At 70.9% G+C, this 226,774-nt stretch carries 218 protein-coding genes, 5 tRNA genes, 3 rRNA genes and 1 riboswitch (2 of these 227 cut by a window edge); of the genes, 48 read left to right on the top strand and 178 right to left on the bottom strand.

Annotated features, from left to right (window positions below; translation table 11 throughout):
- From P5P86_RS11285 to P5P86_RS11260, 6 genes are all read right to left on the bottom strand, one after another.
- Window positions 1-667, bottom strand: partial view of an aldose 1-epimerase family protein gene (locus P5P86_RS11285; RefSeq protein ID WP_280607528.1) — the 5' portion only. 398 nt of this gene lie to the left of the window's left edge; the window shows 667 of its 1,065 coding nt (coding positions 1-667); the start codon lies at window positions 665-667; its stop codon lies beyond the left edge, outside the window.
- Window positions 664-1,410, bottom strand: a complete 747-nt coding sequence (locus tag P5P86_RS11280; protein ID WP_280607527.1) for an SDR family NAD(P)-dependent oxidoreductase — start codon at window positions 1,408-1,410, stop codon at window positions 664-666. The genes P5P86_RS11285 and P5P86_RS11280 overlap by 4 nt, the downstream gene beginning before the upstream one ends.
- Before the next feature lie 74 nt (window positions 1,411-1,484).
- A complete protein-coding gene (locus tag P5P86_RS11275; protein WP_280607526.1) occupies window positions 1,485-2,576 on the bottom strand; it encodes a hypothetical protein in 1,092 nt (363 codons plus the stop codon).
- Window positions 2,573-3,754 carry a CaiB/BaiF CoA transferase family protein gene (locus tag P5P86_RS11270; protein WP_280607525.1) on the bottom strand — a complete coding sequence of 394 codons (1,182 nt, stop codon included), beginning with the start codon at window positions 3,752-3,754 and terminating at the stop codon, window positions 2,573-2,575. The genes P5P86_RS11275 and P5P86_RS11270 overlap by 4 nt, the downstream gene beginning before the upstream one ends.
- A gap of 9 nt (window positions 3,755-3,763) precedes the next feature.
- The gene (locus tag P5P86_RS11265; protein ID WP_280607524.1) at window positions 3,764-5,215 is read right to left on the bottom strand and encodes an aldehyde dehydrogenase (NADP(+)); all 1,452 of its coding nucleotides are present in this window, start codon (window positions 5,213-5,215) and stop codon (window positions 3,764-3,766) included.
- The gene (locus tag P5P86_RS11260) at window positions 5,212-6,111 is read right to left on the bottom strand and encodes a fumarylacetoacetate hydrolase family protein (protein WP_280607523.1); all 900 of its coding nucleotides are present in this window, start codon (window positions 6,109-6,111) and stop codon (window positions 5,212-5,214) included. The genes P5P86_RS11265 and P5P86_RS11260 overlap by 4 nt, the downstream gene beginning before the upstream one ends.
- A 135-nt stretch (window positions 6,112-6,246) precedes the next feature.
- Between P5P86_RS11260 and P5P86_RS11255 the strand changes: the two genes are divergently transcribed.
- Window positions 6,247-7,035 (top strand): enoyl-CoA hydratase/isomerase family protein, encoded by a 789-nt coding sequence (locus P5P86_RS11255; protein WP_280607522.1) that lies wholly within the window; start codon window positions 6,247-6,249, stop codon window positions 7,033-7,035.
- A gap of 51 nt (window positions 7,036-7,086) precedes the next feature.
- Here the strand turns inward: P5P86_RS11255 and P5P86_RS11250 are convergent, their stop codons facing one another.
- Both P5P86_RS11250 and P5P86_RS11245 read right to left on the bottom strand, forming a co-directional pair.
- Window positions 7,087-7,416 (bottom strand): L-rhamnose mutarotase, encoded by a 330-nt coding sequence (locus P5P86_RS11250; protein ID WP_280607521.1) that lies wholly within the window; start codon window positions 7,414-7,416, stop codon window positions 7,087-7,089.
- A 126-nt stretch (window positions 7,417-7,542) separates the two neighbouring features.
- Window positions 7,543-7,616, bottom strand: a tRNA-Pro gene (locus P5P86_RS11245).
- A gap of 186 nt (window positions 7,617-7,802) precedes the next feature.
- On the opposite strand from P5P86_RS11245, the gene P5P86_RS11240 reads away from it, so the two are divergent.
- Together P5P86_RS11240 and P5P86_RS11235 are read left to right on the top strand one after the other, a co-directional pair.
- Complete coding sequence (locus P5P86_RS11240) at window positions 7,803-8,444, top strand: PilZ domain-containing protein (RefSeq protein ID WP_280607520.1); 642 nt, start codon at window positions 7,803-7,805, stop codon at window positions 8,442-8,444.
- Window positions 8,441-9,811 (top strand): putative bifunctional diguanylate cyclase/phosphodiesterase, encoded by a 1,371-nt coding sequence (locus P5P86_RS11235; RefSeq protein WP_280607519.1) that lies wholly within the window; start codon window positions 8,441-8,443, stop codon window positions 9,809-9,811. The genes P5P86_RS11240 and P5P86_RS11235 overlap by 4 nt, the downstream gene beginning before the upstream one ends.
- Here the strand turns inward: P5P86_RS11235 and der are convergent.
- The 10 genes from der to P5P86_RS11185 all read right to left on the bottom strand — a co-directional run bounded on the left by der (window position 9,808) and on the right by P5P86_RS11185 (window position 17,813).
- Window positions 9,808-11,205: a ribosome biogenesis GTPase Der gene (der, locus tag P5P86_RS11230; RefSeq protein WP_280607518.1), complete on the bottom strand. Its 1,398-nt coding sequence runs from the start codon at window positions 11,203-11,205 to the stop codon at window positions 9,808-9,810. The genes P5P86_RS11235 and der overlap by 4 nt on opposite strands.
- The gene (locus P5P86_RS11225) at window positions 11,202-11,960 is read right to left on the bottom strand and encodes a lysophospholipid acyltransferase family protein (RefSeq protein ID WP_280607517.1); all 759 of its coding nucleotides are present in this window, start codon (window positions 11,958-11,960) and stop codon (window positions 11,202-11,204) included. Before P5P86_RS11225 ends, der begins: the two co-directional genes overlap by 4 nt.
- The gene (gene cmk / locus P5P86_RS11220; protein WP_280607516.1) at window positions 11,957-12,682 is read right to left on the bottom strand and encodes a (d)CMP kinase; all 726 of its coding nucleotides are present in this window, start codon (window positions 12,680-12,682) and stop codon (window positions 11,957-11,959) included. The genes P5P86_RS11225 and cmk overlap by 4 nt, the downstream gene beginning before the upstream one ends.
- A gap of 11 nt (window positions 12,683-12,693) precedes the next feature.
- Window positions 12,694-13,758 carry a prephenate dehydrogenase gene (locus P5P86_RS11215; RefSeq protein WP_280607515.1) on the bottom strand — a complete coding sequence of 355 codons (1,065 nt, stop codon included), beginning with the start codon at window positions 13,756-13,758 and terminating at the stop codon, window positions 12,694-12,696.
- A gap of 81 nt (window positions 13,759-13,839) precedes the next feature.
- Window positions 13,840-14,598 (bottom strand): pseudouridine synthase, encoded by a 759-nt coding sequence (locus tag P5P86_RS11210; protein WP_280607514.1) that lies wholly within the window; start codon window positions 14,596-14,598, stop codon window positions 13,840-13,842.
- A complete protein-coding gene (gene scpB / locus P5P86_RS11205; protein WP_280607513.1) occupies window positions 14,591-15,253 on the bottom strand; it encodes an SMC-Scp complex subunit ScpB in 663 nt (220 codons plus the stop codon). The genes P5P86_RS11210 and scpB overlap by 8 nt, the downstream gene beginning before the upstream one ends.
- A complete protein-coding gene (locus P5P86_RS11200) occupies window positions 15,246-16,157 on the bottom strand; it encodes a segregation and condensation protein A (protein ID WP_280607512.1) in 912 nt (303 codons plus the stop codon). The genes scpB and P5P86_RS11200 overlap by 8 nt, the downstream gene beginning before the upstream one ends.
- Window positions 16,154-16,513 (bottom strand): hypothetical protein, encoded by a 360-nt coding sequence (locus P5P86_RS11195; RefSeq protein WP_446724941.1) that lies wholly within the window; start codon window positions 16,511-16,513, stop codon window positions 16,154-16,156. Before P5P86_RS11195 ends, P5P86_RS11200 begins: the two co-directional genes overlap by 4 nt.
- Window positions 16,514-16,515: 2 nt before the next feature.
- Complete coding sequence (locus tag P5P86_RS11190; RefSeq protein ID WP_280607510.1) at window positions 16,516-17,397, bottom strand: ParA family protein; 882 nt, start codon at window positions 17,395-17,397, stop codon at window positions 16,516-16,518.
- Between the two features lie 125 nt (window positions 17,398-17,522).
- Window positions 17,523-17,813, bottom strand: coding sequence for a GNAT family N-acetyltransferase (locus P5P86_RS11185; protein WP_280607509.1), 291 nt, complete (start codon window positions 17,811-17,813; stop codon window positions 17,523-17,525).
- Between the two features lie 115 nt (window positions 17,814-17,928).
- On the opposite strand from P5P86_RS11185, the gene P5P86_RS11180 reads away from it, so the two are divergent.
- Window positions 17,929-19,944, top strand: a complete 2,016-nt coding sequence (locus tag P5P86_RS11180; RefSeq protein WP_280607508.1) for a S53 family peptidase — start codon at window positions 17,929-17,931, stop codon at window positions 19,942-19,944.
- Between the two features lie 467 nt (window positions 19,945-20,411).
- Here the strand turns inward: P5P86_RS11180 and P5P86_RS11175 are convergent, their stop codons facing one another.
- From P5P86_RS11175 to argC, 26 genes are all read right to left on the bottom strand, one after another.
- Window positions 20,412-22,967, bottom strand: coding sequence for a DEAD/DEAH box helicase (locus tag P5P86_RS11175; protein ID WP_280607507.1), 2,556 nt, complete (start codon window positions 22,965-22,967; stop codon window positions 20,412-20,414).
- Window positions 22,964-23,929 (bottom strand): site-specific tyrosine recombinase XerD, encoded by a 966-nt coding sequence (gene xerD, locus P5P86_RS11170; RefSeq protein WP_446724940.1) that lies wholly within the window; start codon window positions 23,927-23,929, stop codon window positions 22,964-22,966. The genes P5P86_RS11175 and xerD overlap by 4 nt, the downstream gene beginning before the upstream one ends.
- Window positions 23,926-25,044, bottom strand: coding sequence for an alanine dehydrogenase (gene ald / locus P5P86_RS11165; RefSeq protein WP_280607506.1), 1,119 nt, complete (start codon window positions 25,042-25,044; stop codon window positions 23,926-23,928). Before ald ends, xerD begins: the two co-directional genes overlap by 4 nt.
- 27 nt (window positions 25,045-25,071) lie before the next feature.
- A complete protein-coding gene (locus P5P86_RS11160) occupies window positions 25,072-25,647 on the bottom strand; it encodes an NUDIX domain-containing protein (RefSeq protein WP_280607505.1) in 576 nt (191 codons plus the stop codon).
- A 6-nt stretch (window positions 25,648-25,653) separates the two neighbouring features.
- Window positions 25,654-27,384, bottom strand: a complete 1,731-nt coding sequence (gene pyrG / locus P5P86_RS11155; RefSeq protein WP_280607504.1) for a CTP synthase — start codon at window positions 27,382-27,384, stop codon at window positions 25,654-25,656.
- Window positions 27,385-27,395: 11 nt separating this feature from the next.
- Window positions 27,396-28,304, bottom strand: coding sequence for a copper transporter (locus P5P86_RS11150; RefSeq protein ID WP_280607503.1), 909 nt, complete (start codon window positions 28,302-28,304; stop codon window positions 27,396-27,398).
- The gene (gene steA / locus P5P86_RS11145; RefSeq protein WP_280607502.1) at window positions 28,301-29,449 is read right to left on the bottom strand and encodes a putative cytokinetic ring protein SteA; all 1,149 of its coding nucleotides are present in this window, start codon (window positions 29,447-29,449) and stop codon (window positions 28,301-28,303) included. The genes P5P86_RS11150 and steA overlap by 4 nt, the downstream gene beginning before the upstream one ends.
- Window positions 29,450-29,518: 69 nt before the next feature.
- Window positions 29,519-31,264, bottom strand: coding sequence for a DNA repair protein RecN (gene recN, locus P5P86_RS11140; RefSeq protein WP_280607501.1), 1,746 nt, complete (start codon window positions 31,262-31,264; stop codon window positions 29,519-29,521).
- The gene (locus P5P86_RS11135) at window positions 31,264-32,199 is read right to left on the bottom strand and encodes an NAD kinase (protein WP_446724939.1); all 936 of its coding nucleotides are present in this window, start codon (window positions 32,197-32,199) and stop codon (window positions 31,264-31,266) included. The genes recN and P5P86_RS11135 overlap by 1 nt, the downstream gene beginning before the upstream one ends.
- A gap of 11 nt (window positions 32,200-32,210) precedes the next feature.
- On the bottom strand, window positions 32,211-33,047 hold the full coding sequence (locus tag P5P86_RS11130; protein ID WP_280607499.1) for a TlyA family RNA methyltransferase: 837 nt from the start codon (window positions 33,045-33,047) through the stop codon (window positions 32,211-32,213).
- A gap of 6 nt (window positions 33,048-33,053) precedes the next feature.
- Window positions 33,054-33,239: a hypothetical protein gene (locus P5P86_RS11125; protein WP_280607498.1), complete on the bottom strand. Its 186-nt coding sequence runs from the start codon at window positions 33,237-33,239 to the stop codon at window positions 33,054-33,056.
- Complete coding sequence (locus P5P86_RS11120) at window positions 33,236-34,267, bottom strand: HAD-IIA family hydrolase (protein WP_280607497.1); 1,032 nt, start codon at window positions 34,265-34,267, stop codon at window positions 33,236-33,238. The genes P5P86_RS11125 and P5P86_RS11120 overlap by 4 nt, the downstream gene beginning before the upstream one ends.
- A gap of 29 nt (window positions 34,268-34,296) precedes the next feature.
- On the bottom strand, window positions 34,297-34,674 hold the full coding sequence (locus P5P86_RS11115; protein WP_280607496.1) for a single-stranded DNA-binding protein: 378 nt from the start codon (window positions 34,672-34,674) through the stop codon (window positions 34,297-34,299).
- 177 nt (window positions 34,675-34,851) lie between these two features.
- Window positions 34,852-34,968: ribosomal RNA gene (gene rrf / locus P5P86_RS11110) — 5S ribosomal RNA — on the bottom strand.
- Window positions 34,969-35,077: 109 nt separating this feature from the next.
- A 23S ribosomal RNA gene (locus P5P86_RS11105) occupies window positions 35,078-38,210 on the bottom strand.
- Window positions 38,211-38,642: 432 nt separating this feature from the next.
- A 16S ribosomal RNA gene (locus P5P86_RS11100) occupies window positions 38,643-40,171 on the bottom strand.
- The 16S, 23S and 5S rRNA genes sit together here, the layout of an rRNA operon.
- Window positions 40,172-40,571: 400 nt before the next feature.
- On the bottom strand, window positions 40,572-41,156 hold the full coding sequence (locus P5P86_RS11095) for a DNA-3-methyladenine glycosylase (RefSeq protein WP_280607495.1): 585 nt from the start codon (window positions 41,154-41,156) through the stop codon (window positions 40,572-40,574).
- 11 nt (window positions 41,157-41,167) lie between these two features.
- The gene (gene argH, locus P5P86_RS11090) at window positions 41,168-42,616 is read right to left on the bottom strand and encodes an argininosuccinate lyase (protein WP_280607494.1); all 1,449 of its coding nucleotides are present in this window, start codon (window positions 42,614-42,616) and stop codon (window positions 41,168-41,170) included.
- Window positions 42,616-44,055: an argininosuccinate synthase gene (gene argG / locus P5P86_RS11085; protein WP_280607493.1), complete on the bottom strand. Its 1,440-nt coding sequence runs from the start codon at window positions 44,053-44,055 to the stop codon at window positions 42,616-42,618. Before argG ends, argH begins: the two co-directional genes overlap by 1 nt.
- Window positions 44,052-44,666: an arginine repressor gene (locus P5P86_RS11080; protein WP_280607492.1), complete on the bottom strand. Its 615-nt coding sequence runs from the start codon at window positions 44,664-44,666 to the stop codon at window positions 44,052-44,054. The genes argG and P5P86_RS11080 overlap by 4 nt, the downstream gene beginning before the upstream one ends.
- The gene (argF, locus tag P5P86_RS11075; RefSeq protein ID WP_280607491.1) at window positions 44,663-45,646 is read right to left on the bottom strand and encodes an ornithine carbamoyltransferase; all 984 of its coding nucleotides are present in this window, start codon (window positions 45,644-45,646) and stop codon (window positions 44,663-44,665) included. Before argF ends, P5P86_RS11080 begins: the two co-directional genes overlap by 4 nt.
- The gene (locus P5P86_RS11070; protein ID WP_280607490.1) at window positions 45,643-46,836 is read right to left on the bottom strand and encodes an acetylornithine transaminase; all 1,194 of its coding nucleotides are present in this window, start codon (window positions 46,834-46,836) and stop codon (window positions 45,643-45,645) included. The genes argF and P5P86_RS11070 overlap by 4 nt, the downstream gene beginning before the upstream one ends.
- Window positions 46,833-47,771, bottom strand: a complete 939-nt coding sequence (argB, locus tag P5P86_RS11065; RefSeq protein WP_280607489.1) for an acetylglutamate kinase — start codon at window positions 47,769-47,771, stop codon at window positions 46,833-46,835. The genes P5P86_RS11070 and argB overlap by 4 nt, the downstream gene beginning before the upstream one ends.
- Window positions 47,768-48,919 (bottom strand): bifunctional glutamate N-acetyltransferase/amino-acid acetyltransferase ArgJ, encoded by a 1,152-nt coding sequence (gene argJ, locus P5P86_RS11060; protein ID WP_280607488.1) that lies wholly within the window; start codon window positions 48,917-48,919, stop codon window positions 47,768-47,770. The genes argB and argJ overlap by 4 nt, the downstream gene beginning before the upstream one ends.
- Window positions 48,916-49,374 carry an ACT domain-containing protein gene (locus tag P5P86_RS11055; protein WP_280607487.1) on the bottom strand — a complete coding sequence of 153 codons (459 nt, stop codon included), beginning with the start codon at window positions 49,372-49,374 and terminating at the stop codon, window positions 48,916-48,918. Before P5P86_RS11055 ends, argJ begins: the two co-directional genes overlap by 4 nt.
- Window positions 49,371-50,408, bottom strand: coding sequence for an N-acetyl-gamma-glutamyl-phosphate reductase (gene argC, locus P5P86_RS11050; RefSeq protein ID WP_280607486.1), 1,038 nt, complete (start codon window positions 50,406-50,408; stop codon window positions 49,371-49,373). The genes P5P86_RS11055 and argC overlap by 4 nt, the downstream gene beginning before the upstream one ends.
- 79 nt (window positions 50,409-50,487) lie before the next feature.
- Between argC and P5P86_RS11045 the strand changes: the two genes are divergently transcribed.
- The gene (locus tag P5P86_RS11045) at window positions 50,488-51,501 is read left to right on the top strand and encodes an ATP-binding cassette domain-containing protein (RefSeq protein WP_280607485.1); all 1,014 of its coding nucleotides are present in this window, start codon (window positions 50,488-50,490) and stop codon (window positions 51,499-51,501) included.
- Window positions 51,498-52,322 (top strand): ABC transporter permease, encoded by an 825-nt coding sequence (locus P5P86_RS11040; RefSeq protein WP_280607484.1) that lies wholly within the window; start codon window positions 51,498-51,500, stop codon window positions 52,320-52,322. Before P5P86_RS11045 ends, P5P86_RS11040 begins: the two co-directional genes overlap by 4 nt.
- A gap of 14 nt (window positions 52,323-52,336) precedes the next feature.
- Here P5P86_RS11040 and P5P86_RS11035 read toward each other — a convergent pair whose 3' ends face one another.
- The 9 genes from P5P86_RS11035 to P5P86_RS10995 all read right to left on the bottom strand — a co-directional run bounded on the left by P5P86_RS11035 (window position 52,337) and on the right by P5P86_RS10995 (window position 63,340).
- On the bottom strand, window positions 52,337-55,294 hold the full coding sequence (locus P5P86_RS11035; protein WP_280607483.1) for an ATP-binding protein: 2,958 nt from the start codon (window positions 55,292-55,294) through the stop codon (window positions 52,337-52,339).
- Window positions 55,295-55,332: 38 nt separating this feature from the next.
- Window positions 55,333-57,819 (bottom strand): phenylalanine--tRNA ligase subunit beta, encoded by a 2,487-nt coding sequence (pheT, locus tag P5P86_RS11030; protein WP_280607482.1) that lies wholly within the window; start codon window positions 57,817-57,819, stop codon window positions 55,333-55,335.
- Window positions 57,819-58,928, bottom strand: a complete 1,110-nt coding sequence (gene pheS / locus P5P86_RS11025) for a phenylalanine--tRNA ligase subunit alpha (RefSeq protein ID WP_280607481.1) — start codon at window positions 58,926-58,928, stop codon at window positions 57,819-57,821. Before pheS ends, pheT begins: the two co-directional genes overlap by 1 nt.
- A gap of 340 nt (window positions 58,929-59,268) precedes the next feature.
- Window positions 59,269-60,279, bottom strand: a complete 1,011-nt coding sequence (locus tag P5P86_RS11020; RefSeq protein ID WP_280607480.1) for a sensor histidine kinase — start codon at window positions 60,277-60,279, stop codon at window positions 59,269-59,271.
- Window positions 60,280-60,331: 52 nt separating this feature from the next.
- On the bottom strand, window positions 60,332-61,144 hold the full coding sequence (locus P5P86_RS11015) for a TrmH family RNA methyltransferase (protein WP_280607479.1): 813 nt from the start codon (window positions 61,142-61,144) through the stop codon (window positions 60,332-60,334).
- A 14-nt stretch (window positions 61,145-61,158) separates the two neighbouring features.
- Window positions 61,159-61,542, bottom strand: coding sequence for a 50S ribosomal protein L20 (gene rplT, locus P5P86_RS11010; protein ID WP_280607478.1), 384 nt, complete (start codon window positions 61,540-61,542; stop codon window positions 61,159-61,161).
- Window positions 61,543-61,602: 60 nt separating this feature from the next.
- Window positions 61,603-61,797, bottom strand: a complete 195-nt coding sequence (gene rpmI, locus P5P86_RS11005; protein WP_280607477.1) for a 50S ribosomal protein L35 — start codon at window positions 61,795-61,797, stop codon at window positions 61,603-61,605.
- Window positions 61,798-61,824: 27 nt separating this feature from the next.
- Window positions 61,825-62,472 (bottom strand): translation initiation factor IF-3, encoded by a 648-nt coding sequence (infC, locus tag P5P86_RS11000; RefSeq protein ID WP_348537918.1) that lies wholly within the window; start codon window positions 62,470-62,472, stop codon window positions 61,825-61,827.
- 346 nt (window positions 62,473-62,818) lie between these two features.
- Window positions 62,819-63,340, bottom strand: a complete 522-nt coding sequence (locus tag P5P86_RS10995; RefSeq protein WP_280607476.1) for an SseB family protein — start codon at window positions 63,338-63,340, stop codon at window positions 62,819-62,821.
- Between the two features lie 36 nt (window positions 63,341-63,376).
- Between P5P86_RS10995 and P5P86_RS10990 the strand changes: the two genes are divergently transcribed.
- From P5P86_RS10990 to P5P86_RS10975, 4 genes are read left to right on the top strand one after another with little or no spacing between them, the layout of a single operon-like run.
- Window positions 63,377-63,829: a hypothetical protein gene (locus tag P5P86_RS10990; protein ID WP_280607475.1), complete on the top strand. Its 453-nt coding sequence runs from the start codon at window positions 63,377-63,379 to the stop codon at window positions 63,827-63,829.
- Window positions 63,826-65,073 (top strand): amino acid deaminase/aldolase, encoded by a 1,248-nt coding sequence (locus P5P86_RS10985; RefSeq protein WP_280607474.1) that lies wholly within the window; start codon window positions 63,826-63,828, stop codon window positions 65,071-65,073. Before P5P86_RS10990 ends, P5P86_RS10985 begins: the two co-directional genes overlap by 4 nt.
- A complete protein-coding gene (locus P5P86_RS10980; protein ID WP_280607473.1) occupies window positions 65,057-65,626 on the top strand; it encodes a uridine kinase family protein in 570 nt (189 codons plus the stop codon). Before P5P86_RS10985 ends, P5P86_RS10980 begins: the two co-directional genes overlap by 17 nt.
- Before the next feature lie 10 nt (window positions 65,627-65,636).
- On the top strand, window positions 65,637-66,557 hold the full coding sequence (locus tag P5P86_RS10975; RefSeq protein WP_280607472.1) for an aldose 1-epimerase family protein: 921 nt from the start codon (window positions 65,637-65,639) through the stop codon (window positions 66,555-66,557).
- A 74-nt stretch (window positions 66,558-66,631) separates the two neighbouring features.
- Here P5P86_RS10975 and P5P86_RS10970 read toward each other — a convergent pair whose 3' ends face one another.
- From P5P86_RS10970 to P5P86_RS20145, 7 genes are all read right to left on the bottom strand, one after another.
- Window positions 66,632-67,117 carry a PH domain-containing protein gene (locus tag P5P86_RS10970; RefSeq protein WP_280607471.1) on the bottom strand — a complete coding sequence of 162 codons (486 nt, stop codon included), beginning with the start codon at window positions 67,115-67,117 and terminating at the stop codon, window positions 66,632-66,634.
- Window positions 67,101-67,973, bottom strand: coding sequence for an ATP phosphoribosyltransferase (gene hisG / locus P5P86_RS10965; protein ID WP_280607470.1), 873 nt, complete (start codon window positions 67,971-67,973; stop codon window positions 67,101-67,103). Before hisG ends, P5P86_RS10970 begins: the two co-directional genes overlap by 17 nt.
- Before the next feature lie 10 nt (window positions 67,974-67,983).
- Window positions 67,984-68,247, bottom strand: a complete 264-nt coding sequence (locus P5P86_RS10960) for a phosphoribosyl-ATP diphosphatase (RefSeq protein ID WP_280607469.1) — start codon at window positions 68,245-68,247, stop codon at window positions 67,984-67,986.
- Window positions 68,248-68,336: 89 nt separating this feature from the next.
- Window positions 68,337-69,257 (bottom strand): NrfD/PsrC family molybdoenzyme membrane anchor subunit, encoded by a 921-nt coding sequence (nrfD, locus tag P5P86_RS10955; protein WP_280607468.1) that lies wholly within the window; start codon window positions 69,255-69,257, stop codon window positions 68,337-68,339.
- A gap of 2 nt (window positions 69,258-69,259) precedes the next feature.
- Window positions 69,260-70,198, bottom strand: a complete 939-nt coding sequence (locus P5P86_RS10950) for a 4Fe-4S dicluster domain-containing protein (RefSeq protein WP_280607467.1) — start codon at window positions 70,196-70,198, stop codon at window positions 69,260-69,262.
- A complete protein-coding gene (gene fdh / locus P5P86_RS10945; protein WP_512699389.1) occupies window positions 70,195-72,849 on the bottom strand; it encodes a formate dehydrogenase in 2,655 nt (884 codons plus the stop codon). Before fdh ends, P5P86_RS10950 begins: the two co-directional genes overlap by 4 nt.
- 60 nt (window positions 72,850-72,909) lie before the next feature.
- Complete coding sequence (locus P5P86_RS20145; RefSeq protein WP_512699385.1) at window positions 72,910-73,470, bottom strand: hypothetical protein; 561 nt, start codon at window positions 73,468-73,470, stop codon at window positions 72,910-72,912.
- Between the two features lie 132 nt (window positions 73,471-73,602).
- Between P5P86_RS20145 and P5P86_RS10940 the strand changes: the two genes are divergently transcribed.
- Together P5P86_RS10940 and P5P86_RS10935 are read left to right on the top strand one after the other, a co-directional pair.
- Window positions 73,603-75,177 carry a non-homologous end-joining DNA ligase LigD gene (locus P5P86_RS10940; RefSeq protein ID WP_280607466.1) on the top strand — a complete coding sequence of 525 codons (1,575 nt, stop codon included), beginning with the start codon at window positions 73,603-73,605 and terminating at the stop codon, window positions 75,175-75,177.
- 70 nt (window positions 75,178-75,247) lie between these two features.
- The gene (locus tag P5P86_RS10935; protein WP_280607465.1) at window positions 75,248-75,856 is read left to right on the top strand and encodes a flavodoxin family protein; all 609 of its coding nucleotides are present in this window, start codon (window positions 75,248-75,250) and stop codon (window positions 75,854-75,856) included.
- Between the two features lie 82 nt (window positions 75,857-75,938).
- Here the strand turns inward: P5P86_RS10935 and P5P86_RS10930 are convergent, their stop codons facing one another.
- From P5P86_RS10930 to P5P86_RS10895, 8 genes are all read right to left on the bottom strand, one after another.
- Window positions 75,939-76,403 (bottom strand): YdeI/OmpD-associated family protein, encoded by a 465-nt coding sequence (locus tag P5P86_RS10930; RefSeq protein ID WP_280607464.1) that lies wholly within the window; start codon window positions 76,401-76,403, stop codon window positions 75,939-75,941.
- Between the two features lie 5 nt (window positions 76,404-76,408).
- Window positions 76,409-76,897 (bottom strand): 6,7-dimethyl-8-ribityllumazine synthase, encoded by a 489-nt coding sequence (ribH, locus tag P5P86_RS10925; RefSeq protein WP_280607463.1) that lies wholly within the window; start codon window positions 76,895-76,897, stop codon window positions 76,409-76,411.
- Window positions 76,898-76,970: 73 nt separating this feature from the next.
- Entirely contained in the window at window positions 76,971-78,290 is a 1,320-nt protein-coding gene (locus P5P86_RS10920) for a bifunctional 3,4-dihydroxy-2-butanone-4-phosphate synthase/GTP cyclohydrolase II (protein WP_280607462.1), read from the bottom strand.
- On the bottom strand, window positions 78,287-79,006 hold the full coding sequence (locus P5P86_RS10915) for a nicotinamide mononucleotide transporter family protein (protein WP_280607461.1): 720 nt from the start codon (window positions 79,004-79,006) through the stop codon (window positions 78,287-78,289). Before P5P86_RS10915 ends, P5P86_RS10920 begins: the two co-directional genes overlap by 4 nt.
- Window positions 79,003-79,611 (bottom strand): riboflavin synthase, encoded by a 609-nt coding sequence (locus tag P5P86_RS10910; protein WP_280607460.1) that lies wholly within the window; start codon window positions 79,609-79,611, stop codon window positions 79,003-79,005. Before P5P86_RS10910 ends, P5P86_RS10915 begins: the two co-directional genes overlap by 4 nt.
- Window positions 79,611-80,669 (bottom strand): bifunctional diaminohydroxyphosphoribosylaminopyrimidine deaminase/5-amino-6-(5-phosphoribosylamino)uracil reductase RibD, encoded by a 1,059-nt coding sequence (gene ribD / locus P5P86_RS10905; RefSeq protein ID WP_280607459.1) that lies wholly within the window; start codon window positions 80,667-80,669, stop codon window positions 79,611-79,613. Before ribD ends, P5P86_RS10910 begins: the two co-directional genes overlap by 1 nt.
- Before the next feature lie 80 nt (window positions 80,670-80,749).
- Window positions 80,750-80,896: riboswitch (FMN riboswitch) on the bottom strand.
- 57 nt (window positions 80,897-80,953) lie between these two features.
- Window positions 80,954-81,631 (bottom strand): ribulose-phosphate 3-epimerase, encoded by a 678-nt coding sequence (gene rpe / locus P5P86_RS10900; protein ID WP_280607458.1) that lies wholly within the window; start codon window positions 81,629-81,631, stop codon window positions 80,954-80,956.
- An 11-nt stretch (window positions 81,632-81,642) separates the two neighbouring features.
- Window positions 81,643-83,223 carry a RecQ family ATP-dependent DNA helicase gene (locus P5P86_RS10895; protein WP_280607457.1) on the bottom strand — a complete coding sequence of 527 codons (1,581 nt, stop codon included), beginning with the start codon at window positions 83,221-83,223 and terminating at the stop codon, window positions 81,643-81,645.
- A 346-nt stretch (window positions 83,224-83,569) separates the two neighbouring features.
- Here P5P86_RS10895 and P5P86_RS10890 point away from each other — a divergent pair, with 346 nt between their 5' ends.
- Both P5P86_RS10890 and P5P86_RS10885 read left to right on the top strand, forming a co-directional pair.
- Window positions 83,570-85,813 carry a hypothetical protein gene (locus P5P86_RS10890; RefSeq protein ID WP_280607456.1) on the top strand — a complete coding sequence of 748 codons (2,244 nt, stop codon included), beginning with the start codon at window positions 83,570-83,572 and terminating at the stop codon, window positions 85,811-85,813.
- A gap of 202 nt (window positions 85,814-86,015) precedes the next feature.
- Window positions 86,016-86,183, top strand: coding sequence for a hypothetical protein (locus P5P86_RS10885; protein ID WP_280607455.1), 168 nt, complete (start codon window positions 86,016-86,018; stop codon window positions 86,181-86,183).
- Window positions 86,184-86,275: 92 nt separating this feature from the next.
- On the opposite strand, the gene P5P86_RS10880 is transcribed toward P5P86_RS10885, so the two are convergent.
- The 6 genes from P5P86_RS10880 to P5P86_RS10855 all read right to left on the bottom strand — a co-directional run bounded on the left by P5P86_RS10880 (window position 86,276) and on the right by P5P86_RS10855 (window position 92,905).
- Complete coding sequence (locus P5P86_RS10880; protein WP_280607454.1) at window positions 86,276-87,262, bottom strand: DNA polymerase domain-containing protein; 987 nt, start codon at window positions 87,260-87,262, stop codon at window positions 86,276-86,278.
- A 76-nt stretch (window positions 87,263-87,338) separates the two neighbouring features.
- A complete protein-coding gene (locus P5P86_RS10875) occupies window positions 87,339-87,956 on the bottom strand; it encodes a LysE family translocator (RefSeq protein ID WP_280607453.1) in 618 nt (205 codons plus the stop codon).
- Complete coding sequence (locus tag P5P86_RS10870; RefSeq protein WP_280607452.1) at window positions 87,953-89,335, bottom strand: RsmB/NOP family class I SAM-dependent RNA methyltransferase; 1,383 nt, start codon at window positions 89,333-89,335, stop codon at window positions 87,953-87,955. The genes P5P86_RS10875 and P5P86_RS10870 overlap by 4 nt, the downstream gene beginning before the upstream one ends.
- Window positions 89,316-90,239, bottom strand: a complete 924-nt coding sequence (gene fmt / locus P5P86_RS10865) for a methionyl-tRNA formyltransferase (RefSeq protein ID WP_280607451.1) — start codon at window positions 90,237-90,239, stop codon at window positions 89,316-89,318. Before fmt ends, P5P86_RS10870 begins: the two co-directional genes overlap by 20 nt.
- A gap of 21 nt (window positions 90,240-90,260) precedes the next feature.
- Window positions 90,261-90,806: a peptide deformylase gene (gene def / locus P5P86_RS10860; protein WP_280607450.1), complete on the bottom strand. Its 546-nt coding sequence runs from the start codon at window positions 90,804-90,806 to the stop codon at window positions 90,261-90,263.
- A 29-nt stretch (window positions 90,807-90,835) separates the two neighbouring features.
- Complete coding sequence (locus P5P86_RS10855; protein WP_280607449.1) at window positions 90,836-92,905, bottom strand: primosomal protein N'; 2,070 nt, start codon at window positions 92,903-92,905, stop codon at window positions 90,836-90,838.
- A gap of 161 nt (window positions 92,906-93,066) precedes the next feature.
- Here P5P86_RS10855 and P5P86_RS10850 point away from each other — a divergent pair, with 161 nt between their 5' ends.
- On the top strand, window positions 93,067-95,112 hold the full coding sequence (locus P5P86_RS10850) for a putative bifunctional diguanylate cyclase/phosphodiesterase (RefSeq protein ID WP_280607448.1): 2,046 nt from the start codon (window positions 93,067-93,069) through the stop codon (window positions 95,110-95,112).
- Window positions 95,113-95,187: 75 nt separating this feature from the next.
- On the opposite strand, the gene metK is transcribed toward P5P86_RS10850, so the two are convergent.
- From metK to carA, 10 genes are all read right to left on the bottom strand, one after another.
- Complete coding sequence (metK, locus tag P5P86_RS10845) at window positions 95,188-96,387, bottom strand: methionine adenosyltransferase (RefSeq protein ID WP_280607447.1); 1,200 nt, start codon at window positions 96,385-96,387, stop codon at window positions 95,188-95,190.
- A 64-nt stretch (window positions 96,388-96,451) separates the two neighbouring features.
- Entirely contained in the window at window positions 96,452-97,639 is a 1,188-nt protein-coding gene (gene coaBC, locus P5P86_RS10840) for a bifunctional phosphopantothenoylcysteine decarboxylase/phosphopantothenate--cysteine ligase CoaBC (protein ID WP_280611249.1), read from the bottom strand.
- 91 nt (window positions 97,640-97,730) lie between these two features.
- Window positions 97,731-98,063: a DNA-directed RNA polymerase subunit omega gene (gene rpoZ, locus P5P86_RS10835; protein ID WP_280607446.1), complete on the bottom strand. Its 333-nt coding sequence runs from the start codon at window positions 98,061-98,063 to the stop codon at window positions 97,731-97,733.
- Between the two features lie 2 nt (window positions 98,064-98,065).
- Complete coding sequence (gene gmk, locus P5P86_RS10830) at window positions 98,066-98,713, bottom strand: guanylate kinase (RefSeq protein WP_280607445.1); 648 nt, start codon at window positions 98,711-98,713, stop codon at window positions 98,066-98,068.
- Window positions 98,706-99,026, bottom strand: a complete 321-nt coding sequence (mihF, locus tag P5P86_RS10825; RefSeq protein ID WP_017933575.1) for an integration host factor, actinobacterial type — start codon at window positions 99,024-99,026, stop codon at window positions 98,706-98,708. The genes gmk and mihF overlap by 8 nt, the downstream gene beginning before the upstream one ends.
- 103 nt (window positions 99,027-99,129) lie before the next feature.
- Window positions 99,130-99,624, bottom strand: coding sequence for a hypothetical protein (locus tag P5P86_RS10820; RefSeq protein ID WP_280607444.1), 495 nt, complete (start codon window positions 99,622-99,624; stop codon window positions 99,130-99,132).
- A gap of 3 nt (window positions 99,625-99,627) precedes the next feature.
- The gene (pyrF, locus tag P5P86_RS10815; RefSeq protein WP_280607443.1) at window positions 99,628-100,461 is read right to left on the bottom strand and encodes an orotidine-5'-phosphate decarboxylase; all 834 of its coding nucleotides are present in this window, start codon (window positions 100,459-100,461) and stop codon (window positions 99,628-99,630) included.
- The gene (locus tag P5P86_RS10810) at window positions 100,454-101,530 is read right to left on the bottom strand and encodes a quinone-dependent dihydroorotate dehydrogenase (RefSeq protein ID WP_280607442.1); all 1,077 of its coding nucleotides are present in this window, start codon (window positions 101,528-101,530) and stop codon (window positions 100,454-100,456) included. The genes pyrF and P5P86_RS10810 overlap by 8 nt, the downstream gene beginning before the upstream one ends.
- Window positions 101,530-104,838 carry a carbamoyl-phosphate synthase large subunit gene (gene carB / locus P5P86_RS10805; RefSeq protein ID WP_280607441.1) on the bottom strand — a complete coding sequence of 1,103 codons (3,309 nt, stop codon included), beginning with the start codon at window positions 104,836-104,838 and terminating at the stop codon, window positions 101,530-101,532. Before carB ends, P5P86_RS10810 begins: the two co-directional genes overlap by 1 nt.
- Complete coding sequence (gene carA / locus P5P86_RS10800) at window positions 104,838-105,974, bottom strand: glutamine-hydrolyzing carbamoyl-phosphate synthase small subunit (protein ID WP_280607440.1); 1,137 nt, start codon at window positions 105,972-105,974, stop codon at window positions 104,838-104,840. The genes carB and carA overlap by 1 nt, the downstream gene beginning before the upstream one ends.
- 104 nt (window positions 105,975-106,078) lie before the next feature.
- Between carA and P5P86_RS10795 the strand changes: the two genes are divergently transcribed.
- On the top strand, window positions 106,079-106,609 hold the full coding sequence (locus P5P86_RS10795; protein WP_280607439.1) for a DUF1697 domain-containing protein: 531 nt from the start codon (window positions 106,079-106,081) through the stop codon (window positions 106,607-106,609).
- A 185-nt stretch (window positions 106,610-106,794) separates the two neighbouring features.
- On the opposite strand, the gene P5P86_RS10790 is transcribed toward P5P86_RS10795, so the two are convergent.
- From P5P86_RS10790 to P5P86_RS10770, 5 genes are all read right to left on the bottom strand, one after another.
- Entirely contained in the window at window positions 106,795-107,226 is a 432-nt protein-coding gene (locus P5P86_RS10790) for a DUF1810 domain-containing protein (RefSeq protein WP_280607438.1), read from the bottom strand.
- 23 nt (window positions 107,227-107,249) lie between these two features.
- Window positions 107,250-108,548: a dihydroorotase gene (locus tag P5P86_RS10785; protein WP_280607437.1), complete on the bottom strand. Its 1,299-nt coding sequence runs from the start codon at window positions 108,546-108,548 to the stop codon at window positions 107,250-107,252.
- Window positions 108,545-109,495: an aspartate carbamoyltransferase catalytic subunit gene (locus P5P86_RS10780; RefSeq protein ID WP_280607436.1), complete on the bottom strand. Its 951-nt coding sequence runs from the start codon at window positions 109,493-109,495 to the stop codon at window positions 108,545-108,547. Before P5P86_RS10780 ends, P5P86_RS10785 begins: the two co-directional genes overlap by 4 nt.
- Window positions 109,492-110,070 (bottom strand): bifunctional pyr operon transcriptional regulator/uracil phosphoribosyltransferase PyrR, encoded by a 579-nt coding sequence (gene pyrR, locus P5P86_RS10775; protein WP_280607435.1) that lies wholly within the window; start codon window positions 110,068-110,070, stop codon window positions 109,492-109,494. Before pyrR ends, P5P86_RS10780 begins: the two co-directional genes overlap by 4 nt.
- Window positions 110,071-110,183: 113 nt before the next feature.
- Complete coding sequence (locus tag P5P86_RS10770; protein WP_280607434.1) at window positions 110,184-111,200, bottom strand: NADPH:quinone reductase; 1,017 nt, start codon at window positions 111,198-111,200, stop codon at window positions 110,184-110,186.
- Between the two features lie 159 nt (window positions 111,201-111,359).
- On the opposite strand from P5P86_RS10770, the gene P5P86_RS10765 reads away from it, so the two are divergent.
- Window positions 111,360-111,608, top strand: a complete 249-nt coding sequence (locus P5P86_RS10765; protein ID WP_280607433.1) for a helix-turn-helix domain-containing protein — start codon at window positions 111,360-111,362, stop codon at window positions 111,606-111,608.
- Between the two features lie 96 nt (window positions 111,609-111,704).
- Here the strand turns inward: P5P86_RS10765 and nusB are convergent, their stop codons facing one another.
- The 3 genes from nusB to yczR all read right to left on the bottom strand — a co-directional run bounded on the left by nusB (window position 111,705) and on the right by yczR (window position 114,310).
- On the bottom strand, window positions 111,705-112,109 hold the full coding sequence (gene nusB / locus P5P86_RS10760; RefSeq protein WP_280607432.1) for a transcription antitermination factor NusB: 405 nt from the start codon (window positions 112,107-112,109) through the stop codon (window positions 111,705-111,707).
- A gap of 2 nt (window positions 112,110-112,111) precedes the next feature.
- The gene (efp, locus tag P5P86_RS10755; RefSeq protein WP_280607431.1) at window positions 112,112-112,678 is read right to left on the bottom strand and encodes an elongation factor P; all 567 of its coding nucleotides are present in this window, start codon (window positions 112,676-112,678) and stop codon (window positions 112,112-112,114) included.
- Window positions 112,679-112,852: 174 nt separating this feature from the next.
- Window positions 112,853-114,310 (bottom strand): MocR-like transcription factor YczR, encoded by a 1,458-nt coding sequence (yczR, locus tag P5P86_RS10750; RefSeq protein WP_280607430.1) that lies wholly within the window; start codon window positions 114,308-114,310, stop codon window positions 112,853-112,855.
- Window positions 114,311-114,371: 61 nt separating this feature from the next.
- Between yczR and yczE the strand changes: the two genes are divergently transcribed.
- On the top strand, window positions 114,372-115,079 hold the full coding sequence (gene yczE, locus P5P86_RS10745) for a membrane protein YczE (RefSeq protein ID WP_280607429.1): 708 nt from the start codon (window positions 114,372-114,374) through the stop codon (window positions 115,077-115,079).
- On the opposite strand, the gene P5P86_RS10740 is transcribed toward yczE, so the two are convergent.
- The 24 genes from P5P86_RS10740 to P5P86_RS10625 form a co-directional block, all read right to left on the bottom strand.
- Window positions 115,043-115,582: a hypothetical protein gene (locus tag P5P86_RS10740; protein ID WP_280607428.1), complete on the bottom strand. Its 540-nt coding sequence runs from the start codon at window positions 115,580-115,582 to the stop codon at window positions 115,043-115,045. The two genes, yczE and P5P86_RS10740, sit on opposite strands and share 37 nt — an antisense overlap.
- Window positions 115,579-116,823, bottom strand: coding sequence for a hypothetical protein (locus P5P86_RS10735; protein WP_280607427.1), 1,245 nt, complete (start codon window positions 116,821-116,823; stop codon window positions 115,579-115,581). The genes P5P86_RS10740 and P5P86_RS10735 overlap by 4 nt, the downstream gene beginning before the upstream one ends.
- Window positions 116,820-117,560 (bottom strand): ATP-binding cassette domain-containing protein, encoded by a 741-nt coding sequence (locus tag P5P86_RS10730; RefSeq protein WP_280607426.1) that lies wholly within the window; start codon window positions 117,558-117,560, stop codon window positions 116,820-116,822. Before P5P86_RS10730 ends, P5P86_RS10735 begins: the two co-directional genes overlap by 4 nt.
- Before the next feature lie 3 nt (window positions 117,561-117,563).
- Window positions 117,564-118,040: a hypothetical protein gene (locus P5P86_RS10725; RefSeq protein ID WP_280607425.1), complete on the bottom strand. Its 477-nt coding sequence runs from the start codon at window positions 118,038-118,040 to the stop codon at window positions 117,564-117,566.
- Window positions 118,041-118,119: 79 nt separating this feature from the next.
- Window positions 118,120-118,545 (bottom strand): type II 3-dehydroquinate dehydratase, encoded by a 426-nt coding sequence (locus tag P5P86_RS10720; protein WP_280607424.1) that lies wholly within the window; start codon window positions 118,543-118,545, stop codon window positions 118,120-118,122.
- Window positions 118,542-119,627 (bottom strand): 3-dehydroquinate synthase, encoded by a 1,086-nt coding sequence (aroB, locus tag P5P86_RS10715; protein ID WP_280607423.1) that lies wholly within the window; start codon window positions 119,625-119,627, stop codon window positions 118,542-118,544. The genes P5P86_RS10720 and aroB overlap by 4 nt, the downstream gene beginning before the upstream one ends.
- The gene (locus P5P86_RS10710; protein ID WP_280607422.1) at window positions 119,624-120,136 is read right to left on the bottom strand and encodes a shikimate kinase; all 513 of its coding nucleotides are present in this window, start codon (window positions 120,134-120,136) and stop codon (window positions 119,624-119,626) included. Before P5P86_RS10710 ends, aroB begins: the two co-directional genes overlap by 4 nt.
- Entirely contained in the window at window positions 120,133-121,311 is a 1,179-nt protein-coding gene (gene aroC, locus P5P86_RS10705) for a chorismate synthase (RefSeq protein WP_280607421.1), read from the bottom strand. Before aroC ends, P5P86_RS10710 begins: the two co-directional genes overlap by 4 nt.
- Before the next feature lie 22 nt (window positions 121,312-121,333).
- Window positions 121,334-122,068 (bottom strand): prepilin peptidase, encoded by a 735-nt coding sequence (locus P5P86_RS10700; protein ID WP_280607420.1) that lies wholly within the window; start codon window positions 122,066-122,068, stop codon window positions 121,334-121,336.
- A gap of 2 nt (window positions 122,069-122,070) precedes the next feature.
- Complete coding sequence (locus P5P86_RS10695) at window positions 122,071-122,952, bottom strand: shikimate dehydrogenase (RefSeq protein ID WP_280607419.1); 882 nt, start codon at window positions 122,950-122,952, stop codon at window positions 122,071-122,073.
- Window positions 122,952-124,472: an endolytic transglycosylase MltG gene (gene mltG / locus P5P86_RS10690; RefSeq protein ID WP_280607418.1), complete on the bottom strand. Its 1,521-nt coding sequence runs from the start codon at window positions 124,470-124,472 to the stop codon at window positions 122,952-122,954. Before mltG ends, P5P86_RS10695 begins: the two co-directional genes overlap by 1 nt.
- A complete protein-coding gene (gene ruvX / locus P5P86_RS10685) occupies window positions 124,465-124,956 on the bottom strand; it encodes a Holliday junction resolvase RuvX (protein ID WP_280607417.1) in 492 nt (163 codons plus the stop codon). The genes mltG and ruvX overlap by 8 nt, the downstream gene beginning before the upstream one ends.
- A gap of 10 nt (window positions 124,957-124,966) precedes the next feature.
- A complete protein-coding gene (alaS, locus tag P5P86_RS10680; protein WP_446724938.1) occupies window positions 124,967-127,645 on the bottom strand; it encodes an alanine--tRNA ligase in 2,679 nt (892 codons plus the stop codon).
- A 35-nt stretch (window positions 127,646-127,680) separates the two neighbouring features.
- A complete protein-coding gene (locus tag P5P86_RS10675) occupies window positions 127,681-127,986 on the bottom strand; it encodes a DUF6167 family protein (RefSeq protein WP_280607415.1) in 306 nt (101 codons plus the stop codon).
- A gap of 1 nt (window position 127,987) precedes the next feature.
- Window positions 127,988-128,575, bottom strand: a complete 588-nt coding sequence (locus tag P5P86_RS10670) for a hypothetical protein (RefSeq protein WP_280607414.1) — start codon at window positions 128,573-128,575, stop codon at window positions 127,988-127,990.
- An 11-nt stretch (window positions 128,576-128,586) separates the two neighbouring features.
- Window positions 128,587-130,047 (bottom strand): replication-associated recombination protein A, encoded by a 1,461-nt coding sequence (locus P5P86_RS10665; protein WP_280607413.1) that lies wholly within the window; start codon window positions 130,045-130,047, stop codon window positions 128,587-128,589.
- Window positions 130,048-130,049: 2 nt separating this feature from the next.
- On the bottom strand, window positions 130,050-131,246 hold the full coding sequence (locus P5P86_RS10660; RefSeq protein WP_280607412.1) for an ABC transporter ATP-binding protein: 1,197 nt from the start codon (window positions 131,244-131,246) through the stop codon (window positions 130,050-130,052).
- Window positions 131,243-132,337, bottom strand: coding sequence for an ABC transporter ATP-binding protein (locus P5P86_RS10655; protein WP_280607411.1), 1,095 nt, complete (start codon window positions 132,335-132,337; stop codon window positions 131,243-131,245). The genes P5P86_RS10660 and P5P86_RS10655 overlap by 4 nt, the downstream gene beginning before the upstream one ends.
- A 9-nt stretch (window positions 132,338-132,346) precedes the next feature.
- Window positions 132,347-133,360, bottom strand: coding sequence for an ABC transporter permease (locus P5P86_RS10650; protein ID WP_280607410.1), 1,014 nt, complete (start codon window positions 133,358-133,360; stop codon window positions 132,347-132,349).
- 131 nt (window positions 133,361-133,491) lie between these two features.
- The gene (locus P5P86_RS10645; RefSeq protein WP_280607409.1) at window positions 133,492-135,234 is read right to left on the bottom strand and encodes an ABC transporter substrate-binding protein; all 1,743 of its coding nucleotides are present in this window, start codon (window positions 135,232-135,234) and stop codon (window positions 133,492-133,494) included.
- A gap of 72 nt (window positions 135,235-135,306) precedes the next feature.
- Window positions 135,307-136,305: an ABC transporter permease gene (locus tag P5P86_RS10640; protein WP_280607408.1), complete on the bottom strand. Its 999-nt coding sequence runs from the start codon at window positions 136,303-136,305 to the stop codon at window positions 135,307-135,309.
- Window positions 136,306-136,525: 220 nt separating this feature from the next.
- Window positions 136,526-138,316, bottom strand: coding sequence for an aspartate--tRNA ligase (gene aspS / locus P5P86_RS10635; RefSeq protein WP_280607407.1), 1,791 nt, complete (start codon window positions 138,314-138,316; stop codon window positions 136,526-136,528).
- A gap of 44 nt (window positions 138,317-138,360) precedes the next feature.
- Window positions 138,361-139,725: a histidine--tRNA ligase gene (hisS, locus tag P5P86_RS10630; protein ID WP_280607406.1), complete on the bottom strand. Its 1,365-nt coding sequence runs from the start codon at window positions 139,723-139,725 to the stop codon at window positions 138,361-138,363.
- A gap of 10 nt (window positions 139,726-139,735) precedes the next feature.
- On the bottom strand, window positions 139,736-140,419 hold the full coding sequence (locus P5P86_RS10625; protein ID WP_280607405.1) for an MBL fold metallo-hydrolase: 684 nt from the start codon (window positions 140,417-140,419) through the stop codon (window positions 139,736-139,738).
- Window positions 140,420-140,539: 120 nt separating this feature from the next.
- Here P5P86_RS10625 and P5P86_RS10620 point away from each other — a divergent pair, with 120 nt between their 5' ends.
- Both P5P86_RS10620 and P5P86_RS10615 read left to right on the top strand, forming a co-directional pair.
- On the top strand, window positions 140,540-141,775 hold the full coding sequence (locus tag P5P86_RS10620; protein ID WP_280607404.1) for a DUF349 domain-containing protein: 1,236 nt from the start codon (window positions 140,540-140,542) through the stop codon (window positions 141,773-141,775).
- A gap of 172 nt (window positions 141,776-141,947) precedes the next feature.
- Window positions 141,948-142,871, top strand: a complete 924-nt coding sequence (locus tag P5P86_RS10615; protein WP_280607403.1) for a type IV toxin-antitoxin system AbiEi family antitoxin — start codon at window positions 141,948-141,950, stop codon at window positions 142,869-142,871.
- A 70-nt stretch (window positions 142,872-142,941) separates the two neighbouring features.
- On the opposite strand, the gene P5P86_RS10610 is transcribed toward P5P86_RS10615, so the two are convergent.
- The 27 genes from P5P86_RS10610 to thrS form a co-directional block, all read right to left on the bottom strand.
- Window positions 142,942-145,170: a RelA/SpoT family protein gene (locus P5P86_RS10610; RefSeq protein ID WP_280611248.1), complete on the bottom strand. Its 2,229-nt coding sequence runs from the start codon at window positions 145,168-145,170 to the stop codon at window positions 142,942-142,944.
- Between the two features lie 122 nt (window positions 145,171-145,292).
- Entirely contained in the window at window positions 145,293-145,832 is a 540-nt protein-coding gene (locus tag P5P86_RS10605; RefSeq protein WP_280611247.1) for an adenine phosphoribosyltransferase, read from the bottom strand.
- 5 nt (window positions 145,833-145,837) lie between these two features.
- Window positions 145,838-147,025: a protein translocase subunit SecF gene (gene secF, locus P5P86_RS10600; protein ID WP_280607402.1), complete on the bottom strand. Its 1,188-nt coding sequence runs from the start codon at window positions 147,023-147,025 to the stop codon at window positions 145,838-145,840.
- Entirely contained in the window at window positions 147,025-148,782 is a 1,758-nt protein-coding gene (gene secD, locus P5P86_RS10595) for a protein translocase subunit SecD (RefSeq protein ID WP_280607401.1), read from the bottom strand. The genes secF and secD overlap by 1 nt, the downstream gene beginning before the upstream one ends.
- The gene (gene yajC, locus P5P86_RS10590) at window positions 148,782-149,141 is read right to left on the bottom strand and encodes a preprotein translocase subunit YajC (RefSeq protein WP_280607400.1); all 360 of its coding nucleotides are present in this window, start codon (window positions 149,139-149,141) and stop codon (window positions 148,782-148,784) included. The genes secD and yajC overlap by 1 nt, the downstream gene beginning before the upstream one ends.
- A 109-nt stretch (window positions 149,142-149,250) precedes the next feature.
- Window positions 149,251-150,327: a Holliday junction branch migration DNA helicase RuvB gene (ruvB, locus tag P5P86_RS10585; protein ID WP_280607399.1), complete on the bottom strand. Its 1,077-nt coding sequence runs from the start codon at window positions 150,325-150,327 to the stop codon at window positions 149,251-149,253.
- Window positions 150,328-150,329: 2 nt separating this feature from the next.
- The gene (gene ruvA / locus P5P86_RS10580) at window positions 150,330-150,929 is read right to left on the bottom strand and encodes a Holliday junction branch migration protein RuvA (protein ID WP_280607398.1); all 600 of its coding nucleotides are present in this window, start codon (window positions 150,927-150,929) and stop codon (window positions 150,330-150,332) included.
- Window positions 150,926-151,558 (bottom strand): crossover junction endodeoxyribonuclease RuvC, encoded by a 633-nt coding sequence (gene ruvC, locus P5P86_RS10575; RefSeq protein ID WP_280607397.1) that lies wholly within the window; start codon window positions 151,556-151,558, stop codon window positions 150,926-150,928. Before ruvC ends, ruvA begins: the two co-directional genes overlap by 4 nt.
- Window positions 151,559-151,669: 111 nt before the next feature.
- Window positions 151,670-152,440 (bottom strand): YebC/PmpR family DNA-binding transcriptional regulator, encoded by a 771-nt coding sequence (locus P5P86_RS10570; protein ID WP_280607396.1) that lies wholly within the window; start codon window positions 152,438-152,440, stop codon window positions 151,670-151,672.
- A gap of 57 nt (window positions 152,441-152,497) precedes the next feature.
- Window positions 152,498-153,076 carry a pyridoxal 5'-phosphate synthase glutaminase subunit PdxT gene (gene pdxT, locus P5P86_RS10565; protein WP_446724905.1) on the bottom strand — a complete coding sequence of 193 codons (579 nt, stop codon included), beginning with the start codon at window positions 153,074-153,076 and terminating at the stop codon, window positions 152,498-152,500.
- 24 nt (window positions 153,077-153,100) lie between these two features.
- The gene (locus tag P5P86_RS10560; protein WP_280607394.1) at window positions 153,101-153,571 is read right to left on the bottom strand and encodes a hypothetical protein; all 471 of its coding nucleotides are present in this window, start codon (window positions 153,569-153,571) and stop codon (window positions 153,101-153,103) included.
- Window positions 153,568-154,164 (bottom strand): hypothetical protein, encoded by a 597-nt coding sequence (locus P5P86_RS10555; RefSeq protein ID WP_280607393.1) that lies wholly within the window; start codon window positions 154,162-154,164, stop codon window positions 153,568-153,570. Before P5P86_RS10555 ends, P5P86_RS10560 begins: the two co-directional genes overlap by 4 nt.
- Window positions 154,148-154,876 (bottom strand): hypothetical protein, encoded by a 729-nt coding sequence (locus tag P5P86_RS10550; protein WP_280607392.1) that lies wholly within the window; start codon window positions 154,874-154,876, stop codon window positions 154,148-154,150. Before P5P86_RS10550 ends, P5P86_RS10555 begins: the two co-directional genes overlap by 17 nt.
- Entirely contained in the window at window positions 154,873-155,463 is a 591-nt protein-coding gene (locus tag P5P86_RS10545; protein ID WP_280607391.1) for a signal peptidase I, read from the bottom strand. The genes P5P86_RS10550 and P5P86_RS10545 overlap by 4 nt, the downstream gene beginning before the upstream one ends.
- Window positions 155,460-156,065 (bottom strand): alternate-type signal peptide domain-containing protein, encoded by a 606-nt coding sequence (locus P5P86_RS10540; RefSeq protein ID WP_280607390.1) that lies wholly within the window; start codon window positions 156,063-156,065, stop codon window positions 155,460-155,462. Before P5P86_RS10540 ends, P5P86_RS10545 begins: the two co-directional genes overlap by 4 nt.
- Window positions 156,066-156,093: 28 nt before the next feature.
- Window positions 156,094-156,627 (bottom strand): alternate-type signal peptide domain-containing protein, encoded by a 534-nt coding sequence (locus P5P86_RS10535; protein WP_280607389.1) that lies wholly within the window; start codon window positions 156,625-156,627, stop codon window positions 156,094-156,096.
- A gap of 173 nt (window positions 156,628-156,800) precedes the next feature.
- Window positions 156,801-157,706: a pyridoxal 5'-phosphate synthase lyase subunit PdxS gene (pdxS, locus tag P5P86_RS10530; RefSeq protein ID WP_280607388.1), complete on the bottom strand. Its 906-nt coding sequence runs from the start codon at window positions 157,704-157,706 to the stop codon at window positions 156,801-156,803.
- Window positions 157,707-157,749: 43 nt separating this feature from the next.
- Complete coding sequence (pgsA, locus tag P5P86_RS10525) at window positions 157,750-158,370, bottom strand: phosphatidylinositol phosphate synthase (RefSeq protein WP_280607387.1); 621 nt, start codon at window positions 158,368-158,370, stop codon at window positions 157,750-157,752.
- 32 nt (window positions 158,371-158,402) lie between these two features.
- Window positions 158,403-159,602, bottom strand: a complete 1,200-nt coding sequence (locus P5P86_RS10520) for an ROK family protein (protein WP_280607386.1) — start codon at window positions 159,600-159,602, stop codon at window positions 158,403-158,405.
- A gap of 7 nt (window positions 159,603-159,609) precedes the next feature.
- Window positions 159,610-160,881 (bottom strand): sugar ABC transporter permease, encoded by a 1,272-nt coding sequence (locus P5P86_RS10515; protein ID WP_280607385.1) that lies wholly within the window; start codon window positions 160,879-160,881, stop codon window positions 159,610-159,612.
- Window positions 160,878-161,678 (bottom strand): ATP-binding cassette domain-containing protein, encoded by an 801-nt coding sequence (locus P5P86_RS10510; protein WP_280607384.1) that lies wholly within the window; start codon window positions 161,676-161,678, stop codon window positions 160,878-160,880. Before P5P86_RS10510 ends, P5P86_RS10515 begins: the two co-directional genes overlap by 4 nt.
- 151 nt (window positions 161,679-161,829) lie before the next feature.
- Window positions 161,830-162,948, bottom strand: coding sequence for a sugar ABC transporter substrate-binding protein (locus P5P86_RS10505; RefSeq protein WP_280607383.1), 1,119 nt, complete (start codon window positions 162,946-162,948; stop codon window positions 161,830-161,832).
- A 271-nt stretch (window positions 162,949-163,219) separates the two neighbouring features.
- Window positions 163,220-163,786, bottom strand: coding sequence for an HIT family protein (locus P5P86_RS10500; protein WP_280607382.1), 567 nt, complete (start codon window positions 163,784-163,786; stop codon window positions 163,220-163,222).
- Complete coding sequence (locus P5P86_RS10495; protein ID WP_280607381.1) at window positions 163,783-164,619, bottom strand: TetR/AcrR family transcriptional regulator; 837 nt, start codon at window positions 164,617-164,619, stop codon at window positions 163,783-163,785. The genes P5P86_RS10500 and P5P86_RS10495 overlap by 4 nt, the downstream gene beginning before the upstream one ends.
- Window positions 164,620-164,642: 23 nt before the next feature.
- A complete protein-coding gene (locus P5P86_RS10490; protein ID WP_280607380.1) occupies window positions 164,643-166,301 on the bottom strand; it encodes an FAD-dependent oxidoreductase in 1,659 nt (552 codons plus the stop codon).
- Window positions 166,302-166,369: 68 nt separating this feature from the next.
- Complete coding sequence (locus P5P86_RS10485; RefSeq protein WP_280607379.1) at window positions 166,370-167,383, bottom strand: AurF N-oxygenase family protein; 1,014 nt, start codon at window positions 167,381-167,383, stop codon at window positions 166,370-166,372.
- 172 nt (window positions 167,384-167,555) lie between these two features.
- Window positions 167,556-169,538 carry a threonine--tRNA ligase gene (gene thrS, locus P5P86_RS10480; RefSeq protein WP_280607378.1) on the bottom strand — a complete coding sequence of 661 codons (1,983 nt, stop codon included), beginning with the start codon at window positions 169,536-169,538 and terminating at the stop codon, window positions 167,556-167,558.
- Between the two features lie 111 nt (window positions 169,539-169,649).
- Here thrS and P5P86_RS10475 point away from each other — a divergent pair, with 111 nt between their 5' ends.
- The 3 genes from P5P86_RS10475 to P5P86_RS10465 all read left to right on the top strand — a co-directional run bounded on the left by P5P86_RS10475 (window position 169,650) and on the right by P5P86_RS10465 (window position 171,786).
- A complete protein-coding gene (locus P5P86_RS10475) occupies window positions 169,650-170,042 on the top strand; it encodes a S24/S26 family peptidase (RefSeq protein WP_280607377.1) in 393 nt (130 codons plus the stop codon).
- 185 nt (window positions 170,043-170,227) lie between these two features.
- The gene (locus tag P5P86_RS10470; RefSeq protein ID WP_280607376.1) at window positions 170,228-170,845 is read left to right on the top strand and encodes an HdeD family acid-resistance protein; all 618 of its coding nucleotides are present in this window, start codon (window positions 170,228-170,230) and stop codon (window positions 170,843-170,845) included.
- Window positions 170,846-170,853: 8 nt separating this feature from the next.
- Window positions 170,854-171,786: a hypothetical protein gene (locus P5P86_RS10465; RefSeq protein ID WP_280607375.1), complete on the top strand. Its 933-nt coding sequence runs from the start codon at window positions 170,854-170,856 to the stop codon at window positions 171,784-171,786.
- A gap of 10 nt (window positions 171,787-171,796) precedes the next feature.
- Here P5P86_RS10465 and P5P86_RS10460 read toward each other — a convergent pair whose 3' ends face one another.
- The 6 genes from P5P86_RS10460 to P5P86_RS10435 all read right to left on the bottom strand — a co-directional run bounded on the left by P5P86_RS10460 (window position 171,797) and on the right by P5P86_RS10435 (window position 175,326).
- A complete protein-coding gene (locus tag P5P86_RS10460) occupies window positions 171,797-172,312 on the bottom strand; it encodes a potassium channel family protein (RefSeq protein WP_280607374.1) in 516 nt (171 codons plus the stop codon).
- Window positions 172,309-172,845, bottom strand: a complete 537-nt coding sequence (locus P5P86_RS10455) for a DUF1269 domain-containing protein (RefSeq protein ID WP_280607373.1) — start codon at window positions 172,843-172,845, stop codon at window positions 172,309-172,311. The genes P5P86_RS10460 and P5P86_RS10455 overlap by 4 nt, the downstream gene beginning before the upstream one ends.
- Complete coding sequence (locus P5P86_RS10450) at window positions 172,845-173,447, bottom strand: TM7S3/TM198-like domain-containing protein (protein WP_280607372.1); 603 nt, start codon at window positions 173,445-173,447, stop codon at window positions 172,845-172,847. Before P5P86_RS10450 ends, P5P86_RS10455 begins: the two co-directional genes overlap by 1 nt.
- Window positions 173,448-173,532: 85 nt before the next feature.
- A complete protein-coding gene (locus P5P86_RS10445; protein WP_280607371.1) occupies window positions 173,533-174,012 on the bottom strand; it encodes a SulP family inorganic anion transporter in 480 nt (159 codons plus the stop codon).
- Between the two features lie 59 nt (window positions 174,013-174,071).
- Entirely contained in the window at window positions 174,072-175,130 is a 1,059-nt protein-coding gene (locus tag P5P86_RS10440; RefSeq protein ID WP_280607370.1) for an AI-2E family transporter, read from the bottom strand.
- The gene (locus P5P86_RS10435; RefSeq protein ID WP_280607369.1) at window positions 175,123-175,326 is read right to left on the bottom strand and encodes a DUF8691 family protein; all 204 of its coding nucleotides are present in this window, start codon (window positions 175,324-175,326) and stop codon (window positions 175,123-175,125) included. Before P5P86_RS10435 ends, P5P86_RS10440 begins: the two co-directional genes overlap by 8 nt.
- A 440-nt stretch (window positions 175,327-175,766) precedes the next feature.
- On the opposite strand from P5P86_RS10435, the gene P5P86_RS10430 reads away from it, so the two are divergent.
- The 4 genes from P5P86_RS10430 to P5P86_RS10415 all read left to right on the top strand — a co-directional run bounded on the left by P5P86_RS10430 (window position 175,767) and on the right by P5P86_RS10415 (window position 178,980).
- Window positions 175,767-177,479 carry a SulP family inorganic anion transporter gene (locus P5P86_RS10430; RefSeq protein ID WP_280607368.1) on the top strand — a complete coding sequence of 571 codons (1,713 nt, stop codon included), beginning with the start codon at window positions 175,767-175,769 and terminating at the stop codon, window positions 177,477-177,479.
- Window positions 177,480-177,550: 71 nt separating this feature from the next.
- Entirely contained in the window at window positions 177,551-178,060 is a 510-nt protein-coding gene (locus P5P86_RS10425; RefSeq protein WP_280607367.1) for a DUF1269 domain-containing protein, read from the top strand.
- Between the two features lie 25 nt (window positions 178,061-178,085).
- Window positions 178,086-178,499: a DUF7144 family membrane protein gene (locus P5P86_RS10420; RefSeq protein WP_280607366.1), complete on the top strand. Its 414-nt coding sequence runs from the start codon at window positions 178,086-178,088 to the stop codon at window positions 178,497-178,499.
- Window positions 178,500-178,545: 46 nt separating this feature from the next.
- Complete coding sequence (locus P5P86_RS10415) at window positions 178,546-178,980, top strand: DUF7144 family membrane protein (protein WP_280607365.1); 435 nt, start codon at window positions 178,546-178,548, stop codon at window positions 178,978-178,980.
- A gap of 28 nt (window positions 178,981-179,008) precedes the next feature.
- Here P5P86_RS10415 and P5P86_RS10410 read toward each other — a convergent pair whose 3' ends face one another.
- Complete coding sequence (locus P5P86_RS10410) at window positions 179,009-179,194, bottom strand: hypothetical protein (RefSeq protein ID WP_280607364.1); 186 nt, start codon at window positions 179,192-179,194, stop codon at window positions 179,009-179,011.
- A 144-nt stretch (window positions 179,195-179,338) separates the two neighbouring features.
- On the opposite strand from P5P86_RS10410, the gene P5P86_RS10405 reads away from it, so the two are divergent.
- Window positions 179,339-180,721 carry a hypothetical protein gene (locus tag P5P86_RS10405; protein ID WP_280607363.1) on the top strand — a complete coding sequence of 461 codons (1,383 nt, stop codon included), beginning with the start codon at window positions 179,339-179,341 and terminating at the stop codon, window positions 180,719-180,721.
- On the opposite strand, the gene P5P86_RS10400 is transcribed toward P5P86_RS10405, so the two are convergent.
- Complete coding sequence (locus tag P5P86_RS10400) at window positions 180,686-181,585, bottom strand: formylglycine-generating enzyme family protein (RefSeq protein WP_280607362.1); 900 nt, start codon at window positions 181,583-181,585, stop codon at window positions 180,686-180,688. The two genes, P5P86_RS10405 and P5P86_RS10400, sit on opposite strands and share 36 nt — an antisense overlap.
- Before the next feature lie 223 nt (window positions 181,586-181,808).
- On the opposite strand from P5P86_RS10400, the gene P5P86_RS10395 reads away from it, so the two are divergent.
- Entirely contained in the window at window positions 181,809-183,506 is a 1,698-nt protein-coding gene (locus tag P5P86_RS10395) for a SulP family inorganic anion transporter (protein ID WP_280607361.1), read from the top strand.
- Here P5P86_RS10395 and P5P86_RS10390 read toward each other — a convergent pair.
- Entirely contained in the window at window positions 183,503-186,184 is a 2,682-nt protein-coding gene (locus P5P86_RS10390; protein WP_280607360.1) for a helix-turn-helix transcriptional regulator, read from the bottom strand. The two genes, P5P86_RS10395 and P5P86_RS10390, sit on opposite strands and share 4 nt — an antisense overlap.
- A 313-nt stretch (window positions 186,185-186,497) precedes the next feature.
- Here P5P86_RS10390 and P5P86_RS10385 point away from each other — a divergent pair, with 313 nt between their 5' ends.
- From P5P86_RS10385 to P5P86_RS10355, 7 genes are all read left to right on the top strand, one after another.
- Window positions 186,498-187,655, top strand: a complete 1,158-nt coding sequence (locus tag P5P86_RS10385) for an acyl-CoA dehydrogenase family protein (protein ID WP_280607359.1) — start codon at window positions 186,498-186,500, stop codon at window positions 187,653-187,655.
- A gap of 107 nt (window positions 187,656-187,762) precedes the next feature.
- On the top strand, window positions 187,763-188,050 hold the full coding sequence (locus P5P86_RS10380) for a hypothetical protein (RefSeq protein ID WP_280607358.1): 288 nt from the start codon (window positions 187,763-187,765) through the stop codon (window positions 188,048-188,050).
- Window positions 188,051-188,289: 239 nt separating this feature from the next.
- Window positions 188,290-188,868 (top strand): RNA polymerase sigma factor, encoded by a 579-nt coding sequence (locus tag P5P86_RS10375; protein WP_280607357.1) that lies wholly within the window; start codon window positions 188,290-188,292, stop codon window positions 188,866-188,868.
- A gap of 118 nt (window positions 188,869-188,986) precedes the next feature.
- Window positions 188,987-191,497 (top strand): DUF7933 domain-containing protein, encoded by a 2,511-nt coding sequence (locus tag P5P86_RS10370; protein ID WP_280607356.1) that lies wholly within the window; start codon window positions 188,987-188,989, stop codon window positions 191,495-191,497.
- 87 nt (window positions 191,498-191,584) lie between these two features.
- On the top strand, window positions 191,585-193,090 hold the full coding sequence (locus P5P86_RS10365; RefSeq protein ID WP_280607355.1) for a SpaH/EbpB family LPXTG-anchored major pilin: 1,506 nt from the start codon (window positions 191,585-191,587) through the stop codon (window positions 193,088-193,090).
- A gap of 98 nt (window positions 193,091-193,188) precedes the next feature.
- On the top strand, window positions 193,189-194,178 hold the full coding sequence (locus P5P86_RS10360) for a class C sortase (RefSeq protein ID WP_280607354.1): 990 nt from the start codon (window positions 193,189-193,191) through the stop codon (window positions 194,176-194,178).
- Complete coding sequence (locus tag P5P86_RS10355; protein WP_280607353.1) at window positions 194,175-194,906, top strand: class E sortase; 732 nt, start codon at window positions 194,175-194,177, stop codon at window positions 194,904-194,906. Before P5P86_RS10360 ends, P5P86_RS10355 begins: the two co-directional genes overlap by 4 nt.
- A gap of 211 nt (window positions 194,907-195,117) precedes the next feature.
- Here the strand turns inward: P5P86_RS10355 and P5P86_RS10350 are convergent, their stop codons facing one another.
- The 7 genes from P5P86_RS10350 to P5P86_RS10320 all read right to left on the bottom strand — a co-directional run bounded on the left by P5P86_RS10350 (window position 195,118) and on the right by P5P86_RS10320 (window position 199,053).
- Window positions 195,118-196,146 carry an AraC family transcriptional regulator gene (locus P5P86_RS10350; protein ID WP_280607352.1) on the bottom strand — a complete coding sequence of 343 codons (1,029 nt, stop codon included), beginning with the start codon at window positions 196,144-196,146 and terminating at the stop codon, window positions 195,118-195,120.
- 164 nt (window positions 196,147-196,310) lie between these two features.
- Window positions 196,311-197,084, bottom strand: coding sequence for a sigma-70 family RNA polymerase sigma factor (locus P5P86_RS10345; protein ID WP_280607351.1), 774 nt, complete (start codon window positions 197,082-197,084; stop codon window positions 196,311-196,313).
- A complete protein-coding gene (locus P5P86_RS10340; protein WP_280607350.1) occupies window positions 197,081-197,500 on the bottom strand; it encodes a hypothetical protein in 420 nt (139 codons plus the stop codon). The genes P5P86_RS10345 and P5P86_RS10340 overlap by 4 nt, the downstream gene beginning before the upstream one ends.
- A 102-nt stretch (window positions 197,501-197,602) precedes the next feature.
- Entirely contained in the window at window positions 197,603-197,932 is a 330-nt protein-coding gene (locus P5P86_RS10335; protein WP_280607349.1) for an STAS domain-containing protein, read from the bottom strand.
- Window positions 197,933-197,942: 10 nt separating this feature from the next.
- Window positions 197,943-198,281, bottom strand: coding sequence for an STAS domain-containing protein (locus P5P86_RS10330; protein WP_280607348.1), 339 nt, complete (start codon window positions 198,279-198,281; stop codon window positions 197,943-197,945).
- Complete coding sequence (locus tag P5P86_RS10325) at window positions 198,278-198,706, bottom strand: ATP-binding protein (protein WP_280607347.1); 429 nt, start codon at window positions 198,704-198,706, stop codon at window positions 198,278-198,280. Before P5P86_RS10325 ends, P5P86_RS10330 begins: the two co-directional genes overlap by 4 nt.
- Window positions 198,707-198,918: 212 nt before the next feature.
- A complete protein-coding gene (locus P5P86_RS10320; RefSeq protein WP_280607346.1) occupies window positions 198,919-199,053 on the bottom strand; it encodes a hypothetical protein in 135 nt (44 codons plus the stop codon).
- Between the two features lie 185 nt (window positions 199,054-199,238).
- On the opposite strand from P5P86_RS10320, the gene P5P86_RS10315 reads away from it, so the two are divergent.
- The 7 genes from P5P86_RS10315 (at window position 199,239) to P5P86_RS10285 (ending at window position 204,944) form a co-directional block, all read left to right on the top strand.
- Entirely contained in the window at window positions 199,239-200,075 is an 837-nt protein-coding gene (locus P5P86_RS10315) for an STAS domain-containing protein (protein ID WP_280607345.1), read from the top strand.
- Entirely contained in the window at window positions 200,075-200,479 is a 405-nt protein-coding gene (locus tag P5P86_RS10310) for an STAS domain-containing protein (protein WP_280607344.1), read from the top strand. Before P5P86_RS10315 ends, P5P86_RS10310 begins: the two co-directional genes overlap by 1 nt.
- Window positions 200,460-200,876 carry an anti-sigma regulatory factor gene (locus P5P86_RS10305; protein ID WP_280607343.1) on the top strand — a complete coding sequence of 139 codons (417 nt, stop codon included), beginning with the start codon at window positions 200,460-200,462 and terminating at the stop codon, window positions 200,874-200,876. The genes P5P86_RS10310 and P5P86_RS10305 overlap by 20 nt, the downstream gene beginning before the upstream one ends.
- On the top strand, window positions 200,873-201,913 hold the full coding sequence (locus P5P86_RS10300; RefSeq protein ID WP_280611246.1) for a SpoIIE family protein phosphatase: 1,041 nt from the start codon (window positions 200,873-200,875) through the stop codon (window positions 201,911-201,913). Before P5P86_RS10305 ends, P5P86_RS10300 begins: the two co-directional genes overlap by 4 nt.
- Complete coding sequence (locus P5P86_RS10295) at window positions 201,910-203,238, top strand: ATP-binding protein (protein ID WP_280607342.1); 1,329 nt, start codon at window positions 201,910-201,912, stop codon at window positions 203,236-203,238. The genes P5P86_RS10300 and P5P86_RS10295 overlap by 4 nt, the downstream gene beginning before the upstream one ends.
- Window positions 203,231-204,808 (top strand): SpoIIE family protein phosphatase, encoded by a 1,578-nt coding sequence (locus P5P86_RS10290; protein WP_280607341.1) that lies wholly within the window; start codon window positions 203,231-203,233, stop codon window positions 204,806-204,808. The genes P5P86_RS10295 and P5P86_RS10290 overlap by 8 nt, the downstream gene beginning before the upstream one ends.
- A 61-nt stretch (window positions 204,809-204,869) precedes the next feature.
- Window positions 204,870-204,944, top strand: a tRNA-Val gene (locus P5P86_RS10285).
- 73 nt (window positions 204,945-205,017) lie between these two features.
- Here P5P86_RS10285 and P5P86_RS10280 read toward each other — a convergent pair.
- On the bottom strand, window positions 205,018-205,437 hold the full coding sequence (locus tag P5P86_RS10280; RefSeq protein WP_280607340.1) for a MarR family winged helix-turn-helix transcriptional regulator: 420 nt from the start codon (window positions 205,435-205,437) through the stop codon (window positions 205,018-205,020).
- Between the two features lie 9 nt (window positions 205,438-205,446).
- On the bottom strand, window positions 205,447-206,097 hold the full coding sequence (locus P5P86_RS10275) for an MBL fold metallo-hydrolase (protein ID WP_280607339.1): 651 nt from the start codon (window positions 206,095-206,097) through the stop codon (window positions 205,447-205,449).
- A 198-nt stretch (window positions 206,098-206,295) separates the two neighbouring features.
- Between P5P86_RS10275 and P5P86_RS10270 the strand changes: the two genes are divergently transcribed.
- Window positions 206,296-207,402: a glycosyltransferase family 4 protein gene (locus P5P86_RS10270; RefSeq protein ID WP_280607338.1), complete on the top strand. Its 1,107-nt coding sequence runs from the start codon at window positions 206,296-206,298 to the stop codon at window positions 207,400-207,402.
- On the opposite strand, the gene P5P86_RS10265 is transcribed toward P5P86_RS10270, so the two are convergent.
- Together P5P86_RS10265 and P5P86_RS10260 are read right to left on the bottom strand one after the other, a co-directional pair.
- Window positions 207,399-209,495 carry an amylo-alpha-1,6-glucosidase gene (locus P5P86_RS10265; RefSeq protein ID WP_280607337.1) on the bottom strand — a complete coding sequence of 699 codons (2,097 nt, stop codon included), beginning with the start codon at window positions 209,493-209,495 and terminating at the stop codon, window positions 207,399-207,401. The genes P5P86_RS10270 and P5P86_RS10265 overlap by 4 nt on opposite strands.
- Complete coding sequence (locus P5P86_RS10260) at window positions 209,488-209,868, bottom strand: SCP2 sterol-binding domain-containing protein (protein WP_280607336.1); 381 nt, start codon at window positions 209,866-209,868, stop codon at window positions 209,488-209,490. The genes P5P86_RS10265 and P5P86_RS10260 overlap by 8 nt, the downstream gene beginning before the upstream one ends.
- A 181-nt stretch (window positions 209,869-210,049) precedes the next feature.
- Here P5P86_RS10260 and P5P86_RS10255 point away from each other — a divergent pair, with 181 nt between their 5' ends.
- Both P5P86_RS10255 and P5P86_RS10250 read left to right on the top strand, forming a co-directional pair.
- On the top strand, window positions 210,050-210,844 hold the full coding sequence (locus tag P5P86_RS10255; protein ID WP_280607335.1) for a hypothetical protein: 795 nt from the start codon (window positions 210,050-210,052) through the stop codon (window positions 210,842-210,844).
- A 219-nt stretch (window positions 210,845-211,063) separates the two neighbouring features.
- Window positions 211,064-211,495: an SsgA family sporulation/cell division regulator gene (locus tag P5P86_RS10250; RefSeq protein ID WP_280607334.1), complete on the top strand. Its 432-nt coding sequence runs from the start codon at window positions 211,064-211,066 to the stop codon at window positions 211,493-211,495.
- Here the strand turns inward: P5P86_RS10250 and P5P86_RS10245 are convergent, their stop codons facing one another.
- From P5P86_RS10245 to P5P86_RS10225, 5 genes are all read right to left on the bottom strand, one after another.
- On the bottom strand, window positions 211,496-212,317 hold the full coding sequence (locus P5P86_RS10245) for an aminotransferase class IV (RefSeq protein ID WP_280607333.1): 822 nt from the start codon (window positions 212,315-212,317) through the stop codon (window positions 211,496-211,498).
- Window positions 212,318-212,326: 9 nt separating this feature from the next.
- Window positions 212,327-212,944 carry a 4'-phosphopantetheinyl transferase family protein gene (locus P5P86_RS10240; RefSeq protein ID WP_280607332.1) on the bottom strand — a complete coding sequence of 206 codons (618 nt, stop codon included), beginning with the start codon at window positions 212,942-212,944 and terminating at the stop codon, window positions 212,327-212,329.
- 164 nt (window positions 212,945-213,108) lie between these two features.
- Window positions 213,109-213,183 (bottom strand) — tRNA-Val (locus P5P86_RS10235).
- Between the two features lie 25 nt (window positions 213,184-213,208).
- Window positions 213,209-213,282 (bottom strand) — tRNA-Cys (locus P5P86_RS10230).
- 20 nt (window positions 213,283-213,302) lie between these two features.
- A tRNA-Gly gene (locus P5P86_RS10225) sits at window positions 213,303-213,375 on the bottom strand.
- Between the two features lie 359 nt (window positions 213,376-213,734).
- Here P5P86_RS10225 and P5P86_RS10220 point away from each other — a divergent pair.
- Window positions 213,735-214,388, top strand: coding sequence for a class I SAM-dependent methyltransferase (locus tag P5P86_RS10220; RefSeq protein WP_280607331.1), 654 nt, complete (start codon window positions 213,735-213,737; stop codon window positions 214,386-214,388).
- A gap of 30 nt (window positions 214,389-214,418) precedes the next feature.
- Here the strand turns inward: P5P86_RS10220 and P5P86_RS10215 are convergent, their stop codons facing one another.
- The 10 genes from P5P86_RS10215 to uvrB all read right to left on the bottom strand — a co-directional run bounded on the left by P5P86_RS10215 (window position 214,419) and on the right by uvrB (window position 226,312).
- Complete coding sequence (locus P5P86_RS10215) at window positions 214,419-215,528, bottom strand: prenyltransferase (protein WP_280607330.1); 1,110 nt, start codon at window positions 215,526-215,528, stop codon at window positions 214,419-214,421.
- An 8-nt stretch (window positions 215,529-215,536) separates the two neighbouring features.
- Entirely contained in the window at window positions 215,537-216,292 is a 756-nt protein-coding gene (locus P5P86_RS10210) for a class I SAM-dependent methyltransferase (RefSeq protein ID WP_280607329.1), read from the bottom strand.
- A complete protein-coding gene (locus P5P86_RS10205; protein ID WP_280607328.1) occupies window positions 216,292-217,593 on the bottom strand; it encodes a glycosyltransferase family 4 protein in 1,302 nt (433 codons plus the stop codon). Before P5P86_RS10205 ends, P5P86_RS10210 begins: the two co-directional genes overlap by 1 nt.
- Before the next feature lie 106 nt (window positions 217,594-217,699).
- The gene (locus P5P86_RS10200) at window positions 217,700-218,671 is read right to left on the bottom strand and encodes an NAD(P)/FAD-dependent oxidoreductase (RefSeq protein WP_280607327.1); all 972 of its coding nucleotides are present in this window, start codon (window positions 218,669-218,671) and stop codon (window positions 217,700-217,702) included.
- Between the two features lie 60 nt (window positions 218,672-218,731).
- Window positions 218,732-220,219 (bottom strand): glycoside hydrolase family 6 protein, encoded by a 1,488-nt coding sequence (locus P5P86_RS10195; RefSeq protein ID WP_280607326.1) that lies wholly within the window; start codon window positions 220,217-220,219, stop codon window positions 218,732-218,734.
- A 74-nt stretch (window positions 220,220-220,293) separates the two neighbouring features.
- On the bottom strand, window positions 220,294-220,653 hold the full coding sequence (locus P5P86_RS10190) for an MmcQ/YjbR family DNA-binding protein (RefSeq protein ID WP_280607325.1): 360 nt from the start codon (window positions 220,651-220,653) through the stop codon (window positions 220,294-220,296).
- On the bottom strand, window positions 220,653-221,093 hold the full coding sequence (locus P5P86_RS10185) for a VanZ family protein (RefSeq protein WP_280607324.1): 441 nt from the start codon (window positions 221,091-221,093) through the stop codon (window positions 220,653-220,655). The genes P5P86_RS10190 and P5P86_RS10185 overlap by 1 nt, the downstream gene beginning before the upstream one ends.
- Window positions 221,094-221,098: 5 nt before the next feature.
- Window positions 221,099-222,358, bottom strand: coding sequence for an HNH endonuclease signature motif containing protein (locus P5P86_RS10180; protein WP_280607323.1), 1,260 nt, complete (start codon window positions 222,356-222,358; stop codon window positions 221,099-221,101).
- A gap of 375 nt (window positions 222,359-222,733) precedes the next feature.
- Entirely contained in the window at window positions 222,734-224,029 is a 1,296-nt protein-coding gene (locus tag P5P86_RS10175; protein ID WP_280607322.1) for an MFS transporter, read from the bottom strand.
- 156 nt (window positions 224,030-224,185) lie between these two features.
- The gene (uvrB, locus tag P5P86_RS10170) at window positions 224,186-226,312 is read right to left on the bottom strand and encodes an excinuclease ABC subunit UvrB (RefSeq protein ID WP_280607321.1); all 2,127 of its coding nucleotides are present in this window, start codon (window positions 226,310-226,312) and stop codon (window positions 224,186-224,188) included.
- A gap of 96 nt (window positions 226,313-226,408) precedes the next feature.
- Here uvrB and P5P86_RS10165 point away from each other — a divergent pair, with 96 nt between their 5' ends.
- Window positions 226,409-226,774: the start of a phospholipase D-like domain-containing protein gene (locus tag P5P86_RS10165; protein ID WP_280607320.1), read on the top strand. Its footprint extends 888 nt past the window's final position; only the first 366 of its 1,254 coding nucleotides appear in the window; its start codon is at window positions 226,409-226,411; the stop codon falls past the right edge of the window.

Genomic DNA, 226,774 nt, shown 5'->3' with positions numbered 1-226,774 from the left:
CCTCCGCGAGGAAGGGCCACCCGACGTTGACGTGGTAGAGGAACATGTGCGGCGTGCGGTCGAAGCCGGCGTTGGTGACCATGTCGGTCAGCCGGATCTCGGTCCCGCCGAGGTCGGCCTCGATGCGGCGGCGCAGCACCAGGTGCTCGCCGAAGTTGGTGGCCTGGGTGATCTCGCCCTCGGCCCACAGGACGCAGCGGTCCTCGGCGACCCAGTCCTCGCCGTACCCGATGAGCCGGGCGGGGATGTTGGCCACCCGGCCGTGCAGGCCGTGCCGGACCGTCTGCTTGGGCGGGTAGGCGTAGTGGGTGGCGTCGACGTCGCCACCGAAGAGCGTGTGGTCGAGGCCGCCGGTCACGAGGAGCCCCGACATGCTGCGCAGCCAGGACAACCCCTCCTCGTCCGCGTTCTCATGCAGCCCGGGATGCCGGAAGCCGGTGCGGGAGCGCCAGCCGACCGAGACACCGTCCAGCTCGGCGACGCCGATGTCCATCGCCCGGTCGACCAGGACCTCGAAGCAGAGGCCGCCGCCGGTGCGGAACTCCAGCACCCGGATGCCGCGCTCCACGCCGTCACCGAGGACGACGCTGCGCACCCCGCCGTACGCGCTGGTCTCGCCCGCGTGGCGCGCGATCTCGCGCCGGGTCGGAACCTGGTCCGTGCTCATGCCATCACCCATCCGCCGTTGACCTCGATGGTCTGACCGGTCACGAAGGCGGCGTCCGGACCGGTCAGGAACGACACGACGGCGGCGAGCTCGGCGGGCGTGCCCCGCCGCTTGAGCGCCTGCCGCTCGACGACCATGGCGCTGTAGGCCTCGGGATCGTCGTAGATCTCCTCGGCGGCCGTCTTGAACGCCCCCGGCGAGACTGCGTTGACGCGGATGCCGTGCGGACCCAGCTCGCGGGCCAGGGCACGTGCCATCGTCACCGCCGCGCCCTTGGTCGTCACGTAGGCGGCCAGGTGCTCCCACCCGCCGTGCATCGTGATGGAGGCGATGTTGACGATCGACCTGTCCTCGGCTCCCTCGGCGGCGATCATCTGGCGTCCGGCGAGCTGCGCACACAGCCAGTAGCCGCGCTGGTTCACCTCCTGCACCGCGTCGTAGTCGCCCACCTCCATGTCGAGGAAGGGCACCGTCGGGTAGATCGCGGCGTTGTTGACCAGCGCGGTGACCGGTCCGAGCTCGCGCCGGACGCCCGCGAAGAAGGCGCCGAGCGCCTCGTCGTCGCGCAGGTCGACGACGCTGGACCACACCGCGCCGGTGATGTCCGACACCGCCTCGACCGTCTCCTTCAACGCCGCCTCGGCGACGTCGGTGACGGCCACACGATGACCGTCCTGCGCCAGCCGGAGCGCGATCGCCCGTCCGAGCGATCCTCCCGCTCCGGTCACGACGGCAACACCCATGACCTCACTCCTCCACCCTGTTGCTGCTTGTCCCGAACTGCTTGTCCCGGACTGCTTGTCCGTAGCTGAACCGCTCAGCCCTGTCGAAGGGCTGCGTAGCGGTGGTTCACATCCGCGATCGCCGTCGCTGCGTCGAGGTCCTCCACGATCGCCTCACGGACCAGCTCGGAGAGGTGGTCCTGCAACGCGATCCAGCCCGCCGACCGAGGGCGGACCCAGGCGGCCTCGAGGGTCGCGACGGTGTCGGCGTAGAACGCATCGCCACCGACCCAGACCGTTCGGGTGGCCGGCTGACCGCCCGAACGTGGTACGAGCCTCGCCTGGACCTCGTCGTCGAGGTAGGCGGCCACCCAGGCCCGGGCGGCCGCGAGCCGCGCCGGATCGGCGGCCGTCCGGGCGGCCAGCGCGAGGCCGGTCCCGCCCAGGACGCTCAGCGGCCCGCTGCCGTGCCACGTCGGTGCGTCGCTCCAGGCCAGCCGGTCGGCGTAGGAGACGTATCCGTAGGCCAGCGGGCACCAGGTCGCACCCTCGCCGGTGGCCAGCAGCTCGTGCACGCCGATCGGGTCCAGGATGTCGCGAGCACCGCGCCGGAAGACCTCACGCAACAGGTCCACGGCCCGGCCGGCGGTGAGCGGGTCCAGCAATCGGTCCTCGTCGTAGGTCGGCGAGGCCGAGCACATGGCCAGCAGCATCAGCCCGGCGTGCGGGCCCGCCAGGCACAGCGCCACCGGATGCTCCTCGGCAGCCGCCGGGACGTCCTCCCAGCGGCGCACGACCGGAACCTCCGGGCGCCGCACCGTCACCTGCGCCGCGGCATCGATCGGCAGTGCCCAGGTCCGCTCGCCGAGGCGGTAGCTGGCACCGCTCGCGCCGATCGCGCCGTCCGACCAGTGCCGCAGCGCCTCCGGAGCGAGCACGTCCTCGTACGCCGCCAGCGCACCTGCCCCGATCGCCGCCCCCAGACCCGGGTGGTCGATGACCATGAAGTCGTAGTGCCGCGCGAGCTCGTCGATGGGGTGCGCCTCGAAGTCCGCGAGCGACTGCCGGTCCCAGGCGACGCGGGGCGCCGTACCGGTGCTCTCGAAGGCCTCCAGGGCGAGGTAGGCGCGCGGATGGTCCCAGGTCATGCCCCGCAGCGCCGCTCCCTCGGGTGCGGGAGCGCTCACGCGATCACCTTGTCCCGGAGCAACGCCTCGATCTCGTCGGCGCCCAGCCCGGCCTCGGTGAGGATCTCGGCCGTGTGCTGGCCCACCGTCGGAGCACCGCGCTCGACCGACGCCGGGGTGGCGGTGAGGTGGAAGGCGAAGCCGGGGGTGGTGACGCTGCCCTCGGTCGGGTGGTCGTAGGTGACGAAGCTGCCGTTGTGCTTGACCTGCGGGTCCTCGAGCACGTCGTCGTAGGAGTTCACCGGCCCGACCCACACGCCCCTGTTGCCGAGCCGCTCGAGCCACGAGGCGGTGGTGTCGGTGCGCAGGTGACGCGCGACCGCCGCCGAGATGGCGTCGCGCTGCTTGAAGCCGTCGCGCTCGGCGTCCCACTGCGCGAGCTCGGCGTCACCGAACACCTCCGCGAGCAGTGACAGGTCGGCGAAGGCGAGGGCGAGGTAGGAGTCGCTGGTGGGGAAGATGCCGTACGGCGCCCGGATGTAGCTGTGCGCATGGATCTCGTGGCCGCGCGTCTGCGGCACGCCGCCCACGGTGCGCACCGAGAGCTCCTGCATCTGCATCGCGATCATGGCGTCGAGCATGTTCACCTCCACCTTCTGGCCCTCGCCGGTGCGCTCACGGTGGAGCAGCGCGGCGAGCACGCCCTCGAAGGCGGAGTACGCCGTGATCGCGTCGGCGATGAACGACGGGCCGGCCTGCGGCGGGTCCTCGGCACGACCGGCGCTGTAGAGGGCCCCGCTCAGGCCCTGCAGCAGCAGGTCCTGTCCGGGGCGGTTCACGTAGGGCCCGTCCTCGCCGTACCCGCTCATGGAGACGTAGACGATGTCGGGCCGGACGGCGCGCACCGACGCCTCGTCCAGACCGAGCCGCGCCGCGACACCGGGCCGGTAGTTCTGCAGGAAGACGTCGGACTCGGCAGCGAGGCGGAGCACGAGCTCCCTGCCCGCCGGGTTCTTGAGGTCGACGGCGAGGCTGCGCTTGTTGCGGTTGAGGGAGAGGAACGAGGCGTTGACCTCGTTGCCGACGGCGCCACCGGCGGAGGTGTGCCGCTGCCACTCCCCCGTCACCGGCTCGATCTTGAGGACGTCGGCGCCGAGATCGCCCAGGCGCATCGCGGCCAGCGGGCCGGCCATGGCGATGGAGAGGTCGAGGACGCGGTATCCGGACAGGACGGGCATGGGAGGCCTTCAGGAGTGAGGGAGCCGGAGCACACCGTCGACACGGCGGGGAATGCCGTCGTAGTCGTCGCGGAGCTCTTCGGGGAGGACGGAGGCGGGTGCCGACTGCCAGGCGACCGGCCGGAGGAACCGCCGGATCGCCGTCGCGCCGACGGAGGTGTGCAGCGTGTTCGTGCCCGGCCACGGGCCACCGTGGTGCTGCGCCCAGCCGACGGCGACACCGGTCGGGTAGCCGTTCCAGACGACGCGTCCCACACGGCCGGGCAGCGTGCGGGCGAGGTCGGCGCCGAGCTCGTCGTCGCTCTCGCCGTGCACGGTCGCGGTGAGCGCGCCCGGCAGGACGCTGACGGCCGCGTCGAGATCGTCGACCGAGCCGTACCGCGCGAGCACCAGATAGGGACCGAACACCTCCTCGAGCTGATCGGAGGTGAGCTCACCGGCGGCCACCTCGACGACCGTGGGGGCGACGGTGCGCTCGTCCGGCGTGCCGGTCGACGCCTCGTAGGCGTGCCGGATGCCGTCGGTGAGCATCGTGAAGGTGCGTCCCTGCGAGGCGGCCACCAGCGCGTCGCGCAGGGCGTCGCCGTCGGCTCCGGTCGGCACCAGCGCGAGACCCGGCTTGGTGCAGAACTGGCCGGCGCCGAGGGTGAAGGAGTCGGCCAGACCGCGGCCGATCTCCTCCGCCCTGGCGGCCGCTGCGGCCGGCGTCACGAAGAGCGCGTTGACGCTGCCGAGCTCGCCGTAGAACGGGATCGGCTCGGGACGTGCCGCGGCGAGGTCGGCCAGCGCGCGGCCCCCGCGGGTGGAGCCGGTGAAGCCGACGGCTCGGATGCGGGGATCCGCGACCAGCGCTGTCCCCGCGTCGCGACCCTGGACGAGGGCGAGGACACCATCGGGCAGCACCGCGCGCATCGTCTCGAAGCAGAGCACCGAGGTCGCCGGGTGCGCCTCGTGCGCCTTGACGACGACCGGGCACCCGGCGGCCAGCGCGGAGACGGTGTCCCCGCCGGGCACCGAGAAGGCCAACGGGAAGTTGCTCGCGCCGAAGACAGCCACCGGCCCGATCGGGATCAGCATCCGGCGCAGGTCGGGACGCGGGCCCATCGGCGAGTCGTCGGCATGGTCGACCGTGGCCTCGAGGTAGGAGCCCTCACGGATCACCTCGGCGAAGAAGCGCAGCTGGAAGCAGGTCCGCGCCAGCTCCCCGGTCAGCCGGGGCGTGCCGAGAGCGGTCTCCGCGTCAGCGCACGCGACGACCTCGGCGGCGCGCGTCTCCAGTGCGCTCGCCACCTCCTCCAGCAGCCGGGCCCGCTCGGGACGCGACGTCGCCACCCAACCGGGGGCCGCGGCCGCCGCGGCGGCGCAGGCAGCGGCTACCTGCTCGGCCGAGGTCTCGGGGAAGCTGGGTCCGCGGACTGCTCCGGTACGGGCGTCGATGCTCTCGATGGTGGCGATGGTCATGGGGTCTGCTCCTTCTGCACGCGCTCGACGAGGTGGGCGATGCCGGCCTTGCCGACCACCACAGGGTTGCGCAGAGTGCCGAGCCCGACCAGCTCGATCGAGACCGTGTCCCCGCCCTGGAGGGTGAAGGGCAGGTCGGGGACCAGGCTGGTCCCGGTCGCCAGCACGACGCCGTGCGGGAAGTCGTCCTCACGGAACAGGTAGTCGACCAGGTCACCGAGCTCGCGATGCAGCTCACCGGTGTTCGCCTCGCCGGACCAGACCCGGTCACCGTCGCGCTCGATCGACATCAGGATCGGAAGCCCCCGGGGATCCGGCACTTCCCAGGCGGGGGTGATCCCCGGCCCCACGGCGCACGCGCCCAGGTAGGCCTTGGCCTGCGGGAGGTAGAGCGGGTTCTCGCCCTCGATACTGCGTGAGCTGACGTCGTTGCAGATCGTGTAGCCGACGATCTCGCCGTACCGGTTCGCGACCACCGCGAGCTCCGGCTCGGGCACGTTGACCGGCGAGTCGGCTCGCACGCTGATCGGCTCGCCCGTGCCCGCCACCCGCCAGGAGGCCGCCTTGAAGAACAGCTCGGGGCGCTCCGCGTCGTACACGCGGTCGTAGATGTCGGCCTCCTTCTCGCTCTCCTCCATCCGTGCCTCGCGGGAGCGCTCGTAGGTGACGCCGGCAGCCCACACCTCGGTCAGCCCGCCGACGGGAGCCTCGATCGGTACGTCGCCGGCAGGCTGCGGCGTGCCTCGCAGCGCGGCCTCGACCGCCGCCCGCAGTTCCTGGGCGGACCCGGCCAGGAGCTCGGGGAGGTCGGCGGAGAGCACATGCAGACCCTTGTCGGTCAACACCGCGCTTCGGGCCGTGCTGGCGTCGGGGAAACGGGCGCGGACGATCTGCACCGGGAGAACTCCTCCACTCTGGGAACGAACCCTTGAAAGGTATGACGTCATACTCGTAGAGTCAAGCCTCGATCCGTGATCCGGGGCACCGACGCCACGGACCCCCACCGTCCGCCGCACCCACCAGGAGACACCGTGCCGCAGAGCACCGAGGGAGCCGTCAGGTTCGACATCGACCGCGCCACGCGGGTCGCGACCATCACGCTCGACCGGCCCGCCAAGCTCAACGCCCTGACGCCCGCCATGGCTCAGGCACTCGTCGCCGCCGTGTCGGAGTGCAACCTCAGCGACGACGTCCGTGCCGTGGTCCTCACCGGTGCCGGCGAGCGCTCCTTCAGCGTGGGCTCGGACATCACCGCGCTGGACTCCTACGCGACGCCCTGGGACTTCCGCAACCGGGTCGACTACTGCGACGCGCTCCGCAAGCTGCGCAAGCCGTCCATCGCCGCGATCAACGGCTACGCGCTCGGCGGCGGCCTCGAGACGGCGCTGTCGTGCGACATCCGACTGGCCTCGACCAACGCCAGCCTCGGTGCCCCGGAGGTCAAGCTCGGTTGGATCGGCGGCGGCGGCATGTCGGCGTTCCTCTCCCGAGCCGCCGGGCCGAGCAACGCCGCGCTGATGCTGATGACCGGCGACCCGATCGACGCGCAGCAGGCTCTGGACTGGCACCTGGTCTCGGAGGTGCTGCCACCGGACGACCTGCTCACGCGAGCCCGCGGGCTCGCCTCCACGATCGCCTCCCGCGCTCCCATCGCCGTGGAGACGGCCAAGATCAACGTGCAGGCGGCGACGGCGATGTCGGAGGACCAGGCACTGGCCTACGAGCGCGACCTGCAGACCATCTGCTTCGCGACCGAGGATGCGGCCGAGGGTCGGCGCGCCTTCGCCGAGCGCCGTACGGCGCGCTTCGAGCGACGCTGAGCGCTGCGGCGCTCCGGCGCTCCGGCGCTGGGGCGGCCCGGCGCTACGGCGCTACGGGGCGAGGTGCCAGATCTCCTCGGCCTCGCGCCACCCACCGTCGGTCCTGCCGTCACCGCCGAACGGCGTCTGACACGGGTCGGTGTGGGTCCACCACTCGCGCGTGACCGGATCCTCGCCGATCCTCGCCATGTCTGCGTCGTGGTCGGTGCCGAGGTACTCGTAGTAGGCGAAGAGCGTGTCGTCGATCAGGAAGATCGTGTAATTGGCGACGTTGGCCGCGCGCAGCGTCTGCTCCACCTGCGGCCACACCGCGCGATGCAGCGCCAGGTACTCCTCCCGTCGCTCGGGACGGACGTTGACCACCAGACCATGACGTTCCACGGCCGCAGGATAGGTCATACGTCTCCCGTCTCGCTGCCTCCGCAGTGCGCGTCATCGCGCCTCAGAACGCGGCAGAGGCCGTTCCCGCATCTCGCGGAAACGGCCTCTGACCTGCTGCATCATCGGTCGGGCTGACAGGATTTGAACCTGCGACCCCTTGACCCCCAGTCAAGTGCGCTACCAAGCTGCGCCACAGCCCGAACGCCCTCCGAGGAAGGCGTCCGAAGGCTATCGCAACGGACGAGCGGGGTGCGAATCGGGTCGTGGCCGCCGTTCGCCGACCGTCCGCGACGTACGCCCCTCGGCGTCGCCGCATAGTCACATCGGATTACTACCACCCCAGGGTTTTCGCTGAGGCCGAGCCCCGACAGGCCGATACTGACCTCGTGTCCACCCGTCCTGCCCTCGGCCTCGTGGTCGTCGTGGAGCGGGCCGGCGCGTCCTGGCTCGAGGCCGAGGTGACCGGGTACGACGGGTTCGACGTGCTGCTGACCGTGTGCGACGAGGAGTCGGTCGACCCCGCCACGATGCCCGACGCCGAGGTGCCGATCGACGCGACGATGGTCTGGACCACGGAGCGGGGACTGTTCCGCGCGCCGGTGACAGCCTCTCCCGACGGCGACCGCTGGCGGGTGGCGGTCCATACCCAGGCGGCTCGCACCCAGCGACGCGAGTACGTGCGGCTGCCGATGGGGACGCCGATGACGCTCTCGCACGACGCCGGCACCATCCGCGGCACCCTGATCGACCTGAGCGAGGCGGCGCTGCGCGCCCGGCTGCTGCGCCGCCACCTCCCGCTGCTGACGCCCGGCGACACCGTCCGCGCGGCCTTCACACTCCACCACACCGGCTTCATGCTGCGTGGCACGGTGCTGCGCGAGCAGGGGAACGGCGAGCCCGACTCCGTGGATCTGGTCCTCATGCTCGACATCCCGCCTCGCACCGCCAACGACATCCGGCGCAACGTCGTCTTCGAGCAGGTCGAGCGGCAGCGCGTCCGCGACGCCTCCCGGCGGGACCTGTCATGAGGATGGCGCGACTGCGCGAGCAGTACCGGACCCGTCTCGCACGTCCCCACGAGATCCCGACGGTAGCGGGATGGCTGGCACGGCTCGCCGATCTGGTCGAGCAGGACGCGCTCACCGGGCTGGTCAACCGGCGCGGCTTCGACCGCCGGCTCGAGCACGAGCTCACCCGGCTGCGCCGCGAGCACGGCGAGCTCGCCCTCGTGCTGCTCGACCTGGACGGCTTCCAGACGTTCAACGACACCGCCGGTCAACGCACCGGCGACCAGCTCCTGGTCGCCTGTGCGGGCATCTGGAGCAGGCTGCTGCTGGAGCATCAGACGCTGAGCCGCTACGGCGGCGACGCGTTCGCCGTCCTGCTGCCGGGGTCCTCGCTCGGCAAGGCCGCCGACATCGCCGACCGGTTGCGCGCCATGGCCCCCGACGGCATCGGCACCTCCGCTGGTGTGGCGTCCTGGGCTCCGGGTGACACCCTCTCGATGCTGCTGGGTCGGGCGGAGGTGGCCCTGTACGAGGCCAAGGCGGCCGGCCGCGGCCAGACGGTCGTGTACGGCGATCCCACGCACGGCGCCAGCGAGCTCGAAGCGGCGGTCTTGGCCGGGGAGCTGTTCCTGCACTACCAACCGGTGATCCGGCTGCGCGACAACGCGGTCGTCAGCGCCGAGGCGCTGGTGCGCTGGGCCCATCCGCGCCGCGGCCTGATCCCACCCAACGACTTCATCCCGCACGCCGAGCGCACCGGCGCCATCCACGCCCTCGGCCGCTGGACGCTGGCACAGGCATGCGCGGCGGCGGTGGCCTCCTGCCACCGGCGCGGCATCGGCGTGAACGTCTCGGTGCCCGAGCTGCGCAACCCGGGCTACGTGGACGAGGTCCGCCGGACGCTCAGTGCCACCGGACTGCCCCCGGAAAGCCTCCTGCTGGAGGTCACCGAGGCGCTCTTCGACGAGGACGACCCGCAGGTGGTGCGCACGCTGCAGGGCCTGCGCGCCCTCGGCGTACGGGTGGCGATCGACGACTTCGGCACCGGGTACTCCTCGCTGCGCTGGCTGGAGCAGTTCCCGGTGGACATCGTCAAGATCGACCGGTCGTTCGTCGCCGCGATCGATCCCCGTCGCGAGCACCAGCCGGTGCTGTCCGCGATCATCACGCTGTGCCGTTCGCTGCGCCTGACGATCGTCGCCGAGGGTGTGGAGACGGCCGAGCAGGCGATCGTCCTGCACGAGCTCGGCTGCGACTACGCGCAGGGCTACCTGTTCGGTCGACCGGTCCCGATGGACCAGCTCCCCGACGACAGCACGACGCCGGCCGTCGCGAGCGACTGGGCCGACTGGGCCGATCCCGCCCGAACGGCCGGTCGCAGTCGCTAGCTGCGCTTGCGCTTCTCGCGCACCCGCTGCTGCAGCACGAGGGGCGTGCCGACGAAGCCGAAGTCCTCCCGCAGACGACGCTCGATGAAGCGCTCGTACGCCGCGTCCAGCTTGCCCGAGGTGAACAGGATGAAGGTCGGCGGCGCTGTCGAGGCCTGCGTCCCGAACAACACCTTGGGCTGCTTGCCGCCGCGCACCGGGTGCGGGTGCTCGGCGACGAGCCTGCCCAGGAACGTGTTGAGCGCGCCGGTCCCCACGCGCGTCTCCCAGCCCTCCAGCGCCTTGTCGAGCGCCGGCACCAGCCGGTCGATGTGCCAGCCGGTGCGGGCGGTGAGGTTGACCCGCGGGGCCCACTTCACCTGGACCAGCTCACGCTCGATCTCGCGCTCGAGGTAGTAGCGCCGGTCCTCGTCGACCAGGTCCCACTTGTTGAACACGATCACCAGCGCGCGGCCGGCCTCGCGCACGGTCTGCAGGATGCGGATGTCCTGCTCGGCGATCGACTGCTCGGAGTCGAGCACCAGCACCGCCACCTCCGCGCGGTCGATGGCGGTGGTGGTCCGCAGGGAGGCGTAGTACTCGTGACCCGACGCCTCCTTGACCCGCTTTCGGATGCCGGCGGTGTCGATGAACTTCCAGACCCGCCCACCCAGCTCGATCAACTCGTCGACCGGGTCGACGGTGGTGCCGGCCACGTTGTCGACGACCACACGGGTCTCCCCTGCCAGCTTGTTCAGCAGCGACGACTTGCCCACGTTGGGCCGCCCGACCAGGGCCACCCGCCGGGGACCGCCGATCTCCTCGCCCTCCGGCATCGGGGGCAGCTCGGGGAGCGCCTCGAGGATCGCGTCGAGCAGGTCGCCCGACCCTCGGCCGTGCAGGGCCGAGACCGGATACGGCTCCCCGAGGCCGAGGTTCCACAGGCCGGCGGCCTCGGCCTCGGTGCGCAGATCGTCGACCTTGTTCGCGGCGAGCACGACCGGCTTCCTGGCCTGGCGCAGGATGCGCACCACCGCCTCGTCCTCGTCGGTGATGCCGACCTTGGCGTCGACGACGAACAGGACGGCGTCGGCCAGGCTGATCGCCAGCTCGGCCTGCTCGGCGATCCGCTGGGCCATCCCGCGGGCGTCGGAGGACCAGCCGCCGGTGTCGACCAGCGTGAAGGCCCGGCCGTTCCAGTCGGCGTCGTAGGAGACCCGGTCGCGCGTCACGCCCGGGACGTCCTCGACGACCGCCTCACGGCGGCCGATGATCCGGTTGACCAGGGTGGACTTGCCGACGTTCGGACGGCCGACGACCGCGAGCACCGGAGTGGGGCCGACGTGCTCCTCGCCCTCGGCGGCGCCGTCGGGTCCATCGAACGCGATCGGCTGATCTGGGAAGTCGCTGGTCATGATGCTCCTTGGTCGAGGACCGGGGTGGGTACGGCGGGGGCGCCGGGCAGGGGGCCGGGCAACGACCGGCCGGTGACCGCGCGCGCGGTGGAGAGGTGGTCCAGCAGGTGCTCCCGGAGCAACGCCGAGATCCGGTCGACGTGTTCCCGGCGGCGCGGCCACGGCACCTGCTCGGTGGTGAACGGCGGCCCGAAGACCAGGTCGATGGCCGCCCCGCGGCGCGGCAGCGAGCTGCGCGACCGGCCGGGCTCGCGGCTGCCGAACATCACCACCGGCACGACCGGAGCGCCTGTCACCATGGCGAGGTAGGCGGCCCCGTGGTGGAAGACCTCGTACTCGCCGGGACCGCGGGTGCCCTCGGGGTAGATGCCGACCGCCCGGCCCTCGCGCAGCACCTTCACACACGTCTTGATCGCAGCGGTGTCGGCTCCGTCGCGGAACAGCGGTATCTGCCCCACCGCCAGCAGGAACCGGCCGAGCGGTCCGCGGAACAGGTCGTCCTTGGTCAGGGCATGCACCGGCCGCGGTGCGAAGATCGCCAGCAGCGGCCCGTCGATGACGCCGATGTGGTTGGAGCAGAAGATGACACCACCGCTGCTCGGCACATGCTCGACGCCGTGCAACCGCACCCGGTAGCGCCGCCGCACGGCCCACCGGCCGAACCAGCGCATCGTGTAGAAGAACGAGTTGCGCGGCGCCCGGACCCCGGTCGTGTCGGGGAGGCTGCCGGAGAGGCCCTGGAGGGCCGGGCTCATGACGTGGCCCGCTCCGCGAAGGGCTGCGCCGTACGGACCTGGTCCACCAGCGCGACGACGTGGGCGATCACCTGGTCGAGCGTGAAGGGGGTGGTGTCGAGGTGGACGGCACCGTCGGCGGCCACCAGCGGCGCGGTGGTCCGACCGGAGTCGATCCGGTCGCGGGCCTCCAGGGACGCCTGGACGGCGGCGGCGTCGGTGCCGCCCTCCTCCTCGGCCCGGCGAGCGGCACGGGCGGCGGGGTCGGCGGTGACGTAGAGCTTGAGCTCGGCCTGCGGCCACACCACGGAGCCGATGTCGCGGCCCTCGACGACGATGCCGGCGCCGTCGAGCGCCTGCTCGATGACGGCACGCTGGAGCTGCAGCAGGCGGGCACGGACCTCGGGCACCGCGCTGACCGGCGAGACCCCGGCGTTGACCTCGGCGGATCGGATCTGGGTGGCGACATCCACACCGTCGAGGGTGATCGTCGGCGCGAGCGGGTCGGTGCCGGACTCGATCCGCGGACGCTCGGCGGCGGCGGCCACCGCCGCCGGGTCGTGCACGTCGATCCCGTGGGTGAGCATCCACCAGGTCATCGCCCGGAACATGGCGCCGGTGTCCAGGTAGCGCAGGCCCAGCCGCGCCGCTACGCCGCGCGAGGTGCTGGACTTGCCCGAGCCCGAGGTCCCGTCGACGGCGATGACGATGCTGCGCGCGGGGCGGTTCTCGGGCGTGCTCACGGGCCGACAGCCTAGCGGTGGACGACCCATCCCCGGGATTCGAGCGCCGTGCGCAGCTGCTCGGCGCTGCCCTCGGCCACGACGAGCTCGACCAGTCCGACCGGGCGGCCGAGCTCGTGCTCGATCCTGACGTCCTCGATGTTGACACCGCTCGCCCCGGCGTCGGCGAACAGCCGGGCGAGGCCGCCGGGCTCGTCGGCCACCGCCACGAACACAGCGGTCGTCGGCCCGGTCGGCGTGCCGTGCTTGCCCGGGATCGCCCGGTTGCCCTCCTGGCCGCGCTCGAGCAGGTTCCCGAGGACGCCCCGGTCTCCGTCGGTCAGCGCGTCGATCAGCCGGTCGAGCTGCCCGCGCACCTCACCCAGCAGCTCCACGACCGCCCCGGCGTTGCCGGTCACGATCTGGCTGTAGAGCTCCGGGTCTCCCCCGGCCACCCGGGTGACGTCGCGCACACCCGGCCCGGACAGGGCCAGGTGCTCGGCCGGTGCATCGGCGAGCCGGCCGGCCACCAGGACGGCCATCAGGTGCGGGACGTGCGAGATCCGCGCCACGGCCCGGTCGTGCTCGGCCGGGTCCATCAGCACCGGTACGCCGCCGCACAGCTGGGCGAGCTGCTCGACCAGGACGACCGCATCGGGCCGCGATCCCGGGTGCGGCGTCACCGCCCACGGCCGGCCGTCGAAGAGCGCGGCCGAGGCGGCGAGCGGACCGGAGCGCTCGCTGCCGGCCATCGGGTGGCCGCCGACGTAGCGATCCGCGCCCGGCAGCACCGAGACCTCGGCGAGCGGCGCACTCTTCACGCTGCCCACGTCGGTCACCACCGCCTCCGGGTCGCGCGCCAGCGCGTCGCCGATCGTGCGGCCCAGGTAGGCCGGTGGCACGGCCACCACGACCAGCTGCGGCCGGTCGACCGGGACCCGCGGCCGGCCGGCACCGAGACCACTCGCCGTGCGGATGTGCTCCTCGGCGACGTCGGTGAGGAGCACCTCGAGACCGGCCTGGCGACAGGCCAGCGCGATCGAGGTGCCGAGCAGGCCCGTGCCGATGATCTCGACCGGTCCGGTCAGCGCCGTCACGACCACTCCTCGCCTCCGACTCCACCACGCACGTGCACACCGCAGGCTAGTGGTGCGCGGGCCCGCGTGCCGGGTCGGGTCTCAGAGCTGGGTGCTGTCGAGCAGCTCGCCGAGCTCGTCGACGGTGAGGTCGCGCAGCTCCCCCGGCTTCAGGGCGCCGAGCTTCACCGGACCGATCCGGGTGCGCGTCAGCCGGGTGACCGGGTGGCCGACCTGCTCCAGAAGCCGGCGCACGATCCGGTTGCGGCCCTCGTGGATCGTCAGCTCGATGATCGACTTGTGCTGTGTCGCCTGGACGATCCTCGCCGTGCTGACCGTCACCGGGCCGTCCTCCAGCGTGACGCCGGCGAGCAGCTGCTTGCGGATCCGCGGGAAGAGCTCGCCGGCGACCTCCGCGACGTACGTCTTGTCGACCTCGTAGGAGGGGTGCGCGAGCCGGTGGGCGAAGTCGCCGTCGTTGGTCAGGATGATCAGACCGGAGGTGTCGGTGTCGAGCCGGCCCACGTGGAAGAGCCGTTCCGGCCGGTCGGCGACGAGGTCCTGCAGGGTGCGCCGGCCCTCGGGGTCGCTCATCGTGGACACCACCCCGCGCGGCTTGTTGAGGACCAGGTAGACCTTCTCGCTGATCGGCGGCAACCGCCTGCCGTCGACGCGGATGAGGTCGCGGGCGGGGTCCACCTTGGTGCCGAGGCGGGTGACCACCTCGCCGTTGATCTCGACCAGACCGCCGAGCATCAGCTCCTCGCTCCGCCGGCGGCTGGCCACGCCGGCGAGGGCGAGCAGCTTCTGGATGCGGATCAGGCCCTCCTCGTCGAGAGGAAGGTCGGTGCGCTCAATCATCGTGGTGCTCCTGGTCGGGCGCGGCCTCCCGGCCGGCGTCGGCTTCATCGGTAGGCGTCGGCGCCGCGGACGCCGCGGGCGCGACCATCTCAGCCAGCTCGTCCTCGAGGTCGTCCATCTCCGGGAGGTACGGCGCCAGCTCGGGCAGCTCGTCCAGCCCGGTGACCCCGATGCGCTCGAGGAAGTAGCCGGTGGTGCGGTACAGGTGTGCGCCGGTCTCGGGGTCCTGACCGGCCTCCTCGACCAGGCCGCGCGCGAGCAGCGTCCGCATCACGCCGTCCACGTTCACGCCGCGGATCGCACTGACCCGGGCGCGCGAGACGGGCTGCCGGTAGGCGACGACCGCGAGCGTCTCCAACGCCGCCTGGGTCAGCCTCGCCTGCTGGCCCTCGAGGACGAAGCCCTCGACGACGGCGGCGTACTCCTCGCGGGTGTAGAAGCGCCAGCCGCCCGCGACGTTGCGCAGGTCGAAGCCGCGGCCCTGGTCGGTGTACTCGGCCGAGAGCGCCTGCAGGGCGGCCTCGACCTCCGCCAGCGGATGCCCCACCGAGGTCGCCAGTGCGGTGGGCGTCAACGGCTGGTCGGCGACCATCAGCACCGCCTCCAGGGCAGGGCGCAGCGGCTGACGCGGCTCGGTCTCGATCTGCTCACTCATGGCTCTCCTGCGCCTTCTGCTCCGCGGCGCCGCCCGCCTCCGGCGGTGGCTGCCCGTCGAACTCGTCCTGGATCAGCTCGTCGATGTCGATCCCGTCGGGGCCGCCCGGGCCGTCCTCACCGGTCCAGCGCACCGTCAGCTCGCCCAGCGGGCTCACCTGGTCGAAGGCGACGGCGCCTTCGCGGAAGAGCTCCAGCAGGCTGAGGAACCGTGCGACGGTGGTCAGGGTGTCCGGTGAGTCCCCGCACAGCGCCCGGAAGGTCAGGGTGCCGGCCCGGCGCAGCCGGTCCACGACGATCCCGGCCTGCTCGCGCACGCTGACCCTGGGGGCGTGGATGTGGTGGAGGGTGAGCTCGGGCGGTCCGGGCTTGGGCGCCATCGCCTTGGCGGCGAGGGCGGCGAACTGCTCCAGCCCGATCCCGATCAGCACCTCCGGCAGCAGCGTCGCGTAGCGCTCCTCCAACCCGACGGCCCGCGGGTGGCGCAGGCTCTCCGCTGCCAGCCGGCCCTCGAACACGGCCGCCACCTGCTTGAACGCCTTGTACTGCAGTAGCCGGGCGAAGAGCAGGTCCCGCGCCTCCAGCAGCGCCAGATCCTCCTCGTCCTCGACATCGCCCTGCGGCAGCAGGCGGGCCGCCTTGAGGTCGAGCAGCGTCGCCGCCACCAGCAGGAAGCTGGAGGTCTGCTCCAGGTCCCACACCTTGCCGGCCGCCTTCACGTGCGCGATGAACTCGTCGGTGACCTTGGCCAGCGCGATCTCGGTGATGTCGAGCTTGTGCTTGGCGATCAGGCTCAGCAGCAGGTCGAACGGGCCCTCGAAGTTGTCCAGACGTACGGCGAAGCCCTGCTCGGGCTCCGCGGAGGCGCCCTCCGCCGAGCCTGTCGAGGCGTGCTCGACGCTCATCCCTCGGCGAGCCGGCGCACCAGGGCGCTCTGCTCGCCGTTGCTCTCCAGGTCGGCCAGCACGATCGCCACCGCCTCCCGCACCAGCCGGCCGCGGTCGAGGGCGACGCCGTGCTTGCTGCGCAGCGTCAGCCGGGCGTGCTCGAGCTCGAGCAACTCCTCGGCGGTGACGTACACCGTCATCTTCTCGTCGTGGCGCACCCGGCCGCTGGGCCGCTTCGGGCCCTGCTCGGACGTCTCCGCACCGGCGTCGGCCGGCTGCGTCTGTCCCGCGTCCGGTACGGCGCGGACAGGCTGCGCCGACTCGTCCTCCGCACCGGGCCTGGTCGGCCGGAACAGATCGTCCGCCGAGGGCAGACTCACGCGCCGCGCTGCCACCGGGCGAGCACCTCCTTGGCGAGCTGGCGGTAGGAGTCGGCGCCGGTGGACGTGGAGGCGTAGGCGGTGATCGGCTCGCCGACGACCGTGGCGTCGGAGAACTTCACGGTGCGACGGATGACCGTGTGGAACACCGTGTCCCCCCAGCCGGACACCAGCGTCTCCATCACCTCACGGCTGTGCAGGGTGCGACCGTCGTACATGGTGCCGAGCAGGCCGTCGATGGTCAGCTTCGGGTTGAGGCGCGAGCGGACCTTCTCGATGGTGTCCTTGAGCAGGGCGACGCCACGCAGGGCGAAGTACTCGCACTCCAGCGGGATGATCACGCCGTCGCTGGCCGTGAGCGCGTTCACGGTCAGCAGTCCGAGCGAGGGCTGGCAGTCGATCAGGATGACGTCGTAGCGGTCCAACACCGGCTGCAGCTTGCTGGTCAGCACCTGCTCGCGGCCGACCTCGTGGACGAGCTGGATCTCGGCGGCGGACAGATCGATGTTGGCCGGCAGCAGGTCGACGCCGTCGACGTTGGTCTTGACCACCACGTCGTCGAACGTGATCCCCTGGTCCATCAGCAGCTGGTAGGTGCCCAGCTCGATCTCGTTCGGGTTCAGGCCCAGGCCGACCGACAGGGAGCCCTGCGGGTCGAAGTCGACCAGGAGCACCTTGCGGCCGAGCTCGGCCAGCGCGGCGCCGAGGCTGATGGTCGTGGTGGTCTTCCCGACCCCACCCTTCTGGTTGCACAGCGCCACCACCCGGGCCGGGCCGTGCGTGCTCAGGCGGGCCGGCTCGGGGAATACGGGCAGGGGCCTTCCGGTCGGGCCCAGCTGCTCGGCGACGGGCGACTCGAACGGCAGGGCGTCGGACACGGGTGCTCCACTCTCACTTCACGGTGCTGGGCGATCCGTCGCGCGGATCCGGCCGGGGAATATGTCGACACGGCGACACGACCGATGCGGGCGACTCTACAACCTCGTGGCCCCGCGACGACGCCTCATCGCCGGTGGACGAGGTCCTCGTACTCCGGGTGCTTCTCGATGTAGCTCTTGATGAAGGGGCACAGCGGGATTACGTCGTGGCTGCCGTCGGCGCGGACGTCGTCAAGCGCCCCCTTGGCGAGCGCTCCCCCGACCCCGCGGCCGCCGAACCTGTCGTCGACCTCGGTGTGCAAGAAGACCACCGTGCTCGGCCCGAGCCCGTAGGTGGCGATGCCCGCGAGCTCACCGTCGAGCCAGGCCTCGTAGCGGTTCTCGGCGGGATTGTTACGGACGTCGACCTCGCTCATGTCGGGAAGCCTATCCCGGTGCCTCGCCGGGAATTTGACCCTTGCCAGCCGCGGCAGGTCAGGACAAGGATCAAGCGCATGCGGCATCTCGGCGGTGTCGCGGACAAGGAGAATCATGCGCACCACTCGGGTGGGAGTTCTGGCGATCATCGCCGTCGGCACGGTCGGCCTGGCCACCGTCGGCATGTCCCCGGCCTCGGCACAGGCAGGAGGCCGGCACGATCTGCACGGCAGCCGGCCGGCGTGGCAGACGAACCCCAAGTTTGAGAAGACAGGCACGGTCGCCAAGTCGAAGCAGGTGACCGCCAAGGTGTGGCTCGGGGCGAACAACGGCTCCGACCTCGCTGCGCTCGCACAGTCGGTCAGCGATCCGACCAGCGCGAACTACGAGCAGTTCCTCACCCACGACCAGTACGTCGCCAAGTTCGCTCCGACCCAGGCCCAGGTGGCCCAGGTCAAGAGCTGGCTGACCGGTGACGGCCTGACCGTGACGTCGGTCGGCTCGGACAACCACTACGTCGCGGTGAGCGGCACCGCCGCCGAGGTGTCGAAGGCGTTCGGCACCACCATGTCGACGTACAAGTTCGACGGTGGCACCGTGCAGGCGCCCGACTCGACGCTGTCGGTGCCGAACTCGGTGACCGCGCCCGTGCTCGCCATCACCGGCCTGACGCCGGCGGGGCACACGGTGCAGCCGCAGCAGCAGCCGCAGGACCTCGGTGCGCCGGCCGGCTTCGTCAACGCCACCCCGTGCTCGGCGTACTACGGCCAGAAGCTGGCCACCACGCTGCCGAAGTTCCAGGGCAAGACGCTGCCCTACTCCGTGTGCGGCTACACCCCCGCGCAGCTTCGCGGCACGTACGGCGTCGGCAGGGGCCAGACCGGCGAGGGCCAGACGGTCGCGATCGTGGACGCCTTCGACTCCTCCACGCTGGCCGCGGACGCCTCGACGTACGCCAAGCGGCACGGTGACCCGGCCCTCAAGCGCGGCCAGTTCAGCGACCTCAGCTTCCCCGAGGGCGCCTCGACCGCCTCGGCGGATCCGATCGGTGACTGCGGCGGCAACGGCTGGTACGGCGAGCAGGCGCTCGACGTCGAGGCCGTGCACGGCATGGCCACCGGTGCGAACATCCAGTACGTCGGCGCCGCCAGCTGCTTCGACGACGACCTGCTGGCCTCCCTGTCGAAGATCGTCTCGATCAACAAGGCCTCGGTGATCTCCAACTCCTGGGGCGAGCCGACGGTGATCGCCAACGACCCGGCGGACAACTGCACGACCGACACGCCGTGCCTGACGCTCGACCAGTCCACCATCGACGCCTACGAGTCGATCTTCCAGCAGGGCGCCGTGCAGGGCATCGGGTTCTACTTCTCCTCCGGCGACGACGGGGACGAGCTGGCCAACGCCGGCTACATCCACCCCGACTACCCGGCGGGCGACCCGTGGGTGACAGCTGTCGGCGGCACCGCCCTCGGCGTCACGAAGGCGAACACCCGTCAGTTCGAGACCGGCTGGGGCACCCACAAGTTCTCCCTGACCGCTGACGGCACCAGCTGGGACCCCGCCAGCGAGACCTGGCTGTACGGCGCCGGCGGCGGCTTCAGCCAGCTCTTCGACGAGCCCGCCTACCAGCGCGGCGTCGTGCGGCAGAACCCCACGGGTGGTCGCGCCGTACCCGACATCGCGATGGACGCGGACCCGACCACCGGCATGCTCGTGGGTGAGACCCAGGACTTCGAGCTGCCCAGCGTCTTCGGCCCGGCCGGCGTCCACTACGGCGAGTACCGCGTCGGAGGCACCAGCCTCGCCTCGCCGCTGCTCGCCGGCGTCCAGGCGGTCGCCCAGCAGCGCGCACACGGCCGGATCGGCTTCGCCAACCCGCTGATCTACAGCCTGGCCAAGACGACCTCGTCGTTCTACGACCCGGCCACCAAGGGACCGGACGCGGGCAACATCCGCTCGGACTACACCAACGGATACAACCCCGCCGACGGCCTCCTCTACACCGTCCGCACGTTCGACCAGGACTCCTCGCTCAACGTGAACCGGGGCTGGGACGACGTGACCGGCGTCGGCACCGTCACCGGGACCTACCTCGACAAGCTGGCCTCCCGCCGACACGGACACTGATCGGCACCACCACCCACCCAACACCAAGCGAGGGGCGTCTCCAGCCGGGGGCGCCCCTCGCCCGTCGAATCGGGCCTCCGTCCCCGCCGAATCGGGCCTCCGTCCCCGCCGAATCGGGCCTCCGTCCCCGCCGAATCGGGCCTCCGCCCCCGCCGAACTGCGGCAGCACCGCGGGCACGGCCGGATGGGGCGAGGACGAGCGCCGGGCGGTGACCGACGTGCGCCGCCGAGGCGCTACCGGACGACGCGCCGCGACGAAGGAGCGCCGCGCGGCGGTAGGTCTGCCTCGGCGGTGGGCGGCGGGCGCCGCACGGCACCCACCCGACCCAGCAGCCCGGACGCCGGCCCGACTCAGCCCGGACGCAGACCCGACTCAACCCGGACGGGCCCCCGAATCAACCCGAACGCAGACCCGACTCAACCCGGACGCAGACCCGACTCAACCCGGACGCAGGCCCGAGTCGACCTCACAGCCGCCGCATCGCGGTCGTCCGCAGCACCAGCTCCCCGAGCTCGTCGGTGGCGTCCAGGTCGACCTCGGCCTCGATCACCCAGTCGTGGTGCCCGGCAGGGTCGGACAGCGTCTGGGTGAGGTGTCGGACCCGGCCCTCGTCCCGCGCCGCCAGCATCTTCGGGTTCCGCGCGTCGGCATCGAGCCCGACGGATCCGTGCTCGGTGTAGTACTCCTCCAGCGCCTCGTCCCACGCCGAGCGCGTCATCGTCACCTCGGCCGGCGGATCGGTGCGATCGGCAGCTGCCCGTTCCATCGCCATCAGCGCGTCGAGGTCGTCGCGGGCGACGGCGTCCACGCGCGCCCACATCGCGTTGCGCACCATCACCTCGAAGGCGCGGCCCTGCTGGGAGAGCGCGCGCGGCGGTGGCGGCGGAGCATGGTGGGCGACGTCGGGCCGCACGTGGGCCGGGTCGTTGAGCGCCTCCCACTCATCGAGCAGTGAGGAGTCGGTCTGCCGGACCGTCTCCCCCAGCCAGGCGATCAGGTCGTCCAGCTCGGGGGTGACCACCGTCGCCGGCAGCGTGTGCGAGAGCGTGCGGTAGGCGTCGGTGAGGTAGCGCAGCACCAGTCCCTCGGACCGGGCGAGCTGGTAGCGGCCGACGATGTCGGTGAAGCTCATCCCCTGCTCGTACATCTCGCGCACCACCGACTTGGGGTCGAGCGCGTCCTCGGGCAGCCACGGGTGCGAGGTCCGGTAGACCTCGTAGAGCGCCTCGAGACGCTCGGCCAGCGGCTTGGGCCAGGTGATGTCCTCGAGCAGCGCCATCCGCTCCTCGTACTCGATCCCGTCGGCCTTCATCTCCTCCACGGCCCTACCGCGAGCGGCGAACTGCTGGGCAAGCAGCAGCTGCCGTGGCGGCTCGAGGACCGCCTCGATGGTGGAGAGCACCTCCAGCGTGTGATCCACCGACTCCGGATCGAGGGTGTCCAGCGCCGCGAGCGCGAAGTGCGCGAGCGGCTGGTTGAGCGCGAAGTCGGCCGGCAGGTCCTCGGTGAGGAGGTAGCGACGGCCGAACCGATCCGGCTCCTCGAGCCGGGTCAGGATCCCCGATCCGACCAGCGAGCGTGCCAGCCGCAGCGCGCGCCGCGCGAGCCGCAGCTGCTCGCGGCGTGACTCGTGGTTCTCGGTGAGCAGCCGTCGCAGCACCACGAAGGCGTCCTCCTCGCGGGCCACCACGTTGAGCAGCATCGCGTTGTCGACCTTCATCCTGCTCTGCAGGGGCTCCGGCTGGCCCTCGACCAGCCGGGCGAAGGCGGCCTCGTTCCACACGACGGTGCCCTCCGGCGGCTTCTTCAGCTGCGCCTTGGAGTTCTTCTTGCCCGCCGCCTGCCGCTCCGCGACCTTCGCCTTGAGCCGCTCGTTCTCGATCACGTGCTCGGGAGCCTGCACGACGACGTACCCGGCCGTGTCGTAGCCGGCCCTGCCCGCGCGCCCGGCGATCTGCAGGAACTCGCGCGTGCGCAGGATGCGCTGCCGTCGGCCGTCGAACTTCGCCAGACCGGTGAACAGCACCGTCCGGATGGGGACGTTGATGCCCACGCCGAGCGTGTCGGTGCCGCAGATCACGCGCAGCAGCCCCGCCTGGGCGAGCTGCTCCACGAGCCGGCGGTAGCGCGGCAGCATCCCGGCATGGTGCACGCCGATGCCCTTGCGCAGCAGCTTGCCCAGCGTCTTGCCGAACCCCGCCGCGAACCGTACGTCGGCCAGCCGTCTCGCCAGCTCCTCCTTGTCGGGCGGCGTGATCCACCCGGCGCCCAGCAGGCCGGTCGCGTGCTCCACCGCGGCCGCCTGCGTGAAGTGGACGACGTACGCCGGGGCCTGACCGGTGGTGACCAGCTCCTCCAGCGTCTCCGCCAGCGGCGTCATCGCCCAGGTGAAGCTCAGCGGGACCGGCCGCTCGGCCTGGTCGACCAGCACCGACTCCCGGCCGTTGCGCCGGGTCAGGTCCTCGCGCAGCTCGCGGGTGTCGCCGAGCGTGGCCGACATCAGCAGGAACTGCGCCTGCGGCAACTCCAGGAGCGGCACCTGCCAGGCCCAGCCACGGTCGGGTTCGCCGTAGTAGTGGAACTCGTCCATGATCACCAGACCGATGTCGGCGCGCGATCCCTCGCGCAGCGCGATGTTGGCCAGCACCTCGGCGGTGCACGCGATGATCGGTGCATCGGCGTTGACCGAGGCGTCACCGGTGAGCATCCCGACCTCTGTGGCGCCGAAGACCTCGCAGAGCTCGAAGAACTTCTCGCTCACCAGCGCCTTGATCGGGGCGGTGTAGAAGCTCACCCGGTCGCCGGCCAGGGCTGCGGCGTGCGCCCCGATCGCTACCAGCGACTTGCCTGAGCCGGTGGGGGTCGCGAGGACGACGTTGGCACCGCCGAGCAGCTCGATGATGGCCTCGTCCTGGTGCGGGTAGAGCTCGAGGCCGCGGCCGGCGGCATAGGCGCTGATCGCCTCGTAGACGTCGTCGGGGCTGGCCCCGACCGGGGGGACCCATGGCTTGGTCACGTTCACCTGGCTCTCGGATGTGCCGTCGCGAAGACCTCGCGCAGGTTGTCGACGGTCACGAGGGTGTAGATCTGGGTGGTCGTCACCGAGGCGTGTCCCAGCAGCTCCTGCACGACGCGTACGTCGGCGCCGCCGTCGAGCAGATGGGTCGCGAACGAGTGCCGCAGGGTGTGCGGCGAGACGTCCTTGGTCACGCCGGCACGCTCGGCGGTCCGGACGAGCACCGCCCATGCCGACTGCCGCGAGAGCCGGCCACCGCGGGCGTTGAGGAAGAGTGCACCGGCCGGCCCCCGGGAGCGGCTGGTTGGGCCCGCTGAGGCGATGAGCCCGGGCCGCGACCGGCTCAGGTAGGCCTCGACGGCGCGCCGGGCGTAGGAACCCAGCGGCACCAGCCGCTCCTTGCCGCCCTTGCCGCGCAGCAGCACGGTGCCACCGGCCTCGGCGGGCGGCAGATCGAGGTCGTCGACGTCGAGGCCGACCGCCTCCGAGATCCGCGCCCCGGTGCCGTAGAGCACCTCCAGCAATGCCCGGTCGCGCAGCGCGAGCGGGGTCTCCGGTGTCCCGGCCGCCTCCAGGATCGCCTCGACATCGGCGAGCGGCAGCGCCTTGGGCAGCCGCTTGGCCGGTCGCGGGGGCCGTACGGCGCCCGCCGGGTCGAGGCTGAGCATCCCATCGGCCAGGGCGAACTTGTGGAAGCCCCGCACCGCCACCACCGTCCGCGCCGCCGAGGTGGCCGAGAGCGGCTGGTGGTCGGCGTCTCCCTCGCGCAGCCGCACCAGGAAGTCGGCGACGGTGCTCTCCGAGACGGCCGTCAGGTCCTCGACACCCTCCCCGGCGAGGAACTCCAGGTAGCGGCGCAGGTCGCGGCGGTAGGAGGAGAGGGTGTTGTGGGCCAGACCGCGCTCGACCGAGAGGTGGTCGAGGTAGGTGCGGACGGCGGTGTGGGGCGCGATGCCGGTCTCGGTCAGGACAGCACGCTCTCCACCGCGACCGCGTCGATGCCCACGGCCTCGCCGACCGGTGCGTTGGTCAGCTGCCCGGCGTGGGTGTTGAGGCCCAGCGCCAGGCTGCGGTCCGCCGCGCACGCCGCACGCCAGCCCTTGTCCGCCAGCGCCACCGCGTAGGGCAGCGTCGAGTTCGTCAGCGCGTACGTCGAGGTGTTCGGCACCGCACCGGGCATGTTCGCCACGCAGTAGAACGTCGACTGGTGCACCGGGAAGGTCGGATCCGCATGCGTCGTGGGCCGCGAGTCCTCGAAGCACCCACCCTGGTCGATCGCGATGTCCACCAGCACCGAGCCCGGCTTCATCTGCGCCACCAGCTCGTTGCTGACCAGCTTCGGTGCCGCAGCACCCGGGATCAGCACCGCCCCGATCACCAGGTCAGCCTGCTTGACCTGCTCCTCCACCGCCAGCTTGGAGGAGGCCAGCCCGTGCACCCGGTTGTTGTAGCGCCAGAACGACATCCGCAGCTTGTCCAGGTCGGTGTCGAGCAGGGTCACGTCCGCGCCCATGCCCAGCGCGATGTTGGCCGCGTTCTGTCCCGAGACCCCCGCACCGAGGATGACGACCTTCGCGTTCGCCACACCGCCCACGCCACCCATCAGCACGCCCCGGCCGCCCTGGGCCTTGAGCAGCGAGTAGGCGCCCACCTGCGGCGCCAGGCAACCGGCGACCTCCGACATCGGGTAGAGCAGCGGCAGCGCACCCGAGGGCAGCTGGACCGTCTCGTAGGCGATGCCGGTGACCTTGCGGTCCAGCAGCTCCTGGGTCAGCGGCTTGTCCGCTGCCAGGTGCAGGTAAGTGAACAGCGTCAGCCCCTCGCGCAGCCGGTGGTACTCCTCCGCGACCGGCTCCTTGACCTTCAACACCAGCTCGGCGCCGCCCCAGACCTCGTCGGGGTCGGTGAGCAGCCGGGCACCTGCCGCGACGTACTCCTCGTCGGGGATGGAGGACCCCAGGCCCGCACCCTGCTCGATGACCACCTCGTGCCCGTGCGCGACGAGCTCGTGGACACCGACCGGGGTGATCGCGACCCGGTACTCGTGGTTCTTGACTTCCTTCGGTACGCCGATCCTGGTCATGATCCAGTCATACCCTGCGCCGCCGCGTTACGCGAGATCCCGCGCCCGCACCATCAGCACGGCGATGATCAGCGGGCCGTCGGTGACCTCGCCGGCGAGCACCGCTGCGTACAGCTCGTCGAACGGCACCCACATCAACTCCATGTCGGCCTCCTCGTGCTCCAGCACGAAGTCGCCGCGGTCGACCGGCGTGAGGTCGGTGGCCACGAAGTAGTGGATCCGCTCGCCGAGGATCCCCGGGGAGGAGTACGCCGCTGTCAGCGGGCGCCACGTCCGCGCGGCGAAGGACGCCTCCTCGCGCAGCTCGCGCTGCGCGACCTGGAGCGGCTCCTCGCCGTCGGCGTCCAGCAGGCCGGCGGGCAGCTCGACGAACCGCATGCCGGCGGGGTGCCGGTACTGCTTGAGGCACAGCACCCGTCGCTCGTCGTCGAGCGCCAGGATCACCGCCGCGCCCGGGTGCTCCAGCACCAGCCGGGAGAACGTCTCGTCGCTCCCGGGACGACGGATGGTGTCGCGACGCAGGGCCATCACCCAGTCGTCGCGGTGCAGGTCCTGGGAGGAGACGATCGGCCACTGCTCGGCGGTGTCCCGCAGATCGGGCATCCGCCGCTACTCCGCGTCCACCGCGGCGAGCGCCGCGGCCTCCACGGGAGCGTCCTGGTCGGGCTCGCGGTGCAGCTTCGACTCGTCGATCGGGAAGCGCTGCTCCTTCTGGCGGGCGATCGCGGCGGCCACCAGCCCCTTGAACAGCGGGTGCGGGCGGGTCGGCCGCGAGCGCAGCTCGGGGTGGGCCTGGGTGGCGATGTAGTAGGGGTGCGTCTCGCGGGGCAGCTCGACGAACTCGACGAGCTCGTTGTCGGGCGAGGTGCCGGAGAAGACCAGACCGGCCTCCTCCAGGCGCTCCCGATAGGTGTTGTTGACCTCGTACCGGTGCCGGTGGCGCTCCTGGATCAGCGGCTCGCCGTACACCTCCTCGGCGATTGAGCCCTTCTTCAGCGCCGCCGGGTAGAGACCGAGGCGCATCGTCCCGCCGAGGTCGCCGGCGCCCTCGACGAAGGCGAGCTGCTCGGCCATGGTGGCGATGACCGGCTCGGGCGTGTCCGCGTCGAACTCGGTCGACCCGGCCTTCTCCAGCCCGAGCACCTGGCGGGCGTACTCGATCACCATGCACTGCAGACCCAGGCACAGGCCGAGCGTCGGGATGCCGTGCTGGCGGGTGTAGGTCAGTGCGCCGAGCTTGCCCTCCAGGCCGCGGATGCCGAACCCACCGGGCACGCAGACGCCGTCGAGCTCGGCAAGGTGCTTGGCCGCACCGGCGGGCGTCTCGCACAGGTCGGAGGGGATCCAGACCAGCTCCACCTTCGCCTCGTTGGCGAAGCCGCCGGCACGCAGCGCCTCGGCGACCGAGAGGTAGGCGTCGGGAAGGTCGATGTACTTGCCGACCAGCCCGATGGTGACCGTCTCCTTGGGGTGGTGCACCCGCCGGAGCAGGTCGTCCCACACGCTCCAGTCGACGTCACGGAAGGGCAGGTCGAGCTTGCGCACGACGTAGGCGTCCAGCCCCTCGCGGTGCAGCACCTTGGGGATGTCGTAGATCGAGGGAGCATCGGCGGCGGTGACGACGGCCTCCTCGTCCACGTCGCACATCAGCGCGATCTTCGACTTGATGCCCTGGGGCAGCTCGCGGTCGGCGCGGCAGACCACGGCGTCGGGCTGGATGCCGATCTGGCGCAGCGCCATCACCGAGTGCTGGGTCGGCTTGGTCTTGAGCTCCTTGGAGGGCCCGATGTAGGGCACGAGCGAGACGTGCACGAAGAACACGTTGTCGCGACCGATGCGCTGGCGGACCTGGCGCGCGGCCTCCAGGAACGGCTGCGACTCGATGTCGCCCACCGTGCCGCCGATCTCGGTGATGCACACGTCGACCTCGGGGCCGTGCATGGCCAGGATCCGGTCGACGATCTCGTTGGTGATGTGCGGGATGACCTGCACCGTCTCACCGAGGTAGTCGCCGCGTCGCTCCTTGGCGATCACGTTGGAGTAGACCTGGCCGGTGGTCACGTTGGCGTGTCCGGACAGGTCGGTGTCCAGGAACCGCTCGTAGTGCCCGATGTCCAGGTCGGTCTCGGCGCCGTCGTTGGTGACGAACACCTCGCCGTGCTGGAACGGGTTCATCGTCCCCGGGTCGACGTTGAGGTAGGGGTCGAGCTTCTGCATCGTGACCCGAAGCCCACGCGAGCGCAGAAGGCGGCCCAGGCTCGATGCCGTCAGGCCCTTCCCGAGAGAGGAGGCGACGCCCCCGGTGACGAAAACGTGCTTGGTGGCGGTGCCCGACTTCATGGACCTTAATCCTATCCGAGTGGAGCCACTCCATCGATTCCTGACGCGCCGTAGGCCCCACCACCGCCGGTCACCTGGTGTGCCAGCGTCAGGACAGTGGCGACCTGGCCGGTGTTGCGCTCGTCGCCGTCGACCGTCGCGACGGTCTTCGACTGCGCGCCGAGATCGTCGGCGCGCAGACGCTTGAGGTCGCCCCGCAGCCCGGAGCCCGTGCTGCCGGCGACGACGACCCCGTGGGCGCGCGTCGCCGTACCCTGCACGAGGCCGGCGAGGATCGTCGGGTCGACATGGTCGCCGAGCACCAGCAGGATCAGCGGCGCGGTGGTCTGGACGCTCGCGCGGGTGCCTGCCTGGGCGCTCCCGGTGCCGCTGAGCGCCATCAGCCTGGACTCGGCCAGGGTGGCCAGCGCAGTGGCCTGGTCGGCGGAGGGTGCTCCGGCGGCCGCCGTCGTGGCGACGGCAGAGCCGACGAGCTGGCCCAACCGCACGTACGTCGGCTGCGCGGCGTCGACCACACCGTGCGTCTGACCGGCGAGCTGGCTGCCGAGGCTGTCGACCATCGCCTTGCTGTCCGGGTCCAGGGCCGAGGCGGAGACCCGGGTGGTGCTGGCCACCACGCCACCTGCTGCCGCGACCTGCCCCGCGAGCGCCTGCACCACGGCGGCCGGAGCACCCGGCATCGTCACGATCGCCACCTGCTGACCTGCCAGCCGGTGGGCATAGAGCGTCGCGGCCGTGGCGGCGGCCAGCTTGTCACCGGCGCTCACCTGGGCGGACAGGACGGCGTCCGCGCGACGGGTGCCGTTCGAGGCCGTCGTCGAGGCGTCACCGCGATCGCTCAGCGGGCCGCCACCGAGGGCGATGCCGACACCCAGCGCGGCGCAGATCCCGATGGCCGGGACGAGCGCGCGCCGGATCATCCCTGGACCCCGATCTGGTCGAGCAGGTCGCGCAGCCAGTCGTGGCCCACGTCGGTGGTGGCGATCGCGGCGGCGACCAGCAGCACGCAGATCAGCAGGGCCAGAACGACGTGGCGCACCCGCACCCGGCCCGAGTAGAGCGTGGGCACCGCCGAGGCGTCCACCACCTGCTGACCCGCGGCGAGTCGGCTGAGGAAGGAGCCCGCGGCGCCGTCGCGGTCGCGGTCCAGCAGGTCGGTCAGGCTCGCGCCCATGCCCGCGACGATCAGCACCCGCGGCGACGCCGATTGCGCGAGGAGCAGGGCGATGTCGCGCGAGGCGAGGCTGGTGAGGACGTGGTGCGGCGCCGTACCGATCCGGGACAGGCTGTCGTCGTGCACCGCCGAGGCACCGCAGACCACCACGTCCTTGGCGGCACGCAGCACCTTCGCCTCGGGCAGGTCCTCGCCCGCGCCGACGACGACCACGTCCGGCCGCAGACCGGCTTGCCGCACCGCCCGCGCAGCCGCGGCGGTCGCCACCACGGCGGGCCGCTGCTCGCGCAGGAAGGTGCGCATCCGGCGCAACTGGTCCGAGGTCTCGGGGGCGTCGGCGACCACGAGGACGGGGCGGTCCTCGAGCCGTGCTGCGAGCGCCGGCAGGCCGATGCCGTGCAGCAGAACCGCCTGCTCGCGCCGGACCAGCTCGCTGCTGATGTGGCTGATCGTCTGCAGCTGGGTGGCCATGCCGGCTCGCGCCTCGGCCATCTGCGCCTGCGTCAGCTCGCGGTCGACGACCCGCCCGGTGGTGAGGCGCTGCTCGCCGTCGTAGACGGTGCCGCCGTCGACCCGCGCGGTCCGGCCGTCGGCGAGCGCGGCGAAGCCTCCCTCGCCGACGCCGTCGACGACCACGATCCCGGCCTCGACCAGGAGCTGGGGGCCGAGGTTGGGGAAGCGACCCGAGGTCATGGGCTGTGCGTTGATCACTGCGGCGACGCCCGCGTCCAGCATCCGCTGGGCGGTGGGACGGTCGAGGTCGACATGATCGATGACGACGATGTCACCCGCGCGCAACCGCGGGATCAGCGAACGGGTGGGCCGGCCGGCGCGCAGGGTTCCTACGATGCCGGCGGGAGCGACGGTGGCGGTCCGGGTGGGAAGCTTCATGACCCGGCCATCCTCACATCCGAGCGGCGCCAGCCCGCGGACGCGAGGGCTCGGGTGTGTCGGGCGCCGTCACCCGTCGGCGCGCGCCGAGCGCGCCACCTCGAGCAGCTCGCGCGCATGCGCCAGAGCGGTGTCGGACTCGGCCATGCCGGCCAGCATGCGGGAGAGCTCGCGCTCGCGCCCGGCGTCGTCGAGCACGCTGAGCCCCGAGGTGGTGACACTGCCGTCGCTGGCCTTCTGCACCGCCACGTGCGTGTCGGCGTAGGCGGCGACCTGTGGAAGGTGCGTCACCACCAGCACCTGCGCATCGCGGGCGAGCTGCGCGAGGCGGCGCCCGATCTCGACCGCTGCCGCTCCACCGACGCCGGCGTCCACCTCGTCGAAGACGAACGTCGGCACGGGGCTGGTCCCCGCCAGGGCCACCTCGACCGCGAGCATGACCCGCGAGAGCTCGCCGCCGGAGGCGCCCTTCCCGAGCGGGCGCGGCTCGGAGCCGGTGTTGGCCGCGAGCAGCAGCTCCACCTCGTCCACGCCGGAGGCTCCGAACCGGAGTCGGCGTCCGTCGACGTCGAGCGGCTCCCGACCGTCGGCCTCACCGCCTTCGTGTTGTCGTACGTCGATGGTGAGCCGGGCGTGCGGCATCGACAACAGGCCCAGCTCGGCCGTCACCTCCTCAGCGAGCCGGGTGGCTGCGGCGGTGCGTGCGCGACTCAGCGCGCCTGCCGCCTCGGCGAGCTCGAGGCGCAGCCGATCGCGCTGCTGGGCGAGCTCCAGGATGCGCTCGTCGGTGCCGTCGAGCTCGAGCAGGCGCTTGGCCGACTGCTCGGACCAGCTCAGCACCTCCTCGATCGTGTCGCCGTACTTGCGCGTCAGGCCGGTCAGTGCCGCTCGGCGCTCGGAGACCGCCGCGAGCCGGGCGGGGTCGGTGTCGATCGCGCTGGCGTAGGAGGCGACGTCGGCGGCGAGGTCGGAGAGCAGGTAGGTCAGCTCGGCGAGTCGATCGGCGAGGGCGGCCGCCTCGGCGTCGTGCTCGCGCACCCCCTCGAGCAGCCGTCGAGCGGCGGAGGCGGCGCCCAGCGCGTCGGGGCTGCCCTCCTCGCTGGAGAGCGCCTCGCGGGCCTGCTCGGCGGCGGTCCGCAAGGTGTCGGCGAACCCGAGCCGGCTCTCTTCGGCGGCCAGGGCGGTGTCCTCCCCCGTCGACGGGGAGAGGGCCTCGATCTCGCTCAGCCCGAACCTGAGGAGGTCGGCCTCCCGAGCACGCTCGCGCGCGCTGGTGCGCACCTCCTCGAGCTCGGCCTCGACGGCCCCGAGCCGACGGTATCGCTCGGCATACGTGCGCAGCAGGTCCTCGAGCGCGCCACCCCCGAAACGGTCCAGCGCCTCACGCTGGGCGCGAGGCTGCAGCAGCCGGTGCTGGTCCGACTGGCCGTGCACGGCGACCAGGGGGGCGGCCAGCTCTCCGAGCGTGGAGATCGGGACGGCGGCACCGCCGGCGAAGGCGCGCGAGCGGCCCTCAGCGGCTACCGTGCGCGCCAGCAGGACCCGGCCGTCCTCGGCCTCGCCACCGGCCTCGTCGGTCGCGGCGAGGAAGTCGGGCAGCGCCCGGGCGTCGACGACGCCCTCGACGCGGGCGGTCTTGGCGCCCTTGCGGACCGCCCCCGCGTCGGCACGGCCGCCCAGCAGCAGCCCGAGGGCGGTGACGATCATCGTCTTGCCGGCACCCGTCTCGCCGGTGATGACGGTCAGGCCCGGCCCCAGCTCGATGGTCGAGGAGTCGATCACTCCGAGCGAACTGATCCGAAGCTCCTCCAGCATCAGACGCTCCCCTTCCGCCGACGCTCGCTGGCCCCGCGCCAGCCCTCGATCGACAACCCGAACTTGGCCACCAGCCGGTCGGTGAACGGCGCCTCGTGCAGCCGCGCCAGGCGCACCGGCACGTCGCCCCGGGTGACCTCGATCCGCGCGCCTGCGGGCAGGTCGACGGCCCGTCGGCCGTCGCACCACAGCACGCCGGTGCCCGCGGCACCCGCCATCAGCTCGATCGCGAGCACCGAGGTCGGCGCCACCACCAGCGGACGGGCGAACAGCGCATGCGCGCTGATCGGCACCATCAGCAGTGCCTCGACGGCCGGCCACACGACCGGGCCGCCGGCACTGAAGTTGTAGGCGGTCGAGCCGGTCGGCGTGGCGCAGACGACCCCGTCGCAGCCCCAGCGCGACAGCGGACGGCCGTCGATCTCGACGACGACCTCGAGCATCCGCTCCCGGGCCGCCTTCTCCACGCTCGCCTCGTTCAGCGCGAAGGTGCGGAAGACCTCGTCTCCACCGTGGAAGACACGCACGTCCAGCGTGACGCGGTCCTCGGCGGTGTAGCGCCTGGCGACGATCGCGTCGATCGTCGAACCGACGTCCTCGACCTCGGCCTCGGCCAGGAACCCCACATGGCCCAGGTTGACGCCGAGCACCGGCGTCCGGCTGGCCCGGGTGACCTCGACGGCCCGCAGGATCGTGCCGTCGCCGCCGATGACCAGGGCCAGCTCGCAATCGGCGCCGGCCTCGTCGTCCGCCACCACCTCCAGACAATCCTGGTCCTCGGCGGTCAGCTCGAGCTCGGCGACCTCGTCGGCGAGCATCCGGACGATGATGCCGTGGGTGACCAGCGCCTTGAAGCAGGCGTGCGCGACCTGCCGCGCCTCGTCACGACCGGTGTGGGTCAGCATCAGGACGCGGCGCGGCTGCTCGGTCTCCATCGCGGCTGCGGTCACGGGTCCACCTTCTCATCCGGGACCGACAGTCCCACGTTGGCGCGGACGGCGTCCTCGATCTGCTCGGGGGTGACCGCCGCCGCCGTACGGCGCAGCCACAGGAAGAACTCCACGTTTCCGGACGGGCCGGGCAGCGGGCTGGTGGTGACGGCCTGCGCGCCCCAGCCCCGCCGAGCCGCCGCCGCCGCGACGGCGTTGACCGCCTCGGCCCGCAGGCCGGGGTCGCGCACGACTCCGCCGCGGCCGACTCGGTCCTTGCCGACCTCGAACTGCGGCTTGACCATCAGGGCCAGGTCGCCGTCGGCCGAGGTGACGCCGAGGAGCGCGTCGAGGACCAGTTCCAGCGAGATGAACGACAGGTCGCCGACCACCACCTCGACCGGACCGCCGATGAGCTCGGGGGTCAGCTCACGCACGTTCGTGCGGTCGTGTACGACGACGCGGGGGTCCTGCTGGAGTCGCCAGACCAACTGCCCGTAGCCGACGTCGACGGCGACCACCTCGCGCGCCCCGCGACGCAGCAGGACGTCGGTGAAGCCCCCGGTCGAGGCGCCGGCGTCGAGGCAGCGGCGCCCCTCGACACTCAGGCCGAGCCGCGCGAACACCTCCAGCGCACCGGCAAGCTTGTGGCCGCCGCGGGACGCGTAGTCGGGATCGTCGGGGTCGTCGCGGACGACGATCGCCGCGTCGGTGGTGACGCCGGTGGCCGGCTTGGTCGCGCGAGCCCCGCCGACCGTCACGCGTCCGGCAGCGATCAGGTCGCTGGCGTGCTCGCGCGAGCGCGCCAGGCGGCGGCGGACCAGCTCGGCATCGAGACGAAGGCGCCGCGGCACGCCGGCTCAGGCCTCCGGGTCTGCGTCGAGGGCGCGACGCAGCGCATCGTGCGCATCACCGAAGATCGCGGCGTGCTGCTCGACAGGTGTCTCGTCGAGCGCGTCGACGGCGGCGAGCACCTCGTCCACCGATGCCATCCCGGTGCGCACCGGCGCGGCCGCGTCGGCGCGATCGAACTCTGCCTCGCTCATGCGGGCAGGCTACCGCCTCCGGGCACCGCCGACGGCGATGGTGGCTCGAGTCCAGCACCGCCGACCGGCGTGCCCGTCGCGTCGAGATGGGCCCAGGCAGCGTGCGCCAGGGCGCGCCACCAGTCATGCGCACTGCCCTCGCCGGTCAGCCGTGCCGAGCCGCCCTGGACGGTTGCCACCCACCCGCCCACGCGCGTCTGGGCACCGGTCACCTCCGGCTCCGGGTGCGGCACGAGGAGCCCACTGAGGTCGGCCGCCAGGTAGGTCGGGCGCGACTCCGATGGCGCCGCCAGCAACTCGTCGAGCCCCGTGACGCCCGTCATGACCAACAGGGTGTCGACGCCGACGGCCGTGCCGCCCTCGATGTCGGTGTCCAGCCTGTCCCCCACCATCAGGGGCCGCTTGCCGCCGACCCGTCTGATCGTCTCCTGGAGCAATGGCGGGGACGGCTTGCCCGCGACCACGGGCGTCACGCCGGAGAACCGAGCGATCGTGTCGACCAGCACGCCGTGACCCGGTGCCTCCCCGTACGGCGTCGGGATGCTGCCGTCGGTGTTGCTCGCGACCCATGGCAGACCGCCCTTGATCCGGGTGGCGATCCGCATGATGTCTCGCCAGCGCACGTCCGGGCCGTAGCCTGTGACCGCGGCGTCGGCGTCGGCCTCGACGTCGACCACCTCGAGCTCGGCGGCTGCCAGCGCCTCGACCAGACCCTCCGCTCCGAGCGCAGCGATGCGCGCACCGGCGCCGAACCGGTCGCGCAGCACCCTGGCGGCCGCCTGCGCCGACGTCACCACGTCCTGCGCCTGCGCCTCGATCTCGAGCTCCCGCAGGTGCTCGGCCACCCGACCCGGCGGCCGGGCGGCGTTGTTGGTGACGAAGGCGATCCTCATGCCGTCCTCGCGTGCCCGCGCGATGCTCGCCGCCGCACCCGGCACGGCCGAGCCGCCGATGTAGACGACCCCGTCGAGATCGAGCATCGCGAGGTCGTAGACGGCGCTGAGGGCGCTCGCGGGGGACGTGAGCACAGGAGACCTGCCTTCCAACGGTGTGATGGTCATGCTGTCATGCGACGGATCCGGCGCGCGGACCCGACCTCCACCTCTACCCGCGACGCCGTGGTGCCACCGGCGAGCCGGAAGAACCGCTTCCGCAGCGCGCCCTGCACCTCGACCACGTCACCTTCGATCCATGCCAGCACCTGGCGCCGCAGCCGCGGCTTCCACGCGATGCAGCTCAGCACGTCGACCCGCTGGCCAGACCGCAGCTCGTTGTCCTGACGCTCCACCGCCATCATGAACGTGCACATCACCGCCTCGCTCGCGAGGACCCGCTCCTCGGCGGGCGCTGTCAGCCGGCCGACCAACCGCACCTCGTTCGCTGAGATCAGGCTCAGCTGCGGCGTCGAGCCGCCCTCGTCCCGTTTCGCGCCCATCGCGCATCACCTCCACGACCAGCGTGCCCGTGCCGGCGGCCCCGGCGGCAGCGCGCCCGTCAGCTTGTGGAGAGTGTTGTCGCAACGGTGGCCTGGGGACGGAAACAGCGCGCATACGACCCGTAAATGTGACGTAGGGCCGTCCCCTGAAACGGGGACGGCCCTACGTGAATGCTTGTCCGGCGGCGTCCTACTCTCCCACAACCTCCCGGTTGCAGTACCATCGGCGCTGAAAGGCTTAACTTCCGGGTTCGGGATGGGACCGGGTGTTTCCCTTTCGCTATGACCGCCGTAACCCTATAACCCCGACACAACGCCGGGAAAACTGTGGTTACACAAGTCGGTTCGTGGACGCGAACATCACGCAGTAGCCAACATGGTTGTTGGTTCAGTTGAGCATTTGTAAGGCAAGCCCTCGGCCTATTAGTACCAGTCAGCTCTACCTCACGGTTGTACACTTCTGGCCTATCAACCCCATCGTCTATAGGGGGCCTTAACCCATCAAGGGTGGGAAACCTCATCTTGAAACGTGCTTCCCGCTTAGATGCGTTCAGCGGTTATCACTTCCGAACGTAGCCAACCAGCCATGCACCTGGCGGTACAACTGGCACACCAGAGGTTCGTCCATCCCGGTCCTCTCGTACTAGGGACAGCCTTTCTCAAGTTTCCTACGCGCGCAGAGGATAGGGACCGAACTGTCTCACGACGTTCTAAACCCAGCTCGCGTGCCGCTTTAATGGGCGAACAGCCCAACCCTTGGGACCTACTCCAGCCCCAGGATGCGACGAGCCGACATCGAGGTGCCAAACCATCCCGTCGATATGGACTCTTGGGGAAGATCAGCCTGTTATCCCCGGGGTACCTTTTATCCGTTGAGCGATGCCGCTTCCACATGCCGACACCGGATCACTAGTTCCGACTTTCGTCCCTGCTCGACATGTCTGTCTCACAGTCAAGCTCCCTTGTGCACTTACACTCAACACCTGATTACCAACCAGGCTGAGGGAACCTTTGAGCGCCTCCGTTACATTTTAGGAGGCAACCGCCCCAGTTAAACTACCCATCAGGCACTGTCCCTGAACCAGATCATGGCCCAAGGTTAGACATCTAGTACGACCAGAGTGGTATTTCAACGATGACTCCACACACACTGGCGTGCATGCTTCACAGTCTCCCACCTATCCTACACAAGCCGAACCAAACACCAATACCAAACTATAGTAAAGGTCCCGGGGTCTTTCCGTCCTTCTGCGCGTAACGAGCATCTTTACTCGTAGTGCAATTTCGCCGAGTCCACGGTTGAGACAGCGCCCAAGTCGTTACTCCATTCGTGCAGGTCGGAACTTACCCGACAAGGAATTTCGCTACCTTAGGATGGTTATAGTTACCACCGCCGTTTACTGGGGCTTAAGTTCTCAGCTTCGAGCTCACGCTCTAACCGGTCCCCTTAACCTTCCAGCACCGGGCAGGAGTCAGTCCGTATACATCGTCTTACAACTTCGCACGGACCTGTGTTTTTAGTAAACAGTCGCTTGGGCCTGGTCTCTGCGGCCATCACCGCTACCCCCAGCACGTGGGTTCACGGATCCGGCCCCCCTTCTCCCGAAGTTACGGGGGCATTTTGCCGAGTTCCTTAACCATGGTTCGCTCGATCGCCTCGGTATTCTCTACCTGATCACCTGAGTCGGTTTGGGGTACGGGCGGCGCATAGCTCGCTAGAGGTTTTTCTCGACAGCATAGGATCATCGACTTCCCCAAACGGGTCCCCATCAGATCTCAGACACGTGATCAAACACAGCCGCCCGGATTTACCTAGACAGCGTCCTACATCCTTAGCCGGCGACAACCATCGCGCCGGATCGACTACCTTCCTGCGTCACCCCATCGCTTGACTACTACACACTCGGGTCCCACGCTACGCACACACGCCCACGCCCGAAGGCATAGATCACGGTGTTTCGGGTGGTTAGCATCATGCGCCTCGTCATGGGCGCTACTTTGCCGGTACCAGAATATCAACTGGTTGTCCATCGACTACGCCTGTCGGCCTCGCCTTAGGTCCCGACTTACCCAGGGCAGATTAGCTTGACCCTGGAACCCTTGATCATCCGGCGGATGAGTTTCTCACTCATCATTCGCTACTCATGCCTGCATTCTCACTCGTGTGGCCTCCACGGCTGGATCACTCCGCCGCTTCACCGCCCACACGACGCTCCCCTACCCATCCACACACCTGAACCAACCCACAAGGAGCGGCTTAGCTAACATGTGAATGCCATAGCTTCGGCGGATGACTTGAGCCCCGCTACATTGTCGGCGCGGAATCACTTGACCAGTGAGCTATTACGCACTCTTTCAAGGGTGGCTGCTTCCAAGCCAACCTCCTGGTTGTCACTGCGACTCCACATCCTTTTCCACTTAGTCACCGCTTAGGGGCCTTAGCTGATGGTCTGGGCTGTTTCCCTCTCGACTACGGAGCTTATCCCCCGCAGTCTCACTGCTGCGCTCTCACTTACCGGCATTCGGAGTTTGGCTAACGTCAGTAACCTGGTAGGGCCCATCGGCTATCCAGTGCTCTACCTCCGGCAAGAAACACACAACGCTGCACCTAAATGCATTTCGGGGAGAACCAGCTATCACGAAGTTTGATTGGCCTTTCACCCCTATCCACAGGTCATCCCCTCCATTTTCAACTGAAGTGGGTTCGGTCCTCCACGCCGTCTTACCGGCGCTTCAACCTGCCCATGGATAGATCACTTCGCTTCGGGTCTAGAGCATGCGACTGAAACGCCCTGTTCGGACTCGCTTTCGCTACGGCTACCCCACACGGGTTAACCTCGCCACACACCACTAACTCGCAGGCTCATTCTTCAAAAGGCACGCCATCACCCCAACACCCAAAGGGCAGCCGGGCTCTGACGGATTGTAGGCACACGGTTTCAGGTACTATTTCACTCCCCGCCAGGGGTACTTTTCACCTTTCCCTCACGGTACTTGTCCGCTATCGGTCATCAAGGAGTATTTAGGCTTAACAGGTGGTCCTGCCAGATTCACACGCCATTCCAGGAGTAGCGTGTTACTTGGGACAACCCTCCACAGACATCGTCTTACCACTACGGGACTATCACCCTCTACGGCACCGCTTTCCAACGGACTTCGCATTCAACGACATTTTCTCACTGTGCGGCCCACCGGCAGATGGACCCGAAGGCTCCCACAACCCCAACCACGCAACCCCTGCCGGGTATCACACGCAGCTGGTTTAGCCTCATCCGATTTCGCTCGCCACTACTCTCGGAATCACTATTGTTTTCTCTTCCTACCGGTACTGAGATGTTTCACTTCCCGGCGTTCCCTCCACCTGCCCTATATATTCAGGCAGGGGTAACACGACATGACTCGTGCTGGGTTCCCCCATTCGGACACCCCCGGATCAACGCTTCGTTGCCAACTCCCCAGGGCTTATCGCAGGCTCGTACGTCCTTCATCGGCTCTTGATGCCAAGGCATCCACCATGTGCCCCTCATAGCTTGCCAAACAAACACTCAACAAAAACAACAAACACTGTTCTCGTCAAAAAAACTCAAAGGCATACTACAAAGACCGCGCACCACCCACCCAACCCTCACCTGGTGAAGCAAGAGCCAAGCATTGCAAGGCAGTGCGCATAAGATGCTCGCGTCCACTATCCAACTATCAACCACCCAACCCACCAACACCCACAACCACACCAAAAGCGCGACCATGAACAGAAGGAGGCAAGAGGAGTGTGATCCCTCAAAGCCCAACAGTGTGCCACACCCACCACCAACACCCGATCCGAGGTTCCACACCCACCACACAAACACATGGCAAGCAGTACTGACATCACAAGCCCGGCAACAGGCCTTCATCGACGATTCCACTTTACGAGCAGCACCACCAGCCCACACCCACTGTGCAGGCCACCATGGCCACTGACTCCTTAGAAAGGAGGTGATCCAGCCGCACCTTCCGGTACGGCTACCTTGTTACGACTTCGTCCCAATCGCCAGCCCCACCTTCGACGGCTCCTCCCACAAGGGTTAGGCCACCGGCTTCGGGTGTTGCCGACTTTCGTGACGTGACGGGCGGTGTGTACAAGGCCCGGGAACGTATTCACCGCAGCGTTGCTGATCTGCGATTACTAGCGACTCCGACTTCATGGGGTCGAGTTGCAGACCCCAATCCGAACTGAGACCGGCTTTTTGGGATTCGCTCCCCCTCACGGGATCGCAGCCCTTTGTACCGGCCATTGTAGCATGCGTGAAGCCCTGGACATAAGGGGCATGATGACTTGACGTCATCCCCACCTTCCTCCGAGTTGACCCCGGCAGTCTCCTATGAGTCCCCACCATCACGTGCTGGCAACATAGGACGAGGGTTGCGCTCGTTGCGGGACTTAACCCAACATCTCACGACACGAGCTGACGACAGCCATGCACCACCTGTACACCGACTAAAAGGGGCTACATCTCTGCAGCTTTCCGGTGTATGTCAAACCCAGGTAAGGTTCTTCGCGTTGCATCGAATTAATCCGCATGCTCCGCCGCTTGTGCGGGCCCCCGTCAATTCCTTTGAGTTTTAGCCTTGCGGCCGTACTCCCCAGGCGGGGCGCTTAATGCGTTAGCTGCGGCACGGAACCCATGGAATAGGTCCCACACCTAGCGCCCAACGTTTACGGTGTGGACTACCAGGGTATCTAATCCTGTTCGCTCCCCACACTTTCGCTCCTCAGCGTCAGAACATTCCCAGAGAACCGCCTTCGCCACCGGTGTTCCTCCTGATATCTGCGCATTTCACCGCTACACCAGGAATTCCGTTCTCCCCTGAATGCCTCTAGTCTGCCCGTATCGAAAGCAGGCCCAGGGTTAAGCCCTGGGTTTTCACTCCCGACGCAACAAACCGCCTACGAGCCCTTTACGCCCAATAATTCCGGACAACGCTCGGACCCTACGTATTACCGCGGCTGCTGGCACGTAGTTGGCCGGTCCTTCTTCTGCACATACCGTCACTCCACCCAAAAAGATAGAACTTCGTCTGTGCTGAAAGAGGTTTACAACCCGAAGGCCGTCATCCCTCACGCGGCGTTGCTGGATCAGGCTTCCGCCCATTGTCCAATATTCCCCACTGCTGCCTCCCGTAGGAGTCTGGGCCGTGTCTCAGTCCCAGTGTGGCCGGTCACCCTCTCAGGCCGGCTACCCGTCGAAGCCTTGGTAGGCCATTACCCCACCAACAAGCTGATAGGCCGCGAGCACATCCCACACCGAAAAAACTTTCCAACCCCCCACATGCATGAAGGGCTCATATCCGGTATTAATCACCGTTTCCGGTGGCTATCCCAGAGTGCAGGGCAGATTACTCACGTGTTACTCACCCGTTCGCCGCTCGAGTACCCCGAAAGGCCTTTCCGCTCGACTTGCATGTGTTAAGCACGCCGCCAGCGTTCGTCCTGAGCCAGGATCAAACTCTCCGTAGAAAAACAAAACCCAACCAACCCCAAAAGGACCAGCTGAGAAGAAGAGATGCCTGAACAAGAGAACCTGACATATTGCCAGAATTCATTGTCAAAACCATCACCCAAAAGGTGACAGGGCATAACAAACTAATTCGTCGACTATGACACACTGTTGAGTTCTCAAGAATCACACGCGCACCGTGCATGACCCATCGGATCCTGCTGCGGGGCAACCTGCAGAAACTTACCGGCCCGTCTGCTCGGCGTCAACTTGGCGTTGACCCCGGCCCGTCCGAGCCATGCCGCCACCCGCCACACCCGGTTCGTTGTGCCTCGCGGCCCTCGGTCCGGGTGTCGCACCCGGCGACGAAGAGAACATTACATCGGTGTGTCCGCGAGGCCAAATCGGTTGTGCCGCGACTCAGTCGCGCCCCTCGAGCCGCTTCGCGGGCCGGTACGCCGAGACACTCGGCTCCCCCGGGAGCCAGAACCGCCAGGGCCGATCGGCAGCGGCGCGCAGCCCCACCCGGGGGCCGGTCAGGTAGTCCGCGGCCGGGTCCGCGAGCCGGAGCGTGATGGTCGGACCGGACAGGTCGGCGCCGTAGTCGCCGAGGCTCAGGTCGAGGGCTCGGCACAGTCGCGCAGGACCGCGCGCGAGGTCGCGGTCGCTCGACCGCTGCCGCCGCTCCCGTGCGAGCTCGATCCCTCCCACGATCTCCCCGGCGCGCAGCAGCACGGCCGCGGCTTCGCCGTCGGGCGCACAGACGACGTTGGCGCAGGTGTGCATGCCGTAGGTGAAGTACACGTACAGCCGGCCCGCCGGGCCGAACATCACCTCGTTGCGAGCCGTCCGTCCGCGGTAGGCGTGGGACCCGGGGTCGAGGGCTCCGGCATACGCCTCCACCTCCGTCAGGCGCACCGTCACCCCTGCGTGCGTGAGGAGCGCACCGAGGAGACGTGGCGCGACCGACTCGGCCGGCCCGTCCAACGCCTCCTCGAGCGACATCCCCGGCCCGCTCAGCCCAGCCCTCCGCGATATGCCGCAGCGCAGGCCCGCAGCTCGACGAGCTGCTCGGCGACGCGCTCGGGGGCGGTGCCCCCGCGTCCGTTCCGGGAGGCGACCGAGCCCTGTGCCGTCAACACCAGCCGCACCTGCGGGGTGAGCGCCGGAGAGATCGCTGCGAACTCCTCGTCGGTGAGGCCGTCGAGCTCGGTCCCCTTGGCCTCGGCGGCTCGTACGCACGCACCGGCGAGCTCGTGCGCGATCCGGAACGGCGTCCCCTCCCGCACCAGCCACTCCGCGATGTCGGTCGCCAGCGAGAACCCCTGCGGTGCCAGCTCCGCCATCCGCGCCGTGTTGTAGACCAGGGTGGCGATCTGGCCGGTGAACGCCGGCAGCAGCACCTCGAGGGTGTCGACGGAGTCGAAGACCGGCTCCTTGTCCTCCTGCAGATCCCGGTTGTACGCCAGCGGTAGCGCCTTCAGCGTGGCCAGCAGCCCGGTGAGGTTGCCGATGAGTCGGCCCGCCTTGCCGCGGGCGAGCTCGGAGATGTCCGGGTTCTTCTTCTGCGGCATGATCGAGGAGCCGGTGGACCACGAGTCGTGCAGCGTGACGAAGTCGAACTCCTTGGTCGCCCACAGGATCACCTCCTCGGCGATCCGGCTCACGTCCACGCCGATCTGGGCGCAGACGAAGGCGAACTCCGCCACGAAGTCGCGCGAGGCGGTGCCGTCGATCGAGTTGGCCGTCGATCCGGTGAAGCCGAGCTCGCGAGCCACCAGCTCCGGATCCAGGCCCAGGCTCTGGCCCGCGAGCGCGCCCGAGCCGTACGGCGAGTCGCTCTCCACCCGGGCTCGCCAGTCGGCGAGCCGGTCGACGTCGCGCAGCATCGCCCAGGCGTGCGCGAGCAGGTGGTGGGACAGCAGGACCGGCTGCGCGTGCTGGAGATGCGTGCGTCCCGGCATGATCGCCCCGAGGTGGGACTCCGCCTGCCCGGCGAGCGCCTCGACCAGGTCGAGCACCAGCCCGCCGACGACCCGCCCGTGGTCGAGCAGGTAGGACCGGAACAGCGTGGCGATCTGATCGTTGCGGGAGCGGCCCGCCCGCAGCTTGCCGCCGACCTCGGCACCGACCTCCTCGATCAGCAGACGCTCCAGTGCGCCGTGCACGTCCTCGTCGGACTCGGCCGGGCGCAGCTCGCCCGAGCTCCAGCGCGCGGCGAGTACGTCGAGGCCGCGGTGCAGCTCGAGCTCCTCCTCGGCGCTCAGCAGGCCCGCCGCGCCCAGCGCCTTCGCGTGCGCGTGCGAGCCGGCCAGGTCGTACAGACCGAGGCGCCAGTCGAAGTGCGTCGAGCGGGAGAGCCTCTCCAGCTCCGGGCTGGGACCGCCGGCGAACCGGCCGCCCCACAGCTTGCCCTCCCCCGTCGTCGAGGCGGGCGTCGAGGCGGGCGTCGTCTCGTCGGTCATCAGTCGGTCCCGGACTCCATGGCGACCTCGTCCAGCACTGCCTCGGCCTCCGCGTCGACCTCGCCGTTCGCGGCGATCTGGTCGAAGCCGCCGGCCGGGAGCTCACCGAAGAGCGTGCCGTTCTCCACCAGCACCGTGCCCTGGTCGAGCGGCTGGCTGGCGTAGAGCTCCAGCTTCGCGCGCGAGTCGGCGATGTCCAGGTTGCGCATGGTGAGCTGACCGATCCGGTCGGTCGGGCCGAACGCGGCGTTCTCGACGCGCTCCATCGACAGCTTCTCGGGGTGGTAGGAGAAGTTCGAGCCCTCGGTGCGCAGGATCGTGTAGTCGTCGCCGCGCCGCAGCCGGAGCGTGACGGTCCCGGTCACCAGCGAGGCGATCCAACGCTGGATCGACTCGCGCAACATCAGTGCCTGCGGGTCCAGCCAGCGACCCTCGTACAGCAGCCGGCCGAGCTTGCGGCCCTCGGTGTGGTAGTTCGCCAGCGTGTCCTCGTTGTGCACGGCGTTGAGCAGCCGCTCGTACGCCGCGAACAGCAGCGCCATCCCCGGCGCCTCGTAGATGCCGCGCGACTTCGCCTCGATGATCCGGTTCTCGATCTGGTCGGACATGCCCAGGCCGTGCCGGCCACCGATCGCGTTCGCCTCGAGGACGAGGGCTACCGCCCCGCCGGCCCCGTCGTACCGCTTACCGTTGATCGCCACCGGGCGCCCGGCCTCGAAGCTGACGGCGACGTCCTCGGTCTCGATCGCGACGCCCTGGTCCCAGAACTTCACGCCCATGATCGGCTCGACGGTCTCCAGCGAGACGTCGAGGTGCTCCAGCGTCTTGGCCTCGTGGGTCGCGCCCCAGATGTTCGCGTCGGTGGAGTACGCCTTCTCGGTGGAGTCCCGGTAGGGCAGCCCGTTGGCGAGGAGCCACTCGCTCATCTCGTGACGGCCGCCGAGCTCGGCGACGAAGTCGGCGTCCAGCCACGGCTTGTAGATCCGCAGCTCGGGGTTGGCCATCAGGCCGTAGCGGTAGAAGCGCTCGATGTCGTTGCCCTTGTACGTCGACCCGTCACCCCAGATGTTGACCTCGTCGGCCTGCATGGCGCGGACCAGCATCGTGCCGGTCACCGCACGGCCCAGCGGCGTGGTGTTGAAGTAGGCCCGCGCACCGGAGCGGATGTGGAAGGCGCCGCACGCGAGCGCGGCCAGTCCCTCCTCCACCAGCTGCGGCTTGATGTCGACGGCTCGGGCGATCTCGGCGCCGTACTGCTGGGCGCGATCGGGGACACCGGAGATGTCGGGCTCGTCGTACTGCCCGATGTCGGCGGTGTAGGTGCACGGGATCGCACCCTTCGAGCGCATCCAGGCGACCGCGACCGAGGTGTCGAGGCCTCCGGAGAACGCGATGCCGACGCGCTCGCCGACGGGCAGGGAGGTCAGGACCTTGCTCATTGCTCCTCTTCCGAGTGTTCTGTGTTGTGCTGACGGTGGTGACCGTCGTGATCGTGGTGATCGGTGCGGAGGTGGTCGGACGGCTCCTCGCCGGCCGACCAGGTGTGCTGTGCCAGCGCGAGGAACCTGCGGACCAGGTCCTCGCCGCCCTGCGGGTCGCGACCGATGACCAGCACGGTGTCGTCGCCGGCGATCGTGCCGAGGATGTCGGGTAGCTCCGCCTTGTCGAACGCACTCGCCAGGAACTGGGCCGCACCCGGCGGCGTGCGCAGGACGACCAGATTCGCGCTGGCCTCGACGCTGACGAGCAGCTCGCCGCACAGCCGGGCCAGCCGGGAACGCGCTGCACCGGACTCCCCCGCGCTGACGGGCCGGCGATCGCCGCCCTCACCCGGCACCGCGTAGACCAGCACTCCGGAGGCCGCCCGCACCTTGACCGCCTCCAGCTCGACCAGGTCGCGCGAGAGGGTCGCCTGCGTGACCCTGACCCCGTTGCCCGCGAGCAGATCGGCGAGCTCGGTCTGCGAGCGGATCTCGTGGCTCGAGACCAGGTCCACGATCAACTGGTGACGAGCGTTCTTCGTCGCCGGACGGGTGGCCTGCTCGCTCATCGCGACGATCCGGGCGCCTCGACACGCTGGGCGGACAGGCCGCTCTCCTCGGCCAGGAAGGTCAAGATCGCCTTCTGGGCGTGCCGCCGATTCTCGGCCTCGTCCCAGACGACGCTCTGCGGACCGTCGATCACCTCGGCGTCGATCTCCTTGCCCCGGTAGGCCGGCAGGCAGTGCATCACGATGGCGTCGTCCTTGGCCTGTGCGACCAGGTCGGCGGTCAGCGCATAGGCCGAGAACACCGCCACCCGCTGCGCCGCCTCGTCCTCCTTGCCCATGCTCACCCAGGTGTCGGTCACGAGCACGTCGGCTTCCGCGACAGCGCGTGCCGGATCAGCGTGCAGCTCCACGGAACCGCCGGTCTGCGCGCCGATCGTGGCAGCGGTCGCCAGGACCTCCGCATCGGGGGTGTAGCCCTCCGGAGCACCGAAGCGCACGTGCATCCCTGCCGTGACCCCCGCGAGCGCCCAGGAGTTGCCCATGTTGCAGGCCGCGTCGCCGAGGAAGACGACCGTGAGCCCGGCGAGCGTGCCCTTGTGCTCGCGGATGGTGAGCAGGTCGGCCAGCAGCTGGCAGGGGTGGAACTCGTCGGTCAGCGCGTTGACGACCGGCACGGCGGCGTACGCTGCCATCTCCTCCAGCTTCGCCTGGGCGAACGTGCGCCACACGATGACGCTCGCCTGGCGGCCGAGCACCCGCGCCACGTCGGCGACCGACTCCCGCACACCGATCCCGGCGAGGCCACCGTCGACGAGCATCGGGTGACCGCCGAGCTCGGCGATGCCGGCGGAAAAGGAGGACTGGGTGCGCAGCGTCGGCTTGTCGTAGATCGTCGCGACGGTGCGCGGGCCGGCCAGCGGCCGATGGTCGTACGGCGCTGCCTTCAGCGTGGCGGCCAGACCGAGGACGTGCGCCTGCTCGGCAGGGCTGAGGTCGTCGTCGCGCAGGAACGAACGGACGGGACTCGTCGGGGCGCTCACGCGTGCCCCTCCGCGGCGTCGAGGATGGCCGGCCAGGCGCCGAGGAAGGCGTCCACGTCCTCGTCGGTGAGGACGAGCGGCGGTGCCAGCCGCACCCGCTGGGGCGTGGCGTTGTTGAGAATGAAGCCCCGGTCGAGCGCGGCCGTGGCGATCGCTGCGGTGTCCAGATCGGTCACCACCCCGATCAGCAGCCCCTCCCCGGTGACCTCGCCGACCCGCGGGTCGGCGGCGAGACCCTCGCGCAGCCTCCGGCCGAGCACGGCGGCCCGCTCGAGCAGGCCCTCGTTCTCGATGGTCCCGATGACGGCGAGAGCGGCAGCGCACGCCGGCGGGTTGCCGCCGAACGTGGTGCCGTGGTTGCCGGGCTGGAGCAGGTCCGCCGCGGCGCCGAGACCGAGGCAGGCGCCGATCGGGAAGCCGCCGCCGAGCCCCTTCGCGAGGGTGATGACATCGGGCCTGACGCCCGCCGACAGGTGCGCGAACCACGCTCCTGTGCGGCCCATCCCGGTCTGCACCTCGTCGAACCACAGCAGGGCACCGTGCTCGTCGGCGATCTCCCGCGCCCGAGCCAGGAAGCCCGCCGGCGGCACCACCACACCGGCCTCGCCCTGCAGCGGCTCGATCACGATCGCGGCGGTGCGGTCCGTGACGGCGGCCGCCAGCGCGTCCGCATCGCCGTACTCGACGAACGTGACCTCGCCGGGCAACGGCTCGAACGGCGCGCGATAGGCCTCCTTGGAGGTCAGCGCCAGGGCACCCATCGTGCGGCCGTGGAAGGAGTTCCGCATGGCGACGAGGTGGGTGCGACCGGTGCGGCGGGTGAGCTTGAAGGCGGCTTCGTTGGCCTCGGTGCCGGAGTTGGTGAAGAAGACCTTGCCCTCCGCCCCGAGGAGCGAGAGCAGCTTCTCGGCCAGCTGGATCTGCGGGCCGGAGGCGAAGAAGTTCGAGATGTGACCGAGCGTGGAGAGCTGCGCCGTGACCGCCTCGACCAGCGCCGGGTGGGCATGGCCGAGGGCGTTGACGGCGATCCCGCCGAGGAGGTCGACGTACTCGTTGCCGTCCTCGTCCCAGACCCTGGCTCCCCGGCCGCGGGTCAGCACGAGCTTGGGTGCGCCGAAGGTGTTCATCAACGCGTGCTGGTAGCGCTGCTGGCTGGTCTGCTGGCCGGTCTGCTGGCTGGTGGCGGTCATGCCCGTGCCTTCCTGATCTTGGTCTCGACGCCGGGAAGCACCTGGGTGCCGATGCCGTCGTCGGTGAAGATCTCGAGCAGGACGGCGTGCTGCTCGCGACCGTCGACGACAGTGGCGCGAGGGACGCCCCCGCGGATGGCCTGCAGGCAGGCGCTCATCTTGGGCACCATGCCGCTGGCCAGCGAGGGCATCAGCTCGGCCAGCGCCTCGGGGCTGATCTCACCGATGACCTCATCGGAGTTGCCGTAGTCGCGGTAGAGACCTTCCACGTCGGTCAGCACGAGCAGCTTCTCGGCGCCCAGGGCGACCGCGAGGGCCGCCGCGGCGGTGTCGGCGTTGACGTTGTGGGCCTGGCCCGAGCCGTCGGGGGCGACGCTGGAGATGACCGGGATCCGGCCGGCCTCGATCAGGTCGAGCACGGCGTCGGGCCGCACGTCGCTGACCTCGCCCACGAGGCCCAGGTCGACCTCCTCACCGTCGACGACGGTGTGGGCCGGGACGGCGGTGAACAGGCCGGCGTCCTCGCCGGAGAGCCCGACGGCGAGCGGGCCGTGCTGGTTGAGCAGGCCGACGAGCTCGCGCTGGACCTGCCCGACCAGGACCATCCGCACCACGTCCATCGCCTCGGGCGTGGTCACCCGCAGGCCGCCGCGGAACTCGGACTGGATGCCGAGCCGGTCGAGCATGCGGGAGATCTGCGGTCCTCCGCCGTGCACCACGACCGGCTTGAACCCGGCCAGCCGCAGGAAGGCGATGTCCTCGGCGAAGGCCTCCTTGAGGCGCTCGTCGATCATGGCGTTGCCGCCGTACTTGATCACGATGATCTTGCCGTTGTACTTCTTCAGCCACGGCAGCGCCGCGGCGAGCGTGACGGCCTTCTCCCGCGACTCGTCAGGGGTGAAGACCACCTTGGTGGGCAGGTTGTGTTCGCTCATGAGCTGTAGGCGCTGTTCTCGTGCACGTAGGCGTGGGTGAGGTCGTTGGTCCACACCGTCGCCGAGGCGTCACCTGACTTGAGGTCGATGGTGACGGTGACCTCCCGCTCCTCGAGACTGATGACGGCGGGGTCCTCGGCCGGCGTGGACGCGCGGCAGACCCAGACGCCGTTCAGCGCGACGTCGAGGTCGGCGGGGTCGAAGGCGGCGGCGGTGGTGCCCACCGAGGCCAGGATGCGACCCCAGTTGGGGTCCTTGCCGAAGATCGCCGCCTTGAACAGGTTGCTGCGGGCCACCGAGCGGGAGACCTCGACGGCGTCCTCCTCGGAGGCGGCGTTGAGCGTGGTGATCGCGATGGAGTGGTCGGCGCCCTCGGCGTCGGCGAGAAGCTGGAGCGCGAGGTCCCGGCACGCCTCGGAGAGCTTGGCCGTGAACTCCTCGATGCCGGGGCGCACGCCACTGGCGCCACTGGCCAGCAGCGTCACGGTGTCGTTGGTGGACATGCAGCCGTCGGAGTCGAGCCGGTCGAAGCTGACCCGGGTGGCGGCGCGCAGCGCCTGGTCGAGCTCGTCGGCCGGGAGGTCCGCGTCGGTGGTGAGGACCACGAGCATGGTGGCCAGCGCGGGCGCCAGCATGCCGGCGCCCTTGGCCATGCCGCCGATCGACCACCCTTCGCCTGCCACCACGACCTGCTTGGCGACGGTGTCGGTGGTCATGATGGCCTCGGCGGCAGCCTGACCACCGTCGGCGGCCAGCGCCTGCGCGGCCGCGTCGACGCCGGCGAGCAGGTGCTCGCGGAGGGTGAGCAGTCCGATCAGCCCCGTGGAGCAGACGACCACGTCGCCGGCGCCGATGCCGACGTGCTCGGCGACGCGCTCGGCGGTCTGGTGGGTGGTCTGGAAGCCCTCGGCACCGGTGTAGCAGTTGGCCCCACCGGAGTTGAGCACGACCGCCTTGACGACCCCGTCCTTGACGACCTCCTGGCTCCACAGCACCGGGTTGGCCTTGCAGCGGTTGCTGGTGAACACGCTCGCCGAGGCGTACGAGGGGCCCTGGTTGACGACCAGGGCGACGTCCGGCTTGCCGGTGGACTTCAGCCCGGCGGCGACACCGGCCGCCAGGAACCCTCTCGGGTGGGTCACGCTCACTTCTTGACCTTCTTCTTCGACGGGGACGACTGCTGCTGTTGCTGCTGGCGGGGCGGGGTCACGGGGACGGCGTCGCCGACCTCGTGCCCCGAACCTCGCCACGCCTCCACAGCGCGGTCCGCGTCGCCGGTCCGTACCAGGATCCAGTCGGTGTCGTAGGTGGAGAGGGTGAAGACGCTGATCCCCTGCTCGGCCAGCGGCGTCAGCAGCGCGACGAGGACCCCGGTCAGGGCGAAGTCCAGGGGGCCCTTGACGGCGAACGCGGTGAAGGGCCGCTGGTGGACCGACTTGGTGGGCACGGAGCGGGCGGCGCAGACCAGACTCGTCTCGGTCGCCGTCGCGGTGATGGAGAAGATCGAGGAGGACTCGGCCCACGCCGGGATCACCGCACCCGGCCCCAGCCGGACGACGGCGAGCGTCTCGGGGAAGCGCTCCAGCGCGTACGACGCGGTCACGGTGCCAGGCCGATCGTGCTCAGGCCGGTGGCCTCGTCCAGGCCGAGGGCGAGGTTCATGCACTGCACGGCGGCACCGCCGGTGCCCTTGGTGAGGTTGTCGATGGCGCCGACGGCGACGAGCCGGCCGGCCGCCTCGTCGACCGTCACCTGCAGGTGTACGGCGTTGGAGCCCGCCACCGACTGGGTCTGCGGCCAGATGCCCTCGGGCAGCAGGTGGACGAACTGCTCGTCGGCGTACGCCTTCTCGTAGGCGGCGCGGATCTCCTCGGCCGTGACACCGGGCCGGGTCCGGGCGGTGCAGGTGGCCAGGATGCCGCGTGGCATCGGGACCAGCAGCGGGGTGAAGCTGACGGTGACCCGCTCCTCGGTGAGGCCGGAGAGGTTCTGGATGATCTCCGGGGTGTGCCGGTGGACGCCACCGACGCCGTACGCGGTCACCGAGCCCATCACCTCGCTGCCGAGCAGGTGCGTCTTGGCGGACTTGCCGGCGCCGGAGGTGCCGGAGGCGGCCACGACGACGACGTCGGGCTCGACCAGGCCGGCCTCGATGGCCGGCGCCAGGGTCAGCGTGGACACCGTGGGATAGCAGCCCGGGACGGCGATCTTCGTGGCACCGGCCAGCTTCGCCCGCTGCCCCGGGAGCTCGGGCAGCCCGTAGGGCCAGGTCCCGGCGTGGGGCGAGCCGTAGAACCTCTCCCACAGGCTCGCGTCGGCGAGCCGGTAGTCGGCGCCGCAGTCGATCACGACCGTGCCCTCGGGAAGGGCGGCGGCGATCGCTCCGGACTGTCCGTGCGGCAGCGCCAGGAAGACGACGTCATGGCCGCTGAGCGCCTCGATCGTCGTCTCCTCGACCAGCCGGTCGGCCAACGGGAGCAGGTGCGGCTGCAGCGAGCCGAGCCGCTGGCCGGCGTTCGACGCGCCGGTCAGGGCGCCGATCTCCACCTCGGGGTGGGCGCAGAGCAGACGGAGGATCTCGCCCCCGGCGTACCCGCTCGCGCCCGCTACCGCCACCCGCACCGCACTCATGTGCATGACTATACACAGTCATGCATGAAACCGCATCGCGATGCACTGAAAGCGGTGTGAAACCGTCGCATCCCAGGCTAGTGCCATGACCACTTCAGACCTGGCAGTCGACGCGAGCGGACTGGTGAAGCGCTTCGGTGACTTCACCGCCGTCGGCGGCGTCGATCTGGCCGTCCAGCCCGGCGAGGTCTTCGGCGTCCTGGGACCCAACGGTGCCGGCAAGACCACCACCCTGTCCATGCTCGCGACGCTGCTGCCCATCGACGGCGGGCGGGCCTCCATCTTCGGCGTGGACGTCGCTTCCTCGCCGCACCAGATCCGCCAGCTCGTCGGCGTGACCGGGCAGTACGCCTCGGTGGACGAGAACCTGACCGGCGCGGAGAACCTCTGGCTCTTCGCCCGGTTGCACGGCCGCTCCGCCCGACAGGCGAGGACGCTGGCCGACGACCTGCTCGACCGGTTCGGCCTGACCGAGGCGGCCGGCAAGCAGATCAAGGACTACTCCGGCGGCATGCGCCGCCGCCTGGACCTGGGCGCGTCACTGATCAGCTCTCCCCCGCTGATCTTCCTCGACGAGCCCACCACGGGCCTGGACCCGCGCACCCGCAGCCAGATGTGGGGCACCATCCGCGACCTGGTGGCCCAGGGGTCGACGATCCTGCTGACGACGCAGTACCTCGACGAGGCCGACCAGCTCGCCGATCGAATCGCTGTCATCGATCGAGGCCTGAAGGTCGCCGAGGGCACGCCCTCGGAGCTCAAGACGAGCGTCGGCGAGTCCACCCTGCAGCTGCGGCTCAGCGAGAGGTCGCAGATCGAGGAGGCGGCGCTGCTCGTCAAGCGGGTCACCGGCAGCAGCCCGGTGCTCACGCCTGAGGCCGGTGGTCTCAACGTGCCGCTGCCGGACGCCAACCAGGCCGCCGACGTGCTGATCGCGCTGCGGCAGGCCGGGCTGTCGATCACCACCGCGTCCGTGCAGCAGCCCACCCTCGACGAGGTCTTCCTGGCCCTGACCGGGCACGACACGTCCCAGCCCCATGCCTCCGAGCATGCGTCGGAGCACGAGTCCGAGCACGAGTCCGAGGAGGCCGCCCGATGAGCGCCCTGACCGTCGAACACCGCATCGACGCCGCCAAGCGGCGGCTGACCGTGCGGCCCACCCCGCGCGAGACGATGTCCCAGACCGTGACGATGGCGTGGCGCGCGCTGAAGAAGATGCGCCGCAATCCCGAGCAGTTCTTCGACGTGATCATCCAGCCGTTGCTGTTCACGGCGATGTTCGCCTTCATCTTCGGCGGTGCTCTCGCCGGCGGGGTGAAGGCCTACCTGCCCACGATCATCACCGGCGTGCTGGCCCAGACATCGCTGACGGCCTGCATGGCCACCGGCACCCAGATGCGAGAGGACATGGAGAAGGGCGTCTTCGACCGCTTCCGGTCCCTGCCCATCTCGCGGATCGCGCCGCTGGCCGGTCCGATGCTGGCCGACGTCCTGCGCTACGGCATCGCCGCGACGCTCACCCTCGCCACCGGGTTCGCGATGGGCTACCGGCCCGGTGGCGGCGTCGGCGGCGTCCTCGCGGGCTGGCTGCTGGTGGTCTTCGCCGGCTGGTCGCTGTCGTGGATCTTCGCCTGGCTGGGCACCATCGCCCGCTCGGCGCAGGCCGTACAGGGCATCGGCATGATGATCATGTTCCCGCTGACGTTCCTCTCCAACGCCTTCGTCAGCCAGCGCACGATGCCCGGCTGGCTCGAGCACTTCGTCAACGTCAATCCGGTCACCCTGGTGATCAACGCGATCCGCGACCTGATGAACGAGGGAGCGATGACCGTGAACGTGCTGTGGGCACTTCTCGGCTGCGTCCTCATCGTTGCCGTCTTCGCGCCGCTCGCGATCCGGTCCTACAGCCGCAAGGTGTGAGCTCGAGACAGTGCTCAGCGCGGCTGCGTGAGGAAGGCGAGAGCCTCCTCGCGCAGCCGCTCGCGCGGTACGTCGGCGGCGGCCACCGGTGAGCCGAGGATCGCCAGGAGCCAGTCCGGGTCGAGGCTGGGCAGCATCCGGTTGAAGCTGAAGGCAGCGGCCAGTTCCAGCAGGCGCCGGCCCGCCTGGGCGTCGCCGCCGGTGAGCTCCCAGGACGCGAGCGCGAACAGCACCGAGCCCATGATCGGGTAGTCGAGGAACTCGTCCGCCTCGGTCAGCACCAGGATCGCCTTGCGCAGCAGCTCCTCCCGCGCGGCGCCCGACTCGTCGTGGCGGCCGAGGCGGCACGCGGCGGCGAGCGAGGCGGCCTCGGGGAACAGCACCCAGGGAGCGAAGCTGCCACCGCGGCTGAACTCGGGCAGGTCGATGGCGTTCAACCGGACCACCGCCGCGCGGTACGCCGCCAGCCCCTCCTCGGCATCGCCGCGCGCCAGCAGCAGCTCGGCGCGTCCACACAGGTAGCTGATGGCGCCGCCGCCCAACACCGACTGGACGCGCTCGTTGTCGAGCAGGTCCTCCAGGATGCTCTCGGCCTCGGACAGGTTGCCCTGGGCGATCGCCACGAGGGCGACCGTGGCCAGCGACTGCGCCCAGTCCTCCACCGCACCGAGAGCCGCCATCGCGGGGATCGCGCGCTCCGCATGCTCCCGGGCAGGCTCGCGCTGGCCGCCCTGCAGCATCAGTCCGGCGAGGTGGGCGTCCACCAGAGCCGTCGACCACGGCCCGTCGTCGGGGTCGGAGAGCTGCTGGGCCCGCTTGGCGAGCTCGACGGCGCGGGGCAGGTCACCGGAGTTCTCCAGGTTCAAGCTGGCCCAGATCGCCGCCCACTGGGCTACGTGGCTGTCCTCGGAGTCCACCAACGCGACGAGCGCGTCGAGCTCGCCGCCGGCGGGCGCGTCGCTGAGGGCGAAGAGGCCGAGCATCGCCGCCCGCGTGCGGGCGTCGGCTCCCTCCGTGCCGAGGTCGCGAAGACGCGGCAGCGCCGTCTCGACGCTCTCGACCCCGCCCGGGAAGAACCGCCCGGTCATCAGGATGCTCGTGAGCGCCGTGCGCAGGACGTCCTCGGTGCCGGGCGTGATCGGCGCCCCGGCGAGAAGTGGCAGCGCCGGCAGGGCCAGGTTCAGGGTCTTGAGGTGGCCGCCCTCGACCAACCAGAACCCGCACAGGCAGGCCAGCAGCGTGGCGACGGCGGCGACGTCCTCGTCGGCAACGGCTCGGCGCAGGCTCTCCACGAGGTTGCCCTCCTCGCCGCGCAGCAGGGCCATCGTCTCGACCTGGGCGGGGCTGAACAGCCGTCGGCGGGCGTCCTCGCACAGTGACACCGCCCAATCGCGCAGCCGGGCGTTCGCCTCGAGGTCGTCGCCGGCGTCGACCAGCTGCATGCGGCCGAACTCACGCACCGTCTCCAGCAATCGATAGCGCATGGTCTCACCCTCGGCCACCACGACCAGGGACTGCTCGACCAGCGCGATGAGCACGTCGAGGGCATCATCGCCGTACCCGTCATCGGGGGCGAGGACAGCGCTGGCGCCCTCCAGCGAGAAGCCGTCACGGAACACCGACAGCCGGCGCAGCGCGAACCGCTCGGACTCCGAGAGCAGGTTCCACGACCAGTCGATGACGGCCAGCAGCGTCTGATGCCGCTCGGGTGCGTCCCGGGCGCCCCCACGCAGCAGCGCGAACCGGTTCTCCAGCCGGCGCTCGATCTCGGGGACGCTCATCACCCGCACCTTGGCGGCGGCCAGCTCGACGGCCAGCGGCAGCCCGTCCAGGCGGCTCACCAGCGCGAGCACGCGCTCGGGATCGAGGACGGCTCCGGGGCGCGCGGCCTGAGCGCGCTCGACGAAGAGCGCCGCGGCGTCGGCCGTGCTGAGCTCGGGCAACAGGTAGGTCCGCTCCGCGGCGAGTCCCAGCGGGATGCGGGTGGTGGTGAGCACGGTCAGAGCCGGCGTGCGCGCGACCAGCGCCGAGACCAGGTCGGCGGTGCCCTCCACGACCTGCTCGCAGTTGTCGAGGATGAGCAGCGCCGGGACGGTGCCCACCAGGTCGACGATCCGGCTGATCGGGTCGGCCCTGCTCAACGGCGACGTACGCCGCGAGGCGACCGACTCACGCGCACCGAGCGCGTCGGCGACCTCCACCGCCACGCCGTCGTCACTGGTCACCGAGACCAGCTCGACGAAGTGCACGATCGGTTGCTCGGCGATGCGTCCCATCAGGTGGGCCAGCCGGGTCTTGCCCAGCCCGCCGGCTCCGACGATCGAGACCACCCGGTGGCTGCGCACCAGCGTCGCCAGCGCAGCCACGTCCGCCTCGCGCCCGATCATCTCGTCGACCTCGAAGCGCAGCCCGGCCCGCACGGGCGCGTCCCTGGCGAGCAGCTCGCGGTGCAGATCCTGCAGGCTCGGCGCCGGATCGATGCCGAGGCGGTCGGCGACCCGCTCCCGATAGGCCTCGTAGGCCTCCAGCGCCGGCGCTGTCCCCTGCACCGCGGCGATGGCGCGCAGTCGCGCCTCGACCACCTCCTCGTCCTCGCCGTGGCCCTCGGTCCGAACGAGCTGGTCCAGCAGCGGGAGTGCCTCGGCGTACCTGCCCTCGGCGGCGAGCCGCAGCGCGTCCGGGCGCAGCGACCAGGCGTCCACCTCCGCGGGGGCGAGCGTCAGCCGGTAGCCCTGGGGGGTGCGCTCGATGACCTCGGCCGCTGTGGCCGCCCGGGCGCGCGAGACCACCACCTGCAGCGCCTTGGTCGGGTTCACGGGCGCGTCGTCGGCCCAGACCTCCTCGACCAGCGCGCGCTCACCCAGGCCCCGGCCGCCGGCGTCGACGAGGGCGCGCAGGAGCGCGTGCGTCCGCTCGCCCGGCACCGGGTTGCCGTCCCAGGTGACCTCGTCGAGGACGCGCAGTCGAACCACGGGGCGATCATGCCAGGTCCAGGGGGCACACCCCCGGCTCAGGCGCGCTGCACCGCACCGGTGAGCTCGGCGGCCCGGGCGACCGCCGCGTCGCGGGCGGCAGCCGTCTCCTCGGCGGTGAGCGTCCGGTCCGGGGCACGGAAGCGGAGCGCGAACGCCAGGGACTTCTTGCCCGCGCCCAGCTGCTCGCTGACGTAGACGTCGAAGAGCCGGATCGACTCCAACAGCTCGCCGGCGCCCTCACGGAGCGCCGCCTCGACCGCGGCCACCGTGACGGTGTTGTCCACCAGCAGGGCGACATCCTCCTTCGCCAGCGGCATCGTGGAGAACCTCGGCCCCGGCGTCACGGCCGGGGTGAGAGCGATCAGCCCGTCCAGGTCGAGCGCGACGGCGGCGCTGCGCTCGGGCAGGCCGTAGGCGCGACACACGTTCGGGTGCAGCTCGCCGGCGTACCCGAGAACGGTCTCCCCCGCTGTCACCTTGGCGCAGCGACCCGGGTGCCACGGCATCACGGCCGCGGCCTCGACGGCGATCTCGACCCCGAGCTCCCCGGCGAGCCGGTCGACCACGGCGAGGGCGTCCGGCCAGCCGGCCGGCCGGGCCGGGCCCCACCAACCGGCGCGCTCGTGCTCGCCCGCGAGCACGACGCCGAGCTCGGTCCACTGCACCGGGATGGCAGCGAACAGGGCGTCCAGCTCGGCCTCGGTGGGACGGCGGTCGACGCCGTAGATGGGCGCCGCGCCGGCCTGCGCGGGGATGGCGACGGTCTGGGTCTCGAAGAGCGCGACACCGGCGGCGCCCCGACCGAGGTTGCGGCCGGCGGCCTCGAGCAGGCCCGGCAGCACCGTGGTCGTGTACGCCGGAGCCTCGTTGCTCAGCGGGTTGGCCAGCCCGACGGTGTTGCGTCGCGGGTCGTCGGCCGGAAGGCCGAGCGCGTCCCAGGCCGACTCGCCGACGAACGGGAAGCTGACCACCTCGACCAGGCCGCTTCCGGCCAGCGTACGGCCGATCCGGCGGCGCAACCGCTGGCTGCGGGTCAGACCGCGGCCGGTCGCCCGGCGTGGCAGCACGCTGGGGACCTGGTCGTAGCCGACGACCCGGACGACCTCCTCGACCAGATCGTGCGGCTGGGTGAGGTCCGGTCGCCACGGCGGCGGGGTGGCCGTGGCTCGGTCGCCGGCGACGGAGACCGTGCAGCCCACCGCCTCGAGGTGGGCGATCGTCGTCTCGGCCGGGATCGGCATGCCACTGATCCGTGCCGGCAGGTCGGTCCCGATCTCGATCGGCTCCGGCTGCGGCGGTACGCCGACGACGGTGACGCCGGGCTCGGCGGTCGCGCCGCCGAGCTCGACGAGCAGCTCGACCACGCGGTCCGCAGCGGCCTCGCAGATCGTCGGGTCCACCCCGCGCTCGTTGCGCTTGCCCGCCTCCGAGCTGATCTTGTGACGCTTGCCGGTCCGGAACATCGACACCGCGTCCCAGTGGGCCGCCTCGATCAGCACGTTGGTCGTGGCGGCGGACATCTCGGTGGTCGCACCGCCCATCACCCCGCCGAGCCCGATCACGCCGGAGTCGTCGGTGACGACGAGATCGAGCGCCGAGAGGGTGCGCTCGACGCCGTCGAGCGTCGTCATGCGCTCGCCCTCGGCCGCGCGACGGACCCGGAGCGGTCCCTGCAACCTGTCACGGTCGTAGCCGTGGATGGGTCGACCGGTCTCGAGCATCACGTAGTTGGTCACGTCGACCGCCAACGAGATCGGCCGCATCCCGGCCTGCTCGAGACGACGCGCCATCCATTCGGGAGTCGGCGCGGCGGGGTCGAAGCCGCTGACGGAGCGCGCCACGAAGACAGGGCAACCGATCGCGTCGTCGATGCCCACGGGGTAGCCGTCGTCGTTCGCGGCCGGGGTCTCCCGCAGCGCCGGGTCGCGGTAGGGAGCATCGAAGCCGAGGGCTGCCTCGCGGGCCACGCCGCGCAGGCTCAGCGCGTAGGCACGGTCGGGGTTGATCTCGAACTCGATGACCTCCTCGCCGAAGCCGAGGAAAGCGCGCGCGTCGGTGCCCGGTTCGGGGCCGTCCTCGGGTACGACGACGATGCCGTGGGAGCCGTCGTCGCCGAGGCCGAGCTCGGCCGCCGAGCAGATCATCCCGGCCGAGACGTGACCGTAGGTCTTGCGCGCGGCGATGTGGAAGTCACCGGGCAGCACGCCGCCGGGCAGGATCACCACGACCTTGTCGCCGGGGCCGAAGTTGTGCGCCCCGCAGACGATGCCCTGCGGCTCCCCGGTCCCGTTGGCGTCGCCGACGTCGACGGTGCACCAGTTGATGGTCTTGCCGTTCTTCTGCGGCTCCTTCTCCTGGGTCAGCACGCGGCCGATCACGAGCGGGCCCTCGATGCCGGCACCGGCGGACTCGATCGCCTCGAGCTTGAGCCCGAGTGCGGTGAGCCGGTCGGTCAGCGCCTCGGTGGTGAGGTCGGCGGGCAGGTCGACGTACTCCTTGATCCAGGAGACGGGGGCCTTCATCAGATCTCCGATCCGAAAGCAGTGGTGAAGCGGATGTCGCCCTCGAAGAGCGTGCGCAGGTCCTCCAGGCCGTGCCGGAACATCAGCGTCCGGTCGATGCCCATGCCGAAGGCGAAGCCGGTGAAGCGGTCGGCGTCGATGCCGCAGGCACGCAGCACCCGCGGGTTGACGATGCCGCAACCGCCCCACTCGATCCAGCCCTCGCCCCGGCAGGTGCGGCAGGCCTCGGAGTCGATGCCGCGGCAGACGAAGCAGACCAGGTCGACCTCGGCGGAGGGCTCGGTGAAGGGGAAGTACGACGGTCGGAACCGGGTCGTGATGCCCTCGCCGAACATCTGGCCGGCGAAGTGGTCCAGCGTGCCCTTGAGGTGGGCCATGGTGATGCCCTCGTCGACGGCGAGACCCTCGACCTGGTGGAACATCGGGCTGTGGGTGGCGTCGTACTCGTCGGTGCGGAAGACGCGTCCGGGGCACACCACGTAGATCGGCTCGTCCACGGAGACGCCGCGGGCCAGCATCGTGCGGGCCTGGACCGGGGAGGTGTGGGTGCGCAGGACGATGTGGTTCTCGGCCGGCTCGGTCCAGAACGTGTCCTGCATCGTGCGCGCCGGGTGGTCCGGCCCCAGGTTCAGCGCGTCGAAGTTGAGCCACTCGGCCTCGATCACCGGGCCCTCGGCGACCTCCCAGCCCATCGCCACGAAGATGTCGGCGATCAGCTCGGCGCCGGTGGTGAGCGGGTGTCGTCCACCGGCCGGCAGTCGGTCGGTCGGCAGCGTGACGTCGACCGCCTCCTCGACCAGGATGCGTGCCTCGTGCTCGGCCTCGAGGACCGCCTGTCGCTCCGCCAGCGCCTTGTTGACCGCAGCACGGGCCTGACCGATCCGCTGGCCGGCCTCCTTGCGCGCGGCCGGCGGCAACGCGCCGATCTCGCGGTTCGCGAGCGCCAGCGGGGACCGGTCTCCGACGTGGTCGATGCGGACCTGCTTGAGCTCTTCGAGGTCCTGCGCTGCCGCGATCGCGGCGAGGGCCGCTTCGCGCGCGGCGTCGACCTCCTCGGCCTTCAAGGGAGTGACCTCCACGGGGTCGTAGTCGGTGTTCGGGCCGGACATGGGTGCCTTTCCCAGCAGGTGACGTGCGGGGCAAGTCTAGGAAGGCGAGCGCCGGAGGGCGAATGGGATCCCTGCCGATCGGCGCCCGCGGGGCGGGCGGGGGCGGTGACGAGGTTTGTGACGAGGTCGGTGACGAGGTCGGTGACGAGATCGGTGGCGCATGACGGACTCGGTCGCTCGGGTCGGGTCCGGGGCCGGGGCGACCGGGGTTCGACAGCCCCGAGTGAACCCGGACGGAGGCCCGAGTGAACCCGGACGGAGGCCCGAGTGAACCCGGACGGAGGCCCGACTGAACCCGGACGGAGGCCCGACTGAACCCGGACGGAGGCCCGAGTCGACCTCAGGGTGTGGCGACCTCCCCCGGCCAGTCGATCACGATCCGCGCTCCCCCGCCCGGCGCGTCGGCGATCGTCACGACGCCGCCGTGGGCGCGGGTCAGGCCACCGACGAGGTAGAGGCCGAGGCCGGAGCCGCCGCGCGCGCCGCCCTTCCAGAACTTGGTGAACACACGCTTGCGCAGGTCCTCGGGGATGCCCTCGCCCTCGTCGTCGACGAGCAACCGGACGCCCGTCTCGGTCGGTTCGAGCAGGACCCGTACGACGCCCTCGCCGTGCCGGACGCCGTTCTCGACCAGGTTGGTGACGACCTGGGTGAACTTGTCGGGGTCGGCGAGGATCTCCGGAAGGTGCTCGGGCGCGCTGAGCTCGATGCAGCGCGACGTGCTCGCGCGCACCGAGTCGACCACCCGGCCCACCAGCGTGGCGGCATCGCACGGCCGCGGGTAGAGCTGCAGCCGACCGGTGTCGATCCGGGCCACGTCGAGCAGCTCGGCGATCAGTCGCGACAGGCGGTCGGAGTCGGCGTGGACGGTGGTCAGCATGAGCTTCTTCTGCTCGTCGTTGAGCTTGTCCCAGCGATTGAGCAGCGCCTGCACGAAGCCCTTCACCCCCGTCAGCGGACTGCGCAGCTCGTGCGCGACGGTCGCCACCAGGTCGGAGCGCTCGCGGTCGAGCCGCGCCCGGCCACGCCCGCTGCGCAGCGTGATCGCCAACGACCGGTCCGGCCCGATCCGCGCCGAGACCAGCACCTCGGTGCCGTTCGGGAGCAGCCACGACTGCTCCGGGACGCCGGTGCGCGACCTGAGGCCACCGTACGGCTCGTTGACGTCGACCCAGCTGCAGCCCTCGCCGTCGCGCAGCATCATCGTCTCCGCCAACGGCGCGCCAACGGCGCAGGCGGCATCGACGCCGAGCATCCGGGCCGCCAGCGCTGAGATCAGGGTGACCCGACCGTCCGGAGCGGCCAGCACCACGCCGTCGGGGAGGCTGTCGGCCAGGTCCTGTGCGTCCACCACCTCACCCTAGCCAGCCGCCGCGAGTCGCCGGCCGGCACGCCCGAGCGCGTCAGGCGCGCTGGACCCGCGCGCTGGCGTAGAGGCAGAGCGCGGCGGCGGTCGAGAGGTTGAGGCTCTCCGCCCGACCGAAGATCGGGATGCTGACGACGTGGTCGGCCTCGGCGGCCAGGCCGGCGGGCAGGCCCCACGCCTCGTTCCCGAACAGCCACGCCGAGGGCCGGGCCAGCAGGTCCTCACCGTCGAAGATCGTCGCCTCGCCGCCCATGTCGGCGGCCAGGATCGAGAGGCCGGCCGCGCGCGCCGCTCGGACGGCGACCACCGGGTCGCGCTCGATCACGATCGGCAGGTGGAACGCCGAGCCGACGGAGGCCCGGACGGTCTTGGGGTTGTAGAGGTCGACCGCATCGCCCGCGAGCACCACCGCATCGGCGCCGGCGGCGTCGGCGCAGCGGATGACGGTGCCAGCGTTGCCCGGATCGCGCACGTCGGCGCAGATCGCGACCAGCCGCGGCGCCGCCGGGACACTCGACCCCCCGGAGGTGACGTCTCGAGCCGCGATATGTGACCAATCGACGTCGAGGAACCGGCACACCGCGACCAGACCGGCGGGCGTGACGGAGTCGGAGAGCAGCTCGATCGCTCGCTGCTCGACCAGCGTGACGGCGGCGGCGCCGAGGACCTCGGCGTACTGCTCGGCGGCGGCCGGCGTCGCGAAGATCTCCTCCACCACGCCGGCGCCGAGCGCGCCCTCGACGGCCTTGGGGCCGTCAGCGAGGAAGAGCCGTCGCTCCGCGCGAGCGGAGCGACGGCTCAACTTCCTTGCGTCCTTCACACGAGCGTTGCTCGCGGAAAGCGGGGCCATGAGGCGGCAGGGCCTCAGGCGCTGACCGGGGCGTTGACGTCCTCGGGGAGAGCGTTCTTGGCGGTCTCGACGAGCGCGTTGAACGCGGCCACGTCGTTGACGGCCAGCTCGGCCAGGATCTTGCGGTCGACCTCGACGCCGGCCAGGCCGAGGCCCTGGATGAAGCGGTTGTAGGTCAGGCCCTGCGCACGCGCGGCGGCGTTGATGCGCTGGATCCACAGACGACGGAAGTTGCCCTTGTTCTTGCGGCGGTCGTTGTAGGCGTAGACCAGCGAGTGGGTGACCTGCTCCTTGGCCTTGCGGTAGAGGCGCGAACGCTGACCGCGGTAGCCGGAGGCCCGCTCGAGGGTGACGCGGCGCTTCTTCGCGGCGTTTACTGCGCGCTTGACGCGTGCCATTTCTTACTCCTTGCGTGAAATCTGGTGGGCGGCCTCAACGGCGCGGTGCCCGGGGAAAGATCAGAGACCCAGCAGCTTCTTGGCGCGCGGGACGTCGTTCTTGGCGACCTCGACGGTGCCGGTCATGCGGCGGGTGACCTTGGAGGCCTTCTTCTCCAGGTTGTGGCGCTTGCCAGCCTTCTCGCGAAGGATCTTGCCCGAACCGGTCACGCGGAAGCGCTTGCCGGCACCGGAGTGGCTCTTGTTCTTCGGCATCTCTGCTCTCTCTTTCGTACTGAAAACTCAGGCGTCGATCTCGGGGTCGAGGTTCTCGGAGCGACCCCGCTCCTTCTTCTGCGCGACCGGCCCGGTGTGAGCGGCGCGCTCGGCGCGCTCGGCGGCCTGGTCGGCCTCGCGCTCGGCGGCCTTCTCCTCCTTGGCAGCCTGCTGCTCGACCTTGGCGTCGGCCTTCTTGCGGTTCGGGCCCAGCACCATCACCATGTTGCGGCCGTCCTGCTTGGGCGAGGACTCCACGAAGCCGAGCTCCTGGACGTCCTCGGCCAGCTTCTGCAGCAGCCGGAAGCCCAGCTCGGGGCGGTGCTGCTCGCGGCCGCGGAACATGATGGTGATCTTGACCTTGTCACCGGCCTTGAGGAAGCGGACGACGTGCCCCTTCTTGGTCTCGTAGTCGTGGCTGTCGATCTTCGGACGAAGCTTCATCTCCTTGATGATCACGTTCGTCTGGTTGCGACGCGCCTCACGAGCCTTCTGGGCGTTCTCGTACTTGAACTTCCCGTAGTCCATGAGCTTGCAGACCGGGGGCTTGCCCATCGGGGCGATCTCGACGAGGTCGAGGTCCGCCTCCTGGGCAAGGCGCAGTGCGTCGCCGGTCGGCACGATGCCGACGGTCTCGCCGTTGGGACCAACGAGGCGGACCTCGGGTACGCGGATCCGGTCGTTGATACGAAGCTCGGTGCTGATGTGTCCTCCAGTGATCGTCTGTCCGGAGGCCTCGCGCGTGTTCGGACCATGTGCACACCGGCCCGAGAACGAAAAAGGCTCCCGCTGTTACAAGCGGAAGCCAGTCGCCGCGAGCCCCGTGCAGAGGGCTCGCACCCGAAACAGGTCTCCGGCCTCGTGCCGGGGAACTGCTCCTGGACCGGACCCGACGACCTGGTGGTGCGCTGGTCGATGCGGGTGGGAAACGATGCTGCTGTCTCCGCTTGTGGATCAGCCGACGGTTGTCGACTGATCGGTCAACACGGAAGACTACCCGAGCATTCCCCGGCCGGCCAATTCAGACCGGCGCCACCCACGCGGTCTTCTCCCCCACCCACGTGAGCCGCCAGCCGTGGGCCATCGCCCGCAGATCCTCGCCCTCGATCGCCAGCGTCGTCGGACCGGCCACGTCGACCACCACCGCGGCGGCCCCCTCCTGCAGGGCCGCACGGGCCGCGTCGCGCGCCGGGACCGGGACCGGCCGGGCGTCGGCGCGCCAGGCGGCCATCGTCTCCATGCTGGTGAAGGCCAGCAGCGCCTGCCGCCCGTCGGCGCCGGTGAGCAGCACGGTGGCCATGTCACTGGTCTTGTCGTGGGCGAGCCCCTGGGCGTCGTACTCCACGGCGCCGAGCACCGCGACCACGGGGACCAGCAGGCGGCTCTCGGCGATCGCGGCCAGGGCCTGCGGGTACGCCGCCCGATCGGCTGCGTACGCCGCGAGCGCGTCGCCGACCTGGGCGGCGGCGGCGCCGTCGTCGTCCGGGAAGGCCGGAGCCTGGAGACGACGCTGGTCGGCAGAGGTCGTGTCGTGGTCGTGCACGGCGCCTATTCAACCAGCGGGTGGGAGGATGTCGTCATGGACGACATCGCCTGGGGCGCTCTCGCGCTCGCGCTGACCCTCGTCGCGGGCTGCGTGACCTGGATGCGCGCCAAGCAGGCCGGCCCCGCCGCGGCCGTGCGGTGGGCCGGCATCACGCTGCTGCCGCTGGCGGCGTACTTCACCCACACCCTGCGGCTGATCGGCCGGATCGGGACGGCCGTCAGCGACTGGGCAGTCGGCTTCGTCTGGAACCCGGCCGTGTGGCTCGGCCTGGTGATGGCGGTGATCGGGTTCGTGCTCATCGCCGTCTCGACCCGGATCTCCGGGCGCTCCGGCGGCGACGGGCAGGACCCGACGGCCGGGCGCGCGATCGCGCCGACGGCCTCGCGCACCAAGCGGCGCGGCACGGCGCCGGCCGGTGCCGACCTCGGGCTCGGCGAGGATCTCGGCGACATCCAGGCGATCTTGAAGAAGCACGGCATCTCGTGAGCGCCGCCACCGACGGTCCGGCGGGCGGACCGACCACCGCCGCTGCCCGCAACCGGCTCTGGGGCCGGCTCAACACCGCGGTCGCCACCTACGACGAGCCGCTGGCGACGCCGACGATGGTCGTCGACCTCGACGCCTTCGACGCCAACGCCGCGGACCTGGCGCGACGCGCCGGGGGTACGCCGATCCGGGTGGCGTCGAAGTCCCTGCGCGTGCCTGCGCTGATCTCGCGCGCGCTGGCAGCGCCCGGCTTCCAGGGTGTGCTGGGCTTCACCCTGGCCGAGGCGCTGTGGCTGGTCGAGCAGGGCATCAGCGACGACGTGGTCGTGGCCTATCCGACCGTCGACCGCGCCGCGCTGGAGCGCCTGGTCAGTTCGCCGCACGCCGCCTCCCGGGTCACGCTGATGGTCGACTCCGTCGAGCACCTGGACATGATCGACTCGGTGCGCTCCTCGCTGGCGGTGCCGGTGCGGGTCGCCATCGACGTGGACGCCGGCCTGCAGGTCGCCGGGCGGCACCTCGGACCGAAGCGATCGCCGCTGCTGGCGCCGTCCTCGGTGATCGCGCTGGCGCGCACGATCGTGGCTCGCGACGGCTTCCGACTGGTCGGCGTGATGACCTACGAGGGCCAGGTCGCCGGCCTCGCCGACGAGGTCCCGGGACAGCGCGCCCGCTCCTTCGCCGTACGACGGGTCAAGGCGCTGTCGGTGGGCCAGCTGCAGCAGCGCCGCGCGGAGATCGCGGCCGGCCTGCGCGAGCTGACCGAGCTGGAGTTCTGGAACGCCGGCGGGTCGGGCTCCCTGGAGACCTCGTCGGCCGACCCGACCGTGACCGAGGTGACGGCGGGCTCGGGCCTGCTGGTGCCGGGCCTGTTCGACCACTACCGGGCCTTCGCGCCGCGGCCCTCGGCCTACTTCGCCGTCCCCGTGACGCGCCGGCCGGCGGCCGGCATGGTGACGGTGCACGGCGGCGGGCTGTCCGCCTCCGGCGCCGCAGGTGCGGACCGGCTGCCGGTCCCCTGGGCTCCGGCCGGACTCGCTCTCACGCCGCTCGAGGGCGCCGGTGAGGTCCAGACGCCACTCACCGGCGAGGCGACCGACCGGCTGCGGATCGGCGACCTGGTGTGGTTCCGGCACGCCAAGTCCGGGGAGCTGTTCGAGCACACCCCGACCTGCTACCTGGTCGAGGGCGAGCGGATCGTGGAGGCGGCGCCGACCTACCGGGGTCATGGGCTCGCCTTCTGAGCCCTCCGTCCACGACCTGGTCGCGCGGCTGCTCGCCGAGCCGGCCACGCTCGGATCGGGGCGGCTGCTGTGCCTCGACGGACCGGCGGGGTCGGGCAAGACGACGCTCGCGGCGCGGGTCGCGGCGCTGGGTCCGTTCGGAGGCGGGGCCGCGGCGGTCATCCACCTGGACGACCTGTACGACGGCTGGTCCGGCCTCCCGCGGCTCGGCGAGCAGCTGGCGACCCTGCTCGACCCCCTGGCGCGGGACGAGCCGGGGACCTACCGGCGCTACGACTGGGAGCGCGCTCGCTACGCCGAGACGGTGACGGTCACCCCGGTGCCGCTGCTCGTGCTCGAGGGCGTCGGCAGCGGGCTGGCGGCGTACGCGCCGGTGCGCACGCTGCTGGTCTGGGTGGAGGCGCCGCCGAAGCTCCGACTCGCCCGCTGGCGCGCGCGGGACGGGGCAGCCGCCGAGCCGTTCATCGCCGCCTGGCAGCGGGACGAGGAGGCCCTCTTCGCCAAGGAGGACACCCGTGCGGCCGCCGACCTGGTGTGGGACCCGAGCCGATAGCCTTGCCGTCATGGTCGCGCCCACTGGTGAGCAGTTCGAGATCGAGGCGGCGGGCTATACCGCCACCATCACCGAGGCGGGTGCCTCCCTGCGTGCGTTGGCGAAGGACGGCCGGCGGGTGATCGACGGCTTCGCCGAGGACACCATGCCCAGCGCGTGCCGAGGTCAGCTGCTGATGCCCTGGCCCAACCGCATCCGCGACGGGCGGTACACCTTCGAGGGCGCCTCCCAGCAGCTTCCACTGAGCGAGCCCGCGCGGCACAACGCCTCGCACGGCCTGGCACGCTGGTCGGCGTGGCGGGTCCTGGCACGCACGTCCTCGCGGATCGAGCTGGGTCTGCGGCTGCCGGCGCAGACCGGCTACCCGTGGATCCTCGACCTCGGTGCCGTCTACGAGCTCGGCGAGGACGGGCTCACCGTCACCCAGTCGGCGACCAACCGCAGCACCTCGGACGCGCCGTACGCGTCGGGGGCGCATCCCTACCTCACCCTCGACACCGGCTCGACGGTCGACCCCTGGACGCTGCACGCACCCGCGGCGACCCGTCTGGAGTCCGACCCCGAACGCAAGCTGCCGGTGGGACGCAGCGCCGTCGCGGGCACCGCCTACGACTTCCGGCAACCGCGCGTGATCGGTGAGACGTCGCTGGACGACTGCTTCACCGACCTGGTCCGCGCCGCCGACGGCAGCGCCACGGTGACGCTCAGCACAACCGCCCCCGACGGGGGCGAGCGGGTCGTGGAGCTGTGGCTGGACGAGCACCACCGCTGGCTGATGCTCTACACCGCCGACGACCGCACCCCGCCGCGCGCCTCCATCGCTATCGAGCCGATGACGGCGCCGGTGGACGCGTTCAACTCCGGTGAGGACCTGGTCGTGCTGGCGCCGGGCGAGACGTTCAGCGCGCGGTGGGCGCTGCGCGCGCACTGAGGCCCGAGTCGAACCGGACGCAGGCCCGAGTCGAACCGGACGCAGGCCCGACTCGGGCCGGACGCAGGCCCGAGTCAGGGGGTCGGCGGGGCCGCCACGATCGCGCGCAGCTCCCGCGCGGCCGCCTTGGCACGGCCACCGTCCGAGGCCTGGATGCCCATGGCGGGCACCGCCGTACCGTCGGCGAGGTCGAGGGTGACCCACGGCGCCCCCGGCGGGAGGCGGACGGCGAGCACCTGCTCCCAGGCCAGGTCACGGCGACGGTAGCCGTTGACGACCACGAGGCCCTCGGGGCGCGCCTCGACCCGGGAGCGGATCAGCGCGTGCACCAGCACCAGGATGAGCACGCCGAAGAAGATCAGCGTGCCCTTCTCGAAGCCGGTGAACTTCGCCCTGGTCTCGTCGTCGAACGCGAACCAGGAGAAGCCGCACAGGCCGTAGAGGCTGATCACCAGGACGATCCCCATCGCGCGGACGCCGAAGGGGCGCCAGGTCCTGGGCAGGGCCGGCCGGGGGGCGGCAGCCGCCGGGCCGGAGCCGGCGTCAGAGTCGGCAGGCATGGATGTCTGTCAACAAGATGGCGCGCGCACCGATGGCCCACAGGTCGTCCATCAGCTTCTGTGCGCCGTGCCGCGGGACCATCACCCGGACAGCCACCCAACCCTCGCGGTGCAGGGGGCTGACGGTCGGCCCCTCCAGGCCCGGCGCGAGCTGGCTGGCGGCCGGCACGTCCTGGGCGCGGATGTCGTAGTCCATCATCACGTAGCTGCGCGCCACCAGGACACCCTCGATGCGACGCAGGAAGGTCTCGTACACGGCGGAGTCGATGGTCTCGCTGCGCGTGATCACCACCGCCTCGGACTCCAGGATCGTCTCCCCGAAGGGCTCCAGGCCGGCCTGCCGCAGCGTCGAGCCGGTCTCGACCACGTCGGCGATCACGTCGGCGACGCCGAGCTGGATGCTGGTCTCGACGGCGCCGTCCAGCCGGGTCACGCTGGCCTCGATGCCGTGCTCGGCCAGGAACGCGCGCACCACACCGGTGTAGGAGGTGGCGATCCGCTTGCCGGCCAGCTGGTCGAGGCTGGTGAAGTCGCCGGCCCGGCCCGCGAACCGGAACCGGCTGCGGCCGAAGCCGAGCGGCAGCACCTCCTCGGCCTTGGCGCCGGAGTCGTGCAGCAGGTCGCGACCGGTGATGCCGACGTCGAGCGTGCCCTCCCCGACGTACAGCGCGATGTCGCGCGGCCGCAGGTAGAAGAACTCGACGCCGTTCTCCTCGTCGATGAGCGTGAGGCGCTTGGCGTCCTCGCGCTGCCGGTAGCCCGCCTCGCGGAGCATGTCGGAGGCGGCCTGGGACAGCGCGCCCTTGTTGGGCACCGCGATGCGCAGGAGGCCGTTCGAAGATGAAGCCGATGACATGGGCGGGTCCTCAGAGGTGGGCATAGACGTCGTCGAGACTCAGGCCGGCTGCGAGCATCATGACCTGGGCGTGGTACAGCAGCTGGCTGAGCTCGAGGGCGGCGGCGTCCTTGCCCTCATGCTCGGCGGCCATCCAGGACTCGGCGGCCTCCTCGACCAGCTTCTTGCCGACCGCATGGACCCCGCCGTCGAGGAGCTTGGTCGTACCTGATCCCTCGGGGCGGGTGCGGGCCTTCTCGCTGAGCTCTACCCACAGCTCCTCGAACGTCTTCACGGGCCCCAAGCCTAGGCCGTACGTCGCCGCTGCTCGCGGCGGGTCTCACGCACGGATGCCAGCGAGGCCGGCGGCTGGGCCTGCGGGGCTCACGACTCGGCGCTCGCGCGCTGCCGGAGCCGCTCCCGTTGCGGCACCACCACGTACTTCGGGTCCCGGGTGGAGGCCCGGCCGGCCTCGAAGACACCGAAGCGGGTGGTGAGCGAGGCGGTCAGGTAGGAGACCCCCGCCAGCGCCGCCACGATCCGCGAGCGGCCTCCGGCCAGCACCGTGGCGGCTGTCGCCGCCACCGTGGCGCCACGAGCCACCCGCATCAGCCGGCCCGGCATGCCGATCGTGTACGGCTCGGAGACCAGGCCGTGACGCAGCATCGCCTCCGCAGCGACGAGTTCCACGGCTGCCCCGGCCACGGCCATCCGTCGCGCCGGACCGGCCTGGTCGGTGGGCACGAGCAGCATCGCCAGCCCACCCGCCGCCTGGGCGCCCGAGCCGCCGAAGACGAACGGCAGCTCGCGATGCGCCTCGTGCCAGGCGGGGGCGGCGGTGTTGGCGACCAGTGCGGCGGTGTAGGTCGCCAGCGGCGGCCCGAAGGCGGCCGCGCCGACACCGGCGAGCCGGCCCAGGCGGGGCAGCAGTCCGGTGACGTGCGAGGCGGCTGCCGCACCGGCGAGGCTGGCGAACGGCGCCAGGATGAAGGAGCCGACCGAGAGCGGGGAGGTCGGCTTGAACACGCGCAGCATGTTGAGGAAGCGCTCGGGACGGCCGAGGTCGTGTACCAGCGCGACGGTGCCGGCCGCGGCACCTGTCGCGGCCGCCAGCCGGGTCACCCGCTCGAGCTCGGGACGGCCGGTCAGCGCCGCGCCCTCGGCGAGCAGCGCCGAGCACCCGGCCAGGCCGCCGAGGAACAGGTAGAGCGGTACGTCGGGCGTCTTCCAGGTCGGTTCCTTGAGGATCGGCCGGCCGTAGTACGACTCGAACTCCGCGTCGGGCACCATCGGCTGCTCGCGCACGCTCACCGCCTCCTTCCGACGAACGAGGCGACCCCGATGCCCACGAGCGCTGCGGCCGCGGCTCCGACGTGGCCCCAGATCGAGCCGATGTCGCGGGTGGTCACGATCGGGTCCGGCGGCAGGCCGTAGACCTCGGGCTCGTCGAGCAGCAGGAAGAACGCGCCGTCGCCGCCGACGCCGTCCTCGGGATCGCGCCCGTAGAGCCGGGCGACGTCGACGCCCTTCTCGTGCAGCTCGGCCAGCCGGTGGTCGGCGCGCTCGCGCAGCTCGCTGAGCTCGCCGAACTGGATCGACTCGGTCGGGCATGCCTGCGCGCACGCCGGCTTCTGACCCTCCTTGAGCCGGTCGTAGCACAGCGTGCACTTGAAGGCGCGGCCGTCGTCCTTGCGGATGTCGATCACGCCGTAGGGGCAGGCCGTGACGCAGTAGCCGCACCCGTTGCAGACGTCGGGCTGCACCACGACGGTGCCGAACTCGGTGCGGAACAGCGCGCCGGTCGGGCACACGTCGAGGCAGCCCGCGTGCGTGCAGTGCTTGCACACGTCCGACGACATCAGCCACCGGACGGCACCGGCGCCCGACTCGGTCGCCTGGTCCTCACCGTGCGGGTGGGCCCGCCCGGGCAACTCGAAGCCCGGCATGCCGAGGTCGACCGGTGCCGCAGGCTTGTCCGTCTTCTCCACGAACGCGACGTGGCGCCAGGTGCTGGCACCGAGCGCCTGGGTGTTGTCGTAGGACATCCCGGTCAGCAGGTAGCCGTCCTCCGGGACGTCGTTCCACTCCTTGCACGCGACCTCGCAGGCCTTGCAGCCGATGCAGACGGAGGTGTCGGTGAAGAAGCCCATCCGGGGCGGGTGCTCGTCGTACCCGGCCTCGTGCTGGACGTCGTCGAGCCGTCCCCACAGCGAGCGCTCGGAGAAGACACCTGACAGCAGGCTCATTGGTTAGCTCCTCCTTCGGAGGAGTCGGACTCCTCGATCCCGGCACGCCGCCGGTAGTCGGCGACGTACGCCGTCAGGGCCGGTCCCCGCGGCCGGCGGCCCGGACGGATGTCGCAGGTGCCCACCTTGTCCTGGATGTAGACGTTGGGGTCGAGCGTCAGGTTCACCAGGTCGTTGGGCGAGTCCCCGGTCGTGATGCCGCTGCCGCCCCAGTGGTAGGGCAGGCCGATCTGCTCGACGAACCGGTCGCCCAGGCGCAGGGAGCGCACCCGCTCGGTCACCAGCACCCGTGCCTCGATCGCCGTCCGGGCGGTGACGATCGTCGCCCAGCCCAGGTGCTCCAGGCCGCGCTCGGCCGCCAGCCGGGGCGAGACCTCGCAGAACGGCTCGGGCTGCAGCTCGGTCAGGTAGGGCAGCGTGCGGCTCATCCCGCCGGCGGTGTGGTGCTCGGTGAGGCGGTAGGTGGTGAACACGTAGGGGAAGATCTCGGTCTCGCTCGGGTTGAGCGGGTTGGCCGGCGAGACGACGCTGCGCCGGGTGGGGTTGTTCTGCTGCTCGTAGAGCGGGTTGCGCACCGGCGACTCGGCCGGCTCGTAGTGGGTGGGCAGCGGCCCGTCGGCCAGCCCGACAGGCGCGAAGAGCCACGCCTTGCCGTCGGTCTGCATGATGAACGGGTCCTGGCCGCCGATCGCGTCGGGTCCCTTCGCCCCCTCGGGCGGAACGTAGTCGGGGGCCCGGTCGACGATGTAGTCCGGGACGTCGGGACCGGTCCACTTGCCCTTGCCGCCGTCGGCCTCGGCGTCCCACCACACGTAGCGCTTGCGCTCGCTCCACGGCGAGCCGTCGGGAGCGGCCGAGGCGCGGTTGTAGAGGATCCGGCGGTTGGCCGGCCACACCCAGCCCCACTCCGAGGCGACCTGGTCCTGCTCCCAGTGCGGCTTGCGGCGGCGGGCCTGGTTGACCTCGTCGGCATACACGCCGCAGTAGATCCAGCACCCGCAGGCGGTCGAGCCGTCGGCCTTGAGCTCGGTGTAGGAGGACAGCGCCTTCCCGTCCGGCCCGGTGCCGTTGATCTCGCGCAGCACTGCGGCGCCGTCGATCTCGCCCTCGGCGTCGCGAGGGTAGTCCCACGCCAGGTCGAGCAGCGGCCGGTCCATCTCGTCGACGCCGTGCTCCTCGGCCCGGGCAGCGAGCTTGGTGCGGATCCGCTGACCGAGCTCGTAGTAGAACTCCAGCTCGCTCCTGGCATCGCCCGGCGGCTCGACGGCCTTGTCGCGCCACTGCAGCATCCGCTGGGTCTGGGTGAACGAGCCGGCCTTCTCCACGTGGCTGGCGGCCGGCAGGAAGAAGACCTCGGTGCCGATGTCCTCGGTGACCAGCTCACCGGTCTCGATCTCCGGACCGTCCTTCCAGAAGGTGGCGGTCTCGATCATCTGCAGGTCGCGGACCACCAGCCAGTCCAGGTTGGCCAGGCCGAGGCGCTGCATCTTGCCGTTGCTCGAGCCGACGGCGGGGTTCTCGCCCACCACGAAGTAGCCCTTGCACCGGCCCTCGATCATCGCCTTGACGGTGGCGTAGCTGGAGTGGTCGCCGCTGATCCGGGGCAGGTAGTCGAAGCAGAAGTCGTTCTCCGGCGTCGCCGCGTCGCCCCAGTAGGACTTCAGCAGGCTGACCGCGTAGGAGCGGACGTTGCCCCAGAAGCCGGCCTTGCCCTCGTCGTCGCGGACCCACTCGTCGAGGGTCTGGTGCTGGCTGCCGTGCGGCATCGGAAGGTAGCCCGGCAGGATGTTGAACAGCGTCGGGATGTCGGTCGAGCCCTGGATGCTGGCGTGCCCGCGCAGTGCCATGATCCCGCCGCCGGGGCGCCCGATGTTGCCCAGCAGCAACTGCAGGATCGAGGCGGTCCGGATCATCTGGGCACCGGTGCTGTGCTGCGTCCAGCCGACGGCGTAGCAGAACGCTGTCGTACGCTCCCGGCCGCTGTTGCGGGTGAGCGCGTCGGCCACGCGCCGGAACTGGTCCGGCTCGATGCCGCAGACCTGCTGGACCATCTCGGGGGTGTAGCGGGCGTAGTGCCGCTTGAGGATCTGGAAGACGCAGTTCGGGTCCTGCAGGGTCTCGTCGCGGCGGCCCTTCCACTGCACCGGCGCCCCACCCGAACCATGGCTCTCCGAGCGCGCGGCCTGGTGAGACTGCTGGTGCCCCTCGGCACCCCCGTACCCCTCGCCGTCGCGCTGCTCCTCCGCCTCGACGTCGTGCTGGCTGTCGGGCCGGTAGGACCACGATGTCGGGTCGTACTGGGCGGTGTCGGGCTCCCACCCGGAGAAGATCCCGTCGAGCTCCTCGGTGTCCTGGTAGTCCCCGTCGATGATGTTCGCCGCGTTGGTATAGGCCACGACGTACTCGCGGAAGTCCAGGTCGTTGCTCAGCACGTGGTTGACCAGGGCACCCAGGAACGCGATGTCGGAGCCCGCCCGGATGGGCACGTGGATGTCGGAGACGGCCGAGGTCCGCGTGAACCGCGGGTCGACGTGCACGATCGTGGCACCGCGCCGCTTGGCCTCCATCACCCACTGGAAGCCGACCGGGTGCGCCTCGGCCATGTTGGAGCCCTCGATGAGGATGCAGTCAGCGTTGCTGAGGTCCTGCAGGAACGTGGTGGCCCCACCACGACCGAACGAGGTTCCCAGACCGGGAACCGTGGAGGAGTGTCAAATACGCGCCTGGTTCTCGACCTGGATCGCCCCCATGGCCGTGTAGAGCTTCTTCATGAGGTAGTTCTCCTCGTTGTCGAGGGTCGCTCCTCCGAGGCTCGCGATGCCCAGCGTGCGGCGGACGCGGCGGCCAGCCTCGTCCTCCCACTGCCAGAACTGCTTGCGGGTGGCGATCACCCGATCCGCGATCATGTCGACAGCGGTGTCGAGGTCGAGGTCCTCCCACTCGGTGCCGTGCGGGCGCCGGTAGCGGACCTTGCTCACCCGGGTCGGACTGGTCACCAGCTGCTTGCTGGCGCTGCCCTTCGGGCACAGCCGCCCGCGCGAGATCGGGCTGGCCGGGTCGCCCTCGATCTGGGTGACCTTGCCGTCCTTGACGAAGACCTTCTGCGCACAGCCCACCGCGCAGTAGGGACACACCGAGTCGACCACCCGGTCCGCCTCGACGGTGCGTGGCTCGAGGGAGGCGCTGCGGGCCGATTGTGCGGCGGCACCGCGACCGAGCTTGTCGCGACCGGTCACCTGCCGCAGCAGCGGCCAGCCAAGGAACGCTGTCACGAGGGCCAGGTAACCACACCCACGGCTCGGAAACCACCGTCCGCCGCGGCGTGGTGCCGGTCGATGACCGGGCAGGAACCGCCGAGCGCCGAGCGCCGGAAGCCGCACACGGGCTCGGGGTACCGGCGCGTCATGGACGGCAAGCTGGCTGACTACCGGCGCAAGCGGGACTTCGCGCGCACCCCCGAGCCGGCAGGAGCGGAACCGGCGCCGGGCGGTGCCCGGTTCGTGGTGCAGCGGCACCGCGCCAGCCACCTCCACTACGACCTGCGCTTCGAGATCGACGGCGTCCTGGCGAGCTGGGCGGTGCCGAAGGGCCCGACCCTCGACCCGTCCGCCCGCCGGCTCGCGGTGCACGTCGAGGACCACCCGATCGAGTACCTGCTCTTCGAGGGTGTGATCCCCACCGGCGAGTACGGCGGGGGCGACGTGATCGTGTGGGACACCGGCACCTGGGAGCCTGTCCACACCGACGACCCGGCGGCCGCGGTGTCGGCCGGTGAGCTGCACGCCGAGGTTCGCGGGGAGAAGCTGCGCGGCCGGTTCGTGCTCGTCCGGCGCGGCGGCGAGGACCGGAACTGGATGCTGTTGCACAAGCGCGACGAGTACGCCGTCGACGGCTGGGACCCCGAGGACCATCCCGTCTCGGTGCTCTCGGGCCGGACCAACGAGGAGGTCCGCGCCGACCCCGACCGGCGCTGGCAGAGCGAGGCACCGGCCCACCGCGCCGAGGAGCGGCTGGTTCCCGACACGCTGCCCGACGAGGCGCTGGACGAGCTCGAGGCGTTGCCCGCCTCCGGGGGCACCTGGGAGGTGCACGGCCGCGCGCTCAAGGTGACCAACCTCGACAAGGCGCTCTTCCCCGGCGCCCCTGAACGGGACGAACCGGCGACGACGAAGCGCCACCTGCTCGCCTACACCGCCCGCATCGCCCCGGTGCTGCTCCCCTACCTGCGCGGCCGGGCGCTGAACCTGCACCGCTACCCCGACGGCGCCGACCGGCCCGGCTTCTGGCACAAGCAGCTGCCGGCCCACGCCCCCCGCTGGCTGACCGGCTGGGACAACCCGGATGCCGACCCGGGCGAGACCAGCACCTACCTGGTCTGCGACGAGCCGGCCGCGCTGGTGTGGGCGGCCAACTTCGGCGCCCTGGCATGGCATCCGTGGACCTCGCGCACCCGGGCCCCGCACGAGCCGACGTACGCGCTGATCGACCTCGACCCCGGTGAGCGGACCTCGTGGGAGGACCTGCTCACGCTCGCCCGGCTGCACCGGACCGCGCTGGACCACCTCGGCGTGCTCGCCCGGCCCAAGGTGACCGGCCGCCGCGGGATCCAGATCTGGATCCCGGTGCGGGGTGGCTACACCTTCGACGACACCCGCACCTGGGTGGAGCAGCTGTCCCGCACGGTCGGCAAGGTCGTACCGGAACTGGTGAGCTGGAAATGGGAGGTGAAGGCGCGCGCCGGCCTGGCACGGCTCGACTACACCCAGAACGCGATCAACAAGACGCTCGTCGCGCCGTACTCGCCGCGGGCCGCGGCCGGGGCGCCGGTCTCGGTGCCGATCGCGTGGACCGAACTCGACGACCCCGACCTGCGCCCCGACCGGTGGACGGTGCGCACGGTGCTCGCGCGGCTGGAGCGGCGCGGCGACCCGTTCCGCGCTCTGCTCGGCGTGGAACAGGAGCTGCCTCCGTTGACGTAGCGCTGCACGGGGTGATGGCGCGGGGTGATGGCGCGGGCATGATGGGGGGCGCGGTCGGGCACATCGCGGCATGAGCGATCTGCGCGCCCTCGTCCTGGTCTGCACCCTGAAGCCGACGCCGGCGGAGTCGAGCTCCTCGCTGCTCGGCGCCCAGGTCCTCCAGGAGCTCGAGAAGCACGACGTCACCGGCGAGATCATCCGGGTGGTCGACCACGACATCCGCTTCGGGGTGACCACCGACGAGGGCGAGGGCGACGAGTGGCCGGCGCTGCGCGACAAGATGCTCGCCGCCGACATCCTGGTGCTCGCGACGCCGATCTGGATGGGCCAGCCGGCGTCGGTGTGCAAGATGGTGCTCGAGCGCCTCGACGCGGAGATCTCCGAGACCGACGACGAGGGCCGGCTGCTCACCTTCGGCAAGGTCGCCGCGGTGGCAGTGGTCGGCAACGAGGACGGCGCGCACCACGTCGCCGCCGAGTGCTTCCAGGCGCTCAACGACGTCGGCTTCACCATCGCGGCCAACGCGAACACCTACTGGGTCGGGGAGGCGATGGAGACGACCGACTACCGGGACCTCTCCCCCGCACCGGACGCCACCGCGAAGGCGACGGTGACGCTGGCGGCCAACACCGCCCACCTCGCCCGGCTGCTCAAGCAGTCGGCCTACCCGGCGAGCTGAGACCGGCGAGCTGAGACCGGCGAGCTGAGACCGGTGAGCTGAGACCGGCGGACTCAGGGGGCTGGGACCCGCCATGCGGCCGTCAGGACCGGGTCCGGCCCTCGCGCAGCATCGCCAGCGCCTCCTGCACCCGTCGCTCCCGGGTCTCCTCGCGCTTCGCCTCCCCTACCCACCGCGCGAACTCCTTGCGATGGGTGAAGGCGAGCCGCTCGTACGCCGCCGCGGCGACCGCATCGGCCGCCAGCGCCTCCGCGAGCGCGGGCGGCACCTCCACCTCCCGGGGCGCCTCGTCGGTGGCCACGGTGAGGTCGACGATGTCGCCGACAGCGAGACCGGCCTCGGCACGAGCCTGCTTGGACAGGCCGATCAGGAACTCCCCACCCATCGAGGCGACCGACCCGCGCCAGGTCCGACCGCCGGCGGTGAGCACGACCGGGAAGCGCTTGCGGCCCCCGCCGACCTGGTCGACCTGCTCGGCGGTGAGCACGAACGCCGCAGCGGGGCCGCGCGCGACCAGCTCGGCCCCGGCGATCACGATCTCGGCCACGGCACTCAGCCCCGCAGGTGCCGCTTGATCCGCTTGAGCGTGACGGCCGTGGCCAGGGCGGCGGCGGTCGCCTCGTAGCCCTTGTCCTCGGCCGACCCGTCCAGCCCGGCCCGGTCCAGCGCCTGCTCCTCGGTGTCGCACGTCAGGACGCCGAAGCCCACCGGCACCCCGTGGTCCAGCGCCACCCGGTTGAGCCCGTCCGTGGCGGCCGAGCAGACGTACTCGAAGTGCGGGGTGCCGCCACGGATCACCACCCCGAGGGCGACGATCGCGTCGTACCCCTCCTTGGCCAAGGCCCCCGCGACCACCGCCAGCTCGAACGTGCCGGGCACGCGCACCACCACCGGCGCCTCGACCTTGTGGTCGTCCAGCGCCCGCTGCGCGCCGGCGATCAGGCCGTCCATCACCACCTCGTGCCAGGTGGCCGCCACGACCGCGACGCGCAGGTCGTGGCAGTCGATGGGCTCAGCCGTGGGTGCTCCCTGACCGCTCATGCACGTCCTCGCTTCGCTCCGTGCGCGCCCGAGGCACTCGCGCCCTGGTGCCTGACTCGCTCGCTGCGCTCGCTCATGCTTCCTGCTCCTCGATCTTCTCGTGCGACTCGCCGCCGACGTGGTCGTCCAGGTCGGGCAGCACGTGGCCCATCCTGTCCCGCTTGGTCAACAGGTAGGCCAGATTGTGGTCGTTGGGGTGCGGTGTCAACGGCACCCGCTCCGCGACATGGATGCCGTAGTCCTCCAGATCGTCGACCTTGTCGGGGTTGTTCGTCAGCAACCGGACCGAGGTGGCGCCCAGGTCGCGCAGGATCTGGGTGGCGGCACCGTAGTGCCGTGCGTCGGCCGGCAGGCCGAGGTCGAGATTGGCGTCGACGGTGTCACGGCCGCCGTCCTGGAGCTGGTAGGCCTGCAGCTTCGCGACCAGCCCGATCCCCCGGCCCTCGTGGCCACGCAGGTAGACGACCACGCCGGTGCCCTCCCGCACGATCCGTGCCAGCGCCTCGTCCAGCTGCGGGCCGCAGTCGCAGCGCTGGGACCCGAAGACGTCGCCGGTCAGGCACTCCGAGTGCACCCGGGTCAGCACCGGCTCACCCGCCGCGACGGCGGCGGCGACGTCGCCGTGCACGAGCGCCACGTGCTCGGACCCGTCGATGGTGACCGAGTAGCCGAAGGCGGTGAAGTCGCCGTACCGGGTGGGCAGCCGGGTCTCCGCCTTGCGCTCGACGAGCACCTCGGTACGCCGCCGGTAGCGGACCAGGTCCTCGATCGAGATCATGGCCAGGCCGTGCTCGTCGGCGAACGCGCGGAGCTCGGGGGCGCGCTTCATCGTGCCGTCGTCGTTGACCACCTCGACGAGCACGCCGGCCGGCGTCAGGCCGGCGAGCGTGGCCAGGTCGACGGCCGCCTCGGTGTGGCCCCGACGGACCAGCACCCCGCCGGCGCGGTAGCGCAGCGGGAAGACATGGCCGGGGCGGGTCAGCTCCCACGGCTCGGTCGCCGAGTCGGCCAGCACTCGAGCGGTGTGGGCACGGTCGGCGGCCGAGATCCCGGTCGAGACCCCGTCGCGCGCGTCCACCGAGATCGTGTACGCCGTGCGCAGCTTGTCGCGGTTGTGCGGCGTCATCAGCGGGATCTCGAGCCGGTCGAGCATCTCGCCGGGCATCGGCACGCAGATGACGCCGCTGGAGTGCCGGATCGTGAACGCCATCAGCTCGGGGGTCGCCTTGGCGGCCGCGAAGATGATGTCGCCCTCGTTCTCGCGGCCCTCGTCGTCGACGACCACGACGGCCTTGCCTGCGGCGATGTCGGCGATCGCTCGCTCGACCGGGTCGAGCCGGACGCCCCCGTGCTGATGGTCGCGGTGCGGGGTCGAGGTGTGCTGCTCGCTCATGCTGCTTCTCCTGCTGCGATGTGGCGGTGGTGCGCCTCCGGTGCGCTCTCCTGGCGGGAGATCCGGAGCCAGACGGTGAACCCGTAGACGACCAGCGCCGCGTAGACGGCGTAGAGGACCGCGGAGGGGTAGTAGTGGGAGTGCCAGAGCTCCGGCACCCCGACCAGGTCGACGGCGATCCAGCACAGCCAGAAGTCGACCCAGCCGCGGGCCATCGCGAAGGTGGCGATGAAGGAGCCGACGAAGATCCAGGCGTCGCACCAGTAGTACCAGCGCGGCGCCGGCCAGCCGGCGCCGATCACCGCGAAGAGCCACTGGCACACCAGCACTCCGGCGACCCAGACCCCGAGGTAGCCGATCCGCTCGGCGGCGTTCGCCCAGCGCGGGGCGACGGCATGCTCGTCGCCGGTGGCGACGTGCAGGGCACGGGTCTGCCGCCAGCGCCACCAGCCGTAGACGCTGGTCACGATGAAGAAGACCTGGCGGCCGGCCTGGCCGAACAGCGGCACCTGGGCACCCTGGTGGAAGGTGGCGGCGATGAAGACGCTGAAGAGCAGCGCGTTGCCGACGATGCCGATCGGCCAGGCCCACACCTTGCGGCGCAGGCCGCCGATCGCGGAGGCGAAGCCGAAGGCGTTGCCGATGATCTCGCGCCACGTGATCGGGTGGCCGCCGATCGTGACCTGGGCATCGTAGAGCCAGTTCAGGACGCTCACGAGCGTGCCTCCAACAGCTTCTCGACGTGCTTGGCGAGGATGTCGGCCTCGAGGTTGACCCGCTCGCCGACCCGCCGGACGCCCAGCGTCGTGCGAGCCAGGGTCTCGGGGATCAGGCTGACGGTGAAAGCGGTCCGGCCCGCCTCCACGACGGTCAGGCTGACCCCGTCGACGGTGATCGAGCCCTTGTCGACCAGGTAGCGGCTCAGGTGCGCGGGCAGGGAGACCTCGACGACCTCCCAGTGCTCGCTGGGCGTACGCCGCAGGATCTCGCCGACGCCGTCGACGTGGCCCTGGACGATATGGCCCCCCAGCCGGGTCTGCGGCGTCACTGCCCGCTCGAGGTTCACCCGGTCGCCGGGCCGGGCGCCGTACAGGGAGGTCTTGTCGAGCGTCTCCTGCATGACGTCGGCGGTCCAGGTGCCCTCGCCGAGCGCTGCCACGGTGAGGCAGCACCCGTTGACGGCGATCGAGTCGCCGAGCGCGGCGTCCTCCAGGACCGTCCCGGCGGCGACGGTGAGGCGGATCGCCCGATCGCCGTTGGGGCTGGCCTGGTCCTCGATGGCGGCGATGGTGCCGAGCTCCTCGACGATTCCGGTGAACATCAGTGCATCTCCATGGTGATTCGGACGTTGGGCTCCTCGGCGGCGGCATCCGCGCCGTTCGGCTCGAGGACGGTGATGTCGGTGACGCGGGGGCGCAGCGCTGCGCCGATGGTGGTGATGCCGAGGTCGGCGACGGCGTGGCGGCCCGCCCCGAGCAGCATCGGCGCGACGTAGACGACGATCTCGTCGACGAAGCCCGCGTCGAGGAAGGCGGCGGCCAGCGTGGGGCCGCCCTCGAGGAACACGTGCCGACGCTCGCGGTCCCACAGCTGGCTCAGCGCCGCGCGGGGATCGTGGGTGCGAAGCAGCACGGTCTCGGCATCGGCGTTGAGCACGCGGCTGGTCGCGGGCAGGTCGCGCAGCCCCATCACCGCTCGCAGCGGCTGCCTCTCCACGGCGTGACCGTCCTCGTCGCGCACGGTCAGCAGCGGGTCGTCCACGGCGATGGTGTTCGTCCCGACCAGCATGGTGTCGCACCGGGCACGCAGCCGGTGGGTGTCACGCCGGGCGGCGGGGCTGGAGACCCAGCGCGAGGTGCCGTCACTCGCCGCGGAGCGGCCGTCGAGCGTGGTCGCGAACTTCCAGGTGACGAACGGACGCTGCCACTCCAGCGCGCGCGACCAGACCCGGTTGAGCGCACGCGACTCCTCGGCCAGCACACCGGCGACGACCTCGACGCCCGCCTCGCGGAGGGTCGCGGCTCCCCCGGCCGCCACTGGGTTGGGGTCGGACTGGGCGAAGACCACCCGGCGCACGCCGGCAGCCACCAGGCGCTGCGCGCACGGGCCGGTCCGGCCGGTGTGGTTGCACGGCTCCAGGGTGACCACGGCCGTCGTGCCGCGGGCACGCTCCGCCGCGCGGTCGAGCGCGTCGGCCTCGGCGTGAGGCGTCCCGGCGCCGCGGTGATGACCCTCCGCGACGACGCTGCCGTCGTCGGCGAGCAGGACGCAGCCGACCCGGGGATTGGGGCTGAACGGACCCAGCGCCGCCAGCTCCACGGCGCGGCGCATCGCGGCGACCTCGGTCGCCGTCGCGGTGCTGGCTGCCTGGTCGGCCATCGCCACCCCTCCTGTCCGGTCACGGACTCCGGGGCGGGCCGAGCCCACCACCGCCGAGGGACTCGGCGTGCGGGCGTCGACCGCGTGCTTCTTTCCATCCGGACTTTGACCGTCGGTCCAGGATTCCCACCTGGTCAACCGGCCGTTGGCTACGACCGGGTCGCGGACTTCCGGGCTTGCGCCCGATCACCGCCGGTGCGGAGTTTCACCGCCCCCAGAGCACGCGAGCTGTTCACTCGTCTGCGGTCATTGAACCACGGCCGGCCACTCGACATTCCCGCGGGTCAACCGGCGGACCGGGCCGCATCCGCCCGGGCGCGCAGGGCCTGCACCATCGCATCGGGATCCTCGGCGGAGTAGACCGCCGACCCGGCGACGAACACGTCGGCCCCGGCCTCGGCGCAGCGCTCGATCGTCTCCAGGCTGACCCCACCGTCGACCTGGAGCCAGGTCTCCAGGCCGTGCTTGTCCATCAGCGCCCGGGCGCGGCGGATCTTGGGGAGGCACAGGTCGAGGAACCGCTGACCGCCGAATCCCGGCTCGACCGTCATGATCAGCACCATGTCCAGCTCGGCGAGCAGGTCCTCGTAGGGCTCGATCGGCGTCGCCGGCTTGAGCGCCATGCTGGCCCGGGCGCCCTGGGCGCGGATCTCGCGCGCGAGCCGCACCGGGGCCTGGGCGGCCTCGACGTGGAAGGTGACGCTGCCCGCCCCGGCCTCGGCGTACGCCGGCGCCCAGCGGTCGGGATCCTCGATCATCAGGTGCGCGTCCAACGGCGTCGCGGTGGCGCGGCTGAGCGCCTCCACCATCGTCGGGCCGAAGGTCAGGTTGGGGACGAAGTGGTTGTCCATCACGTCCACGTGCACCCAGTCGGCGCTGCCGATCCGGGCGACCTCCTGGGCCAGGTTCGCGAAGTCCGCGTTGAGGATGCTGGGGGTGATCTGGCTGGTTCGGGATCCCACGGCCGTTGAGCCTAGTGCCCCGGCGCCAGCAGGTGCTCGCCCAGGACCAGCTCGAGGGAGAGGGTGCGGTAGCCCACCTCGTCGAACAGCACGGTGAGCCGATCCTCCTCCACGTCGGTGACCACGCCCGCGCCGAACTCCTCGTGCCGCACCCGGGTCTGGACCCCGAAGGGTGCCTCGGCCAGCGCCGCCGGGTCCGGCGCGATCCCAGCACGGCAGTTGTCACACGTCCCGCACCGCCCGTCGACCTCCTCCCCGAAGTAGCCGACCAGGAACTCCATCCGGCAGCGCTGCGTCTCGGCGTACCCGCGCATCATGTCGACCCGCGAGCGCTCCAGGCTGCGGTGCGCCTCAGCGAGCTCGATCACTGCCGCCACCCGGTCCCGACCGGGATGGCTGTGGGCCGCCAGATCGAGCAGGTTGCGGATCCGCTGGCGACGACGCGGGCCCAGGTCGGTCGCCTCCTCGCCGCGGTCCAGCGCTGCCTCCACCGCGCGGACATCCTGCATGCGCGGGACGCCCGGGGAGAAGAAGCGGCCCAGCGCCAGGTCCTCGGGGCGGTAGACCAGCAGCCCGATCGCCGGCTCGCCGTCGCGGCCTGCCCGGCCGACCTCCTGGTAGTAGGTGTCGGGTGACTCCGGCGCCTGCGCGTGCACCACGAACCGCACGTCGGGCTTGTCGATGCCCATCCCGAATGCCGAGGTCGCGACGACCACGTCGAGCGTGCCCCGGGAGAACGCCTCGTGCACCTGGTCGCGACGCTTGGCGCTCATGCCCGCGTGGTAGGCGGCGACCGACCGGTCGGTGTCGGCGAGCGCCTCGCGGAGTGCCTCGGCGTACTCCTCGGCGGCAGGGCGGGTGCGGCAGTAGACGATCCCCGCGCCCGGCAGCGCTGCCACCCGCTCGAGGACCGTACGGCGCTGCTCGGCCTCGTCGACCACGCGGTGCACCGCGAGCCCGAGCTCGGGCCTGGCGAACCCGGTGACGATGGTGGTGGGCTGCGCCAGCCGCAGTCGCTCGACGATGTCCTCGCGCACCGGCGGCGCGGCGGTGGCGGTCATGGCCACGATGCGGGGCTCGCCGAGGTCGGCGATGAGCTCGCCGAGCCGGAAGTAGTCCGGCCGGAAGTCGTGTCCCCAGGCCGAGACGCAGTGCGCCTCGTCGACGGCGACGAGCCCGGGGCGCCACGAGGCGACCTGCTCGCGCACCTCGTCGTTGGCGAGCTGCTCGGGTGAGAGGAAGACGAAGTCCAGCTCGCCGGCCGCCGCGGCGCGCAGCACCTCCGCCCGCGCGCGCTCCCCCTCGGCGGAGCTGAGCCGGCCGCCGCGTACCCCGAGCGACTCCAGTCGCTCGAGCTGGTCGTGCTGCAGGGCCAGCAGCGGGGAGACCACCAGCGTCAGGCCCTCGAGCAACAGCCCCGCGGCCTGGTAGACGAGCGACTTCCCGGCGCCGGTAGGAGCAACCAGCAGCACGTCGCTACCGGCCAGCAGCGCCGAGATCGCCTCTCGTTGGCCGGGGTGGAGATCGGGGTGCCCGAAGCGGTCCCGGACGGTCTGGCGGATGACATCCTGCGAGGTGGAGCGTGGGGGCACGGGCCATGGTTCCCGACGGGTGGTCCAGGCATGCCGCTCGTGCAGCTACTCACTCGGCTTCGGTTGCGGATCTTTGCGAGCCTGGCGTGCTCCGCGACAAGTTCACGAGGCGCATGTCAGTCCGCCCAGAATGCAGCGGGCGGGTGAGCCGCCTCGATCCGCCCCGGTTGCCGGGGTCAGCTGCGCCTCGAACCGCCTAAGATGTCGCTCTCGCAACGGCCGCGGCGGGTGAACGAGCGCTTACGAGAGGCAGCGGCACTGCTCGTATCCCGCGACCGCGGCAATCCTTGTCCATCCCGTTGACCGTTGGTGCCAGACTGACCTCGGGCAGAGTCTAGGAGGGACATTGACGAGCTACGAAGGCTTTCGACACGCACTGACTTCTATCGAAGGTAGCCAATGGCGTCTGTTCGAGCGGCTAGCGAACGTCTTCCTTGCAGAGGAGTTCCCGAGCCTCCGGCCCATGGCCGCGGCAGCCGGCGACGAAGGAATGGACGCGCGCCTCTTCCGACCCGTCGATGACGACGACGTGATTCTTCAGTTCTCGCTCCGGAAGGACTGGGATCAGAAGATCAAGGAAACATGTAAGCGGCTCCACGACACCACGCCAGATGCCGCGGTCCTGATCTACGCGACCAACCAGGTCATTGGCGCCGCTGCAAACGAATTGAAGAAGACCGTTCGGCGTGACTACCGGGTGTTCTTGGATATCAGAGATCAAGAATGGTTTCTGACAGCGCGCAACCGAAGCGCCGCCGTGCAGGCCGAAGCGGAGCAGTTCATGGAACCGTTCGAGGGCGGCGGCAGGGGCAATGTGACTGCACTCGAGCGTCAAGCCCAAGCATTGGACGACCTTGAGGCAAAGGCCGCATTTGTCTATCTCGGACTGCAATGGCAAGACGATACGCGCGACAAGGGCCTGACGAAGGTTTGCTTCGACGCCGTGGTCCGATCCGTGATGCGAGACACAGACCCAGAGCATCGGATGACCAGAGCCGAGGTTAGAAGTCACGTTGCGAAGCTGCTTCCGGGGCAGCATCCAGCAACGCGCGATCAAGCGGTAGACGGAGCACTTCGCCGGCTATCGAAGGTGTACATCCGGCACTATCAGAAGATCGACGAGTTCTGCTTAACCTGGGACGAGCGAAAGCGTCTGGCCGAACGGCTCGCCCAGGTAGAGGCTCTCGACGGCACATTGGACCGCGAAGTTCGGGCAATGGTCATTCGCTTCGCGGAGGAAGACGGCATGGCTCTCTCTGGCGAAGGCCTTCAAGAAGCCGTCATCCGGTCCCGCTCCGTCCTTGAACGTGTGCTTCTAGATAGAGGTGAACTTTTCGCGGAAGCCGTCATCAAGGAGCGTCAAGATGCGTTCGCTCGGTTTGAGGACGTGGAAGCGATCGTCTACACGGACTTCGCCGTGAATCCCAGCAAAACACTCGTTGAGCCGCGCGTCGTGGCCGCGGTGGTGGTTTCGCTCATGATCGATCCGCCCGAGGACGTTCGGGGCTACCTCCGCAGCCTGGCTGACACATACACTCTCTTCGCGTTCATGCGTGAGACTCCGGACGTACAGTCCGCCGTGGTGAAGATTTTCTCCGAGGGGGACATCTGGCTAGATGCGTCGGTAGTCCTTCCTCTCTTTGCGGAAGATCTGCTAGACCCTGCCTCACGCACGCATGGACTCATGCTCCACGCAGTGCGTGAGGCGGGGCTTCGCTTATATGTCACGCCGGGCGTCGTCGAAGAAGTCGCGACGCACGTCACGAGGTCCCGCGGGTACTATTCCGCCCTGTCCCGAGGTGACGCATACGGCGCCGAGCCCTTCCTACTCTCAGTTTTCAAGTTGAGCGGCAGAAGCACACAGGATTTCGAGAGCTGGCTGGAGACTTTCTGCGGTCACGCACGCCAATTCGATGACATTGCTGACTATCTCGAAGAGGAGTTCGGCATCCACGTGCAACCCCTTCAAGAGTTCGTCGACCAGGCGCCTCAGGATCTTGTCGCGCAAATCGGAGAGATCTGGCACGAGGCGCGCGACCGGAAGGACGACCGACGTGAGAAGGCTGGTCTTCCCCGCATGGATGCCGGGACCCGCGCACTACTCGTCGGGCATGACGTCGAGAACTACGTCGGTGTACAGATGCGGCGCGAGGCGCGCGGCGAGAGGCGTTCGGCGTTCGGCTTTAAGTCGTGGTGGCTTACCCTTGACGGCACGGCCTTCAGAGTCGCGTCCGAGCTTGCAGACCGGCTCGGCAGACGGCCTCCGCCCAGCCCCGCTATAAGTCCCGACTTCATGCTGCACTACCTGGGCGTCGGGCCAGCACGTTCCCGGCTCTCTCGGAAGACTGAGGAGGCCCTTCCGCTAATGCTGAACATGCGAATCCTCGACGTTGTGCCGAAAGACTTGCTCGATCTGTCGGACGCCTTGCGCAAGGAGCTCGCGGACCTTCCTCCTCGAGTCATTCGCAGAAAGATTCGCGACACACTCGACCAAGCGCGCTTGCTCATGGGTGACCGCGCGCAAGCGGGCGAGGAAGGACTGACAGAAGACGTTAAGCAGCGCCTTGTCGCTGAAGCGCGCAACCGGTGAGCGGACCTCGAGGAGTGCGCGGGCTCTTGAGTGCGGTCCCCTCCTGCGTCATCTCGCCGCCCGTCGGCGCCGTTCGCTCCCGGATCTGCCGATGACGGTCCATTCCCAAATCCGGCCCATACCCTTAGTGCGTGGCGGACAGCGACTTGCAACTGACTCCAGCACAGGCATACGACGCCGCATACCGGCTGATGTGGCTTACATGGATCGGGAGCCCGATCCGGACGCCGTCTCCCTCCAAGAACTGCTGGTCAGCCTCGAGCCCAGCGACGATCCGGCGCGAACCAATGACCCGGCCGCGTGGGCCGATTGGCTCGGATGCGTTCGTGCGCTCGACGGCGTACCGCTGCCCAGCTTTCGTCGCCCCTGACGAACGCGCGGATTTCCCGAGATCCGACCGTCGGAGGAAGTGCGTCGATCCGCCGCAACTGAGCCTCACCAAGGACCGGCTTCACCTACCGGTCACCCCTCGGCCTCATCGGGAGCGTCCTGCCCGGAAGCCTCGTCGCGCTCAGCCCAGGCCAACAACGGCGCGATGTCGAAGACGTGGTCGTCGATGTCGGCGTGCAGGTCACCGAGCCGGGCGAACCGCTCGGGCACGGTGGCGATGGTGAAATCGCGCGGGTCCGCCTCGTCGACCTCGTCCCAGCGGATCGGCGTGGAGACGCGCGCGTCGGGCAGGCCGCGCACCGAGTACGCCGCGGCGATGGTGTGGTCGCGGGTGTTCTGGTTCCAGTCCACGAAGATCGCCGCCGGGTCGCGATCCTTCTTCCACCACGTCGTCGTCACCCCGCCGCCCGCACGGCGCTCGACCTCGCGGGCGAAGGCCCGGGCGGCGCGGCGCACGTCGGGGAAGCCGTGGTCCGGCGCGATCCGGACATAGATGTGCAACCCCTTGCTGCCCGACGTCTTGGGGTAGCCGACCGCGCCGAGGTCGTCGAGCACCTCGTGGGCGACGTGGGCCGCCCGGCGGACGCCGGCGTACGTCGAGGCCGGGCCGGGATCGAGATCGATCCGCCACTCGTCCGGCTTCTCGGTGTCGGCCCGGCGGCTGTTCCACGGGTGGAACTCCACCGTCGACATCTGCACCGCCCAGATCACCGCGCCCAGCTCGGTGACGCAGAGCTCGTCGGCGGTGCGCTTCCACCGCGGGAAGAACAGCTCGACGGTCTCGACCCAGGCGGGCGCGCCCGCAGGCAGCCGCTTCTGGTGCACCTTCTCCCCCGGCTCGCCCGTCAGGCCCTTGGGGAAGCGGTGCAGCATGCAGGGGCGCTCGTAGAGGGCGTTGACGATGCCCGGCCCGACCGCGAGGTAGTAGTCGACCAGGTCGAGCTTGGTCGCCCCGCCCTCGAAGCCGGGCGCTTGCGGGAAGTAGACCCGGTCCGGGTTCGTCACCTTGACGACACGGTCGTCGACCTCGATCTCGACGGACGGCGGTGATGACGGCACGGTGCGAGCCTAGCCAGCGCACCGGTGTCGTGGGTCTCAGCGCGGCCCGGAGACCACGCCGAGACTCACCGCCCGCTCAGTTGTCCAGCGCCAGGGCCGCTGCGAAGCCGAGCATGATCACGCCCACACCGGCGTCGATGCCCCGGCGCACCCGCTCCCGGCTGATGAAGGTCATCGCGCCATGCGCCACCAGGGTGATGGTGATCAGGTAGATCGCGCCGAGGACGGCCAACGTCAGGGCGTAGGCCATCAGCTCGACGAAGCCGGCGTAGGCGCTGACGAACTGCGGCAGCACGGCGAGGTAGAACGCCAGCGCCTTGGGGTTGGTGAACGTCGAGACGAACCCCTGGCGCATCGCCGCGTGCGGAGCCATCCGGGCGCTGCCGCCGGAGCTCCAGCCGCCCCCGTCACCGCGCAGGCCGGCCCACACCGCCTGCAGGCCGAGCCAGGCCAGGTAGAGCACCCCGAACCAGCGCAACACGTCGAAGAGCGTGTGGGCGTCGCGGATCACCGCACCGAGACCGGTCGCGGCCAGCACACCGAGGACGACGTTGGCCGCGATGATGCCGGCCACCGTCCACAGCCCGCGCTCGCGACCGCCGGCGACGGTGACCCGCAGGGTGATGAACGTGTCCGGCCCCGGGGCGAGCGCGACCAGCACGGCGAAGAGGAAGAACGTGGGATAGCTGCTCATCGCGACTCCTCCTTGCGCAGCGCCGCGATGAACATCGCGTCGGTCCCATGCCGGTGCGGCCAGAGCTGCACGGTGCCCGGCAGCGGCCCGCGCGCATCGGGTACGTCGCCGGCCGCCCCCGACACCGGCTCGAGCAGCACCCCCGGGTCCTCGCTCACGACGGCCACGACGACGTCACGGGTCTCGGCCAGCACCGGGCTGCAGGTCGCGTAGACGACCACGCCACCGGGGCGGGTCAGGTCGAGCGCGGAACGGAGCAGGTCACGCTGGAGCGGGACGAGCTCGGTGACATCGGCGGGGCGCCGGCGCCAGCGTGCCTCGGGACGGCGCCGCAGCGCGCCGAGCCCGCTGCACGGTGCGTCGACCAGCACCCGGTCGAACGTGCCCGGCGCGAACGGCGGACGGATGCCGTCGGCGGCCACCACCCGCGCGACGCCGTTGGCGCGCACCAGCCGGGCGCGATGGTGCTGCCGCTCGTTGCCGATCAGCACCGCACCGGCCTCGGCGGCGAGCGCGTCGAGCAGCGCCGCCTTGCCGCCAGGGCCGGCGCACAGGTCCAGCCAGCGCTCGTCGCGACCCTTCACCGGCGCCTGGGCCAGGGCCAGCGCGACCAGCTGGGAGCCCTCGTCCTGCACACCCGCGCGGCCCTCGGCCACCGCCGGGACCTCGAGCGGCGAGCCGCCCGCGAGCCTCACGCCGTACGGCGAGAACGTGGTGGGCTCGCCCTCGATCTCGGCCCGGCTCGCGCGTCCGGGGCGCGCGACCAGGGTGACCCGCGGCGGCGCGTTGTCGGCTGCCAGCAGCGCTTCGAGCTCGTCGGGGACGTCGAGCGCGTCGCGCAGCAGCTCGACCATCCACGCTGGGTGCGACGTCCGCTCCGGCAGCGCCATCCCCTCGGTCCACTCCGCCATCGAGCGCTCGGCGACCTTGCGCAGCACGGCGTTGGCGAAGCCGCCGGCGCCGGGACCGACCTTCGACTTCACCAGGTCGACGGTCGTGGCGATGGCGGCGTGGGTGGGCACCCGCATGGCGAGCAGCTGGTGGGTGCCCAGCCGCAGCGCGTCGAGCACCTTGGCCTCGACCTTGGCCAGCGGCCGGTCGACGCAGCCGGCCAGGATGGCGTCGTAGGTGCCCTGGCCGCGCAGGGTGCCGGACGCGAGCTCGGTGGCGAAGGCCGCGTCCCGCCCGCTCAGCCCGAGCCGGCCGAGCACGTGCGGCAGCACCAGGTTGGCGTAGGCATCCTCCACCCGGACGGCCTTGAGCACCTCGAAGGCCGCCAGCCGAGCCGGGTCGACGGGCGCGCGGCCACCACGCGGCGGCGTACCGGGGCGGCGGCCCCGTCCCCGACCGCGCCCCGGGTCACGCCCCGAACCGGACACCCGAACCCACCCGTGCCCCCCGCGACCAGTCAGCGGCGGCCATCTCCTTCTTGCCGAAGGGCCTGACCAGTCCCAGCCGGACCGCGACGCTCCCGGTGCCGACCAGCACCTCGCTCTTGCGCACCTCGAGCGTGCCGGGCGCGAGCTCCTCCTCGGTCAGCTGGACCGGACCGACCTTGAACCGCTCACCGTCGAGCAGCGTCCACGCACCCGGCGCCGGCGTGCACGCCCGGATCTGCCGCTCGATGCCGGCCGCGGGCTGGGACCACGTGATCCGGGCGTCCTCGGGGGTGATCTTGGCGGCGTAGGAGATCCCGTCGGTCGGCTGCTCGCGGGCGACCAGCGCTCCCTCGGCGATGCCGTCGAGGGTCGCCACGAGCAGTCCGGCACCGCCCTCGGCGAGCTTCGCCAGCAAGCTCCCGGCGGTGTCATCGGGATGGACCATCTGGGTCATCAGGCCGAAGGTCGGCCCGGCGTCGAGCTCCTTGACGATCCGGAACGTGGTGGCGCCCGTGATCTCCTCGCCCTCCCAGATCGCACGCTGCACCGGAGCCGCGCCGCGGTAGGCCGGCAACAGCGAGAAGTGCAGGTTCACCCAGCCGTGCTCGGGGATGTCCAGGGCGCTCTGCGGCAGCAGCGCGCCGTACGCGACCACCGGGCAGACCTCGGGTGCCAGCGCCCGGAGCTGCTCCTGGAAGCCCGGGTCGCGCGGGTGGTCGGGTTTGAGCACGGGTACGCCGAGCTCCTCGGCGCGCTGGGCCACCGGCGAGGCGACCAGCCTCCGGCCGCGGCCGGACGGCGCATCCGGACGGGTCACCACGCCGACGAGCTCGTGGCCGCTGGCCGCCAGGGCGTTCAGGGACGGCAGCGCCACCTCGGGGGTGCCGGCGAAGACACAGCGCATCTCAGGCCCTCTCCAGGCGGGTCATCGTCCGGTGCCGAACATCGGATGCGGGCTGACCTTCACGGTCGGGCGGTCGAGACCGAACCACTCCGAGGAGCGGATGTCGCGCATCGCCGCCTTGCGCGCGGCCTCGTCGAGCCGGTCGATGAACAGCACGCCGTCCAGGTGGTCGGTCTCGTGCTGGATGGCCCGGGCCAGCAGCTCGGAGCCCTCGATGGTGACCGGGTCGCCGTGCATGGTGAAGCCGTTGGCGACGACATGCATCGCGCGCCGGGTGTCGTAGGTCAGGCCGGGCAGCGAGAGACAGCCCTCGCCACCGTCCTGGCACTCCTCGGACAGGGTGAGCTGCGGGTTGACGAGGTGGCCGACCTCGCCGTCGACGTACCAGGTGAAGACGCGCAGGCCGACGCCGATCTGAGGTGCCGCCAGACCCGCGCCCGGCGCGTCGAGCATGGTCTCGGTGAGATCCTCGACGAGCCGACGCAGCTCCTTGTCGAAGTCGACGACCTCCGTCGCGCGGCGGCGCAGCACGGGATCGCCGAAGAGGCGGATGGGCTGGATGGCCATGGGGAGAGTCTAGGGAGGACCGGGCCTGCTCACAGACTCGGCGGGTCGACCTGGATGCGGACGGCCTCCAGCCGCCGGGCCGAGCGCAGCCGCTGCAGCTCACCGAGGGCCGCGGACAGGGCGGCACCCTCGGTGCGCGGGACCCGCACGATCAGGCGCTGCTCCCCCTCCTCGCCCTCCTCCTGCTCGTCGACCGGCACCGGGCCGAGCAGCTCGGCGTGCTCGGGCAGGGTCAGCAGCGTCCGGGCATCGGCGAGAGCGCCGGGATCGCCGGTCAGCGAGGCGAGTCGGCTCGCCGGGGGGAGGTGGGCCAACGCGCGTTGCTCGGCCTCGCGGGCGGCGAAGCCGGGCTGGTCCCAGCGCACCAGCGCCTGCACCGCGGGGTGGGCGGGATCGCCGACCAGGAGCACCCGGCCGGCCGGCATGACCAGCCCGGCGGCGTTGCTCCAGCGCCGCAGCGCCTCCTCCTCGGTGCGCAGGTCGGGCCGGCCCAGCGCGAGCCAGGTGTCGAGGAGCAGCACCGCCGCGTAGCCCGATTCCGCAGCCGGCTCCGCTCCGGGGGTGGCCACCACGATCGCAGGCCGCCCGGGCACCGTCTCCAGCACCCGATCCCCGCTGGAGGTCACGACCCGCACGCCGGGGAACGCCCGGCCGAGCTCCTCGGCGGTGCGGGCGTCACCCACGATCGGGGCCCGCAGCCCGTGGCCGCCGCAGGTCGAGCAGGCCCAGGCGTCGGCCTGGGTGCCGCACCAGCGGCAGCGCGGCGGCGTGACAGGGCCCGTCAGCTGCAGCGGGCCGGTGCATGCGCGGCAGCGCGCCGGCGTACGACAGGTGTCGCAGGCCAGCGCTGCCGCGTAGCCACGCCGCGGCGTCTGCACCAGCACGGGCCCGAGCTCGAGCGCGCTCTTGATGGTCGCGAAGGCGTCGCGCGGCACCCGCGAGACCCGGGCCAGCGGATCGCGCTCGAGGTCGAAGTCGGTGGCTCCCGTGACGCCGACCACCGCCCGGCCACGCGCCAGCGCGCGGCTCGGCGCGATGGGGTGCGCCCAGCCGGTGCGGGCGAGCTGGTCGGCCTCGACGGTGAGGGCGAAACCGCCGATCAGCGCGGCGGCCCGCTCCTGCGCCGCGCGCAGCAGCAGCACCTCGCGGGCGTGCGGGTAGGGCGCCCGCTGCTCGGCATGGTTGTCGTCACCGTCGTCCCATAGCGCCACCAGACCGAGATCGTGGACCGGGGCGAAGGCAGCGGCGCGCGTCCCGACCACGACGCGCACCGCGCCACGAGACACCGCGAGGAAGGAGCGGTAGCGCTCGGCGGGCCCGGCGTCGGCGGTGAGGGCGACGTGGTGACCGGGCCCGAGCACCCTGCCCAACGCCGCCGAGAGCCGCGCCACCGCCTTGCGGTCGGGCACCACCAGCAGGCTGCCCCGACCGCCTGCCAGCGTCGCCGCCGCGGCCTGGGCGAGCAGCAAGGGCCAGTCGGTGCCGGCGGCCGCGTGCCACACCGACCGCGGCGCGCCGTCATCGCGCAGATGGCGCAGGAAGGCGCCGCCCGGCTCGTGACCGGCCCACGCCTCCTCGGCGGCCGCCGGATCCCAGCGCGCTGCGGTCGGGGCCGGCGTCGAGGTCTCCCGCTCGGCGGTGGCGTGCCGGGCCGGCACGGCCAGGCGCAGGACGTCGGAGCGGGTCCCGGCGTACCGCTCCGCGATCGTCGCCGTCAACGACGCCACCTGCGGGGAGAGCACCCGCTCGGCGCTGACGACGCGGCGCAGCGGCGCGAGCCTGCCCGGGTGGTCGCTGTGGGCGACCCGCGCGAGGAGGTAGCCGTCGACGTCCTGCCCCGCGAACCGCACCTTGACCCGCACCCCGGGACGGGCGAGCTCGTCCATCGCGACCGGCACCGCGTAGTCGAAGGGCCGGTCGAGGTGAGCCAGGGGCAGGTCGACCAGGACCTGCGCGACCGGGTCCCGCTCGGTGATCTGGGCCTCGGCGGCCTTGCGCTGCTTGGTGGCCCGCGCCTTGGCACGCCCCTCGGCGACCCGGTCCCGGACGAAGCCAGGCAGCTCGAGGAGCTGATCGGCGTCGGAGCCCGGGGCGGTCATGCGCGCAGTTCTACCAGCGGTGTCCGACACCGCTCGATTCAGCTTCGGCCCGGACCCGCCGATGGTAGCCTCCGAAGGCTGTGCCCGCGGGGACAGGAGACAACGCCGAACCCCCGCCCGGGTGCGGCACAGACCATGGGGCTCTTCGTGAGGCACGTTCGATGACCATCAACCACGGCGCCGTGGCCGACCACAGCCTAGCGCTGGTCGGCGTCGCGGCTCTCGTGTGCCTGGCGGGCGCCTGGGCCACCTCCCGCTTCTTCCAACGCCTGATCGACGGCGAGGGCGACCAGCGCGGCGCCTGGTTGCTGCTCACAGCGCTCTCCAGCGGCGTGACCATCTGGTGCACGCACTTCGTCGACATCCTCGGCTACCGGCCCGGCGTGGAGATGGACCTGGACTGGACGATGACCGGCGTCTCGCTGCTCATCGCCGTCGCCGGTAGCGCAGCCGGGTTCCTGCTGGCCGCCGGCGCCCCGCGCCTGCCGGCACGACCGGCGCTCGGCGGCGCCGTCGTCGGCCTCGCCGTCTCGGCGATGCACTACGTCGGCATGAGCGCCATGCACATGCCCGGCTCGATGTCGTGGGACCCCGCGCTGATCGCTCTCTCGGTGGCGCTCGGGATCGTCCCGGCGGTCCTCGCCCTGCGGGCCGCCTGCTCGGGCGCGCGCCACGGTGCGAACCGGATGTGCCTGCTCTTCGCGGCCTCCGTCGTCCTCATGCACTTCACCGGCATGGCGTCCATGCACCACGGGTCCGGCATGGGCGCGATGGCCGGAGCCGGCACACCGATGGATCAGAGCTCGCAGTACGTCCTGGCCGTGGCCATCGCCGCGATGTCGTTCGTCACCATCGGCGCCGGGATGGTCGGCTACCTGATCGACGACCGGTCCCGGACGGCTTCCCTGGAGCGCTTCCGCCGGCTGGCCATGTACGACGTCCTGACCGGGCTCCCGAACCGCGCCAGTCTCAACGACCGGCTCGAGGTGGAGATCGACCGGGCCATCCAGCAGGGCGGCCGGCTCGGCTTGATCGTCATCGACGTGGACAACTTCAAGGAGATCAACGACCTGCGCGGGCACCCGGCGGGCGATGAGGTGCTCCGGGTGCTCGGCGCCCGGATGGCCGAGCTCACCCAGGACGAGGAGGGCGCCTTCATCGCGCGGATGGGCGGTGACGAGTTCGTCGCCCTGTGCCGGCTCGACGGCGACCGCGAGCTGACCGCCTTCCTCGAGAACCTGCGCCGCGTCCTCGCCCCCTCGATCCAGATCGGCAAGGACGCGATCGTGCCTCGGGCGAGTATCGGCGCCGCCGTCTTCCCCGACCATGCCGACGACGCCGAGGCGCTGGTCAACAACGCGGACCTGGCGATGTACCGCGCCAAGAGCGACCCGCTCCACAACGTGTGCCTGTACGACGCCGCCATCGACGGGCGGACGCGGTCGCTGCGCGGCCTGTCGGCCGACCTGCGCGAGGCGCTCGCCCGCGACGAGCTGTTCCTGCACTACCAGGTGCAGACGGCCGTGGAGACCGGCGAGGCCCGCGGTTACGAGGCGTTGCTCCGCTGGCAGCACCCGCAGCAGGGCGTCATCTCCCCCACCGACTTCATCCCGCTGGCGGAGGAGACCCGACTCATCGTGCCGATCGGTGCGTGGGTGCTGCGCACGGCGTGCGCCGAGGCGGTCCGCTGGGAGCCGCCGTACAGGCTCTCGGTCAACGTCTCGGCGGTCCAGCTCAGCGAGCCGGGGCTGGCACAGACCGTGCGCGAGGTGCTGGCCGAGACCGGGCTGCCCGCCGACCGGCTCGAGCTGGAGATGACCGAGACGGCCGTCTTCACCGACCGGGACAACGCCCTGCGCACGCTCGAGGAGGTCAAGGCGTTGGGGGTCGGCGTCGCGCTCGACGACTTCGGCGTCGGCTACTCCTCCCTGGACGCGCTGCGGACCTTCCCGTTCGACCGGATCAAGATCGACAGGTCGTTCTTCTCCGGGAGCGGCACGCCGCAGCAGACGGTCGAGCTGATCCAGACGGTGCTGTCCCTGGGCCGCACCTTCGGGATGGCCGTGCTCGCCGAGGGCATCGAGACCGACGACCAGCTCGCCCTGCTCAGCCAGGCCGGCTGCGACGAGGCCCAGGGCTTCCTGTTCGGACGGCCCACGGCGATGGCCGACATCCTGCTCTCCGGTCAGCTGAGCCACGCCGAGTAGCGCCCGACCCGTGGAACGCGAATCGGCGCATCCTCGCCTCGAGGATGCGCCGACTCGCAGGTCCGCAGAAGACGATCAGACGCCGGCGGCGGCCTTCAGCGCCTCGGCGCGGTCGGTCCGCTCCCAGGTGAACTCCGGCAGCTCGCGGCCGAAGTGGCCGTACGCGGCGGTCTTGGCGTAGATCGGCCGGAGCAGGTCGAGATCGCGCACGATCGCACCCGGGCGCAGGTCGAAGACCTCGAGCACCGCCTTCTGGATGTTCTCCACCGGCACGGTCTCGGTCCCGAACGTCTCGATGAACACGCCGACCGGGTGCGCCTTGCCGATCGCGTAGGCCACCTGGACCTCGGCGCGCCGGGCCAGGCCCGCGGCGACGATGTTCTTCGCGACCCAACGCATCGCGTAGGCGGCGGAGCGGTCGACCTTCGACGGGTCCTTGCCGGAGAAGGCACCGCCGCCGTGGCGGGCCATCCCACCGTAGGTGTCGACGATGATCTTGCGGCCGGTCAGGCCGGCGTCGCCCATCGGGCCGCCGACCACGAAGCGGCCGGTGGGGTTGATGTGCAGCTTGTAGCCGTCGAACGGCACCGAGGTCTTGAACTGCTCGAGGACCGGCTCGATGACGTGCTGCTTGATGTCGGCGGCGAGCTGCTCCTGGGTGACGTCCTCGGCGTGCTGCGTGGACAGCACGACGGTGTCGACGCGGACGGCGCGGTTGTCGTCGTCGTACTCGATGGTGACCTGGGTCTTGCCGTCGGGACGCAGGTAGGCGAGCGTGCCGTCCTTGCGCACAGCGGTGAGCCGCTCGGCGAGGGTCTGCGCGATCTTGATCGGCAGCGGGAACAGCTCCGGGGTGTCGTCGCAGGCGTAGCCGAACATCAGGCCCTGGTCACCGGCGCCCTGCTTGTCGAGAGCGTCCTCGGAGCCGGAGAGCCGGTTCTCCTCGGCGGTGTCGACACCCTGGGCGATGTCGGCCGACTGGGCGCCGATCGCCACCTGCACGCCGCAGGAGTTGCCGTCGAAGCCCTTCTCCGAGGAGTCGTAGCCGATCTCGAGGACCTTCTCGCGCACCAGCTGCGCGACCGGCGCGTACGCCGCCGTGGTGACCTCGCCGGCCACGACCACCAGGCCCGTGGTCAGCAGCGTCTCGACGGCCACGCGGCTCTTGGGGTCGTGCTCGAGCAGGTAGTCGAGCACTGTGTCGCTGATCTGGTCGGCGATCTTGTCCGGGTGACCCTCTGTCACGGACTCGGAGGTGAAAAGACGTCCGGTCACGAATGTGCTCCGTTTCTTGATCGGATGAGTGCGGTTAGCGTAGCGGTCGCTCTGAGCGCGTCGGTCAGAGCCGTGCCACGATGTGATCCACGATCACCTGGGCCAGGGCGCTCTTGCTGCCCTGGGGGACCTCCGCGGCCGTGCCGTCGGAGCCCAGGATGACCGCCTCGTTCTCGGCGCTGCCGAACACGGCACCGCCACTGACGTCGTTGACGACCAGCAGGTCGCAGCCCTTGCGGGCCAGCTTGGCGCGCGCGAGCTCGAGGACCGAGCCGGTCGCGTCGCCGGTCTCGGCGGCGAAGCCGACGACCACCTGGCCGGCGCGGCCGCGATGCTGGCTCAGCTCCTTGAGGATGTCGGCGTTCTGGGCGAGCTCGATCGTGGGGGCCGACCCGTCGGCGGCCTTCTTGATCTTCGCCTCCGATACGTCGGTCGGCCGGAAGTCTGCCGGCGCGGCGGCCATCACGACCGCGTCGGCGTCGGCTGCCGCCGCCAGCATCGCGTCGTGCAGCTGTGCCGTCGTCTCGACGTGCAGCACCTTCACGCCGGCCGGATCGGTCAGGGACACGTTGGCGGCCACGAGGGTGACCTCCGCGCCCCGAGCGGCGGCGGCCCGGGCGATCGCGTAGCCCTGCAGCCCGCTGGACCTGTTGCCCAGGAAGCGCACCGGGTCCAGGTACTCCCGGGTGCCACCGGCGCTGACCACGACATGCCGACCGGCCAGGTCGCTGGCACCGCGGCGGGCAAGCACCGCCTGGCACAGCTCGAAGATCTCGGCCGGATCGGGAAGCCGGCCCTTGCCGGTGTCCTTGCCGGTCAACCGGCCCTCGGCCGGGTCGATCACCACGGCGCCGCGACGGCGCAGCGTCGCGACGTTGTCGCGGGTCGCCGGGTGCTCCCACATCTCGGTGTGCATCGCCGGGGCGAAGACGACCGGACAGCGAGCGGTCAGCAGGGTGTTGGTCAGCAGGTCGTCGGCGAGGCCGTGCGCGGCGCGCGCCAGCGTGTTGGCCGTGGCGGGAGCCACGACCACCAGGTCGGCGCTCTGCCCGAGCCGCACGTGCGGGACCTCGGTGATGTTCTCGAACACATCGGTGGCCACCGCCTTGCCGGAGAGTGCCTCCCAGGTCGGGGCGCCGACGAATTCCAACGCCGAAGCGGTCGGCACGACCGTGACGTCGTACCCGTGCTCGGTGAACCGGCGCAGCAGCTCGGCCGCCTTGTAGGCGGCGATGCCACCCGAGACACCCAGGACGACGCGCTGTGCGGGCCCCTGAACGACGTCCGGCCGCTCCCCCGACGGGGAAGCGGCCGACGCGGCGTGGTGAATGGTCAGCGCCGACTCACTCGCTCGCGGCGAACGGGTCGTCCGCCGCGGCTGCACGAGCTGCGGACTCCTCGGCGGCGAGCTCGGCCGGGTCGACGTCCTCGCAGGTGAGGAGGTCGTCGTTGATCTCGCGCAGCGCGATCGAGAGCGGCTTCTCCTGGACGTGGGTGTCCACGAGGGGACCGACGTACTCGAGCAGGCCCTCACCGAGCTGGGAGTAGTAGGCGTTGATCTGGCGGGCGCGCTTGGCGCTGTAGAGGACCAGCTTGTACTTGCTGTCGGTCTTCGTGAGCAGGTCGTCGATCGACGGGTTGGTCACGCCCTGGGCGTCGATTGCGGGAGCAGCCACGGTTAAGCCTCACTGGTCTTCGGATCGGGGTCGCCGGCGTGGTCACCCACGCCCAGCTTCATCAAGGCTACCAACTCGGCCGCAGCGGCACGAACTTCACGGTTGACGATGGTCACGTCGAACTCGGCCTCGGCGGCAAGCTCGACCCTCGCCGTCTCCAGCCGGCGCTCCCGCTCGGCCTCGCTCTCCGTGCCGCGGCCGACGAGCCGGCGCACCAGCTCCTCCCACGACGGCGGGGCGAGGAAGACGAACAGCGCCTCGACGCCGGGGATCCGGTCGAGCGTACGGCGGACCTGTCGCGCGCCCTGGAGATCGATCTCCAGCAGTGCCGGGCGACCGGCCGCGAGCGCCTCCTCCACCGGCCTGCGGGGAGTGCCGTAGCGGGCCACCTTGTGCACTGTCGCCCACTCCAGCAGCTCGTCGGCGGCGATCATCCGGTCGAACTCCTCCTCGGAGACGAACCAGTAGTGCACGCCGTCGACCTCGCCCGGTCGCGGCGGCCGGGTGGTCGCGGAGACCGAGATCCACACGTCCGGATGGTCCGAGCGGATGGCCGCGGCCACCGTGCCCTTGCCGACGGCCGTCGGGCCGGCCAGCACCGCCAACCGGCTCCCGGCAGGACGCGGCGCGGCGAGGTCAGGCTCACTCACGCCCGGCGAACTCCTCGCCCAGGGCGGCGATCTGCTTGGCGCCGAGACCGGCGACCCGGCGGCTCTCGGCGATGCCCAGCCGCTCCATCACCTGGCGCGCACGGACCTTGCCCAGCCCCGGCATCGCCTGGAGGAGGTCGAGGACCTTCATCCGGCCGACCACGTCGTTGGCCTGGCCCTCCTTGATCACCTCCAGGATGGTGGCGCCCGAGCTCTTGAGCCGGTTCTTGACCTCGGCCCGCTCCCGCCGAGAGGCCGCGGCCTTCTCCAGGGCGGCCTGACGTTGTTCGGGGGTGAGCGGAGGAAGTGCCACAGAGTCCTACTTCATGGTGTCGTGATGAGGGGGCGGGGTGCGGTCCGCGCCAATCTAGTCAGAACCCTCCGAGGCGGCAACGGCGGCCCCGTCCGCTCCGGCGCTACAGGGACAGCGGCGTGTGGCAGACGTCGCGAGCCTGCTGCTGGACGGCATCGAGTGCGGTGGCCGTCGCCGCGCTCCCCAGCGCGGTCGCGGCCGCGGCGACGGCCTGCTGCTGGGCGGCGCTGACGCCGGCCGGCGGCTTCTTGGCGTCGTAGGTGTCGGGGTCGATGCCGGCGTCGGAGAGCGCTCCCTGCAGGGCGGAGAGCCGCTTGACCACGACGTCCCAGTCGGGCCGGATGTCGCCGGGCGCCTTCGCCTGCAGGGTGCGGAAGGTCGGCAGCGCGTCGATCAGCGCCGCCTCTCCCCCGTTGCCGAGGATCTTCGACAGCTTGGCCTGGTTGTCCTTGACGCTGCCGCAGTAGGCGTCGGCGGAGGAGCCACCGCACGCCGCCAGTCCGGCCAGCCCCGCGACGAGGACAGCACCCGCGACCGCCCGTCCGAGGTTCGACGCACTCCGTCGGCGCGTGGACGCGCGGAAGATCAGGTGCGTCATAGCTCAGCGCGGCCCGGACTCGAGGAGCTCGGCGTTGGTCGCCAGCGCGGCGTCGCGCAGGGCGCCCACGTCGGGGCCGTGCCGCAGCAGCCTCCGCGAGGAGGACGGCAACACCGGCAGGTCGCCGAAGATCCGCCCGATGTCGGCGGCGGTACCGCCCTGCTCACCGAAGCCGGGCGCCAGGATCGGCCCGTTGAAGCCCAGCGCGGTGCCCGCGTCGCCGATCGTCGCGCCGACCACTGCCCCGAACGAGCCGAGCGGCTCGGCACCGTGGTTGAGCGCCGCCAGGTGGTCGAACATCCGCGCCGCCACGCTCTCCCCGGTCTCGGTGACCGCGCGCTGCACCTCGGGTCCCTCCTTGTTCGAGGTCAGGGCGAGCACGAACAGACCCGCATCGAAGCGGCGCGCCGTGTCGACGAAGGGGTCGAGTGAGCCGAAGCCCAGGAACGGGCTGACGGTGATCGCGTCACAGCCGAGCGGTGAGGTGGGGTCGAGGTAGGCGTCGGCGTACGCCTGCGAGGTCGAGCCGATGTCCCCTCGCTTGACGTCGAGCAGCACCAGCGCACCCGCCGCCCGCGACTCGTCGATGACCCGCTCGAGCACCGCGATCCCGCGCGAGCCGAATCGCTCGTAGAAGGCGCTCTGGGGCTTGATCACCGAGACGTACGGCGCCAGCCCCTCGACCGCGGTGAGGGCGAACCGCTCCAGCCCCGCCACATCGTCCTCGAGCCCCCACGCACTCAGGAGGGCCGCATGCGGGTCGATGCCCGCACACAGCGGCCCGCGGGCCTGGACGGCGGCATGCAGCCGCTCACCGAACGTCGGGCGCTCAGCCATGGCTCAGTCCTCTCGCGATCCGCCGCGGCCACAGTGGACCCTCGTAGATGAACGCCGTGTAGCCCTGCAGCAGGTCGGCACCGGCACGCAGCCGCTCCCGCGCGTCCTCGACGGTCTCGATGCCGCCCACTCCGATGAGGGTCAGGCGCCGTCGGCCTGAGTCCGTCGCAGGGTCGCCGACGCGCTCGCGCAGCATCCGGATCACCTCAACAGCCCGCGGACGCAGCGGACGGCCCGACAGGCCGCCGGCGCCGATCTCGCTGAGCTCGTGCGGATGCGCCCGGAGCCCGTCACGGCTGATCGTCGTGTTGGTCGCGATGATGCCGTCCAGCCCGATCGCCAGCGCCATGTCGGCCACCGCGAGGACGTCCTCGTCGGCCAGGTCGGGAGCGATCTTGACCAGCAGCGGGACCCGGGTCTGCGTCGACGCGTCAGCCGTACGCCGTACGTGCTCCAGCAGCGGCTGCAGCCGCTCGATCGACTGCAGGGTGCGCAGACCCGGTGTGTTCGGCGAGCTGACGTTGACCACGAGGTAGTCGGCGTACGGCGCGAGCAGCCGGGCGGACTTGGCGTAGTCACGCTCGACCGCCGCCTGGTCGTCCTCCGGGACGACCTTGGTCTTGCCGATGTTGACGCCGAGCACCGGCCGCTGCCGCTGCGGGTGGCGGGCCAGTCGCTCGGCGCGGTGCCGCAGGCGGTTTGCGACGACCTCGGCGCCGTCGTTGTTGAAGCCCATCCGGTTGACCACGGCGCGGTCGTTGACCAGCCGGAACAGCCGGGGCTGCGGGTTGCCCGGCTGCGGCTCGCCGGTGACGGTGCCGATCTCGACGTGGCCGAAGCCGAGCCCGGCCAGAGCGTCGATGCCGAGTGCGTTCTTGTCGAAGCCCGCGGCCAGACCGAAGGCGTTCGGGAAGCTCAGCCCCATCGCCCTCACCGGGGTGCCCGGGAACGACCGTCGGGAGAGCACCGGGCCCGCCGCCCGGATGGCGGCGAAGGCGCGATGGTGCGCCTCCTCCGGGTCGGAACGGACCAGGAACTGGTCGAAGAGCAGCCGGTACGGACCCGGCATCAACGCGCCTCGCCGGAGCCCAGCGCCGCCCACTCCTGCAGCGACCGTACGCCGATCCCACCGGCCCGCAGCGCCGCGATGCCCTGCACCGCCGCTGCAGCACCCTGGACGGTGGTGATGCAGGGTGTGCCTGACAGCACGGCCGCGGAGCGGATCTCGTAGCCGTCGGCTCGCGCGCCGGTGGCCGACCCGTTCGGCGTGTTGACGATGAGGTCGATCTCGCCGTCGAGGATCATCCCCACGACCGTCTTCTCCCCGTCCGGCCCGATCCCCGAGGAGTGCTTGCGCACGACCGTGGAGGGGACGCCGTTGCGGCGCAGGACCTCGGCCGTGCCCTCGGTCGCCAGGATCTCGAAGCCGTAGTCGGCCAGGACGCGGGCCGGGAAGATCATCGTCCGCTTGTCCCGGTTGGCGATCGAGACGAAGACCTTGCCGCTGGTCGGCAGCGGGCCGAAGGAGCCCGCCTGTGCCTTCGCGAACGCCTTGCCGAAGTCGGCGTCGAAGCCCATCACCTCGCCGGTCGACTTCATCTCCGGGCCGAGAACGGTGTCGACGAACTGGCCCTCCTTGGTGCGGAACCGGTTGAACGGCAGCACCGCCTCCTTGACCGCGATCGGAGCGTCGGCGGGCAACACGCCGCCGTCGCCCTCGGCGGGCAGCACCCCGGCCTTGCGCAGGTCCGCGATGGACTCCCCGAGCATGACCCGGGCCGCCGCCTTGGCCAGCGACGTGCCGGTCGCCTTGGAGACGAACGGCACCGTGCGCGAGGCACGCGGGTTGGCCTCGATGACGTAGAGCACGTCGGCACCGAGCGCGAACTGGATGTTGATCAGGCCCCGGACGCCGACCCCGGCCGCGATCGCCTCGGTGGCCGCACGGATCCGGTCGATCTCGGAGCGGCCCAGCGTGATCGGCGGCAGCGCGCACGAGGAGTCCCCGGAGTGGATCCCGGCCTCCTCGATGTGCTCCATCACGCCGCCGAGGAAGAGCTCGGTGCCGTCGTAGAGCGCGTCCACGTCGATCTCGACCGCATCGTCGATGAACCGGTCGACCAGCACCGGACGCTCGGCGGTGATGCCGATCTCGCCCATCGCGGCGTCGATGTAGGTGTGCAGTGCCTCGTCGTCGTAGACGATCTGCATGCCGCGACCGCCCAGCACGTAGGACGGGCGGACCAGGACTGGGTAGCCGATCTCGTGCGCGATCTCGCGCGCCTCCTCGAAGGAGACGGCGGTGCCGTGCTTCGGCGCGACCAGGCCGGCCTCGGCGAGCACCCGGCCGAACGCGCCGCGCTCCTCGGCGAGGTCGATCGCCTCCGGCGAGGTGCCGACGATCGGGACGCCGGCGTCCTGCAACCGCTGCGCCAGGCCGAGCGGGGTCTGACCACCGAGGGTGGCGATCACGCCGGCGATCGGGCCGGCGGCACGCTCGGCCTCGACGATCTCGAGCACGTCCTCGAAGGTGAGCGGCTCGAAGTAGAGCCGGTCGGAGGTGTCGTAGTCGGTGGAGACCGTCTCCGGGTTGCAGTTGACCATGATCGTCTCGTAGCCGATCTTGGACAGCTCCAGGGCGGCGTGCACGCACGAGTAGTCGAACTCGATGCCCTGACCGATCCGGTTGGGCCCGGAGCCGAGGATCAGGACCGCCGGGCGCTCGCGGGGCGCGACCTCGGTCTCCTCGTCGTAGGAGGAGTAGTGGTACGGCGTCTTCGCGGCGAACTCGGCGGCGCAGGTGTCGACCGTCTTGTAGACGGGTCGCACACCGAGGCCGAAGCGCGCCGCGCGGACCTCGTCCTCGCTGATCGCGCGGATCTGCGCGATCTGCACGTCGGAGAGGCCGTGCCGCTTGGCCAGCCGCAGCGTGGCGGCGTCGAGCTCGGCCGCGGTCTCCACGGCGGTGGCCACCTCGTGGATGAGGAAGAGCTGGTCGACGTACCAGGGGTCGATCTTGGTCGCGTCGAAGATCTGCTCGGGCGTCGCGCCGGCACGGATCGCCAGCATCACCTGCTGCAGGCGACCGTCGTGCGGGACCTCGATCTGCTCGAGCAGGCTCGCGAGGTCCGCTTCGATCCGGGTGGCGAAGTCGAACTGCGCATCCTTCTTCTCCTGGCTGCGCAGCGCCTTGTTGAGCGCCTCGGTGAAGTTCCGGCCGATGGCCATCGCCTCGCCGACCGACTTCATGTGCGTGGTCAGGGTGGCGTCCGCCGTCGGGAACTTCTCGAACGCGAACCGCGGCACCTTCACGACCACGTAGTCGAGCGTCGGCTCGAAGGAGGCGGCGGTGACCTCGGTGATGTCGTTGGCGATCTCGTCGAGCGTGTAGCCGACGGCGACCTTGGCCGCGATCTTCGCGATCGGGTAGCCGGTCGCCTTCGACGCGAGCGCGGAGGACCGGGAGACGCGCGGGTTCATCTCGATGACGATGACGCGGCCGTCGGCGGGGTTGACGGCGTACTGGATGTTGCAGCCGCCGGTGTCGACGCCGACCTCGCGGATGATCCCGATGGCGAGATCGCGCAGGTGCTGGTACTCCCGGTCGGTCAGTGTCATCGCCGGGGCGACGGTGATCGAGTCGCCGGTGTGGACCCCGACGGGATCGAAGTTCTCGATCGAGCAGATGATGACGACGTTGTCGGCACGGTCGCGCATCACCTCCAGCTCGTACTCCTTCCACCCCAGGATCGACTCCTCGATGAGGACCTCGGTGGTGGGCGAGGCCGACAGCCCGGCGCCGGCGATGCGGTGCAGGTCCTCGGCGTCGTAGGCGATGCCGGAGCCCAGCCCACCCATCGTGAACGAGGGCCGGATCACGACCGGGAAGCCCAGCTCGGCGGTCGCCTTCTCCACCTCGTCCATCGAATGGCAGACGAACGAGCGGGCGACCTCTCCCCCGACCTTGCGCACGATGTCGTTGAACAGCTCGCGGTTCTCACCGCGGTGGATCGCCTCGAAGGAGGCGCCGATCATCTCCACGCCGTACTTCTCCAGCACGCCGTTCTCGTGCAGCGCCGTGGCGGTGTTGAGAGCGGTCTGGCCGCCGAGGGTGGGCAGGATCGCGTCGGGGCGCTCCTTGGCGATGACCTTCTCGACGAACTCCGGCGTGATCGGCTCGACGTAGGTCGCGTCGGCGAACTCCGGATCGGTCATGATCGTCGCCGGGTTGGAGTTGACCAGGATGACCCGCAGGCCCTCGGCCTTGAGGATCCGGCACGCCTGGGTGCCGGAGTAGTCGAACTCGCAGGCCTGGCCGATCACGATCGGGCCGGACCCGATCACCAGGACGGAGGTGATGTCTTCGCGCTTCGGCATCAGATGGTCCCCTCGAGCAGGCTGACGAAACGGTCGAAGAGGTACGCCGCATCGTGCGGTCCCGCCGCGGCCTCCGGGTGGTACTGGACCGAGAAGCTCTTCAGTCGGTTGGTCTCCGCATCACGCAACTCCAGGCCCTCGACGCAGTCGTCGTTGAGGTTGACGTGGCTGACACGGGCCTCGCCGTACGGCGTCGTGGTCGCCCGGTCCGTCGGCGCGTCGACGGCGAAGCCGTGGTTGTGCGCGGTCACCTCGACCTTGCCGGTGGTCAGGTCCTGGACGGGCTGGTTGATGCCGCGGTGACCGTACTTGAGCTTGTAGGTGCCGAAGCCGAGGGCGCGGCCGAAGAGCTGGTTGCCGAAGCAGATCCCGAAGTAGGGCAGGTCGCGGCTCAGCGCCTCCTGCAGCACCTCGATCTGGCCGGTGGTGGCGGCCGGATCGCCGGGGCCGTTGGAGTAGAAGAGGCCGTCCGGTCGCACGGCGAGGACGTCGTCGATGGAGCTGGTCGCCGGCAGCACGTGCACCTCGATGCCGCGCTCGGCCATCCGGTGCGGCGTCATGTCCTTGATGCCGAGGTCGAGGGCGGCGACGGTGAAGCGCTTCTCGCCCTGGGCCGGGACGACGTAGGCCTGCGGGGTGGAGACGGCGTCCGAGAGGTTCGAGCCGGCCATCTCGGCGGCGGCCTGCACCTTCGCCAGCAGGCTCCCGGGGTCGGTCTCCTGGGTGGAGATGCCCACCCGCATCGAGCCGCGCTCGCGCAGGTGCCGGGTCAGGGCACGGGTGTCGATGCCGGAGATCCCGACGACGCCCTGGGCCCTCAGCTCCTCGTCCAGCGTCCGGCGCGAGCGCCAGTTGGACGGGACGCGGGCGGGATCGCGGACGACGTAGCCGGCGACCCAGATCCGCTTGGACTCGGGGTCCTCGTCGTTCACACCGGTGTTGCCGATGTGCGGCGCGGTCTGGACCACGACCTGGCCGTGATAGGACGGGTCGGTCAGCGTCTCCTGGTAACCGGTCATGCCGGTCGCGAAGACTGCCTCGCCGAAGGTCTCCCCCTCGGCGCCGTAGGACTCACCGTGGAAGGTGCGCCCGTCCTCCAGGACGAGCAGTGCAGGGGTGGCGGCACGACTGTGCACCCGGGCCTCCTTCTCCGCCTCACAGGACGGTGCTTAAAGGATGTTCGGTTCGCCGTGACCTTATCAGCCGGGCGAGGGCGGTCCGGCATCGCTACCGTGACCCCATGACGAGCTACGCGGCCCTGATCCGCGGCATCGGCCCCGGCGACCCGCGCAAGTCCAACGAGTCGCTGCGCGGGGTGCTGGAGGAGCTCGGGTTCACCGACGTGCTGTCGGTGATCAGCAGCGGCAACATCGTCTTCAGCGCCCCCGGCGGCGCAGACACCGACGAGCTCGGCAGGCGCATCGAGGCGGCCTGGCCCGAGCTGCGCGGCTTCAGCGCGATGACGGTGGTGCGCTCGGCGGAGCAGATCGCCCACCTGCTCGATCAGCGTCCCTTCGGCGACACCCCGCACGGCAAGGCGTCCTACCAGCTGGTGACGTACTTCAAGGAGCCGCCGGCTTCAGCACCCACGCCGCCCGAGCAGCCCGGCGTGCAGGTGATCGGAATGGTCGACGGGGCGCTGTGCACCATCCACGACACCACCGTGACGGGCGGCCCCGAGGTGATGAAGTGGCTCGACCGCGCCTACCGCAAGCAGACCACCTCGCGCACCCCGCTGACGCTGGCGCGGATCCTGAAGAAGATGAACTGAGCGGTCGAGCAGGCTCAGGGGTGCTCCGCGACCAACTGCCAGGCGAATCCGATCTGGTGGAACGGCGCCCGATCGCACAGGGCTAACTCGAGGCTTGTCCGAGAACACATCGCCCACCCGCATCACCCTGGCAGAACCGTGGAGTCTTGTGCGCACCTGGTGCGCACCACACTCCACGTTCTCGCTCAGGGGTGCTCGGCGATGAACCGCAGCGTGTGCTCGCACCGCGAGCCGCCGAAGTGCCGCTCCAGCACCTCGGCGAAGAGCGGCTCGTCCGGTGCCGCGGCCTCGAAGAGCGTCATGGACGAGCGCAGCTTCGCAGCGTCGATCCCGCCGAGGAGCTCCTCCGGCGTACCGTCGAAGACCGACACCGCCGCACTCACCTCGCGCAGCCGCGGGCCGAGCACCGGGTGCGCCCCGTAGCCCTGGGCCTCGGCCAGCGAGCCGATCGCGTAGCGCTGGGCGGTCGGCGAGGAGCCCAGCCCGGCCACCTGCGGGAAGACGAACCACATCCAGTGGCTGGTCTTGCGGCCCGCCCTGAGCTCGGCGAGCGCCTGCTCGTGCACCCCGCCGGCCTGGGCGGCGAGGAAGCGGTCCAGCTCGAAGTCGTCACTCACCCCTCGAGGCTAACCCGCGGCGCTCAGCCGCCGAAGGTGCGCGTGCCCCGCAGCCAGGTGCCGACCACGCGGCCGGTCAGCGTGCGCCCGTGCCAGGGGTTGTTCCGCGAGAGCGACAGCGACTCCTCGCGGTCCACCGCGTAGCTGTGCGACGGGTCGAGGAGGGTGAGGTTCGCGGGCTCACCGACGGCGATGGGACGCCCGTGGGCCTCCAGGCCGGCGATCCCGGCCGGCGCGGTCGACATGACCCGCGCGACACCGGCCCAGTCGAGACGACCGGACTCCACCATCACCGAGGTCACGACCGAGAGCGCCGTCTCCAGCCCGAGCATCCCGAACGCCGCGTCGACGAACGCGTGCTCCTTGTCGTGACGGGCGTGCGGTGCGTGGTCGGTGGCGACAGCGTCGATGGTGCCGTCGGCCAGTGCCTCGCGCAGTGCCTCGACGTCCTCGGCCGGGCGCAGCGGCGGGTTGACCTTGTACGTCGGGTCGTAGTCGCGCAGCAGGTCGGTCGTCAGCAGCAGGTGATGCGGGGTGACCTCCGCCGTCACCGCGATGCCCTGCGCCTTGGCCCAGCGGACCACCTCGACCGAGCCGGCGGTGGAGACGTGCGCGACATGGACGCGCGAGCCGGTGTGGCGCGCCAGCATCACGTCGCGCGCCACGATGACCTCCTCGGCCACGCCCGGCCAGCCGGGCAGCCCGAGCTCTCCGGAGAGCGGTCCCTCGTGGCAGCACGCGGCGTGCGGCGCCAGCGCCGGGTCCTGGCTGTGCTGGGAGACGACGCCGCCGAACGCCTTGACGTACTCCAGCGCCCGCCGCATCACCCGTGCGTCGCCGACGCACCGGCCGTCGTCGGAGAACACCCGCACGCGGGCACGCGACCGCGCCATCAGGCCGAGCTCGGCGAGCTCCTCGCCGGCCAGCCCCTTGGTGACGGCGCCCACCGGCTGCACGTCCACCAGGCCGGCGGCCCGGCCCAGGTCCAGCACGCGCTCGGCGGCCTCGGCGGTGTCGGTGACGGGCGTGGTGTTGGCCATCGCCAGCACGGCGGTGAAGCCGCCCGCGGCGGCTGCCTGCGAGCCGGTCAGCACCGTCTCGGCGTCCTCGCGCCCCGGCTCGCGCAGGTGGGTGTGCAGGTCGACCAGGCCGGGCAGCAGCACCAGGCCGTCGGCGTCGACGGTCTCGACCTGCCCGACGCGCCCGGCCTCGCGGGCCGAGCCGGCCGACGTCCCCACGGCACTGACCACACCGTCCTCGACGTACACGTCGGCGGTGCGCTGCCCCAGGATCGAGGCGCCCTTGATCAGCAGGTCGGTCATCGGCTTCCCCCCGAGTTCGATGCCGCCTCTCCGGCGAGCAGGTGGTAGAGCACTGCCATCCGGACGGCTACGCCGGCCGAGACCTGGTCGAGGATCAGGCTGTCGGCCGCGTCGGCGGCGTCGGCGGCGATCTCCAGGCCACGGTTCATCGGGCCCGGGTGCAGGATCGGGGTGCCTGGCTTGAGCAGGTCCAACCGCGAGCGGGTGAGGCCGTAGCCGACCGTGTACTCCCGTGGCGAGGGGAAGTACCCACCCGACATCCGCTCCTTCTGCACCCGCAGCATCATCACCGCGTCGGCCTCCGGCAGCACCGCGTCGAGGTCGTACGACGTGGCGAAGCCGGCCTGCTCGGACCAGGCCCCCACGCCACTGGGCATCAGCGTCGGCGGTGCGACGACCGTGACCCTCGCCCCGAGCTTGGTCAGCGACTTGATGTTGGAGCGGAACACCCGCGAGTGGGTCAGGTCGCCGACGATGACGACGTGCCTGCCCTCCAGCGACCCGAGGCGGCGGGTCAGCGTGTACCCGTCGAGGAGGGCCTGGGTCGGATGCTCGTGCATGCCGTCGCCGGCGTTGATCACCGGGATGTCGAGCCACCCGGCCACCTGGTGCGCCGCCCCCGAGGCGGAGTGGCGCATCACGAGGCCGTCGATGCCCATCGCGGTGACCGTCAGGACCGTGTCGCGCAGCGACTCCCCCTTGGAGGTCGAGGAGCCCTTCGCGGAGAGGTTGATGACGTCGGCCGAGAGCCACTTGCCGGCGATCTCGAAGCTGGATCGCGTCCGGGTGGAGTCCTCGAAGAACAGGTTGATCACCGTACGACCCCGGAGCGCGGGCAGCTTCTTGACCTCGCGGCGCTGCACGTCGTGCATCTCGGCTGCGGTCTCGAAGAGCTGGTGGATGTCGGCGACGCTCACGTCGTCGATGCTCAGCAGGTGGCGGGTCATCGCGCGGACTCCTGCCCCGGCTGCCCCGGCTGCTCGGTGATGCGCACCTCGTCGAGGCCGTCGACCTCGACCAGGCTGAGCCGGACCCGCTCAGCGCGCGCTGTCGGCAGGTTCTTGCCGACGTGGTCGGCCCGGATCGGCAGCTGGCGATGCCCCCGATCCACGAGTACGGCGAGGCGCACCACAGCGGGGCGGCCGAGGTCGGAGAGCGCGTCCAGGGCGGCCCGGATGGTGCGCCCGGAGTAGAGCACGTCGTCGACCAGCACGACGGTCTTGCCGTCGATGCCGGCGCCGGGAAGCTCGGTGCGGTGCGGGGTGCGGGTGGGGTTGCTGCGCAGGTCGTCGCGGTACATCGTGACGTCCAGGCTTCCGGTGGCGATGCCGATCCCCTCGACCTCGGAGATCTTCTCGGCGATGCGCCGGGCGAGCGGGACGCCCCGGGTCTGCAGGCCCAGCAGGATCAGGTCCTCCGCACCCTTGTTGCGCTCCAGGATCTCGTGGGAGATGCGGGTCAGCGCACGCGCGATGTCCTCGGCATCGAGGACGATCCGGCCCTCGTCAGGGTTCGCCGTCACGGCGAAGACCTCCTTCTCCGCCTCACAGGACGGCTCTTAAAGGAATGTCGAACGGCGCTCAGCCTAGCCCGGCCGCTTCGCGGCGCACCATTTCCGCTGGCTCGACGCCAGGCTCACGCGAGGTCGAGCAGCACCTTGCCCACCACGCCACCCTCGACCGCATCGTGTGCCTCGGCCGCTCGCTCGAGGCTGTAGTGGTGCAGCGGCATGCCCTGCTCCTCGCCGACGCCGAGAGCGCCGGCAGCGAGCGCCGCGGTGATGTCCTCGGCCGCAGCCGCCAGCAGCTCGGGAGCCACGCCGTAGAGCAGCACGAACTGGTAGCGCAGGTTGAGCGAGAAGGTCGCGCGCAGCGGCAGGGTCATCTCGTCGCCGCCGTTGTTGGCGTAGATGGCGATCGTGCCGCCGTTGCGGATCACGGCCCGGTCGAGATCGTTGTTCTGCGCAGGCGCCACCTCGACGACCAGGTCCACCCCGTCGGGCGCGATCCGCCGGATCGCCGCCTCCGGATCCTCCTCGCGGTAGTTGACGACATGATCGGCGCCGGCCGCGGCGGCCAGCGCGCCCTTCTCGGCGCTGCTGACGGTGGTGATCACGTTCGCGCCCGCCCAGTGCGCGAGCTGGATCGCGGCGTTGCCGACCGCACCGGCGCCGCCCTGGACCAGGACGGTGCGTCCGGCGAGGGTCCCCGGTGCGATCCGGTCGGCGTCGGCACTGCTGGTCAGTGCCCGATGGGCCGTCACCGCGGGCACGCCCAGCGAGGCACCGAGGTCGAACGACGCCGCGGGCGGCAGCGGCACGGCCTTGTGCAGCGGTACGACGACGTACTCGGCGGCGGTGCCGTAGGCCGACCCGTGCTGGGCCATGTGGAGCCAGACGCGGTCGCCGGCGGCGACGCCCGACACGCCCGCCCCCAGGGCATCGATCGTGCCGGCCCCGTCCTGCCCGGGTGTGATCTCCTCGTACGGCAGGGCCGGATAGGTGCCGCCCGCCCGCTGCTTCCAGTCCGTCGGGTTCACGCCGGCGCGCACCACCCGGACGCGCACCTCGCCGGGTCCCGGCTCGGGCACCTCACGCTCGACCACGCGCAGGACGGAGGAGGGACCGGGCTCTGAGTAGACGACAGCTCGCATAGCACGACGGTACCCAGCGCGCGCCGGGCCGAGAGCGGCGAGAGGCGCCGTGTCAGCCCTCCTGGACGCCGAGCACACCCCTGAGCGAGCACAATCGGGCGGTATCAGCACACTGGTGTTCTGGTGAGTCGCATCGGATGTCGAGAGGCTTGTCCGGCCATGGCCTCTCCCACCTCTGAGCTTCTCGAGCAGATCGGCTCGAACCTGCGCGCCGAGCGCGTGCGCCGCCACCTCACCCAGGACGCGGTCGCGCGCCGCAGCGGCCTGGGCGTGACCCAGATCGCCCGGATGGAGCGGGGCGAGACCGACAGCGGCATCTCGAAGTACCTGCGGCTCTCCGCCGCCATCGGGATCGACCCGAACGAGCTCTTCCACGACATCCGCGTCGACCTGATCTGGCCGGCCTGAGCCGACGTACGTCGCAGGCAGACGAGCGCCCGGGCGATCCGCCCGGGCGCTCGTTCTTCGTCGTACTGGTGTGGCGCGGGGCGACCCGCCGCCGGCTCAGACCAGGCTGGCCTTGTCGCGCTGGATCGCACCGAGCACGCCGTTGACGTAGGTCGGCGACTCGTCGGTCGACAGGTCGCGGACCAGCTCGATCGCCTCGCTCAGGGCCACGTGCTCGGGCACGTCGTCGGCAAAGAGCAGCTCCCACGCGCCCAGTCGCAGCACGTTGCGGTCCACGGCGGGCATCCGGTCCAGGGTCCAGCCCTGGGCATAGCGACCGATGATCTCGTCGATCGTCGCCTGCCTGGCCACGACGCCCTCCACGAGCGTGGCGGTGTAGGGGTTGTTGAGCTCGCCCTCGGCGACCTGCTCGGCGAGCAGGTCGGACGCGGAGGCGCCGCGTGCCTCGGCCGCGAAGAGCAGGTCGAGGGCGCGCTTGCGGGCCTTGGAGCGTGCGGACAACGTCAGCCCTTGACGCGGCTGAGGTAGGAGCCGCCGTCGCGGGTGTCGACCTTGATCTTCTCGCCGTTCTCGATGAACAGCGGAACCTGGATCTCGGCACCGGTCTCCAGCGTGGCCGGCTTGGTCCGGCCGGTGGCGGAGTCGCCGACGACGCCGGGCTCGGTGTAGGTGATCGTCAGCTCGACCGACGGCGGGAGCTCGACGAACAGCACCCGGCCGTTGTTGGTGGCCACGATGACCTCGGCGTTCTCCAGCAGGAAGTTCGCGGCGTCGCCGATGATCTCGGGCGTGACCTCGATCTGCTCGTAGTCCTGCACGTCCATGAACACGTAGTTGGTGCCGTCGTTGTACAGGTACTGGAACGTACGGCGGTCCACCGTCTCGACGTCGACCTTCGTGCCGGCGTTGAACGTCTTGTCGACGTTCTTGCCCGACTCCACGTTCTTCAGCTTGGTGCGGACGAACGCGGGGCCCTTGCCCGGCTTGACGTGCTGGAACTCGACCACCTGCCAGAGCTGGCGGTCGATGTTGAGAACCATGCCGTTCTTCAGGTCGTTCGTGGTTGCCATGGAGTGCGCGCCAGCCTTCGTTTCAGATGCAGGTTGTCAAGAGAACAGGTGGGCTCGGGCGCGAACGCCCGGCACCAGCGGCCGAGTCTATCGCCGGGCCGGGGTGCTGCGGAAAACCGCGCCCGCCGACTCGGGCCTGCGTCTCCGCCGACTCGGGCCTCCGTCCCCGCCGGCTCACGCCACGATGACCCGGTCGGAGGCCCGCCGTGCCGTCCGCCCCGCCGCCCGCTCGACCGTACGGCTCCTGCTCACCTCGGCCCACACCTCGGCGAGGACCTCGACGGCCGCCACCAGCTCGGCCTCCGGGCGCGCGTAGGGGATGCGGACGAAACGTTCCAGGCCGCCGTCGACGGCGAAGATCGGCCCGGCGGCGATCGCTACCCCGCCCCGCTCCGCGGCGGCGACCAGGGTGGAGGCGGCGGGGACCGGCAACCGGCACCACAGGCACAGGCCGCCCGCCGGAACCCGGACCTCCCAGGCCGGGAGCCGCTCGGACAGCGCCGCCACCAGCGCGGACCGCTGCCGGCGCAGGCGGTCCACCTGCGCCGCCCGCAGCGGGCCCGGGTCCGCCAGCAGCCGCACCATCGCCAACTGCTCGATCAGCGGAGAGCCGAGGTCGACCGAGAGCCGCGATGCCACCAGCCGGTCCATCGTCACCTCGTCGGGAACCCGCAGCCACCCGATCCGCAGACCGCCCCAGAAGAGCTTGGACGCGCTTCCGATCGTCACCGCGCCCGGCGCGAACCGGGCCAGCGGCGGCGGCATCTCCTGGCCGTCGAGGGCGAGCCCCTGGTGCGCCTCGTCCACGATGGCGACCGTGCCCGCCCGGGTGAGGGCGGCTCCGAGCCGTTCGCGCTCCGGGCCGCTCATCACCAGACCGGTGGGGTTCTGGAAGTCTGGCATGAGGTAGGCCGCCCGCGGGCGCGACTGCCGCACGGTGGCGATCGTGCCGTCCAGGTCCCAGCCGTCGGGGTCCACCGGAACGGGCACCAACCGGCCGCCCGCTCGGCGCAGCGCTTCGGCGGCGTTTGGGTAGGTCGGCGTCTCGACCAGCACCCGATCGCCGGTGCCGACCAGCGCCTGTGCGGCGACGGCAGCCGCGCCCAGCGCACCGGAGGTCACCATGATCTGGTCCGGCCGGGTGGGCAGCCCCCGTTCGGCGTACGTCGCGGCGATCGCCTCCTGCAGCGCAGGCAGGCCGACCGGGAAGTAGCCGTGGCCGCCCAGGTACGCCGGCAGCTCCGCGGCTGCGGCGGCGTAGGCCTCGGCGATGCCCGGCGGCGCGGTGGCCGCCGCACAGGTCAGGTCGATCACCCCGCTGTGCCGTGAAGGCGTGAGGGCCTGGTCGTGCGCCCGCGAGCGGCCACCGGGTACCCGGGTGAACGTGCCGGCCCCGCGGGTCGCCACCGCGAACCCCGTCTCGACGAGCAACGCGTAGGCGCGGGTGACGGTGGTGCGGGAGACGCCGAGCCCGGCGGCGAGATCGCGTTCGCTCGGCAGCCGGACGTCGAGGGCGATCCGGCCGTCGCCGATCAGGACCGTGAGGGCGTCGGCCAGGCCGACGTAGGCCGGCGTGCGTTCGAAGACGCCGAGCAGCTCGACGAGCCGCCGCGACGGAATGGACCGATGCATGCAGTCCACTCTTCCACGATTGGCTATTTAGCGACAGTCCAATCTGGATGATGCTGAGGTCATGACCACGCTCGCCGATCTCGGCCCGCTCGCCCAGCTGCGGGCCGGCCGCCTCCCCCGCCGCCTGACCCAGCTCCTGGTGGGGCTGTGGCTCTACGGCGTCTCGCTGGGTCTGATGGTGCGCGGCAACGACGGTGTCGCACCGTGGGACGTCCTGCACCTCGGCATCGTGGGCCACACCGGCCTCGACCTCGGCACCGTGCTGGTGATCATGTCGTTCGTCGTGCTGCTGTTCTGGATCCCGCTGCGCGAGAAGCCCGGCATCGGCACGATCGCCAACGCCCTGCTGATCGGCCCCAGCACCGATCTCACCCTGGCCGTGGTCCACCCACCGCACCACCAGATCGCGCGGGTCCTCCTCATGCTCGCCGGCGTGGGGCTGTGCGCCCTCGCGACGGCGCTCTACATCGGCGCCCAGTTCGGCCGCGGCCCTCGCGACGGCCTCATGACCGGGCTGGTCCGCCGTACCGGCCTCTCGATCCGGCTGATCCGCACCGCTCTGGAGATCTCCGTCGTCGTGGTCGGCCTGCTCCTCGGCGGCCCCATCGGCGTCGGTACCGTCGTCTTCGCCCTGGCCATCGGACCCCTGACGCAGGTCCTCCTCCCGACGTGGATCGTCGCCCTCGACGCCCCCACCCAGGATCAGGTCGCTGAGGAAGCGGAGTCCGATGCCTATCCGGCCGTCAGCGTCTGCGGCGCCCAGGCATAGACCGCGACGGCCAGCACGATCAGCATCGACGACGCCACCAGCGCGGCTCGCGTACCCCCGTCATCGATCCGGGCCGCGTAGTAGGCGTAGTTGATGCACAGCGGCAGCGCCCAGGAGGCGATCGCGGACCGGCGCACCGTGCCGATCCCCGCTGCCAGGCAGGCCAAGGACAGGGCCAGGCTCTCGGGTGGGGCTGCCCGCAGCCCGGAGATCGCGACAGCGCCCAGCGCCGCGAGCCCGAGGGAGAGCGAGCCTCGGACGGCGCGCACGGCTGCCGGGCTCCTCATGCCCCGCTCCTCGAGGAAGGCGAACGCATTCACCCAGGTGCCCGCGACGCACGCGCTGAGGGCGAACGGCACGAACTGGACGACGGCGATGCCCCCGCGCACACCGGGCAGGGAGACCCGGGAGCCTCCCAGCAGGCAGCTGAGCGTCACCGTCACCACGACGGCGAAGGCAGCGGTGGGCACCTTCCACGTGCGGAGGACGGCGAGAAGGCTCATGCCGGCAGCGAGAGCCGGGTGAGCGCGCACGCGCGAAGCTCCGCGTAGGTGGTCCTGACCCAGGCCAGGGAGTCGGGCGAGTCGACCCACGCCTTCGTCCTGCGATCCACGGCGACGTCGACGTGGTTGCGCAGCGCGATCCAGGTGGCGAGGAGGCCGCGGGCATCGATCGACCCCTCCGGCTCGGAGGCGCCGAAGACGCACCCGGCGGGCATCGCGAGCGAGTGGACGACGTCGTCGACCCGCAGCCTTCCGGTCGCGTTGGCGTTGTTGGTGAACGTGAAGACCCCGTCGCGGCGGTCCTCGCGGCTCCCCGGGAGCAGCTGGACCCACCGGTCCGGCAGAGGTACACCGACGGCGACCAGGGGCCGGGCGAGCCGCCTGAGCGCTGCAGCTCCCTCGTCGGCCGTCAACGGCGTATCGCTCGCCACGCAGAGGGCCGGGTCGTGGCCTCGGCACTCGTACCGGACGGTGGCGTCCTGCAGGCGACCGTCGAGGTCGAGGTGCGGGGTGTAGCCGACGGCGAAGGCGCCCAGGCCTGCCACGGCCACCGCGGAAGCCAGCCATCGGCGGCGCGAACCGAACGACCGGGACACCGCCGCCCCGAGCACCACGCACAGTCCGGCGGCACTCACGGCCAGCAGTGCCATCGCCGCCGGACGGTAGGTCTGGCCGACGAGCGTCCCGGTGGTCGAGCCCGGAACGAAGATCGGGGGAAGCAGACCGATGCCTGCCAGCACCGAGGCCAGGAACGCAGCACCCACGGCGAGGACACCCGCCCACACCTCGTGCAGGACGAGCCCGAGGGAGGCGCCGGCCAGGACCTGGCCCAGGCTGAGTGCGGCGAGGAAGGGCACGTTGATGAGCTGGACAGGAGCGACCGGAACTCCCCGGGCGAGCGCCAGGAGGGTCATTTCGAGCGCGAGGAGCGCCGTGCTGGCGCCGTACGCCAGCCAGATGCGGAGAGCCGGGAAGGCCCATGCCGCTGCTCGGCTGCTGGATCTGACGAGGGTGACGGCGCTGGAGTCCTTCAACCGCGCGTAGCTGAACGCCGTGATGCCCGCGGCGACCGGACCGACCACGAGCAACGATCCAGCGACCCAGTCGTAGGCCATCTTCCACGAACCGACCCAGTCGCGTGTCGAGGAGAGGATCGAGATCCACCCGACGACGTGGAGGACTGCCAGGTAGGAGACCCACTGCGGCCAGGTCAGCAGGGTCCGCCGTGCCGCCGTCCTCATGGGGCGGCCGTCATGATGCGACGCAGGAAGGCGGCCTCCGCGTCGACGACCTCACCGTCGACCCGGCGAAACTCCTCGATGCTCCCCGCGAATCGCAGCACTCCCTCGTGGAGCAGGATGACGTTGTCCGAGGTCGCCTCGACGTCCTCCATGAGGTGGCTGCTGAGGATCACGATGGCGTCGGTTCCGGAGAACTCATCGATCACCAGCCGGCGCAATTGCGCTCGCTGCGCCGGGTCCAGCCCGGTGGTGGGTTCGTCCAGCAGCACCAGCCGCGGGCACGAGATCAGCGCTTGCGCCAGTGCGACACGGCGGCGCATGCCCCCGGAGAGACGCCCGATCTTCTCGAAGCGCTGCGGGCCGAGGTCGACCCGCTCGAGCACGTCGGCGGCGCGCTCGCGCGCCAATGCTCCCGGGACGCCCTTCAACCACGCGCAGTACAGGAGCACATCCTCGACACGTGCCTCGCCCGCCACCCGGAAGTCCTGGGGCATCAGCGCGATCCGACCTGTTGTCGCCCGGCGGCCGCCGCGGTAGATATCGGTGCCGTCGAGGACGGTGGCGCCCGCACTGGGAGGCATGCCACGGGACAGGATGTTCAGCAGCGTCGACTTCCCGGCACCGTTGATGCCGATCAGGCCGGTGATCCCCGGCGGCACGACCGCTGAGACCTCGACGATCGCCGGCGCCCGCGAGCCGGGATAGGTGTGCGTGACGCGATCGAGTTCGAGTCGCATCGATCAGTAGCTGAAGGTGCCGATGACGTACTTGCTGCAGTCGTCGAACGCGTGCGCCTGCTTCTCGCACACACGGCTCTTCATCCGTCCCCGATCGGCTCCCGGGTCGAGGTCGTGCGCGTCCGCTTCGGAGAGCCAGTTGCCGGAGGTGGTCTCGCTGCTCCGGTCGGAACCACCGACGTCACACCAGCCCGACCCGTCGTCCGGGTCGTAGCTGCAGTTCTCGTAGAAGTAGTACGACGTCGTGACGTAGGCGGCGTTCCCGCCGGGCGCGGAGTCCCGGAAGTGGTAGGCGTTGTGCAACGTCTGCCCGTTGTTCACGTACATCGACCCGTAGAACCACGCGTTGCCGTCGTCGCTACTGTCCTCGGCCCGGATCGGGTGCGCCTGGGTTCCGTACGTCAGGGCGAGAGCCGGTGAGCCGGCCGCCAGGACGAGACCAAGGGCCGCGGGCGCGAGAAGGGCTAACCGTCTCCTCATGGTTCCTCCAGCGTCGTGGCCCTCCTCAACGAGAACCTGACACTTTTGTACTACATCAGATCATTTTTGTACAGCGCCCTCATCGCGCGATGATCTCCAGCGCCTCGCGGTAACCCTCGACGCCCAGCCCCTTGACCACGGCGACCGCGTGCGGCCGCACCACCGAGAAGTGCCGCCACCGCTCCGGGCGGGCGTCCGGGTCGGAGAGATGCACCTCCACCAGCGGCGCCTCCAGCTGCGCGCACGCGTCATAGACCGCGTAGGAGTAGTGCGTCCACGCCGCCGCGTTCAGCACGACCGGCACGTGGTCGTCGGCCGCGGCATTGAGCCAGTCGACCATCTCCCCCTCGTGGTTGGTCTGGCGGACCTCGACCTCCAGGCCGAGCTCGCGACCCCACTCCACGCACAGCGCCACCAGCTGGGCGTGGGTCGTGCGGCCGTAGATCTCGGGCTGCCGCCTGCCGAGCCGACCCAGGTTGGGTCCGTTGAGGACCAGCACCCTCATGCGAGCGCCTCGAACGCGTCACGGAGCAGTTGCTCGTCGGGACCGGCCAGGATGGTCGGGTCGGCCAGACCGCGCAGCACCAGGAACCGCAGCACCGAGCCGCGCGCCTTCTTGTCCACCCGCATCGCGCCGATCAGGTCGTCGAAGGAACCGAAGTACTCGCCCCACGGGTACGTCGTGGGCAGGCCCACCCGAGCGAACGCCGAGCGGTGCCGGGCCAGCAGGTCGGCGTCGATGAGGCCGGAGCGGGCCGCGATCTCCGCGGCGTACACGCACCCGATCGCGACGGCCTCGCCGTGCCGCATCGCGTACCCCGAGTGCTTCTCGATCGCGTGCCCCAGCGTGTGGCCGTAGTTGAGCACCTCGCGGCCCGGGTGGCCGTCGCGGCCCCCGGTCTCACGCAGGTCGCCGGCGACGACCTCGGCCTTCACCCGCACCGCCCGCTCGACCAGCTCGGCGAGCTCCGGTGAACCGGCGCTCAGGGCACTCGAGCGCTCGACGATCGCCAGGATCTCCGGGTCGGCGATGAAGCCGCACTTCACGACCTCGCCCAGTCCCGCCACCAACTCGGCCTCGGGCAGCGTCTCCAGCAGCGCGAGGTCGCACAGCACACCCGCCGGCTCGTGGAACGCGCCGACCAGGTTCTTGCCCGCGGCGGTGTTGATGCCGGTCTTGCCCCCGACCGCCGCGTCGACCATCGCCAGCAGCGTCGTGGGCACGTGCACCACCCGGACGCCCCGCAGCCACGTCGCCGCGACGAAGCCACCGAGGTCGGTGGTGGCGCCGCCACCGAAGGTGACGACCGCGTCGGAGCGGGTGAAGCCCTTCTCCCCCAGTGCCGCCCAGCAGTCGTCGGCGACGGCGGTGGTCTTGGCGCTCTCCCCGTCCGGGAGGCCGAGGGCGAGCACCTCGTAGTGCTCGACGAGCACGTCCAGCACGGGCTCGGCGTACCGCCCCAGCTCGCCGGCGTAGAGCAGGGCGACCCGCTGGACGCCGTCGCCGAGGAGGCCCGGGAGCCGGTCGGCCAGATCGCGGCCGATGACGACGTCGTACGACGTGCCGACCTTGATGACGGTGCTCACGACAGCTCCTCGAGGTGGGTGGCGATCTCGGCGGCGATCTCGTCGGGTCGACGACCGTCGGTGTCGACCACCAGGACGGCTACCGACTCATAGATGGGCGCCCGCTCCTCCAGGATCGTCTTGATCCGGCTGCGGACGTTGCCGAGCAGCAGCGGCCGGCCCTGTCCGAGCCCGACGCGCTTGGACGCCTCGGCCAGACCGACGCGCAGGAAGACCACCCGATGACCCGCCAGCAACTGCCGGGTCTCCGGGTCGAGCACCGCGCCGCCGCCGAGCGAGAGGACGCCCTCGTGCTCGGCCAGGGCAACGGCCACGGCCTTCTTCTCCAGGTCGCGGAAGGTCGCCTCACCCTCGTCGACGAAGAGGTCCTGCACGCTCTTGCCGACGATCGCCTCGACGTCCTCGTCGGTGTCGCGGACCGGGATCTCCCAGCGCTCGGCCAGCAGCCTGCCGACGAGCGTCTTGCCGGCGCCCATCGGGCCGACGAGCACCGCACGCGGGCCGGTCATCGGTAGCGGAGGTGGGCCAGGTACGACTCGGCGTTGCGGCTGGTCTCTGCGACGGAGTCACCGCCGAACTTCTCCAGCACCGCGTCAGCCAGCACCAGCGCGACCATGGCCTCGGCCACGATGCCTGCAGCGGGTACGGCGCAGACGTCGCTGCGCTGGTGGTGTGCGACGGCCTCCTCGCCGGTGGCGACGTCGACCGTGCGCAACGCCCTGGGCACCGTCGCGATCGGCTTCATCGCCGCTCGCACGCGCAGCACCTCGCCGGTCGTCATGCCGCCCTCGGTGCCGCCGGAGCGGCCCGACGCGCGCCGGATGCCACCGTCGGTCGCGAGGATCTCGTCGTGCGCCTGGCTGCCGGGAGTGGCGGCGAGCTCGAAGCCGTCACCGACCTCGACGCCCTTGATCGCCTGGATGCCCATCAGGGCGCCGGCGAGCCGCGCATCGAGGCGGCGGTCCCAGTGCACGTGCGAGCCGAGGCCGGGCGGCAGGTCGTGGACGACGACCTCGACGACCCCGCCGAGCGTGTCGCCGTCCTTGTGGGCCTCGTCGATCCGCTCCACCATCAGCTTGGAGCTGTCGGCGTCCAGGCAGCGCACCGGGTCCTCGTCCAGCCGTGCGACGTCCTCGGGCCCGGGCAGGACGGTGCCGGTGGTGCGCACGCCACCCAGCTCGATGACATGGCTGACGATGCGAGCGCCGACCGTCTGCTCCAGGAAGGCGGCCGCGACCGCACCCAGCGCCACCCGAGCGGCCGTCTCGCGGGCGGAGGCGCGCTCCAGGATCGGACGCGCGTCGTCGAAGTCGTACTTCTGCATGCCCGCCAGATCGGCATGGCCGGGACGCGGCCGGGTGAGCGGTGCGTTGCGGGCCTGCTTGTCCAGCACGTCCGGGTCCACCGGGTCGGCCGACATCACCGTCTCCCACTTGGGCCACTCGGTGTTGCCGACCTCGATGGCGATCGGTCCGCCCTGGCTCTCGCCGTGCCGGACGCCGCCCACGAGGGTGACCTCGTCGCGCTCGAACTTCATCCGCGCGCCGCGACCGTAGCCCAGCCGGCGGCGCGCCAACGCGTCCCCGATCTGCTCGGAGGTGATCCGGACGTGGGCAGGAAGACCCTCCAGGATCGCGACCAGGGACGGGCCGTGGGACTCCCCCGCGGTGAGCCAGCGCAACATGGGCCTCATCCTCCCACGGCCCTCACGCCAGCAGGTGCACGGATCCGCCGAGTAGGACGCCGAGCAGGGTGCCGCCGATCATGAACGGCCCGAACGGATAGGCCCGCTTCAGCGTGGCCCGGTCGCGCCGGACGATCGTCAGCGTCAGCCCGAAGACCCCGAACAGGACCAGGCCGCCGTACAGGCCCAGCAACCAGTGGTTCCAGCCCAACCGGCCGAGCACCAGGCCCAGCAGCGCGGCCAGGCGGACGTCGCCGAAGCCCATGCCGGCGCGCCGGATGAACCACAGCACCCAGAAGACCGATCGCGCCACCAGTCCCGCCACCAGCGTCCGGACCAGCACGTCGGTCTCGCGGCCGACGAGCCATTCGACCAGCGCCAGCACCACCAGCACAGCTGTCACGGGCAGCACCACCAGCCGCGGCAGCAGCCGGGTGCGCCAGTCCACGACCGCGAGCAGGATCAGCACCGGCATCAGCAGGGCGATCACCCACGTCACCGGGTGGTCGCCCAACCGCAGCCCGATCGCGACATCGGCGACCACACCCACGACTGCGGACCACAGCGCGAGTCCCGGCAGCGCCGCCACCCGGAGATAGCTCTCCTTCGGCCCCTCCGCCCGCAGCATCCGCTCCAGCGCGGTGTCGTCCTCCGGCGACTCGGGCAGCACCTCGGGCGGCGGCTCGGGCAGCCGCCGGATGCCCGACGGTACGGCGAGGGCGAGCAGCCCGGCCAGCCCGGTCGAGGCGTCCAGCACGCTCACACCGTGAGGTCGGCGCGCTCGGCGGTGTGGTCGGGACCTTCGTCGGCAAGCGGCTCGGTCGCGCTCGCCGGATGGGCCGGAGCGAGCCCCAGTGCCGCCTCACCCGCCGCCCGCATCGCCGCCAGGGGCGCCGGTGAGGAGGTGAACAGCTCGAACTGGAGCACCGCCTGGTGCACCAGCAGGTCCAGCCCACTGACGACGGTGCCGGTCGCGGCGGCCATCAGCGGGGAGAGCCACGGGTCGTAGACGACCTCGAAGAGCAGGGGCACGTCGCGCCAGGCGGCGACCAGCGGGGCGACCTGCGCCGCGACCGGGATCGTGGAGACCAGTGCGTCCACGTCGGGCCGCGCCTCCAGCGGCTCGATCCGCACCTCCGGCCGGCTCGGGTGGGCGGCGATCACGGCCCGGCTCTCCTCGGCCCGGACGGCGTCGCGGGCCAGCAGGGAGATCGAGCGCGCGCCGAGCTCGACCAGGGCCAGGCCGGTCGAGCCGGCGGTGGCACCCGCTCCCAGCACGGCGCCCCTGCGGATCGGTGCGTCGTACCTCTCGCGCACGGCGGCGACGGCACCCGGGTAGTCGGTGTTGTCGCCCGCCCAGCCATAGGTCGTGCGGACCAGCGTGTTGACGCCCCCGGCGAGGCGGGCGCGCAGCGAGCAGTCCTCGACCAGCGCCAGCGCCTCGCGCTTGAGCGGCATCGTGAGCGAGAGCCCGCGCCAGGACTCGCCGAGCGAGGCCAGGAACTGCGGCAGGTGGCCCGAGCGCACCTGCCGCGGCTCGTAGTGCCAGTCCAGCCCGAGGGCGTCGTACCCGGCTCGGTGCAGCACCGGCGAGAGCGAGTGCTCGACGGGGTCGCCGAGCACGGCGCAGCGCATCCCCATCAGCAGGCGTCCGAGGTCTTGCAGTACTGCTGGAAGCGCTGTACCGCCGCATCGTGCTCGGCGAGCGTGGTGGAGAACACCGTCTCGCCGGTCTTCAGGTTGACGACCACCCAGTACAGCCAGGGCCCGCTGGCAGGGTCGAGCGCCGCCTTGAGGGTCGTCTCGCCCGGGTTGCCGATCGGGCCCGGCGGCAGGCCGGTGTGCTGGTAGGTGTTGTACGGCGAGGCGTTCTGCCGCATCGCCTGGGTGGTCCAGATCTCCCCGCTGACGTTGTTGGCGTAGGAGACGGTCGCGTCGGACTGCAACGGCATGTTCGCCTTGAGCCGGTTGTAGATCGCGCGCGCGACCTTCGGGTAGTCCTGGTTCCGGCTCGCCTCGTACTCCAGGATGCTGGCCACCGTGACGACCTGCTCGGGCGTCAGCCCGACCTTCGCGGCGGCGGTGTCCAGGTTGAGCTCCTTGCGCACCTCGGTGCCCTTGGCGACCATCTGCTTGAGCAACTCGGCGGCCGTCTCACCCGGCACCACGGTGTAGGTGGCCGGGAAGAGGTAGCCCTCCGGGTTGCCCTTGGCCTCGGCGGGCAGCCCGAGCGCGGAGCCGTTCTTGAGCGCGGCGACCACGTCCGCCTTCGTGATGTCGGTCTTGGCCACGATCGTCGAGACGATCTGCGCGACCCGCGCGCCCTCCGGGACGACGACCACCGTCTTGATCAGGCTCTTCGGGTTCACCAGCACGGTGAGGGCGTCGGAGGCCTTCATCTGCTTCTTGAGCTGGTAGAAGCCGACCTGGATCCTGCCGGAGTCGGGATTGGCCTGGGCCGCGTCGATGAAGGCGCCCACGGACTGCACCACGCCGGCGCTCTTGAGGTTGCGGCCGATCACCGTGGCGCTGTCGCCCTTGTGCACCTCGAAGGTCACGCTGCCGGTGCCGGGGCCCGCGTAGTCGGCGGCGGCACCGCCGAGGTGGTCCTTGAGGAAGGAGTAGCCCTTGGCCCCGCCGAGCGCCAGCAGACCGACCACGACCACGATCGCGACCAGGGCGGCCAGGCACCCGGGAAGACCGCGGCCACGGCGGGTACGGCGCGGGCCGGCGCGGCGGCCGCCGCGATCCCCGTCGGACTCGAGGTGGTCGTCGAGGAAGTACTGCCCGTCCTCGGCCTCGGCATCCTCGCTCGGCTGCTGTGTCGACCCGGCCACCGCCCCCTGGTCGGCGTAGCCCTGGTCGGCGTAGCCCTCCTCGGCGTACTCGGCCGGCTGCTCGGCGGCGTGCGCACCGCCGGGGCGAGGTGCCTCGGCGGCGTACGTCGACTCCGGGGCCGGCTCGTCCTCGAAGGGCACGATCGGAACGGCGCGGGTGCCGGTGTCGCCGGCGGCGTACGGGGGAAGGGCTCCCCCGCGCTCGGCCTCCTCATCGGGCAGCGGGTCGCTCAGCGGGTCGCTCAGGGGGTCGCTCAGCGGATCACCCCGATACGGCCGGGGCGGCTCGGGCGCGAAGCCGTGACGATCCTGCTCGTCACTCATGCGGAGTGTCTCCTTCGAGGTCGACGATCTCTCCGGGCGCGTCACCCGAGGCGCGTTCGGTATCCAATGCGTGCTGCAGGATCAGGACGGCGGCCGCCTGGTCGACGACCGAGCGGCGGTCCTGCCCCTTGCGGCCGCGATCTCGCAGCATAGCCTCAGCGCTGACAGTGGTGAGGCGCTCGTCGACCAGGCGCACCGGCACCGGCCGGATCCGGCGGGCCAGCGCGGCGGCGAAGTCGCGCACCTTCGCGGTCGCCGGGTTCTCCCCTCCCTTGAGCGAGCGGGGCAGCCCGACGACCACCTCGAGCAGCGTCGACTCCTCCGCGATCTCGTCCGCGATCGCCTTCAGCCGGGCCAGGTCGCCGCGACCGCGCTTGACCGTCTCCACCGGGGTGGCGAGGAACCCGGAGGGGTCGCTGCGCGCCACCCCGATCCTCGCGTCGCCCGGGTCGATGCCGAGGCGTACGCCGAAGCGCGCGCTCACCCGATCCCGCCTAGCGCGCCGGCGCGACGAGGGTCGGCACGAGACCGAGCGCCTCGTCGATCCTGGCCACGTCGGTGCCGCCGCCCTGCGCGAGGTCGTCCTTGCCGCCGCCGCGACCGCCGAGGACCGGCCCGAGCGCCTTGACGAAGTCGCCGGCCTTCAGCCCGCGGGCCCGGCCCGCCTCGTTGACAGTGGCCACCACCGCCACCTTCGCGTCCGCGTCACCGATGACCACCACGACGGCCGGGCGGTCCGCGGGGATGCGCCCGCGCACGTCCATGGCCAGCGTCCGTACGTCGTTGCCACCCGCACCGGCCGCGCGCGCGGCGACGACCGCCACCCCGCCGACGTCCACCGCCCCGCTGGCGATCGCGCCGGCGTTGGCCAGCAGCTGCGCCACCCGCACCTTCTCGATCTCCTTCTCGGCGCTGCGCAGCCGCTCGACCAGATCTCCGATCCGGTCGACCAGGCCGTCGGGCTGGGTCTTGAGCAGATCGGTCAGCTGGCCGACGACGTCACGCTCGCGGGCGAGGTAGCGGAAGCCCTCGATGCCGGTGAACGCCTCGATGCGCCGGTTGCCCGAGCCGACCGACGACTCGCCGGTGACGACGATCGTGCCGATCTGCGAGGAGTGGTCGACGTGGGTGCCACCGCACAGCTCGCGCGACCAGGGGCCGCCGATCTCGACGACGCGCACCTTGGCGTCGTCGTAGGTCTCGCCGAACAGGGCGATCGCGCCCCAGTCCTTGGCCTGGGAGAGGGTCATGTAGTCCCACCGGACCGGCAGGTCGGCGCGCAGCGCGTTGTTGGAGACCTCCTCGATCTCCTTGACCTGACCCGGGTTCAGCCCCTGGGTCCAACCGAAGTCGAGCCGCAGGTAGCCGGGACGGTTGTAGGACCCCGACTGCAGCGCCGTCGGGCCGAGCACCTCGCGCAGCGCGGCGTGCACCACGTGCGTGCCGGAGTGGGCCTGGCGGGCACCCGTGCGCCAGTCCTTGTCGACCTGCGCGTGGAACCGGGCGACGGCCGGGGTCAGCTCGCCGTCGACCACCCGCACCTGGTGGACCACCAGACCCTTGACCGGGCGCTGCACGTCCACCACCTCGAGCCGGCCACCGTCGAACTCGATGATGCCGGCGTCGGCGACCTGGCCGCCGGACTCGGCGTAGAACGGGGTGCGATCGAGGACGAGCTCCCCGATCTCGCCGTTGCCGAGCACGTCGACAGGCCTGCCGCCCGAGAGCAGGGCGACCCGCCCGGACTCGGTCTCCAGGGTGGTGTAGGCCTGCCAGTCGGTCGGCCCGTTGATGTCGAGGATCTCGCGGTAGACCGACAGGTCGGCGTGCTGGCCCTTCTTGGCGCGGGCGTCGGCCTTCGCGCGCTCGCGCTGCTCGGCCATCAGGGCGCGGAAGCCCTGCTCGTCGACGCTGAGGCCGGCCTCGCTCGCCATCTCCAGGGTCAGGTCGATCGGGAAGCCGTAGGTGTCGTGCAGCTGGAACGCCTGCGCGCCGGCCAGCACGGTGCCACCGGAGTCCTTCACGGACCCGGCGGCCAGGTCGAAGATCTGCGTGCCGGACTGCAGCGTCTTGCGGAACGCCTCCTCCTCGGCGTTCGCCACCCGGATGATGCGGTCCCAGTCGCTGTGCAGCTCGGTGTAGGTCTCACCCATCCGGTCGCGCGAGACCGGCATCAGCTCGGGCAGCGCCGGGTCCTCGTAGCCGAGCAGCCGGACGTTGCGCACAGCGCGGCGCAGCAGCCGGCGCAGCACGTAGCCTCGCCCCTCGTTGCCCGGCGTGACACCGTCACTGATCAGCATCATCGAGGAGCGGATGTGGTCGGCGACGACCCGGAAGCGGACGTCGTCCTCGTAGGCGGCGCCGTACTTCTTGCCGGTGAGCTGCTCGGCCTTCTCGATCACGGGGAAGACGACGTCGGTCTCGTACATGTTGTTGGTGCCCTGCAGCAGGTATGCCACCCGCTCCAGGCCCATCCCGGTGTCGATGTTCTTCTGCGGCAGCTGCCCGGCGATGTCGAAGTCCGACTTGGAGCGGACCGCGGAGAGCTCGTCCTGCATGAAGACCAGGTTCCAGAACTCCAGGTAGCGGTCGCCTGCGTCCCAGTCGCGGTCGGCGCCGAAGGCCGGCCCGCGGTCGATCAGGATCTCCGAGCACGGTCCACCGGGACCGGGGACGCCCATCGACCAGTAGTTCTCCTTGGGCGGCAGCCGGACGATGCGGTCGTCGGGCAGGCCGGTGATCCGGCGCCAGAGCCCCACTGCCTCCTCGTCGCCGTCCAGGACGCTCGGGTACAGGACGCTCTCGTCGAAGCCGAAGCCGCCGTCGGCGATCGCCTTGGTGACCAGCTCCCAGGCGAGCGTGATGGCGCCCTCCTTGAAGTAGTCGCCGAAGGAGAAGTTGCCGCACATCTCGAAGAACGTGCCGTGCCGGGTGGTCTTCCCGACCTCCTCGATGTCAGGGGTGCGGATGCACTTCTGCACGCTCGTGGCACGCGGGAACGGCGGCGTCGCCTGTCCCAGGAAGTAGGGCTTGAAGGGCACCATGCCGGCGTTGACGAACAGCAGGTTGGGGTCGTCGAGCAGCAGCGACGCCGAGGGCACGGCGGTGTGCGGGAGAGCCGGGTTGTCGGCGAAGTGGCTGGTGAACCGGCGGCGGATCTCCGCCGTGCTCAGCCAGGTGTCGGGCCGGCCGTCCGGTGTCGCTGTCGTCACTGCTTGCCATCCTTGCGTTCGTGGGTCGAGCCGCCGTCGTGGGGAACGAGCGACGGCGTGTCGAGACCGCTGGTCAGTTGCGGCGTGGAGTCGGGGGACGGGGCGAACCGCTCGCGGAGCCGGACCTCGGCGTCGGCCTTGCCGACGGCCACCTCCTCGCGGAAGAGCCGGGCGCCGAGACCGAGCGCCTGCCAGCGATCGCGCAGCCCGTCGGGGGTGAACGCCTCGGCGGCCCGGCGACCGCGGATCGCTGCGTAGAGCCCGGCACCGGCGCCGGCGGCGAACCACAGACCCCGGCGCATCTCAGGCCACCCCCGCGTCGGGTTCCTCGGCGGCCATGCCGGGCGCCGGGGCGGTCGTCGGGGTGGTCGTCGGGCCGCTGCCGGCGCGGCGCCGGGCGCGGTACTCCCGCAGCGCCTCCCTGGCCTCCAGCCTGCGCTCCTTGCGACTGCGCTTGAGCTCGCGCCTCATCTCGAACCGGATGCGGTTGCGGGTCTCGGGCGCAAGCGCGCGCCGCAGCCCGTGCGCCAGCGATGCCGTCTGCACGACTGTCTCGCGCAGCACCGCGTCCGCGAAGGCGGGCGCTGTCAGGCTCACCTGCGCCGGCGCGCGGTCGGTGCCGTCCGCCTCGAGAGCCTCGAGGGAGCCGAGCCTGGTGATCACGAACTCGCGGTCGTCGGCTGACTCAGCGTCGCCCCCTGACCGCGCACCGGGCCTCGTCCTCTGCTCGAGTACGGCGAGGCGCTCGCGCATCTCGGCGAGGTCCTGCTCCGCGACCTGCTCGCGCCGTGACGCCGCTGTCAGCGCGCGGCGTCCGGCGATCACCGCGACCAGCGCCAGGGCAGCCGCGACCACCGCCACGAGGGCGAGGGTGATCGAGAGCGCGGTCATGGCCCCCGACCCTATCGCGCACCACCACGGATGATCGCGCGGATCCGTTCCCAGCGCTCCTTGACCGCCGCCTCGGCGCCGTAGCTGGTCGGCTGGTAGTAGGCGGCGTCCTCGACGGCGTCCGGAGCGTACTGCTGCTCGGCGATGCCGAACGGCTCGTCGTGCGCGTACTTGTAGCCGGCACCGTGGCCCAGCTTCTTCGCGCCGCCGTAGTGGGCGTCGCGCAGGTGGGAGGGAACCTGACCGATCCGGCCGGCCTTCACGTCGGCGATCGCCGCGAAGATCGCGGTCGTGACCGCGTTGGACTTGGGCGCCACCGCGAGGGCGATGGTGGCGTGCGCCAGTGTCAGCTGTGCCTCGGGCAGGCCGATCAGCTGCACCGTCTGGGCCGCCGCGACGGCTGTCTGCAGTGCCGTCGGGTCGGCCAGGCCGATGTCCTCGCTGGCCAGGATCATCAGCCGCCGCGCGATGAAGCGCGGGTCCTCCCCCGCCTCGAGCATCCGGGCAAGATAGTGCAGCGCGGCGTCGGCGTCCGAGCCGCGCACCGACTTGATGAAGGCGCTGACCACGTCGTAGTGCTGGTCCCCCTGGCGGTCGTAGCGCACCGCCGCCTGGTCGACGGCCGTCTCCGCCGCCTCGAGGGTGATCTCGACAGGAGCCTCGACCGGCTCGGTCGAATCGGTCGAATCGGTCGAATCGGTCGACCCGGTCGAATCGGTCGACGTCGTGCGCGGAGCGCCACCGGGCGCCATCGACAGCGCCGCACCCGCGGCCGCCTCCAGGTAGGTCAGGGAGCGCCGCGCGTCGCCTCCTGCCAGCCGCACGAGGTGCTCCAGCGCCTCCTCGGCGATGGTGACCCGGCCGGCGAGGCCTCGCTCGTCGGTCAGCGCGCGTCGCAGCACGCCCCGTACGTCGTCATCGGTGAGCGACTCCAGTCGCAGCAGCAGACTGCGGGAGAGCAGCGGGCTGATCACCGAGAAGAACGGGTTCTCGGTGGTGGCCGCTACCAGCGTCACCCAGCGGTTCTCCACCCCCGGCAGCAGCGCGTCCTGCTGGGCCTTGGAGAACCGGTGCACCTCGTCGACGAAGAGCACCGTCTCGCGGCCGGTGCGGACGAGGTCGGCCCGGGCGGCGTCGATCGCTGCCCGCACCTCCTTCACCCCGGCACTGACGGCGGAGACCTCGACGAAGCGGCGATCGGTCTGCCGCGAGACGATCGAGGCGATCGTGGTCTTGCCCGTCCCCGGCGGGCCCCACAGCAGCAGCGAGAGCGACTGGTCGCCCTCGATCAACTGCCGCAGGGGCGAGCCGGGCGCGCGCAGCTGCTCCTGTCCGACCAGCTCGTCGAGCGTGCGCGGACGCATCCGCACCGCCAGTGGAGCCGCCACGTGGTCGGCGTCGGAGAGGGACCCGCCCTCCGGCGTACGCGAACCACGCGACGGCTCGTCGGCGATCTCGAAGAGCCCCTCCACGACTACGCAGTATGGATGGTGCGGTTCCCGAGGTCGAACCAGGTGTTGCTGAAGCTCGGTCCCGTCGGCAGCTCGACCGGGCTGGCGCCCGGGTCGGGGGTGCCGTAGTCGTCCACGCCCAGCAGACGCGAGGTCACCGGCGTCTCCGGCGCCTTGCCGATCTCGCCCGGGAAGTGGCAGGCCACCTTGTGCGTCGGGCCGATCTGCAGCAGCGGCGGCTCGACCTTCGCGCAGATCTCCTTGGCGATCGGGCAGCGGGTGCGGAACCGGCAGCCCGAGGGCGGGTTGATCGGGCTCGGCACGTCGCCGGTGAGCCGGATGCGCTCGCGGCGGCCGCCGAGCGTGGCCTGCTTGACGTCCGGCACGGCAGAGAGCAGTGCCTGCGTGTACGGGTGGTGAGCGTGGTTGTAGATGCTCTCGCGGTCGCCGATCTCGACGATCTTGCCCAGGTACATCACCGCGATCTCGGGGCAGAAGTGCCGCACCACCGCGAGGTCGTGGGCGATGAACAGGAACGCGATGCCGAACTCCCGCTGCAGGTCCTGGAGCAGGTTGATCACCTGCGCCTGGATCGACACGTCGAGAGCCGACACCGGCTCGTCGGCCACCAACAGCTTCGGCTGCAGGGTCAGGGCGCGGGCGATGCCGATGCGCTGACGCTGACCGCCGGAGAACTCGTGCGGGTAGCGGTTGTAGTGCTCCGGGTTGAGCCCGACGATCTCGAGCAGCTCCTGGACGCGGCCGAGGATCTTGTCCTTCGGCAGCACCTTGTGGATCTCCAGGGGCGCGCCGATGATCGAGCCGACGGTGTGCCGCGGGTTCAGCGAGGTCGCCGGGTCCTGGAAGATCATCTGGATCTCGCGCCGCAGCGGCAGCAGCTGGCGCTGGGAGAGGTGCGCGATGTCGCGGCCCTCGAACTCGATCGACCCGTCGGTCGGCTCGTAGAGCCGGGTGATCAGCCGGCCGGTGGTGGACTTGCCACAGCCGGACTCGCCCACCAGCCCGAGCGAGCCGTTGGTCGGCACCTGGAAGGAGACCCCGTCCACGGCCTTGACCGCGCCGACGGTACGCCGGATCACCCCGGGGCTCTTGACCGGGAAGTGCATCTGCAGGTCGTTGACCGTGAGCACCGGCGGTGCGGACGGGTCGGCCGTGACAGCGGTGTGCCCCGAGACCTTCAGGTCGTTGTCGGCACTCATCCCTGCTCCTCCACCAGGTCGGGCGCGATCTCGGGAAGTACCTCGATCGCGTACACCTCGTCCGGGTTGGCGAGGTGGCATCGCTTCGTGTGGTTGCGGCCCTCCGCCACAGGCAACAGCTCGGGCAGCTCGGTGAAGCACAGGTTCCCCGGCACCTTGTCGCGGTGCGTGCAGCGCGGGTGGAAGGCGCACCCGCTCGGCGGGTGCAGGAGGCTCGGAGGGTTGCCCGGGATCGGAATCAGCTTCGCGTCGGTGTCGCCCAGGACGTCCGGGACGCTGGAGAGCAGGCCCCAGGTGTAGGGCATCTCCGGTCGGACCAGGATCTCGGCGGTGGGGCCGTACTCGACCGCCCGGCCGCCGTACATCACCAGGACGTCGTCGGCCATCTCGGCCACGACACCGAGGTCGTGGGTGATGATGATGATCGCTGAGTTGAACTCCCGCTGCAGGTCCTGCAGCAGGTCGAGGATCTGCGCCTGGACGGTCACGTCGAGGGCGGTCGTCGGCTCGTCGGCGATCAGCAGGCCCGGGTCGTTGATCAGGCTCATCGCGATCATGGCGCGCTGGCGCATACCGCCGGAGAACTGGTGCGGGTAGTCGTCGACGCGGCGCGAGGGCTGCGGGATGCCGACCCGGTCGAGCATCTCGATCGCGCGGGCCCGCGCTGCGCGACGCGAGACGTGGTTGTGCACCCGGTAGGCCTCAGCGATCTGGTTGCCGACCGTGTAGTACGGGTGCATCGCCGAGAGCGGGTCCTGGAAGATCATCGCGACGTCCTTGCCGCGCCGCCGACGCATCTCCTCGTCGGAGACCTGCAGCAGGTCGACGCCGTCGAGCAGGATCTCGCCGGAGACCTGGGCGTTGGTGCCGCGGTGGAGTCCGAGGATCGCCGAGCTCGAGACGGACTTGCCCGAGCCGGACTCGCCGACGATCCCGAGCGTCTTGCCGCGCGCGACGTCGTAGGAGAGTCCGTCGGTCGCCTTGACGACACCGTCGGAGGTCGGGAAGTGGACCACCAGATCGCGGACGGACAGGTAGCCCTCGCTAGCGGCCGAGCTTCCGGTTTCAGCGTTGTTCACAAGTGTGCTCATGTTTCTTCCTCAGACCAGCCGCACGCGGGGGTCGATGAAGGCGTAGAGGATGTCGACGATCACGTTGGCGACGATCACGAACGCGGACAGCAGCAGCACGATGCCGACGATCGTCGGCAGGTCCTGCCGGGAGTTCGACGTCACCGCCAACAGGCCGAGGCCGTGGAAGGTGAAGACGTTCTCGGTGATGATCGCGCCGCCCAGCAGGATGGCCAGGTCCAGGCCTGCCATCGTCACCAGCGGCGTCAGCGCCGCGCGCAGGGTGTGCTTGAGCAGCAGCGGGACTCGTTTCACGCCCTTCGCCTTGGCCGTGCGGACGTAGTCCTCGCCTGAGGCCTCGATGATGAAGGCGCGGCTCATCCGGGCGTACGCAGCCATGTAGAACAGCGCGAGCGTCAGCGCCGGCAGGATGAGGTTCGTCAACCAGAGCCCAGGATTCTGGGTGAAAGGCACGTAGACCGGCAGCTCGAAGATCTGCCAGCGGATGGCGACGAAGCGCAGCAGCAGGAGGCCGATGACGAAGGTCGGGAACGCGTAGAAGACCAGCGAGAGCCCGACGATGCCGCGATCGAGGAACGAGCCCTTGGTCATGGCGGCGATGATGCCGAAGAGCAGGCCTCCGATGATCCAGAGCACGAAGGCGACGATCGCGATCGAGATCGAGACCGGAGCCGCTGACTTCAGCTCGCTGTTGACGGTCGTCGTGTTGACCATCGAGTAGCCCAGGCACGGGGCGGCGCAGTGCGTCACCAGGCTGGGGTTCGCCTTGCGCAGCGCCGGGTCGTCGGGGTAGTCGCGACCGGCGACGACGCCCTTGAGGAACTTGCCCCACTGCACGACGAGCGGCTTGTCGTAGCCGAGCGCCTTCTTGGTCTGCGCGATCTGGGCCGGCGAGCAGACCTTGCCGCAGGCGTTGCGGGCCGGGTCGAAGGCGCCGGAGAAGAACAGGATGAACGTCACCAGACTCATCACGATGAGCAGGGCGACGCCGATCACGGCTCGCCGGACGATGTAGGCAAACATGGGGTTGGGTGCACCTTGCCGTTCAGGGCCGACCGGTGCGGGGCGGGACGCTCACGAGTCCCTCCCCGCACCGATGTCAGTCACTTGGGTAGGCAGGCGGCGGCCGAGGTCATCGACCGCCGCCGTCGCCGTTACTTGACGTTGATCCCGCCGAGGTCGGGGTAGCCGTTCGAGGCCGGCGTGTTCGTGTAGCCGGTCACGTTGCTACCGCGCAGGAGGTTGAAGATCTGGTTCTCCAGCGGGATGTAGGCGTAGTCCTTGCCGAGCTGGGCGTCGGCCGCCTGCAGAGCGGTGGTCTGCGCGTCCAGCGAGGCGGCGTTCTGCGCCTGGTCCACGAGCTTGTTGAACGCCGGGTCGTTGTACTGACCGTAGTCGCTGTTCGTGGAGTCCTTGGTCAGGTTGACCCGGCCGTCGAACAGCGGCGGGGTGACGGTGATGGCGGACGGCCAGTCAGCGCCCCAGCCGGCCCAGTAGAGGTCACCGTTGTTCGAGGGCTTCTCGATGGTGGTGTAGTAGTTGTCGGCGTCGATACCGGTCAGCGTGACCTTGAAACCGGCCTGCTCCCACTGCGACTTGAGCACCGCGGCCTGCTTGTCGGCCGTGTCGGTCTTCTCGTACATGAAGTTGATCGGGTACGGCGTCTTCACACCGGCCTGCTGCAGCAGCTGCTTGGCCTTGTTGACGTCGCCGCTCTCCGGCGCGTCGAACGCGGGGTTCGCCTTGTAGCCGACGACGCTCGGGGCGACCAGCGAGTGAGCCGGCTTGTAGGAGCGCGAGCCGCCGCCGGCGTCGATCCAGCCCTGCTGGTTCGTCGCCTCGTACAGCGCCTGGCGCACCATCGGGTTGGTGATGTGCTTGACGTTGACGGCCAGGTAGTCGATGTAGGGCGACTCGACGGTGGCGAGGCGGTCGTTCACCGAACCCTTGAGCTGGCTGTAGCGGGTCGGCGGCACGGAGCGGTCGGTGACAGCGTTCTGGTCGTTGCCGCTGTCGGCGATGAGCCGGTCGGAGATGGTCTCGGTGGTCGAGCCGACCTGGAAGACGATCTTGTTCGGCAGCGCCTTGCGGATGTCGGTTGAGTCGGTCGACTTGTCGTAGTTCGGGTTGCGAACGAACGTGCCGCCGGTGTTCTCGTTCCAGGTGCCCTGGAGCTCGTACGGGCCGTCGGAGAAGACCTGGTAGTTGGACTTGTCGCCCTGGTCCTTGTCCTGGCGGTACGGGTCCATCATGTGCAGCGCGGCGATGGCCAGCGGGAAGTCCGGCCACGGCTTCTTGAAGTTGTACGTGATGGTGTTGCCCGAGCAGGTGATCGCCTTGTCGAAGGCGGCCTGGCCGGCCTTGTTGGCGGCCGTCTTGTCGTACGGCCCGGCGTAGATCGAGGTGCCGTCCTTGTTGGTCGGCACGTCGAGGTAGGACACCAGGTAGTTCGGGCCACCGGGGATGACGCTCTGGGCGAAGACGCGCGACGCGCCGTACTTGAGGTCGTCGCAGGTGATCGGCTTGCCGTCCTGCCACTTCACGCCGTCCTTCAGCGTGAACTTCCAGGTCTTGGCGCCGTTGCTCGAGGTACCGGTGTCGGTGGCGAGGTCCGGGACCGGCTTGGTGCCCGCCGTCACGTCCGAGGTGTCGGGGAACGTCACCAGCTGGCGGTAGGCCAGCCGCGACAGGTTGGTGATGTCGCGACCGATGTAGACCCGCTGCGGGTCCAGGTGCTCGGGCTTCGCGGAGGTGGCGGTGAGGTAGTACAGCGTGCCCTTGTTGGCAGAGCTGGAGCTACCGCCGCTGTTGCCCGCACCACCGCAGGCCGAGAGGACCCCGACCGAGAGCGCGGCGATCGCGCCCACGGCGGCGATCCGCCTACCGTTCGTCGTCATTCGTTTCTCCTTGGTTGAGGCGCCCCCGCTGGGCGGCGCACGTTCCCTTGTGGGGGTTCTGGGGGCGGTCGGCTACCGGCCGGCCTTCGGGTCGAGCGCGTCGCGCAGACCGTCGCCGAGCAGGTTGAAGCTGACGACCACGACCACGATCACGACCGCCGGGATCCAGAAGTAGATCGGATCACCGTCGATCCACTGCGTGGCATCCGAGAGCACGTTGCCCAGGGTGGGCAGCGGCGCCTGCACGCCGACCCCGAGGTAGCTCAGCGCGGCCTCCGCCGAGACGTAGGACGGGAGCATCAGCGTGCTGACGACCAGCAGCGGCGCCCACAGGTTGGGCAGCAGCTCGCGGAAGTAGATCCGGCTGTTGGAGGCACCCAGCGAACGAGCGGCGTCGATGAACTCCCGCTCGCGGATGGAGAGCACCTGGCCGCGGATGAGCCGCTGCACCGAGGGCCAGCCGAAGAAGCCGAGCACGAGGATGACGTAGAGCGCGTTCGCCAGGTTCCCCTGCAGGTGCAGGTGGTTGCGGAACAGCGTGATGATCGGCGCTGAGAGCGCCAGCAGCATCAGGGTCTGCGGGAAGGACAGCGTCAGGTCGACGATGCGGCCGATGAAGGAGTCCGCGAATCCGCGCGAGTATCCGCCGATGATGCCGAGCACGGTCCCGATGACGACGGAGACGATCGTGGCGCACAGGCAGATCCCGATCGAGAACGCGACCCCGACCCACAACCGCGACAGCACGTCCCAGCCGCTGCCCGGCACGACGCCCAGGAGGTGGTGCGAGCTGATGCCGCCGTGCGCCCCGGTCGGCGTACCGCCGTTCGCCGGGTCGGTCAGGTTCTGGTGCAGCGAGGAGTAGTCGAGGACGCCGAGGCGCACCAGGAGCGGCGCGAGGATCGCAGCGATCGCGAGGAGGGCCACCACGATGAAGGAGACCATCGAGAGCTTGTCCCTGCGGAACCGCTCGACCGCCAGGCGCGTGGGCGACTTGGCTGCCGGCGCCTCCCCGACGGTGACGACTCCGACCTCGGAGCGCTGTTCGGTCTCCGTGGGGCTGATGGCCATGCGTACCTCGTGGCTGCTCGGGTCGATCGGACTGGTGCCCCTCCTCGCACCCGGCTTCACGGACCCTGTGGTCGCGCGAGAGCCGGTGCAGCTGGCTGGTGCACCGTTCCGACTCTAAGTGACGCCACACCCGCGGGCGACCACCTGCCGGTAACGATCTGGTCTCAACCTGTTGCAGCGCCGTTTCACAGGACGTGTTCCGGCGCCGCCGCGGGCACTCCTACAGGTTCTTCGGTGTGACGGTGTCCACACCGGCTTCCTTGCGCTGCTCGGCGGTGATCGGCGCCGGTGCTGCGGTGAGGGGGTCGAACCCGCCACCGGACTTCGGGAACGCGATCACCTCACGGATGGAATCGGTCTTGGTGAGGTGCTGCAGGACGCGGTCCAGGCCGAGCGCGATGCCGCCGTGCGGCGGCGCACCGAACTTGAAGGCCTCGAGCAGGAAGCCGAACTTCTCCTCGGCCTGCTCCTCGCTGATCCCCATCACGCCGAAGACGCGCTTCTGGACGTCCTCGCGGTGGATCCGGATCGAGCCGCCACCCAGCTCGGTGCCGTTGCAGACGATGTCGTAGGCGTAGGCGAGCGCGGAACCGGGGTCGGTGTCGAAGGTCGCCTCGAACTCCGGCTTGGGACCGGTGAACGCGTGGTGCACGGCGGTCCAGCTGCCGGCCCCGACGGCGACGTCGCCGGAGGCGACGGCGTCGGCAGCGGGCTCGAACATCGGCGCGTCGACGACCCAGGTGAAGGCGAAGGTGTCCGGGTCCAGCAGGTCCAGGCGCCGCCCGATCTCCACGCGCGCCGCACCGAGCAGCGCGCGACTCGGCTTGGTGGCGCCGGCGGCGAAGAAGGCGCAGTCCCCCGGTGCGGCTCCCAGGTGGGCGGCCAGCCCGGCCTGCTCGTCCTGGGAGAGGTTCTTGGCGACCGGGCCGCCGAGCGTGCCGTCCTCGTTGAACAGCACGTAGGCCAGACCCCGGGCACCGCGCTGCCTCGCCCACTCCTGCCACGCGTCGAGCACCTTGCGGGGCTGGCTCGCGCCACCCGGCATCACGACGGCGCCGACGTACTCGGCGTTGCCAGGCTGGAACACCCGGAAGGGGGTGTCCCGGAAGTAGTCAGCGCACTCGACCAGCTCGAGGCCGAAGCGCAGGTCGGGCTTGTCGGAGCCGTACTTGGCCATCGCGTCGGCGTAGGTGATCCGCGGCAGCGGGGTCGAGACCTCGACGCCGATGGTGGCCCACATCGCCGTGACCAGGTCCTCCATCATCTCGATGACGTCGTCCTGGTCGACGAAGCTCATCTCGATGTCGAGCTGGGTGAACTCCGGCTGCCGGTCGGCACGGAAGTCCTCGTCGCGGTAGCAGCGCGCGATCTGGTAGTAGCGCTCCAGGCCGCCGACCATCAGGAGCTGCTTGAACAGCTGCGGACTCTGCGGCAGGGCGTACCAGCTGCCCGGGTGGAGCCGTGCGGGCACCAGGAAGTCGCGGGCCCCCTCCGGCGTGGAGCGGGTCAGCGTCGGGGTCTCGACCTCGACGAAGTCGCGGCGCCCGAGCACCTCGCGGATGGCCTGGTAGACCTTCGAGCGGAGCCGGATCGCGCTGGCGGGGCCGGAGCGACGCAGGTCGAGGTAGCGGTACTTGAGGCGGACGTCCTCGCCGACCTCACCGGCGCCGTGGGCGGCGGCGTCGTCGATCGGGAACGGCAGCGGCGCGCTCGCGTTGAGCACCTCGAGGTCGGAGACGACGACCTCGATCTCGCCGGTGGCCAGGTTCGGATTGACGTTGCCCTCGGAGCGGGCCACCACCTCGCCAGTGACCTTGAGACAGAACTCGCTGCGCAGGCTGTGCGCGAGCTCCTCGTCGCGGATCACCAGTTGGACCACCCCGCTGGCCTCGCGCAGGTCGATGAAGGCGACCCCACCGTGATCGCGGCGGCGGGCCACCCACCCGGCGAGGGTGACGGTCTGGCCGACGTGCTCGACGCGGAGGGTTCCGGCGTCATGGGTGCGGATCACTGCTGTTCCTAACGTTGAGTGGTCAGTTCTTGCGGGTCGAGTGGTCAGTTCTCGGCGGTCGAGTGGTCGCTCAGCACCACCCGCGGACGCCGGTCCTCGACCGGAGGCTCCCACGTCCGTACGTCGGCCGGCACCTGGTCACCGCTGCGGATGTCCTTGACCTGGTGCCCCTCGGCGGTGTCGAACCAGACGTAGGGGATCCCGCGGCGCTCGGCGAAACGGATCTGCTTGCCGAACTTCGCCGCGGTCGCGGCCACCTCGCAGGCGATGCCGCGGGCGCGCAGCGCCGTGGCGACGGCGTCCGCGGCCGGCCGCGACTCCTCGTCGTTGAGCGCCACCAGTACGGCGGAGGGCACCTGCCGGTCCGCGGTGAGGTGACCGCGCTGCATCAGCGGCACGAGCACGCGGCTCACGCCCAGGGAGATCCCCACGCCGGGGTACGTCGTACGCCCGTCGGAGGCCAGCGCGTCGTAACGGCCGCCGCTGCAGATCGAGCCCAGCGACTCGTAGCCCTCCAGGCGGGTCTCGAAGACGGTGCCGGTGTAGTAGTCCAGGCCGCGCGCGATCGAGAGATCGGCTACCACGCTCACCTTGTCGGTGTTGAGCGGCGCGCAGGCGCGGATCAGGGTGGCCAGCTCGGTCAGTCCCTCCTCCAGCAGCTCGCCGCTGACGCCCAGGGCGCGCACGCGCTCGACGAAGGAGTCGTCGCCGGCCGAGATGGTGGCCAGCTCGAGGCAGCGGTCCGCCTGCTCGTCGCTCAGACCGGCCTCGGCGACCAGAAGCTTCCCGACCTCGGCGACCGGCAGCTTGTCGAGCTTGTCGATCAGCCGCATCACCTCGTCCACGTCGGGGGCGCCGAGCGCGGAGTAGAAGCCCTGGATCAGCTTGCGGTTGTTCACCTGGAGCCGGAATCCCGGCAGACCGATCGAGTCGGCACCCGACAGCCGCGCGAGCGCCTCCAGCATGACCCGGGTGACCTCGACGTCGTGGTGGAAGGACAGCACGTCCTTGCCGACGATGTCGATATCGGCCTGGGTGAACTCCCGGAACCGGCCCTCCTGCGGCCGCTCGCCGCGCCACACCTTCTGGATCTGGTAGCGCCGGAAGGGGAACTCGATCTTGCCGGCGTTCTCCAGCACGTAGCGCGCGAACGGCACCGTGAGGTCGAAGTGCAGGCCCATGCCGGCATCCCCGGCGCCCTCGTCCTGGAGCCGCTTGAGGACGTAGACCTCCTTGGAGGTGTCGCCCTTGCGCAGCAACTGGTCCAACGGCTCGACCGCACGCGTCTCGACGTTGGCGAAGCCGTGCAGCTCGAAGGTCTGCGCCAGGGTGGCGACCACCTGCTGCTCCACGAAACGCTGCGCTGGCAGGAACTCGGGGAAGCCGGAGAGCGGCGTCGGCTTGGTCATCGAGGGAACCTCATCGGGTCGTCAGGTCCTGCAGGAACGGGTTGGTGGCGCGCTCGCGCCCGATCGAGGTCTGCTCGCCGTGGCCGGGCAGGACCACGATGTCGTCGGGAAGGGTCAGCACCTTCTCAGCGAGGCTGCGCAGGATCGTGGCGTGGTCCCCGCCGGGAAGGTCGGTGCGGCCGATGGAGCCCTGGAAGAGCAGATCGCCGGAGAACATGACCTCCGAGATGCCCGTGTCGGCGCCGTACGGCGAGCGGAAGGTCACCGAGCCCTCGGTGTGTCCCGGCGTGTGGTCGACCACGAACCGCAGGCCGGCGAGCTCCAGCGTCTGGCCGTCGGCCAGCTCCTGGACGTCGTCGGGCTCGGCCCAGGTGTGCTCGCCGCCGAGCATCATCCGCGCCGTCTCGGGCGACATGCCCTGCATCGGGTCGGCGAGCAGGTGCCTGTCCTTGGGATGGATCCACGCGGTGGCGTCGTACGTCCCGGCGACCGGTGCCACCGAGAACATGTGGTCGACGTGGCCGTGGGTCACCAGCACGGCGACCGGCTTGAGCCGGTGCTCGCGGACGACGGCGGCGATGCCCTCGGCCGCGTCCATGCCCGGATCGATCACGACGCACTCGGTCCCCGGACCGGTGGCGGCGAGGTAGCAGTTCGTTCCCCACGGGCCCGCGGGGAAGCCGGCGATCAACACCGGACAACCCTATCGAGCGCAACCGGGCGCCACCGCATCGACACCTCTGACTACGATGGGCACCCGCGGGTGAGAGCCAGCCCGGAGCAGCACAGCATCAGCCGACGAGAAGGACGACCAGTGACGAGCGAGCAGTGGGGCCGCGTCGACGACGAAGGCACGGTCTTCGTGCGCACCGCCGACGGCGAACGTGCGGTCGGGCAGTATCCCGAGGGCACGCCGGAGGAGGCGCTGCACTTCTTCACCGAGCGCTACGCGGCCCTCGCCTTCGAGGTCGAGCTGCTCGAGAAGCGGGTTCACGGCGCCAAGCTCAGCCCCGAAGAGGCCACCGAGTCGATCAAGAACGTCCGGGCCCAGGTGACCGACGCCAACGCCGTCGGCGACCTGGCGGCACTCGCCGCGCGCCTGGACGCGCTCACGCCCCTGATCGCGACCCAGCGCGAGGCCCGGAAGGCCGAGCGCGCCGCGAAGTCCGCCGAGGCCCGCACCGAGAAGGAGCGCGTGGTCGCCGAGGCCGAGCGACTCGCCGAGGGCAACGACTGGCGCAACGGCGCCAACCGGCTGCGCGAGCTGCTCGACCAGTGGAAGGCGCTCCCCCGCATCGACCGTGCCAGCGACGACGCGCTCTGGCGCCGCTTCTCCACCGCACGGACGGCCTACACCCGGCGGCGCAAGTCGCACTTCGCCGAGCTCAACGAGAAGCGCGAGGGTGCGCGGGCGGTCAAGGAGCGGCTCGCCGCCGAGGCCGAGCAGCTGGCCGGATCGACCGACTGGGGCGCTACTGCCGGCCGCTACCGGGAGCTGATGCGGCAGTGGAAGGCAGCCGGCCCGGCCCCGAAGGACATCGACGACGCGCTGTGGAAGCGCTTCCGAGGCGCTCAGGATCTCTTCTTCGGATCCCGCGACGAGGCCAACGCCGCCGTGGACGCGGAGTTCGCCGCCAACGCCGAGGTCAAGGAGCAGCTGCTGGTCGAGGCCGAGGCCCTGCTGCCGCAGATCGAGTCCGGTGACCTCGGTGCCGCCAAGTCGGCCTTCCGTGACCTCGCCGAGCGCTGGGACGCGGCCGGCAAGGTGCCGCGGGAGCGGATCCGCGACCTCGAGGGCCGGATGCGCAAGGTCGAGCAGGCGATCAAGTCCGTCGAGGACGAGCAGTGGCGCAAGTCCGACCCGGAGAAGTCGGCCCGCGCCGACGACATGATCAGCAAGCTCACCGACGCGATCGCGAAGGTGGAGTCGGATCTGGACAAGGCCCGAGCCGCCGGGGACGCCAAGCGGATCGCCTCCCTGGAGGAGAACCTCGAGTCGCGCAAGCAGTTCCTGGAGATGGCGAAGCGGGCCTCGGCCGACTTCAGCTGACCCGCCGAGACGTCAGTTTTCGCGGGTCGAGAGGTCAGTTCCTGCGGATCGAGTGGCCGCTACCGGTTCGGTAGCGGCCACTTTCCATCCACAGGTACGACGGCGGGCAGCGTCGTCCCCAGCCTGCCGATCGGCGGTGGTCAGGCCGTCGCCGGCACCGGAGGGTGGCGGCATGACCGAGACCACCACGACCAACGAGCCGTTCCACCTCTCCTCCCTGCCCGAGCTGGGGCTGACGGCGGGCGATCTGCGCCGAGCGCTCGAGCGCGGAGAGGTGCGCCGCGTCGTCCGCGGCGTGTACGTCGCCGCTGCGGCGCCCGACTCGATCGAGCTGCGGGCTGCTGCCCTGCGCCTGGTCGTCGGGCCGGCGCAGGTCGTCGTCGACCGAACGGCGGCGTGGCTGCACGGCACCGACACCTACGCGGCCGTCGAGCTGGGTCAAGGAGCGCCGATCGAGACGTGCGCGCTGCGCGGCCACACCCGCAGCCGGCTGGCCGGCGTGCGCGGACGCAGCCGCGACCTCCGTCCCGAGGACATCGTGGAGCTCGACGGTCTTCGCGTCACCACCCCGCTGCGCACCGCCCTGGACCTCGGGTGCCACCTGCGGCGTCGGGAGGCGTTCGCCGCGCTGTGCTCGCTGGCTCGGGGACACACCCTCGAACCCTGTGACCTGGTGACGGCCGCCGATCGATTCGTACGTCGTCGCGGTGTCGTCCAGCTGCGCGAGCTGGTGCCACTGGTGGACCTGCGCCTGGAGTCCCCGCGCGAGGCCTGGACGCTGCTCGCGATCCACGATGCCGGGCTGCCGCTGCCGGAGCCGCAGCTGTGGATCGAGGTCGACGGCGTGCCGACCTTCCGGCTCGACCTCGCCTACCCGCAGCAGCGCGTCTACGTCGAGTACGACGGTGTCGAGTTCCACGACAGGAGCGACGAGCAGCGCGACCACGACCGCGCCCGCCGACGATGGTTGCGCGAGCATGGCTGGACGGCCATCGTCGTGCAGCGCGGCGACTTCACCGGCGCCGAGCTCGATCGGTGGCTGGGCGAGCTGCGTCGCGCCCTGACTGCCGCGACGTACACGACCCGGCGCTGGTGAGACGGTCTTCGGCGGCCACTCGACCCGCAAGAAGTGACCTCTCGACCCGCGGAAGGTGACGTCTCGTCGGTCAGGAGGTCACGCGGTACGCGTCGAACACACCCGGTACGTTGCGCACCGCCTTGATCACCGTGTCGAGGTGCTTGGCGTCGGCCATCTCGAAGGAGAACCGCGACTTGGCGACCCTGTCGCGCGAGGTGCTCAGCTGGGCGGACAGGATGTTCACGTGCGCGTCCGAGAGCGCCATCGTGATGTCCGAGAGCAGCCGGGAACGGTCCAAGGCCTCCACCTGGATGTTGACCAGGAACGTCGAGGACGAGGTCGGCGCCCATTCCACGTCGATGAGCCGCTCGGGCTGGTTCTTCAGCTCGGCCGCGTTGGTGCAGTCCAGCCGGTGCACCGAGACCCCGCCGCCCTTGGTCACGAAGCCCAGGATGGGGTCGGGGGGCACCGGCGTGCAGCACCGGGCCAGCTTGATCCAGACATCCGCGCTGCCCTTGACGATGACGCCGGCGTCGCCGCCGGTGGCGATCTTCGAACGGCGCGGGCGGGTGATGGTGACGGCCTCGGCGAGGTCCTCGGCCGCGCCCTGGTCACCGCCGTGCTCGTCGACGACCCGGCGCACCACCGCCTGCGCGGAGAGGTTGCCCTCCCCCACCGCGGCGTAGAGGGCACTGACGTCGGCGATGTTGAAGTGTCGGGCCGCGAGCGTCAGCGACTCGTGGGACATCAACCGCTTGAGCGGCAGCCCCTCCTTGCGCATCAGCTTGGCGATCGCGTCCTGGCCCTTCTCGATGGCCTCCTCGCGGCGCTCCTTGGTGAACCAGGCGCGGATCTTCGAGCGGGCCCGGTTCGACTTGACGAACGAGAGCCAGTCCCGCGAGGGCCCTGCGGTGGGCGCCTTGGAGGTGAACATCTCGACCACGTCGCCGTTCTCGAGCGTGGACTCCAAGGGCACCAGCCGGCCGTTGACCCTAGCCCCGATGGTCCGGTGACCGACCTCGGTGTGCACCGCGTAGGCGAAGTCCACCGGCGTGGATCCGGCCGGCAGCGCGATCACGTCACCGCGCGGCGTGAAGACGTAGACCTCGGCGCGGTTCATCTCGAAGCGCAGCGACTCCAGGAACTCACCCGGGTCCTCGACCTCGGACTGCCAGTCGAGCAGCTGCTTGACCCAGCTCATGTCGTCGACGTCGCCACGCTTGTCGGTGTCGACGCCGGCCCGGCCGTCCTCCTTGTACTTCCAGTGCGCCGCGACGCCGTACTCCGCCCTTCGGTGCATGCCGAAGGTGCGGATCTGCATCTCCACCGGCTTGCCCTGCGGGCCGATGACGGTGGTGTGCAGCGACTGGTACATGTTGAACTTCGGCATCGCGACGTAGTCCTTGAACCGCCCCAGCACCGGGTTCCAGCGCGAGTGCAGCACGCCCAGGACGCTGTAGCAGTCGCGATCCTCGGCCACCAGGATGCGGATGCCGACCAGGTCGTAGATGTCGGAGAAGTCCTTACCTCCGACGATCATCTTCTGGTAGATCGAGTAGTAGTGCTTCGGTCGGCCGGTGACCGTCGCCTTGATCTTGGCCTCGCGTACGTCGTTCTCCACCTGGCTGATCACCTGGGCCAGGAACTGGTCGCGCGAGGGGGCACGCTCGGCCACCAGCCGCACGATCTCGTCGTAGATCTTGGGGTGCAGGGTGGCGAACGCGAGGTCCTCCAGCTCCCACTTGATCGTGTTCATGCCGAGCCGGTGGGCCAGCGGCGCGTAGATGTCGAGGGTCTCCCGGGCCGACCGCTCCTGCGACTTCTGCGGCACGTAGCGCAGCGTGCGCATGTTGTGCAGCCGGTCGGCCAGCTTGATCACCAGGACGCGGATGTCCTTCGACATCGCCACGATCATCTTGCGGATGGTCTCGGCCTGGGCGTTCTCGCCGTACTGGACCTTGTCCAGTTTGGTGACGCCGTCGACCATCACCGCTACCTCGTCACCGAAGTCCCGACGCAGCTCCTCGAGCGCGTACGGCGTGTCCTCGACGGTGTCGTGCAGCAGGGCCGCGACCAGGGTCGGCTCGGTCATGCCGAGCTCGGCGAGGATGGTCGTGACAGCGAGCGGATGGGTGATGTAGGGGTCACCGCTCTTGCGCATCTGCCCCTCGTGCAGCCGCTCGGCCGTCACGTAGGCGCGCTCGAGGAGCGCCAGGTCCGCCTTGGGGTGGTTGGCACGGACCGCGCGGAACAGCGGCTCGAGCACCGGATTGGCGCCGTTGTTGCGCTGCCCCATCCGCGCCAGCCGTGCCCGCATGCTTCGGCCCGACGGCGCCGAGGACCCGCCCTCGCGCACGCGCACCGCCCGCTCGCGCGGGGTGGCGACAGCGCGTTCCTCACTCATGCAACGAGTCTAGTCAGAAGCCCGCAGCCGGCGGCTCAGACCCGCATCAAGGCGTGCACCGGTACGTCGTCGCCGATCGCGGCGCGACCGCCCAACGCACCGAGCTCCATCAGCACCGCGACCGCCACGACGTCGGCGCCGCTGCGCCGCGCGAGGTCGACCGTGGCCGCGACGGTGCCGCCGGTGGCCAGGACGTCGTCGACCAGCAGCACCCGCTCGCCGGGAGCGACCGCGTCCTGGTGCAGCTCCAAGGTGGCGTTGCCGTACTCGAGCGCATAGGACACCGCGTGCGTCTTGCGCGGCAGCTTGCCCGCCTTGCGCACCGGCACGAACCCCGCGCCGAGCGCCAGGGCGACCGGCGCCGCCAGGATGAACCCTCGCGCCTCCATGCCGAGGACCTTGTCGACGATGGGGCGCCCGGACTCGTCGCAGCCGGCGGCCGCCAGGGCCTGCACCACCTCGGTGAAGCCGTCGTGATCGGCCAGCAGCGGCGTGATGTCCTTGAAGACGATCCCCGGCTCGGGGAAGTCGGGGACGTCGACGATCAGCCGGTCGAGGGTCTGCGCCAGCGTCACGGCACTCACTTCGCCCGCTTGGAGCGGGTCTGCCGGGACGGCTGCGGACGCCCGGCAGCACCGCTGTCACGGACCGGGCCGCGGGTCTGCGGCGCCGTACGGCCGCGGAAGGGCTGCGGGTCGGGCTGGTCCGCCTCCACCGGCAGCTCGCCGTTGTCCTCGACCTCCATGCCCTCGGCGAAGGACGGCACGTGCGCGTACGGGTCGACCTGCTTGGCCCGCTGGGCGGCTCGCCGCTCGGAGTCCACGACCTCCTGCTCGCGCGCCTTGAGCTGCACGAACAGCGGCGTGGCGATGAAGATCGAGGAGTACGCACCTGCCGCCATGCCGACGAAGAGCGCGAGCGCGAGGTCCTTCAGCGTGGAGGTCCCCAGCTGGACCGCGGAGACCCAGAGGATGGCCGCCACCGGGATCAGCGCGACGATCGAGGTGTTGATCGAGCGGACCAGGGTCTGGTTGACGGCCAGGTTGCAGGCGGCCGCGAACGAGCGCTTGGTGGCGCGCAGGTTCTTGGTGTTCTCCTTGATCTTGTCGAACACCACCACCGTGTCGTAGAGCGAGAAGCCCAGAATCGTCAGGAAGCCGGTGACGGTGGCGGGCGAGACCTCGAAGCCCACCAGCGCGTAGACGCCGACGGTGATGATGACGTCGTGCGCCAGCGCGACCAGTGCCGCGACCGACATCTTCCACTGCCGGGTGTAGACAGCGATGAAGATCGTCACCGCGATGAGGAACACGATCAGGCCCTGGATCGCCTTGGTGGCGACCTCCTTGCCCCAGCTCGCGCCGACGTGATCCTGGCTGATGTCGTCGGCCTTCGCCCCGGTGGTCGAGGTGATCGTCTTGAGGACGGTGTTGTTCTCCGAGGTCGAGACCGACTTGATCTGGATGATCAGGTTGTGCGCGCCCGAGGTGGTGACGGTCGGGTCGGCGGCTGCCTCGACACCGCTGTCGCCCACGGCGTTGCGGACCTTGTCGGCCAGCGACTGCGAGGCCGAGCCCGAGACGGTCACGGTGTACTGGGTGCCGCCGGTGAACTCCAGGCTCATGTTGAGCCCACGAACCGAGAGACCGACGATCGCCGCGACGATCACGACGGCCGAGATGGCGTACCAGGTCCACTTGCGGCCGACGAAGTCGATCGACCTCTTGCCGGTGTAGAGCTGATTGCCGAGACGGGTGAACTTGCTCATCAGGCGCGGCCTCCCACGGTGATGCGGTCGACGCCGAGAGCCTCGGCGTCGAGACCGGAGAGCCGGTGCCCGCGATTGAAGAACTTGAAGTGCGACAGCCACTTGATCATCGGGTGGGTGAAGAAGAAGAACACCACCAGGTCGATGATCGTGGACAGACCGAGCGCGAAGGCGAACCCGCGCACGTCACCGGCGCCGAAGATGTAGAGGATCAGCGCGGCGAGGATGGAGACGCCGTCCGCCGCCAGACAGGTCGATCGCGCGCGGAGCCAGCCCGCGTCGACGGCGACGCGCATCGACTTGCCGTCGCGCATCTCGTCACGGATGCGCTCGAAGTAGACGATGAAGGAGTCCGCGGTGATGCCGACCGCCACGATAAGACCGGCGATGCCCGGCAGATCGAGGGTGAAGCCGGCGCTCTTGCTGAGCAGCAGCACCATCGCGTACGTCGAGGCGCCCGCGATGATGAGCGACCCGATCACGACCACGCCGAGGCCCCGGTAGTAGATGAGGCAGTAGATCATCACCAGCAGGAGCCCGATGCCACCGGCCCACAGACCGGCGGAGAGCTGGTTGCCCGCCAGCGAGGGACCGACCGTCGTGTGCGAGATGCCGTTCTCCTTGTCGAAGGAGACCGGCAACGCGCCGAACTTCAGGTTGTTGGCCAGCGCCGAGGCCGAGTCCTGGGTGAAGGATCCGCTGATCTGGGCGCTGCCGCTGATCCGGCTCTCGGCGGTCGCCGCCGAGATGACCTGACCGTCCAGGACGATCGCGAACAGCTGGCTGGTGCCGGCGATCGCGCCGGTGGCGTCGGCGAACGCCTTGCGGCCGGCGCTGTGGAAGTCGAGCGTGACGACGTAGCTGACGCTGCCCTGCGGGATGCCCGAGCTGGCGTCGCTCACCTGCGTGCCCTCGATGATCGCCGGCGAGAGCAGGTACTTCACCCCGCTCGCGTCGCAGGTGATGAGCGGCTGGCTGGGGTTGTCCTCGACGGTCGGCGCACCGCTGGTGGGACAGGTGTAGGCATCGAACTTGGTGACCTGGTCGGCCGGCGGGTTGTTCATGAAGGCGACCGCGTCATCGACGCTCACGTCGTTCTTCTGGTCCGGCGTGCCGGAGGTCGACGGTGTCGCGGAGGCCGAGGGGCTCGCCGCGGCGCTCGGCGCGGCCGAGGCGGTCGCGGTGGGCGTCGCGGCGGCGGCTGCCTTCTGCTGCTTCTTCTTGGCCTTGGCCTTCTCGGCGGCCTTCGTGGTGGCCTTGTGGTCGAAGCCGAGGGCGGCGCGCGGGGCACCGGTGCTGCCGCCGGTGGCGCCCGTGCCGCCGGTGGCGCCCGTACCGCCGGCGGTGCCCGTGCCGGCAACACCGGAGGAGCTACCGCTGGTCGAGCTGGTGGCACACGTGCTCTGGCAGGCGACGAGGCGGAAGCGCAGCTGCGCGGTCTGGGAGACCTCGTTCACCAGGTCGTCGCGACTCTTGCCGGGGATCTCGACCACGATCTGGTTGCCACCCTGGGTGGTGACCTTCGCGGCCGTCACGCCGGAGCCGTTGACGCGCTGGTCGATGATGTTGCGGGCTTCCTTCATCGCATCGGAGCTGGGGTGCCCCTTCGCGATCATCATGATCCGGGTGCCGCCCTGGAGATCCAGGCCCAGCTCGGGCTTCCAACTGCCGCCCAGCGCCACGAGCCCGTAGGCGATGGCCAGGACCAGGAAGAACACCCCGAGGGTGCGGCCGGGCCGACTGGTCTTGCGTGCCATCACTCGTTCTCCTTCGGCTCGGCGGGACCGACCTCGGCGCTGGACTCGACCTCGGCGGTCGTCTCAGCCTCGGCAGTCGGATCGGTCTCCTCGGTCGGCTCGCCGAACTCCGCGGGCAGGACCCGACCGATCGCCGCACGGACGACCTTGATCGCCATGTCGTCGGCGACCTCGACCAGGACGTAGTCGTCGGTGATCTCCCGGACGACGCCGAAGATCCCCGAGGTCAGCATGACCTTGGTGTCGGGAACGAGCATCGCCTGCATCTGCTGGGCTTCACGCTGGCGCCTCTGCTGCGGCCGGATCATCAGGAACCACATGGCCACGATGACGATGAAGAAGATGGGTAGAAGCGCCACGACGGATACTCAGACTCCAGGAATTGGGGATTCAGGCAGGCCTGCGGCCAGCCGACGCGCAAGTGTAGCCGTGCCAACGCGACAGGACCGCAGTCCTGCGGGATCCGACTCACTCGTCGAGGAGTGTTTCCCAGCCGTTCGCGTTGCCCGGCGGTGCGGACAGCCCGAGATGCGCCCATGCGGCGGGCGTGGCGATGCGCCCGCGCGGCGTCCGGGCCAGGAAGCCGTTGCGCACCAGGAACGGCTCGGCGACCTCCTCGACGGTCTCGCGCTCCTCGCCGACGGCGACCGCGAGCGTGGAGATGCCGACCGGTCCCCCACCGAACCGGCGACACAGGGCGTCGAGCACACCGCGATCGAGGCGGTCCAGACCCAACGGGTCGACCTCGTAGAGGTCGAGCGCCTTGCGCGCGATATCGAGCGTGACGATGCCGTCGGCCCGGACCTGGGCGTAGTCGCGGACGCGCCGCAGGAGCCGGTTGGCGATGCGGGGCGTCCCCCGGGATCGGGAGGCGATCTCCGCCGAGCCTTCCGCGTTGACCTCGACGCCCAGCAGGCCCGCGGACCGTCGCACGATGAGGTCGAGCTCGTCGGGCTCGTAGAACTCCAGGTGCCCGGTGAAGCCGAACCGGTCCCGCAGCGGACCGGGCAGCAGTCCGGCGCGGGTGGTGGCGCCGACGAGGGTGAACGGTGGCAGCTCGAGCGGGATGGCCGTAGCGCCGGGGCCCTTGCCGATGACGACGTCCACCCGGAAGTCCTCCATCGCCAGGTAGAGCATCTCCTCGGCCGGGCGCGACATCCGGTGCACCTCGTCGACGAAGAGCACGTCGCCCTCGTTGAGGCCGCTGAGGATCGCGGCCAGGTCACCGGCGTGGGTGATCGCCGGCCCGCTCGTCAGCCGCAACGGCGAGCCCATCTCGGCGGCGATGATCATCGCCAGCGTGGTCTTGCCCAGCCCGGGAGGCCCGCTGAGCAGCACGTGGTCAGGTGCACGCCCACGCTGCTTGGCCGCCTCCAGGACCAGCCCGAGCTGTGCCCGCACCCGGCCCTGGCCGACGACCTCGTCGAGGTTGCGGGGGCGCAGCGCCGCCTCGATCGCGCGCTCGTCCCCCTCCGCCTCTGCCGCTGTCAGCCGCTGCAGGTGTGCTCCCTCGGCGGCCTCGAGCTCGTCCTCGTGGAACGGCATGCTCAGGCCTTCGACAGCGTGCGAAGCGCGGCCCGCAGCAGCGCGCCGACGTCAGGGGTGCCGTCGGCCTGGTCTGCCACCGCCTCGACCGCCTTCTCCGCATCCTTGACGGGGTAGCCCAGGCCCATCAGGCCCTGCGTGACCTGGTCGCGCCACGGCGCGACCCGCGCCGCGACAGCTGTGGCCGACGCGGCGCGCGTCGGCGCACCGATGCGGTCCTTGAGCTCCAGGATGATCCGCTGGGCGCCCTTCTGGCCGATCCCCGGCACGCGGGTCAGCGTCTTCACGTCGTCGCCGGCGATGGCCGACCGCAGACCGTCCGGCGAGAGTACGGCGAGCATGGCCTGGGCCAGCTTCGGCCCGACGCCCGACGCGGTCTGGAGCAGCTCGAACATCTGCTTCTCGTCCTCGTCGGCGAACCCGAAGAGGGTGAGGCTGTCCTCCCGGACCACCATGCTGGTCGGCAGCGTGGCCTCCGCGCCGGTGCGCAGGCCGGCCAGGGTGGCCGGCGTGCACATCAGCTCCAGGCCCACACCGCCCACCTCGAGGACGGCGCTGGCCAGGGTCACCGCGGCCACGGTGCCGCGCACGAATGCGATCACTTCGTTCCCATCGTCGTACGGATTGACCGGGGGGCGCGCGTCGAGCGCGACTGCGCGAGAGCGGCCTCGATGCGAGCCCGGTTGCGCTCGGCGACGCCGGACCCGCTCCCGTCGGCGGCATCGGCCCGCGCGACCGCCTGCTCGATCCGGCTCTGCGCGCCACCGCGCCAGATGTGGGTGATGGCCAGGGCGAGCGCGTCGGCGGCGTCCGCGGGCTTCGGCATCGCGGCGAGTCGCAGGATGCGGGTCACCATCGCGCCCACCTGCGCCTTGTCGGCGCGCCCGCTGCCCGAGACCGCCGCCTTCACCTCGGAAGGCGTGTGCAGCGCCACCGGGATCCCGCGCCGGGCCGCGCACACCATCGCCAGCCCGCTGGCCTGTGCCGTCCCCATGATCGTCGAGACGTCCGAACGCGCGAAGATCCGCTCGATGGCGACCGCGTCGGGACGGTGCTCCTCGATCCAGGCGTCGATGCCCTTCTCGATCGAGACCAGGCGCTCCCAGACCGGGAGCGTGGAGGTGGTGCGGATGACGTTGACGTCGACCAGGGACAGCTGCTTGCCGACGTCGCCGTCGACCACGCCCATGCCGCAGCGGGTCAGCCCCGGGTCGATCCCCAGCACGCGCATCAGCCCACCATCCCTTCGAACGTCTGTTCGCAGCCTAGCCGGAGACACCGACGGCCCCGCGTAGGACACGCGGGGCCGTCGGGGCGCTCGGACGGCGATGAGGCGAGGCGCTCACTCCTCGTCGAGCTGCTCGAGCACCTCGTCGGGGATGTCGGCGTTGGAGAAGACGTTCTGCACGTCATCGAGGTCGTCGATCGCGTCCACGAGCTTCATCACCTTGCCGGCGGTGGCGGCGTCGGCGACAGGGATCTCCAGGCTGGCCACGAACTCGACGTCGGCGGAGTCGTAGTCGAGCCCCGCCTCCTGCACGGCCCATCGGACCGCTACCAGGTCGGTGGCCTCGGAGACGACCTGCCAGGCCTCACCGAGGTCGTTGACGTCCTCGGCGCCGGCGTCGAGCGTGGCCTCGAGGACGCTGTCCTCGTCGACCTGCCTGCCCTCCTGGTCCTTGGCGAGGACGACGACGCCCTTGCGGTTGAACAGCCGGCTGACCGACCCGGGGTCGGCCATGGTGCCGCCGTTGCGGGTCACGGCGGTGCGGACCTCCATCGCGGCCCGGTTCTTGTTGTCGGTCAGGCACTCCACCAGCAGCGCGACGCCGCTGGGGCCATAGACCTCGTACATGATGGTGGTGTAGTCGACGCCGCCACCGTCGAGACCGCCACCGCGCTTGACCGCACGGTCGATGTTGTCGTTGGGGACCGACTGCTTCTTGGCCTTCTGGACCGCGTCATAGAGGGTCGGGTTGCCGGCCAGGTCGGGGCCACCGGCCTTCGCCGCGATCTCGATGTTCTTGATGAGCTTGGCGAAGAGCTTGCCGCGCTTCGCATCGATCGCAGCCTTCTTGTGCTTCGTCGTTGCCCATTTTGAGTGGCCAGACATAGTTCCTACTTCAGCGTTGTCACTTCAGGATGTTCGGTGCTGGGGGGTCGCCCGATCCTACCGACCGGCCACCATGTCCACGAACACACCGTGGACCCGGGCGTCGCCGCCGACCTCCGGGTGGAAGCTGGTCGCGAGGAGATGCTCCTGCCGGACAGCGACGGGATGGCCGGCCGCGCTGGCGAGGACCTCGACGCTGTCGCCCACCTGCTCGACCCACGGAGCGCGGATGAAGAAGGCGTGGACCGGCTCGGGAAGGCCTCGTACGTCGAGGTCCTCCTCGAACGAGTCGACCTGGCGGCCGAACGCGTTGCGCCGCACCGTGATGTCGAGGCCGCCGATCGTCTCCTGACCGGCAGTGCCGTCGACGATCCGGTCCGCGAGCAGGATCATCCCGGCGCAGGTGCCGAAGGTCGGCATGCCGGCCCCGATCCGCTCGCGCAGCGGCTCGAGCAGCTCGAAGATGCGCGCCAGCTTCGCGATCGTCGTCGACTCACCGCCCGGGATGACCAGGCCGTCGCACCGGTCGAGCTCGCTGCTGCGGCGTACGCCGAACGCCTCCACGCCGAGGCCGGTGAGGGTCGCGACGTGCTCGCGCACGTCGCCTTGCAGGGCGAGGACTCCGATCGCAGGCACGGGACGCAAGCCTAGTGTCAGCGCTCAGGTGTCGGCTCCGCAGGCCAGGCTGGTTCCGAGGACGCCGACGGTCAGGGCCCGGGTGTGCGGCGTCGGCGAGGTCCAGCTGGGGGCGCCCGGCAGGACGGTCGTGATGTCGACGTAGGTCGTCGAGGCGCCGAGCGAGGACAGGAAGCTCGATGTCACCTGCACGGACGCCGATGAGCCACTGGTCGTGACCGTGACGGCGGCGGCGCTGCCCCGTACCTTGGCCGTGTAGCTCATCGTGACCGGGGCCGTCTGCACCGTCCAGCCGATCGTCGCGGTGAATCCGGTGACGGCGTTCCCGGCGACGGCGCACGTGGTGGCGGGCACCTTGGGCACCGTCAGAGCGGTAGCGGTCGTCGTCACCGTCGCTGTGTCGGTCCACCACGCGAAGGCCCGCGGCGCCACGAGGCCGCAGATCAGCGCCACCGCCAGCGAGACCATGGCCGCCAGGCGCCTGCCGGCCCTCACGGCTGCCCCACCTGCTCCCCCACGAACCGGATGTTCACGCTCGACGTCTGGCCCTGCAGCGCGCTCGCGGCCGAGGTGGGCAAGGATGCCTGCACGCAGATAGTCGTCGAGGCGGGCGTCGGGCCGCCCGCGGGCCACACCGTGACGGAGCGGCCGGCAGAAGCGCTGGCATAGGCGATCGGTGATCCGGGCGAGACGGTCGGCATGGTCGAGGCGGAGGGGACCAGCTGCGTGCCACCACAGGTCGCGCTGGCACCCGATCCGGTCACCGCCCCCGCATCGGTCACCTTGATGACCAGCGCGGCTCCGAGCGCTCCGGAGGCCCAGCCCTCGGCGTAGTACGACAGCGGCAGGGTGCCGGCGTTGGTGACCTGATAGACCTGAGCGACCGACGCTCCCGGGTACAGGGCCGTGGTGTCGAGTCCGACCGTGGCCGAGCGACTCGCGGAGATGTCGATCGTGCCCAGGTCGATCGTCTGTGACGGCATGGTCTGCTGTGCGGTCCAGTAGGCCCACGCGGGCCGCGCTCCGAGCACGACGGCGACGGCCACCACGGCAAGGATGCGCCTGCGCTTGCTAGGTCGTCTCGGCATCGGAGTCCTCCTCCCGTCGCCGAGACAACGCGGCGATCCCCACGCCCCCACCGAGGCAGAACAGGCCCAGGCCGACGGCCCAGGCGATCTCGGGTGCCCCGGTGCTCGGCAGCAGTCCGCCCGGCCCGCTGCTCTTCGCGGCGTTGCCGGAACCACCGGTGCCGGCATCGCCGTGCGACGGCGAGCCGCCTCCGCCGACCGTCTGGGCGGAGGGGCCCGCGATCTGACTGAGCGTCACCCGGAAGTCGACGGAGGCCGAGTCATGCATGCTCGCATTCGTCGACGCCGGGTTGAAGACGGCCGTCACAGCCACGTCGCTGGTGGCACCCTCGCCCAGGGACGTGCCGCCGAGGGCTATCCATCCCGTGCCGGGGGCGAGCGTCACGGGTGCACCCGCATCCACTGTCGCGGTCACGGTGAGGTCGTCTGCCGAGAGGAGCGCGGAGGGCGGCATGGTGTAGTCGACGGCGAGCCGTGCCGCGTCCCCGCCCTGGTCACGGACATAGAAGTGCTGGGTGTCGCTGTCCCCTGGCACCCAGCGCTCGATCGGGCTGGTGCCGAAGAGGCTGCCGGTCAGCGCGGCGGACCAGGTCCTCCCATCCCAGCTGAGGCCGAGCCGGTCCGGATCGGCGGCAGCAGGTGCCGCGGCACCCATCAGGACGGAGCACAGCGCCAGCACCGGGGTGGCAGGGCCGCGACCGAGCGTTCTCATCCGCCGCTCCCTCGCACCGGAGTGCGGCGCCCGCCCACCCTGCGCTCGACAGCGGACCGGCGTCGCAGGCGGTCGCGGCCGGCGCCGGCGAACATCACCAGGGCATAGCCACCCAGGGCCGCGACGGCCGCGTCGAGGAGCCACTGATGCTCGCGAGCGTCCAGGAGCACGTTGAGGCGGCCCACGACGGGGACCCAGTACCACCGCCGACCGCGGACCTGCACGGGCATGACCCACTTCTCGTCGGGGACGTCGTTGGCGTCCCCCTGGGTCCGGAACAGCCTGGAGCCGTCCTTGGCGACGCTCAGCGCCACGATCCGGTGGGTCACCACCGTCGGATCACCGGAGGTGAGCTGGTAGGTGATCACGTCGCCGACGGCGAGCGTGGCCGGGTCGACCGGCCTGGCGACCACCAGCGTGCCCGGCGGCATCCCCGGTGTCATGGAACCGGTGAGGATCGTGTACGGCGTCGCCCCGCCCAGCCGCGGGATCACCACGGCGACGGCGAGGACCGCCGCCGCGAACAGGATGACCGTCCAGGCGACGACCTGACCGATCCACCTCGCTCCGGCTCGCGACAGTCTCACGCGTGCACCTGCTGAAGACTGACGGTCGCGCCGCCGACGGTCAACGACGTGCCCTGGAGCGTGGAGACGGGGTCCGGGACGGTCAGCACGATGGTGGCCACCAGACTGGCGTTGTCGTCGAGCTCGGTGACGCTCGTCGCGGCGGCCCCGTTGACCGTGTACGTCGCGCTCGCTGCGACACCGGCAGTGGTGGCGGCGGAGGAGGAGATCGTCGCTTGGGTCAGCGCGATCGTGGCACGCAGGTGCTCGCCGGTCGCGCTGAGCCTGTAGGTGCAGGTCTGGGTCAGCCTATCGTGCGGCTCGACGTACTGCGTGCCGTTCGCGTTGGTCGTCGAGGCCGGATAGGACGTGCCCTGCCACGCGGCCGGGCCGCCGGTCTGGGTGAACCTCCAGCCGCCGCACCCCGGGTTCGCCACCAGGCGGAGGGCCCCGGACGCCGTCGACGCCGTCGGCAGGGTGGCGCTCGCCTTCCACAAGGCGAGGGATCCCTGTCCTCCCACGAGCAGCACCACCGTCACCGTCGCGAGCGCCGCGCCGCTGACGGCACGGAGCAGGGGACGACGAGCCGTCGCGCGGTGGCGCGGCGTGTGACGGGAGGACATGACGATCCGGGGCGGTGTCGAGCCTCGCTCAGCTGTGGGCCTGGGTGGCGGTCAGGGCGATGGCGTCGAGCGTCTTCTGGTTCGCGATCGTGGAGTTGTCGCTACTGCTCGGCAGCGTCACGCTGATCGTCACGCTCAGCTGGTGGCCGTTGTTCGCCTCGGTGAAGACCCCGCCACTGATCGGTGTCACCGCATCGGTGATCGAGCTGACGCTCACGGTGAACGGCGTGATGTCGCTCGGCGTGCTGGCGACGATGGTGCCGCGCATGTGCTCGCCGGTGGCGGTCAGCGTCGTCGTACAGGTCTCGCTCACCACATCGCCGGGCACCAGCAGCGAGCCGTTGCCGGTGCCGCCGGGCGTGAACGTCGCCCCCGCCGTGGCCTCCTTGGTGTCGTAGGTCCAGCTGCCACAGCTCGGCGTGGTCAGGGCCAGCGAGCCGGCCGTGATCGTGCCGCCGGCGACGCTGCCCGACGCGGTCCAGTACGCCAGCGACCCCGCTCCGCCCAGCAGCAGCACAGCGGCTCCACCGGCGGCGAGTGCGCCCTTGGTCGACTTCCTCATGGTGTCCCCCTCGTGATCAGGAGACTCGATGAAGTGGTCGGGTCGTGCGGTCGAGCGCCGCCTCACCGAGTCAGGTATCGAAGGAACGAGCGACCTGGGGAGACGTGACGCGATTCATCCCGCGTGAGTCACATTTTACTCTCGGGAAGGTGTGAAGCACCGTCGGACCGGTATCACCAGCCGCGTTCGGCGAGCCGGTGCGGCTGCGGGATCTCCTCGACGTTGATGCCGACCATCGCCTCACCCAGACCGCGCGAGACCTTCGCGATCACGTCCGGGTCGTCGAAGAAGGTGGTCGCCTTGACGATCGCCTCCGCGCGCTGCGCCGGGTTGCCGGACTTGAAGATGCCCGAGCCGACGAACACGCCCTCGGCACCGAGCTGCATCATCATCGCGGCGTCCGCAGGCGTCGCGATGCCACCCGCGGTGAACAGCACCACCGGCAGCTTGCCGGTCGAGGCGATCTCGGCCACCAGGTCGTACGGCGCCTGCAGCTCCTTGGCCGCGACGTACAGCTCGTCCTTGGGCAGCGACCCGAGACGACGGATCTCCTTGCGCAGGGTGCGCATGTGCGTCACCGCGTTGGAGACGTCACCGGTGCCGGCCTCACCCTTGGAACGGATCATCGCCGCGCCCTCGGTGATCCGGCGCAGCGCCTCACCCAGGTTCGTCGCACCGCAGACGAAGGGGACGGTGAACTCCCACTTGTCGATGTGGTTGGCGTAGTCGGCCGGGGTCAGCACCTCGGACTCGTCGATGTAGTCCACGCACAGGGACTGCAGCACCTGCGCCTCGGCGAAGTGGCCGATGCGGGCCTTGGCCATCACCGGGATCGAGACGGCCTCGATGATGCCGTCGATCATGTCCGGGTCCGACATCCGGGAGACACCGCCCTGGGCGCGGATGTCGGCCGGAACACGCTCCAGCGCCATCACCGCGACCGCACCGGCGTCCTCGGCGATCTTCGCCTGGTCGGGGGTGACCACGTCCATGATCACACCCCCCTTGAGCATCTCCGCCATGCCGCGCTTGACGGGGGTGGTGCCAGTGGTGCCAGTGCCAGGAGTGCCTTCAGCCATGGCGGCCATCCTAGGGCGTTTTGCCCACAGCGCCGCTTCGGGGTCAGGGCTGACCGTCGGCCTCCGCGAGCGCCTGCTGACGCACGACCCAGATCCGCTGGCCCACGGTGATGGTGGAGGCGAAGGCGAGCGCCCACAGCGTGATGTAGGTCAGCCACGGCAGGCCCAGCAGGCCGTTGAAGCCGGTCATCACCAGGATCGAGACCAACCGGTCCGAGCGCTCGGCGATCCCCACCTTCGCCTGGTAGCCCAGGGTCTCCGCGCGCGAGCGGGCGTACGAGGTCACCGAGCCCATCACCAGGCAGATCAGCGAGAGCCACAGGTAGAGCCGGCTGTCACCGGGACCGGCGTAGTAGAGCGCGAGGCCGCCGAAGATCGCACCGTCCCCGACCCGGTCCAAGGTGGAGTCCAAGAAGGCACCGAACTTGCTCGTCGTGCCGGCCGTGCGCGACATGTAGCCGTCGATCAGGTCGCTGAAGACGAAGCAGGTGATGAACAGGACGCCGATGAGCAGGTGTCCCGTGGGGAAGAACGCCAGCGCTCCGACGACGACGCCGAGCGTGCCGACGAGGGTGACCGCGTCGGCGCTGATCCCGAGGCGGATGAACAGGTGGGCGATGGGCGCGAGGAGCTTGGTCCAGAAGGCGCGGAATCGTTCGAGCATGGCGGCAGCAGGCTACCGGCCGCACGCCGCGATCAGGATGCTGCCACGCACTGCGGGTCGTCCAACACCGGCTCGAAGGCCAGCTCCGCGGCTCCGAGCAGCGAGGAGTCCTGACCCAGCATCGCCGGGCGTACGGCGACGGCGGCCCGCGGCGCGAGCAGCGCGCGCCGACCCAGGATCTCCTCGATCACCGGCGCGGCGGTCTCCCACAGCTGCGCCAGGCTGCCGCCGAGGACGATCACCTCGGGGTTGAAGACGTTGATCAGGGAGCGCAGCCCGATGCCGGTCCACTCGGCGACCTCCTGGATCGCCCGCCGGGCGCGGTCCTCGCCCTCGTCGGCCGCGGCGATCACCTCGGCCACTGCCTCCGGTCCCCCTCCGGCCTCACGACCGGCCAGGGCGAGCAGTCGGTTCTCGCCGACCTTGAGCTCCCAGCAGCCGATCCCACCGCACCGGCACTCGGGTCCGCTGGCGTCGACCTGGAGGTGGCCCACCTCGCCGGCGTACCCGGTGGCACCCTCGAGGAGGCGACCGTCCACGAGGAAGCCACCGCCGATGCCGACGCTCGCCGAGAGGTAGATGACGTGCTGCCGCTGCAGCGCGGCGCCTCGCAGGTGCTCGGCCAGGACGCCCAGGTTGGCGTCGTTGCCGGCCCGCACCGGCCGGCCCAGCCGATGCGAGAGCATCTGGGTGAACGGCTCGCCGTGCCACCCGAGGTTCGGCGCGAACTGCACCATGCCGTCCTCGAGCCGGACCGCGCCCGGGATCGACGCGGCGATGCCCAGGAAGCGCCGCGGCGGGGTGGCGGCGACCATGTCCTCGACCATCGCGGCGACCCGCTCCACGACGTGGCGCACGTCGTGCTCGCCGCGCGCGTGGGCCCGTACCCGCCGGTCCAGGACGGTGCCGCCCAGGCCGACCAGGGCGACCTGGACGCGCTCGACGCCGAGGTCGATGGCGACGACCGCGTTCTCCGATCGCGGCACGACCAGGTGCGAGGGCCGACCGCTGCGGGCGCCGCCGGAGGCGGCACCCGCAGCGGTGCGCTCGGCCACCAGGCCGAGGTCGATCAAGGCGGCGGTGAGGCCACCGATGGTGCTGCGATTGAGTCCGAGCAGGCGGGTGAGCTCCGCCCGGGTCATCGGCCCCCGGGTGTGCACCGCACGCAGCAGTGCCCGGAGGTTCGTCCGCCGCAGCTCCTCCGTGCCCGAGAGAGTCGCTGCCGCGACCATGGGCGGGTCAGACCCGCCCGGATGCGCTGGCGCGTCGGCGGCTGACCGCGTCCACGCTCGCAGCGATGAGCAGCACGCCGCCGGTCACGATCCACACGGTGCCCTGGGTCTTGTTGAGCAGGCCCATGCCGTTGTCGATGATGGCGACCACCGTGCCACCGATCAGGGCGTCGATGATGCGGCCCTTGCCACCGAAGAGGCTGGTACCACCGATGACGGCGGCGCCGACCGCGTACAGCAGGGTGGTGTTACCACCGGTCTGCGGGCCGACCGAGTTGGTGCGCGAGGCCAGCATGATGCCGGCGATGGCCGCGATCACCGAGGAGACGACGAAGCAGCTCAGCTTGATCCGGGCGACGTTGATGCCGGCACGACGTGCGGCCTCGGCGTTGCCGCCGACGGCGTAGACGTGGCGACCCCACGTGGTGCGGCTCAGCGCGAAGGTCAGGATCAGCAGCAGGCCGATCATGATCACCAGCGCGATCGGCAGACCCTTGATCGACTTGATCTGCGGGTGCGGGCCACGCTCGCGGGAGAGGTAGAAGGTCACCGCGAGCACGATGACGGTCAGCACGATCGCCTTGAGCGCCCACTGCAGGGTGGACTGCGCGGTCAGGCCGTTGCGGCGGCGACGCTGGTTGGTCAGGAAGGACCCGCCGACGTAGACCACCACGATCGCGATCGCGAGGATCCAGCCCAGCCACACCGGCAGGTTGCCGTTGTTGAGCTTGATGATGAAGTCGTTCTGCAGCGGGATGGTGCCGCCGGCACCGGTCATCTTCAGCAGCACGCCCTGCCAGGCGAGGAAGGTGGCCAGGGTGACGACGAACGACGGGATGCCCAGTCGCGAGACCAGGACACCGATGAACAGACCGATCACCAGGCCGGTGACCAGCGCGGCGAGGATGGAGGGGACCAGCGGCCAGCCGTGCCGGGTCATGGCCAGGCCGAGCGAGCCGGCGCAGACACCGCCGGTGTAGCCGGCACTCAGGTCGATCTCACCGAGCAGCAGCACGAAGACCAGGCCCATCGCCAGCACCGTGACACCGGCCGACTGGCCGATCAGGTTGCCGATGTTGAAGGCCTTGGGGAACGTGTCGGGCCGCAGCAGGGTGAAGACGACCACCAGCGCGATGAGGCCCAGGATCGCCGGCAGCGAGCCGACGTCGCCGCCACGGAGGCGGGTGATGTAGCCGGAGACGATGCCACCGATGGTGGTGGGCGCCTCGTCCTCGGGGTGCCAGTTCTCCGTGGGAGGGGTGGTCGTGGTGGTGCTCATGCTGCGCCCCCGTTCTTGACCGGGAGCTGCCCGGTGGTGATGGCCTGGACGATCTGCTCGCGGTTGTAGTCCTTGGTCTCGACCTGTCCGACCATCTGGCCGAGGTAGAGGATGGCGATGTCGTCGGCGACCTCGAACACGTCGTTCAGGTTGTGGCTGATCAGCACCACGCCCAGACCGCGGTCGGCGAGGCGGCGGACCAGCTTGAGGACCTGCTCGGTCTGGGCGACGCCCAGTGCGGCGGTCGGCTCGTCGAGGATGACGACCTTGGAGTTCCACAGCACCGACCGGGCGATCGCGACCGTCTGGCGCTGACCGCCGGACAGGGACGCCACCGGCGTGCGGACAGACTTCAACGTGCGCACCGAGAGGCCGTCGAGGGTCTCCCGGGCACGCTGCTCCATGGTGTCCTCGTCGATGAGGCCACCCTTGGTGAGCTCGCGGCCGAGGAACATGTTGTGCACCACGTCGAGGTTGTCGCACAGCGCGAGGTCCTGGTACACGACCTCGATGCCGAGGTTGTTGGAGTCCTTGGGGCCGTGCACCTTCACCGGCGCACCCTCGAAGAGGTAGTCGCCTTCGTCGAAGGGGTGGATGCCGGCGATGCCCTTGATCAGGGTGCTCTTACCGGCACCGTTGTCGCCGACCAGCGCGGTGACGCGGCCGGGACGGACGTCGAGGTCGACGCCACGCAGCACGTGTACGGCGCCGAAGCTCTTCTGGATGCCGCGCAGTGACAGCAGCGGCTGAGTGGTCGGCCCGGTGGGGCCGGTGCGCTCGGGCGTTTCGACGCTCACGAGATCTCCTTGCTTGGGGTGCGCTGAGGTACCTGGAACGTTCCACACACCCCGGGCGATTCCTTGCGGAGCGCCCGGGGTGCGACGTGGAACGTCCCTGACCGCCGAGCCGGCACGATAGGGGTGTGCCGGCCCGACGGACGCGGGGGTGTTACTTGACGCCGAACTTGGTGCAGAGCTTGGCGACGTTGCCGGTGCAGATCTGCGAGGCGTCGGCCTGGCCGTCGGCGACGACCTGCTTGACGGTGTCCTGGGTGATCCAGACCGGGGTGGCCAGGACCGAGGGCACGGCCTTGTTCAGCTTGGTGTCCTGAACGGTGCCGGTCGCCAGGGCGGCGGCAGCGCTCTTGTCGCCCTTGATCAGGTCGATCGCGAGCTTGGAGGCGGCGTCGGCCTCGAGCGAGGTGTTCTTGTACACCGTGCCGGCCTGGTAGCCGCGCAGGATGTTCTGCAGACCCTCGGTGGAGGCGTCCTGACCGGTGGTCGGGACCTTGCCCGCGACACCGTCGGCCTTCAGACGAGCGATCACACCGCCGGACATGGTGTCGTTGGCGACGACCACACCGTCGATGTTGCCCTTGTTCTGGGTGTAGAGCTGGTCGAAGACCTGGCCCGCCTTGGTGGCGTCCCAGTTACCCGACTGCTGACCGAGGACCTTGTACTGCGGGTTGGCCTTCAGCACGCCGTCGTAGCCCTGCTTGAACAGCGCAGCGTTGTTGTCGGTGGTGGCACCGTCGATGGTGACGACGTTGCCGCTCTTCTTGCCCTCCTTGCCCAGGGCGTCGACCAGGCCCTGGCCCATCAGCTTGCCGACCTCGACGTTGTCGAAGGAGACGTAGTACGACGCGCCGCCGCCGAGGGTGAGGCGGTCGTAGTCGATCGTCGCGACACCGGCGTCGGCGGCCTTCTTGAGGCAGGCCGCGCCGGAGTCCGAGTCGAGGTTGGTGATCATGAGGACGGTGACGCCCTCACCGATCATGCTGTCGCACAGCTGGCCGAACTTGGCCGTGTCGCCCTGCGCGTTCTGGATGTCCGACTTCAGACCAGCAGCGTCGAACGCCTTCTGCAGGTTCGGACGGTCCTGGCTCTCCCACCGCGGGGAGGTGGTGGCGTCGGGCAGGATCACGCCGACGTCCGCCTTGCCCGAGCCGCCGCCGGCGGCCGAGCTGGAGTTGCCGCCGGACGAGCCGGCGCTGTTGTTGTCATCACTGCTGCCACAGGCGGCCAGCGCACCGAACGCCAGCACCCCCGTCGCGACGAGCGCACCCATGCGGGCAGCCTTGCTCGTGTTCATCCCTCGACCTCCGTTGCTCGAGAACAATGACGTGACTACCGTCACTTTGATTGTTGCCGTCGGCAACATACTCATCGCGCAGGTGGTTGACAAGCGAACTTGAGCGCTCGTGGGACAAGCGTGACCTAGCCGTGATCTAAGCGCGGCCGCAGCAAGGGCCGGTCGCGCCAGGACTAGACCACCGCGCGGCACGCTTGCGCCGCGCGGTGAGCGCCGATGACCCTGGACGTGCGGTGAAGCGCCTAGCTCAGGCCCAGGCCTCGGCGAGCAGCGACCGGGTGTCCCCGAGCAGCTCGGGCAGCGTCTTGGTGCGGCCGATGATCGGCATGAAGTTCTGGTCGCCGACCCAGCGCGGGACGATGTGCTGGTGCAGGTGGGCGGCGATGCCCGCTCCCCCGGCGACACCCTGGTTCATCCCGATGTTGAAGCCCGCCGGCTTCGAGACCCGCTTGAGCGTCTCCACCGCCGTCTTGGTCAGGGCGGCGATCTCGGCCGCCTCTTCCACGGTGGTGTCGGTGTAGTTGGCGATGTGCCGGTAGGGGCAGACCATCACGTGGCCGGGCGCGTAGGGGTAGAGGTTCAGCACCGCGTAGGCGAGCTGGCCACGATGCACGATCAGACCGTCCGCGTCGTCCATCGCGGGGATCCGACAGAAGGGGCACTGGTCGGCCGAGGGGTCCTCCGGCTTGTTCTCGCCGCGGATGTAGGCCATCCGGTACGGCGTCCACAGCCGTTCGAGGGTGTCGGGCTGCCCGATCCCGTCCTGGTGGACAGCGGTGTGCGGCGCCCCGTCGATCGTCTGCTCCCCGGTCACGGACCGACTGTATCCGCCGAGGGCGAGAGGTCGGACCTGGCGGCAAGGAGCTCGGTCACCGTCAGGCCGGGATCGAGCGTGACGCCCGCGGCCCGCGCATGCCCGTCCAGCACGAACCAGACCGACTGACTCACGGTCGTCTGCAGCCGCTCCGCGCTGAGCGCGCGCTGCGGCCGGTTCAGCCAGCGCCGTACGGAGCCGAAGACGGCGCCGACCAGGCCGTGCATCAACGGGTCGAGCTCGGCCTCGTCGAAGTCGAGCGTGCCACCGAAGGCGGCGATGGCGAACGAGACGATGCCGCCGATCTCACGGGCGATCTCGTCCAGGGCCTGCTCCAGCGCACCGCTGCCGTAGTCGTGGTCGACGACGTGGTGCAGTGCCGGGTGCCCGACCGCCCAGCCGACGTAGGTCCCGACGATCCGATCGATGATCTGCGGCACGGTGCCGTCCAGCGTCACCGCGGGGAGCAGCTGCTCCCACAGCCGGGCGACGATCGCGCGCTGGATGGCCAGGTCGAGGTCGGCGCGATCCTCGAAGTAGCGGTAGACCACCGTCCGGTTGACGCCCGCCCGCTGGGCGATCTGCTGGACGTGCAGCTCGGCGCCGGGCTCGCGCTCGGCGATCACCGCGACGGCGGCAGCGATGATCTGCTGGCGGCGCTCCTGGTTGTGTCGCGCCCAGCGGGCCTGGCGACCGTCCGGCTTGCCGGTTCCCCTGGCCCCGTCGGCCGGGGACCCGGCACCGGGCGCGGATGCCGGCACGGACACGGGAGAGGCGCCGTCCGTCGCACCGCTCGCGCCGGCTCGACCGACGTCAGCTCCAGGCGAGGTCATGCGAGCCACGGTATCGCCCGGGCCTACCCGGACGCGCGGCGACGCAGACCGGCGTAGCGCGGCGCGTGGGCTGTGGCGGCGACCCGGCGCATCTCCTCCATGTCCACGATCTTGACCCGGGGACGTCCTGCCGCCGCCCCGCGGCGCCGCTCCTCGCGGTCGATCGCCTGCCATCCGGCCAGGTCGACCATGCCCGGCTGGCGGCTGCGGATCACGCTGCGCAGGCCGCGGGTGGTGCCGACCGGCTCCGGGATCTCACCCGCGTCCAGGTCGTCGAGCAGTCGGTCCACCGTCTCCTCGGCGTCGGTCTTGTTGGTGCCGATGAACCCCGTCGGCCCGCGCTTGACCCAGCCAGCGACGTAGACGCCGGGCCGCACCCGGCCGCGATCGTTGGGCACGGTGCCGCGTGCCGCGTCGTAGGGCAGGTCGGTGACCGGCAGGCCGTGGTAGCCGACGGCACGCAGCAGCATCCCCGCGGCCAGCACCTCCGTCTCCCCGGTGGGTACGGCGCGGGGCACGCCGTACTCGTCGACCACCAGCCGGTTGCGGGCGATCTCGACCGCCCGGACCCGGCCCTCGCCGTGGACCGCCACCGGCGAGGCGTGGAAGCGCAGCACGATGGTCCGCCGGGCAGGGTCGACCGGCCGCTGGGCCAGGTCGCGCAGCACCCGGGTCTTGACGTCCTCGCCGACCAGCTCGTGTCCGCCGGTGTCGATGACGACGTTCACGCCGCTGTGACCGGACAGGCCCACCAGCTCGGGCACGGTGAACGCGGCCTGCGCGGGACCACGCCGGCCGAGGACCACCACCTCGCGGACGTTGCTGGTCAGCAGGCCACCGAGCGGCAGGGTGGCGATGTCGGTCGAGGCGAGCAGTCGCGGGTCCTCGGCCAGGACACGCGCGCAGTCGAGGGCGACGTTGCCGTTGCCGACGATCACCACGCGCTCGCCGGAGAGGTCGACGGCGAGATCCTGCTTGTCCGGGTGCCCGTTGTACCAACCGACGAAGTCGGTGGCCGAGAGCGAGCCGGCGTGGTCGTCGCCCGGGATGTCGAGCGGCTTGTCGCTGGCCGCGCCCACCGTGTAGACGACCGCGTGGTAGCGCGCCGCCAGCTCGGCGTGGGAGATGTCCTTGCCGACCTCGACACCGAGGAAGTAGCGGAATCCGGGCTGGCGCTCGATCTGGCCGAAGAGCTTCTCGACCTGCTTGGTGTGCTGGTGGTCGGGGGCGACACCGGCGCGGACCAGACCGTACGGCGTCGGCAGACGATCGAAGACGTCGACGCTGATCTCGGGGTGCCGCAGGAGCTCGTCGGCGGTGTAGAGACCGGCGGGCCCGGCTCCCACCAGGGCGACCCGGAAGGGACCCGGGCGGCGCAGCCGGCGCTGCTCGTGCACGAGCGCGAGCGGCGTCCGGTCCGCGTGCGGGAAGACCTTGTAGTAGTCGGCGTTGAGCGCCAGGAACGGCAGCTGCGGGCCGGTCAACGAGGTGTGCGGGACGATGGCGTCCGCCGGACAGGCGGTGGCGCAGGCGCCGCAGTCGACGCAGGCGTCGGCGTCGACGTACAGCATCTCGGCCTCGGCGAAGCCGGGCTCGCCGGGCGCCGGATGGATGCAGTTGACCGGGCACGCCACGACGCAGGACGCATCCGAGCAGCAGGACTGGGTGACGACGTGGGGCACGCGCGCTCCGCTCCGGGACTAGACCGGCGACGTCGGAGGCGCCGCCGGTGGTGGATCAGACGGGGAGGTCAGGACGCCGCGGAGGCGACCTCGCTGCGGTGTCGCGAGGGCCGTCCGTCGATCTTGAGCATCTTCCACAGCAGCCTGGCCCCGCCGCGGCGGATGCCGAGGTTGTCGGCCAGGAGCCGTACGTCGCCGAACAGGTCGCGCAGGAGCTTGGCCGACTCCTCGGCGTCCCACCAGATCTGCTCGGCCACCTCGTCGGGGATGCCCATGTCGCGCCGGGCCTGCTTGGAGGGCACCATGATGACGTCGCACAGCGCCCGCATGACGACCGGGAACAGGTAGGCCAGCACCCGCCGCTTGACCGGCCCGAGCTGCGCCCAGTGGTGCTCGAGGTACTGGTGGGCGAAGCCGATGTGCCGCGCCTCCTCGGCGATGTGGATCTGCATCACCCGGTCGATGAGCGGATGGCTGCCGCCGGCACGCATGATGCTCTTCTGCAGATGGTCGATCGGCTCCTCGCCGGCCAGGATGCCGACGAAGAACAGCTCGGGGAACCACGTGCCGGCCGAGGTCACCAGCGGCGCCGTCCTGGTGAACCAGCGCGGCGCGCCGGCGACGCTGCCCAGACCGGCGTTGGCCACGAACCGGTTCACCGACTCCTGGAACATCTGGATGTGGTGGGTCTCCTCGGTGACCTCGTGCATCGCGTAGCGGAACTCGGGGTTGCCGTCCTCGGCCTGGATCAGGTGGTGCATCACGCCGCCGATGAGCACCTGCTCGAACTGGCGGCCGACCTTGGCGATCTGGGCGTAGCGGTAGGCGCCGACCTCGATCTGACGCGCCCTGGGCAAGGACTTGTACCAGTCGCTCGCGCCGATCTCGTCGGCGTCGGTGAGGATGAAGCGCTCGTCGCCGGGGTGGACCTCGAGGGCCGGGTCGTCCCAGGCGATGTCCTTGAACGCCTCGAAGTGCTGGTCCACCGACGCCTGCGACAGCGTGCGCAAGGTGTCGTAGTAGCCCTGCTTGCCCTGCAGCTTCTGCCCGTGAGGCGCCTGCTCCGGCTTCACCGCGGTCATGTCGAACCCCCGTCACATCGTTGGAAACACAGCCGACATACCGACGGTATATCGAGGGTGCCCTCCGTCACAAGGGTTCGCGTGACACCGTGTTGCGGAAACTCCTGCGAGCCCCGGAGATGACGGCGGCCCGGTCCGACACGGGGTCGGACCGGGCCGTCGCGAGGTGACCTCAGACCTGCTCGCGCGACTCCACCGCGGCGACGACGCGGGCGATCGCGTCGGCGATCGGCACGCCGTTGTCCTGGCGCCCGTCCCGGTAGCGGAAGCTGACCGCGCCCTTCTCCACGTCCTCGCCTCCGGCGATGAGCATGAAGGGCACCTTCTGCAGCTGGGCGTTGCGGATCTTCTTCTGGAAGCGATCCGTGGAGTCGTCGACCTCGACCCTGATCCCTGCCCGCTTGAGCTGGTCGGCGACCCCGTAGAGGTAGTCGGCGAACGCGTCGGCGACAGGGATCGCCTGCACCTGGACCGGCGCCAGCCACGGCGGCATCGCGCCGGCGTAGTGCTCGACCAGCACGCCGAGGAACCGCTCGATCGAGCCGAACTTGGCCGAGTGGATCATCACCGGCTGCTGCCGGGTGCCGTCGGCGGCCTGGTACTCCAGCTCGAAGCGGGCCGGCTGGTTGAAGTCGTACTGCACCGTGCCCATCTGCCAGGTGCGACCGATCGCGTCCTTGGCCTGGACGGAGATCTTCGGGCCGTAGAAGGCCGCGCCGCCCGGGTCGGGGACAAGCTCGAGCCCCGTCTCGGTGGCGACGTCCTCGAGCACCCGGGTGGCGACCGCCCAGTCCTCGTCGGAGCCGACGAACTTGTCCTTCTTCGCGTCGTCGCGGGTGGAGAGCTCCAGGTAGAAGTCGTCGAGCCCGAAGTCGCGCAGCACGCTGAGCATGAAGTCCAGCAGGTGCTTGACCTCGGCGGGCGCCTGCTCCTTGGTGACGTAGGAGTGGCTGTCGTCCTGGGCGAAGCCGCGGACCCGGGTGAGGCCGTGGATCACGCCGGACTTCTCGTAGCGGTAGACCGATCCGAACTCGAAGAGTCGCACGGGCAGCTCGCGGTAGGACCGGCCCTTGGACTTGAAGATCAGGTTGTGCATCGGGCAGTTCATCGCCTTGAGCTGGTAGTTCGCGCCCTCGAACTCCATCGGCGGGAACATCGTGTCGGCGTAGTAGGGCAGGTGGCCCGAGGTGTGGAAGAGCCCGTCCTTGGTGATGTGCGGGGTGCCGACGTAGGAGAAGCCCTCCTCGATGTGGCGACGACGTACGTAGTCCTCCATCTCGCGCTTGATCACCCCGCCCTTGGGGTGGAAGACCGGCAGGCCCGACCCGATCTCGTCGGGGAAGCTGAACAGGTCCAGCTCCTTGCCGAGCTTGCGATGGTCGCGGCGCTCGGCCTCCTCGATCCGATGCAGGTGCTCCTCGAGCGCCTCCTTGGACTCCCACGCGGTGCCGTAGATGCGCTGCAGCTGCTTGTTCTTCTCGTCCCCGCGCCAGTACGCCGCGGCCGAGCGCATGAGCTTGAACGCCGGGATCCGCCGGGTGGTCGGCAGGTGCGGACCGCGGCACAGGTCCTTCCACGCCACCGCGCCGTTGCGATCGAGGTTGTCGTAGATGGTCAGCTCGCCGGCACCGACCTCGGCGCCCGCGCCCTCGGCGGCGTCGGCAGCGCCGCCCTTGAGGCCGATCAGCTCGAGCTTGTAGGGCTCGTCGGCCAGCTCCGCGCGGGCGTCCTCGTCCGTGGTGACCCGGCGGGAGAAGCGCTGGTTCTCCTTGACGATCTTGCGCATGCGCGACTCGATCTTCTCCAGATCGGCCGGCACGAACGGTGTCGCGACGTCGAAGTCGTAGTAGAAGCCGTCCTGAACCGGCGGACCGATGCCGAGCCGGGCCTCGGGGAAGATCTCCTGCACGGCCTGGGCCATCACGTGCGCTGTCGAGTGGCGCAGGATGTCGCGCCCGTCCTTGGAGGCGATCTCGACCCCTGCCACCTCCTCGCCGTCCACGAGCTCATAGGAGAGGTCCTTGAGGTCGCCACCGACCCGGGCGGCGATGATCTCGGGCTGCTCGCGGAAGAGCTCCCAGGCCTTCGTGCCGGTCGTGACCGACCGTTCCTCACGACCCGCGGGGGTGAGTACGACGATCTTGATCTCGGACACGATGCTCTCCTGTGCTGGTCTGGTCCCGGTCGCTCTCCGGGCGCGCTGACGATGCTATCGGCCGCCGCGTGCCGCCCGCGCGGCAGTTCTGCGGCTGCTAGGGTTTCGAACGTGCGTTCGACATCGCGCGATGCCGCCGCCGAGCCGGCCCTGCCGCTGGGCGTCCCCGACCCGACCGAGCCCCGTTCCCGGCGACCCGGACGACCGGTGCGCCGTCGGCCACGACCCGGAGCGGAGTACGTGCACAGCCTGGGAAGCAACGCGCTCGCCTCGCTGGGGCTGCCGGCCGGGACGCAGATGATCGTCGACACCGAGCGCACCCCGCAGCGGGGCGACATCGTCTTCCTGCGCACCCGCGGCCGACTCCGGGTCGGGGTCCTCGACGTGGAGCTCGGGCGCCCGGCGCTGCGCGGCGACGAGGGCACGTTCTGGCTCGACCAGACCACCGAGGTCTGGGGTGTGGCCACCGCTGCCGATCCCCCGTTGGACGGGCTGACGTGGTGAGACCCGAGGAAGCAGCTTCGCGGCGGTCCCCGTGAGCGTGCGATCGTCGTAGGCTGCCAGAAGCACCATCGATACGGCGCCCGGCGCCCGTGACGGAGGGACTGGCCTTGAGCAGCTACGACGCGACCCACCGCAGTCCTCAACCCGCCGGCCGACCACCGTACGGCGGCACGCCAGGCGGTCGCGTGCTCGAAGAGATCGCCAACCACTGGGGGCTGGTGGTCGGGTACGGCGTGGCGAGTGCCGGGCTGGGCATCGTGCTGGCGGTCTGGCCCGACGAGACGCTGGCCGTCTGCGCCGTGCTGATAGCGATCCAGCTGATCGTCTCCGGCGTCATGCGGCTGACCGTCGCCGTCGCCGGACGCGGCCTGGACGGCGGCCTGGACGGTGGCCTGGACGGTGGCCTGCGGGTGGTCATCGGACTCTCCGGCGCTGTCGGCCTGATCATCGGCCTGCTCTGCCTGCGACACCCGATCCAGACGCTGGTGGCGATCAGCGTGCTCATCGGCGTGTGGTGGGTGCTCGCCGGCATCGTCGACATCCTCGGCGCACTGGTCGCGCCGGTGCGCGGCCGACGCGGCTGGGACCTGACCACCGGTGTGATCAGCCTCCTCGCGGGCGGCTTCTTGCTGATCGATCCCAGGCTGACCCTGGGGGTGCTGGTCGCGGTGGTGTGCGTCTGGCTGATCGCCATCGGCGTGGTGGCGATCGCCGCCGGCCTGCGACTGCGCTCGCTGGCCCGGCAGGCGCCACCCACCGCTCCACCCGCTGCTCCGCCCGTCGGCCTGCACCCGGTCGACTGAGGACGCCGGTGAGTCAGGGGTTCGCGGCGCGACCCGCGCCGGTGACAGCGCCCGCACGCTCCGGCCGGTGGCGACCCGCCGTCGCCGCCGTGTGCCTGGTGCTGCTCGGCCTGGTGGCGCCGCTCGCGATCGTCTCGCTGTGGACGCACCACGAGATCGCCGACACGGACAGGTACGTCGCGACGGTCGCCCCGCTCGCCCGCGACCCCGACGTCCAGGACGCCGTCGCCACCCGGCTCACCGAGGAGGTGTCCTCCCGGCTCGCTACCAGCGGCATCCCGCTCAGCGGGGCGCTCGGTGAACGACTCGACAGCCAGATCCGCGCGACGGTGGCCAGCACCGCCTTCGGCACCGTCTGGGACACCGCGAACCGGCAGGCGCACCGGCAGCTGATGGCCTTGCTGACCGGCGAGGGCAGCGTCGCCCGAATCCAGGACGACGCGGTGAGGATCGACCTGGCCGCGTTCATCGAGCTGGTCAAGCAGCGGCTCGTCGCCGCCGGACTGCCGCTCGCGGCCAGGATCCCGACGATGCACGTGGAGTTCACCGTGTTCCAGGCACGCGATCTCTCGGTCCTTCAGCGCGTCTTCCGGACCCTGAACGACCTGGCCTACGTCCTGCCGGTCATCGGGCTCGCGCTGCTGGTGCTCGCGCTCGCGCTCGCCCGCAGCCGGCGGCGTACGTTGCTGGCGGCGGCCGTCGTGGTGGCGGTCTCGATGCTGCTGCTGTGGCTGGCCCTGGCCGTTGCGCGCTACGTCTACCTCGACGCGGTCTCGGCTCGGGAGATCTCCCGGACCACGGCCGAGGCGTTCTACGACGCGATCGTGCGGTTCATCCGCACCAGCCTGCTCGTGGTGCTGGCCTCGGCGGTGGTGGTCGCCGCGCTGGCAGCGCTGGCCGGCGCGGTGGCGCGCAGGCCCGAGGCCACCCGCCCATCATGAGCAGGCCGCGTCACTCCTCGGCAGGCGGGACGCGGCGCTGGTCCCGCGCCGTGGAGGCTGCCCGGCGCAGTCGGGTGGTCAGGAGGCTGGCGGCAGCGGCGACGAACACCACGTCGAAGGCCATCTGGATCAACACGAGCGCTCGTGCGACCTGACCGGTGGCGTGGATGTCGCCGTACCCCACGGTGAGCATCGTCGAGGCGGCGAAGTAGAGCGCGTCGAGGCGGGTGTGGATGCCCGCCAGCTGGTGCGGATGATGGACCTGCAGCAGGTAGAAGCCCAGCGCGAACCCGGCCCAGACCAGCGCGATCGCGCCGACCAGTCCGTCCACGTGCCGGTCGGGTACCGCCAAGGAGAGCCGCACCTGCGCGAGCACCAGGGCGGCGAGAGCGAACAACAGTCCGGCGGTGACCGCTACCCGCAACGCCATTCCGCCGCGAGCCTGGTCGTCGACCGGAACCAGGAAGTACAGCGCCAGGATGACCCCCAGCAGGGCTGCGAGCCGGATCCGGTGCGCGATGGTCACGGCGACCCGGAATCGTCGCGCGCCACCGCCTCCTCGACGAGTGCGCGCAGCTCGGCGGGCGCGTCGTCGGAGAGGCGCGCGTACAGCAGCTCCACGTCGCCGCGCGCCAGGCCGCGCGACACGAACGTCCTGACCGTCTCGGGATCGGCCTCACTGGAGAGCACCACGAGCGCCGAGCGCCCGGGCGCCAGCCGGGCGCGCAGGTCCTCCAGCAGCGAGCGCTCGATGCCGACGCCGTGCAGCCTGCTCATCAGCACACCGGCTCCTGCCCCCACGGCCACGCCGGCGACCGGCACGAACAGCGCGGCGCCGAGGATGACCCCGAGCATCGAGCCCTGGCCGGCGCTGAGCAACGCCCGGTGCCGGACGTGCCCGATCCGTGGCTCGTGCGCGCCCGGGAACCAGGTCACGGTGACGGCGTCGTGCACCACCAGCGCGTTGCGCTGCTCCAGGTCCTTGAGTCTGACCTCGCCGGCGGCGGCGCCCAGCGCCGAGTCGTAGACCCAGACCGTCAAGGTGGTGGACCCGGACATCACCGCCCCCTTCCCCCGGCGGGAGCCTCGGCGTGCCGTCGTGCCTGCCGCGCGCGCCCGCGCTGCACCCGGTACCCCACGACGGCGAGCACGACCCACGACACCCCGAGCAGGACGCTGCCGGTGGCCGAGTCGGGATGCCACAGCTGCGCGGTGTCGCCCGATCCGATCCGGCCGACGCCGGAGAGCAGCAGCGCAGCTCCGGCGGCTGCGGTGGCCAGCCGCAGGAAGCCACGCTGCCAACGGTCGGCCAGGAAGCCGCACAGGACCCCGATCGCCGGTACGACGATGCACGCCAGCAGCACATCGGGGTCGCCGTGCCCGACCCCCGAGTCGGCCACCACGAACAGCTTGGCACCCAGCACCGCGCCGGCGCACAGGCCGCCGATGAAGAACAGCAGCTTGGCGACCAGGAGGGTGGCGACGAACGCCGCCAGGGCCGCGACGAGGCCGACCAGCGCCCGAACCGCCACGGAGGCGTCGAACACCTCGGCGAGGATCCAGCCGCCGCCGAACCCCGCGGCCAGCACGCCGAGCCGGATCGACACGGCACCCAGGAAGCACAGCACCGCGCCCAACAGCAGCAGGACCGTCGCCGACAAGACCGCCTCCCCCCGATCCCCGGACGGGGACGCGACGAGTCAACGCCCGCGGCGGCACGCTCGCATCCCCCTTTTCGCGCGAGCGCTACCCGGCCAGATCGGGCAGCTGACCGAGCACCATGTTGACCGCCACGCCGGTGAGGAACCCGAGCATCACCGAATACGACACGAACCGGATGTAGCGCCCGAGGCCGAGGAGAGCAGCTGCCACCATCAGCAGTCCGGCGAGCACCGTCAGCAAGAGCAGGGCGTGGTTGCGCTGCGGGCCGGCCTGGTAACCCGAGAGTGCGGACCCGGCCGCCAGCGCCGCTGCACTGGTCGTCGTCACCACCATCAAGCGGGTGGAGGACGTCAGGCCGCCCACGATGGGGCCGGCGAAGGAGGCGTAGAGACCATGGGCCGACCCGACACCGGCCAGCACGCTGGAGGCCATCCCGTCCGGCACGCTCGAGATCGCGCCGGGCAGGCCGGCGAGCAGGTCGCGGCGCCATTGGTGCCGGCGCGGGACGATCTCGCGGGCCTCGTGGCCCAGCCACCGCCCCGCTCGTGCCTGCGCCCGGCGCAACGACGCGCCGTACAGAGTCTTCAGGGACGGGCGTTCCTGGGACGGGCGTTCCGGTGGGCTCACGGCGCTGCGGGGGCGCGGTTGGACACCAGGGGTCGCAGCCAGTGGCTGGCCGGGTCAGCGTCGATGAGCAGCGCCTTGACGAACAACGAGAGCGGAATGGCCAAGATCGCGCCCAGCGGTCCGATCACCCAGGACCAGAACACCAGCGAGAGGAAGGTGAGGGTCGTCGAGAGTCCCACCGCATCGCCGACCACCTTCGGCTGGATGGCCGACTGGATCACCAGGTTCAGCAGGCTGTAGACCACCACCACGGCGATCAGGAGCCCCAGCCCGGAGTCCAGGCCGGCCAGCACCGCGGGCGGCACCAGTCCGATGAGGAAGCCGATGTTGGGGATGTAGTTGGTCAGGAAGGCCAGCAGCCCCCACAGCATCGGAGCCGGAACGCCCATGATCGCCAGGGCCACCGTGTCGCAGACCGCCACGATGAGCCCGAAGACCGTCGAGACGAGCAGGTAGCGCCGGGTGCCCCGGGCGAAGCCCACCACCGCCTCCACCAGCGCCGGGCGCGCCTCGGCCGCCTCGGCGAGCCGGGCCGGGAAGCCGCTGCCGTCGATGGTCATGAAGAGCACCAGCGCGAGGATGAACAGCAACCCCGAGAGCGCGCCGAAGATCCCCGAGAGCGCCGAGGTGACGACGTCTGTCAACCGACCCAGGTCGAGGTGGTCGCGCAGGTGCTGGATCTGGTCCTGGGAGACGGACAGCGTGCGCAGATGGGCGGTGAGCTGGTCGAGGTGCTCGTCGAACGTCGCCTCGTACTGCGGCAGCAGCGAGGCGAAGCGCGCGACCGCGACGATCAGGACGCAGCCGAGTCCGACGATCACCAGGTTGACCACGAGCAGGCTGATCAGCGACGAGACCCAGCGCGGGAGGTGCCGGTCGAGGCGGGCGCGGAGCGGATGGGCGGCGATCGTCACCACCAGCGCCAGGAAGATCGGCCCGATCAGCGCCGAGGCGACTCGGGCGCCGGCGATGACGACGACGGCCGCCGCGACCTCGAGCAGGACGACCAGGACGCGCGGCGTCCTCGGAACGCCCGGCACCAGGCGCTCAGTCATCGGGGATGGTCACCACCTCGACGACGTCGATCCCCAGTGCGCTGAGCAGGTTGAGCACGCCCTGCAGCTCCTGCTGGTCGATCACGTCCCCGATCAGGGTCGTCGAGGCCCGCTGCTGGCGTGCGATCAGGTGCGGGAAGGCACTCGTGACGTCCTCGGGGATCTCGCCGTCCACCCTGATCAGGGCCCTGGTCATCGTGTCCCCACGCTCCGCACGGCGATGCTGGTCAGCGACCTGCCGTCCCCCGGTGCCATGGCCGCCCCCTCCCTGCGCCGAACCCCGCCGAACCCCGCCGACGGCCCAACCTACGAGCGGGCCCGACCGGTGGGGTCACCGGATTCAGGCGAGGAGCACGTGCACGCCCCGCCTGCGTGGGCAACTGGCCGGGGACGAGCAGTACGCCGCTGCGCACGGGCCGCTCGTGCGCGATCGGCCACCGGGTCGCCCCACCGTCTCGAGGCCATGCTGGGACGCGTCCACCGCTGCCATCACGTTGGGGCCGGTGCGGTCTGCGCTCACCCGATGCGGGTGACAACCCGTCGCCGCGGCGGTGCCTAGGCTGCGGCGGGCACGCCGGTGAGCTCACCGCTGAGCTCACCGGCGAAGGTCCGCCCGACGCGTCGAAAGGGACCATCGTGCCCAAGCTGATCGCCCCGTCCTTCTCGGCGTACACGGCCGGATGGGTCCGGTCCGACCTGGTCGCGGGCCTGACGGTCTGGGCGGTGCTGGTGCCGGAGTCGCTGGCCTACGCCACCATCGCCGGTGTCACGCCGGTGGTCGGCCTCTACGCCGCGGTGCCGGCGCTGCTGCTCTACGCGCTCCTCGGCTCCTCGCGCCACCTCATCGTGGCGCCGATGTCGGCGACCGCCGCGCTGTCGGCAGGCGTGGTCGCGGCGGTCGGCACCGGGCACGGCCAGGCGGCCGTTCTCACCGCCGGCCTCGCGGTCGCCACCGGGATCGTGGCGCTGTTGGCCGGGTTGCTGCGCCTGGGCTTCCTGGCGGCCTTCATCAGCGAACCGGTGCTCAAGGGCTTCATCATCGGCCTGGCGCTGACCATCATGGTCGGCCAGGTGCCCGCACTGCTCGGCGTGGGCAAGGGCTCGGGCGACTTCTTCGAGAAGGCCTGGGACGTGCTGCGGCACCTGGGCGATGCCGACGGGCTCACCGTCCTGGTCGGGCTGGCCAGCCTGACCGCACTCCTGGTGCTCCGCCGCTGGCTGCCCCTCCTACCCGGCTCCCTGGTGGTGGCGCTGGCCTGCATCGGCCTGACCGCCGGGCTCGACCTCGACCAGCATGGTCTGGACATCGTCGGGCATATCGGGGCGGGCCTTCCCCGGCTCGGCTTCCCCGACGTGTCCTTCGACCAGTTCCGCGACCTGCTCGGTGGTGCTGTCGGAGTGATGCTGGTCGGGTTCGCCGAGGGCCTCGGCGCCGCCAAGACGTACGCCGCCCGCAGCGGTTACGAGATCGACGCCAACCGCGAGCTCATCGGGCTCGGTGGCGCCAACCTGGGCGCTGGCCTGGCTTCGGGCATGGTGGTCAACGGCTCGCTGTCGAAGACAGCTGTCAACGGCTCGGCGGGAGCGCGCTCGCAGCTTTCCGGCGTGACCGCCGCGGTGCTGACGGTCCTGACGCTGCTGTTCCTGACCGGCCTGTTCGAGAACCTGCCCGAGGCGACGCTGGCGGCGATCGTCATCGCCGCGGTGATCGAGCTCGTCGACCTCGCCTCCCTGCGACAGCTGTGGCGGGTCAGAGCGGGTCAGCTGGCCAAGGTCTACCAGCTCAGCGCACGAGCCGACTTCGTGGGCGCCGTCGCGGCGATGCTCGGCGTGCTCGTCTTCGACACGCTCCCGGGGCTGGTGATCGGGATCGGCGTCTCGCTGCTGCTCCTCATCGACCGCACGTCCCGCCCGCACCTCGCACCGCTGGCGCCCGTCGGCGGCATCGAGCTCGCGCAGACCGGTCATCCGGCCGGCCCGTGGGTGGACACGACCCGCAACCCCGAGTACGCCGAGGTCCCCGGCGTACTCGTGCTCCGGGTGGAGGCCGCCCTGGTCTTCGCGAACGCCGACTACGTCCGCGAACGGGTGCGCGCGTTCGCCGACGCGGACGACGACCTGCGGCTGGTGATCCTCGACGGCCGGACCACACCGTCGATCGACGTGACCGCGACCGGCATGCTCATCCAGCTTCGGGCCGACCTGCGCCGCCGTGGGGCCGAGCTCGTGCTCGCCGAGGACGTCGGCCAGGTCCGCGACGTGCTCGAGCGGGCCGCCGACTCCGCCGAGCCGGCGATCTACCGCACCGTCGAGGCGGCGATCGCCGCCTCGTTCACCGAGAACGGGTGAGCAGCGCGAGAGTCGTTGTGCCCACGCTGAGGTCAGCGGGATCCCGCGCACTCACAGCGAAGGAGCACACGATGGCCAACGGAACCCTGACCGTTTGGAGGTTCGACACGCCGAACGGAGCCGACGAGGCGGCCCACACGCTGGCCAGGCTCGCCGAGGAGCAGGTGATCAAGGTCCACGACGCCGCCACTGTCTCGTGGGAGGTCGGCAAGAAGAAGCCGAAGACCCATCAGCTCAACAACCTCACCGGCGGCGGGGCCCTCGGCGGCGCGTTCTGGGGGCTGCTGTTCGGGCTGATCTTCTTCGTGCCGCTGCTCGGGGCGGCGATCGGCGCAGCCACCGGCGCTCTCGCGGGGTCGCTGACGGATGTCGGGATCGACGACCGGTTCATCAACAAGATCCGCGACGAGGTGACGCCCGGGACCTCGGCCCTGTTCGTGATGACGTCGGACGCGGTGATGGACAAGGTCCACGACGCCTTCGCCGGGCACGGGCCCTCGGAGCTGATCTTCACCAACCTCTCGGCCGAGCAGGAGCGAGCGCTGCGCGACGTGTTCGAGTCCGACGCCGTCGAGGCCTGAGCGAGAGCCACGTGGTGGAGCCGTCATGAGCGAGCCGTTCCCGACTCGCTACGAGAGGTCCCCGTCGTTCGCTGCGGCCGGGCTGGCCCTGTTCGCCGGGATGATGCTCGTGCTGCTCGGCATCCTGCAGGCCCTCGAGGGGCTGGCAGCCGTCCTCGGCGGCGACGTCTTCGTCCTGCGGTCGGGCTACGCCTTCAAGCTGGACCTCACCGCGTGGGGCTGGATCCTCCTGATCGTGGGAGTGGTGGCCGCGCTCGTCGGCGCCGGCATCGTGGCCGGTCAGGAACTCGCCTACGTCCTCGGGATCCTCATCGCGACCCTCTCGCTCGTGGCGACGTTCCTGTTCCTGCCCTACTACCCGCTGGCCTCGATCGTGCTGATCGTCTTCGACATCGCCGTGATCTGGGCCCTGGCCGCCATGATCCCCCGCCGCGTCTGACCACCGTCCTCGACCGTCCCGACCCGCCGACCCAGGAGGTCCGCCGATGAGCACCACCAGTCCGCGCCGCGACGACGACGACAACCCCGCCCGCGGGATGCTGTCCCTGTCCACCGCGATCTTCGCCGCCTGCATGCTGTCGATGATCGGCATCCTCCAGGTCCTGCAGGGGATAGCCGCCGTGGCCGACGACAAGATCTACGTGACGGGGATCGACTATGCCTACGAGTTCGACGTCTCGGCATGGGGCTGGATCCACATCGCGGTGGGCGCTGTCGCGCTCGCCGTGGGCGTGGGCATCCTGACCAACCAGACCTGGGGACGCCTCGGCGGCATCGTCGTCGGCGTCGTCGGCGCGATCGCCAACTTCCTGTTCCTGCCCTACTACCCGTTCTGGTCCCTGGTGCTGGTCGGCTTCAACGCGCTGGTGATCTGGGCGCTGTGCTTCCAGATCGGCTCCGACCGCCGTTCCGGTTACTGAGCGGTCTCGCCGTGGATGCTGGTCGCGGTCAGGAGAACACCCCGAGGACCAGTCGCGAGCCGGCCCAGGCGGCCGCGGCCAGCAGACCACCGACCATGCCGGCGAGCGCCAGCATCGCCACGACGCCGGCGACGATGGTGCCGATGCTGTGCCGCTCGCCCGGCGGCACCCGGTGCTCGCGGATGGGGACGTGGAACCGTGCGATGTGGGCCATGACCGTCTCCTCCCGAGTGGATGCCGCGCGGGCCTACTGGTCCGAGGGTGCACCTGCGGCCCCGCGGCGCCGCCACCCGAAACGGGCGAACCGGTCGCGGCGTGGCGCGACATTCCTCGCCGGGCCGGTCCCGGAGGACGTCCGATGAGCGAGCCGTCCGAGAGCGATGCGGAACGACTGCGGCGGCTCCGTGCCGAGGTCACGGGACTCGAGGCGCGCCTCGGGGAGCCCACCGGCCGGCGTACGGCGCGGGGCGGGTGGTGGCGCGGCCCCACCGTGGCGCTGTGCCTGGTGCTGCTCGGTGTGGTGGCGCCGCTGTCCATCGTCGCCGCATGGGCGCACGACGAGATCTCCGACACCGACAGGTACGTCTCCACCGTCGCTCCGCTGGCCCGCGACCCGCAGCTCCAGCGTGCCATCAGCACCCGGATCACCCGCGAGATCGCCTCCCGGATCGACGTCAGCGGCCTCACCGCCAGCGCCGCTGCAGCCCTCCAGCAGCGCGGCGCCCCGCCCGCTGCGGCCGCGGGCCTGCGGGCGTTGAGCCGGCCGCTCGCCGACGCCCTCGACGGCTGGATCGGCACCCAGGTCCACACGATCGTCTCCTCGGGTGCCTTCGCCACCGCCTGGGACGAGGCCAACCGGCAGGCGCACAGCCAGATGGTCGCGGTGCTGACCGGCAAGACCGACGGGATCACCCAGGTCCAGGACGGCGCCGTCACCATCGACCTGGCAGCCTTCATCGCCACGGTGAAGGAGCAGCTGGTCGCGGCCGGCTTCGGGCTGGCCGCGAACATCCCGACGATCGACGCCCGGTTCACCGTCTTCGAGTCGACCGACCTGGACAAGGCCCAGCGTGGCTTCCGGGCGCTGTCGGCGCTGGCCCACACCCTGCCGGTCCTCGGTGTGCTGCTCCTCGCCGCCGCGATCGCGCTCGCCCGCGACCGGCGCCGTACGGTCACGACGGCGGCACTCGTGGTCGCCGGCTCGATGCTGGTCCTCGGCATCGCGCTCAACGGCGCGCGCACCCTCTACCTCGATGCTCTCTCCGGCCAGGACATCTCCCAGACGACGGCCGAGCTCTTCTACGACACCATCGTCCGGTTCATCCGGTTCAACCTCAGGGCGCTGCTGGTGCTCACGCTGGCGGTCGCGCTGGTGGCCTGGCTGGCGGGCCCCTCCCCCTCGGCACGAGCGGTACGGCGGGGCAGCGGCCGGCTGCTCGACACCGTCCGGTCGGGCTCGGACCGGCTGGGCTTGGACACCGGGTTCGTCGGCGTCTTCCTGCACCGGAACCGGACGGCGGTGCGGGTGGCGATCGGTGCCGTCGTCCTCGTGGTGTACGCCCTCGCCGACCACCCGACGGGCGCCTGGACGCTGACGCTGATCGTGGTGGCGGCGCTGGTCCTGCTGGTCCTGGAGGTGATCGCCCGCCTGGCGCCGCACGAGCTGCCGCACGACCCTGGGCACAAGCCTGGCCCGCCTGCTTCCTCAGGCGGCCAGGACGCAGCGGAACCCCACGTGTGAGGTGGTGTCGCGCACGCCGTGCCCCTGCCGGGCGGCGGGCCGGTAGCGACGGCAGTAGGACGGCGAGCACAGGTGCGAGCCGCCCTTGGTCACCATCCGGTCGCCCTCCTGCAGCTCCGGCAGCCGGGTCACGCTGCCGCAGCAGCTGTGCACGGGAGCGACCGCCAGCTCGACGCCCGGCTCCGTGTGGCCGGCGCTCCAGCGTGTGCTGGTCCACTCCCAGACGTTGCCGATCATGTCGAACAGTCCGTACCCGTTGGCCGGGTAGGAGCCGACCGGTGAGGTGCGGTGGTGGCCGCGCGGGTCCTCACTCCGCCAGGGGAAGGGTCCCTGCCAGGTGTTCGCCATGATCCGACCCTGCGGACGCAGCTCCTCGCCCCAGGCGTAGGTGGCGCCGACCAGCCCGCCCCGAGCGGCGTGCTCCCATTCGGCCTCGGCAGCCAGCCGCTTCCCGGCCCAGGAGGCGTACGCCGCGGCGTCCTCCCAACCCACGTGCACGACGGGGTGGTCCGGGCAGCCGCGCCAGTCGCTGCCCGGTCCGTCCGGGTGCCGCCACTGCGCCCCGGGCTGCCAGCGCCACCAGCGGGTCCAGTCGTCGAGGCCCACAGGTCCCGGTGGCTGGGTGAACACCTGCGAGCCGGGCACCAGCAGAGCCGGGTCGGCGCCCGGGAAGTCGGTCGGGTCGAGGTCCCGCTCGGCAACGGTGAGGTGTCCGGTCGCGAGCACGAAGGAGGCGAACTGCGCGTTGGTGACGGGGTGGGCGTCGAACCACAGGTCCGGCACGGCCGTCGCGACCACCGGACCCTCCTCGGGGTAGGACCCGAGCGCTCCCATCCGATCCGCGCCGCCGGGGACCAGCACCATCGGCGTGGTCCCGGGTCCTGCGACAGTCTCGTCTCGGCCATGCGGAGGGACTCGCTGGGGCTCGGGTGCCATGGTGCGTCCTCCTCGGGTGCCGCGCTGCGCGGCCCATCGGCGTCAGCACGCCGCGCCGCGTGCGGTTCCCATGCTCACCCGTTCGCGCGCCCGGGCTGCTCACCCGACCCGGGTGATGTGGACCGGCGTACGCCGCAGCCACGGTGGGTCCGTGCCACGGACCGTGCCCGCCTGGTGGTGCCCCTCGATGCGGGGGTACCGGCGGGCCTGGTTGCGCACCGACGTCCTCGCCGGCCTCACCGCCGGCACGGTGGTGATCCCGCAGGCGATGGCCTACGCCACCATCGCCGGACTGCCGGTGCAGGTGGGTCTGTACACGTGCCTGGTGCCGATGGTCGTCTACGCGCTCTTCGGCGGGGCCAGGGCGCTCAGCGTGTCGACCACCTCGACGATCGCGGTGCTGGTCGCCTCGGCCCTGGCCGGGCTGCCGCGCGGCGCCGTCGACTCCGTGACCGACCAGGTGCAGGCGGCAGCGACGCTGACCTTCATGGTCGGCGTGTGCTTGCTCGGCATGCGACTGCTCCGGATCGGCGCGCTGGTCGAGATGGTCTCCCCCGCGACGCTGAGCGGCATCCGGATCGGCGTCGGCCTCACCGTCGCGGCCAGTCAGCTCCCGGCGCTGGTCGGGGTCGCCCCCGACCCCGACGACGACGGCTTCTTCGGCCGGATCGCCGACCTGCTGCCCAAGCTCGACACCGCCAACGGCGCGACCGTCGCCGTCGGCCTGGGTAGCGTCGCCGTGCTCCTGGTGCTGCGCCGGCTCGCTCCTCGGCTCCCGGCGCCCCTGTTCGTGGTGGGTGCCGGCATCGCACTGGTGGCGCTCACCTCGGTCGAGGCTCACGGGGTGGCACTCATCGACAAGGTACCGCGCGGCCTTCCCGCCGTACGGCTGCCGGTCGCGGGCGACGTGCTCGGCCTCCTGCCGGCGGCGCTCGCCATCGCGGTGATGGCCTTCCTGGAGACGGTGCTGGTCTCGCGCACGAACAGGCGCCGGGAGGAGCCCTCGATCGACGTCGACCAGGAGCTGGTGGCGGTGGGCCTGGCGGCCCTCGGCGGCGGGCTCACCCAGACGCTGCCGCCGGCCGGCGGCCTATCGCAATCGGCGGTGAACCTGCGGGCCGGCGCCCGATCCCAGGTTGCCCAGCTCGCCACCGCAGTGCTGGCGCTGCTGGTGGCGCTCGTGCTCGCGCCGGTGCTCGACGACCTCCCCCGGGCGGTGCTGGCGGCGATGGTGCTGGTGGCGATCCTCGGTCTGCTCGACCCCAGCGACTTCGCCGACTACGCGCGGATCGATCGAGCGGAGCTGTGGGTGGCGCTGGTGGTGGCGGCGATCGGGTTGACCGGCGGCATGCTGCTCGGCGTCGCCGTGGGACTGGTGCTGACGCTGGCGCTGGTGGTGCGCCAGGTCAACCGCCCGCGCGTACGTCGCCTCTACCCGCGGCCCGAGGGTGGCTGGACGACGACGCCGACGCCCGTCCCATCGCCCGCGGGCGTGCTGCTCCTGCACCTGGACGGCGGGCTGTACGCCGGCAATGCCCAGGCCACCGTCGACGCGGCGCTCCGGACAGCGGCCAGCGTGCAGCCGCCCACCCGCGCCGTGCTGCTGGAGTGCTCCGCCGTGCACGAGGTCACCGTGCCGTTCCTCGACGCGCTGCGGGCGCTCGCGAGCGATCTCGAGCAGTCGGGCGCGACGCTCATGGTCACCGCGCTGCCACCGGAGACCTCTGCCGTCCTCGACCGCTCGCCGTGGTTCCGCGAGCAGCGGACGGTCGGGCGGGTCCACGAGAGCATCGGGGAGGCGCTGACCGCTGTGGCACCGGTGCGGGCGCCGGCCAAGGAAGGCACCTAGATGAGGTGGTGGGATCGGGCCAGCGCGAGCGCTTCGCTGCGTCGCGCCGCCCCGAGCTTGGCGTAGAGGTTGCTGACGTGGGTCTTGACGGTGTTCTCCGAGACGAACAGCGTCGCGCTGATGTCCGCGTAGGTGGCACCGCGTGCCAGCTGGCGCAGCACCTCACGTTCACGCGCGCTCAGCAGGGGCAGGTGGACGGTCTGCTCCTCGACGGCCTCGGCCGGTGTCGCCGTACCGGGGTCGAAGTAGGTCGCGATGCTGGTCGCACACGCCATCGCATCGGCCAGCTCCTTGGCCCACGGCCGCGGCCCGCGCTGGACCAGCTGGTCGAGCAGGGTCTGGATCGGGGTGCCCTGTCGGGTCCATCCGAGGAAGGGCGCCGCGTTGCGGCGTACCTCCGTCTCCACCACCGCGCGCCGCAGCAGCTCATGGGCCTCGCGGCCCTCGCCGAGCTCGTCGAGCAGCTGCGCACGGGCGACCAGCGCGACGGGGCGGATGACCGGCTGAGCGAAGGTGGCATCGTCGGCAGCCGTCTCGAGGAGCTCGGCAGCCAGACGCCGATCGCCCTCCAGGTCCGCCCGCAGCGCCCCCACCCAGCCCGCCTCACCGCGGAAGCCGCCGGCGGCGAGCCGGACCTCGACCGCCTTCAACGAGGTCCTGTCGCCCGCGAGGGCGGCGAGCGTCGCCTCCTCGACCAACCACACCACCAGCAGGTGGTCGGGCAGGGCCGAGGACTCGGGCAGGTCGAGGGGCTGCTGGAGCAGCGCTCGGCCGTCCGCGATCGAGCCGGCCGTGAGCGCCGCGTGGGCGTTGTGCACCCGCAGCCAGAACACACTGCACAGGTCGGCCGGATGGACCCGGGCATCCTGCAGCGCGGGTGGGACATCCCAGGGCACGTCGACGGTCCGGGCCAGGCCGAGGGCGAGCTCGAGCCGCCACCGGGTGAACTGCGGCGACCAGGAACGCGCGGCGTCGAGCCGGGACAGCGCCTCCCCGGCGACCTCGGTGCAGGCCCGCTCGCGCCCGAGCATGTACTGCGCCAGCGCCAGGTGGCTCAGGGCCGCGGCCCGCAGGGCCGGGAGCTCGCGGGTCCTGGCCAGCCCGACGGCCGCCACCAGGTTCACCTCGGCCTCGTGCAGGTCGCCGAGCCACGACTGCGTCATCGCCAGCTCGGTGAGCAGCTGCGGCAGGATCTCCGCGCTGACGTCGCTGGCCTTCTCCGCGAGCACCACGCCGCGGGCGAATCCGACCGCCGGGAGCAACGGCTCACGTCCGAGCCGGGCCCGCATCAGCCGAGCACAGGCGAGCTCCTCCTCGCGCAGACACCCGCCGTGCGCCAGGCACTGGTCGAGCAGGCGCTCGGTGGCGGCGGTGTCGCCGGCGACCCACCGCTCGATGGCCAGGGGGAACCACAGGTCCGGGCAGCTCTCGACCTGATCGGGATGGTCGCGGGCGAACGCCGCCAGGGCGGCACCCTCGCCGCGCATCACCATCGCCGCGCCGTAGTCGGCGAGGAACGCGGCCCCCTCCTCGAAGGCCCTGACGGTCTCCAGCCGCGGGAGCGCTCGATCGGTGGCGCCGCCCGCGGCGTCCAGCAGCACAGCCCGGACGACTGTCGCGCGGGCGCCCATGACGTCGACACCGTCGGTGATCAACCGTCGCCGGACCACCTCGTTGAGCAGGGGATGGAGTCGGTAGCGGACGGGTTCCTCGGCATCGTCGGTCACGATCCGGGAGACCAGCAGGCCGGTGCCGTCGAGGTCGGCCAGGATCTCACCGGCCATCGCGTCGTTCGCCAGGTGAGCGGCCGTCGCAGGGGTCACGACCTGCTCCGCCGAGAGGCACAGCAGCAGGTGGCGGGTGCGCGGCGAGAGCGAGGCGAAGACGTCGCTCGCGATCCGGTCGCCGAAGCGGCTGTCGCCCGTCGTGCACCGCCGGGCCGCGGCCACCGGGTCCGGGCTCACCGCCACGGCACGCGAGGCGAGCACCACCGCTGCGCACCAGCCCTGGGCATAGCTGGTGATCGCCTCGACGACCGTCGGGTCGGCCGTGCGGGCGTGCTCCACGATCAGGGCACGGGCCTCCTGCTCGTCGAGTCGCAGGACGTCGCCGCGGATCATGGCGAAGTGGCCGAGCAGCTCGGGCACCAGATGGGCGATGGGCAGGTCCCATCGACTCAGCAGCACCAGCCGCATCGACTCGGGATCCTCGTTGAGCCTCTCCGCCAGCGCGCGGCACGAGGCCGCCGGCAGCAGGTGGGCGTCGTCGATCACGACGCGGCCCGGTGGTCTGGCGCTGCCGGAGGCCCCGCTGCGCCCACCGGCCCCCTCACCGGCCCCCTCGACGACCCGCTCAGCGGCTGCGTGGTCCAGCACCTCGCGCAGGCGATCGGGCCCCCACGTCTCGTCGGCGTGCAGCCACCTGGCGGCGGGTTCACCGGCGGTGAACGCCGCACCGATCCACCCGGCGACGCTGAAGGTCTTGCCCGCTCCGGCCGGGGCGACGACCTGGGTGACGGCACAGTCCCGCGCCTGGTCGAGACGTCGTGACACCCGGATCCGCGGTACGTAGACCCGGGGCAGCCGCGGCATCGCATCGAGCGCCTCGCGCGGTCGTGGCACCCGGGCCCGCGGCTGGGGATCGTCCCCCTGCTCGGCCGTCTCTCGCCTGCCCGTCACGTCCGTGAGGCCTGACGCACGACGTCGGTCCACCCTTCGCTCCCCTCGAACCCGGGGAAGCCGGCAGACTCCCCCGCCCGATCGGTTCATCTACTGGCGTGTCACGTGGACTCGATCCGCATCTGGATCGGTGCCGCGTGTGTGTGTCCCGCAACCACGGTAGATCCGGGTCCGGCGCCCCGCTCACCTTTTCCGGGTGAATTTTCCCTGACCTGGCAGATACCTGCTCGCCGCACCCCGGCCGGCGTCGCCCACGTGCAGCGCACGAGCTCTGGCCTAAGGTGCTGGCAGGACTGCAGGAAGGAAACCCGCCATGCGACGTACGGTCTTCAACGACGACCACGAGACGTTCCGCAAGACCCTCCGTGCCTTCATCGAGGCCGAGGTCGTCCCGCACTACCAGGAGTGGTTCGAGGCGGGCCTCGTCCCGCGCGAGTTCTACGGCAAGCTCGCCGACCTCGGCCTGTTCGGGATCGAGGTCCCCGAGGAGTACGGCGGGGCGGGGATCAGCTCGTTCAAGTACGCGGCCATCCAGACCGAGGAGACGGCCCGCGCCGGCGTCGGCTTCGGGGGCTCGGGGGTGCACGTCGCCCTGTGCCTGCCCTACCTGCTCAAGCTCGGCACGCCCGAGCAGCTCCAGGCATGGATGCCGGGCTTCGTCTCGGGCGAGACCATGTTCGCGATCGCGATGACCGAGCCCGGCACCGGCTCCGACCTCGCCGGGATGCGCACCACGGCGCGCCTCTCCGACGACGGCACCCACTACGTGCTCAACGGCGCCAAGACGTTCATCACCGGAGGCGTGCACGCGGACCGGGTGATCGTGTGCGCCCGCACGTCGGCACCGCTGGAGAACGACCGCCGTTTCGGCATCTCGCTGCTGGTGGTCGACACCGCGTCTGAGGGTTACACCGTGGGCCGCAAGCTGGACAAGCTCGGCCTGCGCACCTCCGACACCGCGGAGCTCGCCTTCAACGACGTCATCGTGCCGGCGGAGAACCTGCTGGGCGAGCAGGACAAGGGCTTCTCCTACCTCGGTCAGAACCTGCCCCAGGAGCGGTTGAGCATCGCCTACGGCGCGTACGCGCAGGCGCAGGCGGCGGTGTGGTTCGCGCAGAAGTACACCCAGGAACGGCAGGTGTTCGGCCAGCCGGTGGCGTCCTTCCAGAACACCAAGTTCGAGCTCGCCGCGTGCCAGGCGAAGGTCGACGCGATGCAGGCCGTGGCCGATCGCGCCCTGGAGGCGCTGGACGCCGACGAGCTGAGCCCCGCCGAGGCTGCCTCGGCGAAGCTGTTCTGCACCGAGGCCGCGGCCGAGGTCATCGACCGCTGCCTGCAGCTGCACGGCGGCTACGGCTACATGAACGAGTACCCGATCGCGCGGCTGTACGCCGACAGCCGCGTCAACCGGATCTACGGCGGGACCTCGGAGGTGATGAAGATGATCATCGCCAAGCAGATGGGCCTCTGAGCGGCCCCAGCGTCGACAGTGGGCGGGCCGGGCGCCCGTCCACTGTCATCGACTCCCGGGTCTCCGCGTCCCTGTTGTGAAAGCACCATCGCAGCAGGAGGAACGGCATGGCCATCGAGACATCGCCGGACGGCGCGCAGCCCGACGTCGAGAGCTGGCTCACCCTGCTCGTGGAGGCCGTGGTCAAGCAGGAGTTGGAGGACCTTGACCGGCCGCACGTCATCGTGACCTGGGATCTGCTGGCCGGCACCACCTTCGTGACCGGGCCCTTCGCCGATGCCGCCTCGGCGCTGGCCGCAGCTGCGCGGGAGCTGGCCTACGACCGTGCCGAGCTCGGCAACGTCAGCCGCCGTCACGAGATCCTCCCCCTGCTCCATCCGGCTCCCGTGAGTTGAGGCGGCGATGAGCGGTCGCAGCCGACGGCCGCTCGTCGGCGCAAAGTGGCCACGGACGTCGCGCGTAACGGCTGTCGGATCCTCGCCGGCCGCTCCTAGGGTCGGTCCCGCGGCTTCATGGGGGGCCGTTCCTTGGGGGAGGAATTCATGCAGTCGATCCATGCCGCGCGCCGAAGCGGGCGACCCGATCCAGCAACGCTTCGCACCGGCGTCACCGACGTCGGGGACCGGGCACGCCGGTGAGACCGCTCGCCGCGACAGCGGACGCCGAGCTGGTCACCCAGATCCGCACCGGGCACGACCTGGACGGGCAGGCCACCGAGGAGCTCTACCTGCGACACGCGCCGATGGCGCTGCGGCTCGCCCATCGACTGCGCGGCGGTGACGGATCCGGAGAGGACCTGGTCTCCGAGGCGTTCCTGCGAAGCTGGCAGCGGATCGTCGCCGGTCACCCGATCGACTCGTTCAAGAGCTACCTGATGCAGGCCGTGCGCAACCTGCACGTGGACCGTCTGCGCCGCGACTCCTACCTGATCCATCTCGAGACGCTCGGCGAGCACGAGCTCGACCTCGCCGCCGACTCGACGGCCGACGAGCTCGATCGGCTCGAGGATGCCGACGAGGTGCGCTCGGCGATGACGAAGGTGAATCCACGCTACCGCCGAGCCCTGTGGCTCAGCGCCGTCGAGGGCATGTCGCTGCCCGAGGTCGCCGAGGCCCTCGACGCCAGCCGCAGCACCACCGCGGTGGTGCTCTTCCGCGCCCGCAAGGCGCTGCGGGCGGCGTACGGCGACGTCAGCACGCGCCTGGCCTGCTGACCGTAGCCCAGCCGACCCACCACCCAGCCCGCGTGCGGCGCGGCAACAGCCGCGCCCGTGCCCACCAGTCGCAGGCAGCCGTGCCCCCACCCCGCGCACGCCTGCCCACGGAGGATCCATGAGAACCCCTGTCCTGAGCCGTGCGCTCACCGTCACGACGGTGATCGGCCTCACGTTCGGCCTCGCGCTGTCACGCCCTGCCCACCCCGGCCCATCCAGCGCAGCCGGCACGGCGACCCTGGCGCCGCACACCCCGCTGCGGCTGCTCGCCGCGGGCGTGCCAGCAGCCGGCACGCCCGTCTACACCGAGACCTTCTCCCACCAGGACGCCAGCAGCGCCGCCATCTCCGTCCTGGACTACAACGGCGGGGCCGACGCCGCCAACCAGACCTACACCGCCGACCCGCAGTGGACCCCTGCCGGCGGCCAGTGCGACGGCTGGATCCTCAATGGCTCCTCGCCGCTGGCCACCTCGGACGCCGGCTGCCTGCACAACCAACCCAGCGCCTGGAACGGTCTGCAGTCGCTGGCCAAGCAGCTCGGTCTCGCCCAGGGCCAGACCGCCGCCCAGGCGACGGCCAACCAGGCCCTGGCGGAGTACACCAACGCGGCCTCGGGCGCGATCGCCGCCGGCACGGAGTTCAAGACCGTCAACGCCAGCGCGATCCCGGCCGTCGCCGGGCACTACTACGCCGTCTCCGCCTACTTCGCCGAGACCAACTGCAACGCCAGCCACGCCAGCGAGACCTTCAGCCTGCTGATCAACGGCTCCGCCACGGTGCTGGGCACGGGACTCGACCCCTGCGGCACCGCCACGAGCGGCACCCAGGTGAGCAGGCTGCAGTCCGGTGCGATCCAGATCCCGGCCGGCACCACGGCGTCGTTGGGGCTGTCGCTGTACAACGCGACAGCGACGGGGCTCGGGAACGACGTCGCCTTCGACCTGCCTCAGATCCTCGACGTCACGCCGACGGTCGACAAGTCCTTCTCCCCGACCCTGGTCGCGCCGGGCCAGACCTCGGTGCTGACGCTCACGGTGACGAACACCAGCGAGCTGATGGCGAAGTCCGACTGGGGGTTCGTGGACACGCTGCCCAGCGGGCTCACCCTCGCCGACACCACGTTCGGCGGCACCTGCACCCAGGTGAGCGGCACGGCCTTCAGCACCACCGGGACCGCCGGCGGCAGCACGATCACCGTCAAGGGCGGGGACCTGGCCAAGGGCGCCTCGTCGTGCACGATCACCGCCCACGTCACCTCCGCCACCGAGGCGACCTACACCAACTCGCCCACGTCCAACATGACGTTGACCGGGCTCCTGCCCGGCGCACCGGCGACGGTGCGGTTCGCCTCTCCGCGGATCCGACTGGTCAAGGCCCTGGGCACCGCGCGCGTGCGGGCCGGCGACCAGTTCACCATGGCCCTGCGCACGGGCTCGCCCACCGGGACCATCGTCAGCAACCAGACCAACGCGACCACCGCCGGCAGCGGCTCGACCGTCACCCCGGGCACCGGCACCACCGGCACCTACGTGGCCACCGGCACGACCACCTACTACCTCACCGAGGCGGCCGCGGGTGGCGCCATCCTGGCGCTCTACAACGGCTCGCTGACCTGCACCGACAGCAGTGGCCTGAGCACCGGGCTGCCCCAGGGGCAGGCCTTCCTCGGGAGCACGTCGATCACACCGGTGGCCGGCGCCGACATCACCTGCACCGTGACCAACAGCGCGGTGCCGCCGACGATCAGGCTGGTCAAGGCACTCGACGGCAGCCGCATCGCCGACACCGACGAGTTCACCGTCGCCATCCACACCGGCTCCGGCTCGGGACCGATCGTCAACTCCACCTCCTCGTCCACCACCACCGGCACCGGGAACACCGTCACGAGCGGTACCGGCACCACCGGGACCTACACCGCCACGGCGGGGACGACGTACTACCTCGACGAGGCGGCCGCCGGGACCACGACGGCCGCGACGTACGGCAGGAGGATCACGTGCACCGACGCCAACGGGGTCCAGGCCGGACTGCCGGCGAACCTCGCCCTCACCGGCGCCTACGCCCTGACGCCGGTGGCCGGCGCCAGCATCAGCTGCACCCTGACCAACAAGGCGACCAGACAGGACGTGCTGCTGCGGAAGGTGGGCACCGACGGTGCCGGCAGCACGATCACCCTGACCGGCTCGCAGTGGCAGCTCCAGACCGACGCCTCCGGCGCACCTGGGACGACCATCGCCGGCGGCGTGGCGCCGGTCCCCGGCCAGAGCGGGGAGTTCGTCATGACCGGCCTCACGCCGGGTGGCTACTGGCTCACCGAGACGCAGGCTCCCGACGGGTACACGCTGCTGGCCCAGCCGGTCGCCTTCACGGTCGGGACCGACGGCAGCGTCACCGTGCCGCGTGCATCCGCCGCCACGCTGGCGATCGGCACCGCCGCGACGGGTCAACCGGAGCTCACGGTGCACGACGTCGGGGTGTTCACGCTGCCCCACGCCGGCGGTCACGGCGCGCGCGCGTTCGGCTTCGCCGGCATCGGACTGCTCGTCCTGGCCGGCGCGGCGGTGGTGCTCGGCGGCCGGCGCCGTACTCGGAGGACCCGGACCCCCGGAAGGCGGGTGAAGAGGTAGGCAGCCGTCGCCGCGGCCGCGGCATGCACCCACCCCACCACCGTCACCAGCACGAATCCGGCAGTACAGAAAGATGAGAAGCGCCTCATGACCCGATCACGCCAGCGACCTCTCCGGGGCCTTACCCTCCTGATCGTCGCCCTGCTCAGCACCGCGGGCGCCCTGGGCGCCGTCGCACCCGCCCACGCGGCGACAGCCGCCTCGCTCCCCGACCCCAGCAAGGCGGGGTCCCTCACGATCCACAAGTTCGCCACCCCGGACACCGCCACGGGCCTGCCCCACGACGGCACCCAGGTGGACACCAGTGGCCTGACGCCGATCGCCGCAGTGACCTTCAGCGTCCAGCAGGTCGGCGGCATCGACCTGACCACCAACAGCGGCTGGCAGAAGGCCGACGCGCTCAGCAAGACCTACAACGCTGCCGACGCGACCGGATCCATCACCTCGGCCGGGTACGGCCTGACGAGCGCGCAGGGCTCGCCGGTCACCACGAACGCCAGCGGTACGGCGTCGCTGGCCGGCCTCCCGCTCGGTCTCTACCTGGTCACCGAGACCTCGTGGCCGGCCGGCGCGACCCCTTCCGCGCCCTTCCTGGTCTCGGTCCCGCTGACCGACCCCACCACGCACAACTCCTGGCTCTACGACGTCGACGTCTACCCAAAGAACGCGACGACCACCGTCGCCAAGACCGTCTCCGACGCCAGCGCCACCAAGCTCGGGGATCCGCTGTCGTGGACCATCGCCGCCGACATCCCGAACCTCGACACGATCGACGGCTACAAGGTCACCGATCAGCTGGACGCCAAGCTCGACTACGCGAGCACGGCGGTGAGCCTCGCCGACGGCACCACCGTGGCCCAGGGCACCGACTACACGGCCGACTACGACGCCTCGAGCCGCACGTTGACGGTCAGCTTCACGGCTGCCGGTCGGGCGGTCCTGGCCGCCCACGACACCAGCCAGGTCCTGGTCAAGGTCGTCACGACTGTCCATGCCGTCGGCGAGATCACCAACACGGCGCTGCTCTACCCCAACCAGGCCAGCTTCTCGATCACCCCGGGTCAGCCGGGCGGCCCGGTCGTCACCCCGCCGGTCCAGACGAAGTGGGGCTCGCTGACCGTGCAGAAGACCGACCCCGACGGCACGGCGCTCGGTGGCGCCGTCTTCAGCGTCTACGCCACTCAGGCCGACGCCGAAGCCGGCAACAACCCGATCGCCCTCGCCGGCCAGACCACTTTCACCGCCGGCACCGACGGGACGGTGACGATCTCGGGCCTGCGCTACTCCGACTTCGCCGACGGCCAGACGGTCACGGCAGGCTCCGCCGGCTACCGCGACTACTGGCTGGCCGAGGTCCAGGCCCCCGCGGGGTACGAGCTCCTGGCCGACCCGGTGAAGTTCGACGTCACAGCGCAGACCTCGACGGTCGGCGTCGACCTGAAGGTCCAGGACGTGCCGTCCAACAGCGGGTTCGCCCTGCCCTTCACCGGAGGTCCGGGCGGTCGGCTCGTCTATCTCGGCGGTGGCCTGTCGCTGGCGGGCGCTCTCGTGATCGCCCTCGGCCGACGCCGCCGTACCGGCACGGCGAGCTGACGCCCGTCCGACGGTCCGCGGGGCGGCGACTTCCGTCGCCCCGCGGTCGGTCAGGCCCGCCGCGCACGAAGAGCCCCGCTCCGGAGACACGCAGCCAGATGAGCATCCAGTCCAGTCCCGCCGGCGTGCCGCGCACGGCCGCCAGCCTCCGTCCCCGTGCGCCTCACCGCGCCCGTCACCGCGCCCGTCACCGTGCCCGCGGCTGGGCTCGGCCCGCCCTGGGTCGCTGGGGGCGGCGCCGTACGTGCGTGGTCCTGCTGGCCCTCGTCGGCATCGGGGTGCTGCTCTACCCGTCGAGTGCCCGCTGGTTCTCCGACCGCTCCCACGCCGCCGTCGTCTCCGGCTACGCCAAGGCGGTGGAGTCGATGCTGCCCGCTGACAAGCAGCGCGCACTGGCGGCCGCCCACGCCTACAACGACCACCTGCCCCCCGGTCCGCTCCGGGACCCCTACGGTGCCGGTGCCGCGGCGCCGACGGTCGACGCCGCCTACCGGGCCTACCTCGACACGCTCGACGTCGGCGCGGGCGGCGTGATCGGCTACGTCTCGGCGCCCTCGATCGGGCTCAGCCTGCCGATCTACCACGGCACCGCTGCCGAGACGCTCGATCGCGGCGTCGGACACCTGTACGGCACCGCGCTCCCGGTCGGCGGAGCCGGCACCCACAGCGTCCTGACCGCTCATTCGGGTCTGGTCAACGCCACCATGTTCACCGACATCGACAAGCTGCGTGACGGCGACGAGTTCAGCGTGACGGTGCTCGACCAGACCATCACCTATCGGGTCGACCGGATCCGAACGGTGCTGCCCGATCAGACCGACTCGTTGCGGCCCGTCGCCGGGAAGGACCTGCTCACCCTCGTCACCTGCGCTCCCATCGGGGTCAACACGCACCGGCTGTTGGTCGAGGGTGTCCGGGTGCCTGACGCCGACACAGCCTCGGCCCGGCGGTCGATCGTCGGGCGGGCCGGCGGTCCGGGCTTCCCCGGGTGGCTCGTGGAGGCCCTCGGCGCCGCCCTCCTCATCGTGGTGGCCACGCGCCGGCTCGGCGACACGTCCGCCCCGAGGCGGCGGGGATCGGCGCCGTGAGGTCCGGTGTGCACGCCGGACCTCGGGGCCGGATCGAGCACGGCCCCGCGCAGCGGCCGCCCGCACACCCGACCCGGTCCCGTTGGGTCCTGCTCGGCATCGGGCTGCTCGGCGCGGGGCTGGCCGTGTTGGGCTACGTGGCCTGGGAGTTCTGGGGCACGACCTGGGTCTCCCACCGACATCGCGACCAGACGCTGGCCCAGCTGCGGTCGGGCTGGCGCGGCTCGACCGGGGAGGGGGTGCGAACGCGGTTCGGCGTGGCCGACGCCATCGTGCAGATCCCGGACTTCGGTCCCGATTACGCCGTCCCGGTGCTCGAGGGCACCGGGAGCGACGTCCTCGCCACCGGTTTCGGACACTTCGTCGGCACCGCCGGGCCGGGCGACGTGGGCAACTACGTCCTCGCCGCCCACCGGGTCACCCATGGTGAGCCGCTGCGACGGATGCCCGAGCTGCGTCCCGGATCGGTGATCAAGGTCGTCACCCGCAGCCGCACCTACGTCTACCGGCTGCTGACGAGTGGCTCCGCGCTCGTGGTGCCGATGACCGCCTCCTGGGTCACCACGCCGCTCCCCCGCAATCCGGACGGCGGGGTGGAGCCGCCCCAGGCCGCCGGAGAGCGGCTGATCACGTTGACGACCTGCGCGGAGCTGTTCCATACCGACAACCGGCTGGTTGCCTTCGGCGTGCTGGACCACGTCGACCGGCACCGCCCGGGACGCGCCTGAGCGTCGGCCCAGTGCATGGCGGGGCCCGGTCCTCTCGGAACCGGGCCCCGCCATGACAGCGGCCCCGCCAGGGCGCCGCCGGTGCGACCCCATCGCCCCCGCGATATCGCACCGGCGGCGGGCCAGTCGTGCTGGCCCTCAGTGAAGACGCGATGAAGCAACGTTGCTTACACCAGTCGCCAGCGGTCCGGCGCGCTCGACCTCACCGGGCTCAGCCGCGGCCCGATCGCAAGGTCGCGGCAGGCGTCTCGCCGTACCGCTCCCGGTACTTCGCCGAGAAGCGGCCGTAGTTGCCGAATCCCCACATCAGGGCCACCGAGGTCGCCGACAGGCTGCCGCGCGGCGCCTCGCGCAGCGTCCGGTGGGCCCGCTCGAGTCGGACCTGGGTGAGGTAGGAGCCCGGGGTGACGCCCAGGGTCTGCCGGAAGCCGCTCTGCAGCGCGCGAACGCTGATCCCGACCTCGGCGGCGATGCCCGAGATGGTCAGCGGCTCGTTCGGGCGCTCCTCGATGATCTCGATCGCGCGCTGGACCGACGCGGGACCGGCCTGACGCCCCGCACGCCACAGGAAGTCGCTGAACTGGTTGTCGCAGGCGAGCAGCAGCCCGGTCATGACCGCATCCGAGGTCCGCGCGGCCAGGAGCGGGTGCCAGCCGATGGCGTCCGATTCGCCGGTGCGGTCGGCGGCGTCGTCCAGGAGGCCCTGAGCCAGCCGCAACCACTGCGGACCGATGCCGCGGTCGAGCCGCATCTCGACGTCGAAGCGGATCTCCTCCTCCACGTCGCGGCCGATCAGTGCCCGCAGCTGGCACTCGAGAGCCGGCCTGCCGACCTTGACGCCCAGGAGCCAGTCCCGGCCGGATCGCCAGCCGCTCACCCGGGCCGGAGTGGAGGGCCCGGCGACGACACCCACCGACGGATCGGCGACGAGGTGGCGGCGCTGGATCCAGACGTCGACGGCTCCGCTGAGCCCCACGGTGACGTGGTAGGCGTCCTCCCTCTCCAGGATGCTGTAAGAGGTCTCGGTGTCGAAGCGCACCAGCGCCGCGGCGATCACGCCCAGGTCGACGACGCGCATCTCCATCCCGAAGCCGTCGGCCGTGGGCGCCTCGATCCGGTTCGGGTAGAAGTGGCCGGCGGCCCTGGCCGAGGCCTCCGCCGGATCGTTGGTGCGGATGATCTCCAGCGACCTGCGGGCGCCACCGGACGTCGCTCCCGCAGCTGCTTCCTCTGCGTCCATGTCTCCTCCCCCTGCCGCCCGGGATGATCCGGGGACGGGAGTGAGACGGAGGAACGTGCCGTTCCTGACACAGATATGCCGCCCGAGTTCGCGCCGAGGCGGCGCTACGTCTCGGTTCGCCCGGCCGTGGGCCGGGCGTGGCCAGGCGTAGGCCGGGCGAGAGCTCACTCGTCGAGCAGGAGTCGCATCTTCGTCAGGCTGCGTCGCAACAGCCGCGAGACCTGCATCTGCGAGACGCCGAGGACGCGCGCGATCTCGGCCTGGGTCTTGCCGTCGGTGAAGCGCAACGTGACCACCTGACGCTCGGACTCGCTCAGCTCGGCGATCGCGTCGCTGAGGTCGACCCGGGCCTCCACGTTGACGTATCCGCGCTCCTCGGCGGCGATGAGCTGCTGCAGCGAGCCGCCCGCGGGATCCATCAGCGGCTCGAGCGGATGGCCCTCGCGGCTGCGGCCGACCTCGATCGTCTCCACCACGTCCTCGGGGCTGGCGCCGATGCGCTGGGCGAGCTCGGAGATCGTCGGCGCGCGGCCCAGCTCCTGGCTCAGCCGCTCCCGCGCCTCGATGACCGCGCCCTGCAGCTCCTGGGCACGCCGAGGTGCCCGGACCAGCGAGCCGGAGTCGCGCAGGTAGCGCTTGATCTCGCCCAGGATCATCGGTGCGGCATAGGCGACGAACTCGTAGCCGCGCTGCGGCTCGAACCGGTCGACGGCCTTGATCAGGCCCACCGATCCGACCTGGACGAGGTCCTCGAGCGAACCCTTGCGGCCTGCCAGGCGCTGGGCCAGGTAGCCCACGAGCGGGAGGTTCGCCTCGATGATCTCCTCGCGGACCGCGCGATACTCCTCGACCCCGATCCCGGGCGCCGACAATCGATCGAAGAGCCGCCCGACCTCCTCAGCCTTCTTGGAGGACCAGCGGGACTGGTTCTGCGTCACGAAGAGATGTCCTCGCGGCGCCGCGTGACCTTGATCGCGGCCTCGCCGCCCTGTGAGGAGACCGACACCTCCGCATCGATGGCCGTCAGCATCATCCACGGCATGCCGGTGCGGTCGACGGCGCTGCCCGGCCGGCACGGCGCGCTCATCACGATGCCGACGCAGCCCTCCTCGACCTCGAAGGTAGCGGTGAGCATCCGCGACTCGGCCGACCCGGCGTCGTCGACCAAGGGAAGCAACAGGATCGCCGACTCGTCGACGGCCATCTGGAGTTCCTCGGCATCCTCCAGGGCCAGGTCGGCGAGGACCGCCACCGACCGACTCATCGCTCGGATCGAGGCCACGAAGTCGGGGTGAGCGGGCACCTTCACCGTCACGACCGACGAGGGCCAGGAGACGTTGCCAGGGAAGATCATTGCTACCTCATCACTGCTTGCGCGGCACCCGGGTCTCGGCGATCTCCGCGCCCGGATCGACCGGGCGGGAGCCGACCGATCAGCCCCGTACGTCGACGCGCGTCACGCGTCGCCCTGTCGAGCTGCGAACAGGTCGGTGATGCCTGCGACGGCGAGGACCCGGTCGACCGCGGCCGACTGCCCGACCACCACCACATCGGTCCCGACGCCAGCGGCGGCGCGGCGGATCTCGAGCAGCGCACTGATCCCGGTCGAGTCCAGGAAGGTCACCCCGCTCAGGTCCAGCCGCACCGGACCGCTCCCGCCGCCCGCCGTCCAGGCGTCGGCGGCGGCGACGAACTCGTGGGCGGTCGCCAGATCGACGTCACCGGTCACCACCAGGACGTCCTGGCCGGTCGCGTCGATCTCGCGCGTGGCTGCGAAGAGGGGCACGACGCCCATCCTAACGATCCACCGTGCTGGCACTGACCAGCGACGGCGCAGCGGCCCACACCCGATCCAGGCCGGTGAGCTCGAAGACACGCTCGACCCGGGGCGAGCGCGGCGCGACGACCATGACGGCGTCGCGGGCGGCGGCCTCGCGGGAGAGCTCGACCAGCGAACCCAGCCCCGTCGAGTCGATGAAGTCCACCGCTGCCATGTCCAGGGTCAGCGCCTTGCCCTCGGCCAGGACGTCCCGTCCGGCCTCGACCAACGCCTGGCGGGTGACCAGGTCGACGGATCCCTCGAGAGCCAGGGTGCTGGCGCCCTCCGAGTCCCGCCGCGTGATCGTGAGCTTCATACCTTCTCGCCTTCCCTATCCGCTTGACCCCAGGTCGCCTTCGCGACCGCGAGCCGGAACCACACCGTCTTGCCCGGGGCGCCTCGATCGACGTCCACGCCCCACTGCGCCGCCAGCCGCTCGACGATGCCGAGCCCACGGCCCGAGGCGGCCGCCGGATCGCTGATGCCGGCACCCATCATCGGCAGCTCGGCGCCGTCGTCGTGCACCGCGACCGTCAGCATCTCCTCGGAGAGCGAGAGGGTCAGCACGGCGATGCCGGCACCGTGCCGCACGGCGTTGCTCATCAACTCCGAGACCAGCAGTGCCGCATCGTCGCGCAGCGACTGCGGCAGGTCCGCAGCGAACCTGGCGACGGCTGTCCGTGCCGTGCCGATCGAATCGGCGACGGCAGGCAGCTCGAGAGACTCCCGACGTTCGATCACAGCGCCCACAACTCCACCGGCAATTCCACTGGCACCTTCGAAGGCAACACTACTGACCGGCTCGCTGGCTGTGCCACGGGCGGGGTTCCTCTCGTTCACGAGCGAAGAGACGGTCACACACTGTTGGAAGCGCGATCGCCTCCGCCGGCCCGCGGCCGGGGCGGAGATACGTCTGAATCGCGCGCGTCGCGTTCGGGCAGCGACCTGACGCGTCATGCCGCGGTGTCCATGTCGGTGGCCCCGCACCAGCACTCGAACTGCCGTACGGCGACACCGTCATCGAAGACCACCTCGGCAACACGCCAGTCGTGGCCATGCGCACCCATCTCGGCAACAGCCTTCCTCATGACCCCTCCCCTCCTGGTCCTACAGCGGTCGAGGCCATCACTGCCCGAGAGGCCGGATCCTTAAACAACGCGATCTCATGAGCGCCGCGGACGGCTCGGTCGGGCGAATGTCGCAGCGCTCTGCCAAGATACGCAGGCGGTGAGATCCTTTACCGTGCAACTCCTGCGACGAAGGATGGCAAGACGTGTCGTCACAACCCGAGCACGACTGGATCGACCTGCTCCGCCAGAACCGGGACGAGCTCATCCCCGCCTGGACCGAGATCGTCGAGACCTCGCTCGCCGGCCGCATGACCGCGAGCGAGCTGACCAACGACATCCGTGAGATCTTCGACGGCCTCACCTCCGCCGACGGCCGCGAGAGCGACATCCGCAGCACGACCTACGACGGGTTGCGTGCGCTGCTCGCCGACCTCGGCCGCACCCGCGCCCGCCAGGGCTTCTCACCCACCGAGGCGGCGGTGAGCGTCTTCGCACTCAAGACGGCGACCCTCACCCTGCTCGAGCAGCGCGGGGACCTCGCCGCCTACCAGGCGTTCGCCAGCCTCTCGCGCGTCGTCGACGATCTCGGGCTCTACATGCTGGAGACCTACGCCAGTGCCCGCGAGACGGTGATCGCCCAGCAGGCCGAGACCCTCCTCGAGCTCTCCACGCCTGTCGTCAAGCTGTGGGACGGCATCGTGGCGCTGCCGCTGGTCGGCACCCTCGACTCCGCCCGCACCCAGGTGGTGATGGAGGCGCTGCTGCAGGCCCTGGTGGACACCGGCTCCGAGCACGCGATCATCGACATCACCGGCGTCGCCGCCGTCGACACCCAGGTCGCCCAGCACCTGCTCAAGACGGTCCAGGCCGCGCGCCTGCTCGGCGCCGAGTGCATCGTCTCCGGGATCCGGCCCCAGATCGCCCAGACGGTCGTGGCGCTCGGGATCGAGTTCGGCGACATCCACACCAAGGCGAGCCTGTCGGACGCGATGCTCCTGGCGATGCGTCGGTCGGGCCTCGACGTGGTCAGCAGGGCATGATGGAGCGGATCCCGATCCTGCGGATCGGCGACATGCTGCTGGTCTCCATCCAGGTGGACCTGCAGGACCACACCGCCCTGATGCTCCAGGACGACCTCAGCAACCGGATCGTCGAGACGGGCGCCAAGGGTGTGCTGATCGACATCTCGGCGCTGGAGATCGTGGACAGCTTCATCGGCCGGATGATCTCGACCACGGCAGCCGTCTCGCGAGTGCTCGACGCCGAGACGGTCGTCGTCGGCATGCAGCCGGCCGTGGCGATCACGCTGGTCGAGCTGGGATTGACCCTGTCGGGAGTCCGCACAGCACTCGACGTGGACCGCGGCATCCGGATGCTGAGCCGCAGCATCAGCGCGCCCGCCCGCGGAGGGGACGTGACCCGCGATGACGACCTCGCCGAGTGAGACCGGCACCGTCATCGAGGTGCACGCCGACTCCGACGTCGTACGGGTGCGCCAGTCGGTGCGCGACGTCGCCATGGCGGCGAAGCTCTCCCTGGTCGACCAGACGAAGCTGGTGACGGCGGCCAGCGAGCTGGCCCGCAACACCCTCGTGTACGGCGGCGGTGGCGACGCGACCGTCCGCCTCCTGGAGCGCGCCGGCCTGATCGGCGTGCAGGTGGTCTTCAGCGACGAAGGACCGGGCATCGCCGACGTCGACCTGGCGCTCACCGACGGCTGGACGAGTGGCAGTGGTCTGGGCCTGGGTCTGTCGGGTACCCGCCGGCTCGTCGACGAGTTCGACCTCGACACCGCCGCGGGCCGCGGCACGCGCGTCACGGTCGTCAAGTGGAGACGATGAGGGTGGCCGCGCTGCCCGGCGCCACCGGTGACAGCTGGTGGAACGTGACCGAGAGCGCGGCAGTCCCCGCCGTACGACGGGCGGCGGCCGCCCTGGCCTCCGACCTGGGTCTCGACCCGGAGCGGGTGGCCGAGGTCGGCATCGTGGTGACCGAGCTCGCCACCAACCTGGTGAAGCACGCCGGCGGGGGCGAGCTCGTGCTGCGCGTGCTCGGCGAGGGCGACCGGGCGGCCGTCCGGGTGCTGGCGATCGACGCGGGTCCGGGCAGCCGCAACATCGACGCGCTGATCTCCGACGGCGCCTCCACCCGCGGAACGCTCGGGATCGGGCTGGGCGCCTGCCAGCGGCTCGCCTCGGCGTTCGACGTCTACTCCGTCCCGGCGCTGGGGACGATCGCGCAGGCGATCATGGGCCCCGACCCGGCGGGGACGCGGGATCACCTCGAGCAGGGCGGCGGCGCTGACGTGGCAGCGCTCACCCGGCCGCTGTCCGGCGAGGGCCCGTGCGGTGACACCGCTGCCCACCGCACGACCGACGAAATCCAGCTGGTGATGGTCGCCGACGGCCTCGGGCACGGGCCTCTGGCCGCCGCGGCGTCGCAGCGCGCGGCCGACGTGCTGATGTCCCTCGACAGCGTCTCGCCCGCCGCCGTCCTGGAGCGGATCCACGCCTCGCTCGGCGGCACGCGCGGTGCGGCGGTCACGGTGGTCAGCTACGACCCGGCGACGCGGCGGCTGGTGCACGCCGGCATCGGGAACGTCGCCGCCCGGCTGGTCGGCCCCGGTGGCACCCGCACCCTCCCCGCCCAGCCCGGCATCGCGGGCCACCGCGCTCCGCGGCTGCGGGAGACGACCTACCCCGTGGAACCGGCGAGCCTGGTGGTGATGCACACCGACGGCCTGTCCCAGCGCTGGTCGCCGGCCGACATGCCCGACGTCCTGACGCACGCCCCGGGCGTGGTCTGCGCTGCGCTGGTCCGAGCCGCCGCGAGCCGCCGCGACGATGCCGGCGTCCTGGTGCTGCGGACGGCTGCATGAGCACCACCGCCCTGACGCAGGTAGCGCTGCGCACCGAGGACGACCTCTTCGTGGCGCGCCAGCTGGGCCGCGAGTGTGCGGTCGGCCTGGGCCTGGATCGCCTGGACGCCCTCCGGGTGGCGACAGCGATCAGCGAGCTCGGTCGCGAGATCGTCTCCTCCGGCGGCGGCATCGTCTCGCTGGACGTGCGCGCCGGCATGCTGCAGGTGCGGCTGGAGTCCGACCTGCCGCCCGAGCAGTGGCCGGCCGCCGTCACCGCCGTCTCCCGCCTGGTCGACGACCAGGCCGGGTACGACGCGGGCCGCGGGGTCGGTCTGATCCTGGAGAAGGCCATCCCGGCACCGATCCCCGGCACCGCCGTCCTCGACCGGCTGCGCCGCAGCCTGCTCGCCCAGCTGCCGTCCTCACCCGCCGAGGAGCTGCGCGAGCAGAACCGTGACCTGCTCAACGCGCTGGAGGAGGTCCGGGCCCAGCGGCGCGAGCTCGAGGTGGTCAACAACGAGCTCGAGGAGACCAACCGCGGCGTGATGGCGCTCTACGCCGAGCTCTCGGCCGAGCTGGACCGCACCAACCAGGGCGTCGTCGCGCTCTACGCCGAGATCGACGACAAGAACCTGCAGCTGCGCCAGGCCAGCGAGGCCAAGACGCGCTTCCTGCGCAGCATCAGCCACGAGCTGCGCACCCCGGTCAACTCCATCCTCGGCCTCACCGGCCTGCTCCTCGATCCGCACCAGACGGACCGCCTGACCCCGGAGCACACCGAACAGGTGCAGTACGTCCGCACCAGCGCCGGTGACCTGCAACGGCTCGTCGAGGAGCTCCTGGACCTGGCCCGCGCCGAGTCCGGTCGGCTCGAGCCGACGCCGGTGCCGACGTCGGTCCCAGCGCTGCTCGGCGAGCTGCGCGCTGTCATCGAGCCGCTGTTGCGTCCGGACGTGACGCTGCGCCTCGAGGTCGACGGGATCGACATGATCGACACCGACCCCGACCTGCTGCGCCACGTGCTGCGCAACCTGCTCAGCAACGCCGCCAAGTTCACCTCCGCGGGCTCGGTCGTTCTCGGCGCGCGGGCACAAGCCGGCGACGTGCTGTTCGAGGTCCGCGACACCGGCGTCGGCATCGCCGAGGACGACCTGCCGCACATCTTCGAGGAGTTCTACCAGGCCACCTCGCCCCTGCACGCCAGCGCCAAGGGCACCGGGCTCGGTCTCCCCTTCGCGCAGGTGGTGGCGACGGCTCTCGGCGGCCGCATCGAGGTGAGCAGCGTGGTCGGCGAGGGCAGCTGCTTCTCCCTGTGGTTGCCCCACGGCGGCGGCCATGCCTGAGCGCCTGCCGCTGGTGCTCGTCTGCGACGACACACCCGCCAAGCGCTACGTCATCGCCAGTTGGCTGCGCCGCAGCGGGTATCGGATCGTCGAGACCGACACCGCGGCCGGCGCGCGCCGGATCCTCGCCGAGCAGGACATCGACCTCGCGGTCCTCGACGTACACCTGCCCGACGGGAGCGGCCTGGACATCACCCGCGATCTGCGGCACGACCCCGAGCGCTCGGGCATCCCGGTCGTGCACGTCTCGGCGGTGGCCATGGAGACGCTCGATCGGGTCGCCGGTCTCGACAGCGGCGCGGACGCCTACCTGGTCGACCCCATCGAGCCGCAGGAGCTGCTCTCGACGATCCGCACCCTGCTGCGCTCCTCGGGCGCGCGCCGAAGCGCCGAGGAGCTCGCAGGCCGGATGAGCCGCCTCAACCGCGCTGCCGTGCGGTTGAACGTCGCGGCCAGCGTCGCGCGCCTCACCGACGGCGTCGCCCGGGCCGCCGCGGAGGTGCTGGACGAGCCGGCGGTGGCGGTGCTCGTCGACCGGCCCGGTGCCCATCGCTCCGCCGCCGCACCCGGCGGCACGGTCGACATCACCGGGCCGCTGACGCACGAGGGCCTGGCAGAGCTGCTGGCCGGCCTCCCCGACGCGGGCATGGTGCGGCCACGGGAGGAGGCCTGGTCCACGATCCTGCCGACGCTTCCCGAGGAGGTGTGGCGGGTGAGCCCCATCGTCGTGGACGACGAGCGCGTCGGCCTGGTGGCCGTCCCGGCCTCCTCCGACGAGGACGGCAACGACCTGCTCCTGGAGCGTCTCGCGCAGCTGGCGTCGGTAGCCTTCGACAACCTCCGCACCCTCGAGCGCGAGCACCGCACGGCCGTGCTGCTGCAGCGCAGCCTGCTGCCCTCCTCGCTGCCGGAGCCCGACGGAGTGACGATCGGCGCCCGCTACCGCGCCTCCGAGCGGCATGCCGAGGTCGGTGGCGACTTCTTCGACGCCTTCGAGGTCGGCGCCAACCTGTTCGTCGCGATCGGGGACGTGCAGGGTCACTCGCTGGAGGCCGCCGTGGTGATGGCGCAGCTGCGCTACTCCCTGCGCGCCTACGCCTACGACGACTACGGCCCCGCCGAGATCATGCGTCGGATCGATCGGGTGCTGATCCGCAACGAGCCCGGCGTGATCGCTACCGCGTGCATCGGGATGATCGACGCCGAGCGCCGCACGATGCGGCTGGTCAGCGCCGGGCACCCGCCGCTCATCCGGGTGCGCGACGGCGAGGCAACTCTGCTCTCCTACCGAGGCGTGCTGCTCGGGCTCGGCACGACCCACGAGGAGCACGTCGTGGACCTGCTCCCCGGCGACCGCTTCCTCCTGTTCACCGACGGCCTGGTCGAACGCCGCGACGTACCGCTGGACGACAGCCTCCTCGAGGTCGCCACGTTCCTGGCCACGCTCGGCGACTGCGGGACCGAGGCGATCGCCGATCGGCTGCTGGAGAAGTACGGCGCCAGCGACGACGACGTGGCGCTGCTCGTGGTCGCCCTGGATGAGGTGGTCCGCTCCGCCACGCAGGGGTGATGCGGGGCGCGCCCCGAATGTGAGGTGGGACGCGGGATGCGCTAGTGTTCAGCAACGTCACGGGTGATTGGCGCAGTGGTAGCGCGCTTCGTTCACACCGAAGAGGTCACTGGTTCGAACCCAGTATCACCCACCACGAGACGAAGGCCCCGGCCCTGCGGCGACGCAGGTCCGGGGCCTTCGTCGTCGTGTCCCGACCCGCGTGTCGGCTAGGGCATCAGCCGACGCAGCAGCCGCGGAACCGCGTCCAGCAGGGCACGATCGGCTTCGTCGAGGCCGGCGATGGCACGCGCCAGGCTGTCACGGCGGGCGTCCCGATCGCGCCGCAGGGCGTGCCGGCCGCTCGCACTCAGCTCGATGACGAAGGCGCGGGCGTCCGAGGGGTGGGGGTGCCGCTCGACCAGCCCCATGCGTTCCAGCTCGGCGACGGCCTTGCTCATCGCCTGGTGGCTCACGCCCCGCTCGGCCGCCAGCAGGGCGATGGTCCGACCGCCCTGGCGCTCGAGCTGGGCCAGCGACTCGGCGTGGGCGCGGGACAGCTCATCCGTTTGTGCCCTGGTGGCGCGGACCAGCGACCCGACGGCCAGCCGCAGCTCCTCGGCGAGTGCGCGGTCCCGTTCCTCGTCCACCGCGAGCCCCTAGAGGTCCAGGCCTTGCGAGGGCTCGAGCCGGTGCAGCGCCACTCCCGTCGGACCGCCCTCGCCCAGGAACATCGCGACCGATGCCTGCCCGATCTCGCTGAGCATGACGTCGTGGATGGGCACCGTCTGGCGCGGCGCGACCGCCCGCACGAAGTCGATGGCCTCCCCCACCTTGGTCCACGGTCCACTCGTCGGAACCAGCAGCGTGTGCACCGGCACACCCGGCACGACGTAGGAGTCACCCGGATGGAAGACCGCCTCGTCGAGCAGGTAGCCCAGGTTCTGCGGGACGGGGATGTCCGGATGGATCGGCGCATGGGCGCCGCCGAAGACCTGCACGTGTACGCCGGAGACGACGAGCTCCTGACCCGGGGTGAGGACATGCAGCTGGCCCTTCCGGCCGCCGGCCGCCGTGAGTGACGGGACGATCGAGGACGGACCGTAGACCTCCAGCTCGGGCCGCCGCTGCAGTGCGGCTCCGACCTTCTCGACGTCGAGGTGGTCGAAGTGCTCGTGGGTGATCAGGACGGCGTCGGCCAGGTCCAACTGCTCGGCACTCTCGGGGCCGAAGGTGCCCGGATCCAGGAGCAGGCGAGCTCCGTCGCTCTCGAACGAGACGCTGGCGTGGGTGTACTTGGTCAGTTTCATGGGATGTGACCTCCTGCCGAAACTATACAACTACGTTGTATAGATCCTGTCCGCCCGGACAGCGCCCTCCGCGTGGACAGCGGCTCCGCCGACGATGTAGGTCCTTTTGCCGATAGCGACCACGGCTCCCGCCTGCTGCCATGAGGCCAGCAGGTCCGCTCGGCGGCGGTCTGCACCATCCGCTTGGGAGGACGTCACATGCGCATCGGTCTCATCGCCCCTCCGGGGCTCCCCATCCCCCCTCGCGCCTACGGAGGCACGGAGTCCGTCATCGATCGGCTGGCCCGCGGGCTGGTCGGCGCCGGTCATGAGGTGCTGCTCGCGGCCGCGAGCAACAGCACCTGTCCGGTGCCCCGGGTCAGCGGGACCGAGGAGGCGCTGGAGGATGCACCGGTCTGCGTCGACACCAACACCGAGTTGCGCCATGTCATCAGGGCCTACGCCGCCATGTCGGACGTCGACGTCGTGCACGACCACACCCTCACCGGTCCGCTCTGCGCTCGGGCGCCGGTCGGCACGCCGGTGGTGTCCACCGCTCACGGCCCCTTCGACGCGATGCTGGCCCCGCTCTATCGTGCCTTCCGGGGCGTGGCCCTGGTTGCGATCTCGCATCACCAGGCGGCGACCGCCGAGGGCATTCCCCTGGCCGGCGTGATCCACCACGGCCTGGACGTGGGCTCGGTGCCGGTGGGCCGGGGCAGCGGGGGCTATGCCAGCTTCCTGGGACGGATGTCCCCTGAGAAGGGACCGCGCGAGGCCGCCCTCGTCGCGCGCGCGGCCGGCGTGCCGCTACGCATGGCCGCGAAGCTGCGTGAGCCAGCAGAGCTGGCCTACTTCGAGGCCGAGGTGAAGCCGCTGCTGTGCTCGGACGTCGAGTTCCTCGGAGAGTTGGGCCACGACGAGAAGCTGGAGCTCGTCGGCGATTCGTTCGCCCTGCTCAACCCCATGCAGTGGGCTGAACCGTTCGGCCTGGTCATGATCGAGGCCCTCGCGACGGGAACCCCCGTGGTCGCCACACCGGTCGGATCTGCGCCCGAGCTGGTCGAGGACGGCGTCACCGGCCACCTCCGCCGGGGTATCCCGGGGTTGGCTGCGGCGCTGCTCGACGCCCCGGAGCTCGACCGATCGACCTGTCGTGCGGTCGCCGCTCGGTGGTTCAGCAGTGAGCGGATGGTCGCCGACCACGTCCGGCTCTACGAGGAGCTCCTGTCCCGTCCGGCGCACTCCTATTACCCGCTCGACGAGGCAGCGGCGCCAGTGGTTCGGCCGCCCGCCCTGGGACATCGGCTCGCCACCGGCCTCTAGTCAGGGCGAGGCCGGCCGGTGGGGTCGCCGAGCTGGGGACGCAGCGTCGTCCCCTGATCCACCTCGACCCGACCGCGCCCGAAGGCGTCGATGCGACCCCACCGGCCCGGGATGTCCAGTAGCTCGATGCGCCCGATGCCGACCGGCAGCGCCGGATCGACGATCAGGTGGTCACCCACCGGTTCGAGCCCCAGCATCGTGCGCAGCAGGAGCAGCGGCGTACCGGTGGACCACGCCTGCGGGCTGCAGGCGGTGGGGTACCGGACCGGGTACTTGGTCAAGGTGCGTTCATAGCCGCCGAACGCCTCGGGCAGCCGACCGTCGTAGAAGTGCGCCGCGTCGAGGATGCCTGCCGCGACCCGGGCGGCCTCGGACTTGAACCCGTAGCGCCGCAGACCCCATGCGATGAACGAATTGTCGAAGGGCCACACGGTGCCTACGTGGTAGCCGATCGGGTTGTACCGCGCCTCCCCCTCCGCGAGCGTTCGCACTCCCCAGCCGGAGAACAGCCGCGGCCCGAGCAGGTGTCCGGCGATCGCGGCCGCCTTGTCGGCGTCGACGATCCCGCTCCACAGCAGGTGCCCGATGTTGGAGGCGAGTGCGTCCACCTGCGCTCCGTCGGCGTCCAGGGCCAGCGCGTAGTACTCCCCGTCCTCGACCCAGAAGTCGCGGTTGAACCGGGTCTTGAGGTCGGCGGCCTGGCGCTCGAGCTCGTCCGCGTAGGCGTCGTCGTTCCAGAACAGCCGCGCGAGCCGAGCGCCACGCATCTTCGCGTCGTAGGCGTAGCCCTGGAGCTCGCAGGTGGCTCGCGGGAAGCCCGGCAGCGCGCCGTCGCTGTAGCAGATCGAGTCCCAGGAGTCCTTCCAGCACTGGTTCTCCAGACCGGTCTCATGATTGCGCCGTCGGTAGGCGACGTAGCCGTTATCCTGCAGGTCGGCGTAGTCGTCGATCCAGCGCAGGGCGGCTCGGGCCTCCATCTCCAGCACACGGACCAGCTCCGCGTCGCCGGTCCATTGCTCGTATTCGTCCAGCAGGACCACGTAGAGCGGCGTGGCATCGGCACTGCCGAAGTACGGGGAGTGTGGCCGCTCCTGGAACGCCGTGAGCTCGCCGTAGCGGACCTCGTGCAGGATCCGCCCCGGGTCCTCGTCCCGGAAGTCGTCCACCCGGTTCCCCTGCCAATCGCCCAACACCCGCAACGTCGTCGAGGCGAGCTCGGAGTTGAACGGCAGAGCCTGCAGGCTGGTGAAGATGCTGTCACGGCCGAACAGCGTCATGAACCAGGGCAGCCCCGCCGCCGGGAGGGTCTGCGAGTTCGCGATCAGCGGCGAGAAGCGGAGCGCGGCCAGGTCGACCAGACTGCGTCGGTACGTCGCGACGAGGGCTTCCCAGTCGCAGGTCAGGCGCGGTGCGTCGGCGAGCCACCGCTCCAGGTCCGCCAGCGCGTGCTCCCGTTCCTCGTGCATGGACGCTCGGTTCCGCAGCTGACGGCCGCCGGGACCGAGGCTGGCGACACGAACGTTCAACTCGGTACTCCATGAGCCGTGCGGAGCGATCGACACCGAGAACTGCAGGCCGCCGACGTCGACGTCGGCGGGTTCGGTCGAGGACACGGTCGTCGTACGGTGGAAGCTCTCGCGCCGGTAGTCCATCACGAGCCGACCGCCCGCGGCGTCGACCGAGCAGGTGCCCTTCTTGGTGAGGGCGTCCTTGACCTCGAACAGGTCGGCGAAGTCGGCGGCAGCGTCGACTCGGATCAGCAGCGTGACCGGCTCGACGTCGTGGTTGAGGATCGTCAGCTGCTCGCGGAACCCGTCCGCGACCTCCCGCTGGCGCAGGACGGTGATCTTCGCGTCGACATAGACGGTGCCCGAGCCTGGGACCAGGAAGAACCGGGTCTCGAAGTAGTGCAGGTCGTCGGTCGACAGAGCGGTCAACCGCTCACCGTTCACCGTCAGGACCCAGCGCGAGAGAAATCGCGTGTCCAACGCGAACAGTCCGGTGGGGTCGGTCGCGGAGGCTTGGATGTCCCCCTGCGCGTCACTGACCACGAAGGTGTTGCCGTGCAGGATCTGGACGACGTCCTCAGGCATCGGCGGGACGTCCGTCGGGCAGATGACCGCGGCCGACCGCGCCGGCGCGCTGGCGGGTGAACAGCCGTTGCGCCAGCACCATCAGCTCGGGGTCCCCCTCGATCACCGCGGCGCCGCGCAGCAGCGCCGCCAGCGCGCTGGTGCGGCCTCCGATGACGTCGTTGCAGACGGCTCGCTCGGCGGTGATCACGCAGTCAGCGGACTCACCGCTCGAGGTGACGCTGATGGCACCCCTGTCCACGCGGACCCGCCGATGCTCGACGTGCTCGCCGTCGACGATGTCCCAGCGCAGCGTCGCGCTGAGCCTGGTGAGCATCGGTTCGTGCCCTCGCCGGCCCAGCTCGTCGAAGAATCGATCGGTCGCGTCCGCCATGAAGGTCCTTCCCGACCACCGCCGCTGGTCCCTCGATTACACGCATGCGCAGCGCACGGGTGGTATCGGCAGAAATACCGACCTTGACGCGCACGGGCTGCCACGCCGGCCGGCGAGCGCTTCCCGCGGGTCCCGATCGGGGGCACAATAAAGAGGCGTTCCCTAGTGCTGGGCGGGGCGGATGACAACGAGCAACAGGGCATCTCTCGCGGCGTTCATCGCCGTCGCTCTCGCCTGTGTGGTGGTGCTGCACCTCCCGCTCGGCAACCCGCCCGCGCGTCGGCTCCCACCGCTGCCGGGCTGGCACCTCATCGCCGGCGCGGAGCTCGTCCCCGCGCGCACCGTCGTCTCCGGCCCGGCGCTCGTCCGTACGACGACGCGCGACGTCGGCGTGCCCGAGCACGCGACGATCCCTGCCACAGCCACCGGCACCTCCGGCACCTCCGGCAGCGTCGGCCCGAGCGCAGCGGCCGTCGAGGCCGTCGCGATCGTGTCCCAGGGGAGCGATGCCGGGTCCCGGACAGCCGATGCGGCGCAGCAGCAGACCCGGCACCCCCATCAGCACCACCCGGCGAGCGGGCACCCGCAGCACCCTCACCCCCAGCACCCTCACCCCCAGCACCCGCCCGTGCCTCCGGCGACGACGCCCCCGGTGACCGACCCTCCGGTCGCGACGCCCCCGACCAGCCCGCCTCCCGCGACACCGCCGGCCGTGGCGGTGCCCGCCGTGGCGGTGCCGGCCGTGGCGGTGCCGGCCGTGGCGGTGCCCGCCGTGGCGATACCCGCCGTGGTGATGCAGCCGCTCTCCCCCGTCCCGCCGGCGGCGTACCCGGCCGGCGAGGCCCCCGCGGTCCGGCCCGGGTACGACCGCCACCGTTGGGGGCGTTCCGAGGAGCCCGACGCCGTGCCGGCACGGTTCGGATCCTGCGCCCACGGTGCCGGCTTCTCCGGCGGCGGGGCCCGCCCCTACCGCTGAGCCATGCCGCGAGCCGGCCCTCGGCCACGCCTCGCGCCGGTCGATCCACGCCGTCGGCACGATCGCCGTACCTCTCTGGCCGCACGCACGTTGAACACTGCGGAGAGGGTCGACACCGAGGGCCCGATCAGCGACCAGAGTCACTTTGCCGCAAACCCGCATCATGGGTACCGGTCGGAGCCGTCTCATGGTCGACATCAGCGACGAGGAGCGTGAACGATGACACAGCAGCCGACCACTCCGGTGCTCTCCCAGGACATCACCCTGGCCTGCGTCGACCCGTGGGGCCGCAACGTCGACGTGCCGACCACCCTGGGCTACCGGCGCGACGACCCGTACGCGGTCAGCATGACCTTCCACTCCGGCACCGGCGACGTCGAGTGGGTCCTGGCCCGCACGCTGTTGCTGAAGGGGCTGGCCGCGCCGGCGGGCGAGGGCGACGTCAAGATCTATCCGAGCATCGACGACGACGCCCGCGCGGTGGCGGTGCTCGACTTCTCCTCCCCCGATGGACGGCTGGTCGCGCAGGCGTGCACCCACGAGCTGCAGACGTTCCTGTCGCGCACGTTCGCGACGGTTCCGGTCGGCACCGAGACCGACCACCTGGACATGGACGGCCTGATCGCCGACCTGCTCGGCATCGCCGACTGATCAGCGCCCGAGCAGCTCGGGCTCCCGCTCCCGCCATACCTCGCGTACCGCCCGGGTGACAGGACCGTACGCAAGCTCCTTCCCGTCCCAGTCGAGCACCGCCTGCGCGTCGCGCAGGGTCGAGGCCAGGAAGACCTCGCTGGCCTGATCGGCCACGACGCCGATGGGCTCGTCGACCTCCACGCCGCCATACCACTCCAGGATCAGCGCCCGCGTCACTCCCGCCAGGCAGCCGCTCGCCAGCGTCGGCGTGCGCAGCTCGCCGTCGACGACGTAGAAGACGTTCGTGCCGGTGCCCTCGCACAGGTTGCCCACCGTGTTGGCGAAGACCGCCTCGCCGGCACCGCGACGCGCGGCCTCGGCCAGCGCCACCACGTTCTCGGCGTACGACGTGGTCTTCAGGCCGGCCAGCGCGCCGCGCTCGTTGCGCGGCCACGGCACCGTGATCACCCGGGTGGTCTCGGCGAACGCAGGCACCTCGCTCACCGCGACGATGATGGTTGGCGCCGCATCGCCACGGCCCGAGCCGAGCGGCGCCGGCCCGCCGGTCACGGTGATCCGGATGCGGCCCAGGCCCACCGGCTCGGCGGCCAGGACGGCGCTGACGCCCTCACGCAGGGCCGCGTCGTCCACCGGACCGATCCCGAGGCCTGTCGCCGAGCGCTGCAGCCGCTCGAGGTGCCGCGTCAGCGCGAACGCCTCCCCGTCGACGACCTTGATCGCCTCGAAGACGGCGTCCCCCACGGTGAGACCGTGGTCGAAGACGCTGACGGCCGGGGCGGTGGGGTCCTCGAGGAGCTGTCCGTCGATCCAGGCGCGCATGGAGTGACCCTAGCGGGGGTCGGCCCCGACGCTCGCGGGTGCCGGCGTCGTGTCGGCGAGCACCACCCAGGCCGCGGCGTACTCCGCGGTGGAGACCTCGCCGGTCAACCAGCCGGCATCGAGGACGTCACGGGACATCGCCTGGTCGAGCCCCTCCCCGCTGGCCTTGGCCCACGCCTCCTTGCGCACCCACAGCGCCACGGATGCGGTACCGGGGTCCGGCTGCCGAGCGACCCACCTCCGCTCGCGGTCGGTCAGAGCCTCGACCGGCACGCGGGCACGGACGGTCTCCGCGTCGATGCCGCAGACGGTCGTCGCTGCCACAGCGGCCACGACCCCGCGGGTGTGGCTCAGGCTGACGTGCACGTGCGGCATCCCGGCGACCGCGGGCCTGCCGTGATCGGTGGCGCCGCAGCTCGGGCACCGCTGGACCAGCACCACCGACGCCGCCGCGACCCCGGCGAGCTCCGCGGCGACCAGTCGCGCGAGCACGTGCGCTGCTCGGTAGGCCTCTCGATCGGCCCGGTGCACGAGACGGCGGACGCGGCGTACCTCCGCTTCGGTGAGCAGTCCCGGGTCGCGTGGGACCTCCGCGATCCGGCACACGCGGACGACTGGCTCGGGCACGTCCGCAGTCTCTCAAGGCGTGCCCGGCAACCGCGGATCGACCCGCGGCCGAAGAGGGCTGTGGCCGCTTCAGCTCCGCTGCCGTGGCCGACTCGATCCCTGTCGCCGATCACGTCGGCCACGGGGCATGACGAACGGCCCCGCATCTGCGAGGCCGTTCGAAGTGGTGGACGATACTGGGTTTGAACCAGTGACCTCTTCCGTGTCAAGGAAGCGCGCTACCGCTGCGCCAATCGTCCGGGTCTTTATGAAATTCTAGCGGGTTGGAGGTGGGTACGGGATTTGAACCCGTGTACACGGATTTGCAGTCCGTTGCCTCGCCTCTCGGCCAACCCACCGCGGAGGCTGTGCACCTCAGAGCGGACGACGAGGCTCGAACTCGCGACCTCAACCTTGGCAAGGTTGCGCTCTACCAACTGAGCTACGTCCGCACATCTCCTCGGATCGGCGCTCTCCCTTGCGGTCGAGCCCCTCGCCTCGGCGACGTCGAGAACACTAGCCGAGACCCCATGCCGTGCCAAATCGAGGGTCACCCCGGTGTCATTCACCTCTCGCGAGGCGGTCTCCGGCGTGGCTTCGCGGCGTACCTGTCTAGCCAGGCGCGCCCCGATTCGCCGATTTCCTGAGACTGCTGTCACTTAGCGTTACCTTTCCCGTGTCCCTTGTCCCCACAACAGGGGTGCTGAAGGTCGGAGCTGCCCCCGGACGCGTGTCCAGCCCGGGGGCAGCTCCTGATCCGGTCCGGTGCGTTGTGTCGAGCCCTCGCCGGCGGGCCGTTAGTGTCGGCCCGGTGACAGCGCCCGAGATGCCCGCCCAGATGCCCGCCGACCTGCTCGCCCGGGCGCGGGCCGCGAAGGGCTTCATGCCGCCGGCCGAGGGCGATCTGCTCTTCCGGTACGCCGTCGCGCGGCTGCCGCACGGCCCCGTCCTCGAGGTCGGCACGTACTGCGGCAAGTCGGCGATCTACCTCGGCGCCGCGGCGCGTGCCGTCGGCGGCGATGCGGTGGCCTTCACCGTCGACCACCACCGCGGCTCCGAGGAGAACCAGGCCGGCTGGGAACACCACGACGCCACCCTGGTCGACCCGGAGACCGGGCTGATGGACACGCTGCCGACCTTCCGCCGCACCCTCCACGCCGCTGGCCTCGAGGACCGGGTGGTCGCCGTGGTCGGCCGGTCGCGCGCGATCAGTCACTGGTGGCGTACGCCGCTGAGCCTGCTGTTCATCGACGGCGGCCACGGCGAACAGCCGGCACGCGACGACTACGACGGTTGGACGCCGCACGTGATGCCGGGCGGCCTGCTGGTCATCCACGACGTGTTCCCGGATCCCGCCGAGGGCGGCCGGCCGCCGTACGAGCTCATCTATCGGCCGGCCCTGGCAAGCGGTCGCTTCGAGGAGATCGAGGCGCTGGGCTCGATGCGGGTGCTGCGCCGGAACTGAGGCCCGCATCAACCGGGACGGAGGCCCGCATCAACCGGGACGGAGGCCCGAGTCGACTCGGCAGCCGCATTCCAACCCGATCTCGGCGAAGTCGGGGGCGAGCGAGGTGCCTCGCATGATGTCGGAGCCGCCCGTGGCGGCGCCGTACCGCTCCCCCAGCGCGTCCACCGCGAGCAGCACCGCCGCCGCGGTGTAGGTGGTCTGTTCCTGCGGCCAGTACACGTCCGGGTTGTCGTTCTGGTAGCCCTCGTCGGCGTAGACCCACCCGGTCCAGTAGGACCCGTTCTCGTGCCGCAGGTGCTGCATGTCGGCCAGCAGTCGCACCGCCTGGGCGCCGTCACCGATCGCGTCGAGGGCGAGCACCAGCTCGCAGGTCTCGGCGCCTGTCACCCAGGGGTTGGTGCTCACGCACCGCACCCCCAGGCCGGGTACGACGAAGTCGTCCCATCGGCTCGCCAGCAGCCGTCGTGCCTCGGAGCCGCGCACGGCCCCACCGAGCACCGGGTAGTACCAGTCCATCGAGAACGTCGACTTGTCCGCGAACAGGTCGGGGTGCTCCCGAAGCGCGTGGCCCAGTCGACCTCCGGCCAGCTCCCACTCCGGCTGCGGATCGTCGAGCAGGTCGGCGAGGGCGACCCCGGCGCGCAGCGCGTGGTAGATCGAGGAGCAACCGGTCAGCAGGCACAGGTCGTCGACCGGCGTCCACCGGATGCCGCCCCACACCTCCTGCAGCCCGATCACCCAGTCGAGCCCGGCGCGGACGCTGGGCCACAGCGCCTCGACGAATCCGCGGTCGCGGCGGACCAGCCAGTGATGCCACAGACCGACCGCGAGGTAGGCCGACATGTTGACCTCGCCGCGCTCGTCCTCGACCGATCCGTCGACGATCTTCATCGGCCAGGACCCGTCGGCTCGCTGCAGGCTCGGGACCCACGTCAGGGCGCGCTCGGCGGCTTCCACCTCACCACCGACCAGCATCGCCATCGCGCCCTCGACGTGGTTCCAGATGTCGACGTGCTCGCCGGCCGCCCACGGGATCGCCCCGGACGGCTCCTGCATGGCGACCAGGGACGCCGCGGTGGCGCTCACCTGCTCGGCGGTCAGGACGCCGCGGACATACGGGATCGGAGCGGGCGTCATCGAGCCCCCTACCGCTCGTCGGCCAGCGGCTTGTGGAAGTACAGGACGATCGACTTGCCGATCGTCGGGTCGAGCACCTTGCCCGCCCAGCGCAGCGCGCGGGGCTGCTTGACGATCTCCCACACCAGCAGCCGGTGGTAGGCCTTGGCCAGCGGATGCTGATCGTTGTTCACCCCCACGGCGCACTTGATCCACCAGTACGGCGCGTGCAGTCCGTGGGCGTAGCCCTTGCCGTCGAAGACCATCGCCTCACCAGGCGTGCCGTCGTTGGGTCGGCCGGCCTTGGTGACCTTGTCGATGAGCTCCTCGGCCGTGTAGATCCTGATGTGGCCACCGGTCGCGTTGTGGTAGTCGTCCGAGAGCCGCCAGTTGATCACCTCCGGCAGCCAGCGCGGCACCGAGATGGCCAGCGTGCCGCCCGGCCGCAGCACCCGGACCAGCTCCTTGATCGCTTGCACGTCGTTCCAGATGTGCTCGAGCACCTCGGCGGCGACGATCCGGTCGAACTCGCCGTCGGCGAACGGCAGCGCGAGCGCGTCGCCCTGCTTGACGTCGGCCTCGGCGCCCTCGGGCACCTCGCCCGCGGCCTTCATCGCCGCGAACAGGTCCCGGACGTTCTCCAGCTCCTCGGCGTCCCTGTCGAAGGCGATCACGTCCGCGCCGCGCCGGTACATCTCGAAGCTGTGCCGTCCGGCCCCGGCACCCATGTCGAGCACCCGGTCCCCCGGCAGCAGGCCGAGGCGGTCGAAGTCAACGGTCAGCATCAGTTCTCCTTCGTGGCCGGGGTGGCCGGGGTGGTCGAGGACCGGAAGTCCTCGATCACGTCGTCGAGTACGGCGGCGGTCTTGGCCGCGACAGCCGTCCAGCTGAACAGCTCCTTGACGCGCCGCCGACCGGCGGCACCCATCCGGGCGCGCCGCTCGGGGTCGTCGAGCAGGGCACCGAGCGCGTTCGCCAGCGCCCCGACGTCGCCGGGCTCGACCACGTCGGCGCAGAGGCCGTCCGGTCCGACGACCTCGGGGATGGCGCCGGCCCGGGAGACGACGAGCGGCGTCTCGCAGGCCATCAGCTCGGCGGTGGGGAGCGAGAAGCCCTCATAGAGCGAGGGCACGCACGCCAGCTCGGCCGAACCCATCAGCGCGACCAGCTCGTCGTCGGTGAGTCCGTTGGCGAACCTGACGCGATCGGCGATGCCGAGCCGGTCGATCAGCTTCTCGGTGATGCCGCCCTGCTTGGGCTTGGTGACGAGCACGAGCTCAAGCTCGCGCTCGGTGAGCAGCTTCGCGAACGCCTCGAGCAGGATGTGGATGCCCTTGAGCGGAGCATCGGCGCTTGCCATCGCGAGGATCCGGCCGGGCACCCGCGGAGCGCCGGAGGGTCGGAACCGCTCGTCGACGCCGAGCAGGACGGTGGTGATCCGCCGCGGATCGACGCCGAACTCGCGGACCACGTCGCGCGCCGAGGACTCCGACGGCACGATGACGTGCCGGATGCGTGGCGCGGTGCGCTTCTGCTGGCGCAGGAAGGCGTACCACCGCCACACGCCGAGCTTGGGCAGCTCCAGGCTCATCCTGGTGCCGGCCTTGCGCCTGAACCACGGCGCCACGTCGAGCTCGATCGCCCGATCCATCGTGATCGGGTGATGGATCGCGGCCGCGAGGGGCAGGCCGTACCGCTCGATCTCGAGCAGTGGCGTCGCCAGTGTCTGGTTGTCCAGCACGACGTCGAAGTCGTTGCGACGCGCTCGCAGGAGCTTCACCACCCGCTTGCTGAAGGTGAGCGGCTCAGGGAAGGCGCCGCTGCGCATCGTGAGCCACTCCTCGACGTCGATCAGATCGCGGAACTCGCGCAGGCCCGGGTTCCGGAACTCCTCGCCGGGACGGTAGAGGTCCAGGCTCGGCACCTTGGTGAGCCTCACTCCCTCGTCGAGCTCGGGGTAGGGCTGGCCGGAGAAGACCTCGACGGAGTGGCCGAGGGCCACCAGCTCGCGGCTGAGTCGACGGACGTAGATGCCCTGGCCGCCCACGTGCGGCTTGCTCCGATAGGACAGCAGGGCTACCCGCATGCGTCACGACCCTCCGGTGAAGCTGTTGGCGGTGCCACCCCATATGACTCGCCAGTAACGTTGGGCTCGATTAGATCACGTTCCACCAGCGGGCGCGCGGGTGGTCCTAGCCCTCGCTGGAGTGTCCCGGGAAGACGTGGGCGGCCGGGTCGATGACGGGTGCGAGGTTGTTGATCGCGGTCGCCGCCTCGCCGAAGCCCACGGCGATGAGCCGCACCTTGCCCGGGTAGTCGGTGATGTCACCGGCCGCGAAGACACGCGGCCGGCTGGTTCGCATGGCCTGGTCGACCACCACGTGCCGTCGACTCGTCTCCAGGCCCCAGCTCTGCAGCGGTCCGAGGTCGGCCACGAATCCGAGCGCTGCCACGACGGCCTGGGCCGGAACCACCAGCGCACGACCCTCCACCTTCAGCTCCGCCTCCTCGACCGTGGTCCGCCCACGCAGCTCGACCACCTCCGCGTCGGTGAGGATCCGGACCGTGCTGGCCCGCACCTGCGCGACCGTGCGCTGGTGGGCCCGGAACGCATTGCGGCGGTGCACCAGCGTGACGCTGGCGGCGATGGGCTCCAGGTGCAGCGCCCAGTCGCATGCCGAGTCGCCACCGCCGACGATCACGACGTCCTTCCCGGCGTATGGGACGAAGGAGGGCACGAAGAACTCCACGCCCCGTCCGACCCAGCCCTCGGCGGCGGGCAGGGGCCGGGGGTGGAACGTGCCGATGCCGGCGGTGATCAGCATCGCGCTGGCATCGACCACCGTGCCGTCGGCGAGGGTGAGGCCGAGGCCGTCCTCGCGGGCGGCCAGGTGGACGGCCGCCCGGTCGAGGAGGTACGTCGGCTCCGCCGCACCGGCCTGCTCGACCAGGCCCGCGACGAGGTCTCGGCCCTTCACCCGGGGGAAGCCGGCGACGTCGAAGATCTGCTTCTCGGGATACATCGCGGTGATCTGACCACCGAGCTCCGGCAGCGAGTCGACCACCGTCACCCGCAACCCCCGGAAGCCCGCGTAGTAGGTGGCGAACAGGCCGGTCGGGCCGGCACCGACGATGACGAGGTCGGTCTCGTGGCGCGCGCTCACCCGGATGATCCTGCTCCCGATCTGCGGCCGGGCTCAAGAGGCTGGCGCCGGGAGCCGCGGTCAGCCGGCGAAGGGCGTGGTCCGAGCGACCTGCAACGAACGCTCCAGCGAGAACGGCGAGGCCTGCCTGACCAGCCAGGGACGGCCGAACCACAGGTAGCCGTCGACGTACTTCTCCGCGCGGGCGGCCTGGAGGCCGGTCAGATCGAGGCGGGAGTCGGTGACATCGGTCGTGGGTGGGATGCCGAGGGTGTCGCACTGCGTCTCGGCCGCGGAGCGGCACGGCTCGGCGTTGTCGAAGTCGCCGTGCGGGTGCTTGGCGTAGTACTGCTGCCAGGTGAACGGCTTGCCGTTGTCGGCGGTGTCGATCACGAAGTGCTTGCCGGGGTGTCCTGCCGCCGCGAGAGCGCGTGCCAGCTCGGTGCCGTAGTCGATGTTGTCGGCCACGCTGGAGTAGTGGGTGGCCCCGAGGGCGAAGCCGCGGACGTCGTCGATGCCGGCGGCGGTCAGCAGCGGCACCTCCTTCTCCACCGAGAGCCAGTCGCTGTCGGAGGCGTCGAGGTAGACGGTGGTGCGCGGGAGCTGGGCGAATCGCTGCGCTGCATAACGGACCAGCGCGAGGCGGACCGCCGGGTCGGCGGTGCGCTTGTCGCCCGGGTTGTTGGGCACGGCGTCCAGACCCAGGTCCGGCTCGAGGATCATGGCCACGCGGGCCTCGCCGATCGCGTCGGCCACCCGGTCGATCCAGGCGCGGTAGTCGGCCTGCTCGGCCCGGCTCAGCGGGGTGCCGCGACCGGACTCCTCGCGTGGCCACTGCCGGAAGATGGCCATCTGGACCAGTGCGTCGGGATCGCCGTGCTGCTGGTCGGCGATGAACTGCCGGACGTCGTTCCCGATCCGGCCGGTGCTCAGGTTGGCGGCGAACCAGATGGCGCGGGGCTGCAGGGCGATCCTGCCGAGCAGCGCGCGGTTGGTCCCGCTCGCGTGCTCGTAGGCGGGGTAGATGCCGTTCCAGGGGCCCTGGTAGACCGCCCAACGGTCCCCGATCAGGGGGTCGTCGCGCTCGACCTCGGCGCCGCGACTGCGCTCGACGGCGGTGACGTAACCGGGCAGCGTGCCGGTGACCTGGACCGCGAGCTTGGCTCCGGCGACCTTGTCCGGCACGGTCAGCCGGGCCTTGGTCGCGCCCGCGATCGGCTTGCCGTCGGCGAGCCATTGGTAGGTCAGCGAGACGCGGCGGGGTCGCCAGTGGCGTGGCATCGTGGCGCGCACGACCTGACCGGCCATCACCGTGCCCTCGATGCGCGGTGCGGCAGTGTGCTTGAGCGCCTTCGGCGCCGGCGGGACGCTCGCGGTCGGAGTCGGACTTGTCGGCTGGGTGGGTGCACCGGCGGTCTGGGTGGGGGCCTCGGCGCCGGACGGCGTACTCCCACCGCCGCGCAGGGCCCAGGTCGCACCGACCGCCACGACGAGGACGAGCACCAGCCCGAGGGCCGCCACGAGACGGCGGGAGGGCTTCAGCGAGGGCCGGAGGTCTGGGGCAGGCATCGCGGCGAGGGTACGTGAGCGAGCGACCGAACCCCAGCCGGCGAAGCGCCCCTGCCGTCGAACGCCTCGTCGACTCAGGAAGGGCGCAGCCGCTTCGGCAGCTTGGCCACGACGGTCTCGTAGGAGTCGTCGATCGCGGCGAGGATCTCGTCATCGGGGATGGCGCCGCCGAGGCTCAGGGTGTTCCAGCCGGACCGACCGATGTAGGCCATCACGACCGCGTCGCCGGGATAGCGCTGGAGCCACTCATCGGCCTCCTCGCGGGTGGCGGCCGCCTTGATCCCCACCGTGGCGTCGCCCAGGAAGGCGAAGATCCTGCCGCGCTCGCCGGGCCCGACCTTGATCACGGGATGCTCGTGCCCCCACGGGTTGTCGGCCCAGGCACCCGGCTTGTCCAGGCAGTACGCCGTGAGCGCGGCGACGTCGAGACTCATCACGACGGCAGCGGTTGTCGCCGGGCCAGAGCGGACCGGACCACCGTCAGCGCCACCAGCGCGACGAGCGCACCGAACAGCGCCCCAGTGGTGTTGAGCAGGACGTCGTCGATGTCGGCAGCGCGGCCGATCTGGTACTGGCAGCACTCGATCGTGGCCGAGAGCAGCGCCCCGCCCGTCGCCGCGCGCGCCACGCCGTCGCCGACAGCCGCGACCAGGAGGAACCCGATGGGCACGAACATCGCGATGTTGCCGACGATGTTCACCAGGCCGGTGCGGACGCTCAGGTTGTGCAGCTCGAGCCAGATGTCGTGTCCTGGCCGGAGGTTGAGGGTGCGCGCGCCCACGGAGGCGCCCGGGCTGAGCGTCACGCCGAGCACCACGGCGACGGATGCGAGCAGCAGGCACCAACCCGTCAGCCGGGCCAGGGGCACGCTCACCGGAGTCACGCTCCCAACGTAAGACGCCGTCGGTGCCGACCGACGCCGCCACGCCTGGCTCTGTGTTGGAAGCGGTAGCGGCCGTCGGGGAGCCTGATCGTCTCGTACGTCGGGTCGTGGGCGCGTCTGTGGTGGTGGCCGCAGAGCAGGGATCCGTGTTTCAGGTCGGTGTGGCCGCCGGTTGACCAGGGTTGGTCGTGGTGGGCGTCGCACCACGTAGTGGGGACGGTGCAGCCTTCGGCTCGGCAGTGTTTGTCGCGGAGCGCGAGGGCTTTGCGTTGGGGGCCGGTGAAGAGTCGTCGGGTCCGGCCCAGATCAAGGGGCTCGGAGTTGCCGCCGAGGACGGCGGGGATGATCCCCGCGGTGCAGGCCAGGCGTCGGGTCTCCCCGGTGCTGATCGGGGTGCCGTCATCGAGCCACGCGACACCGAGGTCGGCCTGCAGCTGGTCCAGCGTCATGGTCACCACCACCGTGGTGGCGTCGCCGCCGTGGGCGGGGAGTCGGGTGGGGTCGGTGTTCTCCAGGAGTTGGGCGAACGCGTGCGCGAGGAGCCGGCTGCGGGGCTGGACCCGGCCGTCGGCCTCCAGGGCGGCTACCCGGGGTTGGGTGTAGGCCTGCAGGTAGGTCCGCAACCGGTGACCGACCGTCTCGGGGACGATGCCGTGGATGCGGGTCGTCCCGTCACCTTGGTCGGTGATCGACAGCGTCGCTCTCGCTTGGGCCTGTTCCTCGAGCCGCTGGATCGCTGCGGCTTCGGCGGCTTCGGCAATGTCGGGGGCGATGACCTCCAACAGGTGGCTGGTGAGGCGGCGCAGGTCTTTGGGGCGGTGCTTGCCGGCGAGGTCGCACAGCGTGGCCTCTGCGTGGGTGAGGATCTCGGGATCGAGGTCGTCGGGTAGGTCCTCCAGGCCGTGGAGGATGACGCGGGCGTGCTCGAGACTGAACGCACCGCGTGCGAGCCTTGCCCGCACCACCGGCCGACCCTCCAACTCCCGGGCCAACCGAAGGGTGGCGTGCGCGGCGGGACTCTCGACCCGCTGCTGCGCGATGAGCCAGGCTGCGACATCGCGGGCACCGACCTCCTCGGCCAGGTCCTGTGCGGAGGCGATCACGCGGAGGCGTAGCTCGGCGACCCGTGCGGTGATCTGCTCCAGTCGTGCGAGCGCTTCTGCCTTGTCCGGTGTCGCGAGGAAGACCGGGTTCGCCTCGGTGGCGTCATCGAGGGCAGCGTTGATGGTGGCGAGTGTCGCCTGGATCTGATGCATGGGGACCACCACCGAGAGAGATCAATTCGAACGCATGTTCGAAGTCTAGGTGGTCGGATGTGTGTGGTCAACCTTCTTTCAACAACCAGACCAGGGCGGAAATCTCGTCGTACTGGATCACAGCCATGGTGGCCCGACGCAACCGTAGGGAAGGCTCCCGACCCGGCCAAGACACCGGGCCACGCTGGGACTGGCCCACGCTTCTCGTTTTTCCCTGCACCAACCCCGAACGACGGCCGGTGTCGCAGGCCCGACTCAACCCGGACGCAGGCCCGACTCAACCCGGACGCAGGCCCGACTCAACCCGGACGCAGGCCCGACTCGAGCCGAACAACCTGACGCCTCAACGGTCACGGAGTGACGGCTCGACGAGCGTCAGAGGACTGCCCGGACCATGCTGTCGCCGGAGTCCACCGAGGCCCGCTGCACCCTCGCTCGGACTACCCGCCGCTGGCGCAGGATCATCGCGACACCGAGCGCCCAGAGGAGGTACTGGAAGGACATCGCCCAGTGGAAGGCGGCATCGGTGTAGTCGGTGCCGCCGCCCGGGGTGCGCCAGTCCAGGATGAAGCCCACGGCGACGATCGTGATCAGTGCCGCGACGAACCCGGCGACGTTGATGATGCCGCTCGCGCTGGCGAGACGGTGGCCCGGGTTGCTGGTCCGACCCACGTCGAAGCCGATCATCGAGCCGGGACCGCCGCAACCGGCGACGAACACGGTGAGGGCGAGCAGCCAGTACGGCGCATGGCCCGGCCACAGCAGGACGACGGTCCAGCACAGGACGATCGCGGCGACGATGACCAGCGCCAACGAGGATCGGTGCCAGGGGTGACGACCGACCAGCCAGCCGAGGACGGGGCCGGCGACGATGTTGGCGACCACGATCAGGCTCAACAGGCTGCCGGCGGCGCCGTCGGAGAGGTGCTCGCCCTCGACGAAGAACGGATAGCCCCACAGCAGCGCCAGCATGGTCGCGCTGAACGGCGTGGTGAAGTGCACCCAGAAGCCGAGCCGGGTGCCGGGCTGGGCCCAGGACGAGCGCAGGTTGCGGCCCAGGTCCGGCAGGCTGAGCGCCGTTCCGCGCTGGTGGCGCGAGCCGGGGCTGTCGCGCAGGAAGAGCAGCATCGGCACGAGGAGGACCGGGCCGGCGCCGGCGGCGATCAGGTACGCCGCATGCCAACCCAGGTGGCTCAGCGCCCACGTCATGGGTACCGCCGCGAACAGCGCGCCCAGCTGGCCCACGTTGCCGGTCAGCTGGGTGACCAGGGGGATGCGCCGCAGCGGGAACCAGGCACTGACCAACCGCAGCACGCAGATGAAGGTCATCGCGTCGCCCATCCCGACGAACACGCGGGCGATCAGCGCCTCCGGGTAGGTCGTCGCCAACGCGAACCCGGTCTGCGCTGCGCTCATCACCAGCAGGCCACCGGTGAGCACGGTCCGCGAGCCGAACCGGTCCACCATCAGGCCCACCGGGATCTGCATGCCCGCGTAGACGAGCAGCTGGAGCATCGCGAACGTGGAGAGCTGGCCTGCGCTGATGTGGAACCGATCGGTCGCGATCAGCCCGGCCACCGCGAGACTGCTGCGATTGAACACCGCCAGCAGGTAGACCGCTACGCCGACGCCCCAGACCAACCAGGCTCGCGAGGCTGGGGCAGGGTCCACCACTCGATTTTAGAGCTCGCGCCGGGCCGACGGAAATCACCTGCGAGGCGCCGCGACCGCTCACTCCAGCAGGCGCTCTACCGGTCGCCGGCGCCCGCGATCGTCAGGAGCCCGGCGCCGGCTACCTCATGTGGTCGCCGGCGCTCGCGCTGCTCCTCACTTCGTCGCTTCCATCATCTGGCGCAGCTCCTTCTTCAGGTCGCCGATCTCGTCGCGCAGGCGGGCGGCGACCTCGAACTGCAGCTCGGCGGCGGCGCCCTTCATCTGCTCGGTGAGGTCCTGGATGAGCTGCGCGAGGTCGGTGGAGGGAAGGCCGACGAGGCCGTGCTGGCGCGCCTCGACGGCACGCTCGCCGAGCACCGGCGTCGGCGACTTCTTCCGCACGCCGCCGGCTCGGCCCTTGGCCTCCGTCCCGGCCCAGGTCTGCAGCAGCGCCTCGGTGTCCTCACCCTCGCGGGCGAGCATGTCGGTGATGTCGGCGATCTTCTTGCGCAGCGGCTGCGGGTCGATGCCGTGCTCGGTGTTGTAGGCGACCTGGATCGCCCGGCGACGGTTGGTCTCCTCGATCGCGGACTCCATCGACGGTGTGATGCGGTCGGCGTACATGTGGACCTGGCCGGACACGTTGCGCGCCGCTCGACCGATGGTCTGGATCAGCGACTTGTCCGACCGCAGGAAGCCCTCCTTGTCCGCGTCCAGGATCGCCACCAGGGAGACCTCGGGCAGGTCGAGGCCCTCGCGCAGCAGGTTGATGCCGACGAGGACGTCGTACTCGCCCAGGCGGAGGTCGCGCAGGAGCTCCACCCGCTTGAGGGTGTCGACCTCGGAGTGCAGGTAGCGGGTGCGGATGCCGGCGTCGAGGAGGTAGTCGGTCAGGTCCTCCGACATCTTCTTGGTCAGCGTGGTGACCAGGACACGCTCGTTCTTCTCGGTGCGGAGCTTGATCTCGTGGATGAGGTCGTCGATCTGGCCCTTGGTCGGCTTCACGATCACCTCGGGGTCGATCAGACCCGTCGGACGGATGATCTGCTGGACGGTGTCACCACCGACCTTGTCGAGCTCGTAGTCGCCCGGGGTCGCGGACAGGTAGATGGTCTGGCCGATCCGCTCCAGGAACTCCTCCCAGCGCAGCGGCCGGTTGTCCATGGCGCTCGGCAGCCGGAAGCCGTGGTCGACGAGGTTGCGCTTGCGCGACATGTCGCCCTCGTACATCCCGCCGATCTGCGGCACCGCGACGTGCGACTCGTCGACGACGAGGACGAAGTCCTCGGGGAAGTAGTCGAGCAGGCAGTTGGGCGCGCTCCCCCGGCTGCGGCCGTCGATGTGCATCGAGTAGTTCTCGATACCGGAGCAGGAGCCGACCTGGCGCATCATCTCGATGTCGTAGGTGGTGCGCATCCGCAGCCGCTGGGCCTCCAGCAGCTTGCCCTCGCGCTCGAACTTGGCGAGCTGGTCCTCCAGCTCGAGCTCGATGCCACGGATCGCGCGCTCCATCCGCTCCGGACCGGCGACGTAGTGGGTGGCCGGGAAGACATAGAGCTCCTGGTCCTCGGTGAGCACCTCGCCGGTCACGGCGTGCAAGGACATCAGGCGCTCGATCTCGTCGCCGAAGAACTCGATCCGGACGGCGTGCTCCTCATAGACCGGGAAGATCTCCAAGGTGTCCCCGCGCACGCGGAACGTGCCGCGGGTGAAGGCCATGTCGTTGCGGGTGTACTGGATCTCGACGAGCCGGCGCAGGATCGAGTCACGGTCGTGCTCCTCGCCGACGCGCAGCCGGATCATCCTGTCGACGTACTCCTGCGGCGTGCCCAGGCCGTAGATGCAGGAGACCGTCGAGACCACGATGACGTCGCGGCGGGTGAGCAGCGAGTTGGTCGCCGAGTGCCGCAGCCGCTCCACCTCCTCGTTGATCGAGGAGTCCTTCTCGATGTAGGTGTCCGTCTGCGGGACGTAGGCCTCGGGCTGGTAGTAGTCGTAGTAGCTGACGAAGTACTCGACCGCGTTGTCCGGGAAGAGCTGGCGCAGCTCGTTGGCGAACTGGGCGGCCAGCGTCTTGTTCGGCTGCAGCACCAGCACCGGGCGCTGCAGCTGCTCGGTGACCCACGCGACGGTGGCGGTCTTGCCGGTGCCGGTCGCACCCAGCAGCACGACGTCCTCCACACCGGCCTTGATCCGCTTCGAGATCTCGGCGATGGCCGCCGGCTGGTCACCGCTCGGCTGGTAGTCGGAGATGACCTCGAACGGCGCCACCCGGCGCTCGAGATCGGTCACAGGTCGCATACCAAGAGCCTACGCATCACCCCCGACAACCTTGCCCGCCCCGACCACCACGGCGGTCGCGGCTCGTCGCACCGGCGCGTGCCCTAGATTGGCGATGTGAGAGCACCCGACCCAGAGCGGCTCGCCCGCGTCGTCCGCCGTACTCTCCTGACCGTCGTCCTGACCCCGATCGCGCTCGCGATCGTGATGACGCTGGTCGACGGCTACCGCAGCCGCGGCAAGCGGCCCAAGCCGTTCCCCGTCACACCGCCGCGGGCGACAGCCGTCGGCGAGAGCACGATCACGACGTACACCTTCGGCCAGGACCTGTACGCCGACATGATCCGGGCGATCGAGGGCGCGCAGAAGCAGGTGCTGTTCGAGAGCTACATCTGGAAGGGCGACGAGGTCGGCCAGCGGTTCAAGATCGCCCTGATGGACGCGGCCGCACGCGGGGTCGAGGTCTACTGCGTCTTCGACTCC

The organism is Nocardioides sp. BP30, assembly GCF_029873215.1.
GTDB lineage: Bacteria > Actinomycetota > Actinomycetes > Propionibacteriales > Nocardioidaceae > Nocardioides.
The sequence above is the reverse complement of the archived record's forward strand: the minus strand, read 5'-3'. Positions and strand labels throughout refer to the sequence as shown.

Excerpts from the sequence above, each read along its gene's own strand:
- P5P86_RS11200 (WP_280607512.1), bottom strand. The coding sequence starts at position 16,157 with ATGAGCGTCGAGCACGCCTCGACAGGCTCGGCGGAGGGCGCCTCCGCG.
- P5P86_RS11270 (WP_280607525.1), bottom strand. The coding sequence starts at position 3,754 with ATGCCCGTCCTGTCCGGATACCGCGTCCTCGACCTCTCCATCGCCATG.
- uvrB (WP_280607321.1), bottom strand. The coding sequence starts at position 226,312 with ATGCGACCTGTGACCGATCTCGAGCGCCGGGTGGCGCCGTTCGAGGTC.
- P5P86_RS10245 (WP_280607333.1), bottom strand. The coding sequence starts at position 212,317 with ATGCGCGCCTGGATCGACGGACAGCTCCTCGAGGACCCCACCGCCCCG.
- P5P86_RS11235 (WP_280607519.1), top strand. The coding sequence starts at position 8,441 with ATGAGGATGGCGCGACTGCGCGAGCAGTACCGGACCCGTCTCGCACGT.
- der (WP_280607518.1), bottom strand. The coding sequence starts at position 11,205 with ATGACCAGCGACTTCCCAGATCAGCCGATCGCGTTCGATGGACCCGAC.
- P5P86_RS11070 (WP_280607490.1), bottom strand. The coding sequence starts at position 46,836 with ATGACCGCCACCAGCCAGCAGACCGGCCAGCAGACCAGCCAGCAGCGC.
- P5P86_RS11115 (WP_280607496.1), bottom strand. The coding sequence starts at position 34,674 with ATGGGCGCGAAACGGGACGAGGGCGGCTCGACGCCGCAGCTGAGCCTG.
- pheS (WP_280607481.1), bottom strand. The coding sequence starts at position 58,928 with ATGTCCGGCCCGAACACCGACTACGACCCCGTGGAGGTCACTCCCTTG.
- P5P86_RS10190 (WP_280607325.1), bottom strand. The coding sequence starts at position 220,653 with ATGAGTCTCGACGTCGCCGCGCTCACGGCGTACTGCCTGGACAAGCCG.
- P5P86_RS10975 (WP_280607472.1), top strand. The coding sequence starts at position 65,637 with ATGGTCGCGCCCACTGGTGAGCAGTTCGAGATCGAGGCGGCGGGCTAT.
- P5P86_RS11160 (WP_280607505.1), bottom strand. The coding sequence starts at position 25,647 with ATGCCCGATCTGCGGGACACCGCCGAGCAGTGGCCGATCGTCTCCTCC.
- P5P86_RS10515 (WP_280607385.1), bottom strand. The coding sequence starts at position 160,881 with ATGAGCACCACCACGACCACCCCTCCCACGGAGAACTGGCACCCCGAG.
- P5P86_RS10400 (WP_280607362.1), bottom strand. The coding sequence starts at position 181,585 with ATGGTGCTGGTCCCCGGCGGCGCGGATCGGATGGGAGCGCTCGGGTCC.
- P5P86_RS10250 (WP_280607334.1), top strand. The coding sequence starts at position 211,064 with ATGACACAGCAGCCGACCACTCCGGTGCTCTCCCAGGACATCACCCTG.
- P5P86_RS10720 (WP_280607424.1), bottom strand. The coding sequence starts at position 118,545 with ATGAGGGTGCTGGTCCTCAACGGACCCAACCTGGGTCGGCTCGGCAGG.
- def (WP_280607450.1), bottom strand. The coding sequence starts at position 90,806 with ATGGCCATCCAGCCCATCCGCCTCTTCGGCGATCCCGTGCTGCGCCGC.
- P5P86_RS10435 (WP_280607369.1), bottom strand. The coding sequence starts at position 175,326 with ATGACCAGGGCCCTGATCAGGGTGGACGGCGAGATCCCCGAGGACGTC.
- P5P86_RS11180 (WP_280607508.1), top strand. The coding sequence starts at position 17,929 with ATGCGCACCACTCGGGTGGGAGTTCTGGCGATCATCGCCGTCGGCACG.
- P5P86_RS10350 (WP_280607352.1), bottom strand. The coding sequence starts at position 196,146 with ATGGACGCAGAGGAAGCAGCTGCGGGAGCGACGTCCGGTGGCGCCCGC.
- P5P86_RS10485 (WP_280607379.1), bottom strand. The coding sequence starts at position 167,383 with ATGACCGCGGTGAAGCCGGAGCAGGCGCCTCACGGGCAGAAGCTGCAG.
- argC (WP_280607486.1), bottom strand. The coding sequence starts at position 50,408 with ATGCACATGAGTGCGGTGCGGGTGGCGGTAGCGGGCGCGAGCGGGTAC.
- recN (WP_280607501.1), bottom strand. The coding sequence starts at position 31,264 with ATGCTGGAGGAGCTTCGGATCAGTTCGCTCGGAGTGATCGACTCCTCG.
- P5P86_RS10785 (WP_280607437.1), bottom strand. The coding sequence starts at position 108,548 with ATGACCGACCTGCTGATCAAGGGCGCCTCGATCCTGGGGCAGCGCACC.
- hisG (WP_280607470.1), bottom strand. The coding sequence starts at position 67,973 with ATGTCATCGGCTTCATCTTCGAACGGCCTCCTGCGCATCGCGGTGCCC.
- P5P86_RS10265 (WP_280607337.1), bottom strand. The coding sequence starts at position 209,495 with ATGCCTGAGGACGTCGTCCAGATCCTGCACGGCAACACCTTCGTGGTC.
- P5P86_RS10655 (WP_280607411.1), bottom strand. The coding sequence starts at position 132,337 with ATGAGCACACTTGTGAACAACGCTGAAACCGGAAGCTCGGCCGCTAGC.
- P5P86_RS10535 (WP_280607389.1), bottom strand. The coding sequence starts at position 156,627 with ATGAGGAAGTCGACCAAGGGCGCACTCGCCGCCGGTGGAGCCGCTGTG.
- P5P86_RS11225 (WP_280607517.1), bottom strand. The coding sequence starts at position 11,960 with ATGAGCCCGGCCCTCCAGGGCCTCTCCGGCAGCCTCCCCGACACGACC.
- P5P86_RS10270 (WP_280607338.1), top strand. The coding sequence starts at position 206,296 with ATGCGCATCGGTCTCATCGCCCCTCCGGGGCTCCCCATCCCCCCTCGC.
- P5P86_RS10645 (WP_280607409.1), bottom strand. The coding sequence starts at position 135,234 with ATGACGACGAACGGTAGGCGGATCGCCGCCGTGGGCGCGATCGCCGCG.
- mltG (WP_280607418.1), bottom strand. The coding sequence starts at position 124,472 with ATGAGTGACGAGCAGGATCGTCACGGCTTCGCGCCCGAGCCGCCCCGG.
- P5P86_RS11265 (WP_280607524.1), bottom strand. The coding sequence starts at position 5,215 with ATGACCATCGCCACCATCGAGAGCATCGACGCCCGTACCGGAGCAGTC.
- P5P86_RS10710 (WP_280607422.1), bottom strand. The coding sequence starts at position 120,136 with ATGACCGGCCCGCGTGCGGTGCTCGTCGGCCCGATGGGCGCCGGCAAG.
- pyrF (WP_280607443.1), bottom strand. The coding sequence starts at position 100,461 with ATGGCTGAGCGCCCGACGTTCGGTGAGCGGCTGCATGCCGCCGTCCAG.
- P5P86_RS10770 (WP_280607434.1), bottom strand. The coding sequence starts at position 111,200 with ATGCGAGCTGTCGTCTACTCAGAGCCCGGTCCCTCCTCCGTCCTGCGC.
- P5P86_RS11095 (WP_280607495.1), bottom strand. The coding sequence starts at position 41,156 with ATGTCGCTCGAGGAGGCGTTGGACGGGCCGGCCGAGTCGGTCGCGCCA.
- yczR (WP_280607430.1), bottom strand. The coding sequence starts at position 114,310 with ATGCATCGGTCCATTCCGTCGCGGCGGCTCGTCGAGCTGCTCGGCGTC.
- P5P86_RS10410 (WP_280607364.1), bottom strand. The coding sequence starts at position 179,194 with ATGGCCCACATCGCACGGTTCCACGTCCCCATCCGCGAGCACCGGGTG.
- P5P86_RS10935 (WP_280607465.1), top strand. The coding sequence starts at position 75,248 with ATGAGCGATCTGCGCGCCCTCGTCCTGGTCTGCACCCTGAAGCCGACG.
- P5P86_RS10300 (WP_280611246.1), top strand. The coding sequence starts at position 200,873 with ATGAGGGTGGCCGCGCTGCCCGGCGCCACCGGTGACAGCTGGTGGAAC.
- rpmI (WP_280607477.1), bottom strand. The coding sequence starts at position 61,797 with ATGCCGAAGAACAAGAGCCACTCCGGTGCCGGCAAGCGCTTCCGCGTG.
- P5P86_RS10260 (WP_280607336.1), bottom strand. The coding sequence starts at position 209,868 with ATGGCGGACGCGACCGATCGATTCTTCGACGAGCTGGGCCGGCGAGGG.
- P5P86_RS10205 (WP_280607328.1), bottom strand. The coding sequence starts at position 217,593 with ATGCGGGTAGCCCTGCTGTCCTATCGGAGCAAGCCGCACGTGGGCGGC.
- P5P86_RS10725 (WP_280607425.1), bottom strand. The coding sequence starts at position 118,040 with ATGAGGAGACGGTTAGCCCTTCTCGCGCCCGCGGCCCTTGGTCTCGTC.
- P5P86_RS11210 (WP_280607514.1), bottom strand. The coding sequence starts at position 14,598 with ATGATTGAGCGCACCGACCTTCCTCTCGACGAGGAGGGCCTGATCCGC.
- ruvB (WP_280607399.1), bottom strand. The coding sequence starts at position 150,327 with ATGCCGTTCCACGAGGACGAGCTCGAGGCCGCCGAGGGAGCACACCTG.
- P5P86_RS11125 (WP_280607498.1), bottom strand. The coding sequence starts at position 33,239 with ATGAGCGAGGCAGAGTTCGATCGCGCCGACGCGGCCGCGCCGGTGCGC.
- P5P86_RS10195 (WP_280607326.1), bottom strand. The coding sequence starts at position 220,219 with ATGCCTGCCCCAGACCTCCGGCCCTCGCTGAAGCCCTCCCGCCGTCTC.
- P5P86_RS10210 (WP_280607329.1), bottom strand. The coding sequence starts at position 216,292 with ATGCTGACCGTTGACTTCGACCGCCTCGGCCTGCTGCCGGGGGACCGG.
- P5P86_RS10495 (WP_280607381.1), bottom strand. The coding sequence starts at position 164,619 with ATGACCTCGCCTGGAGCTGACGTCGGTCGAGCCGGCGCGAGCGGTGCG.
- P5P86_RS11040 (WP_280607484.1), top strand. The coding sequence starts at position 51,498 with ATGAGCGCCCTGACCGTCGAACACCGCATCGACGCCGCCAAGCGGCGG.
- hisS (WP_280607406.1), bottom strand. The coding sequence starts at position 139,725 with ATGACCAAGCCGACGCCGCTCTCCGGCTTCCCCGAGTTCCTGCCAGCG.
- P5P86_RS10910 (WP_280607460.1), bottom strand. The coding sequence starts at position 79,611 with ATGTTCACCGGAATCGTCGAGGAGCTCGGCACCATCGCCGCCATCGAG.
- P5P86_RS10650 (WP_280607410.1), bottom strand. The coding sequence starts at position 133,360 with ATGTTTGCCTACATCGTCCGGCGAGCCGTGATCGGCGTCGCCCTGCTC.
- P5P86_RS10420 (WP_280607366.1), top strand. The coding sequence starts at position 178,086 with ATGAGCGAGCCGTTCCCGACTCGCTACGAGAGGTCCCCGTCGTTCGCT.
- ald (WP_280607506.1), bottom strand. The coding sequence starts at position 25,044 with ATGACCAGGATCGGCGTACCGAAGGAAGTCAAGAACCACGAGTACCGG.
- P5P86_RS10365 (WP_280607355.1), top strand. The coding sequence starts at position 191,585 with ATGACCCGATCACGCCAGCGACCTCTCCGGGGCCTTACCCTCCTGATC.
- P5P86_RS10735 (WP_280607427.1), bottom strand. The coding sequence starts at position 116,823 with ATGAGGACGGCGGCACGGCGGACCCTGCTGACCTGGCCGCAGTGGGTC.
- P5P86_RS10675 (WP_280607415.1), bottom strand. The coding sequence starts at position 127,986 with ATGCGCCGGGGTCTGTGGTTCGCCGCCGGCGCCGGTGCCGGGCTCTAC.
- P5P86_RS10660 (WP_280607412.1), bottom strand. The coding sequence starts at position 131,246 with ATGAGTGCCGACAACGACCTGAAGGTCTCGGGGCACACCGCTGTCACG.
- P5P86_RS10795 (WP_280607439.1), top strand. The coding sequence starts at position 106,079 with ATGACGAGCTACGCGGCCCTGATCCGCGGCATCGGCCCCGGCGACCCG.
- secF (WP_280607402.1), bottom strand. The coding sequence starts at position 147,025 with ATGAGCAAGTTCACCCGTCTCGGCAATCAGCTCTACACCGGCAAGAGG.
- P5P86_RS10640 (WP_280607408.1), bottom strand. The coding sequence starts at position 136,305 with ATGGCCATCAGCCCCACGGAGACCGAACAGCGCTCCGAGGTCGGAGTC.
- P5P86_RS10425 (WP_280607367.1), top strand. The coding sequence starts at position 177,551 with ATGGCCAACGGAACCCTGACCGTTTGGAGGTTCGACACGCCGAACGGA.
- P5P86_RS10730 (WP_280607426.1), bottom strand. The coding sequence starts at position 117,560 with ATGCGACTCGAACTCGATCGCGTCACGCACACCTATCCCGGCTCGCGG.
- P5P86_RS10370 (WP_280607356.1), top strand. The coding sequence starts at position 188,987 with ATGAGAACCCCTGTCCTGAGCCGTGCGCTCACCGTCACGACGGTGATC.
- P5P86_RS10505 (WP_280607383.1), bottom strand. The coding sequence starts at position 162,948 with ATGGGTGCGCTCGTCGCGACGGGGGTGCTGGCGTTCGGTGCGCTGGCC.
- P5P86_RS10255 (WP_280607335.1), top strand. The coding sequence starts at position 210,050 with ATGACAACGAGCAACAGGGCATCTCTCGCGGCGTTCATCGCCGTCGCT.
- P5P86_RS10275 (WP_280607339.1), bottom strand. The coding sequence starts at position 206,097 with ATGAAACTGACCAAGTACACCCACGCCAGCGTCTCGTTCGAGAGCGAC.
- P5P86_RS11080 (WP_280607492.1), bottom strand. The coding sequence starts at position 44,666 with ATGAGCGAGCAGGCCACCCGTCCGGCGACGAAGAACGCTCGTCACCAG.
- P5P86_RS10765 (WP_280607433.1), top strand. The coding sequence starts at position 111,360 with ATGGCCTCTCCCACCTCTGAGCTTCTCGAGCAGATCGGCTCGAACCTG.
- P5P86_RS10940 (WP_280607466.1), top strand. The coding sequence starts at position 73,603 with ATGGACGGCAAGCTGGCTGACTACCGGCGCAAGCGGGACTTCGCGCGC.
- P5P86_RS11045 (WP_280607485.1), top strand. The coding sequence starts at position 50,488 with ATGACCACTTCAGACCTGGCAGTCGACGCGAGCGGACTGGTGAAGCGC.
- P5P86_RS10550 (WP_280607392.1), bottom strand. The coding sequence starts at position 154,876 with ATGAGAACGCTCGGTCGCGGCCCTGCCACCCCGGTGCTGGCGCTGTGC.
- pheT (WP_280607482.1), bottom strand. The coding sequence starts at position 57,819 with ATGAAGGCCCCCGTCTCCTGGATCAAGGAGTACGTCGACCTGCCCGCC.
- P5P86_RS10380 (WP_280607358.1), top strand. The coding sequence starts at position 187,763 with ATGGCCATCGAGACATCGCCGGACGGCGCGCAGCCCGACGTCGAGAGC.
- P5P86_RS10340 (WP_280607350.1), bottom strand. The coding sequence starts at position 197,500 with ATGATCTTCCCTGGCAACGTCTCCTGGCCCTCGTCGGTCGTGACGGTG.
- P5P86_RS10320 (WP_280607346.1), bottom strand. The coding sequence starts at position 199,053 with ATGAGGAAGGCTGTTGCCGAGATGGGTGCGCATGGCCACGACTGGCGT.
- pyrG (WP_280607504.1), bottom strand. The coding sequence starts at position 27,384 with ATGAAGTCGGGCACCGCCACCAAGCACGTTTTCGTCACCGGGGGCGTC.
- rplT (WP_280607478.1), bottom strand. The coding sequence starts at position 61,542 with ATGGCACGCGTCAAGCGCGCAGTAAACGCCGCGAAGAAGCGCCGCGTC.
- ribH (WP_280607463.1), bottom strand. The coding sequence starts at position 76,897 with ATGAGCGGTCAGGGAGCACCCACGGCTGAGCCCATCGACTGCCACGAC.
- P5P86_RS10670 (WP_280607414.1), bottom strand. The coding sequence starts at position 128,575 with ATGACCGCGCTCTCGATCACCCTCGCCCTCGTGGCGGTGGTCGCGGCT.
- P5P86_RS10290 (WP_280607341.1), top strand. The coding sequence starts at position 203,231 with ATGCCTGAGCGCCTGCCGCTGGTGCTCGTCTGCGACGACACACCCGCC.
- carB (WP_280607441.1), bottom strand. The coding sequence starts at position 104,838 with ATGCCGAAGCGCGAAGACATCACCTCCGTCCTGGTGATCGGGTCCGGC.
- pgsA (WP_280607387.1), bottom strand. The coding sequence starts at position 158,370 with ATGCTCGAACGATTCCGCGCCTTCTGGACCAAGCTCCTCGCGCCCATC.
- P5P86_RS10875 (WP_280607453.1), bottom strand. The coding sequence starts at position 87,956 with ATGAGCAGCTATCCCACGTTCTTCCTCTTCGCCGTGCTGGTCGCGCTC.
- P5P86_RS10695 (WP_280607419.1), bottom strand. The coding sequence starts at position 122,952 with ATGGGGATGCGCTGCGCCGTGCTCGGCGACCCCGTCGAGCACTCGCTC.
- fmt (WP_280607451.1), bottom strand. The coding sequence starts at position 90,239 with ATGCGCTGTGTCTTCGCCGGCACCCCCGAGGTGGCGCTGCCGTCCCTG.
- P5P86_RS10555 (WP_280607393.1), bottom strand. The coding sequence starts at position 154,164 with ATGCCGAGACGACCTAGCAAGCGCAGGCGCATCCTTGCCGTGGTGGCC.
- efp (WP_280607431.1), bottom strand. The coding sequence starts at position 112,678 with ATGGCAACCACGAACGACCTGAAGAACGGCATGGTTCTCAACATCGAC.
- P5P86_RS10920 (WP_280607462.1), bottom strand. The coding sequence starts at position 78,290 with ATGAGCGAGCAGCACACCTCGACCCCGCACCGCGACCATCAGCACGGG.
- P5P86_RS10855 (WP_280607449.1), bottom strand. The coding sequence starts at position 92,905 with ATGACCGCCCCGGGCTCCGACGCCGATCAGCTCCTCGAGCTGCCTGGC.
- P5P86_RS10810 (WP_280607442.1), bottom strand. The coding sequence starts at position 101,530 with ATGCCGGGTCCGTACCGGCTGCTCTTCGACCAGTTCCTGGTCCGTTCC.
- P5P86_RS10385 (WP_280607359.1), top strand. The coding sequence starts at position 186,498 with ATGCGACGTACGGTCTTCAACGACGACCACGAGACGTTCCGCAAGACC.
- P5P86_RS10295 (WP_280607342.1), top strand. The coding sequence starts at position 201,910 with ATGAGCACCACCGCCCTGACGCAGGTAGCGCTGCGCACCGAGGACGAC.
- P5P86_RS10405 (WP_280607363.1), top strand. The coding sequence starts at position 179,339 with ATGAGCGAGCCGTCCGAGAGCGATGCGGAACGACTGCGGCGGCTCCGT.
- P5P86_RS10540 (WP_280607390.1), bottom strand. The coding sequence starts at position 156,065 with ATGTCCTCCCGTCACACGCCGCGCCACCGCGCGACGGCTCGTCGTCCC.
- P5P86_RS10455 (WP_280607373.1), bottom strand. The coding sequence starts at position 172,845 with ATGTCCGGGTCCACCACCTTGACGGTCTGGGTCTACGACTCGGCGCTG.
- P5P86_RS10305 (WP_280607343.1), top strand. The coding sequence starts at position 200,460 with ATGACGACCTCGCCGAGTGAGACCGGCACCGTCATCGAGGTGCACGCC.
- P5P86_RS10780 (WP_280607436.1), bottom strand. The coding sequence starts at position 109,495 with ATGACCCGCCACCTGCTGAGCATCGACGACGTGAGCGTCGCCGACATC.
- P5P86_RS11015 (WP_280607479.1), bottom strand. The coding sequence starts at position 61,144 with ATGGCCCCGCTTTCCGCGAGCAACGCTCGTGTGAAGGACGCAAGGAAG.
- P5P86_RS10615 (WP_280607403.1), top strand. The coding sequence starts at position 141,948 with ATGACCGAGACCACCACGACCAACGAGCCGTTCCACCTCTCCTCCCTG.
- P5P86_RS10980 (WP_280607473.1), top strand. The coding sequence starts at position 65,057 with ATGGGCTCGCCTTCTGAGCCCTCCGTCCACGACCTGGTCGCGCGGCTG.
- P5P86_RS10570 (WP_280607396.1), bottom strand. The coding sequence starts at position 152,440 with ATGTCTGGCCACTCAAAATGGGCAACGACGAAGCACAAGAAGGCTGCG.
- P5P86_RS10180 (WP_280607323.1), bottom strand. The coding sequence starts at position 222,358 with ATGCATCAGATCCAGGCGACACTCGCCACCATCAACGCTGCCCTCGAT.
- P5P86_RS10990 (WP_280607475.1), top strand. The coding sequence starts at position 63,377 with ATGGACGACATCGCCTGGGGCGCTCTCGCGCTCGCGCTGACCCTCGTC.
- P5P86_RS11185 (WP_280607509.1), bottom strand. The coding sequence starts at position 17,813 with ATGAGCGAGGTCGACGTCCGTAACAATCCCGCCGAGAACCGCTACGAG.
- yczE (WP_280607429.1), top strand. The coding sequence starts at position 114,372 with ATGACCACGCTCGCCGATCTCGGCCCGCTCGCCCAGCTGCGGGCCGGC.
- P5P86_RS10740 (WP_280607428.1), bottom strand. The coding sequence starts at position 115,582 with ATGAGCCTTCTCGCCGTCCTCCGCACGTGGAAGGTGCCCACCGCTGCC.
- P5P86_RS10970 (WP_280607471.1), bottom strand. The coding sequence starts at position 67,117 with ATGCCTGCCGACTCTGACGCCGGCTCCGGCCCGGCGGCTGCCGCCCCC.
- P5P86_RS10215 (WP_280607330.1), bottom strand. The coding sequence starts at position 215,528 with ATGACGCCCGCTCCGATCCCGTATGTCCGCGGCGTCCTGACCGCCGAG.
- P5P86_RS10610 (WP_280611248.1), bottom strand. The coding sequence starts at position 145,170 with ATGCGGGCACGGCTGGCGCGGATGGGGCAGCGCAACAACGGCGCCAAT.
- P5P86_RS10885 (WP_280607455.1), top strand. The coding sequence starts at position 86,016 with ATGGATCGGGAGCCCGATCCGGACGCCGTCTCCCTCCAAGAACTGCTG.
- argH (WP_280607494.1), bottom strand. The coding sequence starts at position 42,616 with ATGACCGACGAGACGACGCCCGCCTCGACGCCCGCCTCGACGACGGGG.
- scpB (WP_280607513.1), bottom strand. The coding sequence starts at position 15,253 with ATGAGTGAGCAGATCGAGACCGAGCCGCGTCAGCCGCTGCGCCCTGCC.
- P5P86_RS10950 (WP_280607467.1), bottom strand. The coding sequence starts at position 70,198 with ATGAGCCTGCTGTCAGGTGTCTTCTCCGAGCGCTCGCTGTGGGGACGG.
- argG (WP_280607493.1), bottom strand. The coding sequence starts at position 44,055 with ATGAGCAAGGTCCTGACCTCCCTGCCCGTCGGCGAGCGCGTCGGCATC.
- P5P86_RS10520 (WP_280607386.1), bottom strand. The coding sequence starts at position 159,602 with ATGGTCGCGGCAGCGACTCTCTCGGGCACGGAGGAGCTGCGGCGGACG.
- P5P86_RS10310 (WP_280607344.1), top strand. The coding sequence starts at position 200,075 with ATGGAGCGGATCCCGATCCTGCGGATCGGCGACATGCTGCTGGTCTCC.
- ribD (WP_280607459.1), bottom strand. The coding sequence starts at position 80,669 with ATGGCCGACCAGGCAGCCAGCACCGCGACGGCGACCGAGGTCGCCGCG.
- P5P86_RS11280 (WP_280607527.1), bottom strand. The coding sequence starts at position 1,410 with ATGGGTGTTGCCGTCGTGACCGGAGCGGGAGGATCGCTCGGACGGGCG.
- P5P86_RS11150 (WP_280607503.1), bottom strand. The coding sequence starts at position 28,304 with ATGATCCGGCGCGCGCTCGTCCCGGCCATCGGGATCTGCGCCGCGCTG.
- P5P86_RS10360 (WP_280607354.1), top strand. The coding sequence starts at position 193,189 with ATGAGCATCCAGTCCAGTCCCGCCGGCGTGCCGCGCACGGCCGCCAGC.
- P5P86_RS10820 (WP_280607444.1), bottom strand. The coding sequence starts at position 99,624 with ATGACGCACCTGATCTTCCGCGCGTCCACGCGCCGACGGAGTGCGTCG.
- P5P86_RS11135 (WP_446724939.1), bottom strand. The coding sequence starts at position 32,199 with ATGGAGACCGAGCAGCCGCGCCGCGTCCTGATGCTGACCCACACCGGT.
- ruvC (WP_280607397.1), bottom strand. The coding sequence starts at position 151,558 with ATGCGCGTGCTGGGGATCGACCCGGGGCTGACCCGCTGCGGCATGGGC.
- P5P86_RS10850 (WP_280607448.1), top strand. The coding sequence starts at position 93,067 with ATGACCATCAACCACGGCGCCGTGGCCGACCACAGCCTAGCGCTGGTC.
- P5P86_RS10415 (WP_280607365.1), top strand. The coding sequence starts at position 178,546 with ATGAGCACCACCAGTCCGCGCCGCGACGACGACGACAACCCCGCCCGC.
- secD (WP_280607401.1), bottom strand. The coding sequence starts at position 148,782 with ATGGCACGCAAGACCAGTCGGCCCGGCCGCACCCTCGGGGTGTTCTTC.
- argB (WP_280607489.1), bottom strand. The coding sequence starts at position 47,771 with ATGAGCGAACACAACCTGCCCACCAAGGTGGTCTTCACCCCTGACGAG.
- P5P86_RS10330 (WP_280607348.1), bottom strand. The coding sequence starts at position 198,281 with ATGAAGCTCACGATCACGCGGCGGGACTCGGAGGGCGCCAGCACCCTG.
- steA (WP_280607502.1), bottom strand. The coding sequence starts at position 29,449 with ATGAAGCTTCCCACCCGGACCGCCACCGTCGCTCCCGCCGGCATCGTA.
- pdxS (WP_280607388.1), bottom strand. The coding sequence starts at position 157,706 with ATGGCTGAAGGCACTCCTGGCACTGGCACCACTGGCACCACCCCCGTC.
- P5P86_RS10440 (WP_280607370.1), bottom strand. The coding sequence starts at position 175,130 with ATGACTGAGCGCCTGGTGCCGGGCGTTCCGAGGACGCCGCGCGTCCTG.
- aroC (WP_280607421.1), bottom strand. The coding sequence starts at position 121,311 with ATGTTGCGCTGGCTCACCGCGGGGGAGTCCCACGGCCCGTCCCTGGTC.